This window comes from Citrobacter sp. Cpo065 (assembly GCF_030332805.1).
GTDB classification, from domain to species: Bacteria; Pseudomonadota; Gammaproteobacteria; order Enterobacterales; family Enterobacteriaceae; genus Citrobacter; species Citrobacter portucalensis.
Genome location: NZ_JAOWHC010000029.1, coordinates 403,699 through 634,384, shown reverse-complemented (window position 1 = coordinate 634,384; position 230,686 = coordinate 403,699). Strand labels below are relative to the sequence as shown.

The following is a 230,686-nucleotide window of genomic DNA, read 5'->3' as shown; positions in this document are numbered from 1 at the left end:
TAAGTCTCAGCGCCCCCCAGACTAGCAGCGCAACAACCGTTCGTAATGCCGGGGGTTGCAGCCCCGTCAGCCAGGCATAAAATGTGGCGCAGACAATCCCACCCACTAATGGCATCTGCCAGCAAATCCACCTTGTTGGCATAAAAAATTGTCCAGCACGTATCAATCCTGCGGTCAGTAATGCAGCAAACGCAATATGCAGCCCGGAGATAGCCATCAAATGAGCCGTGCCGGTATCACGCATAATCGTTTTCACCTCTTGTGACACAGACAAGCGCTCCCCCATTCCCAGACCCAGTATGACCTGCTGCCAGGGATAGTCGGTGAGTGCCGTTTTCAGCGAGGAGAGATACCGCGAACGCAAACTGCATTGTGGTGTGATTACCGAAGCCTGCAAGAATCGTCCCGTCAGCAGTTGATGCTGCGCCAATGCGTAACGCTGGCTATCAAATCCGCCTTCGTTTAATTGACCGTGTACAGCGCGGACTTTCAACATCATCGCCCATGTCTGACCCGCACAAACATCACCGGGTAAATACTGCCCGTACAAGACGATTCCTTGTGCAGGAAAGATTCGTTTCCCCTGAAGGTGAGTGATCTGGCCATAGTGCGTTGTCATATTGTCAGTTCCGGTTATCCGCACAATGGCTTGCTGGGTTTTCGCAGGCAGCATATTACCGGCCCACATAGCCTCTTTCGCGGCCAGGATTCCCCAAAGAAAAAACAGCAGGGTTAGTCCGGCGGAACGCATATATTTGTAGGGAAGAAAACAGAGCAGACATGCCAGCCAAAATACAATGCAGATACACAACATGTCTGGCAGCATAGGTAATAGCATGAGTGGGAGAATGCCGAGTAATGCACAGGTACTCACCGTTGTTATTTTCATCAATCACCTCCCTGTTACAGGGAGTGTGCAGTACTCTTCGACGGTTGTCTGGCATCAATTTATCGTTATACGACCTGAGTTCCGCAGACATTTAGTGATGGTTGTAACGTACAAATTAACTGGGATGAGGATTCCAGGATAGGTGGACAGAAATGAAAAAAGCACCCATTTGGGTGCTTTTCTCGGCGTTAAGTCTCGCTAAAAACTTAACCGTAAATATTGGCGCGATCGCGCAATTCTTTACCTGGTTTAAAGTGCGGAACGTATTTCCCTTCCAGATCCACTTTATCGCCGGTCTTCGGATTACGTCCGGTGCGTGGTGCGCGGTAATGCAAAGAGAAGCTGCCGAAACCGCGGATTTCAATACGCTCGCCCTGCGCAAGAGTCGAGGCCATATGTTCCAGCATCTCTTTAACTGCATCTTCAACCGCTTTCGCGGGAATATGAGGTTGCTGGGTTGCAAGTCTTTCAATCAATTCTGACTTGGTCATGATTCCTCCGGTTCCTTAAAGGCATAATTAGCTGCTGCATTGATTAAGGGCGGCCGTAGCCGCCCTTTGTCATTGATTACAGGACGAATCCTGTAATCTGTCAAGCTACTCGTCACCCTTTGTGCCGTTAACAGCACAAAGGATTTAGAGCACTCGATATTACTCGCCTTTAGCTGCTTTGAAAGCTTCAGCCATTGCGTTGTTAGAGAAGTTAGCATCTTCCTGTTTGTTAACAGTTGCGATTGCATCTTTCTCATCAGCTTCGTCTTTAGCACGAACAGACAGGCTGATTGCACGGTTCTTACGATCAACGCCGGTGAATTTAGCTTCAACGTCGTCGCCTACGCTCAGAACCAGAGTTGCATCTTCAACGCGGTCACGTGAAGCTTCAGAAGCGCGCAGGTAACCTTCAACGCCGTCAGCCAGTTCTACGGTTGCGCCTTTAGCGTCAACTGCAGTGACTTTACCGTTTACGATTGCGCCTTTCTTGTTCAGTGCAACCCAGTTGTTGAACGGATCTTCTGCGAGCTGTTTAACGCCCAGAGAGATACGCTCACGCTCTGCGTCAACCTGCAGAACAACTGCTGCGATTTCGTCGCCTTTTTTGTATTCACGAACTGCTTCTTCGCCTGCAACGTTCCAGGAGATGTCAGACAGGTGAACCAGGCCGTCGATGCCGCCGTCCAGGCCGATGAAGATACCGAAGTCAGTGATAGACTTGATTTTACCTTCAACACGGTCACCCTTGTTGTGGGTTTCCGCGAACTGCTGCCATGGGTTGTTTTTGCACTGCTTCAGACCCAGGGAGATACGACGACGTTCTTCGTCGATATCCAGAACCATAACTTCCACTACATCGCCAACGTTAACAACTTTGGACGGGTGGATGTTTTTGTTGGTCCAATCCATTTCGGAAACGTGAACCAGGCCTTCAACGCCTTCTTCGATTTCAACGAAGCAGCCGTAGTCGGTCAGGTTGGTCACGCGACCAGTCAGTTTGGTACCTTCCGGATAACGCTTAGCGATAGCTACCCATGGATCTTCGCCCAGCTGTTTCAGGCCCAGAGATACACGAGTACGCTCGCGGTCGAACTTCAGCACTTTAACAGTGATTTCGTCGCCAACGTTTACGATTTCGCTCGGATGCTTAACGCGTTTCCATGCCATGTCGGTGATGTGCAGCAGGCCGTCAACGCCACCCAGATCAACGAATGCACCGTAGTCAGTGAGGTTCTTAACGATACCTTTAACTTCCATGCCTTCCTGCAGGTTTTCCAGCAGCTGATCGCGTTCTGCGCTGTTTTCGGATTCGATAACGGCACGACGGGAAACAACAACGTTGTTACGCTTCTGATCCAGCTTGATTACTTTGAATTCAAGCTCTTTGCCTTCCAGGTGCAGCGTGTCGCGGACCGGACGAACGTCTACCAGGGAACCCGGCAGGAACGCGCGAATACCATTCAGCTCAACAGTGAAGCCACCCTTGACTTTGCCATTGATAACACCAGTAACGGTTGCAGCTTCTTCGTAAGCTTTTTCCAGCGTGATCCAAGCTTCGTGACGTTTAGCTTTTTCACGGGACAGCAGGGTTTCACCGAAGCCGTCTTCTACTGCATCCAGAGCAACGTCAACTTCGTCACCAACCTGGATTTCCAGCTCGCCCTGGGCGTTTTTGAACTGCTCTGCCGGAATGGCGGACTCAGATTTCAGACCAGCGTCAACCAGTACTACGTCTTTGTCGATAGCAACAACAACACCACGAACGATGGAACCCGGACGGGTTTCGATTTCTTTTAAGGATTCTTCAAACAGTTGAGCAAAAGATTCAGTCATGTTTAATCTTCAGGTTTCATATTTAACGTCCACCTGGCTCCATGCCGGATGGGGTTGTTTAACATACCCGCTGTCAATCCATTGCAACGGGGGTACTGCAAATTCGGTCGCACTTAAGCGAGAGCCAGTTTTTGGCGCGCGTATTGTAACGCTTTTTCAATCACTTGCTCAATGCTTAATCGGGTTGAATCCAAAACTAAAGCATCAGCAGCGGGAACCAGCGGCGCTACAGCACGATTACGATCGCGATAATCGCGTTCTTCGATCTCGGCCAAAAGGCGTTCAAAGTTAACACTAAAGCCCTTCTCCTGCAACTGTAGCATACGTCTATGCGCACGTTCTTGCGAGGAGGCGTCCAGAAAAATTTTCACCGGCGCATCCGGGAACACCACGGTGCCCATATCACGTCCATCAGCAATCAGACCTGGGGATTCGCGAAATGCGCGTTGACGACGTAATAACGCTTCACGCACGCGGGGAAACGCCGCAACCTGAGAGGCGGCATTCGCTACTTCCTGAGTACGTATTTCACCGCTGACATCTTCACCTTCAAGAATGACTTCCAGGTTGCCGTCTGTTGAGATAAAACGCACATCAAGGTGTGAGGCAAGCGGTACCAGAGCATCTTCAGATGTGACATCAACATGGTGATGTAACGCTGCGAGCGCCAGTACGCGGTAGATCGCGCCTGAATCTAACAGATGCCACTGCAATGCTTCCGCCATTGCCTTGCACAAGGTGCCTTTACCTGCACCACTTGGGCCATCAATGGTAATAACCGGGGCAATTGCCGTCATCTTTTTCTCCTTAAACGGGCGTACATTAACGTGAACGCCGCGCATTATACGCGCCAACGCCAACGATCGTTATCTTTGTGTGAAAAATGCAGAATCATTGAAGCTGAGTGTAGAATAAATAGGCAATCGGAGATGTCAGAATGTGCCGCACCCGAAAGTGCGGCAATAAAATCAGGCAGATGTACTAATACGAGCCAACTGTTCGAAATAATCCGGGAAGGTTTTGGCGGTACATTTTGGGTCAAGAATGGTCACCGGCGTGTCAGACAGCGCCACCAGCGAGAAACACATCGCCATGCGGTGATCGTTGTAGGTCGCGATGTCCGCAAATTGCAATGTTGCAGGCGGGGTGATGCGGATAAAGTCATGCCCCTCTTCCACTTCCGCGCCCACTTTGCGTAACTCCGTCGCCATCGCGAACAGACGATCGGTCTCTTTGACGCGCCAGTTGTAGATATTACGTAATGTCGTGGTGCCTTTAGCGAACAGCGCCGCCGTTGCAATGGTCATCGCCGCATCAGGAATATGGTTCATATCCATATCCACTGCGTTCAACTCGCCGTGAGTACAGGCAATAAAATCGTCGCCCCATGTAATGGTTGCGCCCATTTTCTCCAGTACATCGGCAAAACGAATATCACCCTGCATGCTGTTGCGGCCAATCCCAGTAACTTTTACCGTACCGCCTTTAATAGCACCTGCCGCGAGGAAATAGGAAGCGGAAGAAGCATCACCTTCAACCAGGTATGCACCTGGTGACTGATACTGCTGCTGCCCCTTCACGACAAAGCGCTGGTAGTTTTGATTTTCAATTTCAACACCAAACGTTTTCATCAGGTTCAGTGTGATATCAATGTAAGGTTTGGATACCAGGTCACCTTTAATTGCGATCGTCGTATCCTGCGGCGCCAGCGGCGCAGTCATCAGCAACGCAGTGAGGAACTGGCTGGAAACGCTACCGTCTACCTCAACCTGGCCTCCGGTAAAGCCACCGCGCAGACGTAAAGGTGGATAGTTTTCCTGCTCCAGATAGTCAATTTTGGCTCCGCCCTGGCGCAGCGCATCAACCAGATGGCCAATCGGGCGCTCTTTCATGCGCGGTTCGCCCGTCAGCACGATGTCATTGCTGCCCAGACATAGCGCTGCGGCCAGCGGGCGCATTGCGGTTCCGGCGTTGCCAAGGAACAGCTCAACTGCACCTTCTGCGTGCAACACACCGCCATTGCCAACTATCTCGCAGCGGGTACGATCGGCAGAAAGGGTATAGCTAATCCCTAACGCATTCAGAGCATTGAGCATATGGCGAACATCATCGCTGTCCAGCAGATTGGTCAGGACAGTGGTGCCATTGGCTAATGCAGCCAGCAGCAAAGCGCGGTTAGAAACACTTTTGGATCCAGGCAGATTGATGGTGCCATCCACCCGCGCAATGGGTTGTAACGTCAGGGATTCCATGAAACTCGACTCTCAAAAACAGACATAAAAACCCCACAGACGGGCTGTGGGGATGAAAAGTACAGCAGATTAGCCGCGGCGGCGTTCGAAATCGACCATGAAATCGGTCAGTGCTTTAACACCTTCAAGCGGCATGGCATTGTAGATGGACGCACGCATACCGCCGACTACACGATGCCCTTTCAGCGCGTGCAGGCCCGCAGCAAAAGACTCTTCCAGGAACAGTTTATCCAATGCGCTGTCAGCCAACTGGAACGGTACGTTCATGCGTGAACGGTTGGATTTCGCCACATCGTTACGGTAGAAATCGCTGTTATCGATTACGCCGTAGAGCAATTCCGCTTTTTGCTGGTTAATTTTATCCATCGCATTAACACCGCCCTGCTTTTTCAGCCATTTAAAGACCAGGCCAGACAGATACCAGGCAAAGGTTGGCGGCGTATTGAACATGGAATCGTTGTCATTCAGCACGGTATAGTCGAGGATTGACGGGCATGAGACATGAGCTTTACCCAGCAAATCTTCACGGACGATGACAATCGTCAGACCGGCCGGGCCGATATTTTTCTGTGCCCCGGCATAAATTACGCCATAACGACTAACGTCAAGCGGTGCGGAAAGAATGGTAGAGGACAGATCCGCCGTGACCACAACGTTGCTGGCAAAATTCGGCGTTTCATCGATCGCAATGCCATCGATGGTTTCGTTCGGGCAATAGTGCAGGTATGCCGCGTTATCAGAAAGTTGCCATTCACTCATCGGCTTAACAGCACGCAGGCCGTCCACGGTGACTTTGGCATCAATAACGTTTGGCGTGCAGTATTTTTTCGCTTCTTTAATTGCGCTGGCGGCCCAATAACCGGCATCGACGTAATCCGCGGTGGTTTTATCGCCCAGAATATTTAACGGGATACCCGCGAACTGCCCGCGACCACCGCCATGGCAGAACAACACTTTATAGTTGGAGGGGATGCTGAGAAGATCGCGAAAATCCTGCTCCGCTTCCTCTGCGACCTGGATGAATTCTTTGCCACGGTGGCTAATTTCCATCACTGACGTGCCAAGACCGTTCCAGTCACAAAGATCCTGTTGAGCCAGTTTAAGTACTTCTGCCGGTAACATTGCCGGACCTGAACTAAAATTGAAGACCTGAGCCATTTCCCCTCACCACGTTGTGTTGTTGTCCAATCAACATCCTGTCATTGACGATAATCCGGTGACAGACATTGGTATAAGTTATTCCTGTGGATATCGGTTTTATCATTCAGTGACACGCGCCGCAATGGGTAAAACTGGCAAGGGTAAAAATGTGTCATCGGTCACACAACAGAATCTATCGGATTGACGGGTAAAAACCGAGATTTTTGCTGTCAGGTAACCCGTTTTGCCCGACTGGCCTTCGACCATTCTGGATTTGCACAGCGCGGACATAATTGATGATCTCCGGCCTTCATTTGCACCACTTCGCTACAACGTATGCAGGCATAGTCCCCTGCTTCAGGTATTACTTTAAATCGTTGCGTACAACGTTTAGGCAAAATACTGAGCCCCGGCTTTACGTCTTCATCGGCAAAGAAGTAGACGCTGATTTGCCCATTCGTCTCCAGAATAGCCAGTTTCACTTGTCCCAATTGCTCCACGCCGTTCAAACGCAGTTCCATAAAGAATTCAAATTCCGTCATATTGGCGCTATTGAGCTTTGACCATGCCAGCTCGCCGTCTTCAATGATCACGACGGGTTTGCCCTCCAGAAGGTCCTCCATTTTTTCACTATGCGCCATTAGCCACATTACCAGCCGATACAGCACAGCAAGAGTAATAAAGACCACCAGCACCGGCAGCATCGGAACATCGTCATAAAACGCCACGTCTCCCGCGGCGGAACCCAGCGTAAGGATGATAAGGACTTCAAAAAGCGACATCTGGCGTACGCCACGACGTCCGGTGATTTTTAAAAACAGAAAAACCAATATAAAGGTGTAAAGGCTGCGTAGCGCAACTTCTCCCAGAAAATCCATGGGCACCTTATCAAGCGCCATACGGTGTAAATCGAAAGCTTTCATTAATATGCTCTAAACGTGATTGGCTGTAAGAAAGCATAGCCAATGCTTTTATTTACGCATGGGCTCCGGCGACGATAGCGCCGTTCATTGAAAACCCGTATCATTGCGCGCTTTCCGTACGACAAAAGTGATTTTCATGACGCAAACATTTATCCCCGGCAAAGATGCCGCTCTGGAAGACTCCATCGCTCGCTTCCAGCAAAAATTGCTCGACCTCGGTTTTCAAATTGAAGAAGCTTCGTGGTTGAATCCCGTCCCTAACGTCTGGTCTGTACATATTCGCGACAAAGAATGCGCGCTGTGCTTCACCAACGGTAAAGGCGCGACAAAAAAAGCGGCGCTGGCTTCTGCGCTGGGTGAATACTTTGAGCGTCTGTCGACTAACTACTTCTTTGCAGATTTCTGGCTGGGCGAAACTATCGCCAATGGCCCGTTCGTACATTACCCGAACGAAAAATGGTTCCCACTGACTGAAAAAGACGATGTTCCAGAAGGTTTACTGGATGCGCGTCTGCGTGCATTTTACGATCCAGATAACGAACTGACCGGCAGCATGCTTATCGATCTACAGTCTGGTAATGAAGAGCGTGGCGTCTGCGGCCTGCCGTTTACCCGCCAGTCTGATAACCAGACCGTCTACATTCCGATGAATATTATCGGCAACCTGTATGTTTCTAACGGCATGTCTGCGGGTAACACACCTAACGAAGCTCGCGTTCAGGGCCTGTCTGAAGTCTTTGAGCGCCATGTGAAGAACCGTATTATCGCCGAAAGCATCAGCCTGCCGGAAATCCCGGCCGAGGTGATGGCGCGCTATCCGGCAGTGGTGGAGTCCATCGCCACACTGGAAGCGGAAGGTTTCCCAATTTTTGCCTACGATGGCTCGCTGGGCGGCAAGTATCCAGTAATTTGCGTTGTCCTGTTCAACCCGGCCAACGGTACCTGCTTTGCCTCCTTCGGCGCACACCCGGATTTCGGCGTTGCGCTGGAGCGTACCGTGACTGAACTGCTGCAGGGCCGTGGTCTGAAGGATCTTGATGTCTTCACCCCACCGACCTTCGACGATGAGGAAGTGGCAGAACATACCAACCTTGAAACTCACTTCATCGATTCCAGCGGTCTGATCTCCTGGGATCTGTTCAAGCAGGATGCCGACTATCCGTTCGTTGACTGGAATTTCTCCGGCACCACGGAAGAAGAGTTCGCCACCCTGATGGCCATCTTCAATGCTGAAGATAAAGAAGTGTATATCGCTGACTATGAGCACCTGGGCGTTTACGCGTGCCGCATTATTGTTCCGGGAATGTCTGACATCTATCCGGCAGAAGACCTGTGGTTAGCCAACAACGCTATGGGCACCCATCTGCGTGACACCATTCTCTCTCTGCCAGGCAGTGAGTGGGATAAAGAAGACTACCTCAATCTGATTGAACAGTTGGATGAAGAAGGTTTTGACGACTTCACCCGCGTGCGCGAGCTGCTCGGTCTGGCGACCGGTGCGGATAACGGTTGGTACACCCTGCGTATTGGCGAGCTTAAAGTGATGCTGGCGCTGGCCGGTGGCGATCTGGAGCAGGCCCTGGTGTGGACCGAATGGACGATGGAATTTAACGCCTCCGTCTTTAGCGCGGAACGTGCAAACTACTATCGCTGCCTGCAAACATTGTTGCTGCTGTCTCAGGAAGAAGACCGTCAGCCGCTGCAGTATCTGAACGCATTCGTCCGCATGTACGGCGCTGAGGCGGTTGAAGCGGCAAGTGCGGCACTGAGTGGTGAAGCGCCGTTTTATGGACTTCAGCCAGTAGACAGCGATCTGCACGCATTCCCGGCACATCAGTCTCTGCTGAAAGCCTATGAGAAATTGCAACGCGCGAAAGCGGCACACTGGTCAAAATAGTGACAAACAACTTGCCTCGAGTAGGCTAAATGTATTGTCTGAGCTATATTACGGGGCGCTTAAAGCGCCCCGTTTTTTATTTTGGTCAAACCAAAAAATAAATGTAAAAGCAAGGTTAAATATTAGTAGTTGATATTAAAAAAATTAGCTTATTAATGTGGTTTTTTATCTCAATTACTCCATTTTAATTAACCGTCCCATAGGAGGCTGAAAGAAAAAATTCAACTCACTTTATAATTTTTAAAATTTATTTTTATATGGATAATCAACATGTTACACCGTAATCGCATAAAAACCATGCGTCTTACGGGCCTATAAGCCAGGCGAGATATGATCTATATCAAATTCTCATCTATAATGCTTTGTTAGTATCTCGTCGCCGACTTAATAAAGAGAGAGTTAGTGTGAAAGCTGACAACCCTTTTGATCTTATTCTACCTGCTGCAATGGCCAAAGTTGCCGAAGAAGCAGGCGTCTATAAAGCAACGAAACATCCGCTTAAGACGTTCTATCTGGCAATTACTGCCGGTGTATTCATTTCAATTGCCTTTGTTTTCTATATCACCGCCACAACCGGCACTGGTACTATGCCTTTCGGCATGGCGAAATTAGTAGGTGGTATCTGCTTTTCCCTGGGGCTGATCCTTTGTGTTGTCTGCGGTGCAGACCTCTTCACTTCAACCGTACTGATCGTCGTTGCTAAAGCCAGTGGTCGTATTACCTGGGGTCAGTTAGCGAAAAACTGGCTTAACGTTTATGTCGGCAACCTGATTGGCGCCCTGATCTTTGTGTTACTCATGTGGCTTTCTGGCGAGTATATGACCGCCAACGGCGCATGGGGGCTCAACGTTCTGCAAACAGCCGACCACAAAGTGCACCATACTTTTGTTGAGGCAGTGAGCCTTGGTATCCTGGCTAACCTGATGGTGTGTCTGGCCGTATGGATGAGCTACTCGGGCCGCAGCCTGATGGACAAAGCGTTTATCATGGTATTACCGGTCGCAATGTTTGTTGCCAGCGGTTTTGAGCACAGTATCGCAAACATGTTTATGATCCCTATGGGTATTGTAATACGCGATTTCGCCACCCCGGAATTCTGGACCGCAGTTGGGTCTTCTCCGGAGAATTTTTCTCACCTGACCGTGATGAATTTCATCACCGATAACCTGATTCCGGTTACGATCGGTAACATTATCGGCGGCGGTTTGTTGGTCGGGTTGACATACTGGGTCATTTATCTGCGTGGTAACGATCATCATTAATCTGTTGATGCCCATTACACGCAGTAAATAAAAAATCCACTTAAGAAGGTAGGTGTTACATGTCCGAGCTTAATGAAAAGTTAGCCACAGCCTGGGAAGGTTTTACCAAAGGTGATTGGCAGAATGAAGTAAACGTACGTGACTTCATTCAGAAAAACTACACTCCGTATGAGGGTGACGAGTCCTTCCTGGCTGGCGCAACTGATGCGACCACTGCACTGTGGGACAGCGTGATGGAAGGCGTTAAACAGGAAAACCGCACTCACGCGCCTGTTGACTTTGACACCTCCGTTGCTTCTACCATCACTTCTCACGACGCTGGCTACATCAACAAAGCGCTCGAGAAGATTGTTGGTCTGCAGACTGAAGCTCCGCTGAAACGTGCGATCATTCCGTTTGGCGGCATCAAAATGGTTGAAGGTTCCTGCAAAGCGTACAATCGCGAACTGGACCCGATGCTGAAAAAAATCTTCACCGAATACCGCAAAACCCACAACCAGGGCGTATTCGATGTTTACACCAAAGACATTCTGAACTGCCGTAAATCCGGTGTTCTGACTGGTCTGCCAGATGCGTATGGCCGTGGCCGTATCATCGGTGACTACCGTCGCGTTGCGCTGTACGGTATCGACTACCTGATGAAAGACAAATACGCTCAGTTCGTCTCTCTGCAGTCTGATCTGGAAAACGGCGTAAACCTGGAAGCAACTATCCGTCTGCGTGAAGAAATCGCTGAACAGCACCGCGCTCTGGGTCAGATCAAAGAAATGGCTGCTAAATATGGCTGCGATATCTCTGGTCCGGCTACCAACGCTCAGGAAGCTATCCAGTGGACTTACTTCGGCTACCTGGCCGCAGTTAAATCTCAGAACGGTGCAGCAATGTCCTTCGGTCGCGTATCCACCTTCCTGGATGCTTACATCGAACGTGACCTGAAAGCAGGCAAAATCACCGAGCAAGACGCACAGGAAATGATCGACCACCTGGTCATGAAACTGCGTATGGTTCGTTTCCTGCGTACTCCTGAATATGATGAACTGTTCTCCGGTGACCCGATTTGGGCAACTGAATCAATCGGTGGTATGGGCGTTGATGGCCGTACTCTGGTTACCAAAAACAGCTTCCGCTTCCTGAACACCCTGTACACCATGGGTCCTTCTCCGGAGCCGAACATCACTGTTCTGTGGTCTGAAAAACTGCCTCTGAACTTCAAGAAATTCGCCGCTAAAGTGTCCATCGACACCTCTTCTCTGCAGTACGAGAACGATGACCTGATGCGTCCGGACTTCAACAACGACGACTACGCTATCGCTTGCTGCGTAAGCCCGATGGTTGTTGGTAAACAAATGCAGTTCTTCGGTGCGCGTGCAAACCTGGCGAAAACCATGCTGTACGCAATCAACGGTGGCGTTGATGAAAAACTGAAAATGCAGGTTGGTCCTAAATCTGAACCGATCAAAGGCGACGTTCTGAACTTCGACGAAGTTATGGACCGCATGGATCACTTCATGGATTGGCTGGCTAAACAGTACGTCACCGCGCTGAACGTTATCCACTACATGCACGACAAGTACAGCTACGAAGCCTCTCTGATGGCGCTGCACGACCGTGACGTTATCCGCACCATGGCGTGTGGTATCGCTGGTCTGTCCGTTGCTGCTGACTCCCTGTCTGCAATCAAATATGCGAAAGTTAAACCGATTCGTGACGAAGACGGTCTGGCTATCGACTTCGAAATCGAAGGCGAATACCCGCAGTTTGGTAACAACGACTCTCGCGTTGATGACATGGCGGTTGACCTGGTAGAACGTTTCATGAAGAAAATTCAGAAACTGACTACTTATCGTAACGCTATCCCGACTCAGTCTGTTCTGACCATCACCTCTAACGTGGTTTATGGTAAGAAAACTGGTAACACCCCAGATGGTCGTCGTGCTGGCGCGCCGTTCGGACCGGGTGCTAACCCAATGCACGGTCGTGACCAGAAAGGTGCTGTTGCCTCTCTGACCTCCGTTGCTAAACTGCCGTTTGCTTACGCTAAAGATGGTATTTCTTACACCTTCTCTATCGTTCCGAACGCACTGGGTAAAGACGACGAAGTTCGTAAGACCAACCTGGCTGGTCTGATGGATGGTTACTTCCACCACGAAGCGTCCATCGAAGGTGGTCAGCACCTGAACGTGAACGTCATGAACCGCGAAATGCTGCTGGATGCGATGGAACATCCGGAAAAATATCCGCAGCTGACCATCCGCGTTTCTGGCTACGCAGTACGTTTTAACTCCCTGACTAAAGAACAGCAGCAGGACGTTATTACTCGTACCTTCACTCAGACCATGTAATTGGTTTTGACTGAAATCGTACTTTAAAAAGCGTACAATAAAGGCTCCACGTAAGTGGGGCCTTTTTAATAGCCTGCTTTGTCAGCTATCTATACTTATATACTCGATGGATTTCGAGTTGCATTGAGGCGGCAACGGAGTGAATCCCTGGAGCGTACAGAAGTACGTGACTGGGGTGAGCGAAGGAAGCTAACAAAGATGCAGCTTGAAAGACGAAAAGTATGGATAGCAGCCAAAACAGACTCGACACAGTTAATAACTGTGCACTAACACTGGCCCCGGATGGGCCACACCTGGAGAAACACCGCAATGTCAGTTATTGGTCGCATTCACTCCTTTGAATCCTGTGGCACTGTTGATGGCCCGGGCATCCGCTTTATTACCTTCTTTCAGGGCTGCCTGATGCGCTGCCTGTATTGCCATAACCGTGACACGTGGGATACACACGGCGGTAAAGAAGTCACCGTCGACGAATTAATGAAAGAGGTGGTGACCTATCGCCACTTTATGAACGCATCCGGCGGCGGCGTGACGGCGTCTGGCGGCGAAGCTATCCTGCAAGCTGAATTCGTACGTGACTGGTTCCGCGCCTGTAAAAAAGAAGGTATTCATACCTGTCTGGATACCAACGGTTTTGTTCGCCGCTACGATCCGGTGATCGATGAGCTGCTGGAAGTCACCGACCTGGTAATGCTCGACCTCAAACAGATGAACGATGAAATCCATCAGAATCTGGTCGGCGTATCTAACCATCGTACGCTGGAGTTCGCGCGTTACCTGTCAAATAAAGACATCAAAGTGTGGATCCGCTATGTTGTCGTACCTGGCTGGTCTGATGACGATGACTCCGCACACCGCCTCGGAGAATTTACCCGCGATATGGGTAACGTTGAAAAAATCGAGCTGCTGCCTTACCACGAGCTGGGCAAACACAAATGGGTAGCAATGGGCGAAGAGTACAAACTGGATGGCGTCAAACCACCGAAGAAAGAGACCATGGAGCGCGTGAAGGGCATTCTCGAGCAATATGGACATAAAGTGATGTATTGAGTTTTAGCCACCACGAAACGGCTGCCCTGAACGGCAGCCGTTTTGCTATCTAAGCGACAACCACTCGAATTAAAGGAAAGGACGCCATGCGGTTATTCATTTCTGGCATGTTGCTGTTATCTGCCCAATACGTAAATGCCGCCAGCAACTGTGATATCAACGCCATTGTGCAACATGCGTGGCCAGATGCAAAACCGACAGCGGAAGGCAAGCTACTCACACAACATAATCTGGTTATCGATATCACAGGTAACTCACCGCAAAGCGCAATTTGCCGTGTCTGGCCAGCCCACCCGGAACTGACCCTAGCGGCGATTCCGCTGATGGCACAACAATATAGCGATTACGATCGCATTGGCGATCTGGAGCTTCTGGTACTGGATTCCACAAACCTCGACGTAAAACAGCGGCTACGCCTGCCCGAACGTATGAATGACGATGCCATTCAAATTACCGGTCTGGCGCTGGATACTGCGCGCTGGAAAGTTACCCCAGATCAGACCGCATTTGGCTTACGAGTCGCCCGCACCGGCAGTTCTCGTGTAAATCCTTTTAGTGAAGATGCGCTATCGCTGTTTGTTATTGAAAATAATCAACTACGGGCGGTATTAAACGGAATCGTACTTGAGAATAGCACCGGTGAATGGGACGGGAACTGTGTGGGAACATTCCACGATATTAAACGCACCCTTGCCCTTGCGCCTGATTCACATAATGGATACTTCGATATTCGGGTAAACGAGAAAAACGTGGAATCAACGGCCTATACAGACGCCAACGAGCAGTGCGCATCAAAGGATAAACCGGGGAAAGCCAGTTGGGAACTGCGTTATGATGGCAAACAGTATGCCATCCCAAAAGAACTGTCCCCGTTGTTTTGAGAAGCAAAGCAGGAGAGGAGATAGCATCACTATCTCCTGCTCTTCTGCCACACTTGTCTTTAGCGTCCTCTTCTCGCCAGTAGCGGGAAAATCAATCCCAGTCCAACCAGCACAAATGGCGTCACGATATTCAGCGTGAGCTGGAATGTCCACTCAGGGGTAAAGGCTTCCATTTTCGGGAAAATCCCGGTCAGACAGGCAAATGCGGTAAAGGCAAAGCACCAGATCCCCACGGTCATCGCAAGCGAGCGGTTGCGAATAAAGACATATTCCGATTTATATTTTTGCGCCAGGCGAATAACGGCAATGAACGCCACAAACACCCATAAATAACGCAATGGCATCACGACAGAGTTAAGATTCAATAGCCATTTATACAGGTTGTTCATGTCGCCAATTCCCAGCGTTGGCAACATAATCAAAATCGCCACCAGCACCAGCGTCAGAATATAACCATTTACCGGCGTACCGGAAGCGTTGGTTTTACACAGGCTCTCGGGAATATATTTACGATCAGCATCACCCAGCAGAACTTTAAGCGGTGCATCAATAGAAAATACCAATGCCGCAATCTGCCCCAGCGTATTGGCAATCGCGTAAATAACCATCAGCGAATTACCCATACCATAATACTCTCCCAATTTCTGGAAGGCGTAATATTGACCATTCGTCATCAGGTCATCTGGAATATGCCGGGAGTCAAACATCATTCCCATAGCCAGCGACCCGAGAATCGCGCATACCGCTACCATAACAGCCAGAACGAGCATCCCTTTTGGAAATTCTTTGCCCGGATTACGTGTCTGATTAACGTATGGCGAAATTTTCTCCGCACCGCCCACGGCAAAGACCAGCATGGAGATCGTGGTAATGTAGGTAAAATCGATGTGCGGGATAAACGATTCCCAGGTGATATTGGTTGTCGCTATTTGCACATCCGTAATTGCAGGCGCGGTTACCGCCATCACGACATACAAAATGGACATCACAAACATCGCGATGCCAGCAACTGACCCAACAATTTTCAGTGACTTCATGCCACGGGACGCAACCCACATGAAAAAGACAAACAGCGCCAGCGTCAGCCCCTGCAACGCCACGACGGTGTACTCTTTAATCAACGAACCATCGCCCTTCAGCGCCCATCCCAGCGCAATCAGAATAGCCTGCGGTTTTTGCGCCAGATAAGGTATATGAACAACCCAATAGGTCCAGGCAGCAAGATAGGCCAACCCTGGCCCCATGGTATGTTTAATCCAGGTACTGACGCCGCCTTTACCCTCTTTAAAGGTTGAGCCAAGCTGCCCGACGATCAACGCATAAGGAATAAAATAGAGCGCGAAAATAAATATCCAGGAGGAGACAACAACCAATCCCTGATTAGCATAGTTGTTGACGACGTTACCAAAACCCCAGACGGTAATAAATGACATTAATGCAATGTTGTACCATCGCAATTGTTTTTCCTGCACACCAGCCATACGCAATCCTTTGTGGAAGCTTTTTGATTATCAATATATGAGGCGTGGGATTATGCGCGGTAAAATGAGCGAGCGGAAACGGCAGGATGTAAAACTATAACCTTCTGCACACTTTATTTTCAGGACAGACGTGTGCGATTAAATAATGCAGGTTCCCATAAAGCATACATAAACAGTATGTATGGGAACCTGTTCATATTCTGTTAAATCAGGTCAAATGTGCGCAATAGAATTGGGCGTATGGCCCGTCTTACGCAGCAGCATCAGTAAATAAATAAACGATACGCTGGCGATCATGATAAACAACAAGCTATCTGAATAATTCTGCATTAGCATCGCAGTAAACGAAGGTCCCAGCAGGCTACCCACGGTATAGCTCAATAACAATGCCTGATTCATGGCGACCAGCTGATGATGTTCCACCTTTTCACAGGCCCAGGCCATCGCGACCGGATAGAGGGTAAAGCCTGCCGCACCCAACATAAACAACGCGGGCGCCATCGCCGCCTGGTTCAGCATGGCGATACTCCCGACGATCACCACGAAGACCTGGACGCGTAAAACCAGCAGACGTCCCAGCTTATCCGCCAGACGGCCAATCGGCCATTGCCCCAGAATACCGGCACTTACCAGAACCGCCATCCAGAAACCAATGCTGGCGTTGCTCACCCCCTGATGGTTGAGATACAGCGGCATCAGGCCATACAAAGACCCCAGCACGATCCCGGAAATAATGCAGCCATTAACGCCCAGGCGCGCCTGACGCAACCTCAGCATGGAGACAATAGGCGTAGACTGCTGTTCATCGCCCTGCTGATTAGCAATGCGCGTAAAGAGCAGTGGCAAAACACCCGCCAGGATAGTACCCGTCACCCACGGCAGGACGTTCATCAATTCTGTTGATACTTTACTAACCAGCAGTTGGCCTAAAAAAGTTCCCACATAATAGATCATCATATAGGCGGCAAGTAACCGTCCGCGATTACGGGACGTCCCGCTGCACATCAGCGCGCTTTCCACGACCACCCAGATCATGGCGCAGCCAACACCGGCGATAAAACGCCATGTCATCCAGCTCCAGAATCCCACCATAATCCCCAGCCCGACACAGCCCGCGGCGAAAATAAGCGAGGCGATGTAATAGCTGCGATTAAAACCAAGGTGTTTTATTAAATACCCTGTCAGCAACGTCCCTACCAGATTACCGGTAAAGTAAGACGAGCTCACCACGCCTACCTGCCAGGTAGGCAGATTTTCATGGGCGAGCCAAAGCGGGACGAGCGTGTTTAACACGGCGATCGCCAGGGTCAACAGAAGTAGCCCGCACAGCAATAGCATGACGGGACGGGTATAGGTGGACATGAATAAAAACCGTGAGGAAGTTCAAATTTCATGCGCATCATGCCACTGCTAAAAACATTGTCAATCGGCGGAATCAGAGGGCTGAGACGCTTTCTGGTCGATCGATTTGCATTACTGATTCTTAATGTGAATAGATAAAAAATACAAAAACACATCTGCTTGTTTTTATTGATCTAAAACAAAAATCTCGCGTTACGTTCAGTCGAAAAATTTCATGGACTCCCCTTACTTTTATTTCTTACTAAACTCTATGCGGGATGCTGAGCTGCATTGTCTTCAAAATAGAACAGTGAGTTCTTATTTATCTATCTAATCCAAATATCGTTCTTTTCGTAGACTTAAACTCATCAAATTTCCCCCACTGATACTGAACAGGAGAAATACCATGACTAAACCTTACGTAAGACTTGATAAAGACAATGCGGCAGTACTGCTGGTCGACCATCAGGCTGGCCTGCTCTCTCTGGTTCGGGATATCGATCCCGATAAATTTAAAAACAACGTGCTTGCGCTCGGTGACTTAGCAAAATACTTCAACCTCCCAACCATTCTGACAACCAGTTTTGAGACAGGACCAAACGGACCGCTGGTACCGGAACTGAAAGCTCAATTTCCGGATGCGCCCTACATTGCTCGCCCAGGAAACATTAACGCATGGGATAACGAAGATTTCGTGAAAGCAGTAAAAGCGACCGGCAAAAAGCAGCTGATTATCGCTGGTGTCGTGACGGAAGTTTGCGTCGCTTTCCCAGCGCTCTCGGCTATTGAAGAAGGTTTTGACGTCTTTGTTGTCACCGATGCTTCAGGCACGTTTAATGAAATTACCCGCCATTCAGCATGGGATCGGATGTCTCAAGCAGGCGCTCAATTGATGACATGGTTCGGAGTAGCATGCGAACTGCACCGCGACTGGCGCAACGATATCGAAGGTCTGGCGACGTTGTTCTCTAATCACATTCCGGATTATCGCAATCTGATGACCAGCTATGACACGTTAACTAAGCAGAAGTAAAGACTGGGGCAAAACCCTGACCTGACATGTAGCCGGATAGCGCGCAGCTTGAAGGCCTACGGATATTGTAGGCTTGATAAAGCACGAGGCGCCATCCGGCATATTATGGATTAACTCGCCACCGCCATACCGACGGTCATATGCAGCCCGTAGAACACGCCACGACCAATCAGCTCGCCGACTAACAGCAGAATAAACGCGACGGAAAGCAACGGAACGGCAGGCTGGTAACCCTTCACTTGCGGTACTATCCAGCAGCACAACGCTAACGCCAGTACCACAATCCGCCACGCCATCAGCGAACCGTAATCCGGAACCAGCACAGAGGCCTGTTGAATCGAACTGTGGATTGTCGCCAGTTCAGTCCCCTGCATTACCGACATGATGGCACTCACGACCAGAGCAAGCACTGATATAGCCGGCAGCAGGCGCATCGCCCAACCATCCACGCCAGCAATTCTCAGTAACAGATATCCCAGCAGCGGACCGCCCATAAACATCGTCAGGAAGAATCCCAGCGGTGTCCAGACGCTGTACCAGGTCGGTACGGTATCGATGGTGTTATACACGCGCACCATCATCCAGACAAAAACCACACCCAGCACCATGGTGACAACTAACCACAGATTGCGTAATGCGGGCGACATTTTCTTCAACATAGCCAGCAGCCAGCCGATACCGCCAACGACAAAGAAGAGTGAGCCGCTGGCAATTTCGTTACTCAACGCAGATGACCCAACGCGATTGAGTGAGTTAAAGGCGCGCATCGGTGAGCCCAAATGGAGCATGGAAGCAATAAATCCAATGCCCATTAATACCCACAGCCCAAACATGCAGGTAATTACGCGTTGCTGCGATTCTGGGCGTAAGCCCCCTTTCATCAACGCCAGCGCCAGAACAATAAAACCGCCAACCACACACTGCCCGAAGACCGTGAAGATCATCAGCGGCCATTCATGCCATCCACTTCCCATCTTACACCTCCTTCGGATTAGCCAGATAACCTGTGGTATCCCCGGTCGGGCGGCTATTGGCGTTAGGTTTGATGACAATGCTCGGTTTGGTAAAGTGCGCGCCCGGCAGTGGCGCAACCGCAGCCAAAGTACCGTGTTTTTTGCGCAGTTCATCAATTGGGCCAAAATCCAGCGCACGCAGTGGACAGGACTCGACGCAAATAGGTTTCTTACCTTCAGCGACGCGCTCATGGCAGCCATCGCATTTGGTCATGTGCCCTTTGTCAGCATTGTACTGTGGTGCACCGTAAGGACAGGCCATGTGGCAATAGCGGCAGCCGATGCACACATCTTCATCGACAACGACAAAGCCATCTTCACGTTTGTGCATCGCACCGCTCGGACACACCTTGGTACAGGCCGGGTCTTCACAGTGGTTACACGCAATGGAGAGGTAATAGGCAAAGACGTTCTGATGCCAGACGCCGTTGTCTTCCTGCCAGTCACCGCCCGCGTACTCATAAATGCGGCGGAAGCTGACTTCAGGGGTTAAATTTTTGAAATCTTTGCACGCCAGTTCGCAGGTTTTGCAACCGGTGCAACGGCTGGAATCAATAAAAAATCCATACTGGGTTGTCATCGGTTACTCCTTACACCTTTTCAACCTGAACAAGGTTCGTGTGTGATGGGTTCCCCTTCGCGAGAGGAGACGGACGCTGGGTCGTCAGGACGTTAATACAACCGCCCTGGTCCACGCGTTTTGCGTCCGGCTCATACCACGCCCCTTCGCCCAATGCCACCACGCCAGGCATCATACGCGGCGTTACTTTCGCCTCGATGTGCACTTCACCACGATCGTTAAAGATGCGCACCTTGTCGCCGTTGTTAATGCCGCGTCGCTGTGCATCCATCGGGTTGATCCACATTTCCTGACGGCAGGATGCTTTCAGAACATCCACGTTGCCATAGGTCGAGTGAACGCGAGACTTATAGTGGAAGCCGGTCAACTGCAGAGGGAATTTCTCCACCAGCGGATCGTTTAAGCTCTCAAAACCTGGGGTATAAATCGGCAGTGGATCAATCACATCACCTTCCGGCAGTTCCCAGGTTGACGCGATCTCGGCAAGCTGCTGCGAATAAATTTCGATCTTACCTGACGGCGTGGTCAGCGGATTGGCGTTAGGATCCTCACGGAACGCCTTGTAGGCCACGTGATGTCCCTGTGGGTCGCGCTGTTTAAAGATCCCCTGCTTGCGGAATTCTTCAAACGTTGGCAGTTCAGGAATGGCTTTGCGCGACTGCTCGTACAGATGACGCATCCACTCTTCCTGAGTACGACCTACTGTAAACTGCTGCTCAACACCAAGGCGTTTCGCTAGCTCACTGGTCATCTGGTAGATAGTCTTGCATTCGAAGCGTGGTTTGATCGCCTGATCGGTGAAAATCACATACGACATATTTCCGCAGGAGGCATCCAGTGCGAAGTCCATCTGCTCCGAAGCGGTGCAGTCCGGCAGCAAAATATCCGCGTATTTCGCCGAGGAGGTCATATGGCAGTCGATGACAACGATCATCTCGCACTTCTTATCATCCTGTAGGATTTCATGTGTGCGGTTGATATCAGAGTGCTGGTTAATCAGACAGTTACCGGCATAGTTCCAGATCATCTTAATCGGAACATCGAGCTTATCTTTGCCACGAACACCGTCACGCAGCGCCGTCATCTCCGGACCTCGCTCAATGGCGTCCGTCCACATAAACATAGAGATGCTGGTTTCGACTGGGTTTTCCAGCGTAGGCATACGTTCAAACGGCAAACTGTATGAGCCCTCACGCGCCCCGCTGTTGCCGCCGTTAATCCCAACGTTACCGGTAAGGATTGCCAGCATAGAAATGGCACGAGTCGCTATTTCACCGTTAGCATGACGCTGCGGTCCCCACCCCTGACTGATATATGCCGGTTTAGCGCTACCGATTTCACGTGCCAGTTTGACGATTCGATCAGCAGGAATACCGGTAATTTGCGCTGCCCATTCCGGGGTCTTGGCGATACCGTCTTTGCCCTGCCCAAGAATATACGCCTTATAGTGACCGTTTTTCGGTGCGTCGGCCGGTAAGGTTTTCTCGTCGTAACCCACGCAGTATTTATCAAGGAACGGTTGATCGACCATGTTTTCGGTGATCAGCACATACGCCAGACCATTCACCAGCGCCGCATCGGTACCTGGGCGGATCGGGATCCATTCATCTTCACGACCCGCGCCGGTATCCGTGTAGCGAGGATCGATAATAATCATGCGGGCATTGGATTTCTGTCGCGCCTGTTCAAGGTAATAGGTTACCCCACCCCCGCTCATACGGGTTTCACCTGGGTTATTCCCGAACAGAACCACCAGCTTGCTGTTTTCAATGTCGGACGGGCTGTTACCGTCTGCCCAGCCGCCGTAGGTGTAGTTCAACCCGGCAGCGATTTGCGCTGAAGAGTAGTCACCGTAGTGGTTCAGGTAGCCGCCACAGCAGTTCATCAGACGTGCTACCAGCGTTTTGCCTGGCGGCCAGGAGCGTGTCAGGGTGCCGCCCAGCGTACCTGTGCCGTAGTTCAGGTAGATAGACTCGTTGCCGTAGTCTTTGATAAGACGCTGCATATTGCTGGCAATGATGTCGTAGGCTTCATCCCAGCTGATACGCTCAAATTTCCCTTCGCCACGTTTACCGACACGTTTCATCGGGTATTTCAGACGGTCGGGATTATAAACGCGACGACGCATGGAGCGACCACGCAGACAGGCGCGTACCTGGTGCAAGCCGTCATAGTTGTCATCACCGGTGTTGTCGGTTTCAACATACTTTATTTCACCGTCTACCACGTGCATACGCAGAGGACAGCGGCTACCACAGTTCACCGTACACGCGCTCCAGATGACTTTCTCATTGGCCTGTGTCGGATTAAGGGCTTCTGCAGCATTTGCAATACGGGTAAATGGCAGGGTAAACGCGCTACTGGCCACCGCCAGTCCGCCTATCGCCGTCGTTTTCACCAAACCTCGGCGACTAACCTCAGCTGCCAGCATGGCATCGGGGATCTTAGTTTTCATAGTGGCTCACTCTGCTGCTCACAATAAACAAAAGAGAAATACTCGTTATACAGGTTTTTATATAGCGCTAATATCGATATACAGACTGGTAGATACCGAATTTGCGAAAAGACAGAGATAAATACTGACTTTCATTCGAAGGCAGTATTACTCCTATGGAGGTAGGCGTTATTGTCCGACGTCAAACGGGCATAAAAAAAGCGCCCTGAGGCGCTTTTTTAGCAAAGAAAGGTAGCTTAGCCGATAAACTCCAGGCCATTCATGTACGGACGTAACACTTCCGGAACCTGAATACGGCCATCAGCCTGCTGATAGTTTTCCATCACCGCAACCAGCGTACGTCCAACCGCCAGACCAGAACCGTTCAGCGTATGTACTAAACGGGTCTTTTTGTCGGATTTGCTGCGGCAACGCGCCTGCATACGACGAGCCTGGAAATCCCACACGTTGGAGCAAGAGGAGATTTCGCGATAGGTGTTCTGCGCCGGGATCCACACTTCCAGATCGTACGTTTTGCATGCGCCGAAGCCCATGTCGCCTGTGCACAGAATGATCTTACGGTACGGCAGGCCCAGCAGCTGAAGAACCTTCTCGGCATGGCCGGTCATCTCTTCCAGCGCGTCCATAGAGTCTTCTGGGCGAACGATCTGCACCATTTCAACTTTATCGAACTGGTGCATACGGATCAGACCACGGGTATCACGACCGTAAGAACCTGCTTCAGAACGGAAGCACGGCGTATGCGCGGTCATTTTGATCGGCAGCGCATCTTCGTCAATGATTTCGTCGCGAACCAGGTTGGTCAGCGGAACTTCTGCCGTTGGGATCAGCGCATAGTTGCTGCTGTCAGCTTCTTCATCCAGCGGACGGGTGTGGAACAGATCGCCAGCAAATTTCGGCAGTTGCCCTGTTCCGTACAGCGTGTCATGGTTAACCAGATACGGAACGTAGTTTTCGCTGTAACCATGCTGTTCGGTATGCAGATCCAGCATGAACTGAGACAGCGCACGGTGCATGCGCGCGATCTGCCCTTTCATCACGACGAAACGAGAGCCGGTCAGCTTAACCGCAGCGGCAAAATCAAGACCCGTGTGCATTTCACCCAGGGTAACGTGATCGCGCACTTCGAAATCAAACTCACGCGGCGTACCCCAACGGCTGACTTCAACGTTGTCATTTTCATCTTTACCCACCGGAACGTCGTCCGCTGGCAGGTTAGGAATGGTCAGCGCAATGTCGCGGATCTCGGCCTGTAAGGTATCAAGTTCAGCTTTCGCGGCATCCAGCTCTTCGCCCAGTTTGTTCACTTCCAGACGTAAAGACTCGATATCTTCCCCGCGCGCTTTTGCCTGGCCGATGGATTTCGATCGAGAGTTACGCTCTGCCTGCAGGTTTTCAGTTTGTACCTGCAGAACTTTACGACGCTCTTCAAGAGCGCGCAGCTTATCTACATCCAGCTTAAAGCCCCGGCTTGCCAGTTTTTCTGCGACTGCGTCTGGCTCATTACGCAGCAGATTGGGATCGAGCATGCTTATCCTGTGCTTATCGAATTAAAATAGGAGAAAGTGACCACAGCCTGCGGTCACAGGGATACAGAGACAACATTACCGCAACGATAACACTAACGGTAGCGTTTTATAGGGCTATTTTGATCCTGTCCGGCGAGCCAGGCGAGCTTTTCGCCAATCTTGCCTTCAAGACCTCTGTTTGTGGGGTGATAATAGCGCGTTTGTGCCATTTCCTGCGGGAAGTACTCTTCTCCGGCGGCATAGGCATTTGGTTCATCATGGGCGTAACGATACTCCTGACCATAGCCCATTTCTTTCATCAGCTTAGTTGGCGCATTGCGCAGGTGGACCGGCACGTCGTAATCCGGACGTTCACGGGCATCAGCCAGCGCGGCTTTGAAGGCGGTGTAAACCGCATTACTTTTCGGCGCGCAGGCCAGATAAACAATCGCCTGAGCAATCGCTCGTTCACCTTCCGCGGGTCCCACGCGGGTAAAGCAGTCCCATGCGGAAATTGCCACCTGCATGGCGCGAGGATCGGCATTGCCCACATCTTCAGAGGCAATTGCCAGACAGCGACGGGCTACATACAGCGGGTCACCGCCTGCACTAATGATGCGCGCATACCAATAAAGTGCCGCATCCGGGGCGCTGCCGCGAACCGATTTGTGTAATGCGGAGATGAGATCGTAAAAACGATCGCCTTTATTATCGAAGCGTGCGCTGCGTTCACCGGCAATTTCAGTGAGCAATTCTGGTTTCAATACGCGCTTACCGGAATCATCAACTTCGGCCATATCGGCCATCATTTCCAACGTATTCAGCGCTCGCCGCGCGTCGCCATTCACCAGTTCGGCAATCGCCCGACGCGTCTCTGGTGGCAGTACGATATCCTGACCACCGTAACCACGGGCATTATCTGACATCGCCTGGTCCAGCACCTGTTCAATATCGTCGGTGGTTAACGATTTCAGTAAATAAACACGCGCCCGCGACAACAGTGCCGAGTTCAGTTCAAACGAGGGATTTTCAGTGGTGGCGCCAATAAACGTGATGGTACCGTCTTCAATATGCGGTAAAAACGCATCCTGTTGGCTTTTATTAAAACGGTGAACTTCGTCCACGAACAGGATCGTACGTCGACCCGCGTTACGATTCTGACGCGCCCGCTCAATCGCTTCACGAATTTCTTTTACACCAGACGTGACCGCCGAAATTCGTTCAACATCGGCGTTAGCGTAACGGGCAATAACTTCGGCTAGCGTGGTTTTCCCCGTCCCCGGCGGCCCCCATAAAATCATAGAGTGCAGGTGCCCGGCCTCGATGGCGCGCGGCAAGGGTTTACCCGCAGCCAGCAGATGCTGCTGGCCGATGTACTGCGCTAAATTTTCTGGCCGCATACGTGCGGCCAGTGGCTGAAAGGTATTATCAGAAAAGTCGAGCGACAGATTGCTCACTCACACGCCTCTACTTACGTTGATCGTCAACCGTTACACCTTGCGGCGGGGTAAAGGTGAATTTCGAAGGTTCAATCGCACCATTCTGCTGAGATTTCAGCTGATAGCTGCTGCGCTGATCGTCTTGCTCAACGGCACTGAACTGATGGATCGTCCCGTCCCGCCCAACATTGATAGTAAACTGCTTCAGGTTACCGCTGCTGGTTTTTGGCGTCAGCACGAAATCGTCGCCGTTTTGCTTAATGTTGTACTGTTGCCAGTCGCTGGCCTGATTACGCGCAATCAGCATGAACGGCGTGTTGCCCGTGGCGTCTTTCAACCAGGTCGCAGTCGCCTGCTCAACAAACGGGTTAAAGAACCACAGCGTTTTACCATCGGAAACCAGGATGCTCTCGTCAGGCTGCGTCATATGCCAGTTAAAAAGATTAGGGCGTTTAACCCATAAGTCGCCCTGACCCTCCTGTACCGCAGCGCCGCTACCGTCCGTGACCTTCTGAGTAAAGCTGGCATGGAAGCTGCTGACTTTATCCAGACGGCTTTTCAGGTCGCTGGCAGCGTCAGCCCAGACGCTGCTCACCACAAAGCTAGACAGTAATGCACAGGTGATTGCGATTCTTTTCATCGTTATTCCTCAAAATACGTCACTCCCAACGGGGAGATCCCTCTGCTATCCATTTCAGGCCAAAAATCAGCATGAGGAAAGTAGAAAATACTGAATTACTTAACTTTGCAATCATTCGAAGGGCGGCGGAGCCAGCACTTCACGATTACCATTATGCCCTTGTTCGCTGACTATTCCCTGCGCTTCCATCTGTTCGATGATGCGCGCCGCTCGGTTGTAACCGATACGGAACTGACGTTGGACGCCGGAGATTGAGGCTTTGCGTTTCTGAGTGACAAAGTTCACCGCCTGATCGAACAGCGGATCCAGTTCTTCACCACCATCAAAGCCGCCACCGCCGCCTTCGCTTTCGCTGTCAGAGGTAATGCCATCAACGTATTGTGGACGGCCGCGCGCTTTCCAGTCCTGAACTACCGCGTGAACTTCTTCATCGCGTACAAAGGCGCCGTGTACACGCACAGGGATCGTCGAGTTTGGTGCAGAATAAAGCATGTCACCCATACCCAACAGCGATTCCGCTCCGCCCTGGTCAAGGATGGTACGCGAGTCAATTTTACTGGACACTGTAAAGGCGATACGCGTCGGGATGTTCGCTTTAATCAGACCGGTGATAACGTCAACTGACGGTCGCTGGGTTGCCAGCACCAGATGGATCCCCGCCGCACGCGCTTTTTGCGCCAGACGAGCGATCAGTTCTTCCACCTTTTTGCCAACGGTCATCATCAGGTCGGCGAATTCATCCACCAACACCACGATATACGGCAGTTTTTCCAGCACCGGATGCTGAACATCCATGCTGTCGCCCGGCTTCCAGTATGGGTCTGGAATCGGTCGTCCCATACGGGCGGCTTCAGCAATCTTATCGTTATAACCAGCAAGGTTACGCACGCCAAGCGCCGACATCAGTTTGTAGCGACGTTCCATTTCATTGACGCTCCAACGCAAGGCATTGGCGGCATCTTTCATGTCGGTCACAACTTCAGTCAGCAGATGCGGAATACCTTCATAAACAGAAAGTTCCAGCATTTTCGGGTCAATCATGATAAAGCGAACGTCTTCCGGCTGCGCTTTGTACAGCATGCTGAGGATCATGGCGTTCACCCCAACAGACTTACCGGAACCGGTTGTCCCTGCCACCAGCAGGTGCGGCATTTTAGCCAGATCGGCCACCACCGGTTCGCCCGCAATATCTTTGCCCAGCACCACAGTCAGCGGAGATGAGTTATCACGGAATTTAGCGTTATCCAGCACTTCACGCAGATAAACGGTTTGACGTTTTTTGTTCGGTAACTCTAGTCCGACATACGGTTTGCCTGGAATAACCTCGACCACACGTACCGCCGCGGTCGACAATGAACGCGCCAGATCTCGTGACAGGTTAGAAATACGCGCCGCTTTAACCCCTGGAGCCAGATTAAGCTCAAAGCGGGTAATCACCGGGCCAGGAGAGTAGTTCACCACATCGGCTTTAATGCGGAAATCCGCCAGACGCGCTTCCACCAGACGTGCCATTTGTTCCAGTGCGAACGTATCTATCGGCTCAACTTCGCTCGGCGGCGGCGTGAGCAGATCTAACGATGGCAGCGGCGTGCTTGGACGGTGCGCCGGACGACTATCCCCATTACGCATTAGCAGCGGATGGATCAGACTATCCTGCGGCGGCGGTGTAACAGGCTGCGTTGGCTGCTGATAATGCTGCTGCGATGCAACTGGCTGCGCTGGTTGCTGATAATGCTGCTGTGGTGCAACTGGCTGTGTCGGTTGCTGATAGTGCTGCTGCGGTGCAACTGGCTGCGCCGGTTGCTGATAATGCTGCTGCGGTGCAACTGGCTGCGCCGGTTGCTGATAATGCTGCTGCGGCGCAACGGGTTCCTGGTACTGCGGCGCGGGCTCCGGCATTACGCCAGGCGTAAACAGCGGCTCATGCGGCCCCTCATCCACCAGCGTTTTCATTGGCGAAAATTCAAAGTCATCGAGGGAGAATGGATTCGCTCCGGCAGGCTGTTCACCGGAATAACGCTGCTGCTGAGAAGAAGCAAACTGGCGGGCCAGTTCCGCTTCTGCGGCTGAATCTTCGTCATCAGTCTGGTGGGTATCGTCCTGATACTCTTCGCCATAACGATGCTGCTGCGACTGAGCGAACTGACGTGCCAGCTCGTCCTGCTGCATTGCATCCATTTCATCGTCACTGTACGCATCTGTATCAAGCTGCTCTTCGCGCGCTTTCTCTTCAGCCATACGCTGTGACGGCAGTTTTATGCCATATGAAGCCAGCTCACGACGAGTAGGCACGCGCACACGATTCGGACGCGGCAACTGCGGGCCAATGCCCTCTTTCACCTGCGGACGCGGCGTACCGCTGCCTGCAAGGCTAAAGACAGGTGCTGCGGCAGCGGCACTCACCCCTAACGCGGCGCTTTTTACGCCAGCGGCCAGCGGTGCAACGGCAGCAACAGACTCAACGGGCGGTATGGATGCAGTCGTCGGCATAGACGGCGTAGACGGCTTAACACGCTCAGGCTCCTGAGCAGGTTCTGGAATCGGCTGATACCATGCGGCCAGTTGCTCACGCTCACGCGCACGTTTCTCTTCGACTTCTTCAAAGTAATAGAGCGGCGGACGAGTCGGTTTAACTTCTTCAACCACCGGCTCAGGTTCCACCACTGTTGGTTGTTCAACCACAGGCTGCTGGAACGTAGTGCTCTGTTGAAAAGTTGGATCCTGCTGATAAACAGGTTGCTGCACAGGCTCCGGCTGATAAACAGGCTGCTGGAATGCGGCGTTCTGTTGAGAGGTCGGATCCTGTTGATAGACAGGTTGCAGCAAGGGCTCCGGCTGATAAACAGCTTCCGGCTGCGGCGCGACAGGCTGCGTATAAACAGGTTCAACGGGCTGCTGTGCGTAATATTGCGGCTGCGGACTCTGCTCCACAACCGGTTGTTGCCATGGCTCATACGGCTGCTGCACCGGAGGTTGCGCGTACTGGGCTGGCTGCGGATAACCTTCAGGCGCTGGTGCAATCGCGGCATCACCGGTTTGCGGGCCAGGCACGGGTTGCCAGGCCACAGTTGGGACCGGTTGCTCCATAACAGTGTTGGTCACGGGTGACGTTTGCAGTAACGGATCGACCGGTGCGCTCCAGGCCTGAGCGGCTGTTGTAGCTGCAGCTGCTGCAGCCACAGGCTCGGTCACCGAGTGGCCGTTAAGCAGTGGATCAAGTTCGTCATATTCAGGCAGCGTCGCGCGATTACCGGAAAACAGCACATCATTAGGATCGGCAACCACGCCACGGGCGCTGTATTCAATTTCGTCTTCATCATCCATGCGTTTGCCGGAGAACAGCGCCGCATCGGTATGACGACCAAGCGGGTTGGTAAATTTCTCCGCCAGACGTTTACGGCGCGCTAACGCACCGCGCAGGATACGAGCTCGGCGCGATTCATGGGGTTTGCCATCAGCGGCGTCGACAGACTCTTCTTCGTCTTCATACTCTTCGTCATCGACCCAGGTATCGTCGCGGCGGGTACGGTTGCTGGCAAACGTCAGGATATTGAGTAACCAGCCGCCCAGTTTTTCCGCAATGCTCACCCATGACCAACCGGTGAACAGCGTTAATCCCGCTGCCCAAATGCACAACAATGTCAGCGTGCCGCCGCTGCTGTGCAGCAATGGTTGTAGCGTGGTGCTGAGCAGACTGCCGATCACGCCGCCAGAGGCGAAATACCAGATGTCATCGGCGTTAATTGCGGCCAGCCCGCAGGAAGTGAGAATCAGCGCCAGAACGCCAATAATGCGTAGCGAGACGGCAAAATAATCGACGTATTCGTCGCTGGCCTGATGTCGCCAGGCAAACCAGCAGCCACCGACAATGATGACGGGGATGGTGTAGGCCATGACGCCAAAAATAAAGAACAGCGTATCCGCCAGCCATGCTCCAGGTATTCCACCCAGATTATGGATAGGCTCATGCCACGCGGTTTGCGACCAACTGGGATCCGAAGGGTTAAAGCTGAGTAAGGCAGCCATCAACCAGACGGCAAAAAGGGCAATAAGGATCAGTAGCGCTTCCAGAAGTCGGCGCCCGCTGCTTAACTTCGTCAATGTGACGTCTTTGTCTTCAGTGTATTCCTGGCTCAAAAACGGCTCTCCAGGTTTCGGGCTTTTCCTGCCCGATGCTAAAACGGACAACAGCACCGGGTTGCCCCGGCACTGTTGCTGTATGGATTAACAGGAGTGTAATCAAACTGCGTCGATTTTGCACCTGTTCCGTGTTAGCGCGTCTTAATTACCAGACGATTGCTCTGTTTGACTTCTTCCATTACTACATAAGTACGTGTGTCATTCACGCCAGGCAGACGCAGCAGGGTTTCCCCCAACAGCTTACGGTATGCCGACATATCCGGTACGCGTGTTTTCAGCAAATAGTCGAAATCACCGGAAACCAAATGACACTCTTGAATTTCTTCAAGTTTTTGTACTGCAGAGTTAAATTGTTCAAACACATCCGGGGCGCCACGATTCAGAGTAATCTCAACAAAAACCAGAAGTGATGCATCCAGATAATGCGGGTTTAACAGCGCTGTATAGCCCTGAATAAAACCCTGTCTTTCCAACCGACGCACACGCTCAAGGCAGGGCGTTGGTGAAAGTCCCACACGTTTAGAAAGCTCGACGTTAGAAATACGCCCATCCTTTTGCAGCTCATTAAGAATGTTACGATCGATACGGTCGAGATCTTTGCCAGGGCGCTTCTTACTATCTACCATTATTATTGTCTCTCTGTATTCCTTCCCTACTCCTGCCTGACTCTACCAACATCACTGTTCAGAGTCGCTACCCATCAAAATAAACCGCAACCCAGAGGGATTTTCGGTTCGCAATGTCTGGGTTTATGGTGAGAAGACCGTTGCCTGTCGGCGGCTATCGACATCACGAATGGCATCTGTCCACACCATGCGTAGATTTCGCTAACACGGTAAACATGGTATCTACATGCATGATTATGCAGCACATACATGACACAGTTTTTTTCTTCCTTGAATGTTTTCGCAAAACAGCAGGGGATTGTCAAAGCAAAACATCGATTTTTAGTACAACATGCCAGTTATTCATTCGCAGTGATGGAAAATCGTCATTTTATCACCTTATAACTGACCGATTTTAAGTAGAAATCGTTATAGTATTACGACTAATTCTGCCGCTCATCGGTTCCCGCTATTACACATATTGTTAACAAAATCGCCATACTCTTTTTTTACGCCTGTAAATTCCCTACAATCCTGCTCATTGCCTGCTAACAACTATGGGGATCTCATGGGCGCAACCAAACACAGTAAACTTCTTATTCTGGGCTCTGGCCCTGCGGGGTATACCGCTGCGGTCTACGCTGCACGCGCGAACCTGCAACCGGTACTGATTACCGGTATGGAAAAAGGTGGTCAGTTGACCACAACAACAGAAGTGGAGAACTGGCCTGGCGATCCGCACGATCTCACAGGCCCATTGCTGATGGAACGCATGCACGAACATGCGACCAAATTTGAAACTGAAATTATTTTTGATCATATCAGCAAAGTTGATCTGCAAAACCGCCCTTTCCGTCTGACCGGCGACAGCGGTGAATACACCTGTGACGCACTAATCATCGCCACCGGTGCGTCAGCACGCTACCTGGGTCTGCCTTCAGAAGAAGCCTTCAAAGGCCGTGGCGTTTCCGCCTGCGCGACCTGCGACGGTTTCTTCTACCGTAACCAAAAAGTTGCGGTGATCGGCGGCGGCAACACTGCTGTTGAAGAAGCGCTGTACCTGGCGAATATCGCATCTGAAGTGCATTTGATTCACCGTCGCGACAGCTTCCGCGCCGAGAAAATCCTGATCAAGCGTTTGATGGATAAAGTCGAAAACGGCAACATCGTGCTGCATACCCACCGCACACTGGAAGAAGTGACCGGCGATCAAATGGGCGTAACCGGACTGCGCCTGCGCGATACGCAAAACACTGACAACGTCGAGTCACTTGACGTTGCAGGCTTGTTTGTCGCTATCGGCCACAGCCCGAATACCGCCATTTTTGACGGTCAGCTTGAACTGGAAAATGGCTACATCAAAGTTCAGTCCGGGATTCATGGTAACGCCACCCAAACCAGCATTCCGGGTGTATTCGCCGCCGGTGACGTGATGGACCATATTTATCGCCAGGCGATCACTTCAGCAGGCACCGGTTGTATGGCTGCGCTTGACGCAGAGCGTTATCTCGACGGTCTGGCAGACGCTTGCAAATAAGTTTTACAAATCAGTAACAAAAGTAAAAAAGGCGACTATAAGTCGCCTTTATTTTTGCCTCGTTGTAACATTGTCCTGCCCAAAAATTCCAATAACTCACCTGCTAAGCGTGCAATGAATAAAACCCGTCAAAAAGAGCTGACCCGCTGGTTAAAACAGCAAAGTGTAATTTCCCAACGATGGCTGAACATTTCACGCCTGTTGGGGTTCGTGAGCGGCCTGTTAATTGTCGCTCAGGCCTGGCTCATGGCCCGAATTCTCGACCATATGATCATGGACAATATCCCCAGAGAGGCGCTTCTGCTCCCTTTCATTGTGCTGGTATTGATTTTCATCCTGCGGGCATGGGTCGTCTGGTTACGCGAACGCGTCGGGTTTCATGCTGGCCAACATATCCGCTTTGAGATTCGCCGCCAGGTGCTTGACCGTCTGCAACAAGCAGGTCCCGCCTGGATACAAGGTAAACCAGCCGGGAGCTGGGCTACGCTAATCCTGGAACAGATTGATGACATGCATGATTACTATGCACGCTATCTGCCGCAAATGGCGCTGGCCGTATGCGTCCCCTTATTGATCGTGGCGGCGGTATTCCCGTCAAACTGGGTAGCCGCCCTTATTCTGCTTGGAACTGCCCCGCTGATCCCGTTGTTTATGGCGATGGTTGGTATGGGTGCAGCCGATGCTAACCGCCGCAACTTTCAGGCTCTTGCTCGCCTCAGCGGCCATTTCCTCGATCGCCTGCGGGGCATGGAAACGCTAAGAATCTTTGGCCGCGGTGAAGCTGAAACAGAAAGCATCCGCGCAGCGTCACAGGATTTCCGCCAGCGCACCATGGAAGTCCTGCGCCTGGCGTTTCTGTCATCCGGTGTCCTTGAGTTCTTTACCTCCCTGTCCATCGCACTGGTCGCGGTTTACTTCGGTTTTTCCTACCTCGGTGAACTCGATTTTGGCCACTACGGGACTGGCGTCACATTGGCAGCTGGCTTCCTGGCGCTCATTCTGGCGCCGGAATTTTTCCAACCCCTGCGCGATCTGGGCACGTTTTATCACGCCAAAGCACAAGCCGTTGGTGCAGCAGACAGTCTGAAAACCTTCATGGAAACCCCGCTTGCACATCCTGAGCGTGGTGATATTGAGCTGACAACAAAAGACGCAGTTTCAATTGAAGCAGAAGATCTGGTCATCACCTCGCCGGAAGGTAAAGTGCTTGCTGGTCCGCTCAACTTTACCCTGCCAGCGGGCCAACGCGCGGTGCTGGTTGGCCGCAGCGGCTCCGGCAAAAGTTCGTTGCTCAATGTCCTGTCCGGTTTTCTCTCTTATCAGGGATCGCTGCGGATTAACGGCTTTGAGCTGCGCGACCTGTCGCCTGATTGCTGGCGCAAACAGCTGTCTTGGGTTGGACAAAACCCGCAGCTCCCTGCCGCCACGTTACGTGATAACGTGCTGCTCGCTCGCCCCGATGCCAGCGAAGAACAGCTGCAAGCCGCACTCGACAGCGCCTGGGTCAGTGAGTTTTTACCACTTCTGCCACAGGGTGTGGATACACCAGTAGGCGATCAGGCTGCTCGACTTTCTGTCGGACAAGCGCAGCGCGTTGCCGTGGCTCGCGCCTTACTCAATCCATGTCAGTTGTTGTTGCTTGACGAGCCCGCCGCCAGCCTTGATGCACACAGCGAACAACGCGTGATGCAGGCGTTGAAAGCAGCGTCACGCCGCCAGACCACGCTGATGGTGACACACCAACTTGAAGATCTTGCCGACTGGGACGCTATCTGGGTGATGCAGGACGGACAGATCGTTGAACAAGGCACTTATGCCGAACTTAGCGCAGCCAACGGGGCGTTTGCGACATTACTGGCTCATCGTCAGGAGGACATTTAAATGCGCGCTTTGCTACCTTATCTGACGCTGTATAAACGTCACAAATGGATGTTAACCCTGGGGATCGTTCTGGCGATCGTCACACTGCTGGCAAGTATTGGTTTGCTGACGCTTTCCGGCTGGTTCCTGTCGGCTTCTGCTGTGGTGGGTGTCACCGGGATTTACAGTTTTAACTATATGCTCCCTGCTGCCGGGGTACGCGGTGCGGCAATCACCCGAACCGCGGGCCGCTATTTCGAGCGGCTGGTCAGCCACGACGCGACGTTCCGCGTGCTGCAACATTTGCGTATTTATACCTTCAGCAAACTGCTGCCGCTCTCCCCTGCTGGCCTGTCCCGTTATGGACAAGGTGAATTGCTTAACCGCGTAGTGGCAGATGTCGACACGCTCGATCATCTCTATTTGCGCGTGCTCTCCCCGCTTGTGGGCGCTTTTGTCGTCATCATGGTGGTCACGCTGGGGCTAAGCGTTCTCGATTTCACGCTGGCTATCACTCTCGGCGGTATTATGCTGCTGACCTTATTTATCTTGCCCCCACTCTTTTATCAGGCAGGTAAAAGCACCGGGCAAAGCTTGACGCATTTACGTGGGCAGTATCGTCAGCAGTTAACATCCTGGCTGCAGGGCCAGGCTGAATTGACCATCTTTGGCGCCAGTGAACGTTACCGCGCCCAAATGGAAGCCACCGAGTTGCAGTGGCACGAAGCCCAACGACGTCAGTCTGAATTAACGGCGCTATCACAGGCGGTCATGCTGTTAGTCGGCGCACTGGCAGTGGTTGTAATGTTATGGATGGCCTCAGGCGGCGTGGGTGGCAATACTCAACCTGGCGCACTGATCGCGCTGTTTGTCTTCTGTGCGCTGGCCGCGTTTGAAGCTTTGGCACCCGTCACCGGCGCGTTTCAGCATCTCGGACAGGTTATTGCCTCTGCGCTGCGCATCACCGAACTGACCGAACAACAGCCAGAAGTCACCTTCCCGGATGCCGGTTCTCCAGTTTCTGAGCAGGTCACTCTCACGCTACGCGATGTTTCATTCAGCTATCCGGGGCAAGCACAAAAAGCGCTAGACACCCTTTCGCTGCAGGCTCAGCCCGGTGAACACATTGCGATTCTCGGTCGCACCGGCTGCGGTAAGTCAACGTTACTACAATTGCTGACCCGCGCATGGGATCCGCAGCACGGCGAAATTCTGATTAATGAGCAGCCGATTTCAGCCCTCAGTGAAGCCACGCTGCGCCAGAGCATCAGCGTCGTGCCACAGCGCGTGCACCTGTTCAGCGCGACGCTTCGCGATAACCTGCTACTGGCAGCACCGCACGCCAGTGATGACACATTATCCGCAATGCTGTGCCGCGTCGGTCTGGACAAACTGCTAGAGGGTGATGGACTCAATGCCTGGTTAGGCGAAGGCGGTCGTCAGCTTTCTGGCGGCGAACTCCGTCGTCTGGCTATCGCCCGCGCCTTATTGCACGATGCCCCACTGATGCTGCTGGATGAACCGACCGAAGGGCTTGATGCCACAACAGAAAGCCAAATGCTTGAATTAATTGGCGATGTCATGCGCGATAAAACCGTACTGATGGTGACACATCGTCTGCGTGGCTTGTCACGTTTTGATCAAATAATAGTGATGGACAACGGACACATTATTGAGCAAGGTAATCACGCAGATTTGTTAGCCCGGCAGGGGCGTTATTACCAGTTTAAGCAACGTCTGTAAGCTATTATTGAACGATCAAACTCGCGTAGTGGAGTTTCGCTGTCATGCGCCTGGTGCAATTGTCCCGCCATTCTATAGCCTTCCCTTCACCGGAAGGCGCTTTACGCGAGCCTAACGGTTTGTTGGCGCTTGGCGGCGATCTCAGTCCAGCTCGACTGTTAATGGCCTACCAGCGCGGAATTTTCCCGTGGTTTTCACCTGGCGACCCCATCCTTTGGTGGTCGCCCGATCCACGCGCCATTCTTTGGCCCGAGAAATTTCATCTCAGCCGCAGCATGAAACGTTTTCATAAAAACTCACCTTATCGCGTGACGCTCAATTACGCGTTCGGTCAGGTGATTGAAGGCTGCGCGAACGACCGGGAAGAAGGCACCTGGATAACGCATGATGTAGTGGACGCCTACCATCGCCTGCACGAGCTGGGCCATGCGCACTCCATTGAAGTATGGCGACAAAATGAATTAGTGGGCGGTATGTATGGCGTGGCGCAAGGTACGCTATTTTGTGGCGAATCAATGTTCAGCCGTCAGGAAAATGCGTCCAAAACCGCACTGCTTGTTTTTTGCGCTGAATTTATCCGTCAGGGCGGAAAATTAATCGACTGCCAGGTATTAAATAGCCACACAGCTTCGCTGGGCGCCGTCGAAACCCCACGTCGGGAGTACCTTGAACACCTGAGCAGACTGCGCCAGCAGCGGCTACCGAGCCATTTCTGGGTTCCCAGGACGTTATTTTCGCCTCAGAGGTGAATGTTTTCGGCACATTTTTTGTCGGGGTGTTATAATTGTCGCGCAGAGTTGGTTTAGCCCATTACCCCGCCGCCGTTAAGGAACAGTTCGCGTCAGGCAACGCCTATCGTTTATCTCCTCGTTCCCTTACACGTTGCGCTTTAAGTGCGGCTTTGCCGTGTGTGGTTAGAGTAATGCGCCAAACCCGATTTGCTGTGTTTTAAACGCACAAATCTTTACTTATTAAAAGAACTTCGGCATTATCTTGCCGGTTCAAATTACGGTAGTGATACCCCAGAGGATTAGATGGCCAAAGAAGACAATATTGAAATGCAGGGTACCGTTCTCGATACGTTACCTAATACCATGTTCCGCGTAGAGTTAGAAAACGGTCACGTGGTTACTGCACACATCTCCGGTAAAATGCGTAAAAACTATATCCGCATCCTGACGGGCGACAAAGTGACTGTTGAGCTGACCCCGTACGACCTGAGCAAAGGCCGCATTGTCTTCCGTAGTCGCTGATTGTTTTTAACGCCCGAATGGCGTCCAGATAATAAAAGGTCGGTTTAACCGGCCTTTTTTGTGGGCCAAGGTCAGGTATTTAATCCTCAATCATCCGCGCATATTCTTCCGTTAAGAAATCCACTAATGTGCGTACTGACGGCAATAATCCCCTGCGTGATGGAAAGACTGCGTGAATTATTTCTCGCTTCGGTTCCCAGCCGTCGAGCAATGCCACCAGTTCACCCGCAGCTACTTGATCTTTTACCATCAGCTGTGGAAGTTGAACTACCCCCACACCGGCAACTGCGGCTTCACGTAACGCCAGCATATCGGTGGTGATCATACGTGGCGTGAAATGCACCTCCGCACGTGCGCCCTGCGGCCCGAATAACTCCCAACGATGCACATGTTTACCCGTCGCCAGACTCAGGCCAGGCCAACGCGTCAGCTCCGCCGGAGAATGTAGCGTTCCCATTTGCTCGATTAACTGCGGGCTGGCATACAAACGATGCCCCCTGTCCGCCAGCACACGCATCACCAGGTCGCTATCCTCAAATGGTCGGGGCCTGACGCGAATCGCCACGTCCAAACCCTCTCCAACCACGTCCACGCGGCGGTTAGTGGCCTCCAGTTGCACTGATACGTCAGGATAACGCGCCATAAAACGGGCAAGCATTGGCCCGATATGCACATGCAGCAGCGTGACCGGACACGTCAACTTCACCACGCCACGCGGTTCAACCTGTAACGCGGCAATCGCATCCTGCGCTGCCTGCGCTTCCACCAGCATCGCCTTACAGTGTTCGTAAAAGGTTTGTCCAACTTCAGTCACGTTAAACTGGCGGGTGGTTCGCTGAATCAGTCGAACTCCCAGCGTCTCTTCCAGTTGCGCTATCCGTCGGCTTAGTTTTGATTTCGGTTCATCAAGCGCCCGACCCGCCGCCGCGAATCCCCCTTCCTCTACAACATGTACAAACCATGCAAAATCATTGAGATCCGGCTTTGTCATCTAATTGTCCTATTTATGAGACAGTGAGGACTATTTTAGCTACTACTCAGCTCGCTGTCATGAATATAAGCTTATTCACATCAAGATAACGCCACAGAGGAGACAAATATGAAACAAGTAACAGGCGTCTACACCGCACCTCGCCCACACTGGGTTGGCGATGGATTTCCGGTTCGCTCGATGTTTTCTTACCAGTCTCATGCTGAGCAACTAAGTCCGTTCCTGCTGCTGGATTACGCCGGTCCACATACGTTTACGCCGGGTAACGAAAAACGCGGCGTAGGCGAACACCCTCACCGTGGTTTTGAGACGGTGACAATCGTTTACAGTGGCGAAGTTGAACACCGTGATTCAACCGGTCGCGGCGGCATTATCGGCCCCGGCGACGTGCAGTGGATGACCGCAGGAGCAGGAATATTACACGAAGAATTCCATTCACCTGAATTTAACCGTCAGGGTGGCGAACTGGAAATGGTACAGCTGTGGGTCAATCTGCCAGCAAAAGACAAAATGGCCGTTCCGGGTTACCAGGGCATCAGCAGCGATGTGATCCCCACTGTCGCCCTGCCTGATGAAGCAGGGAGCGTTCGTGTGATTGCGGGCAGCTATCAGGATACAAAAGGCCCGGCACATACCTTCTCGCCGCTGAACGTCTGGGATATGCGTTTGCAACGTAATCATCAGCTCACGTTGTCCCAGCCGGAAGGATGGAGCACTGCGCTGGTGGTATTGAAAGGGAATATCACCGTAAACGGCACTACGTCTGCCAGCGAAGCGCAACTGGTGGTGCTGAGCCAGCAGGGGAAAACGCTGCATATTGAAGCCTCCAGCGACGCCAGCGTGCTGCTGCTTTCTGGAGAACCGTTGAACGAGCCGATTGTAGGTTACGGTCCATTTGTAATGAACACGAAACAAGAAATCGCTGAAGCCGTACGCGATTTTAACTCCGGCCGCTTTGGCCAAATCTGAATCGAAGGAGAAGAATATGTCCAGTCCTGCAAACTTTAATGGTTCACGTCCGGTCATCGATGTGAATGATTCCGTCATGCTGCTTATCGATCATCAGAGCGGGCTGTTCCAGACCGTCGGCGACATGCCAATGCCAGAACTGCGTGCGCGTGCCGCCGCGCTGGCTAAAATGGCGACTCTGGCGAAGATGCCGGTGATTACCACGGCATCCGTACCGCAGGGACCTAACGGCCCGCTGATCCCTGAGATCCACGCCAATGCGCCGCATGCCCAATATGTGGCGCGTAAAGGCGAAATCAACGCCTGGGATAACGAAGACTTCGTGAAAGCGGTCAAAGCAACGGGTCGTAAAACGCTGATTATCGCCGGTACGATTACCAGCGTGTGCATGGCTTTCCCGGCTATCAGCGCGGTTGCGGAAGGCTATAAGGTTTTCGCTGTGATCGACGCTTCCGGTACTTACAGCAAAATGGCGCAGGAAATCACCCTGGCTCGTGTTGTTCAGGCTGGCGTCGTGCCGATGGATACCGCCGCAGTCGCTTCTGAAATTCAGGGCACTTGGAACCGTGAAGACGCCGCCGAATGGGCGGAAGTGTATACCAAAGTCTTCCCGGCTTATCAGTTGCTGATCGAAAGCTACAGCAAAGCTCAGGAAGTCGTGACCAGCGGCGAAAAACTGGACTCTCAGCGCTAATCCTTTCCTCCGCGCCTGCCTGGGCGGAGGAATATGTATATTGCGTAACCAAACGAGAGTTAACACGTAAATTCTGCTTGACCGTTTTAGCGCAACTCCCTATAGTAGCGCCCCGTTGCCCCCAAGCGGTCAGGCAGCAATACAATATGGTGAGGTGTCCGAGTGGCTGAAGGAGCACGCCTGGAAAGTGTGTATACGGCAACGTATCGGGGGTTCGAATCCCCCCCTCACCGCCATATTTTAAGAAGAGCTCGTACGAAAGTACGGGCTTTTTTTTCGCATGTTGCAGATCTGCGGGGGGATGAGAAGCCCCGACCGGGGTTCGACTACTGGCGCAGCCAGTTGGACAGACCGGGAGCGCAGCGAACGGGCTGCCCCGTAGGGGCGAGCAAAGCGAGTCAATCCCCCCCTCACCGCCATATTTTAAGAAGAGCTCGTACGAAAGTACGGGCTTTTTTTTTCGCATGTTGCATTTGCCGGATGCGGCGCAAGCGCCTTATCCAGCCTACATTGCTACAGCCCTGCATATCTCTGTAGGCCTGATAAGCGAAGCGCCATCAGGCATGGCAGTTATTGTCGGCTGAGCAGCGTTAGCACTTCATAGTGCGCGGTGTGTGGGAACATATCGAAAAGTTGGACGCGTTCAATGCGATACCCGGGCAACTCACGAATATCCTTCGCCATAGTTTGCGCATTACAGCTGGAATAAACGATATAACGCGGTGCCATGCGGGAGAGAAAATCGCACAGCGGCTTTCCAATCCCGCGACGCGGCGGATTCACCAGCACCAGGTCAGGTACTTCGCCCTGAGCGGTAGCAAACTGGGTTGAATCCAGCGCCTGAAAATGCAGATTCTGCAACCCAAGCTCCTGCGCTGACTGCTTCGCACAGGTAATCGCTTCTGGCGCGATTTCAATCCCCGTCAGTTTCATTTGCGGTGTAGCACAGTGCAGACCAAAACCCCCGACGCCGCAAAACAAATCCCACATGTGATTAACCGGAAGCTGACGCACCCAGTCACGCGCCGTGGCATATAACTGCCCCGCTACCACCGGATTGGTCTGGAAGAAACTCTGCGGGCGGATCCACAACGGCACATCGTTAAAGCGTTCCGCCAGCGCCTGTTGTTCCGTCAGGAAGATTTCTGTCTCCCCTTCCATAATCGCCATATGCACCGGCTGAATATTGGCAGTGATCACTTTTAACTGTGGGAGTTGTGCCTGCAGCCAGGGTAGTGCCGCGCGCAGTTGTGCCATTTTTGCGTCAGAACGCAGGACAAAACGCAGCATCATACCGCCGTCGTATCGGCTTTCCGTTAACAGCAGATATTTCAGCTCCCCGCGTTTGCGCGCCACGTTATAGGGCGTCAGCCCCGCCCGAGCGATAAACGGCTTAAGCGCGGAAAATACAGGCGCAAAAGACTCAGGATAGAGCGGACAGTCGCACAAGTCCTCAGGCGTACCGTCACGATGCAGCATTCCCAGCAGCGGTTTTTCCACGCTGCCGCTGACTACCATTTTGGCTTTATTACGAAACGCGCTTTCCGGACCACTGACCGGCGCGCACCATTCTCCGACCGGATACTCGGCCAGCAGATTCTGCAGATCGGCTGTTTTTTCGAAGAGTTGATCGGCGACAGGCTGTGTTATCCACTGACAGGAGCGGCAGCGTTCGGCGTCATATAGTGCGCACTGCATACAAAGACCTACAAATTAACCGGGGGCCAAGATTATACACGTTATTGCAAACGGAAGAACCGCCTGCTGGACGCAGGAACAAACAGCAGCAGCAATACCAGCATATCCGGCAGTTTTTGCATCACCAGCGTATGCAGGATTTCGCGTCTGGACTCCCCCGCAATGCTGAACAGTTCTGGATATCCGTAGCCCAGCGAAGCCGCCCACAGATAGACGCTGGCGATAATCTGGGTCAACAGATAGATCCAGCGTGCCCAGTTCCGTCCTTTTACCAGCGAAAATGCGCAGTAAATTTCGATAAATAGCAGCACCAGACTGCCCAGAAACACCAGCGTCAAATTCCAGGTCTGCACACTGCGATGAATAAACTCACTGGTTCCACGAAACCCAAGCGTATTAAAAATCATCAACAGATCGAGACAGCGGATCATGATAATAGCCAGCGCCGCCACCTGCACCAAAGCAGGGACGTTTAAGCGAGCATGTGATGTGGATGATTTCTTAAAAAATCCCAACGCGTCGTCTTCCATGAAAACGGCGCAACCACCACAGCTGCGCCGTATAGACAGGTTGGCAGATTTTAGTTTTTTCAGCCGCGTCTTGCACGTTGGATATCGCGGATCCGTTGTTTTTCTGTTCGCGCCATCAGATACCACGCGATAAATCCGATAATTCCTACCACACCAAGGATCAGTGTCGCCAGGGCGTTGATCTCCGGGTTCACCCCCATACGTACGCTGGAGAACACCAGCATCGGTAACGTTGTGGCGCCAGGACCAGAGACAAAGCTGGCAATAACCAGATCATCGAGTGACAGCGTGAAGGCTAATAGCCAACCGGAAATCACCGCCGGCATAATCATCGGCAGGGTGATGACGAAAAAGACCTTCAGCGGCGTGGCGCCGAGATCCATCGCCGCTTCCTCAATGGAGTGATCCAGTTCGCGCAAGCGTGAAGAAATCACCACCGCCACATATGCCGTACAGAAAGTGACGTGCGCCAGCCAGATGGTCAGCATGCCGCGATCCGCCGGCCAGCCGATGGCGTGAGCCAACGCAACAAACAGCAGCAGCAGCGACAAACCGGTAATAACATCCGGCATGACCAGCGGCGCGGTGATCATAAAGGCGAAACCATTCGAACCACGAAAACGACCAAAGCGCACCATTACCACGGCGGCGATGGTGCCAAGGATTGCCGCCATCGTCGCAGCACCCGCAGCAATCGTTAAGCTCATGCCGACGGCGCTTATCATCGCGCTATCGTGGAAAAGCTCACCATACCAACGGGTTGACCAACCCGCCCATACCGTCACCAGCTTCGAGCTGTTAAACGAATAGATAACCAGCATTAGCATCGGCGCATACAGGAAGGTAAAGCCCACTACCAGGATAAAAATACGCCACGGCGAGCGAACGACCGGTAAGTTATTCATCCGTGTTCCCCCACACTTTTTTGCTGATATTTATGGAACCACATGATTGGCACAATCAGTAACAGCAGCATAATAATGGCGACAGCAGAAGCCACCGGCCAGTCGCGGTTATTGAAAAACTCTTGCCAAAGCACACGGCCAATCATGATGCTATCCGGTCCGCCCAACAGTTCCGGGATCACAAACTCGCCAACAGCCGGAATAAATACCAGCATTGACCCGGCGATAATACCGCCCTTGGTCAACGGCACAATCACGCTAAAGAAGGTCTTCAGCGGCCGGGCACCTAAATCCAGCGCAGCTTCCACCAGCGAGTAATCGATACGGGTCAGCGCGGTATAAATCGGCAGCACCATAAAGGGCAAATAGGCGTAAACAATACCGATGTAGACCGCCAGATTGGTGTGCAAAATCGTCAACGGTTGGTCGATGACACCCAGCCACATCAGGAAGTTGTTCAGCACGCCGTTGTTTTTGAGGATCCCCATCCAGGCATATACGCGAATTAAAAACGAGGTCCAGGACGGCAGGATCACCAGCAGCAACAGAATATTGCGCGTCGAGGGCTTGCTGTGCGCGACCGCCCATGCCAGCGGGTATCCCAACAGCAGGCAACAGACAGTCGAAACTCCCGCCACCTGCAACGATTGCAGGTACGCATCAAAATAGAGCGGATCGTCCGTCAGTTGCAGGAAATTGCCTAAGTTGAGCGTGATGGAGAGCTGACCATCAGCCCATGAAACGAGGTCGGTATACGGCGGAATAGCGCGCGCCATTTCAGCCAAACTGATTTTGAAGACGATCAGAAACGGCAGCAGGAACAGGAGCAATAGCCACACATACGGCAGCGCGATCACCAGCTTGCGCCCGTGCTTCATTTGCAGCCGCGACATAAACAGCGTGAATCGCCCCGCTTTATCTACGCGTGCCGGAGGTTCAAGTGTACTCATCTTCGCTCCTTAAACCGTCAACACCACACAACTGTCCGCATCCCAACATAAACGGACCTCGTCACCCCAGGTTGGTAACCCTTTACGATAACGATGTTCATTTTGTAGCTGGGCGCTCAACATCTGGCCGCTTTTCAAACGTACGTGGTACACCGACAAATCCCCCAGATAGGCAATGTGCACCACTTCGCCTACCGCGAAGTTATAACCCTCTGGCGGAGGGGCTTCGCAGAGCATGATTTTTTCCGGACGTAGCGCAACATACACCGGGACGTTATCGACAACAGAAGCATCGGCGTCCACTTTCAGCGGATGCACCAGACCAGGAGACTCAATCACCAGACCGTCTTCCTGGCGTTCTTTTAGCAGTCCCTCAAAAACGTTTACCGAACCGATAAACTCTGCGCTGTAACGCGTAGTCGGATGCTCATAGATCTCTTCAGGCTCGCCAATCTGAACAAATTTGCCACGGTTCATGATCGCAATACGGCCCGCCATCGTCATGGCTTCTTCCTGATCGTGTGTCACCATCACGCAGGTCACGCCGACGCGTTCAAGGATATCCACTACTTCCAGTTGCATGCGGTCTCGGAGTTTTTTATCCAGCGCCCCCATTGGCTCATCCAGCAGCAGCAGTTTCGGACGTTTTGCCAGGCTGCGCGCCAGTGCCACGCGCTGACGCTGGCCGCCAGAAAGCTGATGTGGCTTGCGTTTGGCGAACTCCTGCATATGCACGAGTCCCAGCATCTCATTCACCCGACTGGCGATTTCAGCCTTCGGCAGTTTGTCCTGCTTGAGGCCAAAGGCAATGTTCTGCTCGACAGTCATGTGCGGAAACAAAGCGTAGGACTGAAACATCATATTAATCGGACGCAGATAAGGCGGGACATGCGCTAAATCGACGCCATCAAGCATGATTTGCCCAGTAGTCGGCAGTTCAAATCCCGCCAGCATCCGTAGCAGAGTCGATTTGCCACAGCCGGACGCGCCGAGCAGAGCAAATATTTCACCTTTGTAGATAGTAAGATTGACGTCATCAACGGCGTGCTGACCGTCAAATGACTTGGTCAGATTGCGAATTTCAAGCAGCGGGGTCAGCGCTTTGCGGATTTTCGCTTGTGGGCGTGGGGTTGCATCATTCACTCAGGTGCTCTCCGGCATAAAACAAAGAAACGGTGCAAATAACGCACCATAACGGTGCGTATTGCCGGGTTATATGTGTCCGGGCTCAACGCTGCCCGGCAGGCAAAAATCCTGCCGGGTCATGTCCCAAACATCGGTTTATTTCCCGCTTTTTACCTTCGTCCATGCGCGGGTACGTACACGATCGATCTTCGGATCCTGTACTTTCAGTGTGAACAGCTTGGCGCGAACATCCGCAGGCGGGTAAATGCCCGGGTTGTCACGAACTTCCTGGCTGACCAGTGCTGTCGCTTCTTTGTTGGCATTGGCATAGAACACGTGGTCAGAAATATGCGCAATCACATCAGGGCGCAGCAGGTAATTGAGGAACTGATAGGCTTCATCTTTGTTTTTCGCATCGGCAGGCATCGCGAATACGTCAAAGAACGCCATTGCACCTTCTTTAGGAATTGAGAAGGAGATATTGACGCCATTTTTCGCTTCTTTCGCACGGTTTGCCGCTTGCCATACGTCCCCTGCCCAGCCAATCGCGACGCAGGTATCACCGTTTGCCAGGTCGTTAATATATTGCGAGGAGTGGAAGTAGCGAATATTTGGGCGCAGCTTCAACAGCAGATCGGTTGCCGGTCCGGTGTAATCATCCGCTTTGGTACTGTTTGGGTCTTTACCCAAATAGTTCAGCACCGTGGCAAACACCTCTTCGGGCGCATCGAGGAAAGAGACGCCGCAGCTTTTGAGTTTTTCCAGATTTTCTGGCTTGAGGATCAAATCCCAGCTATCAACCGGCGCATCCGGCCCAAGCACCGCTTTGACTTTATCCACGTTATAGCCAATACCGGTCGTAGCCCACATATACGGCATCGCGAACTTGTTGTCCGGATCGTGTTTACCCACCAACTTCAGCAGTTCAGGATCAAGATTTTTCCAGCCCGGCAATTTGCTCTTATCAAGCGGCTGGAATACGCCCGCAGTCAGTTGACGCTCAAGGAAGCTGGCAGAAGGAACGACAAGGTCAAAGCCGGTACTGCCAGCCATGAGCTTACCTTCCAGTACTTCATTGGAATCAAATACGTCATAGATAACTTTAATTCCGGTCTCTTTTTCAAAATTAGCCACCGTGTCCGGGGCAATATAATCAGACCAGTTATATATATGCAGCGTTTTTTGTTCAGCAGCGAGCGTGCCGGCAGAGATGGCCATCAGAGCACCCGCAACCAGGCCTGATAACCATTTTTTATTTAAGGCGGTCATAATCTCTTTCCTTCTGAAAGTTCGTTAACAAACGAACAAAAATGTCACACTCTAATGATATGCAAGAAACGTGCATATTCTTTCATGCGGCACCGATGAAAAGAGAGACCTCTCCTCATGCCGCTGTTGCTCGCTGGCATCCGCCGATGCATTCAACACACATTGTGGCCACAGGTCAGGTCACAAGGGGTTGTTTAAATGATGACGTTGGTAAGCTTCGCAAGAATAACTTTAGCCAGGAATTGTGGATATAGCCCAGATTAAAAAACGTCTTTTATCAATTTTTTATGCAGGAATTGTCTATGACATAAAGCGGAAGGCGCTGAATCGAGGTGAATAATTCTTTAATGAAAGGTTAAATGCAGAATAAAAACAGGCAATACGCAACCGCTCTGGCAGCGGCTGCGCAATATATGTCCAGATTCAGGAAGAATTAATGGAGGAAATGAATTTCAGCGGTGCTGTTTTGCGCATCTTCTTCAGCATTAAATAACAGCTGATGCGCTCCGGCTTCGAGGATCACCATCGATATTTGCTCTTCGCTCTGGCGAACAAAACATTCAAACTGCTCAAACGTTACGCCCGGCGTAACGGATAAAGACTGGCAAACCACCAGCTTTGGCAGATTATCATCCTGCATATCCAGAAACGCTTTCACAGTCAGTGAACTGGCATTGATCGCAGACAGATCGGCTGCCAGTGGCAGCAATGCAGAAGGTCTGACTTCCGCCATCGCAGAAAACAGAATGACGTTATCAACCAAATCAACTTTTGCATCAAAGATGCCGTCAAAATTCTGCATGTGTGGCAAGTGCAGCGCCTGACAGGTATCGCATTCAAAAAAACTCATGCCCAGGTCGTCGAGCCATTGACGCAACGTATCCAGAGTGGGAACGACCAGTGATGTCATAATAATGTGCGACCTCTATTGATGAAAAAAATACCGGCACAGCTTACGCAAAAAGAGCGTGTCATACCACGATCGCAATCGATATTGCGCTTAGCCGCCGATTTTAAGACAAAATTCAGGAGTAGCATGGCGCTCGATCCACTGGATCATTTTCGCGGCAATGTCTATTCCAGTGGTTTTCTCCACGCCTTCCAGCCCCGGAGACGCGTTAACCTCCATGACCAGTGGCCCTCGATCAGCGCGCAGAATATCAACGCCTGCAACGTCCAGGCCCATCGTCCGGGCGGCTTTGAGCGCAATTTCTCTTTCGCGCGGCGTGATACTCGCAATAGTCGCCACACCACCGCGATGGAGATTAGAACGAAAATCGCCCTCTTTAGCCCGTCGTTCAATGGCGGCCACTACTTCATCGCCCACCACGAAACAGCGGATATCGCGACCCTTCGCTTCTTTGATATATTCCTGAACCAGGATATGGGCATTCACCCCACGAAACGCATCTACCACGCTTTCTGCAGCCTGCCGCGTTTCCGCCAGCACCACGCCAATCCCCTGGGTGCCTTCAACCAGTTTCACCACCAACGGCGCACCGCCAACCATGTCAATCATGTCGCTGGTATCGTCCGGAGAGTGAGCAATTCCTGTGATGGGTAAATCAATTCCCTGACGCGCCAGCAGCTGTAGCGAACGCAGCTTATCGCGCGCTCGCGTAATCGCTACCGATTCATTCAACGGATAGCTACCCAGCATCTCAAACTGGCGCAGCGCCGCGGTCCCATAAAAGGTAATCGCGGAACCAATCCGCGGGATCACCGCGTCGAAATGGGGAAGCTGACGGCCCTTGTAATGAATAGAGGATGCCGCCGGGCTGATGTTCATATAGCAAGAAAGGGGATCGATAACTTCAACCAGGTGACCGCGCTGCATCGCCGCTTCACGCAGGCGTTTACAAGAATAGAGCGTTCCGTCCCGGGACAAAATGGCAATTTTCACCCTGCACCTCTCTGAATGACCTGGTAAAAGCTGGCGTATCATACACTGGGTTAAAATCTTTAGCGCGTGGCCCATCCCTGTTTATGCAAATATTCCAGGATAAAGGGGCGACTTTCTTTAATGATGGTACGGCGAATATGATCGCTCCAGGTGTCGCGGCGGGTATTGCTGCCTCGGGTCAGATAGTACTGCGCGAGCTGCTCATCATATTGCGCCAACACATCACTGTTGAGTGGCTGGTATTGGTTTTCATGCACCACAAGCGACGCGGGCAGGCGCGGCTTGATATCCGGGTTATCCGCAGGCCAGCCGAGGCACAATCCAAAGAGCGGCAGAACATGTTGCGGAAGCTTCAGCAGTTCGGTGACCGGCTCAATATTGTTACGCAAACCGCCAATAAACACGCCGCCAAGTCCCAGCGACTCTGCCGCCGTCAATGCATTTTGCGCCATCATTGCAGTATCAACCACGCCAAGCAGCAGCTGTTCCGCCAGCCCAAGTTGCGCGTCAGGGCAAATCTGCAAATGACGATTAAAATCAGCGCAAAACACCCAGAACTCAGCGGCCTGCGCCACATGCTTTTGGCCGCCAGATAAGGTGGCCAGCGATTCGCGCAGGGATTTATCCGTTATGCGAACGATCGTCGTGCACTGTAGAAAACTGGAGCTTGACGTTCCCTGAGCGGCGGCAATAATCGCCTCACGCTGTGCATCCGAAATGGCATCATCAGTAAAATGGCGAATAGAACGGTGGCTGCGGAGTAAATCAATGGTTGGAGTCATCTCTTTTGTCTCTGTCTGAATCAGTTGAATCACCGGGTGCGCGAGACATCAGTTGCGGTGCCAGCAGTTGAGCAACACGCCACATCAACGCCACCGCAGCAGGGAGCATCAGCAGTACGCCCAGAAATATCATCACCACGCAGGCTAACGGGCTGTTAAGCGGTGCGGGCAAGGTGAGGTAATCGTTAAGCGATAGCAGCGCCAGCGATAACAAAACCATCCCAATTATTTCCAGCATCAATACGCTTTTGGGTAATACACCAATTGTGCGCATACGCGGCCTCCCGGCGAAATGGCTTCCATTATAAAACGTTCCGGCTTGCCGTGTTTAACAGATATAGCTTGAGGATATCAAAGCAACAGGCTGAACCTGCTTTCCATCCGTCACAAATCGCGGCATCATAACCAGTATTGCCATCCGGCCTGATAAGTTCGAGGAGAAAGAGATGTTTGCCGTTATTTTTGGTCGCCCAGGGTGCCCGTATTGCGTGCGCGCAAAAGAATTAGCAGAAAAATTAAGCAGTGAGCATGACGATTTTAACTTCCGCTACATTGATATCCATGCTGAAGGAATTACCAAAGCAGATCTGGAAAAGACGGTAGGTAAGCCTGTTGAAACCGTTCCGCAGATTTTTGTCGATCAAAAACACATCGGCGGCTGCACGGATTTTGAAGCTTGGGCAAAAGAGAACATGAATCTGTTCGCCTGATAGCGGTTTCTACGCCCTCACCTTGAGGGCGTCATCAGTTCTTTTTCCGCCGTTGATGCTGATTGAATAAGCTACTGATAAATAAAAAACATAATGCGCCAAGTGCGCACCAAAACACCGCACTAAACAACCACGCCAGCTCTTGCCACAATGAACGCGTCGGCATAAAAACGAACCGCATCAGTAACAGGCAGCACGGCGCCGCCAACATTGCACCAAGCAGGGGTTTGAGCACTTCCCGACGATGGGAAAAAAAGCTTGCTGCAGCACCAGGTAAGATAAAAAACAACAATCCGACCTCAGGATGCCCTGCCGCTCTGAATGCCCCTTTCACGTTCAGCGTTAATGAAAGACACACCACAATAAAGAGCACAAAGCAGCAGACCGCACTCGCCCAACTTTGCTTATGTTTCAATCGTTCCTCCTGACACATTCTCTATCGAACACTCTTTTCGCCCGCAGGCGTCCAGTCAGATAAAGTAACTCGGCATTCCATGCCAAAAACACACCCACACGATTCTTATAGCCGTTGATACGTAATGAGATTAAACTAACCGCATATATTGTTATGCTGCATTATTCGGGGCTGTGTACGATGCTATCGCCCCTTAATTTCTGGCAAAAACATTAGCGTAAATTGCCATTTCTTTCAATAGCTTACTAGTAAACAAGAAGTTAGTCTCCGTGAATATAAACGTCGCAGATTTGTTAAATGGGAATTACATCCTGTTATTATTTGTGGTCCTGGCTCTGGGCCTGTGTCTGGGCAAATTACGTCTGGGTTCAGTCCAACTCGGTAATTCCATTGGCGTTTTAGTGGTCTCCCTATTATTAGGTCAGCAGCACTTTAGTATTAACACCGATGCATTAAATCTCGGCTTTATGCTGTTTATTTTTTGCGTCGGCGTCGAAGCCGGTCCCAACTTTTTTTCGATTTTTTTTCGCGATGGGAAAAATTATCTAATGCTTGCCCTGGTGATGGTCGGTAGCGCAATGCTGATCGCGTTGGGGCTGGGTAAGCTATTTGGCTGGGACATCGGCCTGACGGCGGGTATGCTGGCTGGCTCGATGACCTCAACGCCGGTGCTGGTCGGCGCGGGTGATACCTTGCGCCATTCAGGAATGACAGGGACACAACTTTCAAGTGCTCTCGATAACCTGAGCCTGGGTTACGCCCTCACCTATTTGATTGGTCTGGTCAGCCTGATTGTTGGTGCGCGCTATTTGCCGAAACTGCAGCATCAGGATCTGCAAACCAGCGCCCAACAAATCGCGCGTGAACGAGGTCTGGACACCGACGCCAATCGTAAAGTGTACCTCCCGGTGATCCGCGCCTATCGCGTTGGCCCTGAGCTAGTGGCATGGGCCGATGGCAAAAATCTGCGCGAACTGGGTATTTATCGCCAGACCGGTTGTTACATTGAACGCATCCGTCGCAACGGCATTCTGGCCAACCCGGATGGTGATGCGGTGTTGCAAATGGGCGATGAGATAGCCCTGGTGGGTTATCCGGACGCCCATGCTCGCCTCGATCCCAGCTTCCGTAACGGTAAAGAGGTGTTCGATCGCGATCTGCTCGATATGCGCATCGTCACTGAAGAAATTGTGGTGAAAAACCACAATGCCGTTGGTCGTCGCCTGGCCCAGTTGAAACTGACCGACCATGGTTGTTTCCTGAACCGCGTGATCCGTAGCCAGATTGAAATGCCTATTGATGACAACGTCGTACTCAATAAAGGCGACGTGTTGCAGGTCAGCGGTGATGCTCGTCGCGTGAAAACCATTGCCGATCGTATCGGCTTCATTTCCATTCACAGTCAGGTGACCGATCTGCTGGCCTTCTGCGCCTTCTTTATCATCGGTCTGATGATCGGGATGATCACCTTCCAGTTCAGTAATTTCAGCTTCGGCATCGGGAATGCGGCTGGACTGCTGTTCGCCGGGATCATGCTGGGCTTCCTGCGAGCCAACCACCCCACATTTGGCTATATCCCACAGGGTGCGCTGAATATGGTGAAAGAGTTTGGCCTGATGGTATTCATGGCAGGCGTCGGTTTAAGCGCAGGCAGTGGCATTGGTAATGGCCTGGGTGCCGTCGGTGGTCAAATGTTGATTGCCGGTCTGGTAGTCAGCCTGGTTCCGGTTGTCATCTGTTTCTTGTTTGGTGCTTACGTATTGCGCATGAACCGTGCCCTGCTGTTTGGTGCCATGATGGGCGCACGTACCTGTGCTCCGGCAATGGAAATCATCAGCGACACCGCACGCAGCAACATCCCTGCGTTAGGTTATGCAGGGACCTACGCGATTGCCAACGTTCTGCTGACATTAGCGGGGACACTCATCGTCATTGTCTGGCCAGGCCTTGGTTAGCGCTGAAATTTTCCCTTAATTGAAAAATTTTTGCAGGTAAGCAGAACTTTTCTTCAAGGCGTCAGTCATAACTATTGCCACTGCTTTTCTTTGATGTCCCCAATTTGTGGAGCCCATCAACCCCGCCGTTTTGGTTCAAGGTTGATGGGTTTTTTGTTGCCTGAAATTTGCGCTCATCGCCTTCCACCTCTGAAACTCCTCCCAAATTTGCAGCATGCCGGTTATGGCACATACTTTAAAACGGTGCTTTATCGGGGATGGGGGTTAGTCATGTTGCTTACTGGCAAAGTCGCAGTAATTTTTGGTGGCAGCGGGGCTATTGGTAGTGCGGTTGCGCAGGCCATGGCGCGCGAAGGAGCCCATATATGTCTGGGCGCTCGCAGCCAGGAAAAACTTGATCGGACGGCCAGTATTATCCGAACGGCAGGTGGTACAGTCGAAACCTTTATCACCAATGTACTCGACGAGCACAACGCATCGAAGGAAGTTACCCGCCTTGCGCAGCAAACCGGTGGAATAGATGTGGTGGTTAACGCAACGGGATTTATGCACGAACAGGGCAAACACATTAACGCATTATCCCTCTCTGAGTTTATGAGCGGCATCACCCCTTTCCTCTCGGCGCAGTTCAATATCGCTAAAGCCGTAACGCCGCACATGGGCGGCAATCGTGCGGGCGTCATTCTCAGCGTTGTTGCCCCCGCGGCCCCGATGGCGATGCCTGGTCATCTGGGTCATATTGTTGGTTGTGCAGGAACAGAGGCTTTTATTAAAGCGCTCGCCAGCGAGGTAGGACCGGCAAATATCCGGGTCGTCGGCGTGCGCTCGCATGCGATTGTGGATGCTGTTGCAGCTGGCTCCTATACCGGAGAAATTTTCTCCGCCAAAGCACAGTCAATGGGTTTAACCGTCGATCAATGGTTAGGGGGTGCGGCGCAAAGTACCATGCTCGCGCGCCTGCCTACGCTTGCACAAATCGCTGAGGTCATGACCTTTCTTGCTTCAGACCATGCCAGCGCCATGACCGCGACGGTGGTGAATATTACCGGAGGCGCTACGCACAGCTGACTGTCGCGGGTATCCCTGCAATACGCTCCACCATCAGCAAGATATCTTCTCGCTGCAGCGGTTTTTTGTCCGTGACAAAATGCAGCGTCATTCCTTCAATAAACGCATCCAGCGCCCGCGCCGTAACCGGGTCAAACCACTGCTCCAGCGTTTGTTGGCTGCGTAGCATCCAGTTCTGCATCACCGTTTTCAACGCTGGTTTACGGCTGGCAAAAGCATACAGCTGATACATGAGCTCCATATTATCAGGCGTTGTGACCTGAGAGCCGTAAATCATATCGGTAATGGCATGGCAAGCCTGCGACGCATCCTTAACATCGGCAAAAAAGTCCTGATACTGCAGCATCATCCTGTCAGTAAAACGGCCAAATGCCTCCATCAAAAGCTCATCAATTCCCGAAAAGTAATAGGTCATAGAACCCAGTGGTACCTCGGCAATCATAGCGATTTTACGGTGTGTAACCCCATGAATACCATGAGCTATTACTGCATCCAGAGTCGCCTGAACTATTTTTTCCCGCCGCAGCGGATCGTTTGCACGTCGCACTACATTTCCTCTTCTTGCATTTGTGTACAAATGTACACAGTCTTGCTAATGTTGTCTCCTTCCCTCTTTTCTTTGGCTCGAATTCATGACTGGCATCTCATCACGCAAAGCCTTAAGACGTCGCACCTGGGCGCTGTTCACGTTCTTCTTTTTACCAGGATTATTAATGGCCTCCTGGGCAACGCGTACCCCTGCCATCAGAGATATCCTCTCCATCTCCACTGCCGAAATGGGTGCGGTGTTGTTTGGGCTCTCTATTGGTTCGATGAGTGGCATACTTTGTTCGGCCTGGCTGGTGAAACGATTTGGCACGCGTAAGGTGATCCGCACCACCATGTCTTGTGCCGTTCTCGGAATGGCGATCCTCAGCGTAGCGCTCTGGCTACATTCCGCATGGCTTTTCGCGTTTGGCCTGAGCGTATTTGGCGCCAGCTTTGGCGCGGCAGAAGTTGCCATCAACGTCGAAGGTGCGGCAGTTGAGCGCGAAATGAACAAAACCGTGCTGCCGATGATGCACGGTTTTTACAGCCTGGGAACGTTGGCAGGGGCTGGAGTTGGAATGATGCTTACCGCCTTCAGCGTCCCGGCTACCGCGCATATTCTTTTGGCTGCAATGGTTGCTATCACACCTATTTTCATCGCCATCAAAGCTATTCCTGACGGCACGGGCAAAAATGCCGCTGACGGTTCTCACTCCGGTGAAAAAGGACTGCCTTTTTATCGTGATATCCAGCTATTGCTGATCGGCGTTGTAGTGCTGGCAATGGCATTTGCTGAAGGTTCCGCCAACGACTGGCTTCCACTGTTAATGGTGGACGGACATGGATTTAGCCCGACATCAGGCTCGCTTATTTATGCCGGCTTTACGCTGGGTATGACCGTTGGACGATTTACCGGCGGCTGGTTCATCGACCGTTACAGCCGCGTTGCGGTGGTGCGCGCCAGTGCGCTGATGGGCGCTCTCGGGATTAGCCTGATTATTTTTGTCGACAGCTCCTGGGTGGCGGGTGTGTCCGTTATTCTGTGGGGACTCGGCGCATCGCTCGGCTTCCCGCTGACCATTTCAGCCGCCAGCGACACCGGCCCCGATGCCCCAACCCGCGTCAGCGTCGTGGCGACCACCGGTTACCTGGCGTTCCTTGTTGGACCGCCGCTGCTGGGCTATCTGGGTGAACACTATGGCCTGCGCAGCGCTATGTTAGTGGTGCTGGCGCTGGTGCTTGTCGCCGCCGTCGTCGCGAAAGCGGTAGCGAAACCGGATCTCAAAAATACCACGGTGATGGAGAACAGCTAATGAGTATCAAATTAATTGCGGTCGACATGGACGGCACATTTTTAAGCGACCAAAAAACCTATAACCGTGAGCGCTTTATGGCGCAATACCGCCAGATGAAAGAACAAGGGATCCGCTTTGTGGTCGCCAGCGGCAACCAATATTATCAGTTGATTTCCTTTTTCCCCGAACTGGCCAATGAGATCTCATTTGTCGCCGAAAATGGTGGTTGGGTGGTCAGCGAAGGAGAAGATGTCTTTAACGGCGAACTGGCTAAAGACGATTTCCATGCCATCGTGGATCATCTGCTGACCCGCGCCGATATCGACATTATTGCCTGTGGTAAAAACAGCGCCTATACGTTGAAACAGTACAGCGATGAGCATAAGAACGTTTCCGCCATGTACTATCATCGTCTCGAGTTTGTAGATAATTTTGACAATCTTAACGACGTTTTCTTCAAGTTCGGGCTGAATATTTCCGACGACCGAATTCCACAGGTACAGGCCGATCTCCACGAGGCGATTGGCGATATTATGGTACCGGTGCATACCGGCTACGGCAGCATCGACTTAATAATTCCCGGCGTGCATAAGGCTAACGGTCTGCGCCTGCTGCAACAACGCTGGAATATTAACGACGACGAGGTTGTTGTGTTTGGCGATGGCGGAAATGATATTGAGATGCTGCGTCAGGCGGGATTTAGTTTCGCAATGGCCAACGCCCATGAGCCGGTGATCGAGGCGGCAAAATATCGTGCAGGCTCGAACAACGAAGAGGGCGTGCTGGATGTTATCGATCGCGTGTTAAAGAATGAAGCACCGTTTACGTATTAACGGCTCAGCACAGACGGCAACAAAATGATGGCATGATCTATTCATAATCCGCCTCAAATTAACCCGCTGGATTATTACTTCCAGTGAATATTTCAGGCGAGCGGATCATGAAGAAAAGTGTACTGATGGCGACATTGTTGCTGGGCTTTGCGGGGACAACATTTGCACAGAGCGTTACCGTTGATGTCCCCAGCGGTTATAAAGTGGTGGTAGTGCCCTCTTCCGTCAGCGTCCCGCAGGCGGTCAGCGTAACGACCGCACCACAAACGGTATATGTTGCTCCAGCGCCTGCTCCGGCCCCTGTCTATCGCGCACATCCTTATGCGCGACATGTGGCAAGCGTCGGTGAAGGGATGGTTATCGAACATCAGATTGACGACCACCACTAAGTTATCGCCAGGCCCAGACAACCGTAATACTGGTCAGTTAAGATCTTTGGTGAGCGGTAGGCCGGATAAGGCGTTTACGCCGCCATCCGGCAATTTGCTACAGGCCGCCGGATGGCGCTTCGCTTATCCGGCCTACAGCGTGATTCTATTATCAACATAATGATGAATTTATCGGCGTCATTATGCTTATCTGCGCTGGATTGCGGACAACCGGGCCTTAACCTTCCCGGGAATTCCCTACCCGTTTATCTTTCAGGAAGATAACCATCAAAATCAGCCACAGTACGCCGCTTGCCAGATTGAACAAGCTGAACAAGCCGTTCCCTCCAAGCAGATACGCGTGTTTACTCAGCTCAATACCGACGGTAAAAATCAGCATCTGCAACATACCCATTGCGGCAGAAACAGTACCCTTACTCATTTCGCTGGCAAACAGCGTCAGGCGCACCAGCCCCGCATTCGCCACGCCAATGCCAAACGCATAGATGCTCAAACCCGCCGTCATCCATAGATATGCATGGGATGACACCACCGTGGCCGCAGCGGCAATAATCAGGCCAACGGCGATTGGCCAGCCGCCCATGATAATGAGCGAACGCACGGTTTTTCGCGAAGTCAGACGCGCCAGCACCAGGTTACCAGCAATCAACGCGCCAAAAATCGGCACCTGCAACAGACCATATTCGTAGCTGCTGAGATGTTCACCACTGATGATAATAATCGGGGACTGCGCAATCCACGCCAGTAACGGCAGGCTGACAAAACCCAACGCCAGTGCGCCTGCAACGAAGCGCACGTTCCTCAGCACCAGCTTATAATCCTTGCCCAGCTCTTTAATGGACAGCTTTTCACCAAGCCGGGTTGCCGTTTCCGGCATCGCGCGTTGCAGACCAAAAAAGGAGATGGCCGCCAGAGCAGCAAACAGGATAAACATCCCTTCCCACGGCAGAACATGTACCCAGGCTGCGCCTACCAACGGACCCAGCAGTGGCGCAATCAGCGCCACGTTTGCCATCAGCGCGGTAATTTTTATGCAGACCGCTTCTTCAAAGGATTCCTGAATGGCGGCGTAACCCACCGCACCAATAAAGCACAGGCTTATCCCCTGTAAAAAACGCAGGAAGGTAAATTGCTCAATATTCTGTGCAAGCAGGGTTGCAAGGCAGGTAACGATGAACCAGATCACGCCGGTTAACATTACCGGGCGACGACCAATACGGTCCGACAGCGGTCCTAACAACCACTGCAAAAACATGCCGCCTGCCAGATAGGCGGTCATGGACGTAGGTACCCAATCTAATCCGGCGTTATATTGCGCCACCACCGCCAACATTCCGGGCTGGATCATATCGTTGCCGATATAAGTGGAGAATTCGTAAAGCACCAGACAGAGCGGGAAAAGTAATGCCTGACGCCCCAAACGGACGCCTGAAGATAAACGGTTCTGCATGCAATCTCTTAACTATAGAAAAATCGCGCAAAGTGTAATAAATGCGCCGTACTGGTGATAGTGAATTATGTGATTTGAAAGCAAAATGCGCACATTTTTACACTCATTTGCTCAAGAACATTTTGCTTTAAGGTTAATTTAAGTTGAGGCCGCTATCATGCTCAATAAGTCTCATTAACTGTCTTAAAAATAGTCATTTAGCAGACAAATAAGACAAGACCGCTTTTTATTCCGTGAAAGCAATTTTATGCTCTCCCCCCTATGGGCCTTTAAACGATTACACTGAGTCTGGACGTTATGCTGGAAAATCTGAACAACTCACTTTTTTATCTCATCAATGCCACGCCGGACTCTGCGCAATGGATGATATCGCTGGCGATTTTTATTGCCAAAGACCTGATTAGCATTGTGCCGCTGTTAGCCGTTGTACTTTGGCTTTGGGGACCTCGTGGTCAGGTTACGCTCCAGCGCCAGTTGGTCATCAAAATGGCGATTGCGCTCATCGTCGGGCTGACGATTTCATGGCTGATGGGACATCTGTTCCCCCACGATCGTCCGTTTGTTAACCACATCGGTTATAACTTCCTGCACCATGCGGCAGATGACTCTTTCCCGAGCGACCACGGTACGGTTATCTTTACCTTTGCTCTGGCCTTCCTGTTCTGGCATCGCTTGTGGACGGGTGCTCTGCTGATGGTTGTCGCCGTGGCGATTGCCTGGTCACGAGTTTACCTTGGCGTTCACTGGCCGCTGGATATGCTGGGCGGATTACTGGCCGGGTTGATCGGCTGTCTGAGCGCCCAGATGATCTGGCAACGGTTCGGCACAAGCTTGTACCTCGGCTTGCAGACGTGCTATCGCACCTGCTTCGCTCTCCCCATCCGTAAAGGTTGGGTACGTGACTAACCCGCGGTAAAAAGAGTAGTATTAAGCGCGAAACTGAGCACTTATTCTATTCTCCAGGGGAACTATGGAAACTCGACGCGACGAGCGTATTGGTCAATTACTGCAGGCGCTGAAACGCAGCGATAAATTACACCTCAAAGAAGCCGCGACGTTGCTGGGCGTATCTGAGATGACCATTCGTCGCGACCTGAATAATCATGATGCTCCCGTCGTGCTGCTCGGGGGCTATATTGTTCTGGAACCCCGCAGCGCTAACCACTATTTAATCAGCGATCAAAAATCCCGTCTGGTTGATGAAAAGCGTCGCGCTGCCCAGCAGGCGGCGAGTCTCGTGCAGGCGCATCAGACCATCTTTTTCGATTGCGGTACGACCACGCCGTGGATCATTGAAGCGATCGACAATGAACTGCCCTTCACCGCAATCTGCTACTCGTTGAATACGTTTCTGGTGCTGCAGGAAAAACCGCAGTGCCGCGTCATTCTGTGTGGTGGTGAATTCCATGCCAGTAACGCGATTTTTAAACCGCTCGATTTTCAGGAAACGCTGAACAACCTCTGTCCGGATATCGCCTTTTATTCCGCGGCAGGTGTTCACATCGAAAAAGGCGCGACCTGTTTTAATCTGGAAGAACTGCCGGTGAAGCACTGGGCGATGTCGATGGCGCAGCATCACGTTTTGGTGGTCGATCACAGCAAGTTTGGCAAGGTGCGCCCTGCGAGGATGGGGGAATTGAAACGCTTTGATACCATCATCAGCGACAGCCGTCCTGACGAGGCATTTGTTGAGTACGCTAAAGCACAACGTATCACGCTGAAGTACTAACAGATACTGCCGGACGGCGATTGCGCCATCCGGCAATAGATAAGATTAAGAGAACCAACCACCAAACCACTGGTGGAATTTCATCATCACAAAGTCCCACATGCGGCTAAAGAAACCACCCTCTTCCACATCTTCCATCACCATCAACGGACGCTGCTCAATGGATTTTCCGTTCAACTGGAAGTCGATAGTGCCCACAACCTGACCTTTCTTCAACGGCGCGGTTAGCTGTGGTTCAGTCAGGGTAAAGCTGGCCTTCAGATTTTTGAGCTGACCACGCGGGATAGTCACCGAACCCGCTTCTCCAGCGCCCAAATTCACTTCACTCTTATCGCCAAACCAGACGCGCTGGGTTACGAAAGTGGCATCTGGTTTAATCGGCGTAACGGTTTCAAAGAAGCGGAAGCCCCAGGTCAGTAGCTTTTCTGACTCATTGAAACGAATGCGGTCGGTTTTTGCTCCCAGCACCACGGAGATCAGGCGCATATCGCCCTGGGTCGCGGAAGCCACCAGGTTGTATCCCGCCCCGGCAGTGGTCCCGGTTTTCATACCGTCCACGTTCAGGTTGGTGCTCCACAACAGACGGTTGCGGTTCGGCTGGCGGATTTTATTGAAGGTAAATTCTTTCTCTTTGTGAATAGCGTACTCTTCCGGCACATCGTGGATTAACGCCTTCCCGAGCAACGCCATATCACGTGCGGTACTGAACTGTCCTGCCGCATCCAGGCCGTGTACCGTCTGGAAAGTCGTGTTGGTCAGCCCCAGTTTTTTCGCATAGCCGTTCATCAGACCAATAAAAGATTCCTGACTGCCGGCAACGTAATCAGCGAGTGCAATACAGGCATCGTTACCTGACTGAATGATAACGCCTTTATTCAGATCGGACACCGCAACCTGATCGCCGGGCTTGAGGAACATGACCGACGAACCGCGCAGGGCTGGATTACCGGTCGCCCATGCGTCTTTGCCCACGGTGACCATGTCGTTGAGGTTAATTTTTCCGGCCTTCAGCGCCTGCCCAACCACATAGCTGGTCATGATTTTGGTCAGACTGGCAGGATCCAGTTTCTCATCAGCATTACCTTCCGCCAGCACCTTACCACTGGCGTAATCCATCAGAATCCACGCGCGCGCGTCCACGCTCGGCGGGGCCGTCGGTTGCTCCGCCGCCTGTACGGTCGGCGCCAAAAGGATTAAGAGTGCAGAACCTGCAGCAAAGCTGCGAAGTGAAGAGAAGTATTGCGTCATAAATGCCACCCGAGTATCCATTCCAAAAAACCACGTCATACCACACCGTGTTTACACAAAACCGGCCAAGCGACCTCGACCAACCCATGCAGAAAAAGTCTGATGGATGACGTGTAAAATAAGTGCGGTGAGTAATAACGCACTAACGAGCTTAAAGAAACCGTAAGTTGGTAAAGTTTTTAAAGTTTATGCAATAACGCCGCGCTGCGCTGCTCCTGGCACGATTTTTTTAGACTTTGTTGCGTAAATATTAGGTTTACCCCACCATGTGAGCTAGTCAGATGGCATCTGCAGCCATAAAGCTGCTCAATTAATTTGCGGGGTTACTATGATTACACTGTGGGGTCGCAATAACTCGACCAACGTAAAAAAAGTATTGTGGACGCTCGAGGAACTGGAACTGCCGTATAACCAAATTCTGGCGGGCGGGCAGCATGGCGGTAACCGCGATGCCGACTATCTGGCACTGAACCCGAACGGACTGGTCCCGCTGCTACGCGATGATGAAACAGACGTTGTCCTGTGGGAATCCAATACCATTGTCCGCTATCTGGCCGCTCAGTACGGACAAAAACGTTTGTGGATTGACGCCCCGGCCGCGCGCGCAGTCGGTGAAAAATGGATGGACTGGGCAAATCAGACGCTAAGCCCTGCGCATCGGGTTATCTTATTTGGTCTGGTCAGAACACCTGCCGATCAGCGCGATATGGCGGCCATTGAGGCAAGTAAACAAGTTTGCGATAACCTGTTTGCCATTCTGGATAACGCGCTGGCAGACCAGCCATGGTTCTCCGGGGCTGAATTTGGCACGGCGGATATCGCTGTTGCACCGTTCATCTATAACCTGTTCAACGTTGGTCTGAGCTGGACCCCGCGCCCGCATCTGGAACGCTGGTATCAACAACTGACCGAGCGCCCGGCGTTTCAAAAAATCGTGATGATCCCGGTCAGCTAACCAAATCAGGGACTCACTTTCAGTAATTCCCCGTCGGACTCGTCGGTTAGCACGTACAAATAACCGTCTGGTCCGACGCGCACATCACGGATCCGCTGCCCCCTTTCCTGCAACAGACGACCATCCTCAGTGACCGTATTCCCCTTAACGCTCAGCACGATCACTTCTTTATCTTTCAACGCGCCGATGAACAACTTTTGCCGCCACTGCGGGAAGGTATCACTATTGTAAAAAGCCATTCCACTAACCGCCGGCGACTTTTCCCAATAAAAGATGGGTTGTTCCGTGCCAGCAACAATTTGACCTTTTGCTTCGGGAATTTTCAAACCACTGTAGTTAACACCCCAGGTCGCGATAGGCCAGCCGTAGTTTTTCCCTTTCTCGGGGATATTGATTTCATCGCCTCCGCGTGGACCATGCTCATTGAGCCACAACACATCACTCCACGGATTCATCGCCATACCCTGCGGGTTGCGGATGCCATACGACCAAATCTCTGCCCGCGCTCCTGCCATGTTCACAAACGGATTATCCGGCGGAATTTTTCCCTCGTCGGTCAGTCGGACTAATTTACCCTGCAATTTATCCAGGTCCTGGGCGGTAGCGCGTTGATTATTCTCCCCCAGGCCAATAAACAGATAACCGTTACCATCAAATACCAGACGTCCACCAAAATGGTTTCCGGTGGAAAGCTTTGGCTGTTGGCGAAAAACGGTCTGAAATCCTTGCAGATGTTTGAGATCGTCACTCAATCGCCCGTAGCCTACCGCAGTGCCCGCTTTGCCTTCGCGGTCGGCTTCAGCGAAGCTTAGCCATACCCGGCGAGATTGTGCAAAATCCGGTGCTAACGCCACATCAAGCAGTCCTCCCTGACCATTTGCCCAAACTTTGGGTACGCCGGTCAGCGGGTCGGAAAGCCCTTTATCAGGCTGCCAGAGTCGAAGCTGTCCACCTTTGAGCGTAATGAGCATACCGCGGTTATCGGGTAAAAAAGCCAGTGACCATGGGTGATCGAGTTTAGTTTGCAGCACTTCCACTTTTACCGCGGCGGCATAAGTGGAAAATAGCGCAAGTGGAATAGCACAGAGAAAGAGTCGACGCATAACACCTCCTTAATGGCTCTGCATAAAGCGTAGCCAGCAAGGGGAATTATCCCGCTACATTTACATAATCTTGACGAAAAGGGGGAGCGCCCTCCCCCTGATTCAGACGTGTTCCAGCGTTGGATAAGATTGCAAACACTGGATGCTCAGCGTCAGCGTTGTCAGGCAGTTTTCCAGTTTCTCTGCGTTAACGGCGATAAACGTTGGACAATCGTGATGTCCACTCATAAGACAAACCGCGGCGGCGGCTAACGCCCCTTCAGCACGATGAAGGGCATTCCACTCTTCCTGATCAAGATGCATACCGTGAAGCTGTGATTGCTCGTGCAATTCGCGATTCAGTGCAAAAAAAACATCACGCAGGCGATCGCTCTCGCTAACTGACATGTAGCCTTTCGCTTTTCTCAACTGCAGATAAGCGGCAAGTTCGATACGGGCGTTTATCAATTTGTTGAGAAGATCGGTTCTCAGTCTGTCAACAACCATACTTTGTTCCTCCTCTTTCCAACTATGGTGCAACTTAATAGTATGGTTGTTTTTTGAACAAATAGATGTCCTACATCAATAAAGCCCAATTGATTAACATAATTTACAATGTTACAACTTCATTCTGTACGCTTATCGAAGGCGCTCTGTGTCTGACTCGCCTGACTTTTTTTGCTATACCTGATGTGGTTACTGCCATGGTGTTGATGATGAGGGGTCTATGTCGAAAGCAAATGATGCAGAAAAAATACGCACACTATCAAAAATAGATCTCAATCTGCTGACCATTTTCTGTTTGATCTATAGCGTGGGTAGCATTTCCAGAGTCGCTGACATGCTGAACATCTCACCTTCCGCCGTCAGCCAGTCATTAAGAAAACTGCGCGAAATGATGGGTGATAATCTTTTTGTCCGTAGCGGGAATGCACTGTTACCGACGGTCTATTCTGATGAACTGTATGATAATACAATCCCAATTATCGATAAGCTATCAACGCTGATGCCGCTTTCCACGCCTGCCGCCAAAAAAAGGTTAACGCTTTATACGGAATCTTTTATTTCCCCTATCGTTATTCCAGATGTCACCGCCAGAATAATCGAGACTGACGCCGATATCAGCCTCCTGCACCTTACCGCCGACCTGAATGAACAGAGTATTATTGAACTGCTGAATATGCGTCAGGCAGATGCTGTTTTTTCTACCTTTGCCGTAGAGTCAGCAAGTCTTTCATGCCAGAAAATATGCGATATGCGCCTGGTACTGACGGCCTCGCAGAATAATTCTTTATATGGTAACACCATCAGTGAAGCGCAATTCAGAAACGCTAACCTGGTCGGTTACAATACTAAGAATGAGAAAATCATTTATCATCGCAGTATTGTGGATAAAAAATTTAGAACCGGAGAACGCTGCCTGCTTACCTCATCGTTTACGGCGATTCTGACGATTGTGTCCAATACCCATTGTTTAGGGGTGATCCCGGAAAAGGTATTTGAAACACACGCTCAGCTGTATGGACTAAAAAAAATAAACACTCCGTTTCCCTTGCCACAATTTAGCGTGTTTGCCTCATCGCGCAAAGAAAGCAATACCCACAAAATCCTCTCACCTATTCTGGCTGATTTGCAAACAGCCTCCCTGTTATGAAAACCAGAGAGGCTGAGCGTTAGAAATACTGGCTACACGCGTATTTTTGCTATGCGCCAGATATGGTCGGCATATTCCTGAACCGTTCTGTCCGACGAGAAATACCCCATGTTAGCAATATTATGCATGGTTTTTGTCGTCCACTCCCGGGGAGTACGATACAACTCGTCCACCGCATCCTGACAATCTACATAGCTGCGATAATCTGCCAATACCTGATAGTAGTCGCCGAAGTTAATCAATGAATCCAACACGTCTCTATAACGCCCTGGCTCCTGCGGACTGAACACCCCTGTACCGATTTGCGTCAGCACCTGATGAAGTTCCTCATCCTTTTCAAAGATGTGCCTCGGGTCATAGCCATCACGTCGCAGAGTTTCAACCTGATTAGCCGTATTGCCAAAGATAAAGATGTTATCTTCCCCAACGTATTCGCGCATTTCGATATTCGCACCGTCGAGCGTACCGATAGTGAGCGCACCATTCATACCGAATTTCATATTGCTGGTCCCGGAGGCTTCCGTCCCGGCCAGGGAAATTTGCTCTGACAGATCGGCTGCCGGAATAATTAGCTGAGCGAGACTGACGCTGTAATCCGGAATAAATACTACTTTCAGTTTGCCGCCAATCAGCGGATCGTTATTGACTAACTGCGCCACATCGTTAATCAAGCGAATAATTTGTTTTGCCATGTGATAAGAGGAGGCCGCTTTTCCGGCAAAGATATTCACTCGCGGTACCCAGTTGGCATCCGGCGCGGCTTTAATCCGGTTATAGCGTGTAATAACGTGAAGCACATTCATGAGTTGCCGCTTGTACTCGTGGATGCGTTTCACCTGCACATCAAACAGCGCATCAGGATTCACCACCACGCCATAGTGGGTGGCAATATGGTGCGCCAGCCGCTGCTTATTTTCACGTTTCGCACGATGCACAGCCTCATTCACCGACGGATAATCTATAAACTGCTTCAGCTCGCCCAACTGCATTAATTTAGTCCGCCAGCTGTCACCGATATTTTCGTCCAGCACTTTGGCAAGCGGTGGATTCGCCAGCGCCAGCCAACGACGCGCAGTCACACCATTGGTTACGTTGGTGAAACGCAAGGGAAATATACGCGCGAAGTCTGCAAACAGTGATTCGGTCATCAGTTTTGAATGCAATGCCGACACGCCGTTTACCTTATGACTGACAACTACCGCCAGCCAGGCCATACGCACCACACGACCATTGGACTCATCAATTAACGACACACGTTTCAGTAGATCGCTGTCATTACGATAACGTTCCTGTAATGTCTTCAGAAAACGATCGTTAATCTCAAAAATAATCTGCAAATGGCGCGGCAAAATTCGACTTAGCATTTCTACTGGCCAGGTCTCCAGCGCCTCACTCATCAACGTATGGTTGGTATAAGAAAAAATCTGACAGGTCACGTCAAACGCGTTATCCCAGCTAAACTGATGATGATCAACCAATAAACGCATCAACTCAGGGATCGCCAGTACCGGATGCGTATCATTAAGGTGAATCGCAATTTTATCGGCCAGATTGTCGTATGTTTTGTGCAACTGATAATGACGACTCAGAATATCCTGGATCGTCGCCGAGGCCAGGAAATAGGCCTGGCGTAAACGCAATTCACGCCCCGCATCGGTGGAATCATCAGGGTACAAAACCCGCGAGATACGATCGAAGTGGTATTTGTTTTCCACTTCAGTAGCAAAGTCGGCCTGCTGATTCAGTTTGCCCGCATTAACTTCGCTATTCACCTGCACGTTCCACAAGCGTAACGTATTAGTCGTGTCCGTCGCATAACCTGGAATAATTTGATCATGTGCCACGGCCAGAATATCCTCGGTTTCAAGCCAGCGGGTTTTATTCCCTTCCTGTTGAACACGCCCGCCAAAACGTACTTTATAATGCGTATTATGACGTTTGAACTCCCAGGGATTACCGTATTCCAGCCAATAATCGAGCGACTCTTTTTGTACACCGTTAACGATATTTTGTTTGAACATACCGTAGTTATAACGAATACCGTATCCACATCCCGGCAACCCAAGCGTCGCCAGTGAATCAAGGAAGCAGGCCGCCAGACGACCGAGACCACCATTACCTAACCCGGGATCGTTTTCTTCGTCAATCAGTTCTTCCAGTTCAAGCCCCATTGCCTCCAGCGCGCTTCTGACTTCATCATAAATACCTAAAGAGAGCAATGCATTGGATAGTGTACGACCAATTAAAAATTCCATCGACAGATAATATACCTGGCGCGCATCCTGAGAGAATTGCGCCCGATTAGAACGGTGCCAGCGCTCGACCATCCGATCGCGTACCGCATATAACGTCGCATTAAGCCACTCCCGTTTCGTGGCGATTGCGGGATCTTTGCCAATAGTGAATAAAAGTTTATTAGCAATATCATCTCTAAGTTTATCAACATCAGAGTCCGTGGCGACCGGAAGTGGCGAAATATACATATTAACGTTACCTTTCAAATTTTGTAGGATGGTAATAGACAGGTGAATTATTTAAAGTTTGGGTACGTGAGCGTTAGCTTTTTGTCGAATATTTTCATGACTGGCGATAAACGTTAATTCTGTCATTAATACACGCCAACTTAAGCCTGTAGCAAGCGAGATATAATATAAACTCACACCATTAGCATAAAGAGTTTTAGCCATTTCAAGTTTCGACTTCAAAACAATATCTTTCAAATTTAACCTCATTAGTAACGCTCGACGAGATAAAATTTACGATAATGAGTGTCTATAGCCAAGAAGCGGCACTTAAAGCCGGAATTAGACTCACTAAACACCTTTCACTAACCGATCTACTCTTTATAGGTATCGCTCTTTATTCTCTCCGTCTTATGCTGATCAGATATAGATGTACCGTGAAGGCATCTGTATAATCCCCCGATTACGAGCAATGTACAGTATAAGAAAATGGCAAAAATTGGTTTTATATCACTAGGTTGTCCGAAAAACCTCGTCGATTCTGAGCGCATCCTGACCGAACTTCGTACCGAAGGCTATGATGTTGTGCCAAGCTACGACGACGCGGATATGGTTATCGTTAATACCTGCGGCTTTATCGACAGTGCGGTTCAGGAGTCCCTGGAAGCAATTGGCGAAGCGCTGAACGAGAACGGTAAGGTGATCGTCACCGGCTGTCTGGGCGCGAAAGTCGATCAGATCCGTGAAGTCCACCCGAAGGTGCTGGAAATCACCGGGCCGCATAGCTATGAACAGGTTCTGGAGCACGTTCACCACTATGTGCCAAAACCAAAACACAACCCGTTCCAGAGTCTGGTTCCTGAGCAGGGCGTTAAGCTGACTCCTCGCCATTACGCCTATCTGAAGATTTCCGAGGGCTGTAACCACCGCTGCACGTTCTGCATTATTCCCTCCATGCGCGGCGATCTGGTGAGCCGTCCGATTGGCGACGTCCTTAGCGAAGCCAAGCGTCTGGTCGATGCGGGCGTGAAAGAGATTCTGGTAATCTCTCAGGATACCTCTGCGTACGGTGTAGATGTGAAGCATCGTACCGGTTTCCATAACGGCGAGCCGGTCAAAACCAGCATGGTTGATCTGTGCGAACAGTTATCAAAACTGGGGATCTGGACGCGTCTGCATTACGTCTACCCCTACCCGCACGTTGATGATGTGATCCCGCTGATGGCGGAAGGGAAAATCCTGCCGTATCTGGACATCCCGTTACAGCATGCCAGCCCGCGTATTCTTAAACTGATGAAACGCCCGGGCTCCGTGGACAGACAACTGGCGCGCATCAAGCAGTGGCGTGAAATCTGCCCTGAACTGACGTTGCGATCCACTTTCATTGTTGGTTTCCCGGGTGAAACGGAAGAAGACTTCCAGATGTTGCTCGACTTCCTGAAGGAAGCGCGTCTGGATCGCGTGGGCTGCTTTAAATACAGCCCGGTAGAAGGCGCTGGCGCTAATGACCTGCCGGATCAAATCCCGGAAGAGGTGAAAGAAGAACGCTGGAACCGCTTTATGCAATTGCAGCAGCAGATCTCTGCTGAACGTTTGCAAGAGAAAGTGGGCCGCGAGATTCTGGTTATCGTTGATGAAGTTGACGAAGAAGGCGCAATTGGTCGTAGCATGGCTGATGCTCCAGAAATCGACGGCGCGGTATACCTGAATGGTGAAACCAAGGTGAAACCTGGCGATATCATCCGCGTGAAGGTCGAAAACGCAGATGAATACGATCTGTGGGGCACCCGCGTTTAATTAGCGTAACCCAACGTAGGCCGGATAAGGCATTTATGCCGCATCCGGCAATGCCTGATGGCGACGCTGAAGCGTCTTATCAGGCCTACGGTTTATCCTTTTATCTTCGGGTCCAGCGCGTCGCGCAGACCATCTCCCAGTAAGTTAAACGCCAGCACCGTCAGGAATATCGCTACCGCCGGGAAAATCGCCACGTGCGGCGCGATCACCATATCAGCGCGCGCTTCATTAAGCATTGCCCCCCACTCCGGCGTCGGCGGCTGTGCGCCTAATCCCAGAAATGACAGGCTCGCGGCAGAGATGATCGACGTGCCAATTCGCATGGTAAAAAAGACCACGATCGATGAGACCGTTCCAGGCAGAATATGGTTGAAGATGATGGTCGCATCGCTGGCACCAATACTGCGCGCAGACTCAATAAACGTCTGTTGCTTCAGCACCAGCGTATTCCCACGCACCAGGCGCGCGAAGGCTGGAATGGAGAAAATGGCCACGGCAATGATCACGTTAGCAATTCCGCTGCCCAGCACGGCGACCACGGCTATCGCCAGCAATATCCCCGGAAAGGCGAACAGCACATCGCAGATTCGCATGATCAGTCGATCCCACCAGCCTTCGTAGTACCCCGCCAGCAGACCCAGTACCGTACCAATCGCCGCGCCAATAAATACGGCAAAGACCCCTGCCGCCAGCGAGATTTGCGCCCCAACCAGCACGCGGCTAAAGATATCCCGTCCCAGTGAGTCAACGCCAAACCAGTGCAGCATCGACGGTCCGTCATTCAGACGGTCATAATCGAAGTAATTCTCGGCATCAAATGGCGTCAGCCAGCGGGCAAAAATCGCTACCACGATCAGGAGCAATACAAACAGCCCAGCGACCATCGCCATGTGCTGTCGACGGAACCGACGCCAGAACTCATGCCACGGTGTGCGTATCTGCTCTGGCTTAACAAGGGGCATCGCATTTAAAATCGCCTGTCGGCGCCAGTTAAAAAATCGCATCCTTACTTGTACCTGATAGCCGGATTAATGGCAGCGTAGAGCACATCCACCACTAAGTTAATAAGAATAAATTCCAGAGAAAACAACAGCACCTCAGCCTGAATCACCGGGTAGTCGCGCATTTCGACGGAGTCCACCAACAGTCGCCCAAGCCCGGGCCAGTTGAACACCTTCTCAACCACGATTGATCCACCAAGCAAAAAGCCAAACTGTAGTCCCATCATGGTGACCACAGGGATCATCGCATTACGCAGACCATGTTTTAACACCACCCAGGTTTCACTCACCCCTTTAGCCCGCGCGGTGCGCATATAATCTTCGCTGAGCACATCAACAAACGAGGCGCGAGTAAATCGGGCTAACACCGCAGCCACCGCCGCGCCCAGCGTAATAGACGGGAGGATGTAGTGCAGCCAGGTGTCTGCGCCCACGGTAGGCAACCAACCGAGTTCAACGGAGAATATCTGCATCAGCAGCATGCCAAGCGCAAACGCCGGGAACGAGATCCCGGTGACCGCCAGCGTCATGCTTAATCTGTCCGGCCAGCGATTTCGCCATACGGCAGCAATGATCCCCGCCGTCATACCAAACAATACCGCCCACGCCATACTGGCAATAGTCAGCCATAGTGATGGCATAAAACGACTGGCTATCTCTTCAGATACCGGGCGACGAGAAACCATCGAGGTGCCAAAATCGCCTTGCAACACGTTAGTCATGTAATGCCAGAACTGAACATGCAGCGGCTGGTCCAGACCCAGCTGCTTGCGCACCAATTCAATAACCTCGGCGTCAGCTTCCGGTCCGGCAATCAGCCGGGCCGGATCGCCGGGTAGCAGGTGAACAAATAAAAATACCAGCACCGCAACAATCAACAGAGTTGGAATCAACCCCAGCAGGCGCTTGAAAACATAGTTAAGCATCACGCTCCCTTCGCCGGCCCCTGGGCTGCGGGGCCGAATGAATAGCTTATTTTAAATCCGCATCATCAAAGCTAAATCCGGTATCCGGCATAATCCAGAACCCGGTCAACCTGGTGCTGTGCGCCGAAATCAGTTTTTCCACCACCAGCGGGATCCACGGCGACTCTTTCCAGATAATATCCTGCGCGTCTTTGTACAGCTTCGCTTTCTGCGCCGGATCGTTAGTTTGCAACGCTGCCGCTAAATCACTGTCCACCTGCTTATTGCTGTAGAACGCCGTATTAAACAAAGTTGGCGGCCAGTTTTGTGATGCAAACAGCGGTGACAGCGCCCAGTCAGCTTCGCCCGTAGACGCCGACCAGCCGGTGTAGAACATCCGTACCCCACTCTCTTTCTGCGCTTTCCCTTCAACTTCCGCGGCGCGCTGACCGGCATCCATCGCTGTTACCTGAGCCTTAATGCCCACCTGCGCCAGCTGCTGCTGGGTAAATTGCAGCACTTTCTGCGCGGTACTGTGGTTATGCGAAGACCATAGCGTAGTGGTAAAACCGTTCGGATAACCTGCTTCTTTCAGCAGTTCGCGCGCTTTCGCCGGGTCGTAGGGCCACGGCGTATAGCTTTGCGCATAGGCTATCGACGGGGGGAGAACGCCGGTTGCCGGCGTCGCGTAACCAGCAAAAGCCACTTTCACCAGCGCCTGGCGGTTGATGGCATAATTCAGCGCTTCACGCACCTTCGGGTTGTCGAACGGTTTTTGCGTGACATTCATGCTGATGTAACGCTGCATAATAGACGGACTGGCCACCAGTTCCAGGTTTTTGTTCTTCGCCAACAGCGACGCCTGCTCGTATGGGATCGGGAAGGCAAACTGCGCTTCCCCAGTTTGCAGCATGGCCGCACGCGTGTTGTTGTCGGTCACCGGACGCCAGGTAATCGTATCCAGCTTTGGCAGTCCTTGCTGCCAGTAGCCCGCGAACTTCTTAACCTTCACAAAATCCGTCTGATTCCAGGTATCAAGCTGGTACGGCCCGGTCCCCACAGGATGGAAACCGATCTCCTTACCGTATTTCTCCAGCGCGGCGGGAGAAATCATCGCCGTTGCCGGGTGCGCCAGAATATTGATAAAGGCAGAGAACGGCTGTTTCAGCGTAATCTTCACCGTCGACGGATCAACGACTTCGGTTTTATCGATATTCTTATACAGGTTGTAACGTTTCAGATGGTTTTCCGGGTTACTGGCCCGATCGAGGTTAGCTTTTACCGCATCGGCATTGAAGTCGGTTCCATCCTGAAACTTCACGCCCTGGCGCAGCTTAAGGGTATAGGTCAGCCCATCATCAGAAACCGTATAACTCTCCGCGAGCACATTTTTCAGTTTCATCTCTTTATCAAGGCCAAACAACCCCTGATAAAACGACTTCGCTACCGCCTGTGACAACGTGTCATTCGCGTCATAGGGGTCGAGCGTCGTGAAATTGGACCCCACGGCTACCACTACATCTTTGGCGGCCCAGCCAGGCGATGCGGCCAGTGCAGAGACCACTCCCACAGCAACCAGCCATTTTCGAGCAACAATTTTTGTCATGTTATTCTCCTTAAACCCTGCCTGCCTGTTATAAACGCGAAAGCGCATTTTCTGGTAGCGGACGCGCAACATAATGCCCCGGACCAACTAACTGGAGTGATACGGGGGAAATCTCTTCGCCACGTTTACGAATATTGCTGGGGATATCGTCCGACAACAGCACACGCTGGGGCCGGTGATGGGATGGATCGGCGACCGGAACTGCCGCCATCAGCTTGCGAGTGTACGGATGTTGCGGATTTTCAAACACTGCCCGCCGGGTGCCTATCTCAACGATCTGCCCAAGATACATCACCGCCACACGGTGACTGATCCGTTCCACCACCGCCATATCGTGGGAAATAAACAGGTATGCGATACCCAATTCTCGCTGTAGGTCGAGCATCAGGTTGATGATTTGCCCACGAATTGAAACATCCAGCGCCGAGACAGATTCATCGGCAATAATCACTTTGGGATTGAGCGCCAATGCCCGTGCAATACAGATACGCTGACGCTGACCGCCGGAAAACTCGTGCGGATAGCGCCAGGCATGCTCAGGTAGCAAGCCTACACGTTCCAACAACCATGCAACCAGTTTTGACCCCGCATCGCCCTGCAATAACCCATGTACCCGTAGCGGCTCCAGAATGGAATATCCCACGGTCTGGCGCGGATCGAGCGAAGCATACGGATCCTGGAAGATAAACTGAATATCCCGACGTAGCGGCTGCAACTTGCTGGCAGCAAGGGTATCAATACGCTGCCCATTGAAAATGATTTCCCCACGCTGAGACTCAACCAGGCGCAGCAGCGCCCGCCCGGTGGTGGATTTCCCGCAGCCCGACTCCCCCACCAGCGAGAGCGTTTCTCCCGGCCACAGGTCAAAGCTGACGTTTTCCACTGCATGCACCTCGCGAGTCACGCGATTTAGAATGCCGCTGCGCAGAGGAAAACGCGTCACCAAATTACGCACCCGCAGAATAGGCTCGCCTTCAACCACGGTGTCCTGCTCGGTCTGCGGTTCTACATGGCTGGGATCGTGCAATGAAATGAGCGGGAAACGGCGCGGAAGCTCATGCCCGTTCATCGCCCCAAGCTGCGGCACGGCTGCCAACAGCGCTTTGGTATAGGGATGCTGGGGAGCGTGAAAAATTTGTTCAACGCTGCCGGTTTCTACCGCCTCGCCCTGATACATCACCAGCACGCGGTCTGCAATATCCGCCACAACGCCCATATCGTGGGTTATGAAGATCACTCCCATCGACATATCCTGCTGCAACACTTTTATCAGTTGCAGGATCTGCGCCTGAATGGTGACATCCAGCGCGGTCGTCGGCTCATCGGCAATTAAAACCGCAGGGCGACACGACAGTGCCATGGCAATCATCACCCGCTGGCGCATACCGCCGGAAAGCTGGTGTGGATAACGCGATAAAATCGCCTTCGCCTCGGGGATACGCACCTGATCGAGCATCCGCTTCGCTTCTACCATCGCCTCTTCATGGCTGGCGCCCTGGTGCAAGCGTATAGACTCAGCAATTTGCTCGCCCACGGTAAACACCGGATTGAGCGATGTCATAGGCTCCTGGAAGATCATCGCGATATCCGCACCGCGCACGTGACGCATTTGTGATGCGCTCTGTTCACCCAGCTCAATAACCTGCCGGTTGCGGCGTCGCAGCAGCATTTCATCGCAGCTTACCTCGCCGCCTGCTTGTTCAATCAGATGCATCAGCGACAAGGCCGTTACCGACTTTCCTGAACCGGACTCACCAACAATCGCCAGCGTTTCGCCACGCTTCAGGCGAAATGACAGATTACGCACTGCGCTGACACGTTGCTGTTCCTGTTCAAAGGCAATATTCAGATTGCTGACTGCCAGCACGTCGCTGGCATCAAGCTCATCACTGTGTGGCAACGCTATCTCCTTTTTCCCGATAAATACCGGTGGTTGGCGTATCGCCTGCATATCCCCAGGCGCGGTACATGCCTTCGCTATTAAACGGCAAGGCGACATTGCCCTCATGATCGATAGCAATTAAACCGCCACTGCCGCCAAGCGCCGGTAATTTTTCCATCACTACGCGTTCACACGCTTCGGATAAACTCAGGCCGCCATAGTCCATCAACGCCGCAATGTCATAGGCCGCCAGCGCACGAATAAAGACTTCCCCGGTTCCGGTGCAGGAGACTGCCACACTTGCGTTATTGGCATAACAGCCTGCGCCGACCAACGGACTGTCACCCACCCGCCCCGGTAATTTGTTGGTCATCCCCCCGGTCGATGTTGCGGCCGCCAGATTGCCAAACATATCTAACGCGACCGCCCCCACGGTACCCATTTTGTTGTTTTCATCCAGCGGGCTCGCGCTATGGTCCAGCACCGTTTCACCCGCTGTTCGCGCCGCCAGTAGTTGAGCGTAGCGTTCTGGCGTCGAGAAAATATCCGCTGATACGCGCTCCATACCCTGCGCAATGGCAAAGTTTTCAGCCCCTTCACCGATCATCATGACGTGCGGGCTGTGTTCCATTACCAGGCGCGCCGCGAGAATCGGATTGCGTAAATGGCTGACTCCGGCGACGGCTCCCGCATTCAGCGTGTTACCGTCCATCACGCAGGCATCCAGTTCATGGGTTTCATCACGGGTATATACCGCGCCAATTCCGGCATTAAACAACGGACACTCTTCCAGTAAGCGCACGGCTTCGGTCACCACATCCAGTGCGCTACGACCGTCTTCAAGCATCCGCTGGCCGGTTTCAACGATATCCGACAGCGCCTGTATATAACGCAACTCTTGCTCCTGGCTCAGCTGCGAACGGGTGATAGCCCCTGCGCCGCCGTGAATTGCAATGACTGCTTTACCCATTTTTTTCGTCCATTAGGTGGCAGGTACCGGGGTTATAAATATCAGAATTTCTGTGACTTATTGATTCGATTTTTGAATATAGAAAGATGCAGACGTCATGTAAAGGTTAAGGCCCGTACCTCACGCCCCATCCCATCAGGTTATTTAGATGAGTTAAACAGAAAGAGTATCTTCCAACATCGTTGAATATATTATTCAAGCCGATTGGCAATCTGTTTTTTTGCATAAAACACAAAGCGTTCAACAGATGGCATAGACGCAGCCCAGTTCTTTTTGGTTAACCCCAGGTATTCTGCACGTGCGGCTTGCAGCGTATCAGCATACTCATCGGGTAATTGCGGTATAAGCCAGGAGGCAGCTTCATCTTTAGCGACAATATTGCCCGTAACTACGCTGTACCAAATACGCGCCAGAGTAAGGATGATATTTCGCTCGTCACCCTCTAAATCGCCCGGTTTCTGCCACATATCAAGGATATGCCGAAACGTTTGCACGACATCGCTAAAAGGGATGACGTTGAATAACGTCTCAGCGGGTTCACCGAACAACGCTACGCTGGCGCGCCGGGCCTGGGTCAGCAGGATCGAAAGATCAGGATCCACCTGTCTCGGTTCAACAATTCCCGCGCGAATACCGTCACGCAACCATTCGCCAAATTGCATTTCTCTTGACGGTGGGAATCGCCACGGCACAAGTTGTGAATTGACCACAATGGTCACTTCCAGCGCCCGATAGCTATCAACGCTGCCAGGCGGTGCTGATATTTCCAGAAAACCCTGCATCAGATCTTTTCTTTGCCGGGTATTCAGTGGCTGCCTAATGGTAACCAGTAAATCGATATCGCTTTGGGGCTTTAAGCCACCTTCAACAGCAGAGCCATACAAATGAACAGCAACCAGGTCGCCCTCTATAATCCGCGCAATCAGTGCACTGGCGGCATTCACCTGTTGTCGAATTGAATTCGGGATAGTCGCAGCCATTTAGCCTCCTGGAAAAAAGCAGAAATAATGAGTCTATACTGCATTTTTCCTGTAGCGCTATTCTCTGGCAGAAAACCTGTCTCAGATCGGATCCTAAGCCTGAGGTAGCATACTGTCCGCGTCCATTTTCTGACATAATGAGCGGATTCGATTTTGCCCCGCAGGAGTCTTCTCATGGAATTTACCGCCGGACTGATGCCGCTTGAAACGGCTCTCTCTCAGATGCTTTCGCGTATTACCCCACTCACCGCCGTCGAAACGCTGCCGCTGGTTCAATGCTTTGGCCGCATTCTGGCCACCGACGTCATCTCCCCGATTGATGTGCCGGGATTCGATAACTCGGCAATGGATGGCTATGCGGTGCGATTAGCCGATTTACAATCAGACCAGCCTCTTGCGGTGGCTGGCAAAGCCTTTGCTGGTCAACCATTCCACGGCGAGTGGCCTGCGGGAACCTGCATCCGCATTATGACCGGTGCCCCGGTGCCTGCCGGTTGTGAAGCGGTGGTGATGCAGGAGCAAACGGAACAAACTGACGACGGTGTGCGTTTTACCGCCGAGGTCCGCAGCGGACAAAATATTCGTCTGCGCGGTGAAGATATCGCAAACGGCGCGGTGGTATTCCCTACCGGAACTCGTCTGACAACCGCCGAGCTTCCTGTTCTGGCCTCGCTCGGCATTGCCGAAGTACCGGTCGTTCGCAAAGTTCGCGTGGCGTTGTTCTCCACCGGTGATGAGCTGCAACTGCCGGGTCAACCGCTGGGCGACGGGCAGATTTATGACACAAACCGTCTGACCGTTCACCTGATGCTGCAGCAGTTGGGCTGCGAAGTGATCAACTTAGGAATTATTCGCGACGATCCCAACGCGCTGCGGGCCGCGTTTATCGAAGCCGACAGCCAGGCCGACGTCGTCATCAGCTCTGGTGGCGTTTCGGTAGGCGAAGCGGATTACACCAAAACCATTCTGGAAGAGCTGGGAGAAATTGCCTTCTGGAAGCTGGCCATCAAACCCGGTAAACCGTTCGCGTTTGGTAAACTGAGCAACAGCTGGTTTTGCGGCCTGCCGGGTAATCCGGTTTCTGCGGCCCTCACCTTTTATCAACTGGTGCAACCGCTGCTGGCGAAACTCAGCGGAAACACCGCCTGTGGGTTACCTCCGCGCCAGCGCGTGCGCACAGCCTCACGCCTGAAGAAAACGCCAGGGCGCCTGGATTTTCAACGTGGTGTATTGCAGCGTACCGCGGAAGGCGAACTGGAAGTCACCACCACCGGACACCAGGGCTCGCATATTTTTAGCTCCTTTAGCCAGGGCAACTGCTTTATCGTGCTGGAGCGCGATCGCGGTAACGTTGAGGCTGGAGAATGGGTTGAGGTCGAGCCGTTTAACGCACTGTTTGGAGGCCTGTAATGGCGGAACTCAGCGACCAGGAGATGATGCGCTATAACCGGCAAATCATTCTGCGCGGCTTCGATTTCGAAGGTCAGGAAGCGCTCAAAGATGCGCGGGTACTGGTCGTTGGTCTGGGGGGACTGGGATGCGCAGCAACTCAGTACCTTGCGGGCGCTGGCGTCGGGCATTTAACCCTGCTCGACTTTGACACGGTCTCCGTGTCGAACCTCCAACGCCAGACGCTGCACAGCGATGCAACCGTCGGGCAACCCAAAGTGCTATCCGCCCGTGACGCGCTAGCGCGGATTAACCCTTATATCGCCATTACGCCGGTGAATGCGCTGCTTGACGATAGCGAGATTCACGCGCTTATTGCCGAACACGATTTGGTGCTGGACTGTACGGATAACGTCAGCATCCGCAATCAGTTGAATGCCGGATGTTTTGCCGCCAGAGTCCCGCTGGTTTCCGGTGCAGCTATTCGCATGGAAGGACAAATTACCGTATTTACATACCAGGACGGTGAGCCCTGCTACCGTTGCCTGAGTCGTCTGTTCGGTGAAAATGCCCTGACCTGCGTAGAAGCCGGAGTGATGGCCCCGCTGATCGGCGTGATCGGATCGTTACAGGCGATGGAAGCCATTAAGCTACTGGCAAACTACGGTAAACCGGCATCCGGAAAAATCGTCATGTACGATGCCATGACCTGCCAGTTTCGCGAAATGAAGCTGATGCGCAACCCGGGGTGTGAGGTTTGCGGGCAGTAAAAAAGTCGGGTGGCGGCTTCGCCTTACCCGACCTACAACAGCTCCAACGTAGGCCGGGTAAGCGTTAGCACCACCCGGCAACAGCATCAGATCGACGTGCGACCGAATGCGCTCTGCCAGTCGTGCTCAAACTTCGCGACGGCAGCATCAACCGCCGGAGAGCTAATCATCTGCTGAGCAACGTCCAGCGGTAGCGTGATGGACTCGCAGCCCGCCAGCAGACAATCCAGTGCCTGACGCGGTGTTTTAAAACTGGCTGCCAGTACTTTGGCGTGCGGGGCATGCATTTTCAGTAACGTCTGCAGGTCGGCCACCGTCTGAATGCCATCCCCTCCTTGCGCATCCACGCGGTTAACGTATGGCGCAACGTATTCCGCACCCGCCAGAGCAGCCAATAACCCTTGAGCTGCACCGTATACCGCAGTACCTAACGTCGGGATCCCTTCTTCTTTCAGCAATTTTATAGCCGCCAGACCTTCTGCTGTCACCGGCACTTTGACCACGATATCAGCAATGATTGCCCGCAGCTTACGCGCATCGCTGACCATCCCTTCGGCGGTGGTCGCCATCACCTGAGCAAACAGACGCCCTTGCCCTCCCATCGCTTCCTGCAGTTGCGGCAGTAGTACTTCCAGCGTCTGGTTCCCTGCCGCCACAATGCTCGGGTTAGTGGTCACCCCTGCCAGCGGGAAAATGCGCGCCAGAGCTTTTACCGCATCAACATCAGACGTATCTAAATAGAGTTCCATAACCTTTCCTCAAACGAATAATTAGCATGAATAAAAGGTAGCACGGCGAAACCTCACGGTTAGTTGACGCATGTCAATATAACTTTCATTCGAAAGTAATTTAATCTTTATACGAAAGAAAAGAGGTCGCTTATGATTTTCAATATCCAGCGCTACTCCACGCATGATGGCCCCGGTATTCGTACCGTGGTGTTCCTTAAGGGATGCTCCCTGGGCTGTCGGTGGTGCCAGAATCCGGAAAGCCGCGCCCGCACGCAGGACCTGCTTTATGACGCGCGTTTGTGCCTCGACGGTTGCGATCTCTGTGCTCAGGCTGCACCCACCGTGATTGAACGGGCGCTGGGCGGATTACTTATTCATCGCGAAAAACTGACCGATGACGCTCTCACCGTACTGACCGACTGCTGTCCGACTCAGGCGTTAACCGTCTGCGGAGAGGTAAAAAGCGTGGACGATATCATGGCGACCGTATTGCGAGATAAACCGTTTTACGACCGCAGTGGCGGAGGCCTCACCCTGTCCGGCGGTGAACCGTTTATGCAGCCAGAGCTGGCAGCTGCTTTGCTCAAAGCCAGCCACGACGCAGGCATTCATACCGCGGTGGAAACCTGTTTGCATGTCCCGTGGAAGTATATTGAACCATCATTACCTGACGTCGATCTGTTTCTGGCAGATCTAAAACACGTTGCAGATGCGCCGTTTAAACAATGGACCGATGGGCGTGCCTCTCGCGTACTGAAAAATCTAAAAAAACTGGCTGCCGCCGGTAAAAAAATGATTATCCGCGTACCGCTGATTCAGGGATTCAACGCAGACGAAGCCGCTATTCAGGCCATTACCGATTTTGCCGCCGATGAGCTTCACGTCGGTGAGATCCATTTTTTGCCCTACCACACCCTGGGCATCAACAAATACCACTTACTCAGTCAACCCTACAACGCACCGGATAAACCGCTTGATGCGCCAGCACTGCTCGAATTTGCCCAGCAGTACGCCAGCCTTAAAGGTTTAACTGCGACCCTACGAGGATAATTGCCATGACCACTCTGAAACTGGACACACTCAGCGACCGTATCAAAGCGCATAAAACGGCCCTGATCCACATCGTGAAACCACCGGTTTGTACCGAGCGCGCCCAGCACTATACCGAGATGTATCAGCAACACCTGGATAAGCCTATCCCGGTACGTCGCGCACTGGCGCTAGCCCATCATCTGGCGGAACGCACCATCTGGATCAAACATGACGAACTGATCATTGGTAACCAGGCAAGCGAAGTGCGTGCCGCGCCTATCTTCCCGGAATACACCGTCTCCTGGATTGAAAAAGAGATCGACGACCTCGCCGACAGACCGGGCGCAGGCTTTGCGGTAAGCGAAGAGAACAAACGTGTATTACATGAGGTGTGCCCATGGTGGCGTGGTCAAACCGTGCAGGATCGCTGCTACGGGATGTTCACTGATGAGCAGAAAGGGCTGCTGGAAACCGGTATTATCAAAGCCGAAGGTAACATGACCTCCGGCGACGCACACCTGGCGGTAAACTTCCCGCTGCTGCTGGAAAAAGGTCTCGACGGCCTGCGTCACAAAGTCGATGAACGTCGCTCCCGCATCAATCTGACATGTCTGGAAGACCTCCATGGCGATCAGTTCCTGAAAGCGATTGATATCGTGCTGGAAGCCGTCAGTCTTCACATTGAGCGCTTTGCCGCGCTGGCGCGTAAAATGGCGTCCACGGAAACCCGCACCAGCCGTCGAGATGAACTGCTGACCATGGCGGAAAACTGCGATGTGATCGCCCATGAACCGCCAAAAACGTTCTGGCAGGCATTGCAGTTATGCTATTTCATCCAGCTGATCCTGCAAATTGAATCAAACGGTCACTCGGTGTCGTTTGGTCGTATGGATCAATACCTCTATCCGTTCTATCGTCGTGACGTTGAACTGAACCAGAGTCTTGATCGTGAGCACGCTATTGAACTGTTGCACAGCTGCTGGTTGAAACTGCTGGAAGTGAACAAAATCCGTTCCGGCTCCCATTCGAAAGCCTCAGCGGGTAGCCCGCTGTATCAGAACGTGACCATTGGTGGTCAAAACCTGGTCAACGGCCAGCCGATGGATGCCGTCAACCCGCTCTCCTACGCGATTCTGGAGTCATGTGGTCGTCTGCGTTCTACGCAGCCAAACCTGAGCGTGCGTTATCACGCGGGGATGAGTAATGACTTCCTTGATGCCTGCGTGCAGGTGATCCGCTGCGGTTTCGGGATGCCAGCCTTTAACAACGATGAAATCGTCATACCGGAATTCATTAAGTTGGGTATTGAACCGCAGGATGCCTATGACTATGCGGCCATTGGGTGTATCGAAACCGCCGTTGGCGGGAAATGGGGCTACCGTTGCACCGGCATGAGCTTTATTAACTTTGCCCGCGTGATGCTGGCGGCACTGGAAGGTGGGCGCGATGCCACCAGTGGCAAAGTCTTTCTGCCACAGGAAAAAGCGCTCTCGGCTGGTAACTTCAACAATTTCGACGAAGTGATGGATGCCTGGGATACGCAGATCCGTTACTGCACGCGTAAATCCATAGAAATTGAGTATGTCGTCGACACCATGCTGGAAGAGAACGTGCACGATATTCTGTGTTCCGCGCTGGTAGACGACTGCATTGAACGGGCGAAAAGCATTAAGCAAGGCGGCGCGAAGTATGACTGGGTATCGGGTTTGCAGGTGGGTATTGCCAACCTCGGTAACAGCCTGGCAGCAGTGAAGAAACTGGTCTTTGAACAGGGCGCTATTGGTCAACAACAGCTGGCCGCTGCGCTGGCCGATGATTTTGACGGTCTGACCCATGAGCAGTTACGCCAACGGCTAATCAACGGCGCGCCGAAATACGGCAACGATGACGATAGCGTTGATACGCTGCTGGCCCGCGCTTATCAGACCTATATCAATGAACTGAAACAGTATCATAATCCGCGTTACGGACGTGGCCCGGTTGGCGGCAATTACTACGCCGGGACCTCGTCTATTTCGGCAAACGTGCCGTTCGGCGCAGCAACGATGGCAACGCCGGATGGCCGTAAAGCACACACTCCGCTGGCAGAAGGCGCAAGCCCGGCTTCCGGTACGGACCACCTCGGCCCAACGGCGGTAATTGGTTCGGTGGGTAAACTGCCGACCGGTTCGATTCTCGGCGGCGTGCTGTTAAATCAGAAGCTCAACCCGGCCACGCTGGAAAATGAATCCGATAAGCAAAAGCTGATGATCCTGCTGCGTACCTTCTTCGAAGAGCACAAAGGCTGGCATATTCAGTACAACATTGTCTCCCGTGAAACGCTGCTGGAAGCCAAAAAACACCCGGATCAATATCGTGACCTGGTGGTCCGTGTAGCTGGTTATTCCGCCTTCTTCACTGCGCTTTCTCCGGATGCGCAAGACGACATCATCGCGCGTACTGAACATATGCTGTAAACAATATTGCCGGCCGGATGAGATTCCACACCGCCATCCGGCACGCTAACCTCCCCATTGCCGGATGCGCTGACGCTTATCCGGCCTACAACGATTCTCCCCGTAGCCGGGTAAGGCGAAGCTACCACCCGGCTTTTTACTTTCATTCGAAATTAAATTTGTGCTACAGGTCACATTGTTATTAGAATGTTTCTGGTTGCAGTAATCGCCAGGAGCCTATCTTTATGACCATCAAAGTTATCGTCACCGATATGGACGGAACTTTTCTCGACGACGCCAAGAAATACGATCGTGCACGTTTTATGGCGCAGTATCAGGAACTGAAAAAACGAAATATCGAATTTGTCGTGGCCAGCGGCAACCAGTATTACCAGTTGATCTCCTTTTTCCCGGAGCTTAAAGACGAAATATCGTTTGTCGCTGAGAATGGCGCGCTGGTTTATGAGCATGGCAAGCAGCTGTTTCACGGCGAGCTTACCCGCCACGAATCCCGTATTGTCATTGGTGAACTGCTAAAAGATAAGCAGCTCAACTTTGTGGCTTGCGGGCTGCAAAGCGCTTACGTTAGCGAAAATGCGCCAGAGTCCTTTGTCGCATTGATGTCAAAACACTACCATCGCCTGAAACCCGTAAAGGATTATCAGGATATCGACGATGTGCTGTTCAAGTTCTCGCTAAATTTACCGGACCAACAAATCCCATTGGTTATCGATCACCTGCATGCTGCGCTGGACGGCATCATGAAGCCCGTCACCAGCGGCTTCGGGTTTATCGATCTGATCATTCCGGGCCTACATAAAGCCAACGGGATCAGCCGCCTGCTTAAACGCTGGAACCTGTCACCGCAAAACGTCGTCGCCATTGGCGATAGCGGAAACGACGCGGAAATGCTGAAAATGGCGCACTACTCTTTCGCCATGGCCAACGCGGCAGAGAATATCAAAGCGATTGCTCGCTATCAGACCGACGACAATAACCATCAGGGCGCGCTGAACGTAATTCAGGCTGTGCTGGATAACACCTCCCCTTTTAACGTCTAATCCTGCCAACCGGGGTATCTCTCATCCCGGTTTTCATACTTTTTCTATTTTGCTCACTCCATCAAGTTTTAAACTTGTGTTAACTAAATTTTAACTTATATTATCATCTGTAAGTTAGTTAAGTTTCGAATGAAAGTTAATGCGAGGTGGATATGGCTTTTACTTTTACCAGCGACACGCTGCCCGCCGATCACAAAGCGGCAATCCGGCAGATGAAACAGCAACTGCGGGCACAGCTTGGGGATGTTCAGTTAATCTTCAATCAGTTGAGCGATGCTATCGCCACCCGCGTGGCGGAAATCAACGCCCTCAAAGCGCAAGGTGCCCCGGTGTGGCCGGTGATATCTTATGCAGATATCAAAGCGGGCCACGTAAGTGCAGAGCAGCGTGAAGAAATTAAGCGTCGCGGATGCGCAGTCATTAAAGGTCATTTCCCTCGCGAACAGGCTCTCGGATGGGACAGCTCAATGCTGGACTATCTGGACCGCAACCACTTTGACGACGTCTATAAAGGACCCGGCGATAATTTCTTCGGTACTCTGAGCGCATCACGGCCTGAAATCTACCCCATCTACTGGTCCCAGGCGCAGATGCAGGCCCGCCAGAGTGAAGAAATGGCCAATGCACAGTCGTTCCTCAATCGTTTGTGGACCTTTACAAGCGAAGGTAAACAATGGTTTAACCCGGATATCAGCGTTATTTACCCTGACCGCATTCGCCGTCGACCGCCGGGAACCACGTCCAAAGGGCTGGGCGCGCATACGGATTCCGGCGCGCTGGAACGCTGGCTTCTTCCGGCATATCAGCAGGTCTTTGCTCATGTTTTCAATGGCAAGCTGGAAGATTACGATCCGTGGCAGGCGGCGCATCGCACCGAGGTAGAAGAGTACACGGTGGATAACACCACCAAATGTTCGGTATTCCGTACCTTCCAGGGCTGGACTGCATTGTCCGATATGCTGCCAGGTCAGGGATTGTTGCATGTGGTCCCGATCCCTGAAGCGATGGCGTATGTGCTGTTACGCCCATTGCTTGACGATGTGCCAGAAGATGAACTTTGCGGCGTCGCGCCCGGCCGGGTGCTGCCGATTTCCACGCAATGGCATCCTCTGCTGATTGAAGCGTTAACCAGCATTCCGCAACTGGACGCAGGAGACTCCGTCTGGTGGCATTGTGATGTGATTCACTCCGTCGCACCGGTGGAAAATCAGCAGGGTTGGGGTAACGTGATGTACATTCCTGCCGCACCGATGTGCGAAAAGAATCTGACCTACGCCCACAAAGTGAAGGCCGCGCTGGAAAAAGGTGCGTCGCCGGGTGATTTTCCACGGGAGGATTATGAAACTAACTGGGAAGGACGCTTCACGCTGGAGGATTTGAATATCCACGGCAAACGCGCGCTGGGGATTGTTTAATTTTATATACCCTTATCCCTAAGTATCTCGTGTTACAGGTGCAACCATCACACCTGTAACACGAGAACGACGGGATAATTATTCGACGCCTTTACTACGCAGGTAATCTTCGTAGTTACCGGTGAAGTCGATTACGCGTTCCGGCGTAATTTCAATCACGCGGGTTGCCAGCGAGCTGACGAACTCACGGTCGTGAGAAACGAAGATCAGCGTGCCCTGGTACATTTCCAGCGCCATGTTCAGCGACTCGATAGATTCCATATCCAGGTGGTTGGTCGGTTCATCCATAACCAGGATATTCGGTTTCTGCATCATCAGCTTACCGAACAGCATGCGTCCTTTTTCACCACCAGAGAGCACTTTCGCAGGTTTCTTGATATCGTCCTGGCTGAACAGCAGACGGCCAAGGAAGCTACGTACTACCTGCTCATCATCGCCTTCTTGTTTCCACTGGCTCATCCATTCGAAAACGGTCAGATCGTTTTCGAACTCGTATTCATGATCCTGCGCGTAGTAACCGACCTGGGCGTTTTCAGACCACTTAACGGTACCGTTGTCCGGCTGCAAGTCGCCAACCAACGTTTTCAGCATGGTGGATTTACCCACGCCGTTGGCACCAATGATGGCAACCTTCTCCCCTACTTCCAGCAGCAGGTTGAAGTTTTTAAACAGCGGGCCTTCATCAAAACCTTTCGCCAGCGCTTCCACTTCCAGCGCGTTACGGAACAGTTTCTTATCCTGTTCGAAGCGAATGAACGGGTTCTGACGGCTGGATGCCTTCACTTCGTCGAGCTTAATCTTATCAATCTGACGCGCACGAGAAGTCGCCTGTCGAGATTTAGACGCGTTGGCGCTAAAGCGGCTGACGAAGGATTGCAGATCGGCAATCTGTGCTTTCTTCTTGGCGTTATCGGCCAGCAGACGTTCACGCGCCTGGGTTGCCGCCGTCATGTATTCGTCGTAGTTACCCGGATAAACACGCAGTTCGCCGTAGTCCAGATCCGCCATATGCGTACAGACCATGTTCAGGAAGTGACGGTCGTGCGAAATGATGATCATGGTGCTGTCACGCTCGTTCAGCGTCTGCTCCAGCCAGCGGATGGTGTCGATATCCAGGTTGTTCGTTGGTTCGTCGAGCAGCAGAATGTCCGGGTTAGAGAACAGCGCCTGTGCCAGAAGCACACGCAGCTTCCAGCCAGGCGCGACTTCGCTCATCGGGCCGTAATGCTGTTCTACCGGAATACCTACGCCCAGCAACAGTTCACCCGCACGCGCTTCCGCAGAGTAGCCGTCCATTTCGCCATACTGAACTTCGAGGTCAGCAACTTTATAGCCGTCTTCTTCGCTCATCTCGGCCAGAGCGTAAATGCGATCGCGCTCCTGCTTCACTTCCCACAGTTCAGCGTGACCCATGATCACGGTGTCGAGCACGGTGAACTCTTCAAAGGCGAACTGATCCTGGCGCAGCTTACCAATGCGCTCGTTAGGATCGAGGGAAACGTTACCCAGCGTCGGTTCGAGGTCGCCGCCGAGAATTTTCATAAAAGTGGATTTACCGCTACCGTTCGCGCCAATCAGGCCGTAACGGTTGCCGCCGCCAAATTTGACGGAAATATTTTCAAACAGCGGCTTACTGCCGAACTGCATGGTGACGTTGCTGGAAACTAACACTGGCGTATCCTGAAAGAGAAAGAAATATGTGACAAACCGCTTATTATGCCATAAGTCTGCAAGAAGATCGCGTCTTCATGCGGAAGGGAAAAAGTGAAACCAAAAGGAAAAAAATGTGATTTAGTACACATCCGAATTCCTTGTTGCTCAGATTGCACATATAATGCGTGCCCAACACTACATAAATCTCAACCCACTAGCCTGCCTGGCACTGAATCTCGCATACATGAATATGAATATGAAATTAACAACGCTTTTCGCGGCGGCACTCGCAATAGTTGGTTTTTGTAATACCGCTTCAGCCGTCACGTACCCGCTGCCGACTGATGGTAGCCGTTTGATTGGCCAAAACCAGGTCATTACTATTCCTGAAGGCAACACCCAACCGCTGGAGTATTTTGCGGCAGAGTATCAGATGGGTTTGTCTAACATGCTGGAAGCCAACCCGGGCGTGGATACCTTCCTGCCGAAAGGCGGCACCGTGCTGAACATTCCTCAGCAGTTGATCCTGCCGGATACCGTGCATGAAGGTATTGTTATCAACAGCGCTGAAATGCGTCTGTACTACTACCCGAAAGGCACCAACACCGTAATTGTTCTGCCGATCGGTATCGGCCAGCTGGGCAAAGACACGCCAATCAACTGGACCACCAAAGTAGAACGTAAAAAAGCGGGCCCAACCTGGACGCCAACGGCGAAAATGCATGCGGAATACCGCGCTGCGGGCGAGCCGCTGCCAGCCGTTGTTCCGGCAGGTCCGGATAACCCGATGGGACTGTACGCGCTGTATATCGGTCGCCTGTATGCCATCCACGGCACCAATGCTAACTTCGGCGTAGGCTTACGCGTCAGCCACGGTTGCGTGCGTCTGCGTAACGACGACATCAAATTCCTGTTTGAAAATGTGCCAGTCGGCACCCGCGTACAGTTTATCGATGAGCCGGTAAAAGCCACTACCGAACCAGACGGCAGCCGTTACATCGAAGTACATAACCCACTGTCTACGACTGAAGCACAGTTCGAAGGCGGAGAAATCGTACCGATTACCCTGAACAAGAGCATTACCAGCATCACCGGTCAGTCTGACGTCGATCAGGCCGTCGTTGAGCAGGCGGTACAGAACCGTTCAGGTATGCCGGTTCGTTTGAACTAATCTGCTATATATGCCCGATGGCGCTACGCTTATCGGGCCTACCAACGCAGTAGGCCGGATTAGGCGCCAGCCGCCATCCGGCACATCACATCAATTACATCAACAGCAGCAAACCATACCCCACCAGCGCCGCCCATATCAGCATCGGTACCGAATACCAATGAAAACGCCACCAGATCCGTCGGTCGTTTGCCATCCGTAACGCAATGAGATTCGCCAGCGATCCCGGCAACAGACCAAAGCCGCCCACATTAACCGCCCAGGCCAGCAGCAGCGTCGGCGGAACGTAGTTCAGCAACAAAATCGTACTGGGCACATTACTGATAAACTGCGACAGGCCAATAGCCGTTAACCAAAGTCCCGGCGCTGAGAGCGTGCCAATCTGGTGGGTAATCCCCTGCAAGGCCGGGAGCTGCGTCAACAAATGCACATCAATGAACATCGCCATAAACACTAACAGCAACGTCCAGTCCACGCTGAGGATCACGCGACGCGCCAGCACCATGAACCCTGCCGCCACAATCGCCAGTCCCCACAGTTCTTGCTTTAACTCCAGCGCCGCCAGGAAGATGATATACAGCGCCAGACAACTCCATACCAGGCGTGGTTGCCAGTCAGGCGCGCGCGTACCGGTATGATAGTGCAACGCTTTATGCGGGAAACTGAACCAGCACAGCACCACCAGCGTCAGCATCATGGCCCCCGCAAGCGGCGCCATTTGCCAGGTAAACGCGGTAAACGATAAGCCTGAGCGTCCCCACATCAGAATGTTTTGCGGATTACCTATTGGCGTGAGCAACGATCCGGCGTTTACCGCCAGCGCCTCAAAGATAATCAGGCGATTCACCGGAATGGCACATAATTTTTTCAGGGTGATGGTCAGCGGAACAACAATAAACAATGCAACGTCGTTGGTCAGAAACGTCGACAACAACGCCGCCGCCAGCACCATAAATATCGCCAGCTGGCGCTCTGTTTTGAAGCGGCGGGTCATCTTGCGACCTAACACATCGAAATAACCGCTTAGCTCCACGCCTTTGGTCAGTAACATCAGGCCGCTAAGCGTGATTATCGTGTGCCAGTCAATCGCCCCTGGCCAGGACCGGGGCGTAAATGGCGTGAACAGACTCAGTACAACCCCAACGATGATTAACAGCTGGAAAAAACGATCGCGCTGTAAAGCACGTAATAAAGGAAAACTCATTCAGAGCCCGTTCCTTGCTGTTGCGTAAACCGGCTAAAAGCCTCCAGCGTTTCCTTACTAACGTGATGCTCCATCCCCTCCGCGTCGCGACGGGCAATTTCCGGGCTGATGCCTAACATCAACAGGAAATTTTCCACAATCTGATGACGTTCCCGGCTCTCCTGGGCCAGTCGTTCACCTTCTGCAGTTAAGAACACCCCACGCCACGGGATCATTTCAATCAATCCGACTGAAGCAAGGCGCTTAAGCATTTTAGCAACCGTCGGCTGGGAAACCCCAAGTCGCGCGGCCATATCCACCTGGCGCGCTTCACCCACCTCAATAATGAGATCGGAAATCAGCTCTACGTAGTCATCAATCAGTTCGCGGCGATGCGCCTCCCGGACCTGACGAAATCCTTCAACGTGTTCTTCGACATTCACCAATTGCGTCACTTTTTTTGTTGTTGGCATACCTGCGCGACGACTCATTCTGCTTCCTCGTTACTGTGACGCGTTAACGGCATCTGATTAGAGAGCGCTCATTGTAAACCAGAGTTGCGTGGGCACAAAAAATTAACGTTTTAGCAATAGCTATATAATATAGCCTGTGCTATATCTGTATATAATAAAGACATCCCTCAAGGACTGATGGGATTGTGAAGTCAGGAGGTTTACATGAATGAATTTAAGAGGTGCATACGCGTGTTTAGCCACTCTCCCTTTAAAGTACGGTTGATGCTGATCTCTATGCTGTGTGACATGATTAACAGCAAACCAGAGCAGGATAAACCTTCAGAAAAATAATGCGGCGTCGCGGTACGCCGCTTCATTTTCCTGCCGTCATTCGGGTACGGTGGTGGTTTTCGTCTCAATAACCTTTCTTTTTGTCAGTTTTGCCACGCCCCTCGCAAAACAATTTCTTTGTAGTAGTTGACCTTCTCTTGCGCACACTCTATCTTTTCGCAGCCCTGCGTATATTGCGGCTCGCGGATGCGGACCCTATCCCTCTTCTCGCTCTCTCAGGCAGGCAATGACCCTTAGCGCCAGGGTAAGCACATGGCGTTTTTGTAACAGTGGCATATGAATTTAACCCTCAAAGATTCAATCATTGCTCGTAGCCGGGCAATTAGTCCGTGGACTGGCCTCTATTTCTTACAGTCTCTGCTAATAAACCTTGCTCTGGGCTATCCGCTTAGCCTGCTCTATAGCGTTGCTTTCACCTGTATATTGATGCTGCTGTGGCGTAGCGCGCCGCGCGCGCAGAAAGCACTGATTGGCATTTGCTCACTCATTGCGGCAATGTACTTTCCGTTCGGCCAGGCTTACGGCTCACCGAACTTCAATACCTTGCTGGCGCTGCACTCAACCAATATGGAAGAGTCAACCGAGATCCTGACCATCTTCCCCTGGTACAGTTATCTGGTTGGGGTGTTTATTTTTGCCCTTGGCGTTATCGCCGTACGCCGTAAAAAAGATGTGCAGCAGCGCAGCTGGAATAAGTTCGACAGCATTTGTTTGCTGTTTAGCGTTGTCGCATTCTTTGTTACCCCGGTACAAAACCTGGCCTGGGGCGGCGTGTTCAAGCTGAAAGACACTGGCTATCCGGTTTTCCGTTTCGCCAAGGACGTTATCGTCAATAACAACGAAGTGCTCGACGAACAAGAGCGTATGGCGAAACTGTCGAGCGTAAAAGACAGCTGGACGGTAACCGCCGTTAAACCGAAGTATCACACCTACGTCGTGGTAATCGGTGAAAGCGCCCGCCGCGATGCGTTAGGCGCGTTTGGCGGTCACTGGGATAACACCCCGTTTGCCAGCTCCGTTAACGGCTATATCTTTGCGGATTACATTGCTGCCAGCGGTTCAACGCAAAAATCGCTCGGCTTAACGCTTAATCGGGTAGTGGATAATAAACCCCAGTTCCAGGATAACTTTGTCACCCTGGCTAACCGCGCGGGCTTTCAGACATGGTGGTTTTCCAATCAGGGACAGATTGGTGAATACGATACGGCCATCGCCAGCATTGCGAAGCGCGCTGATGAGGTTCAGTTCCTCAAAAGCGGTGACTTCGAAGCGGATAAAAACACCCGTGACGAAGCGCTGTTGAAGATGACTGCCCAGGTGCTGGCAACCGAGCGCACCCAGCCACAGCTCATCGTGCTGCATTTAATGGGCTCGCATCCGCAGGCCTGTGACCGAACACAGGGTAAATACGAGACTTTCGTCCAGTCAAAAGAGACATCTTGTTATCTGTACACAATGACACAGACGGATAACCTGCTGCGCCAGCTTTACGAGCAGTTACGTAACAGCGGTAATAGCTTCTCGATGGTCTATTTCTCCGATCATGGCCTCGCGTTTAAAGAGCGGGGAAAAGAGGTGCAGTACCTGGCGCATGACGATCAGTTCCAGCAGAATTTCCAGGTGCCTTTCATGGTGCTGTCGAGCGATGATAAAGCGCATCGGGTGATTAAAGCCCGTCGCTCCGCCAATGATTTCCTCAGTTTTTTCTCGCAGTGGACAGGGATCAGCGCAAAGGAAATCACCAACAGCTACCGCTTTATCTCAGAGAAAAAAGCCGGGCCGGTGTACATCACCAACTTCAAACTGCAGAAGGTGGACTACAACCATCTGGGTACCGATATTTTCTCAACCAAATAATACGTTGTCGGCCGGATAAGGCATTTTGCTACCGATGCCTGATGCGCTGCGCTTATCAGGCCTACAACGACATTCCTTCCTGCATTACACGCAAAAAAAATCCGCCCCAAGAGGCGGATTTTTCATATCACCGAAGTGATTAGAAGCGGTAACCCACGCCAGCAATCCAGGTGCCAACGTCAACGCTACGAATACGGCTCTGCTCGTAGGAGAAGTCCAGAGCAACGTTTTCAATCGGGTTGAACTGCAGGCCCGCACCGTAAGAGAAACCGTAGTCGCTGGTGCTGTGGTTGTAAGTCGAAGATTCTACGTTCTGGAATTTACCGTAACCAACACCCACAACGCCGTAGATGCTTGCCCAGTCGTTCAGACGGTAAGCCGGACCAGCAGTGATGCCGTAGTATTGGGTTTTGTTGTAGTCGCCAGAAGCATCGGTACGGTCTTTTTCAGTGTAAGTGAAGGAACCGATGACACCCAGCGGGTTGTTGTCCTGCTCGTAGCGATACTTCAGGTTGAAACCGTTCATTTTGTTTGCTGCGCCCTGAGCATCGCTCTGAGCGTAACCACCGGTAACGGTAGAAGTAGCAGCTACAGCAGTACCTGCGGAGAAAGCCAGAACAGCGGCCAGTGCTGAAAGACATGCAATTTTTTTCATAACCACCTCAAATGTGCTTCAAGTAAATCTTAAGTTTTAAATATACCAAAAATTGATGGGAAACTCTTTGCGATTCGCGATGTCTAACGGGGTCTTTCATGTAACAGAACATTTCAAAAACCCGCTATCTCTTTCAATTAACATCACTTTTTCAACTGAAAATACCATTATTGCGCGCACAATATGGCACATTCATCCAGAACATTCCTAATCACACAGATTATTAATCCATCATTTTCATGCCATTGTACGGAACTGAGCAATTTTTTTTTCAACGAATACTCAACCAGTTGAGCGTAATTCCATTACACTCGCTGTTTTACTTTTCTATACATAAAATCATCTGCGTCGTAACAATGCTGAAGCGTGGCACAGATGGAGACGTGTAATCATCATTTGACAGGAGAAAGGATGCCGGGGTTGTCACGTAAAGCGCCAGTCTGGTTGCCTATTTTGGTTTTGCTTATTGCTATGTCCTCCATTCAAAGCGGAGCATCACTGGCAAAATCGTTGTTTCCACTCGTCGGTGCGCCGGGCGTTACCGCGCTGCGCCTTGCGCTGGGTACGCTCATTCTTATCGCTTTCTTTAAGCCCTGGCGTTTACGATTCGCTAAAGAACAACGCCTGCCGCTACTGTTTTATGGCCTGTCTCTGGGCGGGATGAACTACCTTTTCTACCTGTCAATCCAAACCGTCCCACTGGGAATCGCCGTGGCGCTGGAATTTACCGGCCCGCTCGCGGTAGCACTGTTTTCATCCCGACGCCCGGTGGATTTCATTTGGGTTGCGTTGGCAGTGCTCGGGCTCTGGTTCCTGCTGCCTCTGGGTCAGGACGTTTCTCACGTAGATTTAACCGGCGCAGCGCTGGCGCTGGGGGCTGGCGCCTGCTGGGCCATCTATATTCTTACCGGGCAGCGAGCCGGGGCGGAACACGGTCCGGCAACCGTCGCAGTAGGGTCATTCATTGCAGCTCTGGTATTTGTACCAATCGGCGCACTCCAGGCCGGAGATGCCCTGTGGCACTGGTCCATACTGCCGTTAGGTCTGGCCATTGCAGTCCTCTCTACTGCGCTTCCCTATTCACTGGAGATGATTGCGTTGACGCGCCTGCCTACGCGTACTTTCGGTACATTGATGAGCATGGAACCCGCGCTGGCAGCGGTTTCCGGAATGATCTTCCTCGGTGAAACGCTGACGCTTATCCAGACGCTTGCTCTGGGCGCCATTATTGTCGCATCAATGGGCTCTACGCTCACTATTCGTAAAGAGCCACAAATAAAACAAGTCGACGTGAATTAACCACGTATTATTCTGCATGGTTTGCATAATCATGCAGAATATCCAATTGTAAATCTGCGTGATAATAATTCTAATAAATATAATTTTCTCATCCGCATATTTCATTTAATCTTAAAATTAACATAAAAATAACACCGCGCAAGTAACAAAACACTCATTACATTGATTTTATTTGATATTTTATATTTACCCTCTTCTTCGCTATTAAAGTGATAGGCAACACCGGAAACAAAAATCCAAATTTAGCGCTATACTTAATTCCGTTGAAGAGTTGGGACATAAATATCAAGAGGATATGAAAATATGAGTACCGCGAAACTGGTAAAAACAAAAGCATCCGCCCTCCTTTATACCCGCAACGATGTGTCTGATAGCGAAAAGAAAGCGACCGTAGAACTGCTGAATCAGCAAGTAATCCAGTTCATTGACCTGTCATTGATCACTAAACAGGCTCACTGGAACATGCGCGGTGCAAACTTCATTGCAGTACATGAAATGCTGGATGGCTTCCGTACAGCCCTTACCGATCACCTCGACACCATGGCTGAACGCGCCGTACAGTTGGGCGGTGTGGCACTGGGCACAACTCAGGTTATTAACAGCAAAACGCCTCTGAAAAGTTACCCGCTGGATATCCATAGCGTACAGGACCACTTAAAAGAGCTGGCCGAACGTTATGCCGTAGTTGCAAACAGCGTACGTAAAGCTATCAGCGAAGCAAAAGACGAAGATACCGCGGATATCTTTACCGCAGCTTCTCGCGACCTCGATAAATTCCTGTGGTTTATCGAAGCCAACATTGAGTAACAGCAGACATAAGAATTACCTATATAACCCTCGCTCCGGCGGGGGTTTTGCACATCTATGGTGCATAACATTGTTCATTCGTCACTCCAAAGTAAATTATTTGTAATAATCACCTCACACAATCGTTAACGAAAGATTGTTTTATCAACAATTTTTACGCTAAATAGTCATACCGTTTGCACCGTGACTGGTTCGCACCAAATGAGTGCCCCAAAACAGTGCAGATTATTCGCTTTGCCCTACTTATTGTGCAGAGAAACGAGACACCCTCTTGTTAAAACAATGAGTTGCAAAATTGGCACGATTTTTTCATTAAGCCATATGTTCTCGCAGGGGATCGCCCCGTGGATATAAAAGGAAATCCTATGAAGTCTGTATTAAAAGTTTCACTGGCTGCACTTACCCTGGCTTTTGCGGTGTCCTCCCATGCCGCAGACAAGAAACTGGTTGTCGCAACCGACACCGCGTTTGTACCGTTTGAATTCAAACAGGGTGACAAATACGTTGGTTTTGATGTGGATCTGTGGGCTGCCGTGGCCAAAGAACTGAAACTGGATTATGAACTGAAACCGATGGATTTCAGCGGCATCATCCCGGCTCTGCAAACCAAAAATATCGACCTGGCACTGGCAGGTATCACCATCACCGATGAGCGTAAAAAAGCGATCGACTTCTCCGACGGCTACTACAAAAGCGGTCTGTTAGTGATGGTGAAAGCGAATAACAACGACGTCAAAAGCGTAAAAGATCTGGATGGTAAAGTCGTTGCAGTTAAGAGCGGCACCGGTTCCGTTGATTACGCGAAAGCGAATATCAAAACCAAAGACCTGCGTCAGTTCCCGAATATCGATAACGCATATATGGAACTGGGCACCAACCGCGCAGACGCTGTACTGCACGACACACCAAACATTCTTTACTTCATCAAAACAGCTGGCAATGGTCAGTTCAAAGCTGTAGGCGAATCGCTGGAAGCCCAGCAGTACGGTATCGCCTTCCCGAAAGGCAGCGACGACCTGCGTGAGAAAGTGAACGGCGCGCTGAAAACGCTGAAAGAGAACGGCACTTACAACGAAATCTACAAAAAATGGTTCGGTACTGAACCTAAATAATAACCGGCAGCGTTGCCCGGTAGCGTGATGCTAACCGGGCCTACGCCTGGATTTTTGAGACCTGTAGGCCGGATAAGCACAGCACATCCGGCAAAACGGGCATTTGAATATTTACACCACGGTAACAGGAACGACATATGCAGTTTGACTGGAGTGCCATCTGGCCCGCCATCCCGCTTTTGATTGAAGGCGCCAAAATGACCCTGTGGATCTCGGTCCTCGGTCTGGCTGGCGGTCTGATAATCGGACTTGCAGCAGGGTTTGCGCGCACTTTCGGCGGTTGGATCGCCAACCACGTAGCGCTGGTGTTTATCGAAGTCATTCGCGGTACGCCAATCGTTGTGCAGGTAATGTTTATTTACTTCGCTCTGCCAATGGCATTTAACGATTTACGCATTGACCCCTTTAGCGCCGCCGTTGTCACCATCATGATCAACTCCGGGGCCTATATTGCGGAAATCACCCGCGGTGCGGTGCTCTCAATCCATAAAGGGTTCAGCGAAGCCGGTTTGGCGCTTGGACTTTCACGCACAGAGACTATCCGCCACGTTATTTTACCCCTCGCACTGCGTCGTATGCTGCCACCGCTAGGCAACCAGTGGATCATCAGCATTAAAGATACCTCGCTGTTTATTGTCATTGGCGTCGCTGAACTGACCCGTCAGGGCCAGGAAATCATTGCCGGTAACTTCCGCGCACTGGAAATCTGGAGCGCCGTTGCGGTGTTCTATCTGATCATTACGCTGGTGCTGAGCTTCATTCTGCGTCGTCTGGAAAGAAGGATGAAAATCCTGTGATTGAATTTAAAAACGTTTCTAAGCACTTTGGTCCAACCCAGGTGCTGCACAATATTGACCTGAACATTCAGCAGGGTGAAGTCGTGGTGATTATCGGGCCGTCAGGATCCGGTAAATCTACCCTGCTGCGCTGCATTAACAAGCTGGAAGAGATAACCTCCGGCGATCTGATCGTCGATGGTCTGAAAGTAAACGATCCGAAGGTAGACGAGCGCTTAATCCGTCAGGAAGCCGGAATGGTGTTTCAGCAGTTCTACCTGTTCCCACATCTGACGGCACTGGAAAACGTCATGTTCGGACCGCAGCGCGTACGCGGGGCGAATAAAGAACAGGCCGAGAAACTGGCGAAAGAGCTGCTGGCAAAAGTGGGTCTGGCCGAACGTGCACATCACTACCCTTCTGAACTGTCCGGTGGTCAACAACAGCGTGTGGCTATCGCCCGTGCGCTGGCAGTAAAACCGAAAATGATGCTGTTTGATGAGCCAACCTCAGCACTCGACCCTGAACTGCGCCATGAAGTTCTGAAAGTGATGCAGGACCTGGCGGAAGAAGGGATGACCATGGTGATTGTGACCCACGAAATCGGCTTTGCCGAAAAAGTGGCTTCACGCCTGATTTTCATTGATAAGGGACGAATTGCCGAAGACGGTAATCCGCAGGCCCTGATTGAAAATCCACCCAGCCAACGCTTACAGGAATTCTTGCAGCACGTTTCCTGATAGCTCAACCTCCCTTCGCCCGAAGGGAGGTTTTTCACCAGAATCCTCTCATTTCAATTCCCTCCCGCCCTGACATCTATACTTATCCTTTTGAATTTATTTTCTCATAGGAGGAGTCATGCGCTGGATCCTGTTCATCTTTGTTTGTCTGCTGAGTCTTCCGGCTCAGGCGGTGACGATACCTGGCGTCACCTCGCCAACGTCAACCAACGCACAAACCGCGCCAACGAAAGAGCCGGATGTTGAACAGAAGAAAGCGGCCTACGGCGCACTGGCGGATGTGCTGGAAAATGACGCCTCACGTCAGGAACTGATCGATCAGTTACGCAAAGTGGCGACAGCGCCCCCTGCCGAGCCGGTGCCAACCATTGTTCCACCCACATTAACAGAAGAAAAAACGGTGCTGGAAAACGTCACGGATATCACACAGCACTACGGTGAGGCGCTCTCCAGCCGCTTTGCCCAACTTTACCGTAATATTACCGACGCACCGCATAAGAGTTTTAACCCACAAACGTTCACCAATGCCCTGACCCATTTTTTAATGCTGGCGGCGTCAGTGTTCGGTTTTTTCTGGTTGATTCGCCTGTGCGCGCTGCCGCTGTATCGCAAAATGGGGCAATGGGCACGGCGGAAAAACCGCGAACGCAGCAACTGGCTGCAGCTTCCGGCGATGATCGTTGGCGCATTCATTATTGATTTGCTTCTGCTGGCGCTGACATTGTTTGTCGGGCAGATACTGAGCGACAGAATAAATGCGGGCAGTCGCACCATCACCTTTCAGCAAAGCCTGTTTCTCAATGCCTTTGCCCTGATTGAGTTCTTCAAAGCCATTCTACGTCTGATATTTTGCCCAAAGGTGGCCGAACTGCGTCCGTTTAACATTCAGGATGCCGGTGCGCGCTACTGGAATCGGCGTTTGAGTTCATTAAGCAGTTTGATTGGTTACGGGCTTATAGTTGCCGTTCCCATTATCTCCAATCAGGTCAATGTGCAGGTCGGCGCGATGGCCAACGTCATCATCATGCTGTGTATCACGCTATGGGCGCTGTACCTGATTTTCAGAAATAAGAAAGAGATAACGCTGCATTTACAGAATCTGGCAGAAAGATCGTTAGCTTTTTTCAGCCTGTTTATCCGCGCCTTTGCGTTGGTATGGCACTGGCTGGCCAGCGCCTACTTCATTGTGCTGTTTTTCTTTTCGCTGTTTGATCCGGGCAACAGCCTGAAATTCATGATGGGCGCTACGCTGCGCAGCCTGGTAATCATTGGAATTGCCGCCTTTGTTTCCGGCATGTTTTCCCGCTGGATAGCCAAAACTATTACCCTTTCGCCACACACCCAGCGCAGCTATCCGGAACTCCAAAAGCGGCTGAATGGCTGGCTGTCGACGGCGTTAAGCGTGGCCAGGATCCTGACGGTGTGCGTTGCGGTGATGCTGCTACTGAATGCCTGGGGACTGTTCGACTTCTGGAACTGGCTGCATTACGGCGCAGGAGAAAAAACGGTGGATATTCTGATCCGTATCGCGCTGATTTTATTCTTCTCCGCCATCGGCTGGACGATCCTTGCCAGCCTGATTGAAAACCGTCTGGCTTCCGATATTCACGGACGCCCGCTACCCAGCGCTCGTACCCGCACCCTGTTGACGCTGTTTCGCAATGCGCTGGCGGTGATCATCAGCACGATCACCATCATGATTGTGCTGTCGGAAATTGGCGTTAATATCGCCCCCTTACTGGCCGGGGCAGGGGCGCTGGGGCTGGCTATCTCTTTCGGCTCGCAAACGCTGGTAAAAGATATTATTACCGGGATTTTTATTCAGTTTGAAAATGGCATGAACACCGGCGACCTGGTGACCATCGGTCCACTCACCGGTACGGTTGAACGAATGTCCATTCGTTCTGTGGGCGTGCGTCAGGACACCGGGGCGTACCATATCATTCCCTGGTCATCGATTACGACCTTCGCCAACTTTGTGCGTGGAATTGGATCGGTCGTCGCCAATTACGACGTAGACCGCCATGAGGATGCGGATAAAGCGAATCAGGCGTTGAAAGACGCGGTTGCTGCGGTGATGGAAAAAGATGATATTCGCGGGCTGATTATCGGCGAGCCGTCGTTTGCCGGGATTGTAGGATTAACCAATACGGCATTCACGCTACGGGTCTCGTTTACCACCTTGCCGCTGAAGCAGTGGACGGTACGTTTTGCGCTCGACAGCCAGGTGAAGAAATACTTCGATCTAGCCAACATACGCGCCCCGGTACAGACGTATCAAGTGTTACCTGCACCAGGGAATGGTCCTGCGTCGGCGGCAAGCGAACCACTACCGCCAACCGAGCCAACGCTTTAGCGTTTACGCGCCATAAAACGACGACGCTGATCGTTATCCATAAAGGTCCAGGCAATAAAGCGACTCTGCTTTTGCCCCTGGGCCATCTCTTTCTTGACCACTTTCACCGCGCCCGCATCCGTTAACGCGTGATACAGCGGAGGCAAGTTCTCACCGCGCGACACCAGCGTGGTGAACCACATCACCTGGCGACCAAAGGCCTGGCTTTCAGCAATCATTTTCTTGATGAACGCCACTTCACCGCCTTCACACCACAGCTCCTGCTGCTGTCCGCCAAAGTTCAGCGCATCGTCTTTGTCCTGTCCCAGATTACGGCGTTTGCGCTCGCTTCCGGCACGGGCTGAGGCCGCAGAATCATGGAATGGCGGGTTACATAATGTGGCTTCATACTGCTCATTTTTGTGAATGATGCCGTTGAAGATTGCCGTTGCATCTTTCTGGCGACGCAGACGAATAGCACGGGTTAATCCCGGATTGGCGTTGACGATCGCCTGAGCGCTGTTAAACGCTTCGCTACTGGTTTCACTACCCGTGAATCGCCAGCCGTATTCATGCACGCCGATCAGTGGATAAATACAGTTTGCCCCCACTCCCACGTCCAGCACGCTCGCATTTGCCGGAATGGTTCCGTTGGTTTCACCCAACAGATCGGCCAAATGGTGTATGTAGTCAGCACGACCAGGCACCGGCGGACACAAAAAACCATCTGGAATATCCCAGTTTTTCACCGCATAAAAATGCGCCAGCAGTGCTTTATTGAGCGCCTTTACTGCCTGCGGATTCGCGAAATCAACACTCTGCTCGCCGCCGGGCGTGAGGGTGAGAAATTGCGTCAGCTCGGGCGTAACCTGGCATAAAGTCGCAAGATCATAACGGCCATTGTGGCGGTTGCGTGGGTGTAATCCCGGTTTCAGGGCGGACATAGCATTCTCCTTTTAACAGCGGCGTAAGATACCCGCATAACGCCACGCGGTAAACACACACAACAAGGAAATTTGATTTTTTACACCTGTTTGACGCTTTACTAATTGTTCAAAAAACAGACAGCTCATCACCAATTTTTTGCGGTAAATGTCATCCGCTGACGACCTAAACTTATCAGGCACACCTGTTGTTTTTCAGAGGATATCACCATGAAGAAATGCCTCACATTACTTGCTGCTACCGTACTTTCCGGCATGACATTTGCCTCCTTTGCTGCACAGCCATACACCAGCCCAGCTACCGGTCAGCTACAAGCTTCCGGCACAGTATCCGCTACCGGCGCCTCTAACCTGAGCGACCTCGAAGACAAGCTGGCAGAGAAAGCGAAAGAGCAAGGGGCAAAAGGCTTTGTCGTTGATTCTGCGGGCGGCAAAAATCAGATGTACGGCACCGCAACCATCTATAAGTAACCCCCATCTCAGCCCAACTGCATTCAACCCGAATGCAGTTTTCTGTCCGCAATTCACGTCATTCCCGGTGCGAATTGTAATCACCGTGTAGTAATTTTGAATCCAATGTAAACAAATGTATTTATTTTTGAAGTAATGAATGCTAAAACGTCGCACTGATTAGTAATGCTTATCAAAATCATTATCAATTACACATTCATTTCCGCGAGGCCTGCAGGGTATAACATCCTTAGAGATGTCCCTTCGCGCGAGTGAAACCGTCCACTCAAACAATAATAAGTCACTCATTAACATGGATAAAAATCGCAACTTGCCGTCCAGTAGCTTTCACTCACTGACTTTTTTTGCCGGTCTGTGCATTGGCCTGTCCCCTATAGCTCAGGCTGTCGCTGCGGACGACCAGGATAAAAAACAAGAAGACACTCTGGTCGTTGAAGCGGCCAAACCTTCGCTGTACGCCCCAACACAGTCTGCCGACCCTAAATTCTCCCGGCCGGTGGCGGATACAACCCGCACCATGACGGTGATTTCTGAGCAGGTGATTAAGGATCAAGGCGCAACAAATCTGACCGACGCGCTGAAAAACGTCCCGGGCGTTGGCGCATTTTTCGCCGGTGAGAACGGTAACTCCAGCACCGGTGACGCGGTTTACATGCGTGGTGCGGATACCTCGAACAGTATTTATATCGACGGTATCCGTGATATTGGCAGCGTCACGCGCGACACCTTCAATACCGAACAGGTGGAAGTAATCAAAGGTCCTTCCGGTACCGACTATGGACGTAGCGCACCGACTGGCTCTATCAATATGATCAGCAAACAGCCACGCACCGACTCAGGAATCGATGCATCGGCCAGCGTCGGTAGCGCCTGGTTCCGCCGTGGTACGCTGGACATTAACCAGGTCATCGGCGAGACCACCGCCGCACGTTTAAACCTGATGGGTGAAAAAACGCATGATGCTGGTCGCGATAATGTTAAGAATGAACGCTACGGTGTGGCCCCCTCTCTCGCTTTTGGCTTAGGCACAGAGAATCGACTGTACCTGAACTATCTACATGTCACCCAGCACAACACGCCGGATGGCGGCATCCCTACCATTGGCTTGCCGGGATATTCCGCACCTTCTGCGGGGACTTCTGCACTGAATCATTCAGGCAAAGTGGATACGCATAATTTCTACGGTACCAACTCGGATTATGACGATTCGACAACCGATACCGCGACGATGCGTTTTGAACATGACCTGAACGACAGCACCACTATTCGCAACACCACCCGCTGGTCGCGTATTAAACAGGATTATCTGATGACGGCGGTGATGGGCGGCGCGTCTAACATCACCCAACCCACCAGCAGCGTCGACAGCTGGACTTGGTCACGCCTGGCAAATACCAAGGATGTCAGCAATAAGATCTTGACCAACCAGACCAACCTGACCTCAACGTTCTACACGGGATCCATCGGTCACGACATCAGCACCGGCGTGGAGCTGACGCGCGAAACACAAACCAACTATGGCGTGGCGCCGATCACCCCACCACCGGTGAATATCTATCACCCCGACAGCAATGTGAATATCGGCGGATTGTCTCGCAACGGCGCCAACGCTAACGGGCAAACAGATACCTTCGGTGTATACGCTTTTGATACGCTACAAATTACCCGTGAATTCGAGCTGAACGGTGGTATTCGCCTCGACAATTACCGGACTGAATATGACAGCGCCACCGCTTGCGGCGCTTCCGGTCGCGGCGCAGTCGCGTGCCCGACAGGCGTGGCTAAAGGTTCCCCGGTCACCACTGTAGATACTGCCAAATCAGGCAATCTGGTGAACTGGAAAGCTGGCGCGCTGTATCACCTGACCGATAACGGTAACGTGTACATCAACTATGCCGTTTCTCAGCAACCGCCGGGCGGCAGCAACTTTGCTCTTGCTCAGGGCGGCAGCGGTAACAGTGCGAACCGTACCGATTTCAAACCGCAGAAAGCGAAAACCAGCGAGATCGGCACCAAATGGGAGGTGCTGGATAAGCGCCTGCTGTTAACCGCCGCGATTTTCCGCACAGATATTGAGAATGAAGTTGAGCAGAACGACGACGGTACCTATTCCCAGTACGGAGAGAAACGCGTTGAAGGCTACGAGCTCTCAGTAGCAGGTAACATCACCCCCGCATGGCAGATTATTGGGGGTTACACGCAACAACGCGCGACCATCCACAGCGGTAAAAACGTTGCTCAGGATGGATCCTCTTCCCTGCCATATACACCGGAACATGCGTTCACGCTGTGGAACCAGTATCAGGCTACCGATGATATCTCCGTTGGCGCAGGCGCTCGCTACGTGGGCAGTATGCATCGCGGTTCCGATGGTGCGGTGGGTACGCCATCCTACACTGAAGGTTACTGGGTCGCTGACGCCAAACTGGGCTATCGCGTGAATCGCAATCTCGATTTCCAACTAAACGTCTATAACCTGTTCGACACCGATTATGTATCCTCCATAAACAAGAGTGGATACCGTTATCATCCGGGCGAGCCAAGAACTTTCCTGCTCACCGCCAATATGCATTTCTAATCCATCGCGTGGGGCGTAAGCCCCACTTTCAGGAGAAACACTGATGATGTACCACATTCCCGGCGTTCTGTCGGCGCAGGATGTAGCCTGGTTTCGCGAACAACTGGACGCTGCCGACTGGGTTGATGGCCGCGCAACCACCGGCGCTCAGGGGGCGCAGGTTAAAAACAACCAGCAAGTGAATACGCAAAGTGAACGCTACGGCGTTTTACAACAGGCGGTACAGACTGCGGTAAATAACAGCGCGCTTTTCTTCGCCGCAGCACTACCGAAAACGCTCTCCACACCGCTGTTTAATCGCTACCAGGACAACGAGACCTACGGTTTTCACGTTGACGGTGCGGTGCGTAGCCATCCGCAAAACGGCTGGATGCGCACGGACCTTTCCGCAACTTTATTCCTGAGTAACCCGAATGATTATGAAGGGGGAGAACTGCTGGTCAATGATACTTACGGCCAGCATGCGGTGAAGCTTCCGGCAGGCGATCTGGTGCTTTACCCTTCCAGCAGCCTACATTGCGTCACGCCAGTGACCCATGGCGTTCGTGTAGCGTCTTTTATGTGGATACAGTCGATGGTCCGTGACAACAAAAATCGCGCCATGCTTTTTGAACTGGATAAAAACATTCAATCCCTGAAGGCTCGCCATGGGGAGAGCAGCGAGATCCTGTCATTACTCAATCTCTACCATAACCTGCTGCGTGAATGGTCTGAAATCTGATACTGCTGGCGCGTGGTCGTTTTTCAGCCATCACCTTCGCTATACTTAGTCTGTAGACATCAGCAGGAGGTACACATGGCATCCGGATGGGCAAATGACGACGCGGTTAACGAACAGATCAACAATACTATTGAAGATGCTGTTGCCCGCGCTCGCGGTGAGTTACCGACGGGAGAAAGTCTGTATGAATGCGAAGAATGCGGCAATCCTATCCCTCAGGCCAGACGTGAGGCCGTGCCAGGGGTACGCTTATGCATCACCTGCCAACAGGATAAAGATTCACATAGCGCTTCATTTTCAGGATATAATCGCAGAGGTTCGAAAGACAGCCAGCTACGTTGACTTATCTTTACCAAAAGTTTCAGCGCATACGATTTCCTTTACGAGCACGCTTTTTTGCACCCTGTGTAGCAAAATGTGCCGTTGTCGCCTTCTCTGTAAAGCGCAATGACAAGAACTGTAAATCCCTTACTCGAATTTATTAATATTCAATAAGTTATTTGTCATTCAATTTTTTTGATTGATGTCGTCAATTCTATTCGATTTTCTCTCACCAAAAAAAACGTGATACTTATCACATCGACGGAACAACGTCTTCTTAAAGAACACTGACTAACAGAACAACCCTGCGAGAGATTAATCATGAAAAATATCAAATTTGCTGTTGCTGCCATCGCCCTGTCTACCCTGTCATTTGGCGTTTTCGCTGCCGAGCCGGTTTCCTCTACTCAGGCGCAAAACATGAACAAAATTGGTGTGGTATCTGCTGACGGCGCCACTACGCTGGACGGCCTGGAAGCCAAACTGGCTGAGAAAGCGAATGCAGCTGGCGCAACTGGCTACAGCATCACTTCCGCTATCGGCAAAGACAAAATGAGCGGCACCGCGGTTATCTATAAATAACCGAAAGATTACCTGTACGACCCAATGCTCCAACCCTCATTGACCCTGTTTGTTACCCTTTGTTTGCCCGTCCGCCACTTGACGGGCTTTTTTTTGCCTATTTTTCCAGCCGTTGGCAGAATTCCTGCAACACGGCATCTGGCATCCCAATTTGCAGTGCCGCCTCACAAATCGCTTGCCAGCTTCCGGCATCCAGCGGAATACCGTGTTCCAGCCGTTCCTCGCGAGTATTCACCTCCCACTCCCCAGGCAACAGGATCGGGGTATCTTCAGCATGCGGGGACGCTTTCACCCACTCAGCAAATGCCGCGACCTGGTTGTCGCAGTCCGGCGCACCGAACAGTTGTGGATTCATAATGATGGTGGTCATACAGTTAATGATGGCGTCCGCGCTGGTCTGAAGGCTCTCTTCATGTGTGGTTTTACCGCCAGAAAGCGCACCGCCCATAATTTCGCACATCGCCGCCAGCGCATACCCCTTGTGCTCGGCAAAGGTCAGCAACGACCCCAGCGGAGAAACCTGCATTACCGCAGGATCGGTAGTGGGCACACCTTCCACATCAATCAGGCATCCTGGAGCCACCGGCTCGCCCTTATGCCATGCCACCCGGGTTTTGCCAAACGCGATGGCGCTGGTTGCATAGTCCAGCAACAGCGGGAAAGTATTTTTACGTGGAAACACGACGCAGAAAGGATTGGTGCCAAAACGACTATCGCGCCCATGAAACGGTGCGACCATCGGGATCCCCACCACACTCACAAAGTGTACCGAGACAAAACCTGCCGCCGCACATTGCTCCGCCCAGTAGCCAATACGGCCGATATGGTGCGAATTATGTAATGCAACGGCAGCGATTCCGTACTGACGCGCTTTTTCGATTCCAAGCGTGATTGCCTCGTGCGCCGCCACCTGACCAAACGCACAGTCGCCGTCAAGCGTAATCACCGCCCCCGCATCTTTTACCACTTTGGCATGACGGTTGATCTGCAGATGCCCCTGCGAGAATGAACGAATATAGCTTGGGATCATACCGATGCCATGGGAGTCGTGACCGGCGAGGTTAGAGGCTATCAGATGGTCGGCCACCAGCCGCGCCTCCTGATCATTGCTTCCCATCCGATGAAAAACGGCCTGGATAAAGGCGTGCAGCGTTGGCACATGGAAGCGATGTCCACTGTTCATTGTTATCTCCTGTTGTGTCGCGTGTTTGTTGTGTTTCTTATTTTTCAACAAACTATGCTGCGCCACGGTGCGCTGGAGGTCAATAAACGTGCAGAAATTTCACATTGCCGAAAAGAGAGAACCGACAGGCCAGGCAACAGGCCCGTCGGGATAACAAATGGTTTAGAAACTTTGCTCGACGCGGGTAAGTCCTTCAGCCAGTGAGGCGTACTCACCGGTTGCCACCAGGCAGCAGGCCATCTGGATTTTCAACGATGCCGGAACAGGCTCACTGCCAGCCAGACAACGCTCAATCCAGCGCGCGGTGGTTTCCGGATCTTTTGCTACCGGTAGCGGTACCGGCTCGTCAGGCATCTCGCTCTGTCGGTCTTGTAGCACTCGCACACCGGATGAATCTATCAGGCTTATCTGCGGGCAGCGCTGCGGGTTGGCATACACTTCGCCCTCGGTACCATGCATCAACAGGCCGCGCCCACCGATATCGCCGAAGAACTTCGCCACGCGAGAAACATATTCCGGGTGGGACACGCTGGAAAGACGCAGCGCGGCATCTTCAGCAAATGGCGTGGCTAATTTAGCCAGCGTATGTGCACTGTTACGCACGCCCATGCGCCAGCGCATCGCCAGCTGTTTCTCCAGCGGAGGGCACAGCGCGCTCACCGGAATAAACACCGGCTCATGACCATCCAGCTTTGCCTGCGCCTGCCCGGCATGCAGCGTTGGCGTAATTCCCATCAGTTCAAAAATGGTTTCAGTCAGCACGCGGGTCGGATCCTCGCTGACGCCGTGCACCACCACCGGGAAGCCAAGTTTCTGCAATAAAATCGCCAGCAGCGGAGTCAAATTCGCCTGCTTGCGCGCGCCATTGTAGCTGGGAATGACAATCGGCATGGGTTTGGTTACCGGCGGAGTCAGGCGAATGGTGTGGTTTTGCATCGCTTCGTAAAAGCCCAGCATCTCCGCTTCACCTTCGCCCTTGATACGTAGCGCAATCAGTACCCCGCCCATCTCAAGGTCAGGTACGTCGCCGTTCATCATATGGGTATACAGTCCGCGAGCAGTATCCTTATCCAGGTCACGCGCGTGATTTTTTCCTCGCCCAATCTCTTTAATGATTTTGCGGTAATCCATCGATAACTCCTTGCCTCTTGCTCGCATCGTTAACGCCGACGGCGGCGCGTGGGTTTCGCTTTTTCTTTTGGTTTTACTATAACGTCTGGCACAGCAGGTTGCTCTATCGGAAATATGGGTAACGCGTTCAGTAAACGCTTGCCATAGCTTTTGGTCAATAAACGCTTGTCATAAATAACCACTTCTCCCCAGCAGCCATGGCTACGGATGAGTCGCCCAACCTGCTGGATCAAATTGAATGACGCCGCAGGCAGGCTCTGCACCTCGAAGGGGTAGCGGTTCAGACTTTTCAACCACTCGCCCTCGGTGATCACCACCGGGCTGTCGATAGGCGGAAAAGCAATTTTGTGAATATGCACCTGAGTCAGCAGGTCGCCTTTCAAGTCCAGACCTTCAGCAAAAGATTGCAGCCCAACCAGCACACTGCGCTCGCCGTTGGTCACCCGTTTGCGGTGCAACTCCACCAGACGGTAGCGCGGCTGATCGCCCTGCACCAACAACAGCAGGCGCAGATCGGTAACGTGCTCAAGAAAACGCTGCATCGCCCGACCGCTGGCAAAAAGTACCAGCATGCCCTGATGCTTTTTACTCTCCAGCTGTTCGCGAAAATAGGCGGCCATTTCCGCGATATGCTGCTCTTCGTTATCAATTAACGGTTCGTAGCGCATCTGCGGAATGACTATTTTGCCCTGTTCAACGTGATTAAACGGTGAATCCAGCGCGACAAACCGGTCCCCTGCTTTTTCCTTCAGACCGCTCATCTCCTGCAAACGCGAGAAGCTGTTGAGCGAGCGCAGCGTTGCGGAAGTGACAATAATATGCGGGACGCTACGCCACAGCAGTCGTTCGAGCTGATCGCTCACACGGATCCCCACGCAGTGGAACCAGATGTGGATCTGCCCGTCACGCACCTCGCGCGTCGCCCATTTACTCACCGGCGCGCCTGACGATTGCGCGAGCGATGCCAGCCGCCACAGTTTGCTTTGCGCCTCAAACATGCCCAGCGCCCGGTTCATCTGCAAAATAACCCGATGCAGACGCACGATATCGTGAGTGCCGGTTTTTTCGCTGAGATCGTTGAGGAACAGTTCCGCCAGACCGCGCAGCATTTCCGTTAGCTTTGCCAGACGCTGACAAATCTCCATCACTTCCGCAGGCAATTCACCCATCGCAAAGCGGTGCTCCGCCTCCTGGGTAGCGGGCATATACAGATTAAGAATGTTATTGAGCGATGAAATCAGCTCATACAATTCCTCACAGTGACCGTTCAGACGCTCGGCATTCGCCAGCGGCGGCGTGGTCTTCGGGCGGAACTGCTCCAGGCAGGTAGCCACTAATTTGCAAAACAGATCCAACTGCAGTCGATACCAGGGGGCGCTGATTTCTGCGCTCATCTCCAGCGCATCGCGCGCGACATCCGGCAAATGGTGGCCTTCATCAAGTACCAGCAGTAGGTTTTTCGGCTCCGGCAAAACGGCTTCGCTTTCCATGGCCGCCATTACCAGCGCATGATTAGCCACGACCACTTCAGCTTCCTGAATCTCCCGGCGGGCGACAAAAAAAGGGCATTCACGATAGTAGTGACAGTTGCGATTCAGACAGCTGGCTTTATCGGTGCTCAGACGCTGCCAGAGTCCGTCGTCGATAGCGATATCGGTGTGGTCGCGCAGCCCGTCCCACTTGTAGCTGTCGAGATCGCCTTTTAGCCTGGCACAGCGCTTTTGTTCTTCCTGGTTGTTGGGCGTCAGGTCATCGTCGAGAAAAGCCAGCAGATCCTGCTGATTGGGTTCAGTGCTGGCCAGCGCCGCTAAGTTACGCGGGCAGACATAGCGTCCGCGACCAAACGCAGCGGTAAAACGCAGGTCGGGGATAATTTTGCGCAGCAGCGGTAAATCTTTGCTGTAGATCTGGTCCTGCAAAGCGACGTTGGCGGTACTGACCACCAGCGTTTTTTGTTCTTCACGCGCGATGGCAATACCGGGAATCAGATACGACAGGGTTTTCCCCACTCCGGTCGGTGCTTCAATCGCCAGATGCCGCCCTTCTTCCCCGGAGAGCGTTTTCGCGACGTCAGCAATCATCTGCCGCTGCGGCGCACGGGGGATAAAGTCGGGGATCTGTTCCTGAAGCGCCTTATACCAGGCGGCGATTTGCGCTTTTAACGCAGCCGTTAGTGCCATGAGAAAACCTGAAGTACTGTATAAACAGCCACTATTGTGGCACATTTCAGTTGTTGGATGTACCTTTTTCCCCCATTCTGGAAAGCGCTTCGCAGCTTTGACTTAAATTTCCGGATGGCGGCTTACATGCTATCCGGCCTACAGCCAGGTTCATTGCAGGCCGAATAAACGTGTCGATTAATAGTACCCCAGCAGCTTCCACCACAGCATGCCCACGGCAAAAATGATGATCACATTTGCCGTCACCACGCAGAGGTTAATCTTGTAAAAGCGCGGTCGTTCAAAATAGCCCTGGGCAAAATAAATAGGACCGGGTCCGCCACCATACTCGGTATTCCCCCACATCAGATTACTAAAGATGCCGAAGCAAATAGCGACCATCATCGGCGGAGCACCCGCAGCGATCGCCGTGGCCGCGAAAGGAGCATACAGCGCGGCTACGTGCCCGGTAGCCGTAGCAAAGAGATAGTGGACGTAAATGTAAAGGATCCCCAGCACAATAAAGGACTCCATCGCACCAAACCCTTGAATACCGCTGCCTAACTTTATTGTCATCCATTTAATAAAACCCAGATCGGCAAGTCCGGTCGCAAGGCTAATAATGACGCTAAACCAGATAACCGTATCCCAGGCTGCATGGTCATTAAGCAAACTTTTCCAGCTAACAGCACCCGAAGCAAACAGATAAGCAGCCAGCCCCAGCCCGACAGATGTGGCAGACAATCCAGTAATCAAACTGGTGCCCCAGCCAACCAGCGCCAGCACAAAACCAAACGCGACCTTTTTCTCGTTGCTGCTCATCGAACCGAGCTCACCGAGCGCCTGCTTACCCATCGCTTTTGCCTCTGGCGTACGCTTAAGCTCAGGATCCAATAATTTATAGACCAGTAGCGGCATCAGACAGAAACAAACCATCGCAGGGACTACTGCGGAAATAAACCATCCGCCCCAGGTTATCTCCATACCCAATGACGATTTCGCCAGGCTCGCTACCAGCGGATTCGCCGCCATCCCGGTGAGAAAAATCGCCCCGGTAATCGGCGTAAACTGGAAGCATACCATGGTTAAGAAATCGCCAATACGTTTGCCCGTTACCCCTGGAGCGGAGCCCAACACATCATTGATAGAACGCGTGATGGGAAAAATTATGCCCCCGGACCGCGCAGTTACTGACGGCATTGCCGGGGCCATAATCAGATCGGAAACCCCCAGTGAGTAAGCAATACCCAGGCTGCTGCCGCCAAAGAGCGATAACATTTTATACGCAATACGTTTCCCCAGTCCTGACGTCACAAACCCCAGAGACAAGACGTAGGCGCAGAAAATGAGCCATACCGTACCGGACGCAAACCCTGACAGCGCCTTTGCCTCTGGCAACGTTTTGGTGAAAATAACCACGCAAAGTGCAATCAACATCACCGCCCCCGAAGGGAGCGGCTGAGTGAGAATGGCGGCAATGGTCGCGGCAAATATCGCGAACATATGCCAGGCCTGAGGCGTTAGACCATCAGGAACAGGATAAAACCAAACGATCGCGCCTATCGCCAGCGGTATCAGGAACGACAGAATGGATTTTCCCGTGACAGAATTCGTTGACATAAAAATATCCTTATTCCGTTAGCCCGAGAGCATTCATTTCCGCGACATGTATCTTGCTAATACCTGATCCACCATCGCCGGTGCCATTCCAAGGTAATTTGCCGGGTCGGTCAGTTTTTCAATCAACTGTGGGTCCAGCCGTTCAGAGACAGAGGGCATCGCATTCAGCACATCAGCCAATCGCCCACCCTGTTCGTTGACGATACGGCAGGCGTCGTACACCACGTCATGTGCATCCTGACGACCAATGTACGGGGCCAATCCCATCATGACTGCCTCAGCCACAATCAATCCGTTGGTCATACCGAGGTTACGTTTCATCGCCTCTTCATCAACCACCAGCCCCGCCAGCATAAAGTTGGCCTGATGCAATGCCCCCGCGCTGAGCACGAAACTTTCTGGGATAGCAATCCATTCGGCATGCCACGGCCCGGTTGCACGCTCCAGATCTTGCACCATCGCATCAAGCATCAACCCTGCCTGTTGGCGAACGCCTTTGGCACAGGCCAGCATCAGCTCGCTGGAAATAGGGTTGCGTTTCTGCGGCATGGTACTGCTGGCGCCACGCCCTTTAACAAACGGCTCATACAGTTCGCCAAACTCGTTTGCTGCCAGCAGCATTACGTCGTAGGCAATCTTGCCCAGCGACCCGGTAATCACCGCTAACAGGTTCACCGCTTCGGCAAAACCATCACGCGCGACGTGCCAGGTGGATGTTGGGACATTTAGCCCAAGCTCTTCCATCATCGCTTTTTGTACCGCCAGCCCTTTATCCCCCAGCGATGCCAGCGTACCGGCCGCCCCCGCAAATTCGCCGACCAATACACGAGGACGCGCTTGGGAAAGACGTTCCGCGTGGCGTTCAAACATATCCAGCCAGATGGCCGCTTTGTAACCGAATGTCACGGGCAAAGCCTGTTGTAAATGGGTTCTCCCGGCCATCGGCGTATCACGGTAGCGGCGTGAAAGATCGGCCAGCGTGGCGCGGAGTTTGTCCATATCGGACTCAATGAGTGCAAAAGCATCACGAATTTGCAGAACCACTGCGGTGTCCATAATGTCCTGAGTGGTTGCCCCCCAGTGCACATAACCGCCGGACTCGCCTGCCTGTTTAGAAATCTGGTGCACCAGCGGTAGGATCGGATAACCCACAATTTCGGTTTCATGGCGCAATAAATCAAAATCGAGCGTGTCAGCATTACATTTTTCTGCAATTTCCTGCGCCGCAGCCTCGGGTATCACACCGCAGCGTGCCTGGGCTTTGGCTAATGCCACTTCCACTTCCACGTATTTGCGCACCAGCTCGCGATCGTCAAACACCGCGCGCATCGCCGGTGTGCCGAAAGAGTCCCTGAACAGAACAGAATCAAGTACATTCGAAGCCATAAATCCCCCTGGAAAATCTGATAATGATAAGATGCGTGTTTACGGCAGTTTGTTGGATATTCAAATGCCGTCACAATGTCCAGACATAAATAAATGTCCGTACATTTAAATGTGCGGACATTTATAGTACTCATAAGAAATGTAGGGAATAGTCCGTACAAATTTTCGTGATAAAGATCACTAATATTTTGATGAAACTGCGATGAAAGAATCTCTGTACAAGCGAATAGCACGTGAACTGGCGCAGCAAATTGCGGTGGGAACCTTCGCCCCCGGCTCGCTGTTTCCTACGGAAATGGAACTGTGCGAAACATGGCAGGTCAGCCGCCACACCATGCGTGAGGCGCTAAGGGAATTAACAGAGCAAGGTCTGATATCACGGCGTAAAGGCGCGGGAACTCGCGTTTGCGAACCTAAGGCTAACGGCGTCAATCACCCGCTATCGCATCTTGAGGATCTGTTGCTGCTGGCCAAAAACAATCTGCGCGTCATCAAGAAAATCGATGAGATTGTGGCGGACATAGAGTTGTCCCAGATGATTGGCTGCCCGCCTGGTTCCCGTTGGCTGCACATTGCCAGCACTCGCGAAGATGCGCAAAACCCCGACGCGCCAATCTGCTGGACGGACAGCTATGCCAGCACGGATTACGCCAAACTGCGTACGTACATCCGTGACGACCCACACTCGTTAATCAGCGATTTGATCGAAACCCATTACGGTATTAAAAGCCATGAGGTGCATCAGACCATTACGGCTGTCGGCGTGCCCAAAAAGGTGGCAAAGATTCTCAATGTAGCACCTGATTCTCCAGCGATGAGAATCGTGCGTCGTTATCTGGACAGGGACGGGAAAGTATTTGAGACGACGATTTCGATTCACCCGGCAGGACGATATACCTGCTCAATCGTACTGAAATCGCAAAGTTCGAGGGAGTGATTGACCTATCCGGCCTACACAGTGTGTAGACCGGATAGCGTGTTTATACAGCCATACAGTAAGGGAATTACTGCGCTGTAGACGGTTTGCGCGGACGGCGCGGTGGACGAGGCTTGTCACCTGCCGGTTTGCCTTCGCCATTACGCGGCTTCGCTTTTGGCGCTCCGCCATCCTGACGACGCGGCTGCTGTCCGCGCCCTGCTCCGCCCTGCCCACGACCACCGCCGCCGCCACGCTGCTGACGACCGTTCTGGATCGGCTCAGCTTTAATGGACGGGTCTGGCTCATAGCCTGGCGTTGCAATACGCGGGATCTCTTTTTTCAGCAACTTCTCGATGTCACGCAACAGCTTGTGTTCATCGACGCACACCAGAGACAACGCTTCGCCGGTAGCGGCCGCACGACCGGTACGACCAATGCGGTGCACGTAGTCTTCCGGGACGTTTGGCAGCTCGTAGTTCACCACGTGCGGTAACTCTTCAATGTCCAGACCTCGCGCGGCAATATCGGTCGCTACCAGCACGCGAATATCACCGGATTTAAAATCAGCCAGCGCACGCGTACGCGCACCCTGAGATTTATTACCGTGGATAGCCGCACTGCGGATGCCGTCTTTATTCAGCTGCTCTGCCAGATGGTTCGCGCCATGTTTGGTACGGGTAAACACCAGCACCTGCTGCCAGTTGCCCTGACCAATCATCTGCGACAGTAGTTCGCGTTTACGTTTTTTATCAACGAAATGAACGTGCTGAGTAACCTGCTCTGACGCGGTATTACGACGCGCCACTTCGATTTCCAGCGGGTTGTGCAACAGTTTTTCGGCCAGCGATTTAATGTCATCAGAGAACGTTGCCGAGAACAGCAGGTTCTGACGTTTTGTCGGCAATTTCGCCAGAACGCGACGAATATCGTGAATAAAGCCCATATCCAGCATGCGGTCAGCTTCATCCAGTACCAGGATCTCAACCTGATCCAGTTTCACCGCATTCTGGTGTTCCAGATCGAGCAAACGACCCGGAGTGGCGATCAGCACATCTACGCCGCCACGCAGCTTCATCATCTGCGGGTTAATGCTGACGCCGCCGAAGACCACCAGCGAGCGAATATTCAGATACTTACTGTAATCACGGACGTTTTCGCCAATCTGGGCCGCCAGTTCGCGGGTTGGCGTGAGGATCAGCGCACGAACCGGACGACGGCTTTTACCATGCGGCTGATTGGTGATCAGGTGCTGCAACAGCGGCAAGGTAAAACCTGCCGTTTTCCCCGTACCGGTCTGGGCGCTGGCCATCAGATCGCGGCCTTCCAGCACGGCAGGAATAGCCTGCTGCTGAATAGGGGTAGGTTCACGGTAACCCTGCTCGGCAACGGCACGTAAAATTTCAGGGTTTAAACCAAGGGAATCAAAAGACATAACAACTCCGAACCGCCCTGACCGTTACCGGTGTCGTTTTCAGGGAGATACATACAATAGAGATGACAAAAACCACAATGTCATGAAGGGGCGGAGTGTAGCAGTTTTTGTGATGTGCCGCATAAATTATCCCTTCACTGGAAAATAACGCTCCGGACTGGACAAGGCTGCACATCAGTCATAATCTTAATCAATCGATTGATTAAGATCAGAGTCGTGCCATGAATACACCCACCATGACAACCAAAGGTGAACAGGCGAAGAACCAGCTCATTGCCGCCGCATTGGCGCAATTCGGTGAGTATGGTCTGCACGCCACGACGCGCGATATCGCTGCACAGGCCGGGCAAAACATTGCGGCTATCACCTACTATTTTGGCTCAAAAGAGGATTTATATCTCGCCTGCGCCCAGTGGATTGCGGATTTTATCGGTGCACAGTTTCGCCCGCACGCTGAAGAGGCCGAGCGTTTATTCGCCCAGCCTGAGCCGGACCGTGGCGCGATGCGCGAACTGATCCTGCGCGCCTGCAAAAATATGATCATGCTGTTAACTCAGGACGACACCGTTAACCTGAGCAAATTTATCTCGCGCGAACAGCTTTCCCCCACCGCGGCTTATCAACTGGTGCACGACCAGGTTATCAATCCGCTACATACACATCTGACGCGCCTGATTGCCGCCTATACGGGCGGCGACGCCAATGATACCCAAATGATTCTGCACACCCACGCCATACTCGGCGAGGTGCTGGCTTTTCGTCTGGGGAAAGAAACCATTCTGTTGCGTACAGGCTGGTCACAATTTGATGAGGATAAAACCGCGCTGATTGACCAAACGATCACCTGTCACATCGATCTTATTCTGCAAGGTTTAACGCAAAGGAGTCTGGAGTCATGAAAAAACCTGTCGTTCTCGGGCTGGTTATCGCGGCCCTCGTTGCCGTGATTGCCGGTGGAACGTGGTGGTATCAGAGTCGGCAAGATAACGGCCTGACGCTATACGGCAATGTCGATATCCGTAGCGTCAACCTGAGTTTTCGTGTCGGCGGCAGGCTGGCCTCGCTGGCGGTTGACGAAGGCGATGCGATTACCGCCGGTCAGGTGCTGGGTGAACTGGACCGCGCACCGTATGAAAACGCATTGATGCAGGCAAAAGCCAACGTTGCCGCCGCACAGGCACAATACGATCTGATGCTGGCAGGGTATCGCGAAGAAGAGATCGCGCAAACCGCGGCGGCAGTCAAACAGGCGCAGGCCGCCTATGATTACGCGCAGAACTTTTACAATCGGCAGGTCGGATTGTGGAAAAGCCGCACCATTTCAGCCAACGATCTGGAAAACGCCCGTTCATCTCGCGATCAGGCGTTAGCTTCGCTGAAATCCGCACAGGATAAACTCACGCAATATCGCAGCGGTAATCGTGTGCAGGACATCGAGCAGGCAAAAGCCACGCTCGAACAAGCTCAGGCCGAGCTGGCACAGGCAGAGCTGAATTTGCATGACACCACGCTGACCTCGCCGTCTGACGGCACGCTTCTCACCCGTGCAGTTGAACCCGGCAGCATGCTGAACGAAGGGGGCACGGTACTGACGCTGTCGCTCACGCGTCCGGTTTGGGTTCGTGCTTACGTTGACGAACGAAATCTGAGCCAGGCGCAGCCAGGACGTGAGATCCTGCTCTATACCGATGGCCGCCCGGACAAACCGTATCACGGCAAAATCGGCTTCGTTTCTCCTACCGCCGAATTTACCCCGAAAACGGTCGAGACTCCTGACCTGCGTACCGACCTGGTTTATCGCCTGCGAATTGTCGTCACCGACGCGGACGATGCGCTGCGCCAGGGAATGCCGGTAACGATAAAGTTTGGCAATGAGGCACGGCATGAATGACGCCGTCATTACGCTTAAAGGGCTGACGAAAAACTTTACCGGAATGGAAAAACCGGCCGTCGCCCCGCTCGACTGTACCGTTCATGCAGGCTACGTGACCGGGCTTGTCGGGCCGGACGGCGCGGGCAAAACTACGTTGATGCGAATGCTGGCGGGATTATTAAAACCTGATGCCGGAAGTGCTGAAGTGATTGGTTTTGACCCCATCAAAGACGACAGCGCACTACATGCGGTGCTGGGCTATATGCCGCAGAAATTTGGTCTGTACGAAGATTTAACCGTCATGGAGAACCTCAATCTCTATGCCGACTTACGCAGCGTCACCGGTGAAGCGCGAGAAAAAACCTTTGCCCGACTCCTGGAATTCACCTCGCTGGGACCATTTACCGGACGACTGGCTGGCAAGCTTTCTGGCGGCATGAAGCAGAAGCTCGGGCTTGCCTGTACGCTGGTTGGCGAACCTAAAGTGTTGCTGCTGGATGAGCCAGGCGTAGGTGTCGACCCCATTTCCCGTCGCGAACTGTGGCAAATGGTCCACGAGCTGGCCGGGGACGGCATGCTGATCCTCTGGAGTACGTCGTATCTGGATGAAGCAGAGCAATGCCGTGATGTGCTGCTGATGAACGAAGGTGAACTGTTATACCAGGGCGATCCCACCCAGCTTACGCAAACCATGGCAGGTCGCAGCTTCCTGATGAGCAGTCCACAGGAAAACAACCGCCGACTGCTGCAACGCGCGTTAAAACTGCCGCTGGTCAGCGACGGAATGATTCAGGGCAAATCCGTCCGTTTAATCCTGAAAAAAGAGGCTACTGCTCAGCAGATCCAAAACGCTGACGGCATGCCGGAGATAACCATCAACGAAACCGCACCCCGCTTCGAAGATGCCTTTATCGATTTACTCGGCGGAGCCGGAACATCGGAATCCCCGCTGGGCGCTATCCTGCATACCGTGGAAGGCACGCCTGGCGAAACGGTGATCGAAGCCAAAGCGCTGACCAAGAAATTTGGCGATTTTGCCGCTACCGACCACGTAGACTTTGCCGTGCAGCGCGGCGAGATTTTTGGTCTGTTAGGACCCAACGGCGCTGGCAAATCCACCACCTTTAAAATGATGTGCGGTCTGCTGGTCCCCACCTCCGGCAAAGCGCTGGTGCTGGATATGGACCTGAAAGTCAGCTCCGGCAAAGCGCGTCAGCATCTGGGCTATATGGCGCAGAAATTCTCCCTGTACGGTAACCTGACGGTTGAACAGAATCTGCGCTTTTTCTCCGGCGTCTACGGCCTGCGCGGTCGGGCGCAGAAAGAGAAAATCGATCGTATGAGCGAGGCATTTGGCCTGAAAAGTATCGCTTCCCACGCCACCGACGAACTGCCGCTGGGCTTTAAGCAGCGTCTAGCGCTGGCCTGCTCGCTGATGCATGAACCCGACATTCTGTTCCTTGATGAACCCACTTCCGGGGTCGATCCCCTCACCCGTCGTGAGTTCTGGTTGCATATCAATAGCATGGTAGAAAAAGGCGTCACGGTGATGGTGACCACCCACTTTATGGATGAGGCAGAATACTGCGATCGCATCGGGCTGGTGTATCGCGGCAAACTGATAGCCAGCGGTACGCCAGACGACCTGAAGGCTCAGGCTGCCGACAGCAACACGCCGGACCCGACCATGGAACAGGCGTTCATCACGCTAATCAATGACTGGGATAAGGAGCATACGCATGAGTAACTCCGCTCTCTCCTGGCGTCGCGTCCGCGCGCTGTGCGTGAAAGAGACGCGCCAGATCGTCCGCGATCCCAGCAGTTGGCTGATTGCTGTGGTGATCCCGCTGCTGCTGCTGTTTATCTTCGGCTACGGGATCAACCTCGACTCCAGCAAGCTGCGGGTAGGGATTTTGCTCGAACAGCAGAGTGAAGAGGCGCTGGATTTTACCCATACCATGACCGGTTCGCCGTATATTGACGCCACCATCAGCGATAATCGTCAGGAACTGATTGAGAAAATGCAGGCCGGGCGCATTCGCGGTCTGGTGGTGATCCCAGTGGATTTTGCCCAGCAGATGGCGCGCCCCAACGATGTCGCCCCGATCCAGGTGATCACCGACGGCAGCGAACCGAATACTGCCAACTTTGTGCAGGGTTATGTCGAAGGCATCTGGCAAATCTGGCAGCAACAGCGGGCAGAAGATCGCGGGGAATCGTTCAAACCTTTGATCGACGTGCAAACCCGCTACTGGTTTAACCCGGCGGCCATCAGCCAGCACTTTATTATTCCCGGAGCGGTAACCATCATCATGACGGTGATTGGCGCCATCCTCACCTCATTAGTGGTGGCGCGCGAATGGGAGCGCGGCACCATGGAAGCGCTGCTGTCGACAGAAGTCACCCGCGTCGAACTCCTACTGTGCAAACTGATCCCGTATTACTTTCTGGGCATGCTGGCGATGCTGCTGTGTATGCTGGTGTCGGTGTTTATTCTTGGCGTGCCCTACCGCGGCTCGTTGCTGATCCTGTTTTTCATTACCAGCCTGTTTCTGCTCAGTACGCTCGGCATGGGGTTGCTTATTTCCACCATCACTCGCAACCAGTTTAACGCCGCGCAGGTTGCGCTGAATGCCGCCTTCCTGCCCTCGATTATGCTGTCGGGTTTTATCTTCCAGATAGACAGCATGCCCGCGATTATCCGGGCGGTAACCTACATTATTCCGGCGCGTTATTTCGTCAGCACCCTGCAAAGCTTGTTCCTGGCGGGCAATATCCCGGTGGTGCTGATTATCAACGTGCTGTTTTTAATCGCTTCGGCGGTGATGTTTATTGGCCTGACGTGGCTTAAAACCAAACGTCGGCTGGATTAAATTCGTGTATGGAAATTGTAGCCGTAGGCCGGATAAGGCGTTCACGTCGCCATCCGGCATTATGCCTGATGCGCTTAGCTTATCAGGCCTACAAACTGGACTGAGAGGACAGGCATGTTTCATCGCTTATGGACATTAATTCGCAAAGAGCTGCAATCGCTATTACGCGAACCGCAGACGCGAGCCATTCTGATTTTACCGGTGCTGATTCAGGTTATCCTGTTCCCGTTCGCGGCAACGCTGGAAGTCACCAACGCCACTATCGCTATCTATAACGAAGACAACGGTAAACATTCGGTTGAGCTTACCCAGCGCTTCGCCCGCGCCAGCGCCTTTACGCATGTTCTGCTGCTGAAAAGTCCGCAGGAGATCCAGCCCACCATCGACACGCAAAAAGCCCTGCTGTTGGTGCGTTTCCCGGCTAACTTTTCGCGTAATCTGGATACCTTCCAGCAGGCTCCCATGCAGATTATCCTCGACGGACGTAACTCCAACAGCGCACAAATTGCCGCGAATTACCTGCAGCAAATCGTTAAGGAGTATCAGCAGGAGCTGATGGACGGCAAGCCGAAACCGAACAACAGCGAGCTGGTGGTGCGTAACTGGTATAACCCGAATCTGGATTACAAATGGTTTGTGGTTCCGTCGCTGATCGCCATGATCACCACCATCGGCGTAATGATCGTTACTTCACTCTCGGTTGCCCGCGAGCGCGAGCAAGGCACGCTGGATCAACTGCTGGTTTCCCCGCTTACCACCTGGCAGATTTTTATCGGTAAAGCTGTGCCCGCGCTAATTGTGGCTACTTTTCAGGCCACCATTGTGCTGGCGATCGGCATCTGGGCTTATCACATCCCGTTTGCCGGTTCATTGGGGCTGTTCTATTTCACAATGGTGATTTACGGGCTGTCGCTGGTCGGCTTTGGTCTGCTGATTTCGTCACTGTGCGCCACCCAGCAGCAGGCGTTTATCGGGGTGTTTGTGTTTATGATGCCGGCGATTTTACTCTCGGGCTATGTCTCACCTGTCGAAAACATGCCGGTCTGGTTGCAGAATCTGACGTGGATAAACCCGATCCGCCATTTTACGGACATCACGAAACAGATTTACCTGAAAGATGCGAGTCTGCAGATTGTCTGGGGAAGCTTGTGGCCGCTATTAGTGATAGCGGCCACGACCGGATCAGCGGCGTATGCGATGTTTAGACGCAAGGTGATGTAGCTTTTTGTCTTTCGCCAGCAGCGAGACCACGGCGGGTCCGGCAAGGATGACCAGCCCCGCCAGTGCCAGCAAGACGTTGTTTTGCAGCACGCGTGACAGCAGCCACAGCACGATCATGGCGGCACCGAAATACCACGTCGTGGTCAACTCTTCCAGCACATCAGCCACGTCGCGCCAGCGCTGTTCGTGGTGACGTTGCAATGCAAGCATCAATAAAACGGTAACGCCGTACACGACGCACAATCCCAGGCCGACATGCACCAGTCTGCCGCTCATCCAGCCCATTACCAGCAACGCCACTACCAGTAAATGCAACACTATCTGCCAGCAACTTAGACCCGTTGCGACACGAACACGTTGTTGCCACCTCATGGCTATTCTCCTGAAGGATTTTCGACTAATTGTTCAGAGTACCGGACTTTACGGAAAATTCCGTAACACCGCATCTTTTTGTGACGACGACTACACTATTTTATTTAGGAAGTGACGCCACCGGGAGGTCCATGAGCGGATCGAGAGTTCAATTTTCATTCAATGTGCTCACCATTAATACTCACAAAGGGTTCACTGCCTTCAACCGGCGTTTTATTTTGCCTGAGCTACGGGAAGCCGTAAGAACCGTCGGCGCAGACATTGTGTGTCTGCAGGAAGTCATGGGAGCGCACGAAGCGCATTCGCTGCACATTGAGAACTGGCCGGATACCAGCCACTACGAATTTCTGGCGGACACGATGTGGAGCGACTTCGCCTACGGGCGTAACGCCGTGTACCCGCAGGGACATCACGGTAATGCAGTGCTGTCGCGGTATCCCATTGAGCATTATGAAAATCGTGATGTGTCAGTCGGCGCGAGTGAAAAGCGCGGAGTCCTTTACTGCCGCATAGTACCGCCAATGCTCTCCCTCCCCATTCATGTGATGTGTGTGCATCTCGGCCTACGTGAAGCTCACCGCCAGGCTCAGCTCTCGATGCTGGCAGACTGGGTTAACGCCCTGCCCAACGCGGAGCCCGTGGTGATTGCTGGAGATTTTAACGACTGGCGACAAACGGCCAATCGCCCGTTGAAAGCCAAAGCTGGCCTTGACGAGATTTTTACCCGCGCCCACGGTCGCCCGGCGCGAACGTTTCCAGTGCAGTTTCCCCTGCTGCGCCTGGACAGGATCTATGTGAAAAACGCGAATGCCAGTACCCCAACGACGCTTGCGCTGCGTCACTGGCGACATTTGTCCGATCATGCCCCCCTGAGTGCGGAGATTCATTTATGAAATATGGCTGGCGTGAAGGCAATCAAATTCAACTGCTGGAAAACGGCGATCAATTCTACCCCGCCGTCTTTGACGCCATTGAGCAGGCACAGCAAAAAATTATCCTTGAGACTTTTATCTGGTTTGAAGATGCGGTAGGAAAACAGCTGCATGCCGCGTTGCTCGAAGCCGCCCGACGAGGAATCAAAGCAGAGGTGCTGCTGGATGGCTACGGCTCGCCGGATCTGAGCGATAGTTTTGTTGAAGAGCTGACCGTAGCCGGTGTTGTTTTCCGCTACTACGATCCGCGTCCGCGTCTTTTTGGAATGCGCACCAATCTCTTTCGCCGTATGCATCGAAAAATAGTGGTCATTGATGACCGTGTTGCCTTTGTCGGCGGCATCAATTACTCCGCTGAACATATGTCGGATTACGGCCCGGAGGCCAAGCAGGATTACGCCGTGCGCGTTGAAGGTCCAGTCGTTGCTGACATTCTGAACTTTGTACTGGAAAACCTGCCCGGGCAAAGCGCCGTACGACGCTGGTGGCGACGTCATCACCGGGCAATTGACAATCATCGACCCGGCGAAGCGCAGGCGCTGTTTGTCTGGCGCGATAACGAAGAGCATCGCGATGATATTGAACGCCACTATCTTAAAATGCTGACCCAGGCCCGGCGGGAAGTGATCATTGCCAATGCCTATTTCTTTCCCGGTTATCGCCTGCTGCATGCCCTGCGTAAAGCAGCACGACGCGGCGTTCGGGTAAAACTCATTGTGCAGGGTGAACCGGATATGCCGATTGTGAAAGTGGGTGCCCGCCTGCTGTACAACTATCTGGTTAAAGGTGGTGTCCATGTCTACGAATACCGCCGTAAACCTCTGCATGGCAAAGTGGCGCTGATGGACGATCACTGGGCGACGGTGGGCTCCAGCAATCTTGATCCGCTGAGCCTGTCACTGAATCTGGAAGCGAATCTGATTATTCATGACCGCACGTTTAACCAGACCCTGCGCGACAACCTGAACCCTATTATTGCGCAGGACTGCAAGCGGGTAGATGAATCCATGCTGCCAAAACGCACCTGGTGGAACCTGACTAAAAGCGTGTTGGCCTTCCACTTTTTACGCCACTTCCCGGCGCTGGTCGGCTGGCTTCCGGCGCATACCCCGCATCTGGCCGAGGTAGAGCCGCCCGCGCAGCCCGCTCTGGAAACTCAGGACCGTATACAAACTGAGGATGCAGGAGGGAAATCCTGATGGCAAAAAATCACCGACGCTGGCGGTTAGCGAAAAAGATCCTCACATGGTTATTTTTTATTGCGGTGATCGTGTTGCTGGTCGTTTATGCCAGCAAAGTCAACTGGCAGGAAGTGTGGACGGTAATTCGCGATTACAACCGGATCGCCCTGCTCAGCGCCGTGGGGTTGGTGATCGTCAGTTATTTACTTTACGGTTGTTATGATCTGCTCGGGCGCTACTACTGCGGACACAAGCTGGCAAAACGCCAGGTCATGTTGGTGTCGTTTATCTGTTACGCGTTCAACCTGACGTTAAGCACCTGGGTGGGTGGTATTGGGATGCGATATCGGCTCTACTCGCGTCTCGGGTTGCCGGGGGGCACAATAACGCGGATTTTTTCGCTGAGCATTACCACTAACTGGCTGGGCTATATTCTGCTGGGCGGTTTTATATTTACCTTCGGCGTCGTCGAACTGCCCGCTCACTGGTATATCGATGAAGGCACATTGCGCATTTTAGGCATAGCGCTGCTGCTTATTATTGTTGTTTATCTGTGGTTTTGCACCTTCGCTAAACATCGTCACATCACCATCAAGGGCCAAAAGCTGGTGCTCCCCTCCTGGAAATTTGCCCTCGCGCAGATGGCGATATCCGGGACTAACTGGATGGTTATGGGGGCGATTATCTGGTTGTTGCTGGGTCAGAATATTAACTATTTCTTCGTGCTTGGCGTGCTGCTGGTAAGCAGTATTGCCGGGGTTATTGTGCATATTCCGGCAGGGATCGGCGTGCTGGAGGCGGTTTTTATGGCGCTGCTGGCGGGAGAGAATACGTCTCAGGGCACGATCATTGCTGCCCTGCTCGCGTATCGCGTGCTGTACTATTTTATTCCGCTACTGCTGGCGCTGTTGTGTTATTTGCTGTTGGAGAGTCGGGCGAAAAAGCTGCGGGTAAAAAACGAGAAGGCGATGGCGAAATGATGGTGCTTATAGTGCCGGATGCGGCTTAACGCCTTATCCGGCCTACTTTCGATACACAACTGTAGGCCGGATAAGCGCAGCGCCATCCGGCAACAGACAATTAACGACGATTGCCGAAAATACGCAGCAGCATCAGGAACAGGTTGATGAAGTCCAGATACAGCGTTAAGGCCCCAAGAATCGCGTATTTACGCAGATTGGAGCTGTCTCGCAGGTCGATCTGCTCACCGATATTTTTCAGCTTCTGCGTGTCATAGGCGGTCAGACCGACAAACACTATCACCCCGATATAGGTCACCGCCCACATCAGCGCTTCGCTCTTCAGCCAGAAGTTAACCAGCGAAGCCAGCACAATACCGATCAGCGCCATAAACAGCATATTGCCGAAGCCGCTCAGATCGCGCTTGGTGGTGTAGCCATACAAACTCATGATCCCGAACATCCCGCCAGTGACCACGAAGGTGCTGGCGATAGACGAGTAGGTATAGACAATAAAGATGCTTGATAGCGTCAACCCGGTTAATGCCGAATAGAGCATAAACAGCGTGGTCGCCATACCCGCGCTCAGCCTTTGCACCATGCCGGACAGAACAAACACCAGCGCCAGTTGAGCGATGATCAGGCCAAAGAAGGTGATTTTGCTGGAGAAGACAAACATCATCACCGCGGGCGTATTTGCCGCATACCAGGCGATAAACGCCGTCAGCAATAGTCCGCAGGTCATCCAGCCGTACACCTGCGCCATATACGTTTGCAGGCCGGAACGGGCCTGTACAATAGAATCGGATCGTGGGAATCGGTCCATGACAATCTCCTGAATCAGTATGAGCCTACAACAATTGTACTCTACCAGCGTTTTGCTGCTAGCTTATCACTGTCGCGGGCATCAACCCAGCGCTCACCTTCCGGCGTGGCCTCGCGCTTCCAGAACGGCGCGCGGGTTTTCAGGTAATCCATAATGAACTGCCCGGCATCAAACGCGCTGCTGCGATGCGCGCTGGTCACGCCAACAAAAACGATCTCGTCACCCGGCCACAGTTCGCCAATGCGATGGATCACCGTCACCCGACCCAGCGGCCAGCGCGAACGCGCTTCGTCGACAATCTCCGCCAGCGCTTTTTCGGTCATTCCCGGATAGTGTTCCAGCGTTAACGCCTTAACGCTGTCACCGAGATTGTGATTGCGGACTTTACCGGTGAAAGTGACTACCGCGCCGTCTTCATCGCGCTCTGCCAGCCAGGGATACTCATCCCCAACGCTGAACGGCGCATGGCCAACAACAATTCGCGTTTCAGCCATTTTAGCCTCCGGTTACCGGCGGGAAGAAAGCGACTTCATCACCCGCGTTAAGAGGATGGTCAAAACTGACCAGCGTCTGATTCACCGCCGCCAGCAGCTTGCCGTCTTCCAGCGCCAGCGCCCAGCGATCGCTTTGCGCCGCCAGATGCTTGCGCAGCGCTTCTACCGTTGCAAACTCTGCGGCAACTTCTAACGCATCGGTGTTCACCAGTTCCCGTACCTGAGCAAAGAAAAGAACCTTAATCATGCGCATCCACCTTAAAATCACCCGATTTGCCGCCGCTTTTTGCCAGCAAACGCACCGGACCAATCACCATATCCTTTTGCACCGCTTTGCACATATCGTAGATGGTCAACGCCGCCACGGAGGCTGCCGTTAACGCTTCCATTTCAACGCCGGTTTTACCGGTCAGGCGACACAGCGTTTCAATACGTACGCGATTGTGCTCCGGCTCGGCGTGCAAATTGACTTCGACCTTGCTCAACATCAGTGGGTGACACAGTGGGATAAGATCCCAGGTCCGTTTGGCAGCCTGAATACCGGCAATACGCGCCGTGGCGAAAACATCACCCTTATGGTGACTGCCGTCGATGATCATCGCCAGCGTTTCGCTACGCATGGTTACAAATGCTTCTGCACGCGCCTCGCGTACGGTTTCCGCTTTGGCGGAGACATCCACCATATGCGCTTCGCCAGCGGCGTTAATATGAGTCAGTTGCGACATACTTATTTCTTCAAATGTGGGTGGAAATTACACGGACGCGTACGGGCATCAAGCTGCGGCGCAATGATATTTTCCCAGGCAGTACGACACGCTTTGGTCGAACCCGGCATGGCAAAAATCAGCGTTTTATTGGCCACCCCGGCAATCGCGCGGGATTGCAGCGTCGCGGTGCCAATCTCTTCAAACGACAGCATACGGAATACTTCGCCAAACCCTTCGACTTCTCTGTCGAACAGCGGTTGCAGCGCTTCCGGCGCCTGGTCCCCTTCGGTTAAGCCAGTGCCACCGGTAATGAGCACCACCTGTACATCGTCACTGGCAATCCAGGCAGAAACCTGGGCGCGGATGGCGTAGCGGTTCTCTTTGACAATCGCCTTATCGACAATCTGATGACCCGCTTCTTGCGCCGAGTCACGCAGATAATGGCCGGAGGTGTCATCTTCTTCGCCGCGACGGTTGGAAACAGTAAGAATAGCAATGCGTGTCGGGATAAATTCAGCGCTTACCTGACTCATGAAAAACTCCTTTTAGCGATCAGCCGCCAATGTAAGATAAGTTTTGCGTAATACCGGTATTGTTCTGATGCAGGAAATGGGTCTGCTTTTTCTCCAGCAGCGCGGCTGAAATACGTTCTTCCAGCGCCGGTTGCTGAGCATCGTCTTCCAGCAAATCACGCAGGCTTACGCCGCCTTCACCAAATAAACACAGATGAAGCTTGCCGACAGAGGAAACGCGCAGACGATTACAGGTGGCGCAGAAGTCTTTCTCATAAGGCATGATCAGACCAATTTCGCCAACATAATCAGGATGACAGAAAACCTGAGCCGGGCCGTCGCTACGCTGTCGGATCTGGTGGATCCAGCCGCGACGCAGCAGCTCATCGCGCAGTACCTGTCCGGAAATATGGTGTTTACGGAAGAGAGAGCTGCCCTCGCCCGTTTCCATCAGTTCAATAAAACGCAGTTGGATTGGTCGAGGTTGGATCCACGCCAGGAAGGTGTCCAGTTGATGATGGTTTACGTCGCGCATCAGCACGGTGTTGACTTTCACTTTTTCAAAACCGGCATCAAAGGCGGCATCAATGCCTGCCATCACCTGCTGAAACTTGTCCTGTCCGGTAATGGCGTGAAACTGACGGGCGTCGAGGCTGTCGACGCTGACGTTGAGCGCGGTCAGTCCGGCATCGCGCCAGGCGGCGGCATCGCGCGCCAGACGATAACCATTAGTGGTTACCGCAATCTGGCGGATGGCGGCGTTTTCGCGCACGGCGGCGATAATGTCAGTGAAGTCGCGACGCAGTGAAGGTTCGCCCCCCGTCAGACGCACTTTTTCGGTTCCCAGACTGGCGAACGCACGCGTGACACGGCGAATTTCATCAACGGTTAAAAAGCCGTTATTGGTGACCCCGCCGGGCTTATAGCCATCCGGCAGGCAGTAGGTGCAACGAAAGTTACACACATCGGTAATCGACAAACGTAAGTAGTAAAACTTACGTGCGAAAGCATCGGTAAGTTGAGAGCCCATGTACACCTTTCCAAATACGGGAGACGTAGTCATTTCTTCCTGCGCCCTGGTGACAAACTTTTTCAAGTCTTGTCACGGCCAAAGCACCGTATCATTTGACCCAGGTGCAGAGGCTAGAGTGTTTATACTCATCATACTTCGAGTTGCAGATGCGTTGGCTTACGGCAACTCAAATTTTTAAGAGTACTTTGTGGTTATGCCGATACTAGCGTGTAAATGGCGCTTTTGCCATGTACACTTTCGCTGTATAAATATGTATATAGCGACATGATCGTGCAATTTCGCTACAGAATAAGCAAAAATCACAGTTTTGCATTGATATACATCATCTTGCCATCAGGTGAGTGTCGTCAGAAAGGAGTAGATCGCAGAAAAAAATTACGGCAGATGCCGACTGGATAATTGCTGAAAACACGCTATTTACGTTACTGTAGCGCCGATCAATTGATATCAGGAAAATATATGCGCACTCGCACGCTGGCAGATTTGGACCGCGTTGTCGCTCTCGGCGGAGGGCATGGATTAGGACGCGTTCTCTCCTCTCTTTCCCCATTAGGTTCCCGCCTGACGGGTATCGTCACCACCACCGATAACGGCGGGTCGACAGGTCGTATTCGTCGCTCTGAAGGAGGGATTGCCTGGGGAGACATGCGTAACTGTCTGAACCAGTTAATTACCCAACCCAGCGTTGCATCCGCTATGTTTGAGTATCGTTTTGGCGGTAATGGCGAACTTTCCGGGCATAACCTCGGAAATCTGATGTTAAAGGCGCTCGATCACCTCAGCGTGCGGCCTCTGGAAGCTATCAATTTAATTCGTAGCCTGCTGAAAGTTGACGCACATTTAATTCCGATGTCGGAGCTGCCGGTGGATCTGATGGCCATTGATGACCAGGGACACGAAGTTTATGGCGAAGTGAATATCGATCAGCTCACCGTCCCACCTCAGGAACTGATGCTTTCGCCAAAAGTCCCGACTACACGGGAGGCCGTTGAGGCTATCGCTGAAGCGGATTTAATTTTGATAGGCCCCGGCAGTTTTTACACCAGCCTGATGCCGATTCTTTTACTCGATGAAATGTCACAGGCATTACGTCGCACACCGGCTCCGATGGTCTACATAGGCAATCTTGGACGCGAATTAAGCCTGCCAGCAGCCAGCCTGACGCTTAGCGATAAGCTGGCCATTATTGAACAGTACGTCGGGAAGAAAGTGATTGATGCGGTGGTTGTGGGGCCGAAAGTGGATGCTTCCGCCGTTACCGACCGCGTTGTGATCCAGGAAGTGCTGGAAGCCAGCGATATTCCCTACCGTCATGACCGCCAGCTATTGCATAGTGCGCTGGAGAAAGCGGTGCAGGCGCTGGGCTGAACGGATTTGCCTGATGCGCTGCGCTTATCAGGCCTACAAAACGATTTGCTCCGGCATCCGGCCTACGTACGCTATCTACCCCGTAGGTCGGATAAGGGTTTACCCCGCATCCGACACAGCCTTACGATGCCGCAATAAACAACTCGCGCAACTGATGCAACTGGTCACGGATTGTCGCGGCCTCTTCAAACTCGAGATTCTGCGCGTGTTGCATCATCTGCCCTTCCAGCTCGTGAATCTTCTGCTGCAGCGCTTTTGGCGTCATATCCAGTTCGACAACCTCAGACTTCGCGCCTGCGCGTGACTTCCCTTTGCCTTTCGCTTTGGTCTTCGCAATATTCTGCCCCAGCGCCAGAATATCGACCACTTTCTTGTTCAGCCCCTGCGGCGTAATACCGTGTTCTTCGTTATAGAGCTGCTGCTTCTCACGGCGACGTTCGGTTTCACCAATCGCTTTAGCCATAGAGGCGGTAATTTTATCGCCGTATAGAATCGCCTTACCGTTGATGTTACGCGCCGCACGACCGATGGTCTGAATAAGCGACCGTTCAGAACGCAGGAACCCTTCTTTGTCTGCGTCCAGAATCGCCACCAGGGAGACCTCAGGCATGTCCAGACCTTCACGTAGCAGGTTGATACCCACCAGCACGTCAAACTCGCCCAGACGCAGGTCACGAATGATTTCCATACGTTCCACGGTATCGATGTCAGAGTGCAGATAACGCACCCGTTCACCGTGCTCTTCAAGATACTCGGTGAGATCCTCCGCCATCCGTTTGGTGAGCGTGGTGACCAGCACACGTTCGTTAATCGCCGCACGGGTGCGGATCTCAGATAGCAGATCGTCAACCTGAGTCGCCACCGGGCGCACCTCAATGACCGGATCCAGCAGGCCGGTCGGTCTTACGACCTGATCGACCACTTCATCACCAGATTTCTCCAGCTCATAGTTGCCCGGCGTCGCCGAAACATAGATAGTTTGCGGGGCCAGCGCTTCAAACTCTTCAAATTTAAGCGGACGGTTATCCAGCGCCGACGGCAGACGGAATCCGTATTCGACCAGGGTTTCTTTACGCGCCCGGTCACCGCGATACATGCCGCCAATTTGCGGGATAGTCACGTGAGATTCATCCACCACCAGCAGGCCATCGGCAGGCAGGTAATCAAACAGCGTCGGCGGCGGCTCGCCCGGACCACGCCCAGACAGATAGCGGGAATAGTTTTCAATCCCCGAGCAGTAACCCAGCTCGTTCATCATTTCCAGATCGAACTGGGTACGCTGACTTAAGCGCTGTTCTTCCAGCAGTTTGTTATTTGCCAACAGGACTTTTCGCCGCTCTGCCAGCTCAACTTTAATTTCTTCCATCGCCTGTACAATACGTTCGCGCGGCGTCACGTAGTGCGTTTTAGGATAGATGGTAAAGCGCGAAATAGTGGATTCGACCTGCCCGGTAAGCGGGTCAAACAACGACAAACGTTCGACCTCTTCATCAAACAGTTCCACGCGCAACGCGATGTCGTCAGATTCCGCCGGGAATATGTCGATCACTTCACCGCGCACGCGGAAGGTCCCGCGCTGGAATGCCTGATCGTTACGAGTATATTGCAGCTCCGCCAGACGACGCAGGATCGCGCGCTGGTCGATAATCATCCCCACCGTCAGGTGCAGCATCATTTTCAGGTATAGATCCGGGTCACCCAGACCATAAATCGCGGAAACCGACGCCACGACGACGACATCCCGTCGCTCAAGCAACGCTTTGGTTGCTGACAGACGCATCTGCTCAATGTGTTCGTTAACCGAAGCATCCTTCTCGATGAAGGTGTCAGAACTTGGCACGTAGGCTTCCGGCTGATAATAGTCGTAGTAGGAGACGAAATACTCCACCGCGTTATCCGGGAAGAACTCTTTCATCTCACCGTACAACTGCGCGGCAAGCGTCTTATTGGGGGCCAGCACCATGGTAGGGCGCTGTAGGTCCGCAATCACGTTCGCGATGGTGAATGTTTTCCCCGACCCCGTCACCCCCAGCAGCGTCTGATGCGCCAGACCATCCTCCAGACCTTCTTCCAGGCGACGTATCGCCTCAGGCTGATCGCCAGAGGGTTTAAAAGCGGAATTTAGTTTGAACGGTTTACTCATGAGCAGCTACCTGAAGCAATGGGCGGGCAGGTGTGTAATTTTACTCGCAGCAGTATATTTTGCCAGTAAAATATACTGGATGAAAAAACAGTAGCGCGCCAGAATATTTCTGTTACGCCAGCAAAATGGCCGTGACTACAGGCTAAAATTTGTCCGCAGGCGAGATAAAACACCAGCAAAAATGTGTTATCCCCAAACCAATGACTTTTTTAACATTTGTCAAGCTACCCGATGAAAGTTTTGTGGCAACACATGACACTTCTGCGACAGCCATTGCATTTATCTAACACACTGTAATTTAATGACTATTATCTCAAGCCGTCTTTCGCATCAATTTAGTCGCAGGCCGCGTCTTCTCTCGCTTACCTTGTGTTTTCTAACTCTAATACACAAGGTTATCCACAGGAATAGTGGATAACTGCCTCCAGCCCGTACGGACTGTAGCCTGGCAAAAACGTCCTGATGATCTTTTCTGGTGGGATAAAAAAAAATTATCGCTATTTTTTGATATTTATCAGCTAACGAAGCGACCTGGGATGGCCGAGATCTTGCTCGCATTTTCATCATTTTCCTGCCTGCACCATCACAACGCCACCAGGCACTGACAATGTGCACACTGCGGCGCTCATCCACAACAAGCCGGATACCGCAACCCGCTCAATACGCTATTCTGCTGTATTTTCCCCTAATTCCGCTTCTGGCAAGAGATTTGCAGTTTTCTCCCGACCATCAGCCCGCAAGGCGGATATCATCATGAGGGAGAAATCTATGTTGAGTCTTCGTGCAGTGAATCACTATTACGGTAATCAACACTCGCTTTGGGATGTCGATCTCGACCTGTTGCCCGGTAAATGTACCGCCGTGCTGGGTCTTCCAGGGATGGGAAAAACCACGCTGGCCAATTGCATCACAGGCAATTTACCGATTGAGAGCGGAACCATGTTCTGGCATCAGGCTGGCGCACCACCTTGCGATCTGCTTCAGATTCCGGCGGCAAAGCGCATTGCGCTGGGTATTAACTGTGTATCGCAGGAACGGCGAATTTTTTCGCAGCTGACGGTAGAGGAAAATCTGCACATTGCGCGCCAGGCGGTCGAGGAAAGCGAAGCGATGAACAGCAGCGATATTTACCGCCTGTTTCCGCAGCTGTTTGTACTGCGTCAGGCCAAAGGGGTGGCATTGTCAGAGGAAAATCAGCACCTGCTTGCACTCGCCAGTGCGCTGGTCACTCGCCCGCGCCTGCTGATCCTCGATGAGCCGACGCGAGGAAGTGGCCAGGCGTATATCCACAAATTGGGGAATCTGATTGTGAGGCTAAGCCAGGAGCTTGGCATCGCCATTATGCTCGCGGAGCAGAGCCTGCCGTTTATTCGTCGGGTCGCCGACTGCTATTGCTTGTTACATCGTGGCCGCAACGTGGCTCAAGGACAAATAACACAATTCAGCGACCCGCTAATCAACGACTGGTGGATGCCAGAGACAAAACGCTAAGATCGATATAACGACCAGTCGATGCTCGTTCCGGCTCTTCTGCCAGCCAGGGAATTTCCCCCAATAGCGGAGCCGCAAGCGCACGCTTTAGCGTCGCCATATATTCAGCATGACGCTTGCCGGGTGGCAGCACATCATTGGCAACCCATCCGGCGAGCGTCAGCCCCGCCTGTTGCACCGCCTGGGCGGTCAAAATGGCATGATTGATACAACCGAGCTTAACGCCAACCACCAGAATCACCGGCAGTTGTTCCGCTTTTACCCAGTCAGAAAAACTCAGCGTTGGTGAAAGTGGCGTAAACCATCCGCCTGCGCCTTCCACCAATACCCAGTCAGCTTGCTCTTCAAGCAAGCGTAAACCCGCAGACATCACTGAAGCCTGAATGGGGCGTCCTTCGTCAGCACTGATGATATGCGGTGAGGTAGGTTCGGCGAAGGTATACGGATTGATGGCCGCATAATCCACTGCCACAACGCTGTTGCGCTGTAGAGCCAGCGCATCGCTGTTTCGTAGACCTTCAGCCGTCATTTCACTGCCTGACGCCACCGGCTTATAGCCGACCGTTCGCAACCCCAACTGTCCCGCAGCCTGAAGCAACGCACAGCTGGCGATAGTTTTACCTACTTCGGTGTCCGTCCCGGTGACAAAATATGTGTTAGTCACGTTGAATTACTCCCAAAAAAAGATGATAGGTCAGCGGATATTTACCCTGCTGACAGGGCCAGGCGAGCTGTAACTGGCGCAACTGCGAGCGGGTCAGCACACGCTGCTCGCGTCCATCATGCAAATGCGTCGCGCCAATGCCCTTCAGCGAGCGCATGGCGCTCAGTGCATCATCAAACCACAGCGTGACGGCATGAGACTGGTATTCAACGTCCCAGCCGCACAGAGCGTTTTCCAGTTGCTCCACGGGCAAAAAACGGTTGGCATGCTCTCGGTCATCAACTGCTCGCCACGCCTGACGAAGTTCCGGCATCGACCCTTGCGCCAGCGTACTAAACGCCACCGCCCCGCCAGGACGCACCACCCGGTATAGCTCGCGTAACGCGCCGCGCAGGTCGTTGCACCACTGCACGGCCAGATTGCTCCAGGCCAGGTCGAAAGTGGCAGCGGCCTGCGGAATGGCTTCGATATCCGCCAGCAGATAGTGATGGGCGACATCGTGACGCTGCGCTTGCGTAAGCATTTGCGCCGACAGATCCAGCGCACAGACCTCGCTCCCCTGCTCCCGCCAGTAACGACTCATACGCCCAGGCCCACAGCCCGCGTCCAAAACCCGTGAGAACGCCCGGTCATTGAGTTGCGCCAGTAACGCATCGGCGCTCTGACGCTGAAGCTCCGCATGTTGCTCATAGTGCGTGGCCGCGCGACCAAACGCAGCGGCAATCGCCTGCTTATTGACCTGCGCCATGCAGCACCTCCAGTAAGTTGTCGATATCCTGGACTTCATGCGCCTGGGTCAGCGTAATCCGCAGCCTGGCCGTCCCAACCGGCACCGTCGGTGGACGAATCGCCGTCACCCAGCACCCCTGTTGCCGTAACGTCTGTGCCAGTTGCAAGGCTTTATGATTGTCGCCAACGATCAGCGGTTGAATAGCGCTGTCTGAATGTGCCAGCGTCAAATCCGTAGTATTCACCCCTGCGCGAAAACGCTGGATCAGCATCGCCAGCTTTTCTCTGCGCTCATCGCCTTCGCGGCTGCGGATCACCGCCAGCGCGGCGCGCAAGGCCTGAGCCTGGGCTGGCGGCATGCTGGTGCTATAGATCAGATGACGGGCAAACTGCAGCAGATAGTCGGCCACGCTATCAGAACACAGGATCGCCGCACCGCTGACGCCGAACCCTTTGCCAAATGTCACCACCAACAGCTCAGGTTTCACCTGCTGTCGGGAGCACGAACCACGCCCTTCCTCACCGCTTACGCCAATCCCATGCGCATCATCCACCAGCAGCCACGCGCCCTGCCGTTTCGCCACCGAGTGGATTTCTGCCAGCGGCGCGCTGTCGCCATCCATGCTGAACACGCCTTCGGTGACCACCAGCTGCTGCCCCGGACAGGGGGCTGTCAGCAGACGATCCAGATGTTGCGAGTCGTTATGAGTAAAGCGACGTAACACGGCTGGGCTAAGACTGGCAGCCTCCAGCAGCGAGGCATGGCTGAGCCTGTCGGCAACAATCTTGTCATCTTTTCCCATCAGTGCGGCAATGACCGCCTGATTGGCGGCAAAACCAGAGATGAACAACAGCGCCCGGGAATAGCCGAGCCACTGCGCCAGCTCTTCTTCCAGCGCCTGATGAGCAACGGAATAACCGCTGACATGGCCCGAGCCGCCACTGCCGACGCCAAAATGCTCAGCCCCCTGCTGCCACGCGCAGATAATCTGCGGATGGTGGCTTAAGCCGAGGTAGTCGTTGCTGGAGAAATTCAGATACTGGCGACCGTCGGCCTGCAGCCAGCGCCCGGCACCCTGCATCACCGCATAGCGCTGACGCAACGCATCAGCACGACGACGCGTTGTTAGCGCATCGTCAATTTTTTGCTGCCAGGTCATACGGTTGCCGCGTTGTAGTAATCGTCGGTATCCGGGGTACGCAGCGCCTGTTCCAGACGTTGTTGCTGTTCGTTATCGCCCGCCAGTACCGCCGTTTGCTGCGGGTTAAGACCCAGCTTGCGAAATAACAGCAAATCTTTATCTTCGTTCGGGTTCGGAGTGGTCAGCAGTTTGCAGCCGTAGAAAATCGAGTTGGCCCCGGCCATAAAGCACATCGCCTGGGTTTGTTCGTTCATCTGCTCGCGCCCGGCAGAAAGACGCACGTATGAGGTCGGCATCATGATACGCGCCACGGCGATAGTACGAATAAAATCAAAAGCATCTACGTCGTCGTTATCGGCAAGCGGCGTGCCCTTCACTTTCACCAGCATGTTGATCGGCACACTTTCCGGCGGCGTCGGCAGATTCGCTAATTGCAGCAGCAGACCCGCGCGGTCGGTCACCGTTTCGCCCAGCCCAACAATCCCGCCGGAGCAAACTTTAATGCCCGCCTCGCGCACTTTATCCAGCGTATCCAGGCGCTCCTGGTACGAGCGGGTGGTGATGATATTGCCGTAAAATTCCGGCGAGGTGTCGAGGTTGTGGTTGTAGTAGTCCAGACCCGCATTGGCCAGGCGCTGGGCCTGAGATTCGTCCAGCGTGCCCAGCGTCATACAGGCTTCCAGCCCCAGTTCTTTCACGCCCTGAACCATTTGTTCCAGGTACGGCATATCGCGCTCATGCGGGTTCTTCCACGCCGCGCCCATGCAAAACCGCGTTGAACCGGCCTGCTTCGCCTTACGTGCCGAGTCCAGTACCTGTTCAACCTCCATCAACCGTTCCGTTTCCAGACCGGTTTTATAGCGGGAGCTTTGCGGGCAGTATTTGCAATCTTCCGGGCAAGCACCGGTCTTAATCGACAGCAGCGTACTAACTTGTACCTGCTGCGGATCGAAATGCTGACGATGAACCTGCTGCGCTTCAAACAGCAGATCCAACAGCGGTTTTTCAAATAATTCGGTGACTTGCGACATTGTCCAGCGAGAAGAATGAGCCATATTGGTATACGTTTCGTTGTTAGTTTGGTGTAGACTCGTAAACCTAAATCTTTTTAATTTGGTTTACAAGTCGATTATGACAACGGACGATCTTGCGTTTGACCAACGCCATATCTGGCACCCATACACCTCCATGACCTCCCCGTTGCCGGTTTATCCGGTTGCGCGTGCCGAAGGTTGCGAACTGATCTTAGCCAGCGGTGAGAAGCTGATTGACGGCATGTCATCCTGGTGGGCGGCAATCCACGGTTACAATCACCCGCAGCTGAACGCCGCGATGAAAACGCAGATTGATGCCATGTCGCATGTGATGTTTGGTGGCATTACCCATGCCCCGGCCATTGCGCTGTGCCGCCAGTTGGTGGCGATGACGCCAGAGGCACTGGAGTGCGTTTTTCTCGCGGATTCAGGGTCGGTCGCCGTAGAAGTTGCAATGAAAATGGCACTGCAATACTGGCAGGCTAAAGGCGAACCCCGCCAGCGTTTCCTGACATTTCGTAATGGTTATCATGGTGATACCTTCGGCGCGATGTCGGTCTGCGATCCTGACAACTCAATGCACAGTCTGTGGAAGGGGTACCTGCCGGAGAACCTGTTTGCCCCTGCCCCACAAAGCCGCATGGACGGCGAGTGGGACGAACTGGATATGGTGCCTTTTGCCCGTCTGATGGCCGCGCATCGCCACGAAATTGCGGCGGTGATCCTAGAGCCAATCGTACAGGGCGCTGGCGGTATGCGCATGTATCATCCCGAATGGTTAAAACGCATCCGTAAGATGTGCGACCGTGAAGGGATCCTGCTGATTGCCGATGAAATCGCCACCGGATTTGGTCGTACAGGCAAGCTGTTTGCCTGCGAGCATGCCGACATCACTCCGGACATTTTATGCCTGGGCAAAGCGTTAACCGGCGGAACGATGACCCTTTCTGCAACCCTCACCACCCGCCAGGTTGCGGAAACCATCAGCAATGGTGAAGCCGGATGCTTCATGCACGGCCCAACCTTTATGGGCAATCCGTTGGCCTGCGCCGTCGCCTCCGCCAGCCTGTCGTTAATCGAAACCGGCGAGTGGCGCGCACAAGTAGCGGCCATTGAAGCGCAACTGCGGGCAGAACTCGCCCCGGCGGTAGATTCCTGCTGGGTCGCGGACGTACGCGTGCTCGGCGCCATCGGCGTCATCGAAACCACCCATCCGGTGAATATGGCAGCGTTACAGAAGTTCTTTGTCGAACAGGGCGTGTGGATAAGACCGTTTGGCAAGCTCATCTACCTGATGCCGCCGTACATTATCCAGCCCGATCAGTTACGTCGCCTGACGCAGGCCGTGAACGAGGCTGTGCGCAATGCAACATTTTTTAGCGATTAATCAGCGGTAAGCTCTACGGTTTCTGGCTACACTTTTTGGCTAACGAGAGGAGTCAGCATGAAACTAATCAGTAACGATTTGCGCGATGGCGATAAGCTTGGGCATCGCCACGTCTTTAACGGCATGGGGTATGACGGGGATAATATTTCCCCCCACCTGGCGTGGGATGACGTACCCGCAGGAACCAAAAGCTTTGTCGTGACCTGCTTTGATCCTGATGCGCCAACCGGCTCCGGCTGGTGGCATTGGGTGGTGGTAAATCTGCCGGCTGATACCCGCGTACTCCCACAAGGATTCGGCTCCGGGCTGGTTGCGCTGCCGGATGGGGTGATTCAGACCCGTACAGATTTTGGCAAAGCCGGTTATGGCGGCGCTGCGCCGCCGAAGGGTGAAACCCACCGCTATATCTTTACGGTTCACGCCCTGGATGTGGAGCGTATTGATGTCGATGAAGGTGCCAGCGGCGCGATGGTTGGATTTAACGTCCATTTCCACTCGCTCGCCAGCGCCTCGATTACGGCGATGTTTAGCTAAGCTGTGTTGTGCCGGATGTCGGCTTCACCTCATCCGGCCTACAAAGCAGACCGTGGGCCTGATAAGACGCGTCAGCGTCGACATCAGGCAATTTTCTACAGAAATTCAGGCAGCAATTGCAGCAACGTTCCTTGCGCTAACAGCTCGGTCGCGCACTCAATATCCGGGGCAAAAAAGCGATCCTGCGTGTAGTGGGCAACCTGCTCGCGCAGCGCCTGTCGCGCCTGCTCCAGCAACGGACTGGAGGTTAACCCTTCACGCAGGTCAATCCCCTGACACGCCGCCAGCCACTCCACGGCAATCACGCCGCGCGTATTTGCTGCCATCTCCCACAGTCTGCGCCCCGCCGCCGGAGCCATAGAAACATGATCTTCCTGGTTGGCGGAGGTCGGCAAGCTGTCCACGCTGTGCGGATGCGCCAGCGCTTTGTTCTCGCTCGCCAGCGCGGCGGCGGTTACCTGAGCAATCATAAAGCCGGAGTTAACCCCGCCATTTTTCACCAGGAACGGCGGCAACTGCGACATATGTTTGTCCATCATCAGCGCAATGCGCCGCTCTGACAAAGAGCCGATTTCCGCAATCGCCAGCGCCAGATTATCTGCCGCCATCGCCACCGGTTCAGCATGGAAATTCCCACCGGAGATCACATCGCCCTCTTCGGCAAACACCAGCGGGTTGTCGGAAACCGCGTTGGCTTCAACCAGCAGAACATCCATCACCTGGCGCATTTGTGTCAGACACGCCCCCATCACCTGTGGCTGACAGCGCAGAGAATACGGGTCCTGCACCTTTTCACAGTTATGATGCGACTGCGAAAGCGCGCTAGAGTCGGTCAACACATGACGGTATAGCGTTGCAGCATCAATCTGCCCACGCTGCCCTCGCGCGGCATGAATACGGGCGTCAAACGGACGACGGGAGCCCAGCACGGCTTCTGTGGTCAGCGCCCCGCACACCGTCGCAGACGCAAACAGTTCCTGAGCTTCAATTAACCCGCGCAGTGCAAAGGCGGTGGAAGCCTGAGTGCCGTTGAGCAGCGCCAGCCCCTCTTTCGCCTCCAGCGTGATCGGCTCCAGTCCGGCCTTTTTCAGCGCGTCGGTAGCCGGGAGCCATTCCCCCTGCCAGCGCGCTTTACCTTCGCCCAGTAGCGTCAACGACATATGTGCCAGCGGCGCCAGGTCGCCCGATGCGCCCACCGACCCTTTCGCCGGGATCAGTGGATACACCTCGGCATTCACCAGCGCAATCAGCGCTTCAATCACGCTCAAACGAATGCCGGAAAAACCACGCGCCAGGCTGTTGATTTTCAGCACCATAATCAGGCGAACCATTGCGTCATCCAGCGCCTCGCCAACGCCTGCCGCATGGGAAAGCACCAGCGAACGCTGTAAATTCTGCAAATCTTCCGTGGCGATACGGGTCTGAGCCAACAGGCCAAAGCCGGTATTAATGCCATACGCCGTACGGCCTTCTGCGACAATATTATTGACGCAGGCGACGCTGGCGTTGATTGCATCAATCGCCCCGGCATCCAGGTTCAGTTTGACCGGCTGCTGCCAGATTTCACGTAGCTGGGTAAAACTCAGATGGCCCGGGGTGAGTGTCATGGTGTTCATATCAGTGTTTCTCCTGCGTCGCAGCAATCATTGGCAAATTCAGCCCTTCTTCAACGGCGCACTCCACCGCAATGTCATACCCGGCGTCGGCGTGGCGCATCACCCCGGTAGCCGGATCGTTATGTAATACCCGGGCGATGCGCGCCGCGGCCTCATCGGTACCATCGCAAACAATCACCATCCCGGCATGCTGAGAGAAGCCCATGCCAACCCCGCCGCCATGATGAAGCGACACCCAGGTTGCTCCGCTGGCGGTGTTAAGCAGCGCGTTCAACAGCGGCCAGTCGGATACGGCGTCTGAACCGTCGCGCATAGCTTCTGTTTCGCGGTTTGGGCTGGCAACAGAACCGGAGTCCAGATGATCACGGCCAATAACAATCGGCGCGGATACTTCACCGCAGCGCACCATTTCATTAAACGCCAGCCCCAGCTTTTGTCGCCACTCCAGGCCGACCCAGCAGATACGCGCTGGTAAGCCCTGGAAGTTAATCCGCTCACGCGCCATATCCAGCCAGTGATGAAGGTGCTTATCATCAGCCACGATCTCTTTCACTTTGGCATCTGTCTTATAAATATCCTGCGGATCGCCCGACAGCGCCACCCAACGGAATGGCCCTATGCCGCGACAGAACAGGGGGCGAATATAAGCAGGTACGAATCCCGGGAAATCAAAGGCATTTTCCACGCCCATCTCTTTGGCCATCTGGCGAATGTTGTTGCCGTAATCAAACGTCGGCACGCCCATTTTGCTAAACGCCAGCATCGCCTCAACGTGCGTTGCCATTGAACGTTTCGCCACCTGCACCGTGCCCTGGGGATCGGACACCGCTTTCGCCTGGTATTCTTCCCAGCTCCAGCCGGACGGCAGATAACCATGCAGCGGATCGTGGGCGCTGGTCTGGTCGGTGACCATATCCGGGCGCACACCGCGTTTCACCATTTCCGGTACAACGTCGGCGGCGTTAGCGCACAGCGCAATAGAGATCGCTTTACCCTCACGGGTATACTTGTCGATACGCGCCAGCGCGTCGTCAAGCGATGTCGCCTGCTCGTCCACGTAGCGGGTACGCAGACGGAAATCGATTCGGCTTTGCTGGCATTCAATGTTCAGCGAACAAGCGCCTGCCAGCGTAGCGGCTAACGGCTGCGCCCCGCCCATACCGCCCAGTCCGGCGGTCAGTACCCAGCGTCCGCTCAGATTCCCCTGATAATGCTGACGCCCGGCCTCAACGAAGGTTTCATAAGTCCCCTGCACGATGCCCTGGCTGCCGATGTAGATCCAGCTTCCGGCGGTCATCTGGCCGTACATCGCCAGCCCTTTGGCGTCCAGTTCGTTGAAGTGTTCCCAGGTAGCCCAATGCGGCACCAGGTTGGAGTTAGCAATCAGCACGCGCGGCGCATTGTCATGAGTTTTGAACACGCCAACCGGTTTACCGGACTGGACCAGCAGGGTCTCATCGGTCTCCAGTTTGGTCAGCGCGTTGACGATGGCGTCATAGCACTCCCAGTCCCGCGCCGCACGACCGATCCCGCCGTAAACCACCAGCTCATGCGGATTTTCCGCCACATCGGGATCCAGATTATTCATTAACATGCGCAGCGGCGCTTCGGTCAGCCAGCTTTTGGCCGTTAAGGTGGTGCCGCGTGGGGCACGAATATCCTGCTGACGATATTTGCTATGGGACATGACAGAAAACTCCTCGCGAACGTCGGATAGATAAGCAACATATACTTGTCTATACAAGTCATCGCAAGGATGATTTTAACAATTAGGATACATTTTTATTATATTGCGTCAGCAATCACGGTTTTCATGTCCTGTATCAGGACATAAACCGTCCTTGCAGGCGATAGCGGGAACCTGGAAACAGCAAGCGGGCATGAGAGACTATGGACGACGCAGACCAGGTCTTACGACGAATCAGCAGGCAGGGATCGTGTTCTTTAATATTCAGCAGCGCGCACTCTTCAGCGCTGGCACGTACCGCTTCAACAATATGCTCACCTTCCGTTAAAGGGGCTATCAACGACAGGTATGCGTGCGGTGTAGTCTGGCTGTAATCCTGCGCCAGATACTCCGGCACAATTTCAGCATTCACGCAGCGATCTTCTATCTGTACCGGCAGGTCGTTCTCGTAGTGCACCATGACAGAGTGAAAAATGGAGGTGCCTTCTTTGACATTTAACACCAAAGCCTGCTGGGCGTTGGCCTGGGTTTTTTCCAGCGTCAGCACTTCGCACCTGTACTGATGCTGACGGGCGTTGATTTCATCCGCGATGCTGCGGATTTCAAACAGTGCGGACTGGCCTTTGGGCTCGGCGACAAACGTCCCCACGCCCTGCAAACGCACCAGTAAACCTTCATCCGTTAACTCACGTAGCGCCCGGTTGATGGTCATGCGGCTGAAACCATACTGCGCCACCAGTTCTGCCTCAGACGGAATGCGATCGTGAGGCTGCCAGATACCGCTGGCAATTTTTTCGCTGATCTCCTGTTTGACCTTTTCGTAAAAAGGAGCCGGAGCAGAACGGGATGGGAGCATGCGTGAGCCTTCCTTAAGCTGAAAATGTGAGTGGGTAGAGTTTACAGGCATTACCCGAGCCTGATAAGCGCAACGCCATCAGGTATATCAGTGCCACCAGTGGGCGATTTGCCAGCCTAATCGCGCCGCCACGCGTGCTGCTCTGCCATCATCGTCAAAGCGTGGATTAAATTCAACCATATCCACCGCCAGGAGTTTACCGCTACGACACAGAGGCTCAATCAGTCTCAGCAGCGTCGCCAACGGTACGCCAAGCGCGGCGGGGGCCGACACGCCGGGCATTTCCCACACCGGCAGCACGTCGAGGTCGATTGTCAGATAGATGACATCCAGATTGGCAATGAACTGCGCTAACTGCGCCTGCGCCGTATCACAATGCAGATCCTCCACCACGGTAACACCGAGCCGCTGGGCCTCATCCCACAACGCCAGGGTGTTTGCCGCCCGACTAACGCCGATACAGGCATAGTGAAATTCACGCTGCTGTTCATCGCAAAGCTGCGCCAACTGGCGAAATGGCGTACCGGATGTAGCTTGTTCAGCTTTGCGCAAATCGAGATGCGCATCGAAGTTGACTATCCCCACTTTCGCCTGCGGGAACGCATCCAGTACGCCAGCGCCGTGTGCAAAGGCGGTTTCATGTCCTCCGCCCAAAACAAAGGTACGCATGTTCTCGTGCTGACAGCGCTGTACCGCATTACGTAACGCCTGCTGCGCGCCCTCAAGATCGGGAGCCTGCGCCACAATATTTCCCAGATCCACCAGCCGATTGTGCCCATCGTGGCTGGCTAAATTCGCCAGCACCTTGCGCAGCTCATCGGGCGCTCCCGCGGCGCCCGTGCGCCCCTGATTACGTTTAACGCCTTCGTCGCAGGCAAACCCGAGCAACGCTATCTGCTCGCGGTACATTTCTGGGCTAAACGTCTGGCTCAGGGTGATAGTCTGAAACATGCGCAGCGCATTCGGCGATTCGGCGCGGTCATCACGTCCCTGCCACAGCGCAGGTGAGGCTGGTTGCCAGTTGGTCATGCTATTTGTCCTTTGAATACGCGTTGGTAGAGCGGATTGCGCCCGGGTTCATACAGGATCTCGACCGGGAGGGTTGCATCCCACACCACAAAATCGGCCACAAACCCGGCCTTCAATTGACCGTGGGTGGCATGACGCCCCAGCGCCCGGGCCGCATGACGGGTTACGCCCGCCCATGCTTCTTCCGGCGTTAGGCCAAACTGAACGCAGGCCATATTCATCGCCCAGTGCAGGCTGATAAACGGACTGGTACCGGGGTTAAAATCTGTCGCTACCGCCATCGGTACCTGATATTGACGCAGCAACGCTACCGGTGGGCGCTGCTGCTCTTTGAGGAAATAGAATGCGCCGGGCAGCAGCACGCCGACCGTACCGCTTTGGCTCATCGCCGCCACGCCCGCTTCATCGAGGTATTCAATATGATCGGCGGATAGTCCGTGGTAGCGGCTTATCAACTGTGCGCCGCCAAGCAATGACAGTTGTTCGACATGGCCTTTAATCGGGATGTCCAGCGCCTGTGCAGCCTGAAACACCCGCTCGCTCTGCGCCAACGAAAAACCAACGCTTTCACAGAACAGGTCGACGGTCTCAAACAGCCCTTGTTCCCACAATTGCGGCAAAATGGTCTCACACACCAGCGTAATATAGCCGTCAGGATCATCCCGGTATTCCGCTGGAGTTGCATGCGCGGCCAACAGCGTCGGGCTGATTTCAACGATACTCTCTGCCGCCAGCGCTGCCACCACGCGCAATATTTTCTCTTCTGTCGGCAAATCCAGGCCGTAGCCGGATTTTATTTCCAGCAGCGTAACACCTTCTTTGATCAGTTGTTCCATCCGCTGATGAGCTACGTGTAAGAGTTGTTCATCCGTGGCGCTGCGGGTCGCCGATACGGTGGCATTGATCCCCCCACCCTGAGCGCTTATCTGCTGGTAGGAGACACCATTTAGCCGCTGCTCCCACTCACCTGCGCGGTTTCCGCCAAAGACCAGATGCGTATGGCAATCAATCAGGCCTGGCGTAATCAGCCTGCCCTGCATATCAAGAGTATTGTCATGCGTGAGATATAACGATGATTCCGGGACGATATCGCGAATCTTGCCCTGGCGGACGATCAGCGCGTGACCGTCCAACAGCCCATATGGGGTACCACGTTCAGGGTCCATAGTCGCCAGACGAACATTGCGCCAGATAACATCATCAGGGAAGAATTGCTGCATTCGACTCACCACTTGTCATAGGTTGTATAGACATTTATTTTTGATTATAGAGATGTTGTCAACCTGAAGAACCATAATTGTTATCTATTTGTGATATAAAGACTCTCCGCGCCAGACATTGCTGCGATAAAAAACAACTTTTTACCTTTTCGCCTTCCCGTTTCGCTCAACTTAGTATAAAAAAGCAGGCTTTAATGGATAACTTTCAAAGCCCGGAGCAACCTGTGAACATATCATCAGTTTCCCGTCTGGCGCTGGCAATGGCTTTTGGCGTGACGCTGACCGCCTGTAGCTCTACGCCGCCCGATCAAATTCCTTCCGATCAAACCGCGCCAGGAACCTCTTCGCGCCCAATTTTGTCGGCCAATGAAGCGAAAAACTTCGTTACTGCGCACTATTTTTCCGCGCTGACGCCAAACACCGCGCCGTGGAGCCCTTCTTCTATTTCTCTGCCTGCACAGCCTGACTTCGTCGTTGGCCCGGCAGGGACTCAGGGCGTCACCCATACCAGCATTCAGGCCGCTGTTGATGCAGCAATCATCAAACGTACTAACAAACGTCAGTACATCGCGATTATGCCGGGCGAGTATCAGGGTACGGTATACATTCCGGCAGCAACGGGTAGCCTGACGCTGTACGGTATGGGCGAAAAACCGCTGGATGTAAAAATCGGCCAGGCCATTGACGGTGACATGAGCACCGCAGACTGGCGTCGTACGGTGAACCCGGGCGGTAAATACATGCCGGGTAAACCTGCGTGGTATATGTTTGATAATTGCCAGAACAAACGTGGCGCAAATATTGGCGTGATGTGTTCCGCCGTCGTCTGGTCGCAAAATAACGGTCTGCAATTGCAAAACCTGACCATCGAGAACAACCTCGGTGACAGCGTTGATGCGGGCAACCACCCGGCCGTTGCGCTGCGTACCGATGGCGATAAAGTGCAGATTAACAAGGTTAACATCCTGGGCCGCCAGAATACCTTCTTCGTGACCAACAGCGGCGTGCAAAACCGTCTGGAAAACGATCGTCAGCCGCGTACGCTGGTTACCAACAGCTACATTGAAGGCGATGTGGATATTGTGTCCGGTCGCGGTGCAGTGGTGTTCGATAACACCGAATTCCGTGTAGTGAATTCCCGTACCCAGCAGGAAGCCTATGTGTTCGCACCGGCTACCCTGTCAAACATCTACTACGGTTTCCTGGCTATCAATAGCCGCTTCACGGCAAGTGGTGATGGCGTGGCGCAACTGGGCCGTTCGCTGGATGTCGATTCCAACACTAACGGTCAGGTCGTGATTCGTGACAGCGTAATTAACGAAGGCTTTAACATGGCAAAACCATGGGCTGACAGCGTTATCGCAAAACGCCCGTTTGCCGGTAATACCGGTGCGGAAGATGACAAAGGTGAAATCCAGCGTAACCTGAACGACACCAACTTCAACCGTATGTGGGAATACAACAACCGCGGTATCGGTAGCAAAGTGGTTGCTGAACCTAAGCAGTAAACGTCATTCTCTGATGTAAACCCGGCAGATTCATGCTCTGCCGGGCAATGTGCCGGATACTCATCCGGCATTAGACGCAATATTAGTACGCGTTAACCACCACCCACATCGGGCCTTGTCCTACCGCGTAACGACCTTTCTCCGTCAACAGTCCTTGTTCGCCAGCAATCTCGTATACCGCGATATGGTGCGATTTTTGTCCGGCTGCAATCAGGTATTTACCTCTGTTATCGATATTAAAACCGCGTGGCTGAGTTTCGGTAGGTTGGAAACCTTCTTTGGTCAACACGCTGCCATCTTCAGAGACGCTAAAGACCGTAATCAGGCTGGCGGTGCGATCACAGGCATACAGATGACGACCATCCGGTGTGATGTGAATATCTGCTGCCCAACGGGTATCCGCGAAATCAGCAGGCATCATATCCAGTGTCTGCACACACTCAATCTTGCCGTACGGATCTTTCAGCTCCCAGACATCAACAGAGCTGTTCAGCTCATTCACGCAGTAGGCATATTGCTTATTCGGATGGAACGCCATATGACGCGGGCCCGCGCCTTCAACGGTGGTCACTTCAGCCGGTTCCTGCGCAACCAGATGGCCATCATCGCTAACGTCAAACAGGCAGATACGATCCTGTTTCAACGCCGGAACCCACAGGGTACGGTTATCCGGAGAGATGTTGGCTGAGTGGCAACCATCCAGACCTTCTACCACGTCAACCAGTTCCACCGGCAGGCCATCTTCCAGACGCGTGACGCTCACGCTACCCGCATTATAAGAGCCTACGAACACGAAACGTCCCTGATGATCGGTAGAAATATGCGTCGGGCTACCCGGCAGCGCAGACTCTGCCGCGAAGGTCAGCGCTCCGTCATCAGGCGCAATACGATAAGCCAACACGCGAAACTCCGGGCGCACACCAACATAGAGGTAACGCTTATCCGGGCTGACGACCATCGGCTGTACCTGACCCGGTACATCAACCACCTGCGTCAGCGTCAGAGAACCATCGTGATTCAGGCTCCAGACGTGGATTTGCTGACTTTCAGGGCTGGCGGTATAAACGGTTTGCTTCATGAATACTCCTTTGCTTTTTGGCAGGTGGCTGCAATTGCCTGACACACGCCTAAGGTAGACGCTTTTAACGGTGAATGCTTAATTAAGGCTCAGAATTTTGTCCGGCTCCCGTCTCGGTGTACCATTCCAGCAGACAAAATTCTCAACCTTAATCTGGAAAAAACTATGACCGCACGCGTGATTGCCCTGGATTTAGACGGTACCCTGTTGACCCCGAAAAAAACCTTGCTGCCATCCTCTCTCGAAGCGCTCTCGCGCGCCAGAGAAGCAGGCTACCAACTTATCATTGTCACAGGTCGCCATCACGTTGCTATTCATCCTTTTTATCAGGCACTGGCGCTGGATACACCTGCAATTTGCTGTAACGGTACCTACTTGTATGATTATCAGGCAAAAAAGGTACTGGAATCCGATCCCCTCCCGGTAGACCAGGCATTACAGCTGATCGAAATGCTGGATGAACATCAGATCCACGGGCTGATGTATGTGGATGAGGCCATGCTGTATGAGCGCCCAACCGGGCATGTGGTGCGTACCGCTAACTGGGCGCAAACTCTGCCGCCGGAACAGCGCCCGACCTTCACCCAGGTTCCTTCGCTGGCGCAGGCCGCACATGACGTCAACGCCGTCTGGAAATTTGCCCTGACCGACGAAGATATTCCGAAACTGCAGCAGTTTGGCCAGTACGTTGAGCAACAGCTGGGACTGGAGTGTGAATGGTCCTGGCATGATCAGGTCGACATTGCTCGTAAAGGCAACAGCAAAGGACGACGCCTTACCCAGTGGATTGAAGCACAGGGCGGGTCAATGGAAAACGTGATTGCCTTTGGTGATAACTTTAACGATATCAGCATGCTGGAAGCCGCAGGTACCGGTGTGGCGATGGGCAACGCGGATGACGCGGTCAAAGCCCGCGCCAACATCGTGATTGGTGACAACACCACAGACAGCATCGCGAAATTTATCTACTCCCACCTGCTGTAATCAGGCGGTAATCGATACGCTCTTAATTTGCGCGTACAGCCACAGGCCAGGTTTGATACCCAGTTCATCCCTGGCCCATGGGCTAATCCTCGCCCACAGCGTCTTACCGCCCACCTCAAGCTGAACTTCCACCTGACCGTTATCGTCATAACATTGCGCGACTTTTGCCCGGAGAACGTTACGAATACTGGTCTGCTGGGGGGGTTGGAGCACCAGTGAAACATCAGAGGCCTGAATACGAATACGCAGCGCGGTTTGCAGCGGTTGCTCCAGCTTATTGACCCACAGATGCTGATCGCCGAGCGCCAGCGCGGTCATCGCATAGTGTGGATGATGTTCCAGCACGCTGACTTTCAGAATACTGCTTTGCTGTTCCTTAGGCAGCCAGGGGTGCATCACGCTGCTACCCCAGACATCTTCCAGCGAACCAAACGCTTTGACCTGCCCGTTCTCCAGCACCATCACTTTATCCGCTAGGTGCAAAATCTCATCAAGCGAGTGGCTGACATACAGCATCGGAATATTGATTTCACGTGCAAGGCGTTGCAGGTAAGGCAGCAGTTCGCGTTTACGCGGTATATCCAGTGAGGCTAACGGCTCATCAAGCAGCAATAACTCAGGCGCGGTCAGCAGCGCCCGACCGATGGCGACACGCTGCTTTTCACCGCCAGAAAGACCGCCAGGCAGACGGTCAAGCAGCGGTTCAATGCCCAACAACGCCACCAGCTTATCAAATTGTCCGGCCATGCTTTTCGCCATTCCGTAACGCAGGTTGCCGCGCACTTTATAGTGCGGGAACAGGCGCGCATCCTGGAAAACATAGCCCACCCGGCGTTTTTCCGGCGTTAAACAGATACCGTTCTCGACGTCGTTTAAGACCCGACCGTTGAGCACGATACGTCCGGACTGCGGCTGCGTCAGGCCGCTGATGGCGTTAATCAGTGAGGTTTTGCCCGCGCCGGAAACGCCAAAAATAGCGGTGATGCCGCTGGCTGGCAGCGTTTCGTTGAGCGTCAGGCAATGCGTCCCCAGCGTCTGGGAGAAATTGAGTTCCAGCATAATTATCGCCCCGTCCGCTCACGGCTAATACGCGCCAGCCATTCAGAAATCAGCAGCGAAATCAGCGCTAAAACAATAGAAATGATACACAATCTCGCCGCCGCGCTTTCGCCGCCGGGAGTCTGGATCAGGGTATACATCGCCGAAGGAATGGTGCGGGTTTCACCAGGAATGTTGGAAACAAAAGTAATGGTTGCGCCGAATTCCCCGAGGGAACGCGCGAACGCCAGCACCGTACCGACAATAATGCCGGGCAGCATCAGCGGTAGCGTAATGGTCATGAATACACGCCAGCGTCCGGCTCCCAGCGTGCGGGCCGCCTGCTCCAGCTTGACGTCGACACCTTCCAGCGCCAGACGAATTGCCCGTACCATCAGAGGAAAAGACATCACCGCTGCAGCCAGTACCGCACCGCGCCAGCTAAAGGCAAAGGTAATGCCAAACCAGTCGTACAACCATTCGCCAATGAATCCGCGCCGCCCCATGGCGACCAACAGCAGATAGCCTACCACGACCGGCGGCAGAACCAGCGGCAAATGCAGAACGCTGTCGAGCAGCGCTTTGCCCGGGAACTTGCATCGCACAAGCAGCCAGGCAAAGAAGATCCCAAACGGCAAACTAAACAATACAGCCAGGGAAGAAACTTTCAGGCTCAGGATGACGGCCTGCCATTCAGGATCGGTCAGTATCATTACTTGGTCGTAAATCCATAACGTTTAAAGATTTCAGCAGCCTGCGGTCCTTTCAGGTAATCATAGAACGCGCTAACCGTTGCGTTTTTGTGCCCATCAACAATCGCGATAGGGTATTCCACTTTTTTGTGCGAATCTTCCGGGAAAGTCGCAACAACTTTTACGCCCTTACTGGCGACAGCATCGGAACCATAGACGATCCCCAGCGGCGCTTCGTTACGCTCTACCAGCGCCAGCGCACCGCGCACGTCTTCAGCAGGAGCCAGTTTCGGGGCCAGGGTATCCCATGCACCCAATTTTTGCAGCGCTTCTTTGGCATAAATACCCGCCGGAACATGTTCTGGATCGCCAACAGCCAGGCGTCCACCATTCAACAGACTGGTCCAGTTGGTTTTGCTGTCAATGGTGAAGTCTTTCTGCGCGCTGGCTTTCGGCGCAACCACCACCAGACTGTTACCCAACAGCGTTTCACGCGATGCGGTATCAATCGACTTCTTGTCTACCGCGTAGTCCATCCATTTCTGATCGGCAGAAATAAACAGATCGGCCGGTGCGCCTGCTTCAATCTGACGCGCCAGCGTGGAAGAAGAAGCAAAAGAGGAGACAACATCAACGTTCTTCTCTTTTTTATATTGCGTTGCAATGTCCTGCATCGCGTTGGTCAGCGAAGCCGCTGCAAAAACGGTAATCTTTCCTTCATCCGCCAGCGCATGCCCGGCAACGGTAAGAGAAAGTGTTGCCCCTGCAAACAAGCGTAACCATGTACGTGCCATCTGTAACTCCTTTGCGTTTCGTTATGTAGGCGCAAATATAACGAGTAAACCAGGATTTTCCCAGTGGTTATTGATACCAATTAGAGGTTACACAAAGAAAATATCGGCAGGGAAAGCAAGATCTTGAGAAAACGAGTTGGCAGGCAAAAAATATAAACGCCCGACTGAGCGGGCGTTTGGGGAATCAATGATTCTGTCTGGACTGGTCTTTCTGACCGATAGAGGAGAAGATGTTGAACACTTCACCCAGTCCGTAAATCAGCCCCAGGATGACAGCCATCACCACAGGAACCATAATTACGGCGAATACCAGACTTTTCAATAACTCTAACATGGTCAACTCCAGATATAGTCCTTAGTTGTATTCTAACCACATAACACAGAAAAGCACTCCCCTTTTGTGCGGTTGGCTTTGCGCGCGCGCGGTTTTCCGTCACAATACCCCTTTTGCCAGGAGCTTGTGATGCAGGCCGAAATCCTTCTTACGCTGAAACTTCAGCAAAAACTGTTTGCCGATCCCCGTCGCATTTCTCTGCTTAAGCACATTGCGCTTTCCGGCTCCATCAGTCAGGGCGCGAAGGATGCAGGTATCAGCTATAAAAGCGCCTGGGATGCGATTAACGAAATGAATCAACTCAGCGAGCAGACGCTGGTTGAGCGCGCCACTGGCGGCAAAGGCGGCGGCGGCGCGGTGTTAACGCGCTACGGCCAACGCTTAATCCAGTTGTATGATTTATTGGCGCAAATCCAACAGAAAGCCTTCGATGTTTTGAGCGATGACGATGCCCTGCCACTCAATAGCCTGCTGGCGGCGATCTCTCGCTTTTCGCTGCAAACCAGCGCCCGTAACCAGTGGTTTGGCACCATTACCGCCCGCGACCACGATCAGGTTCAACAGCATGTCGACGTGCTGCTGGCGGATGGCGAAACGCGCCTGAAAGTGGCAATCACTGCACAAAGCGGCGAGCGTCTCGGGCTTGAGGAAGGCAAAGAAGTACTGATTCTGTTGAAAGCGCCGTGGGTAGGAATCACTCAGGACGACGCCATCGCTCAGGCCGCCGATAACCAGTTGCAGGGCACGATTAGCCATATCGAACGCGGAGCGGAGCAGTGTGAAGTATTGATGACCTTGCCAGACGGCCAGACGCTGTGCGCGACTTTGCCGATAGAGCAGACCCACACATTAACGGAAGGCGCTAACGTCACAGCATATTTTAATGCGGACAGGGTGATTATCGCCACACTGTGCTGAGTTAATTGACATCAGCCTGAAGAACACGTATCCCTGTTATTCATCGCTGCAAATAATGGGATACAAAATGTCATCGTTGCAAATTTCGCAAGGCACGTTTCGTCTTAGCGACACAAAAACGCTCCAGTTAGATGCGTTGACGTTAAACGCGGGCGATAGCTGGGCGTTTGTTGGCTCTAACGGCAGCGGGAAATCTGCGCTGGCCCGCGCGCTGGCGGGCGAGTTGCCGCTCCTGAAAGGCGAACGCCGCAGCCAGTTCACACGTATTACCCGACTCTCCTTTGAGCAGCTCCAAAAGCTGGTCAGCGACGAGTGGCAGCGAAACAACACCGATCTTCTTAGTCCCGGTGAAGACGACACCGGGCGCACTACCGCAGAAATCATTCAGGACGAAGTTCACGACCCCGCCCGCTGCGCTGCACTGGCGCAGCAGTTTGGCATTTCATCCCTACTTAACAGGCGTTTCAAATACCTTTCCACCGGTGAAACGCGCAAAACCCTACTCTGCCAGGCATTAATGTCCACACCGGATTTACTGATCCTTGATGAACCCTTTGACGGGCTGGACGTGGCGTCCCGTCGCCAGTTAGCAGAGTTGCTCGCTGAGTTTCACCAGGCCGGTTTAACGTTGGTACTGGTGCTTAATCGCTTTGATGAAATTCCTGAGTTCGTGCAGTTTGCCGGCGTACTTGCCGACTGCACGCTGACGGAAACCGGTGCAAAACCCGACCTTCTGCAACAGGCATTAATCGCTCAGCTTGCCCATAGCGAACGGCTGGAAGGCATCCAGTTACCCGAACCGGATGAGCCTTCGGTGCGCCACACGCTGTCAGATAACGAGCCGCGCATTGTGCTTAACGACGGCACCGTCTCGTATAACGATCGCCCTATCCTGCATCATCTGAGCTGGCGGGTAAATCCGGGGGAACACTGGCAAATCATCGGCCCCAACGGTGCGGGGAAATCAACCCTGCTCAGTTTAATCACCGGCGATCATCCCCAAGGATATAGCAACGACCTGACCCTGTTTGGCCGCCGCCGGGGCAGCGGTGAAACTATCTGGGATATCAAAAAACACATTGGCTATGTCAGCAGCAGCCTGCATCTGGATTACCGGGTAAGTACGACAGTTCGCAACGTTATTCTCTCCGGTTATTTCGATTCAATCGGCATTTATCAGGCCGTCTCCGACAGACAGCACAAGCTGGTACAACAGTGGCTGGATATTCTGGGCATCGATAAACGTACCGCGGATGCGCCATTTCATAGTCTTTCCTGGGGGCAGCAGCGGCTGGCATTGATTGTTCGTGCACTGGTGAAACATCCTACGTTGCTGATCCTCGATGAACCGTTGCAAGGATTAGATCCGCTCAACCGTCAACTGATCCGTCGGTTTGTGGATGTCCTGATCGGTGAAGGTGAAACTCAGCTTTTGTTTGTCTCTCATCACGCCGAAGATGCCCCGGCCTGCATTACCCATCGGCTAGAGTTTGTACCCGAGGGTGATATCTACGCCTATCGACAAACCTCTCTGCGTTAATTTTCATGCCAGGGCGTTTATCACGCCCTTTTTTCTGCTTTTTTTTCAGACAAGTGCTGAAATAACAACCTAACATAATGATTTATAATAAAGTAACTGGCAGCATCGAGTGAAAACACCGGAGTGTAAACGATTCCACTAATTTATTCCGTGTCACACTTTTCGCATCTTTGTTATGCTATGGTTATTGCATACCATAGGCTTAACGGAGCGAATTATGAGAGTATTGGTTACAGGTGGTAGCGGTTACATTGGAAGCCACACTTGCGTGCAGTTGCTGAAAAACGGTCACGAAGTGGTGATCCTGGATAATCTCTGCAACAGCAAGCGTAGCGTACTGCCCGTCATTGAGCGTTTAGGCGGCAAGCATCCGACCTTCGTGGAAGGAGACATCCGTAACGAAGCGCTGATAACCGAAATTCTGCACGATCATGCCATTGATACGGTCATCCATTTTGCCGGTTTAAAAGCCGTTGGAGAATCTGTTGCCAAGCCGCTGGAGTACTATGACAACAACGTCAACGGCACTCTGCGTCTGGTGAATGCAATGCGCGCTGCCAACGTGAAAAACTTCATTTTCAGCTCCTCCGCGACCGTCTATGGCGATCAGCCGCAAATTCCTTACGTTGAAAGCTTCCCCACCGGCACGCCGCAAAGTCCGTACGGCAAAAGCAAGCTGATGGTGGAACAGATCCTGACCGATCTGCAAAAAGCACAGCCCGACTGGAGCATTGCCCTGCTGCGCTACTTTAACCCGGTTGGCGCTCATCCATCGGGAGATATGGGGGAAGATCCGCAAGGTATTCCAAACAACCTGATGCCTTACATCGCGCAGGTTGCCGTTGGCCGTCGCGAATCTCTTGCCATATTTGGCAATGACTACCCTACTGAAGATGGCACCGGCGTACGCGACTACATCCACGTGATGGATCTCGCCGACGGCCATGTTGCTGCCATGGAAAAACTGGCGGGCAAACAGGGCGTACATATTTACAACCTCGGTGCAGGCATCGGCAGCAGCGTGCTGGACGTGGTCAACGCCTTCAGCAAAGCTTGCGGTAAACCGGTGAATTACCATTTCGCCCCGCGCCGTGATGGCGATCTTCCAGCCTACTGGGCAGATGCCAGCAAAGCCGATCGCGAGCTCAACTGGCGCGTGACCCGCACACTGGATGAAATGGCACAAGATACCTGGCACTGGCAGTCACGCCACCCGCAGGGATATTCGGATTAAGGACCAATCATGACGCAATTCAATCCTGTCGATCATCCACATCGCCGTTTTAACCCGCTCACCGGGCAGTGGATCCTCGTATCACCGCATCGTGCAAAACGCCCCTGGCAAGGGGCGCAGGAAACTCCGTCTAAGCAGGTACTGCCTGCACATGACCCGGACTGCTTCCTGTGCGCTGGCAATACGCGCGTTACCGGCGACAAAAACCCGGATTACACCGGGACCTATGTCTTTACCAATGACTTTGCGGCGCTGATGTCCGATACCCCGGACGCGCCGGACAGTCACGATCCGTTGATGCGATGCCAGAGCGCGCGCGGTACCAGCCGTGTAATTTGCTTCTCGCCCGATCACAGCAAAACGCTGCCGGAACTCAGCGTCCCTGCGCTAACAGAAATTGTGAAAACGTGGCAGGAACAGACTGAAGACTTAGGCAAAACCTATCCCTGGGTGCAGGTATTTGAGAATAAAGGCGCAGCGATGGGGTGCTCAAACCCGCACCCACACGGACAAATTTGGGCCAACAGCTTTTTGCCTAACGAAGCCGAACGTGAAGATCGCCTGCAGAAAGCGTACTTCGCCGAACAAGGCGCGCCGATGCTCGTTGATTACGTCCAGCGTGAGCTGGCGGACGGCAGCCGTACGGTCGTTGAAACCGAGCACTGGCTGGCAGTTGTCCCTTACTGGGCCGCGTGGCCGTTCGAAACGCTGCTGCTGCCGAAAGCGCATGTGTTGCGAGTTACCGATTTGACCGACGAACAGCGTGCTGACCTGGCGCTGGCGTTGAAAAAACTGACCAGTCGTTATGACAACCTGTTCCAGTGCTCATTCCCCTATTCTATGGGCTGGCACGGCGCACCGTTTAACGGTGAAGAAAACCAACACTGGCAGTTGCACGCACACTTTTACCCGCCGCTGCTGCGTTCCGCGACCGTGCGTAAATTTATGGTCGGTTATGAAATGCTGGCAGAAACCCAGCGCGACCTGACGGCAGAACAAGCGGCTGAACGACTGCGTGCGGTCAGCGACATCCATTTTCGCGAATCCGGAGTTTAAATAATGAGTCTGAAAGAAAAAACACAATCTCTGTTTGCTGAAACATTTGGCTACCCTGCCACCCATACTATTCAGGCACCGGGTCGTGTGAACCTGATCGGTGAACATACCGATTATAACGACGGCTTCGTTCTGCCCTGCGCTATCGACTATCAAACCGTTATCAGCTGTGCGGCACGCGACGATCGAAAAGTCCGTGTGATCGCCGCTGATTACGATAATCAGGTTGATGAGTTCTCGCTTGATGCGCCGATTATCGCTCATGACAGCCAGCAGTGGTCAAACTACGTGCGTGGCGTAGTGAAACATCTGCAAAAGCGCAATAACGCCTTTGGCGGCGCGGATCTGGTGATCAGCGGTAACGTCCCGCAGGGTGCGGGCTTAAGCTCTTCTGCCTCACTGGAAGTCGCTGTGGGTACGGTATTCCAGCAGCTCTATCATCTGCCGCTCGACGGCGCGCAGATTGCCCTGAATGGCCAGGAAGCTGAAAACCAGTTTGTCGGCTGTAACTGCGGCATTATGGATCAACTGATCTCGGCGCTTGGCAAGAAAGATCATGCGCTACTGATCGACTGCCGAACGCTGGGCACCAAAGCCGTTTCCATGCCTGAGGGCGTCGCGGTGGTAATCATCAACAGCAATTTTAAACGTACGTTGGTGGGTAGCGAGTACAACACCCGTCGCGAACAGTGTGAAACCGGGGCGCGTTTCTTCCAGCAACCTGCCCTGCGTGATGTCAGCTTTGAAACCTTTAGCGCAGTTGCTCACGAACTGGATCCGATTGTCGCCAAACGCGTTCGTCACGTGATCACGGAAAATGCGCGTACCGTTGAAGCCGCACAGGCGCTGGAAAAAGGCGACCTGCTGCGCATGGGCCAGCTGATGGCGGATTCTCACGCCTCAATGCGCGATGACTTTGAAATTACCGTGCCGCAAATTGATACGCTGGTCGAGATTGTCAAAGCGACCATCGGCGATAAAGGCGGTGTCCGTATGACCGGCGGCGGCTTCGGCGGCTGCATCGTGGCGCTGATCCCGCAAGATTTGGTGCCTGCCGTACAGCAGGCCGTCGCGGAACAATACGAAGCAAAAACCGGTATCAAAGAAACATTCTACGTCTGCAAACCTTCACAAGGAGCAGGACAATGTTAAGCGAAATCCCTGTGCAGGCTCCGGACGGTCAGCCGTTTCGCCTGCTCACCCTGCGCAATGACGCAGGGATGGTCGTCACGCTCATGGACTGGGGCGCGACGCTGCTCTCTGCTCGTATTCCGCTTAGCGATGGTAGCGTGCGTGAAGCATTGCTCGGGTGCGCCAGTCCAGAACAATACCCGGAGCAGGCTGCGTTTCTGGGCGCTTCAATTGGTCGCTACGCTAACCGTATCGCCAACAGCCGCTATACCTTTGCCGGCGAAACCGTTGAGTTGGTACCAAGTCAGGGCAACAACCAGCTGCACGGCGGGCCAGACGGTTTCGACAAACGTCGCTGGCAGATAGTCAATCAGAATGACCGTCAGGTGCTGTTCGCCTTAACATCTGACGATGGCGATCAGGGTTTCCCTGGCCATCTATGCGCCACCGCGCAGTATCGCCTGACTGACGATAATCGTATTTCGATAACCTACCGCGCCACGGTCGATAAGCCCTGTCCGGTGAATCTGACGAATCACGTTTATTTTAACCTCGACGGTGACAAAACGGATGTGCGCCAGCATAAGCTGCAAATTATGGCGGACGAGTACTTGCCGGTTGATGAAATGGGCATCCCGCATGACGGGCTGAAATCCGTCGCTGGTAGCACTTTCGATTTCCGCACGCCTAAAATCATCAGCAGTGAATTTCTTGCCGATGACGATCAGCGCAAGGTAAAAGGTTACGATCACGCCTTCCTGCTTCAGGCACAGGGTAATGCGCGTACGCCGGTCGCTCGACTGTGGTCCCAGGATGAAAAACTGCAGATGGTGGTATACACCTCCGCCCCGGCATTGCAGTTTTACTCCGGCAACTTCCTCGGCGGTACACCATCTCGCGGACCAGACGCCTACGAAGACTGGCAAGGTCTGGCGCTGGAAAGTGAGTTTCTCCCGGACAGCCCGAACCATCCAGAGTGGCAGCAGCCGGACTGCTTCTTACGCCCGGGCGAAGAGTATGCCAGCGTGACGGAATATCAGTTTATTCCAGTCTGATCCTTTCCCCCCACAGGCCCGATGACGTAACGTAGCGGGCCTGTTATTTGTTTATCACAGTAGAACCGCTCAAATCCCCACCACTCAAAGACAAAATCGCAACCTTGAATTCACAAGAACCTTACACTGTGGCGCTATTTTCGCTATGGTTATGCGTAAGCATTGCCGCTGACGCTTTACGGCAATATAATGAGAATTATTATCATTCAATATGATTTATAGGAGTGAGTGTATGGCTGTAACTAAGCTGGTTCTGGTACGTCACGGTGAAAGTCAGTGGAACAACGAAAACCGTTTTACCGGTTGGTATGACGTTGATCTGTCAGAGAAAGGCGTGGGCGAAGCAAAAGCGGCAGGTAAACTGCTGAAAGAAGAAGGCTACAGCTTCGATTTTGCTTATACTTCTGTGCTGAAACGTGCCATCCACACCCTGTGGAACGTACTGGACGAACTGGATCAGGCCTGGCTGCCGGTTGAAAAATCCTGGAAACTGAACGAACGTCATTACGGCGCGCTGCAGGGTCTGAACAAAGCTGAAACCGCTGAAAAATACGGTGACGAGCAGGTTAAGCAATGGCGTCGCGGCTTTGCGGTAACGCCACCGGAACTGACCAAAGATGACGAGCGTTATCCGGGTCACGATCCGCGTTATGCGAAGTTGACCGACAAAGAGTTACCGGTTACCGAAAGCCTGGCGCTGACCATCGATCGCGTTATCCCTTACTGGAACGAAACCATTCTGCCGCGCATGAAAAGCGGTGAGCGCGTAATTATCGCCGCTCACGGTAACTCTCTGCGTGCGCTGGTTAAATATCTGGATAACATGGGCGAAGATGAGATCCTTGAACTGAACATCCCGACCGGCGTACCGCTGGTATATGAGTTCGACGAAAACTTCAAACCAATCAAACACTACTATCTGGGTAATGCTGACGAGATCGCAGCAAAAGCGGCAGCCGTTGCGAACCAGGGTAAAGCGAAGTAATTTTCATCTTGGGTCAAACGAAAAAAGCGTGGAATGCTCCACGCTTTTTTATTGCCGGATGACGGCGTTGTCTTATCCGGCCTACCGAGCGTAGCCCGGATGAATTTTTTAACCGCGGCGCGCTTTTACCGCATCCGCCAGCTGGCGCAACACCGCATCGGTATCTTCCCAGCCAATGCAGGCGTCGGTGATGCTCTTACCGTAGGTCAGCGGCTCACCGCTATCCGGGTTCTGATTACCTTCTACCAGATGGCTTTCGATCATCACACCAATAATTGCTTTTTCGCCCCCAGCAACTTGTCCGCAAACATCTTTCGCGACATCCATCTGCTTTTTGAACTGCTTGCTGGAGTTGGCATGGCTAAAGTCGATCATCACCTGCGCTGAAAGCCCTGCTTTGATCAGACCTTCTTTCACGTCGGCAACGTGCTGAGCGCTGTAGTTCGGCTCTTTGCCGCCGCGCAAAATAATATGGCAATCACCATTACCACTGGTATTTACGATCGCCGAATGACCCCATTTGGTCACAGACAGGAAGCAGTGCGGCGCTCCTGCGGCGTTAATCGCATCAATCGCTACTTTTATCGTGCCATCAGTACCGTTTTTAAAGCCAACTGGGCAGGACAGACCAGACGCCAATTCGCGGTGCACCTGAGATTCTGTGGTACGTGCCCCAATCGCGCCCCAGCTCATCAGGTCGGCAAGGTATTGCGGCGTAATCATATCGAGGAATTCCCCCGCAGCAGGCAATCCGCTGTCATTGATATCCAGCAGCAGTTTACGCGCAATGCGCAGCCCATCGTTGATCTGGAAGCTGTTGTCCATGTGCGGATCGTTGATAAGCCCTTTCCAGCCAACGGTAGTTCGCGGTTTTTCAAAATAGACGCGCATAACGATTTCAAGCTCGCCTTTTAACTCTTCACGCAGTGCCAGCAGGCGAGCGGCATACTCTTTGGCGGCTGCCGGATCATGAATAGAGCAAGGCCCAATCACTACCAGCAGGCGATCGTCACTCCCTTTCAGGATTTTATGAATCGCCTTACGGGCATGAGCCACCGTGTTTGCGGCATTTTCAGTAGCGGGGAATTTTTCCAACAATGCGACTGGCGGTAATAACTCGTTGATCTCTTTAATGCGTAAATCGTCGTTCTGATAATTCATGATTATTCCAGCGTTGCCATACTTATATAAATGAATGCAATCCCTCCAATCTATATCTTCAGTCATAAAGTGTAAACGGGGTTTTACACTTTGGACGGATTAATCCTGGAATTGGCCAAAAAAACGCAATAAAGTAGCGAAAAACGAGATCCAACCTACAATTTATAACTGTAACGGCTTTAATTTTCATAAATTTCAAGATTCTATGCTGGGTTTAATTTCTCTGGCAAAACTATTAACCACATATTGATGATGTAACTGGCACATGCACTGTTGGAAGACGTTATCCGACATATCGACCATAACAGGAGCATATTATGCATATGACAAAGCTGGCTTCACTCTTTCTTACCGCTACACTCAGCCTCGCCAGCGGCGCGGCGCTGGCTGCTGAAACCAATACGCAGTCCAATAACGGCCAGGCAAATTCCTCGGCGGATGCCGGTCAGGTCGCCCCAGACGCACGCGAAAACGTGGCACCAAATAATGTCGACAACAGTAACGTGAATTCGGGTGGCACAATGCTGCACCCGAACGGTTCATCAATGAACCATGAAGAGATGACCAAAGACGAGATGCACAAAAACACCATGTGTAAGGACGGTCGCTGCCCTGATGTGAATAAGAAGGTTGAGACCGGAAACGGCATTAACAATGATGCTGAGACAAAAACTGATGGCACTACGCAGTAACGCTGAAAATAAAGCTAATAATGGGAGAGCAATAGCTCTCCTTTTTAATTTTATCATCCCAAAAACGGTATGATGGCATACAGTAAAGATGAGAATAACAAAGGGATGGCATAATGGCGCACTCGCATACTCATACTTCTTCTGAGCAACCCAAGGACAATAATGCCCGCCGCTTGATGTTTGCATTCTGCATTACAGCCGGATTTATGTTGGTTGAAGTGGTGGGTGGCATACTTTCAGGTTCACTGGCCTTGTTGGCCGATGCCGGGCATATGCTCACTGATGCCGCAGCGCTCCTTTTTGCGCTGCTGGCCGTCCGGTTTTCCCATCGCCCGCCCACAATACGACACACCTTCGGCTGGCTGAGGCTCACGACACTGGCCGCGTTTGTTAACGCCATCGCATTGGTCGTGATCACCATTTTAATCGTCTGGGAAGCCATTGAGCGCTTCCATACGCCCCGCCCCGTGGCTGGCGGCATGATGATGGTTATAGCTGTCGCGGGTTTACTGGCTAACGTGCTGGCTTTTTGGGTTCTACACCGCGGCAGTGAGGAGAAAAACCTGAACGTCCGCGCCGCGGCACTACATGTGATGGGCGATTTACTCGGCTCGGTCGGGGCGATCATCGCTGCGCTGATTATTATCTGGACGGGCTGGACGCCTGCGGACCCGATTCTCTCGATTCTGGTTTCCGTGCTGGTACTGCGTAGCGCCTGGCGACTGTTAAAGGATAGCGTTAATGAATTACTGGAAGGCGCCCCGCTGACGCTGGATATCGCCGCACTACAGCGCCATCTCAGCCGGGATATCCCCGAAGTCCGCAATGTGCACCATGTCCATGTCTGGATGGTGGGTGAAAAACCGGTAATGACGCTGCATGTGCAGGTGGTCCCGCCGCACGATCACGACGCGCTGCTGGAGCGTATTCAGCATTTCCTTATCCATCACTACCAGATTGAACACGCCACGATCCAGATGGAGTATCAGCCGTGTAATGGGCCGGACTGCCACCTGTATCAGGGGGTATCCGGCCATTCACACCATCACCATTAATGGGACAGCGCGTGGGAACCCCGCTCGCGCGCGCTGTTAATCCACATCCTGCTACCGTTCAGTGCGATAACAGTCAGGATCACATATTCCAGCGACATGGCATATACGCCTTGCAGGGCGAAAATCACTACGCTTATTACGTTAATGATCACCCACAGCAGCCAGTTTTCAACGTACTTACGCGTCATCAGGATCATTGCCGCAATCGACAACACCATCATGCAGGAGTCCCAGAACGGGAATGCATCGGGTTGCAACTCAGGCACAACAACCTGCAATCCTAATGCCTGCATAATGTTCACCGCAATGCGGGTCAGGAACGCAAAGACCGGATCGATATAGACCGACATCAGGCCGATCGCCACCACGCAAGCCGCCAGCCAGCCGATCGCTTTTGGTAACGGCAACCAGCGAATTTTCAGTTCCGCTTCATGTTGGTTGGTTTGCCTGGACCAGGCATACCAGCCGTAGATGTTGGCGGCAAAGAAGAAAACTTGCAGCAACAGGCTTGCATAGAGCTGGATCTGAAAGAAGATAATCGCAAACAGCGTGACGTTTATCAGGCCGAAGAAGTAATTGCTGATTTTCTCAAGGCTAGCCAGGCCAATACACAGCAACCCAGCGATCGTCCCCACAGCTTCGATCCACGACAGATCGTAACCGCCAGCGCCAATCGGAATATGTACCAGAATGTTCTGCGTGCTAAAAAAGTCCATCTTTTCCCCCAGAGCCAAAAAATTAATTAAGCTCGAAGTGTAGCCGCAAATTCCAACATGCGGTTTAACGGCAACAACGCCCCTTCTCGCAGCGCAGCATCAACATGTATCTCATGAGCCGCTCCGCCTTGTTCCAGGCCCTCAGCAATCGCCTTGAGGCCGTTCATCGCCATCCACGGACAATGCGCACAGCTGCGGCAGGTTGCCCCCTCACCAGCCGTCGGCGCTTCAAGCAATTCTTTATCCGGAACGGCCTGCTGCATTTTGTAAAATATGCCCCGGTCAGTCGCCACAATCAGCCGTTGATGCGGTAACGATTTAGCGGCGTTGATTAACTGGCTGGTTGAGCCAACCGCATCGGCCATATCAACGATAGACTGAGGGGACTCCGGGTGCACCAACACCGCGGCATCAGGGTAAAGCCCCTTCATGCGTGTTAAAGCCTGAGTTTTAAATTCGTCGTGGACGATACAGGCCCCCTGCCAACAAAGAACGTCTGCACCGGTCTGTTTTTGGACGTAGTTGCCCAGATGTCTGTCCGGAGCCCAGATGATTTTTTCACCCAAACTATCAAGATGCTCAATAAGTTCTACCGCGATACTGGATGTGACGACCCAGTCCGCACGTGCTTTAACGGCGGCTGAGGTATTGGCGTAAACCACCACGGTACGATCCGGGTGCGCATCGCAAAACGCGCTGAACGCATCAATCGGACAGCCCAGATCTAATGAGCATTCCGCCTGTAGGGTCGGCATCAGGATGGTCTTTTCCGGGCTGAGGATTTTGGCGGTTTCCCCCATAAACCTCACGCCTGCAACCAACAGCGTAGAGGCAGAATGTTTTGAGCCGAAACGCGCCATCTCCAGAGAATCAGAAATACAACCACCGGTCTCTTCGGCCAACTGCTGAATTTCGGAATCAGTGTAATAGTGCGCGACCATAACGGCATCACGCTCTTTCAGCAGGCGCTTGATTTTTTCACGATAAAATTGCTTTTCATCCACACTCAGCGGGGCTGGCTTCGGCGGAAACGGATAAATTGCTGCTTCTGGATCAAACATCACGCTCATCTTGCTTTCTCGTTTTACTGGCTTAACGAAATAACCGATTAAAAGCGTGACGCACGCCGTATTCGGTTAGATTTGTTTTATATGCTAAACAAGATAGCGGATTGGCGTAAGAAAGTCACAATAATTGCGTGTGATGAATGCCGGAAGGCGACTGACGTCTTATCCGGCCTACGTGAATAGTGTCGTCTGTAGGACTGATAAGCGAAGCGCATCAGGCAAGCAGATTCGAATCTTATAAATCGCAGATAGCAAAAAGGCGCCTTTAGGGCGCCTTTTTACACTGGTGGGGCGTGCAGGATTCGAACCTGCGACCAATTGATTAAAAGTCAACTGCTCTACCAACTGAGCTAACGCCCCCGTATGGGGTTTACTTCTTAATACTTTCAGGATGGTGGGTCGTGCAGGATTCGAACCTGCGACCAATTGATTAAAAGTCAACTGCTCTACCAACTGAGCTAACGACCCGCTCGGGTATAACCTGAAAATTTTTACTTGGTGCCACCAATAAATTGGTGGGGCGTGCAGGATTCGAACCTGCGACCAATTGATTAAAAGTCAACTGCTCTACCAACTGAGCTAACGCCCCGAGTGGTGGGTGATGACGGGATCGAACCGCCGACCCCCTCCTTGTAAGGGAGGTGCTCTCCCAGCTGAGCTAATCACCCGATACTGCGCTGGATACTACTTACTAACTAAGTTAGTGGTGGGTCGTGCAGGATTCGAACCTGCGACCAATTGATTAAAAGTCAACTGCTCTACCAACTGAGCTAACGACCCACTTTTTTGCCGCTTTCGGGCTGTTTGATATCCCTTGGCAACGGCGGCATATATTACTGATTTCAGATTTTAGCGCAACAAAAATTTCGATGTAAATAACTCAACTGCTTAGGAATCACACGACGCGACCAGAATTAACACGATTTCTGGTCGCATGGTGTTCATTACATCGCGCCAAGGCGCTTTTGCGCTTGTTTCGCGCCATCAGTGCCAGGGTATTTAGTGATAACCTGCTGATAAACGGCTTTCGCTTTCTCTTTATCACCTTTGTCCTGCATGATGACGCCGACTTTATACATCGCGTCTGCAGCCTTTGGTGATTTCGGGAAGTTTTTGACTACTGAAGCAAAATAGAACGCTGCATCATCTTTTTTCCCCTTGTTGTAATTCAACTGACCCAGCCAGTAATTCGCATTTGGCAGGTAAGTTGAGTCTGGGTACTTTTTAATGAAGTTCTGAAATGCTTCAATCGCGTCATCCTGGCGGGATTTATCCTGCACCAGAGCAATGGCCGCATTGTAATCGGTATTCGCATCGCCAGTTTGTACCGGAGCACCTGACGCTGCCGCTGCACCCGCATCAGGTGCAGGGGTTGCTGCTGCCCCACTCTGATCGCCGCCCGCAGATTGCGCCGCAGGTGCACTACCGCTACCAAGATTATTCATCTGCAGCAATATCTGCTTCTGGCGTTCAACAACCTGATTCAGTTGATACTGATTTTCCTGAATTTGACCGCGCAGGGAATCAATATCGGACTGATTATCGGAGAGTTGTTGCTGGAGTTGGGTTAAAAGCTGACTGTGAGCGTTAGAAATACGCTCGAGTTGAGTGACACGGTCTTCGACCGAGCCAGAGCCGACACTACTGATTGGCGCCTGTGCAAAAGCGGCCCAGGGGGCCGCTATGCCAACCAGTAACGACAGACTCAACAGATGATGTCTGAAGTTACTGCTCATGCAATTCTCTTAGTAAACCAGTACGGCGCGACGGTTTTTGGCGTAAGCCGCTTCGTCATGACCCAGTACTGCAGGTTTTTCTTTACCGTAAGAAACGATGGAGATCTGGTCAGCAGAAACGCCTTTACCCTGCAGGTACATCTTAACGGCGTTCGCACGACGCTCACCCAGGGAGATGTTGTACTCAGGAGTACCACGTTCGTCCGCATGACCTTCTACGGTGACTTTGTAAGACGGGTTGCTACGCAGGAAGTTAGCGTGAGCATCCAGCATTGCAGCGAAGTCAGAACGGATATCGTACTTGTCCAGATCGAAGTAAACGATGTTGTTCTGCTGCAGCTGTTGCATCTGAAGACGCGCTTGCTCTTCAGAAGACATGTTGCCGCTGCCGTTTGCATCCATACCAGTGCCGGCACCCAGCATGCCTTCGCTGCCGTCATTGCTGGCGTTCTTGTTAGAAGAACACGCTGCAATAGCCATAACAGGCAGAGCAATCATCAGCCCTTTCAGCACTTTGTTCAGTTGCATTTCAATGATTCCTTTATTAATCAATTATTTATTATCACAGATACGGCGACCAGGCAGGGAATTTAACCTGTCCATCAGTTGCCGGAAGACGCGCTTTGAAACGCCCATCTGTAGAAACCAAATTCAGCACGGATCCCATCCCCTGAGAAGAGCTGTAGATTACCATAGTGCCGTTAGGTGCCAGACTTGGCGTTTCGTCCAGGAACGTTGACGACAGAACTTGTACGCCACCCGCTACCAGATCTTGTTTGGCAATGTGCTGCTGACCGTTGGCCGAGCTTACCATTACCATAAATTTACCGTCGCTGCTCACATCCGCATCCTGGTTTTGCGAACCTTCCCAGGTAATGCGCTGCGGAGCACCGCCGTTGACGTTAACTTTATATACCTGCGGACGACCGGCCTGGTCAGACGTAAAGGCCAGGTTTTGGCTGTCCGGGAACCAGGTAGGTTCCGTGTTGTTGCTACGACCATCCGTCACCTGACGGATCTGACCGGAACCAATGTCCATGACATACAGGTTCAGGCTACCGGTTTTAGACAGGGCAAACGCCAGTTTGCTGCCATCCGGAGAAAACGCAGGCGCACCGTTGTGACGTGGGAACGAGGCTACCTGACGAACCGCGCCGTTAGACAGTGTCTGAATAACCAGTGCAGAACGACCGCTTTCGAAGGTAACGTACGCCAGTTTTGAACCGTCCGGGGACCACGCCGGAGACATCAGCGGCTGCGGAGAACGGTGTACCACGAACTGGTTGTAACCATCGTAGTCGGAGACACGTAATTCGTACGGGAACTGACCACCGTTGGTCTGAACAACATAAGCGATACGGGTACGGAATGCACCTTTAATGCCGGTCAGTTTTTCAAACACTTCGTCACTTGCAGTATGGCCCGCGTAACGCAGCCACTGCTTGTTCACTTTATAGGTGTTCTGTGCCAGTACGGTACCCGGTGCGCCACCGGTGTCAACCAGCTGATAGGCAACGCTGTAAGAACCATCCGGGTTCGGCGTAACCTGGCCGACGACTACGGCATCAATGCCCAGCGCAGACCACGCGGCAGGTTGAACTTCCTGCGCGGTACCGGGCTGCTGAGGCAGACGAGAACGGTCTAACGGGTTAAATTTACCGCTGTTACGCAGGTCAGCACCTACAATACCACCGATATCTTCAGGTGCAGCCCCCGGTCCTGCCCACTGGAAGGGGACAACACCAATCGGGCGCGCCGAGTCCACCCCCTGGGTGATCTCGATACGTACTTCTGCGTGCAGCACCGCTGCCCACAGCATCAGAAAACCAAATGCTACTCGTAATGCCTGCTTCATCATATCTCCCTTATCTGGACGGAAAGCCCACGATAATTTAGCAGAATGTTAACAAACTCAAATACACAAAACTACCAGAACTCTGTCTCAACCTTAGACCGTTTCCCCTGATTTCTCAGGGGTCGTTATTACAGTTTGAAGTCCAGTTTGGCATCTTTTACTTTTTCATAAACTGCCTGGCTAGGCGGTTTAGGAATTCTGGCGGTTTTCGCAGCCGTCAGCGCAGCCTGACACAATGCCGGATCCCCGCCCTCTTCGGTCACATCCAGTAACAGACCATCGGGTGCTAACTTGATATGTAATACGCAAGATTTACCTGCATACAAATCTGCACCATACAGACGGCTCTGGATCGCATTGCGAATTTGAGATGCGTATGCACTGATATCAGCGCCAGATGCACCGCCATTGGCACCACTTGTACCACTATCTTTCGCCGGTTGGCCGTTTCCTTTCGCTCCACCGCCCGATTTCGGTGCATTCTTACCGGAGCTCAGGTCACCCAACAAGTCGTCAACGCCAGAGGCTGCAGCGGCTTTTTCGGCCGCAGCCTTTTTAGCAGCAGCTGCTTTATCTGCCGCAGCTTTCTTATCGGCAGCGGCTTTCTCAGCTGCAGCTTTTTTGTCTGCTGCTGCTTTTTCTGCAGCGGCTTTCTTATCAGCCGCCGCTTTTTCAGCAGCGGCAGCTTTCGCGGCAGCGGCTTTTTCTGCTTTCTCAGCAGCAGCTTTCTCGGCTGCAGCTTGCTTAGCGGCCTCAGCCTGTGCTTTCTTCGCAGCGTCCGCAGCAGCCTTAGCAGCTTGTGCTTCTGCAGCTTTCTTCGCATCAGCGGCGGCTTTAGCGGCTTCAGCCTCAGCTTTTTTCTGTGCGTCCGCAGCGGCTTTCTTCGCGGCATCTGCCGCTTGCTTAGCCTGAGCATCAGCTTTAGCCTTCGCGTCTGCAGCAGCCTTCGCCGCAGCCTCTTCAGCCTGTTTCTGTTGCTCTTGCGCTTTCGCTGCGGCGGCTTCAGCTTGCTTCTGCTGTTCCGCCTGTTCGCGCACTTTTTCCTGCGCGGCTAAACGTTCTTTTTCCAGCTGCTTCAGTCGCTCTTGCTCAGCTGCCTGCTTCTCGCGAAGTTCTTCAGCTTGCTGCTGCGCCTGCTTTTCACGCTGCTCTTCAGCACGTTTCGCACTTGCCTGCTGTTGCTGCTGCCTGTCGTACTGTTGCACAACGGCGCCAGGATCGACCATAACGGCGTCGATGGACGAACCGCCACCGCCGCCGGCTGAAGCATCAATGTGCTCATCGAACGAACTCCAGATCAGCGCTGCAAATAAAATGACATGCAGCACCGCTGAAATAATTATCGCCCTTTTGAGCTTGTCGTTTTGTTCGGTTGCCTTTGACACTCTCGGTTCCCAAAAAACTGTTCGCCTGTTACGTGCTATCTTTCAAGCCAGCAAAACGCAGTCATCAGATTGGCTGCGTCATCAAGCCAACCGATTTTACGCCTGCACTGTGTAACAAGTTCAGCGCTTTAATTATTTCATCATAAGGCACGTCTTTCGCACCACCGATTAAAAAGACCGTTTTCGGATTGGTCTGCAGGCGGCTTTTCGCTTCCGCAATAACCTGCTCCGGTGGTAGTTGATCCATACGATCTTTCTCAACCACCACGCTGTATTGCCCAATACCGGAAACTTCAATAATGACCGGGGGTTCGTCGTTACTGCTGACGGCTTGCGACTCGGTCGCATCCGGCAGGTCGACTTCCACACTCTGCGTAATGATCGGTGCGGTTGCCATAAAGATCAGCAACAGCACCAGCAGTACGTCGAGCAGCGGTACAATATTGATTTCGGACTTGAGTTCGCGACGACCTCGTCCACGCGTTCTGGCCATGGCTTACCCCTTGTTGCTCTCGCTAACGGTAAACGCCTGGCGGTGCAGAATCGCGGTGAACTCTTCCATAAAGTTGTCGTAATTCAGTTCCAGTTTGTTCACGCGCTGGTTCAGACGGTTGTAGGCCATAACCGCTGGAATTGCCGCAAACAGACCGATAGCCGTTGCAATCAACGCTTCTGCGATACCCGGTGCGACCATTTGCAGCGTCGCCTGTTTTACCGCGCCCAGCGCGATAAATGCGTGCATGATCCCCCAAACGGTACCGAACAGACCGATATACGGGCTAATGGAGCCAACGGTTCCGAGGAATGGAATATGCGTTTCCAGCGTTTCCAGTTCACGGTTCATCGAGATACGCATCGCACGGGAAGCCCCCTCTACGACCGCTTCCGGCGCGTGGCTATTTGCCCGATGCAAACGCGCAAATTCTTTGAATCCGCTATAGAAAATTTGTTCCGAGCCCGCCAAATTATCACGACGCCCCTGGCTTTCCTGGTACAGGCGCGACAATTCAATGCCGGACCAGAACTTGTCTTCAAATGCTTCGGCTTCACGTGAAGCAGCATTAAGAATACGGGTCCGTTGGATGATGATGGCCCAGGATGCGATTGAGAAACCAATCAAAATCAACATGATAAGTTTAACCAGAAGGCTTGCCTTCAGGAACAAATCAAGGATATTCATGTCAGTCACTGCTTAAACTCCGCGACAATAGACTTGGGAAGCGCACGAGGCTTCATTTTGAGTGGATCAACGCAAACAATCAGAACTTCGGCTTCATTCAGCACGGTGTTCTCTGCGTTGACAATGCGTTGCGTGAAAACCAATGAGGTGCCACGCATTGACGTAATTTCGGTTTGAACTTCGAGCATATCGTCGAGCCGGGCAGGCGCAAAATACTCGAGGGTCATCTTGCGCACCACAAAGGCTACACGTTCGGCCAACAGGACCTGCTGACTGAAGTGATGATGACGAAGCATTTCTGTGCGTGCTCTTTCATAAAAAGCGACATAACTGGCGTGGTAAACCACCCCACCGGCATCGGTATCTTCATAATAGACACGAACCGGCCATCGAAACATATACTTATTCATTCCTACTGCCTCTTTGTTGGCTTCGCCCACTCGCACCAGTTACTTACCTTCGTAAGCGTCTGGTGATTCGCGTTCTTGCCGCCGCGATGCATCAAGAATGTCGTTGTATATCGCGCTGTCTTCACTGTACATCCCGGTAATGCAATTAGGTTGTGTCCTGTGGTTGTTCGCGGATGGCGCTGACGAAAATTTTTGCACAGAACAAGGCGCGAGTGGCGAAGTTTGGTAATTCCAAACAAGACGCAAGTAACGCAGTACTGTGCAAAAAGATTCTCAGCCCTTCGGGACGCGTTCCATCAGGATGTTCTCTGTGTTGTCGCACTTGGACATAGTTCTACTATGTCCAGCGCACTCCGCCTTGATAACGTCCTGATGGTACAGCGTCGCCACCGCACACAACCACAGGGCACAACCTCAGGTTAGTGCTTTCAAACTTCGCTACTATACGCGCGGGAATGGTGCTTTGGAATGGGGGAAAGTAAACGGAGAGTAAAAAATTATGGGCTTATGCAAGCCCATAAATATTTAAGGATGTTTCTTATTCAAAAGAAGAAGAAAATCAGACCAACAACGAGGACAATATCCGCGATCAGCGGGCAGAAGATGCCCTGCCAATGTACGGCGCGAGGACGGAAGCCAACGCCGTGAATAATGCCTGCGCAGACCGCCCACATCAGCAGGAAACCATGCCAGATTTCAAGCTCACTGGTTTTGGCCGCGAAACGAGACGGATCCCAGAATATGCAGCCAGCCAACACGATTGCCAGCACAAATGAAAGCGCCCGCAAGGGGCGCTTGTCCATCGCGTTGTATACCATCGCGATAATGTTGGTCATTAGCTATCTTCTTGCCCGGCTTTGCCTGATTCAACGTGCTCAAGCGCCAGCGCTGTGATTATCCCAAATGCACAGGCAAGAAGCGTTCCCAAAATCCATGCGAAATACCACATTTTAAGCTCCTTACTTAGTACAGAGAGTGGGTGTTGCTTTCAATATCTTCTTTAGTGATGCGACCGAACATCTTCCAATAACACCAGCTGGTGTACAGCAGAATGATCGGTACAAACACCGCCGCGACCCAGGTCATCAGATTCAATGTACGCTGGCTGGAGGTGGCATCCCACATGGTCAAACTTGCGTTCATCATGGTGCTGGATGGCATCACAAACGGGAACATTGCGATACCGGCAGTCAGGATGATGCAGGCTAACGTCAGTGAGGAGAAGACGAACGCCCATGCCCCTTTCTCCATACGAGAAGTCAGGATGGTTAACAGCGGCAGAACCACGCCCAGTGCAGGAACCAGCCACAGGATAGGTGCATTGTTAAAGTTCACCATCCATGCGCCAGCCACACGAGCCACTTCTTTGGTCAGCGGGTTAGAGGCGGCATGATGATCCAGTGCTGAGGTCACAACATAACCGTCAATACCGTAAATCACCCACACACCGGCCAGCGCGAAGCAGATCAGAGTCACCAGCGCCGCAACCTGTGAAGTTGCACGAGCACGCAGATGCAGTTCACCTACCGTACGCATCTGCAGATAGGTCGCACCCTGGGTGATGATCATCCCAACGCTCACGACACCTGCCAGCAGACCAAACGGATTCAGCAACTGGAAGAAGTTACCGGTGTAGTACAAACGCATGTAGTCATCTACGTGGAACGGAACCCCTTGCAGCAGGTTGCCGAACGCCACGCCAATCACCAGCGGTGGCACGAAGCTACCAATGAAGATGCCCCAGTCCCACATGTTGCGCCAGCGCATATCTTCAATCTTAGAGCGGTAGTCAAAACCGACCGGACGGAAGAACAAGGACGCCAGAACCAGAATCATCGCCACATAGAAACCGGAGAACGCAGCGGCATACACCATCGGCCAGGCAGCGAACAGTGCGCCCCCCGCGGTGATGAGCCAAACCTGGTTACCGTCCCAGTGCGGGGCGATGGAGTTAATCATAATTCGACGCTCGGTATCATTACGACCGAGGAAACGGGTGAGCATGCCCACCCCCATGTCGAATCCATCAGTGACTGCAAAACCAATCAGCAGAATGCCAACCAGCAGCCACCAGATAAAACGCAATACTTCATAATCGATCATTTGACGACTCCTGTCTTAGCGTGCCGGCTGAGAAGTCACAGTGGACTGCTCGTAGTGATAACGACCGGTTTTCAGGCTACTCGGTCCAAGGCGTGCGAACTTGAACATCAGATACAGTTCAGCCACCAGGAACAGGGTATACAGGCCGCAAATCAACAGCATCGAGAAGATGAGGTCGCCAGCAGTCAGCGAAGAGTTCGCTACGGCTGTTGGTAACACTTCACCAATCGCCCACGGTTGACGACCGTACTCTGCAACAAACCAACCGGATTCAATAGCAATCCACGGCAGAGGAATCGCATACAGCGCGGTGCGCAGCAGCCATTTTTTCTCACCGATACGGTTACGAAGCACAGTCCAGAAGGACACCGCGATAATTGCCAGCATCAGAATGCCGCATGCCACCATGATACGGAAAGCGAAGTACAGCGGCGCAACGCGAGGAATAGAATCTTTCGTTGCCTGCTGAATTTGCGCTTCGGTCGCGTCGGTGACGTTATCCGTATAGCGTTTCAACAGCAGACCATAACCCAGGTCTTTCTTCATGCTATTGAACTGGTCACGAACGGCCTGGTCGGTAGTACCAGCACGCAGTTCTTCCAGCAACTGATACGCTTTCATCCCGTTACGGATACGCTCTTCGTGTTGCACCATCAGATCTTTCAGACCAATGACCGGTGTATCAACAGAGCGGGTGGCAATGATGCCCAGCGCATAAGGAATTTGAATCGCAAAATGGTTTTCCTGCGCATCCTGGTCCGGAATACCGAACAGCGTGAAGGAAGCCGGTGCAGGCTGAGTTTCCCATTCTGCTTCAATCGCAGCGAGTTTGGTTTTCTGCACGTCGCCCATTTCGTAACCAGATTCATCACCCAGAACGATAACAGACAGAATAGCAGCCATACCAAAGCTGGCAGCGATAGCAAAAGAACGTTTAGCAAACGCGAAGTCACGACCGCGCAGCATATAGTAGGAGCTGATACCCAGAACGAACATCGCGCCACATACATAACCAGATGCCACAGTGTGAACAAATTTCACCTGTGCTACCGGGTTGAGCACCAGTTCAGAGAAGCTCAGCATCTCCATACGCATGGTTTCGAAGTTGAAATCCGCTGCGATTGGGTTCTGCATCCAGCCGTTCGCAACCAGAATCCACAACGCGGACAGGTTAGAACCCAGAGCCACCAGCCAGGTGACACACATATGCTGGACTTTACCCAAACGGTCCCAGCCGAAGAAGAACAGACCTACAAAGGTGGATTCGAGGAAGAAGGCCATCAAACCTTCGATCGCCAGCGGCGCACCGAAAATATCCCCTACATAGTGGGAGTAGTAAGACCAGTTAGTCCCGAACTGGAACTCCATGGTCAGACCGGTAGCCACACCCAGAGCGAAGTTGATACCAAACAACTTGCCCCAGAACTTGGTCATATCTTTATAAATCTGTTTGCCGGAAAGGACGTAGACCGTTTCCATGATGGCCAACAAGAACGCCATACCGAGCGTCAGTGGCACAAACAGGAAGTGGTACATCGCGGTCAAGGCAAACTGTAAGCGCGACAGTTCGACTATATCTAACATCATGACTCCTTGCTCATCGCATGAAGACTCCGAGAGTGAACCCCGTTAGAAAGGGTCACACGCATGCCCCAATACAAATTTATCTGCTTCCTTCCGCCGCTACCCTTTCCTCTCATTTGAAGAAAGGACAATGATGAAAGGTTACAAACATGTTAATAAAACACTCAAATTGATCCCGCAATTATATTACGCCGTAAAATCCTTACAATAAACAGGTTTTTATCGAGACAAATTTGCATTTTTCGATAGTGATCAATTTATAGCTAATTTACCACTTTCAGACCAATTTGATCTGAAGCAATTTACCCTCTTTTGATGCTGTTTTCCAAGTTTTAAACATTGATTTAAATCAATTTTCAAATTTAATGTTAATAGTGTTTAGCACTCACGCTACTAGTAAACGCGATGTTAACAACATGTTTTTCAATGAGTAATTGCCGTTACTACAAATGATAGGATATTTATTTAAATGTACACGATCTTTTAACCAGCCCGGATGACTTAATTGATAGAAGATAAAGAATCACTAATGCTGGGTAGCTCACAGTTTTTTGTTTAGCAAGTCATGGATTTGTTATTTCATACAAATTGTTCATTTAAATTTTACTTATAATTAACACCGAGATGTAACTATCTCAACTTGAAGCGAAAACGTTCCACAATGACCGATGCATTGCGTTTGTCGTTCTGCGAGAGAACGCTGACGTTTCGCTTAAATCATCACTGAAAGTTATCATTAACACCCCCTCTTCTCTTATGTGGCAAAGATTAAATATGCCACAAACATTTCATTATCATTTTTATCCTAAATTTAACAAAAATGAATTGTGACATATAAGATTAAAAAATAAAAAACCGTTATGTCGTTCACAAGTTAATTAGTAATTGGGATTTTTGAAATTATTTAAAACACGTCATAAACGGCGCGCATAACAAAATAAGATTTCGATCACAAACATGGCAAGTCATTTATTACCCAATTCTCTAATAAATTAAACCAAGCTAAAAAAAGATAATCTATCACATTGATTATGAAGGGATTTTATAGATGGAAAATATAACAATCATTTTTCTCAGGATATTTTGAAAATAGATCAATTGCTTCCTTTTTCGCTTCCACAGAAACTCCAACCCTATTAAGAGGTTGTCACAATCCATGTTCTAAATATTAGAAAATAATTTCACTTATTGACCATCAGCCCTACAGAGGATTACCCATGAAGAAATCTACACTTGTTATTGGCGTCATCGGTGCTGACTGCCATGCAGTAGGTAATAAAGTTCTGGATCGCGTTTTTACTGCTCATGATTTTCACGTAATCAACCTCGGGGTGATGGTGAGCCAGGATGAATATATTGATGCTGCGATTGAAACAGGCGCCGATGCCATCGTGGTGTCCTCTATCTACGGTCATGGCGACATTGACTGCCTCGGACTACGTGAGCGCTGCATCGAACGCGGCCTTGGCGACATTCTGCTGTACGTCGGCGGCAACCTGGTCGTCGGTAAACATGACTTCGCCGACGTGGAAGTGAAGTTTAAAGAGATGGGCTTTAACCGGGTTTTCGCCCCCAGCCACGATCTGGAAGATGTTTGCGCGCTTATCACTAATGATATTCACCAACACAATGGCCTCGAACAGCGTTGCCTGGAAGAGGCCATCTGATGCAAACAGTTTCTGTCGATATCGGCTCGACATGGACCAAGGCAGCCCTCTTCGCACATGAAGGCGAGGAATTAACCCTGGTAAACCATGTCCTGACCCCAACCACCACACATCATCTGGCAGACGGTTTTTTTGCCAGCCTGAATCAGGTGCTGAATGTTGCCGATGCTCGCCCGTTACTGAAAAGTGGTGAAGTGCAGTTGAAATACTCCTCCTCAGCGAAAGGTGGGCTCGCCGTTGCAGCAATGGGGCTGGTGCCTTCCATTACGCTGGAGTCGGCAAAAGTTACCGCCCATTCGGCAGGAGCGAAAATCGCGCAATATTATTCGTACAAGCTGAACCGTCATGACATCCAGGAGCTGGAATCATCACCGCCAGACATTCTGTTGTTTACCGGCGGGACAGACGGTGGCGAAGAAAGTTACGGCCTGGCGAATGCACACTCGCTGGCAGGCTCAAAGCTTGATTGCGCCATTATCTACGCCGGAAACCGGGACATTCAGGACGAAATACAAACGATTCTGGGACATAAGGATCTGACCACGGTAGACAACATTCTGCCGGACCTCGATCACCCGAATCCATTTGCCGCGCGTCAGGCGATTTGCGATGTGTTCTTGTCACGCATCGTCAAAGGCAAAGGTCTGGACGTTATCGTCGGCGAAACAGGCGAAGAGCCTATGCCGACGCCATGGACGGTATATGAGTTAGTCAAAGCCATTAGCGATTACGACAGCGCATGGAAGGAATTCATGCTGATTGATATGGGCGGAGCCACCACGGATGTCTATTCGGCCAGCGCGAATACCCTCTCCCCCGATACCGTCCTGCATGGTGTTCCTGAACCGTTCGTCAAACGTACCGTTGAAGGCGACCTTGGAATGCGCGTTTCCGCCGTTGTGGTGGGAGAAAGCACGCAGGATATGGTGAAAGTCATCTTCGCCCAGCAGCCACAGCGCGAGGAAGCGTTTTACCGCTATCTACGCCACCTGGTTGGGCAACCGGATTACCTGCCACTCAGCGAGGAAGAGAAATATTTCGACACCCTGCTGGCAGGTTTATGCGTGGGCTATGCCGCTGAGCGCCACGCGGGCACTAAAAAGCAGGTTTGCACCTGCGTGGGTAATGTGGATTTACAGATGGGTCGCGATCTCACCACCGTACGCAAAGTCGTCGGTTCAGGGGGATGGCTCTCTCGCACCAGCCAGTTCGATATCCATAACTGGCTCAAATACAGGGAGCTGGACGACCAGGGTAAAAGAATTCTGTTACCGAATCAGTTTGAGTATTACCGCGATTCAAATGGCCTGCTCCCTCTACTGGCAAACGTCGCCAGGCTGTACCCGCAAGCCGCTGCTCGCACCAGCATTCAGTGTTTAACCCTATAAAACTTAAGGCAGCTACGAATGGAACTTCGAAATAAAAAATTGACCCACGACGAATTCATGACCGAAAGGCATCAGGTGTTACAAACCTGGGAAACCGGCAAAGACGTTGAGAACTTCGAAGATGGCGTGAAGTACCAGCAATCAATTCCAGAGAAAAAGCGTTTCTCCCTCGCCCTGCTGAAGGCCGATCAGGAAGGTAAAACTCTGAGCCAGCCGCGCGCAGGTGTGGCATTAATGGATGAGCATATTGCGCTTCTCAAAACATTGCAGGAAGAGTGCGACCTCCTGCCAAGTACTATCGATGCCTATACCCGTCTGAACCGCTATGAAGAAGCCGCTGTCGGGATCCAAAAATCCATCGAAGCAGGTACTTCCAAGCTGAATGGTTTACCGGTCGTCAATCACGGGGTTGCTGCCTGCCGTCGTATGACTGAATCGCTGGATAAACCGATCCAGGTTCGCCACGGTACACCGGATGCGCGTCTGCTGGCAGAAATCGCCATGGCCAGTGGCTTTACCAGCTACGAAGGCGGCGGTATCTCCTACAACATCCCTTACGCCAAACGCGTAACCCTGGAAAAATCTATCCGTGACTGGCAGTACTGCGACCGTCTGATGGGTCTGTACGAAGAGAACGGCATTCGCATCAACCGTGAGCCGTTTGGTCCGCTGACCGGCACGCTGATCCCGCCGTTCATGTCCCACTCAGTCGCGATTATCGAAGGTCTGCTGGCGCTGGAGCAGGGCGTGAAGTCTATTACCGTCGGTTACGGCCAGGTCGGTAGCCTGACACAGGATATCGCTGCTATTCAGGCACTGCGTGAACTGTCCCACGAATACTTCCATAACCATGGCTTCGACGATTACGAGCTGAGCACCGTTTTCCACCAGTGGATGGGCGGATTCCCGGAAGATGAAGCAAAAGCCTTCTCCGTTATCGCCTGGGGCGCAGCGGTTGCCGGTATGTCTGGTGCCACAAAAGTCATTACCAAAAGTCCGCACGAAGCATTCGGTATCCCAACCGCGGCAGCTAACGCCCAGGGTCTGAAAGCGTCACGCCAGATGCTCAACATGGTCAGCGATCAGAAATTCCCGCAGTGCGCTGCCGTGGAGCAGGAAGTTGACCTGATTAAGAGCGAAGTCCGCGCGGTATTGAAGAAAGTCTTCGAACTGGGCAATGGCGACATTGCGCGCGGTACGGTGCTGGCCTTTGAAGCTGGCGTGCTGGATGTGCCTTTCGCTCCTGCCGCCTGTAACGCCGGTAAGATCCTGCCTGTTCGCGATAACACAGGCGCAATCCGTATTCTTGAAGCCGGTGCCGTGCCGCTGCCGAAAGATATTCTCGCCCTGCACCACGACTACGTTGCAGAGCGCGCACATTTCGAAGGTCGCAAGCCTTCTTTCCAGATGGTCATTGATGACATCAACGCCGTATCCCACAGTAAATTAATAGGAAGACCATAATGAAAATTAAACAGGCCCTTTTCACAGCTGGCTACTCCTCATTTTATTTTGACGATCAGCAGGCCATCAAAAACGGCGCCGGTCATGACGGGTTTATCTATACCGGCGATCCGGTAACGCCTGGATTTACGTCTGTTCGTCAGGCGGGTGAATGTGTTTCCGTACAGCTGATTCTGGAAAACGGCGCGGTGGCTGTGGGCGATTGCGCAGCGGTGCAATATTCAGGTGCAGGCGGTCGTGACCCACTGTTCCTGGCTGAAAACTTCATTCCGTTCCTCAACGACCACATCAAGCCGTTACTGGAAGGTCGTGACGTTGATTCGTTCCTGACCAACGCCCGTTTCTTTGACGAACTGCGTATTGACGGCCATCTGCTGCATACCGCCGTACGTTATGGTCTGTCTCAGGCGCTGCTCGACGCGGCGGCACTGGCTACCGGTCGTCTGAAAGCCGAAGTGGTTTGTGATGAATGGCAACTGCCATGTGTCCCGGAAGCCATTCCGTTATTTGGTCAGAGCGGCGACGACCGTTATATCGCCGTCGACAAGATGATCCTCAAAGGTGTGGATGTCCTGCCGCATGCGCTGATCAATAACGTTGAAGAGAAGCTGGGCTTTAAAGGTGAAAAACTGCGTGAGTACGTCCGCTGGTTGTCTAATCGCATCCTGAGCCTGCGCACCAACGAAAGCTATCACCCGACGCTGCACATTGATGTCTACGGCACCATCGGTCTGATCTTCGATATGGATCCAGTGCGTTGCGCCGAATACATCGCCAGCCTGGAAGCCGAAGCGCAAGGCCTGCCGCTGTACATTGAAGGCCCGGTTGATGCCGGTAACAAGCCGGATCAGATCCGCATGTTAACCGAGATCACTCAGGAGCTGACTCGTCTGGGTTCCGGCGTGAAAATCGTTGCGGATGAATGGTGTAACACCTATCAGGACATCGTGGACTTCACCGACGCGGGCAGCTGCCACATGGTGCAGATTAAAACCCCGGACCTGGGCGGCATTCACAACATCGTTGATGCAGTGCTGTATTGCAACAAACACGGAATGGAAGCCTATCAGGGCGGTACCTGTAACGAAACGGAAATCAGTGCTCGTACCTGCGTACACGTCGCGCTGGCCGCGCGTCCAATGCGCATGCTGATCAAACCGGGTATGGGTTTCGATGAAGGTCTCAACATCGTGTTTAACGAAATGAACCGCACCATCGCGCTGTTGCAAACTAAGGATTAAGAGATGGCACGCACATTTAAGATCTTATCGCCTACGGCTATCCTGGGTTATGGCTTCCCGGAAGAAAGTTTTCGTAAAGCCATGGAAGAGTCACCGGATCTTATTGCTGTTGACGCAGGTTCCTCCGATCCTGGCCCTCACTACCTGGGGGCAGGTAAACCCTTTACTGACAGGGCCGGTGTGAAACGCGATCTGCGCTATATGATTGTGGCAGGCGTTAAGAACAACATCCCTGTCGTGATCGGCACAGCCGGTGGTTCTGGTGCAGCTCCGCATCTGGAGTGGTGTCGCCAGATAATCCATGAGATCGCGCAGGAAGAAAAACTGTCTTTCTCAATGGCGCTGATTCCGTCTGATGTCGACAAAGAAATCGTTCATCAGGCGCTGGATAACGGCAAAATCACCGCGCTCGATTTTGTGCCTGAACTGACTCACGAGGCCATTGAAGAGAGCACCTACATTGTCGCGCAGATGGGCGTCGAGCCTTTCCAGCGTGCGCTGAAAGCCGGTGCGCAGGTGGTCCTGGGCGGACGAGCCTACGATCCGGCCTGCTTCGCCGCTCTGCCGATTATGCAGGGCTTTGATGAAGGTCTGGCGCTTCATTGCGGTAAGATCCTTGAGTGTGCAGCCATTGCCGCCACCCCTGGCTCCGGCTCAGATTGTGCGATGGGAATCATTGACGATAACGGCTTTACGCTGAAGGCGTTCAATCCCAAGCGTAAGTTCACCGAGACTTCCGCAGCAGCGCACACCCTGTACGAGAAGTCAGATCCGTACTTCCTGCCAGGGCCAGGCGGTGTGCTGAACCTGAAGGCATGCACTTTCACCCAGGTTAACGAGGGCGAAGTGTATGTCAGCGGTTCACGCCATGAAGAAACACCGTATGCGTTGAAACTGGAAGGTGCACGCCAGGTTGGCTTCCGTTGCCTGACCATCGCCGGAACACGTGACCCGATTATGATTGCCGGGATTGACACGATTCTTGAAGAGGTAAAGGCAAGCGTTGCTCGTAACCTCTCACTGAATGACGACAGTATCCGCATGACGTTCCACCTGTACGGTAAGAACGGTGTGATGGGCAACCATGAGCCGATGAAAACTGCGGGCCATGAACTGGGAATTTTACTGGATGTCGTTGCGCCAACACAGGATATCGCTAACAGTGTTTGCTCGCTGGTGCGCTCTACCCTGCTGCACTACGGCTATGAAAATCGTATTGCGACTGCGGGCAACCTCGCCTTCCCGTTCTCGCCATCTGATATTCAGAGTGGACCGGTGTATGAGTTCTCGATCTATCACCTGATTGAAGCGAGCGATGCGCTGCGTTTTGATTTCCACATTGAACAGGTGACGCCAGAAGGAGTTCAGGCATGAAACACTCAATTTGTTCACTGGCACAAGTAATTCGTTCCAAAAACGCCGGACCGTACGAACTGGTTTTAGATATTTTATTTAAAACAAGGGAAGACTATCAGCGGGTAAAAGCCTGCGAGCAATTAACACCGCAGCTTATTGCCGGTTTATATAATGTTGAGCCTGAATTTATTCACAATATCGTCTGGTTCGATCCAGCGAATGCCGTAAAAATCGTCATGCCTCGAGATATTATTTCCGGCAACGTCGGTGACAATGATGTTTATGGTGCGCAGCAACACGCTCCATTATTAAGTATTGAGTTCGACTTGTAACAAAAAAACACAATAACAACCATTGGAGCACAGAATTCAGCTGTATCACAGTGCTTCGAATTATTCATGCGGTTGGTCACAACAGGCGTGCGTCTGAGCTGCTGTCCAGGTTCAGGCGCACGCCACCCTACACAATTCCAATTACCAGCCTTTATCCGATGGAGTACACATGAAGAAAATTAGTTTAACGAAGATGATCATATTAGGCCTGATACTCGGCATGATTGCCGGGGTGTCCATAAATAATATGGCCGCGGCTGAAACAGCAAAATCTTATGCAGCAGACATTTCCATTTTCACCACCATATTCTTACGTATGGTGAAAATGATTATCGCTCCATTGGTTATTTCAACTCTGGTTGTAGGTATTGCCAAAATGGGCGATGCCAAAACGCTGGGACGTATATTTTCGAAAACCTTCTTCCTGTTTATTTGCGCCTCTCTGGTGTCAATTGCACTGGGTCTGGTTATCGTTAATATCTTCCAGCCAGGCGCAGGTATCAACTTTGTGCCACATGACGTCGGAGCCGTTGCCGCCGTTAAGTCAGAGCCATTCACGCTGAAAGTATTCATCTCACACGCGGTACCGACCAGTATTGTCGATGCGATGGCGCGTAACGAAATTCTGCAGATCGTCGTGTTCTCAATCTTCCTTGGTTGCAGCCTCGCTGCGATTGGTGAAAAAGCCGATCCTATCGTGAAAGTGCTGGATTCACTGGTGCACGTCATGCTGAAGCTGACGGGTTACGTCATGTTGTTTGCACCACTGACCGTTTTTGCCGCTATTTCAGGCCTGATTGCCGAACGTGGTCTGGGTGTGATGGTTAGCGCCGGGATCTTCATGGGTGAGTTCTACCTGACGCTGGGTATGCTGTGGGCGATCCTGATTGGCCTGTCTACGATGATCGTCGGGCCTTGCATCGCGCGTTTAACGAAATCAATCCTCGAACCCGCTCTGCTGGCCTTTACCACTTCAAGCTCTGAAGCCGCCTTCCCGGGTACGCTGGACAAGCTGGAAAAATTCGGTGTTTCGTCAAAAATTGCCAGCTTCGTTCTGCCTATCGGTTATTCCTTTAACCTGGTCGGTTCCATGGCTTATTGCTCATTTGCCACCGTCTTTATTGCCCAGGCGTGCAACATCGAACTGAGCATGGGCGAGCAAATCACCATGCTGTTGATCCTGATGCTCACCTCGAAAGGAATGGCAGGCGTACCGCGCGCATCAATGGTGGTTATCGCTGCAACCCTGAACCAGTTCAACATTCCAGAAGCAGGTCTGATTCTGCTGATGGGTGTCGATCCGTTCCTCGATATGGGTCGTTCCGCCACGAACGTTATGAGTAACGCAATGGGAGCAGCCATTGTCAGCCGTTGGGAAGGTGAACACTTCGGCCAGGGTTGCCGTGGCTCTGCACCAGTGAAGTCCCCGGAGCAGGAACGTCCGGTTACCGAAACGGAAATCGCTTTGTCCTGACAATAGAACAACAACTAATCGTAGGCCGGATGGCGTCGTGAACGCCCTATCCGGCCTACAGGATAGTTTTCCCAACAACACCAACAGGAATGCATAATGAATAAAACAATTCTCGGCGTGAGTCTCTTTTCTTTCAGCGTCTTGTTTAGCGCAACCACATTCGCGCAAACCACGCCCGACTACGCCAAGCTGATAGAACAGGCTCATCAGAAGTACAAAAGTAACAACGATGGAAAAGTCGCCGACTACATCCCTGCTCTGGCGACCTATAGCCCGAAAAATTTTGCCATCACCATTGCGACGGTGGACGGCAAGATCTACCAGGTTGGCGATGTTAACAAACCTTTCCCAATGGAATCCCTGAGTAAAGTGTTCACCATGGCGCTCGCCATGGAGCAGCACGGTCCTCAGGTAGTGCTGGATAAACTTGGCGCCAATGCCACCGGAATGCCATTCAACTCAGGTTTAGCCGTTGAACTGACCAAAGGCGCGCCTGAAAACCCTCTGGTAAACGCCGGGGCCATGAGCACCGTTAGCCTGATCGAAGCCAAAGACAAAACCGATCGTTGGAACAAAATCCTCGACAACCTGAACGTCTGGGCCGATGCCACTCTCACCGTGAACGAACCGGTTTTCAAATCTGAAATGGAAACCAACCAGCACAATCAGGCGCTGGCCAAACTGATGGAATCCTATAACAGCTTCTATGGCAACACTGACGAAGCCGTTGAAATTTATACCCGCCAGTGTTCGGTGGATATCACCGTTGAGCAACTGGCCAAAATGGGTGCCGTACTCGCGAACAAAGGCAAATCTCCGTTCAACGGTAAACAGTTGCTGAATGAGAAATATGTTCCGCAGGTGCTGGCTGAAATGGCAATTGCCGGGCTTTACGACGGTAGCGGTAAATGGCTGTACACCGTTGGCATCCCGGCGAAAAGCGGCGTCGGCGGCGGCATGGTTGCCGTTGTCCCAGGCGAATATGCGATTGCGGTCTATTCTCCACCGCTTGATGAAGCCGGAAACAGCGTTCGTGCCCAGAAAACTATCGAATATGTCGCCGAAGCGACAAAAGCCAATGTCTTTTTAGCCAAATAACTTTACGCCGGATGGCGCTTCGCTTATCCGACCTACATCAATGCGTTAATCGTAGGCCGGATAAGCGAAGCGCCATTCGGTAAACAACACGAAGAGGTGAGAAGTAAACATGTCTAAACCATTTGTCTGGCAGGAACTCTTTGTTCAGAGTAAGGATAGTACCGAGTATGAATTACTTAGTAACCAGCACGTTACGGTAACGGAGTTAGACGGAGAGGAAGTGATCAAGGTTGCACCGGAAGCGTTAACCTTGTTAGCACAGCAGGCGTTTTATGAGGCTTCATTTTTCCTGCGCGCCGGACATTTAAAACAGATTGCCAGCATTTTGCACGACCCACAGGCCAGCAGTAACGATAAGTACGTCGCATTGCAGCTGCTGCGCAATGCAGAGGTTTCAGCTAAAGGCGTACTGCCCAACTGCCAGGATACCGGGACGGCAACCATTGTGGCCAGCAAAGGACAACATGTCTGGACCGGCGGCGATGACGCAGAAGCATTAAGCAAAGGCGTGTATTCCACCTTTACCGAAAACAACCTGCGTTACTCGCAAAATGCCCCGCTGGATATGTATACCGAGGTCAATACCCAGACCAACCTGCCCGCACAAATCGACATCAGCGCCACCCCAGGTAACGAATACCGTTTCCTGTTCGTCAATAAAGGTGGCGGCTCAGCTAACAAAGCGGCGCTGTTCCAGGAAACCAAATCCATTCTACAGCCGGAAAAACTCACTGCGTTCCTGATCGAAAAAATGAAATCACTGGGTACAGCCGCTTGTCCGCCGTATCACATCGCTTTTGTGGTTGGGGGCTTATCCGCCGACCAGGCGCTGAAAGTCGCCAAACTGGCTTCAACAAAATATTACGATAATCTACCCACCAGCGGGAACGAGCTGGGCCAGGCGTTCCGTGATACGGCGCTGGAAGCCGAGTTGCTCAATGCCAGCCGCGAGTTTGGCATCGGGGCGCAGTTTGGCGGCAAATACTTTGCCCACGATATCCGCGTAATTCGCTTACCGCGCCACGGCGGCTCCTGCCCAATCGCAATGGCCCTCTCCTGCTCTGCCGACCGTAACATTAAGGCCAAAATTAATAAACACGGTATCTGGCTGGAGAAACTCGAGCATAATCCGGGCAAATTCATTCCTGATTCACAGCGAGTAGAAAACGGTGCTCAGACCGTACAACTGGATCTGAACCGTCCGCTGCGTGACATCCTGCATGACCTTTCCGCTCTGCCCATTGGTACACGCCTGTCGTTAAGCGGCCCGATTGTTGTCGCTCGCGATATCGCCCACGCGAATATCAAAGCGCGACTGGATAACGGCGAACCGATGCCGGAATACATGAAAAAGCATATCGTTTACTACGCGGGTCCCGCCAAAACCCCGGAAAATCAGGCTTGTGGCTCAATGGGGCCCACCACCGGCGGACGCATGGATGGGTATGTCGATGCTTTCCAGGCACAAGGCGGCAGCCTCATTATGCTCACCAAGGGTAACCGCAGCCAGCAGGTCACTGATGCCTGTCACAAACACGGTGGATTTAGCCTCGGCAGCATTGGCGGTGCAGCAGCCCTGCTGGCGCAGCAGTACGTGAAAAGCCTGCAGTGCCTTGAATATCCCGAACTGGGAATGGAAGCCGTATGGATGATGGAAGTTAAAAATATGCCGGCCTTCGTATTAGTGGATGACAAAGGCAATAACTTCTTTAGCCAGTTCGAGCAGCAGCATCGCTGCGCAACTTGTCCGGCAGGGCATTAAGGAGTTTCCATGGAAGCGCGCGCCAATAACGACAGACACCGTCAGCGTCAGCAGAAGCTGAAAGAGCAGGTTGATACCCGCGTAGCGGCGGCAACGGAGAAGAAAGGGATCCTGATTGTCTTCACCGGCAACGGAAAAGGAAAATCCACCGCAGCCTTTGGCACAGCAACGCGCGCAGTGGGTCACGGAAAAACCGTTGGCATCGCGCAGTTTATTAAAGGTCAGTGGGATAATGGCGAGTACAACACCCTGCAACCACTCGGCGTTGAATTCCATATTATGGGCACCGGGTTTACCTGGGAAACCCAAAACCGGCAAGCGGATATCGAGGCGGCAACGGTTGTCTGGCAGGAAAGTAAGCGCATGCTGGCTGATGCGCATTACGATCTAGTGGTGCTGGATGAACTCACCTACATGCTTGCTTACCACTATCTGGATACCCAGGAGGTTATCAGCGCCATCGAAAATCGCCCTGCCGGTCAGAGCGTTATCGTAACAGGACGCGGATGCCACACACTGTTGCTGGAACTGGCCGATACGGTCAGTGAAATTCGCCCGGTCAAACACGCGTTTGACCGCGGTATTCAGGCACAGATTGGGATCGACTGGTAGCCGTTTTTTTGCCGGATAACGATGCTAACGCGTCTTATCCGGCCTACCCATCGTTGTAGGCCTGATAAGGCGCAAGCCATCCTCAGGCAGCCGATACCACGGACTTACTGAGCAACCAGTTACGGAAAATCTGTAAATGCTCGGATTCCGATTTCTCTTCACGCCACGTCATAATAAATCGATTCCCGGTACGCATTGGAACATCGCAAGGAATGACCATATCACCGCTGTCCAGATCGTGCTGAATGGCAAAACGTGGGAGCAGCGCAACGCCCAGATTAGAACGGACCGCCGCGATCAGCATCGATAACAAATCAAATCTCGGACCTTTATTCACTAGCGGACTGCTGACATCTGACAGCGCAAACCACTCCTGCCACCCTTTGATGCGCGTGCTTTGGTGTAAGAGCGGAAATTCGTTTAGTAATTCGTTCACCGCCAGTTTTCGTTCCGGTTCGGCCAGCAAACAGCGACTGCAAACCGGCAGAATTTCCTCTTCAAACAGGTACTCAACCCCTGACCATGGCGAATAAAAGTCTTCGCGCATGATTGCCGCGTCATACTCTCGATTGAGAAAATCACCAATATTCGCCAGGGAATGAATGTTCACGATAATATCAGGATTAAGTTTGTTAAATTCACGCAGGTTTGGGATCAGCCAGTGCGTGCTGAACGTCGGATTCACCGCCAGCTCAATAACCTGTACCGTCGGCTGCCAGGTCATTATCGTCGTCGTATCTCGTTCAAGTTTATTTAACGTTTCTTTAACGATACTTAAATAGTGTTTGCCGGCCGCATTTAAGAAAATGCGTTTTTTGGCATGATTAAATAGCGCGGTATTGAGAAAATCCTCCAGTGCATTTACCTGGCGGAAAACAGCACTTTGTGTCAAAGCCAGCTCTTCAGCTGCCCGGGTATAACTTTCGTGACGCGCAACAACTTCAAAAGTTACCAGCAACTCCGTCTTGGGTATTTTTCCTCTCATAACCTCTTCCATATGCAGCGTACAAAAATAGTTTAATTTATAAAAAATAATTCAAGCTACCCAGATAAGCACCGAGAGTTATATTTTATTTCATCCATTAATGTCATTGATCCAATCCATGATTTACTCACACTGATGGCGGATAAATATTAACCAATAATACTCAAGAGCAGCAATAAACACAATTTAAATAAGGTTAAACCTAAGCAAATGGTGCCAATAAGTTCTTAATAATTTTTCAAGTTATCTTGTTTATTGCAGAAAAAACTTTGCGAGATTAATCAATATTATCAGTGCGATAATTTTGGATAATTTCACGTTATAACTTACGGGCAAACGACTGCTTTTTATCATTCCTTGATGTAGTTTCTGCCTTTTTTTGATTGATGTGATAAAGGACACAATGTGAAAACTTTCGGAAAGGTCTGGCTCGTTGGGGCAGGTCCCGGTGATATTTCATTACTTACCCTCAAAGCAATGATGTGCATTAAACAGGCTGATGTCATTATTTACGATCGGCTGGTCAATCCTAAAATTTTGGAATGGGCATTACCTGATTGTCTGCTTATCAATGTCGGCAAAAACCCGGGTTTCCATTGTGTACCGCAGGATGAAATCAATGCACTGCTTGTCCAGTATGCCCAAACGCACAATAATATTGTGCGTCTGAAAGGCGGCGATCCGTATGTTTTTGGACGTGGGGCTGAAGAAGTTGAAGATCTCGTCGAGACGGGCATCCCGTTTGAAGTGGTGCCGGGTATTAGCTCAACCATTGGTGGCCTGACCTATGCCGGGATTCCGGTAACACACCGCGATTTCGCCTCGGGATTTCACGTGGTAACCGGTCATACGCGGGAGGGCAACCAACAGCAGGACTGGCGTCAGCTGGCCAAACTGAATGGTACGCTGGTTATCGTCATGGGTATCGCCAATCTGGCGTTTATCTGTGAGGAATTATTGATGGGTGGAAAATCAGCAGATACGCCTGCAGCGCTAATTATGTCCGCCACCCGGGATAACCAACGCCGACTGACCTGTACGCTCGGTTCACTACTGAGCAAGGCGCAGGAAGCTAACATCCTCCCCCCTGCGCTGATAGTGATTGGTGATGTGGTAACCCTGAGCGATCGGCTCTCTTTTATCCCTGAAGCCATCACGCTGCCGGAAAACCTTTACTGTGACAGTCTGGCATGACGAAAAGACTGGGGCGACGTTTGATGCGCCGCCCGGAAAACACGGCAAAAGTAACTGGTTTGTGCGTATTGGAGTTTCCGGGCAATGCTGTCTATTGAATGAACGGGATCGTGCAATAACTCCCCCGCTTTTTGCATTTTTTTCTGATTCACCCAGGTTTTAAAGTTAACGCCCTGCCGTTTCTTAAAAAAACGGCTGAAATAGTTTGCGCTTAAGCAAACGTGAGCTGCTACGGATTCCAGGGATAATTCACTATATAAATTCTCATCAATATAACGCAACGCTGCCAGAAGCTTTTTCTCGTGTCGGGAAGGCTCTGTAAAATAATGACGCATGTAACTGGTCGACGGGATAACAAACTCATCAGGTTGTTGCTGTTCTGTCTCAAAATTATCAACAATAAAATTTAATAAATTAGCTGATGCCACCAGCATATTATTATCGACTACCGCCACCTGACTCCATTCAGCTTTTATTTTTAGTTCATCCATCCATGAGTATTTATTATCAATAACGATGGTTTTATATTCCTGATATTTTGCCCGCACCTGCCCACAGAGCATAAAACCGTACAGATGCCCCTCGCGAATTAATGGCATAGAAAACAGACTTAGCCCTGCGTGGCAGCTGAGTATTCTGGGTTTAAGGTGTTTTAATCCTTCAAAAGCACAATATTTTTCACACTTTTGGCAACTCGTACAATATCGTTCATCCGCCCGCATTAATGTGCAGAACGAATTAAAGTTATGGCAATCCGAGAGAGTTTTTCCGTTAACATCAACCACAACCGTGGCTAATCCAGTCGCACTGGAGAATACTTTTGCTATCGAGAAAAAACGTTGTAGATAATCATCCTGGATTTTCAACGACACGGTATCCTCCGGCATTAATGAAATTAAAGCCGGTAATATGCAGAATTTAATCAAGAGAAAGAATGATGCTCACCGCAAAAAATAATCTCATTTATGCAGATGATTATGATCAATTGGCAAGAGAGTTAAAGCGACCTCGATAATACTCCGCTGCATACTACTGACTTCGCTTTCTCAAAGATTAACGAATCTTCACACTCTCTTGTGAGACTCTTTTCGCAACACCAAACATCTTTATCCATTATTTTCAATAGATTACTCATTTTTACTGTGAATCAATGATGTGCTTATTTGTGATAATTATCATGTGAATGTGAAAGGCCCTCCTGAATAATATGTTCAATTAGCAAACAATCTGAACGGAGTTGATCCATGGCCGTCACCACAGGCGTTATCGCCGACGATTTCACCGGCGCAACGGACATTGCAAGCTTTATGGCGCAGCAGGGGTGGCGCGTTGCACTCCTGCCCGGAATGCCTGATACCACTCAATGCTGGAATGAAGAGGTTGACGCTATCGTCATCTCGCTGAAAAGCCGCTCATTACCCGCAGAACAGGCCATCGCACAATCTCTGTCCTGTGCCCGCTGGCTGAAACAAAAGGCAGGTGTCCGCCAGATCTATTTTAAATATTGTTCGACGTTCGACTCCACGCCAACAGGCAATATTGGACCGGTCAGCGATGCGTTGATGAACGACCTGCGTACACCCGTGATCGTCCACTGCCCCGCCCTGCCGCAAAACGGGCGCACGGTGGTGCATGGCCATCTTTTTGTAAACGGCGTACTGCTTAACGAATCCGGGATGGAAAAGCATCCGCTTAATCCTATGACCGATGCCAGCCTGCCACGCCTGCTGAGCGCGCAAACGCCAGGCAAGGTTGGTTGCATCAACCTCACGACGCTGCGTCAAGGTGTGGAAGCGGTCACTGACGCTCTGGCCCAACTTCAGGCTGAAGGTATGCGTCACGTTATCGTCGATACGCTGGATGAAGCAGATCTCACCACGCTGGCGCAGGCACTCCATGCCAGCCCTCTGTTAGCCGGGGGCTCCGGGCTCGGTGGCGCACTGGCCGCCTGCACCGGAACTCAGCAAACCATGCCGCCGGACGCTTTTCCACTACCCGCTAAAACGGTGGTGTTCTCCGGTAGCTGTTCTGCAATGAGTAATCGTCAGGTCAATCGCTATAAGGCCGCAGCAGCCTCTCGTGTACTCGACGTGGCCCGCTGCCTGTCTGATACAGAACGCTACACTGATGAACTGTGTGCCTGGGCGATGACGCATATCAACGACCCATTCGCGCCGATGATATACGCCACCCAGCCGCCAGACGTACTCCAACGCATTCAACAAGAGTACGGCGAACAGACTGCCAGCCAGGCGATCGAACACGCTTTTTCCCGACTGAGCGCAAAGCTACAAGTTGCAGGTGTAAACACCTTTATCGTCGCAGGCGGAGAAACATCCGGCACCGTGGTAGAGGCACTGCAGGTGAAGCGTCTGTCCGTTGGCAAAGCCATTGCGCCTGGCGTGCCGTGGGTATTTTCCTCCGGTCTGGCGCTGGCGCTGAAGTCAGGCAACTTTGGTGACGAAGATTTCTTTTTTACAGCCCAGGAGTACGCATTATGAATCCGGTGAGTGAACACCAACTACGCGAACTACTCGTCCACTATGGCCGTTCCTTGTTTATGCGTGGTTACAGCAGCGGCGGCTCCGGCAACCTCAGCGTCAAATTGCCGGATGGCGGCTATCTGGTGACCCCGACCAACTCCTGCCTGGGTGAGCTTGATCCTGCCACGCTAAGTAGGCTGGATGCCAACGGCGTGCATCTTAGCGGCGACAAACCGTCAAAAGAGGTGCCCATGCATTTGGCGTGGTATCGGCATCGGCCATCCTGCGGCGCGGTTGTGCACCTGCATTCTCCATGGCTGACCGCGCTCTCCTGTCTGCCTTGCTCTACGCCAGAAAACTGTCTACCGCCACTAACGCCATACTATGTGATGCGCGTCGGACAGCTACCGCTGCTGCCTTATTTCAAGCCCGGCCATGAAGGCATTGCCAGCGCATTGAGTGAAATCGCGGCAGATCATACGGCTGCGTTGCTGGCCAATCACGGGCCGGTAGTAAGCGGTCGCTCGCTGCGTGAGGCGGTGTTTAACGCCGAGGAACTGGAAGACAGCGCCCGCATCTGGCTGACATTAAAACCTCTCGGCTATGTTCCGCTCTCAGAAGAGGCGGTGGCAGAACTTGAACATTCCCGGCAAGCGTGAGGTGACATAATGATCCCCGAGCAACGACGTGATTTTATCTACCGCTATGTGCACGAAAAGAATGCCGCCTCATTTAATGAACTGGCAGATCTGATGAGCGTGTCGCATATGACCGTGCGTCGCGACATTCAGTTGCTGGAAGAAGAAGGCAAAGTTATTGCCATTAACGGCGGCGTAAAGCTCAATAACCTGCTGAAATCCGAACTGCCGTGGCGGGAAAAAGCCGAGTTGAATCATGACGTGAAGCGTAAGATGGGCCAGCTCGCCGCAATGCTCATTGAGCCCGGACAAACGCTGTATCTGGATGCCGGAACGTCGTTGTTTGAAGTGGCGAAAGCGGTGGCCGCCAGCCACTGTTTCAATCTGACGGTCGTCACCAACGATTTTTCCATCAGCCACTATCTGATGGATATGCCACACATTACGCTCTATCACACCGGCGGTCTGGTGGATCAGCGTAACCGCTCATGTCTTGGCAAAAGCGCCGCCAGTTTTCTGCGCACCATTAATATTGATGTGGCGTTTCTCAGCTCATCGTCGTGGGATACCGAGCGCGGCATGTCGACACCGAGTGAAGGGAAAGCCTCGGTCAAAGAAGCGGTACTCACCGTCTCCCGGCGTCGGGTGCTGGTCTGCGACAGCAGTAAGTTTGGCAAATACGGCATGTTCCACATCTGTGGGCTGGAGCAGTTAACCGACATTATTTCTGATAACCGGTTACCGGAAAATGCGCAGCAGACTATTGCCAGCCAGGGCGTTAAGCTGCATCTGGTTGATGGCCGGGAGGGTGCACGCCATGCTGAAGTTAGCGGCTAACCTCGACTGGTTATTTACTGATTTACCGATAGAGGGTCGATTTCAGGCGGCAAAAGCAGCCGGTTTTCGCGGCGTAGAAGGGCTGTTTCTCTGGCAGCACCCGCTGGAGCATTTGCGGGCCGCTCAGCGGGAAACATCTCTGCCGGTGGTGCTGATGAACGCCCCGGCTGGCAACTGGGCACAGGGTGAACGGGGACTCGCTGCATTGCCCGGTCGAGACCAGGAATTTCATCACAGCCTGAACGTGGCGCGAGATTACGCCACGGCGCTGGGCTGTCGCCGGGTTCACGTTATGTCCGGCTTGCGCTGCAATGACCTGACGCTGCACGCCCAGCGCGACCTCCTGACGAATCGACTGCGCATCGCCTGCGATGTGATGGCAGACGCGGAAATCGATGTACTGATTGAACCATTAAATTCGCAGGATATGCCCGATTATTTTATTGACAGTTTCCCGCTGGCTGAATCTATCATTCACGAGGTTGGTAAGAAGAATATCGGCTTACAGTTTGATATTTACCACTGTCAGAAAACTCATGGCAACGTGGCGAAAAATATCGAACGCTATTTTACCCTTATTAAACATTTTCAAATCGCTTCTGTTCCTTATCGCCATGAACCAGGAACCGGGGAGTTAAATGAAGCATGGCTGTTTAATTTTATAAGAAAAATGAATTACCAGGGCTGGATTGGCTGTGAATATCAACCATCAACATCAGGGCCGGAATCATTACGCTGGATAACGCCTTACCTATAATTTTAATATCTCTGTACCGGAGGAAAAAATGTCGGATACTGTTATTATTTCGCTGGCACCCGTTGCCGCGGATTGCCCCAGAGTTATACCCGAAGAACTGGCGCAGGAAATACTCGCCAGCGTAGAACATGGCGCGTCCATCGTCCATTTACACGTTCGCGATAAACAGGGACGCCTGACGCCAGATACTACAGACTTTCAGGCAACAATTGACCGCGTTATGCGCCATTCAAACCTGATTATTCAGGCTTCTACCGGCGGCGTCTCTTCGATGTCCATCGCCGAGCGCTGCGCGCCACTGGCCTGCCCCGGCGTGGAGATGGCCTCGCTGAACGTCGGTTCCGTTAACCTCGGTGATGCGGTGTATTTTAATCCCGGTCCGGACGTGGAATATTGTTCACGGCAAATAACTGAACGCAATATTATTCCAGAGTTTGAAGTTTTTGAAATCGGCATGATAAATAACATCCTGAACCTTGAAGATAAAATAAAATTTCAAAAACCTATGCTCTTTAATATTGTTCTCGGTCACCGCGGCAGTACGCCTGCAACCGTTGATGCATTAATTGCTCTGCGTAGCATGATCCCACGCGACGCCTTATGGGGAATTACTCATTTTGGCAGAAGGAATTTCGATATTATCGCTGCCGCGGTCGCTATGGGTGCCAGTGAAGTGCGAATCGGCTATGAAGATAGTTATTATTTAAGCGCCGAAGAAAAAGCTCAGCATAATTATCAGCAGGTAGCCAAACTCGCTACGCTCATTCGCAGTATGGATAAAAAAGTTGCTACGCCGGAAATTGCGCGGCGCATGTTATCTATTCCACCCCGGCAGCAATAACAACAGCAAGGACATTTCAACATGACTATGACCACTGTTATTCACAAAACCGGACTCGGCGTCAGCGTTGCGGGCGTGGCGCTGGCGATTATCGGCGCGCTCATCCAGTCCACGGCGCTGTGGCAGCCGGGGCTGGTGATGTTCACCGTCGGATTCGCCGCCGGTGCAGGCTACTGGCCTGGTTTACGCAGCTATCAGTTTACGTTGTGGATCATCGCCGGTTTTGTTGCCGCCATGACCTGGTCTACGGATCTGATCGTCTGGGGCGGTTTCAATATCACCCATAAATGGATCGTGTTCCTTGTGATTCAGGCCACCATGTTCAGCATGGGCACCAAGCTAACGATCCAGGATTTTATTGATGTCGCCAAAATGCCGTGGGCAGTTTTTATCGGTACCTTCTGCCATTTCGTGATCATGCCCCTGCTCGGCCTGAGCATTACCCTGATCTTTGATTTTCCGCCTGAAGTGGCGGTGGGCATTTTGTTGATTGGCGCTTGCCCCAGCGGTCTCTCGTCAACGGTGATGGTTTACATCGCCAACGCCAACCTCGCGCTGGCGGTATCAATCGCCGCAGTCTCAACGCTGGCGGCAACGGTAATGACACCGTTGTGGGTTAATCTGCTGGCGGGTTCGATGATCGATATCCAGCTCACCGCGATGGTGATGGACGTGGTGAAAATCGTATTAATTCCCATCGGCGCAGCAATTCTGCATGACTATCTGAAAACCTATGCAGGCGTGCGCGGACGCCGTGTTGTCCAGATGCTGGCCGGGATCGGCGCAATTTGGCTGCTGTATATGATTGCCGGCGGCTGGGACGCGCTGTTTGGTCATGCCAGCGCCGAAGCGCAGATGTACGCGGTGGTCCTCAACTTCGTAGCAGGCGGCCTCGTTTGGGCATTGTTCTACAACTGGCTGTATGGCCACGTGGCGGGCGTGAAGAAGGTCATGCCAACCATCTCAATGATGGGGATCATTTTCTTTACCACCACCGCCGCCGCCGCCGGGCGCGACAACCTGGTGCAGGTCGGTTTCCTGCTCTGCTTCGCCATGTTGATGCATAACCTCGGCGGCTTCCTGATTGGTTATCTGATGAGCCGTTGGATCTTCCGCATGGACGTGCAGTCTGCCCGTACCGTGGCCTTTGAAGTCGGCCTGCAAAACGGCGGTATGGCGTCAGGGCTTGCCGCCGCGATGGGCAAACTGGCAACGGTTGGACTCGCATCAGCGGTGATGACACCGCTGGGTAACGTTAGCGGCTCGCTGCTCGCTAACTACTGGCGCAAAAAAGACGCCAGACAGGCGCAGGTAGCAGCAGCCAAAGATCCCGTTCAACCTGCTTGCGAAAATCTGTCGAAAGGATAATCACGATGACAACTCTCACTCTGGGACACGCCCTGCGCGCCGTAACCTATGCGCTCGAACTCGCCGAAACACGTTATGCAAATCGCCCGTTAAGCGTGGCCGTATGCGATGCCAATGGAGAACTGCTCAGCTTTGCGCGGATGGATAACGCCAAACTGTTAACCATCGAGTTAACCCAGCGTAAAGCGCGCACCAGCAGCCGCCTGGGCTGCACCACGCAGGCATTTTTACAGCGTCTGCAAAAAGAGCAGCTGGATATTAGCTATTTTGCCGATCCGCGTTTTACGGCACTGCCGGGCGGGATCCCGATTCTGCACCAGGGGAAATGCCTTGGAGCCGTCGCGGTGGGCGGTTTATCCGCGCAGGAAGATCATGATGCGGCGCTGTCCGTCGCAGAAATATTACTTAAGGAGATTGCCCAATGAAAAAGGTCGCCATGCTGCATACCAGTGCAGCCACCCTTGCGATGATGCAACAGCTGATCGCCGACATCATGCCGGAGGTCGAAGTGATGCACCTGGTTGAAGAATCTATGATTAAACAGGTGATGAAAGCCGGAGGCGTATCGCCAAATATTGCCGCCCGCATCGCCGACTATGTGCATATTGCTGAAAAGGCGGACTGCGATATCTTTATTACCGCCTGCTCTTCAATTGGTACTGCGGTGGAGCAATGCCAGTTTATGACTCCACTCCAGCTCGCGCGCATTGACTGCGCGATGGTGGAAGAGGCGATTGAAAAAGGCGAACGGATCGCCGTGTTAGCAACCGTGGCAACCACGCTGAAGCCAACGCTGGATTACGTCCAGCGTAAAGTTCAGCAAAGCGGTAAATCACGAACCATTACGCCTGTATTAATGGAGGATGCATTCCACGCGCTGCTGGCGGGAGATATGGATACCCATGACCGTATCGTCAGTGAAGGGTTACAGAGCGCCTTTACCCAGGCGGATGTCGTGATGCTGGCGCAGGCTTCGATGGCGCGCGTTTTACAACAGCTCCCTTCCCCGCCGGTGCCGGTAATGACCTCACCGGAAAGCGGAATTCGCTGGTTGAAAACGCTGGCTGAACGCTAAATTCCCGGCAAAAAAAAGGCCATCATCAGATGGCCAACCATGTCGAAACGGGACCAGCCCTTGACTATGCAGAGAGTCAGGGCTGTTTTTTTATTTCTTACTTAATAACGGTTTTCAGCGCTTCGCCGATATCGGCCAGGCTACGAACAGTTTTCACGCCTGCGGCTTCCAGCGCAGCGAATTTCTCATCCGCTGTACCTTTACCACCCGCGATGATCGCACCCGCGTGACCCATACGCTTACCTTTCGGCGCAGTCACACCAGCGATGTAACCCACAACCGGCTTGGTCACATGATCTTTAATATAAGCAGCTGCTTCTTCTTCCGCGCTACCGCCGATCTCACCGATCATGACGATCGCTTCAGTCTGCGGATCTTCCTGGAACAGCTTCAGGATGTCGATGAAGTTAGAGCCTGGGATCGGGTCGCCGCCGATGCCCACACAGGTAGACTGGCCGAAACCGTAGTCGGTGGTCTGCTTAACCGCTTCATAGGTCAAGGTACCTGAACGGGAAACGATACCCACTTTACCCGGCTTGTGAATGTGGCCCGGCATGATACCGATTTTACATTCACCCGGAGTGATAACGCCTGGGCAGTTCGGGCCGATCATGCGTACGCCAGCTTCATCCAGCTTCACTTTCACGGTCAGCATATCCAGCGTTGGGATACCTTCGGTGATGGTGATGATAAGCTTGATGCCTGCATCGATTGCTTCCAGAATGGAATCTTTGCAGAACGGCGCCGGAACGTAGATAACGGTGGCAGTTGCGCCGGTCGCTTCTACCGCTTCACGTACGGTGTTGAACACTGGCAGACCCAGATGCGTGGTGCCGCCTTTGCCCGGCGTAACGCCACCGACCATTTGCGTACCGTAAGCGATCGCTTGTTCGGAGTGGAATGTCCCCTGGCTACCGGTGAAGCCCTGGCAGATAACCTTGGTATCTTTATTAATTAAAACTGACATTATTTCCCCTCCACTGCGGCAACAACCTGCTGAGCTGCATCCGTCAGACTTTTCGCTGCAATAATATTCAGGCCGCTATCAGCCAGTTTTTTCGCGCCGAGTTCAGCGTTGTTACCTTCCAGACGTACCACGACCGGAACGTTTACACCTACTTCTGCTACCGCGCCGATGATACCGTCAGCGATCAGATCGCAACGTACGATACCGCCGAAGATGTTAACCAGTACGGCTTTAACATTGTCATCGGAGAGGATAATTTTGAACGCTTCGGTTACACGCTCTTTAGTCGCACCGCCGCCAACGTCGAGGAAGTTAGCCGGTTCGCCGCCGTGCAGCTTAACGATGTCCATGGTGCCCATTGCCAGGCCCGCACCGTTAACCATACAACCGATGTTACCGTCCAGTGCGACGTAGTTCAGTTCCCACTGTGCAGCCTGCGCTTCACGCGGATCTTCCTGAGACTGGTCGCGCATTTCGCGCAGGTCAGCCTGGCGGAACAGTGCGTTGCCGTCAGCGCCCAGTTTGCCGTCGAGGCAGATCAGGTCCCCCTGCTTGGTCACAACCAGTGGGTTGATTTCGATCAGCGCCAGATCGCGCTCCAGGAAGATAGTCGCCAGACCCATGAAGATCTTGGTGAACTGCTGAACCTGTTTACCTTCCAGACCCAGTTTGAACGCCAGCTCACGACCCTGGTAAGGCATCGGGCCTGCCAGCGGATCGAGCGCCACTTTGTGGATCAGGTGCGGGGTTTCTTCCGCTACTTTTTCGATTTCCACGCCGCCTTCGGTAGAGGCCATGAAGACCACGCGACGGGAGCTACGGTCAACAACTGCGCCGAGGTAAAGTTCTTTACCAATGTCGGTCGCGGCTTCAACCAGAATCTGATTTACCGGTTGGCCATGAGCATCTGTCTGGTAAGTGACCAGACGTTTACCCAGCCAGTGTTCAGCAAAAGCGCGAATGTCTTCTTTGCTGTTTACCACCTTCACACCGCCCGCTTTACCACGGCCACCAGCGTGAACCTGACATTTCACTACCCACGGGCCAGCGCCGATTTTAGATGCAGCTTCTTCGGCTTCACGCGGAGTAGTACAGGCATAACCCACCGGTGCCGGTAAGCCATAGCGGGCAAAAAGTTGTTTTGCCTGATATTCATGTAAGTTCATGTGTTCTGTCCATCCTTCAGGTAATCGTTATCTTTTACCCGTAGGTCTGATAAGCGTCCAGACCTACGGGGCAGGTGATACTCTTATTAACTACACGTCCAGCAGCAGACGCGTTGGATCTTCCAGCAACTCTTTAATGGTTACCAGGAAGCCTACTGACTCACGACCATCGATCAGACGGTGGTCATAAGACAGCGCCAGATACATCATCGGCAGGATTTCAACCTTGCCGTCTACCGCCATCGGACGATCTTTGATGGCATGCATACCCAGGATGGCGCTCTGCGGTGGGTTGATGATCGGCGTAGACATCAGGGAACCGAACACACCACCGTTAGTGATGGTGAAGTTACCACCCGTCAGATCTTCGACCGTCAACTTGCCGTCGCGACCTTTAACTGCCAGTTCTTTAATATTCTTCTCAATGTCAGCCATACCCAGCAGATCCACATCACGCAGGACCGGCGTGACCAGGCCACGCGGCGTGGAGACCGCCATGCTGACATCAAAGTAGTTGTGGTAAACCACGTCATCGCCGTCGATGGACGCGTTCACTTCCGGATAGCGTTTCAGCGCTTCAACAACCGCTTTCACGTAGAAAGACATAAAGCCCAGACGGATACCGTGGCGTTTCTCGAACGCATCACCGTATTGCTTACGCAGGTCCATGATTGGCTTCATGTTGACTTCGTTGAACGTGGTCAGCATGGCGGTGGAATTTTTCGCTTCCAGCAGACGCTCGGCTACGCGTTTGCGCAGACGGGTCATCGGAACACGTTTTTCGCCACGCGCGCCCAGTTGAGCCTGCGGTGCAGGTGCTGCAGCCGGCGCTTTTGCTTCGGCTTTCGCAGCCGGAGCTTTCGCCAGATGTTTTTCAACATCTTCACGGGTGATACGACCGCCGACACCGGTGCCGTTGATAGCGCTGGCTTCGAGGTTATGCTCACCCAGCAGGCGACGGATCGCCGGGCTCAGGGCATCGTTGTTCTGCTCAGCAAGAGACGCCTGCTGGCGCTGTGCCGGAGTAGAATCTTTCTCTTCAGACTTAGCACTGGTTTCTTTACCGGTGCTGTTGCCTTCACGCAGGCGACCGAGGATCTGGCGAGAAGTGACGGTTGTCCCTTCATCTTCCAGAACCGCATCAAGAATACCGTCCGCTGATGCCGGTACTTCCAGTACCACTTTGTCAGTTTCGATTTCTACCAGTACTTCATCACGACGTACTGCATCGCCCGGTTTTTTGTGCCAGGTTGCAACCGTTGCATCCGCTACGGATTCAGGCAGGTCGGGAACAAGAATATCTACGCTACTCATTATTTATCCTTTATTTAATCGACGTTCAGCGCGTCATTTACCAGATCTTGTTGCTGCTTCTGGTGAACGGACATATACCCTACTGCCGGAGAGGCAGAGGCCGGGCGACCTGCATAACGCAGAGCTGACCCAAATGGAATTACTTCACGGAAATGATGCTGGCTGCAGTACCATGCGCCCTGGTTGAGCGGCTCTTCCTGGCACCAGACAAAATCATGTACGTGAGCAAATGGTTTCAGCGCTTCCTGCACCGCTTTATGCGGGAACGGATAGAGCTGTTCGATGCGCACAATGGCGACATCTTTTTGGTCGTTCTTGCGGCGTTGCTCCAGCAGGTCGTAATAAACCTTACCAGAACACATCACGACGCGCTTCACGCCTTTAGGATCAAGTTCATCTACTTCGCCAATGGCTGGCAGGAAAGTACCATTTGCCAGTTCGTCCAGCGTAGACACCGCCAGCGGATGACGCAGCAGCGACTTCGGTGACATCACCACCAGCGGACGACGCATACCGCGCAGCGCCTGACGACGCAGCATGTGATAAACCTGCGCCGGGGTAGACGGGACGCAAACCTGCATGTTTTGCTCAGCGCAAAGTTGCAGATAACGTTCCAGACGCGCGGAGGAGTGTTCCGGACCCTGACCTTCATAGCCGTGCGGCAGCAGCATAACCAGACCGCACATACGGCCCCATTTCTGCTCGCCGGAAGAGATGAACTGGTCGATAACGACCTGTGCACCGTTAGCGAAGTCGCCGAACTGTGCTTCCCAGATGGTTAGCGTGCGCGGTTCTGCTGTGGCATAACCGTACTCGAACGCCAGCACGGCTTCTTCAGACAGCACGGAGTCCCATACGCGGAAGGTGCCCTGTCCGTTATGCACATGCTGCAGCGGCGTGTAGGTTGAACCGTTCGCCTGGTTATGAATCACCGCGTGACGGTGGAAGAAGGTTCCGCGACCGGAGTCTTCACCCGACAGACGGACCGGAATGCCTTCGTCAACCAGCGTGGCGTAAGCCAGATTCTCTGCACCACCCCAGTCAAACAGCTTCTCGCCTGCGGCCATGGCCTGACGGTCGCCGTAAATCTTGGCAACACGCGACTGCATTTCAACCGCTTCAGGTACAGTGCTGATGCGTTTTGCCAGCTCCTGCAGACGCTTCATCTCAACTTTGTTCGGGTAGTTTTCATCCCACTCGTGGTTGAGGTACGGCGACCAGGTGAAGGAGTGCATGTTCATTGGACGCCACTCTTTCACTACGCATTCGCCAGCATCCAGCGCGTCACGGTACAGATTGACCATCTCGGTCGCATCTTCCAGCGTGGCGACCTTGTCCGCTTCCAGCTTATCAGCGTAGATTTTGCGCGGGGTCGGGTGCTTTTTGATTTTCTGATACATCAGCGGCTGGGTTGCGCTCGGCTCGTCGGCTTCGTTGTGGCCGTGACGGCGGTAGCACACCAGATCGATGAAGACATCGCGTTTAAAGGTATTACGGAAATCCAGCGCCAGGCGGGTCACGAAAGCGACCGCTTCCGGGTCATCCGCGTTCACGTGGAAAATCGGCGCCTGAACCATCTTACCGATGTCGGTACAGTACGGTGTAGAACGCGCATCCAGCGGGTTAGACGTAGTGAAGCCCACCTGGTTGTTGATAACGATGCGAACGGTACCGCCCACTTCGTAACCACGCGCTTTCGACATGTTCAGGGTTTCCTGAACCACGCCCTGCCCGGTAACTGCCGCATCACCGTGAATGGTGATTGGCAGGACTTTATTGCTGCTCGGCTCGTCCAGACGATCCAGACGTGCACGTACAGAACCGATAACCACCGGGCTAACGATTTCCAGGTGCGACGGGTTAAACGCCAGCGCCAGGTGCACCAGGCCGCCTTCGGTTTCGATATCTGATGAGAAGCCCATGTGGTACTTCACGTCACCGGTGCCGAGATGTTCTTTATGTTTGCCCGCAAATTCGTCGAACAGTTCCTGCGGGCGTTTGCCCAGTACGTTAACCAGAACGTTCAGACGACCACGGTGCGCCATGCCCAGTACCACTTCACGGGTACCGCTGTTACCGGCGTGGCGGATCATCTCTTTGAGCATAGGGATTAACGCATCGCCGCCTTCCAGCGAGAAGCGTTTCGCGCCCGGGAACTTAGCGCCCAGGTAGCGTTCCAGACCTTCTGCTGCGGTCAGTTCACTGAGGAAGCGTTTCTTCTCTTCGCTACTGAATGCGGCACGGCCAGACTCGATACGCTGCTGAAGCCAACGTTTTTCTTCGGTGCTGGTGATGTGCATATACTCGGCGCCAATTGGGCCGCAGTAGGTTTGTTTCAGCGCAACAACCAGGTCGCTCAGCTTCATCGTGTCTTTGCCGCCGGCAAAAGAACCTACGTTAAAGCTTTCCTGGAAATCCGCATCGGTCAGATCGTGGAAAGACGGGTCCAGATCGGCCACATTTTCTTGCTGCCACAGTCCCAGCGGATCAAGATTCGCATGCTGATGACCGCGGAAACGATAGGCGTTAATGAGCTGCAGGACTTTAACCTGCTTCACATTGGCATCAGGGTCGGAAATAGAAGAAGAGTAACGTGGGGTAATCAACGCCTGTCGACGGAAATAATCACGTGTTTTTGAGTGAAGTTGATCCGGTTTGACTCCGGTACCAGGTAACTGCTGGAACGTCGAACGCCAGTTAGCATCTACCGAGTCAGGGTCGGTTAAGAAGTCTTCATAGAGCTGTTCTATCCAGCTCTGGTTCGAGCCAGAGAGGTAAGAAGAGTCCAACCAGGCTTTCAAAGCGCTGTTCTGCATCGTGATCCCTTAAGCATTTGTATGCTTACTTCGCCGTGGATACTACCACGCACACCGATGTGCGTGCCGGGGTTCACTTGTTGCGGACTGTCGTGTCATCTGCGTCCGCTAAGGAACCTTTAAAAACTGTCTAATAATGTGGCAGTTTTTAGAGGTTTCCTGCACTTAAATTGCCTGATGGCGCTTCGCTAATCAGGCCTACAAGGTACGTAACCCGTAGGCCGGATAAGACGCTACGTCGCCATCCGGCAACCACTACAGCTACTTACGCACTACGTTTGAGCAGCATCGACTTAATATGGCCAATGGCGCGCGTCGGGTTTAGTCCTTTCGGACATACGCTGACGCAGTTCATGATGCTATGGCAGCGGAATACGCTGAAAGCGTCACTTAAACCTTCCAGGCGGCTGTCGGTCTCGGTATCGCGGCTATCAATTAAGAAGCGATACGCTGCCAGCAGGCCTGCCGGGCCAATAAACTTGTCCGGGTTCCACCAGAATGATGGGCAGGACGTTGAGCAGCATGCACACAAAATACATTCATACAGCCCATCGAGCTTCTCACGCTGCTCTGGCATTTGTAAATGCTCACGAGCTGGCGGATTTTTCCCATTATTCAACAAGTAAGGCTTAATCTTCTCATACTGTGCGTAGAATTGCCCCATGTCTACCACCAAATCGCGCACAACCGGTAAACCCGGTAGCGGGCGAATGACAATTTTTTTGCCCGGCTGATTCAGCGCAGAAATAGGAGTGATACAGGCCAGTCCATTTTTGCCGTTCATGTTCAGACCGTCGGAGCCACAAACCCCTTCACGGCAGGAGCGACGAAACGACAGCGACGGATCTTTTTCTTTCAGCTGCATCAAGGCATCCAGCAGCATCATGTCGCGCCCTTCTTCCGCCTCCAGGGTGTAATCCTGCATGCGCGGAGCGTCGTCAACATCCGGGTTATAGCGATAAACTGAAAACTCGAGTTTCATTGTCCTGTCTCCGCATTAATAAGTACGAATCTTCGGCGGGAATGCCGGGCGCAGCTTCGGTTCCATATTGACTTGACGTCGCGTCATGGATTCCGACTCTGGCAGGTACAGGGAATGGCACAGCCAGTTTTCATCATCACGTTCCGGGAAGTCGAAGCGGCTATGCGCACCACGGCTTTCGGTACGGAAGTTTGCAGATACTGCAGTGGCGTACGCGGTCTCCATCAGGTTATCCAACTCCAGACACTCAACGCGCTGGGTGTTGAACTCGCTGGAGGTATCGTCCAGACGGGCATTTTTCAGGCGTTCGCGGATCGCTTTCAGCTCTTCCAGACCTTTCGCCATCGCATCGCCTTCGCGGAATACCGAGAAGTTGTGCTGCATACATTCTTGCAGCGCTTTGCGAATCGCCACCGGGTCTTCACCGTTACGGTTACCGTTCCAGCGGTTCAGACGCGCCAGAGAAGCGTCGATTTCATCTTCGGTCGCATCCAGCAGGTCACCCTGCTCAGCGATGGACTCCTGCAGATGCAGACCAACCGCACGACCAAATACTACCAGGTCCAGCAGCGAGTTGCCGCCCAGACGGTTGGCGCCGTGAACCGACACGCAGGCGATTTCGCCGACGGCAAACAGCCCTGGGATCACCACATCTTCGCCCTGCTCATTCACGGTCAGTGCCTGACCGGTTACTTTGGTCGGAATACCGCCCATCATATAGTGGCAGGTTGGGATAACCGGAATCGGCTCTTTGACCGGGTCAACGTGAGCAAAGGTACGAGACAGTTCGAGAATGCCCGGCAGACGGGATTCCAGCACTTCTTTACCCAGGTGGTCGAGTTTCAGTTTGGCGTGCGGACCCCACGGGCCGTCGCAGCCGCGACCTTCGCGGATTTCGATCATGATGGAACGCGCCACCACGTCACGACCCGCCAGGTCTTTCGCATTCGGGGCATAACGCTCCATGAAGCGCTCGCCGTGTTTGTTCAGCAGGTAGCCACCTTCACCACGGCAGCCTTCTGTTACCAGAACGCCTGCACCGGCGATACCGGTTGGGTGGAACTGCCACATCTCCATATCCTGCACCGGCACGCCAGCGCGGATAGCCATACCAACACCGTCACCGGTATTGATGTGGGCATTAGTGGTGGACTGATAAATACGGCCAGCACCACCGGTCGCCAGCACGGTCGCACGGGCTTTGAAGTAAACCACTTCACCGGTTTCGATACACAGCGCGGTACAACCGACAACGGCGCCATCGGCGTTTTTCACCAGGTCCAGCGCATACCACTCGGAGAAGATGGTGGTATGGTTTTTCAGGTTCTGCTGATACAGCGTGTGCAATAGTGCATGACCGGTACGGTCGGCCGCTGCCGCAGTACGTGCCGCCTGCTCGCCGCCGAAGTTCTTCGACTGTCCGCCAAACGGACGTTGATAAATTGTGCCATTGTCGAGGCGAGAGAACGGCAGCCCCATGTGGTCCAGCTCCAGAATCGCTTCCGGACCGGTTTTACACATATATTCAATAGCGTCCTGGTCACCAATGTAGTCCGACCCTTTAACGGTGTCGTACATGTGCCATTCCCAGTTATCTTCATGGGTATTACCGAGCGCAACGGTGATGCCACCCTGCGCGGATACGGTATGGGAACGGGTTGGGAACACTTTGGAGAGCAGCGCACAGGTCTGACCGCTCTGGGAAATTTGCAGCGCCGCGCGCATACCTGCGCCGCCGGCACCAATCACAACAGCATCAAATTCTCTGACTGGCAGTTTCATTACACACCCCACACCACAACAAATCCATAAATGACGTAAACCACCAGCGCAACAACGATAGCCAGTTGCAGAATCAGGCGCACAGCCAGAGGTTTAACGTAGTCGGTCAACACCTGCCACATGCCGATCCAGGCATGAATCAAGATGGAGAAAAGTGCCAGCAGGGTGAAGACTTTGGTGAATGCCGATGAGAAGAAACCGGTCCAGACTTCATACGTCAGCTCGCCGCTGGTGGCGAAGAAACCGACCATATAGATGATGTATAACGTCAGAACGATAGCGGTAGCACGGACCAGAATGAAGTCATGTACGCCGTTGCGTCCTAATGCGGAGGCGTTGCTTACCATACGAGGACTCCTGCGAGAAGTGAAAGCACGACAATGATAACGAAACAAATTTTGGCGGAGCGTGTCCCTGCTTCGAGGGTTTCTTCGATATAGCCAAAATCCATCAACAGATGGCGAATGCCCATTACGGCGTGATATGCCAGCGCAATCAGGATCCCCCACAGAATTAACTCCACAAAGAAGTTATTCATAATGGATGACGCGGTGAGGAAACCTTCAGGGGAGGAAAGGCTGGTACCCAATAACCACAACAGAATCCCGACCGCCACAAAGGTGATCACTCCGGATACGCGATGGAGAATGGACGCTATCGCCGTGATTGGGAACCGGATCGTTTGCAGATCCAGATTGACAGGTCTTTGTTTTTTCACATTTCTTATCATGAATAACGCCCACATGCTGTTCTTATTATTCCCTTTAGACTTCGGGTACAGAAGATGAAGACACCTGTAGCCTGAAAGACGACGGGATTTCCTTCCTCCGGTCTGCGTGCGGGTCAGACAGCGTCCTTACTATAACTACGCGTCATATAAAACACTGCTTCCAGATGCTAAAACGACACGTTACAACGCTGGTTGGCTCGGGATTGCAGGGTATTCCGGAGACCTGGCGGCAGTATAGGACGTTCACAAAATCATTACAATTAACCTACATATAGTTTGTCGGGTTTTATCCCGAACAGTGACATAGGTCACGATAACAACATTATTTTAATTTTTAATCATCTGATTTGACAATCATTAAACAAAGTTGTTACAAACGACACCAGAAAAAGCATATAATGCGTAAAAGTTATGGGGTCACTCTTTCACCGGAGATTTAGTTATGTAACAGTGTGGAAGTATTGACCAATACCTTCAGGACAGTTATTAGTGATAGACAGGTTAAATAATTCGGATTGCTAAGTTCTTGATTTGCAGTTTATTCGCCATGAAAAGACCGTTTTACCTGCAAGCGCCCATAGCTCTGTACCCAGGTCATCCCCTCTTTCGCAGAGCGGCGAGCCAAATAACAAACTGGTAACGGTTTATTGATGCACGAAGGCAAATTTAAGTTCCGGCAGTCTTAAGCAATAAGGCGCTAAGGAGACCGTAAATGGCTGATACTAAAGCAAAACTCACTCTAAATGGTGACGCTGCTATTGAACTGGATGTGCTGAAAGGTACGCTCGGTCAAGATGTTATTGATATTCGTAGCCTCGGCTCAAAAGGGATGTTTACTTTTGACCCAGGTTTCACCTCTACCGCATCCTGCGAATCCAAAATTACTTTCATCGACGGTGACGAAGGTATTTTGCTGCATCGCGGCTTCCCGATTGACCAACTGGCGACAGAGTCCAACTATCTGGAAGTGTGTTATATCCTGCTGTACGGCGAAAAACCGACGCAGGAAGAATACGACGAGTTCAAAACCACAGTCACTCGCCATACCATGATCCACGAGCAGATCACCCGTCTGTTCCACGGTTTCCGCCGCGACTCTCACCCGATGGCCGTTATGTGCGGTGTTACCGGAGCGCTGGCAGCGTTCTATCATGACTCGCTGGATGTAAACAACGCACGTCACCGTGAAATCGCCGCCTTCCGCCTGCTGTCCAAAATGCCAACCATGGCAGCGATGTGCTACAAATATTCCATCGGGCAGCCGTTCGTGTACCCACGTAACGATCTCTCCTACGCCGGTAACTTCCTGAACATGATGTTCTCTACGCCGTGCGAAAAATACGAAGTGAATCCGATTCTGGAACGCGCAATGGACCGTATCTTAATCCTGCACGCTGACCACGAACAGAACGCCTCAACCTCTACCGTACGTACCGCGGGCTCTTCTGGCGCTAACCCGTTTGCCTGCATCGCGGCTGGTATCGCTTCCCTGTGGGGACCGGCACACGGCGGCGCAAACGAAGCTGCGCTGAAAATGCTGGAAGAAATCAGCTCTGTTAAACACATTCCGGAATTTGTTCGCCGCGCGAAAGACAAGAATGATTCCTTCCGCCTGATGGGCTTTGGTCACCGTGTTTATAAAAACTATGACCCGCGCGCTACCGTCATGCGTGAAACCTGCCACGAAGTGCTGAAAGAACTGGGTACCAAAGATGATCTGCTGGAAGTGGCGATGGAACTTGAGCACATTGCGCTCAACGACCCGTACTTCATTGAGAAGAAACTCTACCCGAACGTAGACTTCTACTCCGGCATCATCCTGAAAGCGATGGGTATTCCGTCCTCCATGTTCACCGTGATCTTCGCCATGGCACGTACCGTTGGCTGGATTGCACACTGGAACGAAATGCACACCGACGGCATGAAAATCGCGCGTCCGCGTCAGCTGTACACCGGTTACGACAAGCGCGATTTTAAGTCTGATATTAAGCGTTAATTGTCTGCCGGATGGCGCTAGCGCTTGTCCGGCTTAAAGTTATAAACGCTCCCAGGCCGGATAAAGCAGTGATGCCTGTGTCCGGCCTGTTTTTATTTGATCCACATTATTTTATTCTTATCGTGCTTTCTCTATGATTTACTGAGATTTCTCACATTTTACTCAGGAGCATGGGATGCCTGTTTTGCAGTGGAGCCTGTTGTTTGTGCTATCGCTCCTTCTTTCCCTGCTCTTTCTGTTTATCCATCTTCCAGGCCCCTTGCTGCTCGGTTCGATGATCGTCGGCATCATCTTCAGTATGCGCGGCATCTCGCTGCACCCTCCTCGCTGCACATTTCTTGGCGCACAGGCGATTCTCGGCTGTATGATTGCCCAAAATCTGACTGGTTCAATCTTTACAACCCTTGCAGCCCACTGGCCGATGGTGATTGTTATCCTGCTGGCAACCCTTATCAGCAGCGCGATAATCGGCTGGCTGCTGGTTCGCTATAGTAATCTACCGGGGAATACCGGTGCGTGGGGCTCGTCACCAGGCGGTGCAGCGGCAATGGTCGCAATGGCCCAGGATTATGGCGCCGACATCCGGCTGGTGGCGTTTATGCAGTATCTGCGCGTACTGTTGGTGGTCGGCGCGGCAGCGCTGGTCACTCGGCTGGTGATGGGCGACCAGGCCCAAACAATCAGTGAACAAATCATCTGGTTTCCGCCGCTAAGCGGCAATCTTTTCAGCACTCTGATGCTGGCCGCCGTTGCCGGCACGGCTGGACGCCTACTGCGTATTCCCTCTGGCGTTATGCTATTGCCAATGCTGGTGGGTGCCATGCTGAATGCAAGCGGAGTGATGGTGATTGAACTGCCGGAATGGCTACTGGCTATAGCCTACATGTCAATTGGCTGGCAAATCGGTCTTGGCTTTGACAAGCAGATCTTTTTGATGGCATTACGACCACTGCCACAGATCCTGTTGTCCATTTTTTCACTGATGGCGATCTGCGCAGCCATGGCCTGGGGACTGGCGCATTACATGCAGATCGACTTTCTCACTGCCTATCTGGCAACCAGTCCTGGAGGAGTGGATTCTGTTGCGGTGATCGCCGCAGGAAGCCACGCTGATATGGCGCTCATCATGGCGATGCAAACCCTGCGACTGTTCAGCATTTTGTTAACTGGCCCCGCAGTCGCGCGGTTTATTTCGGTGCACGCACCAAAACAACCCGCTTAGTGCTGACAACCCGGGCACCAGTAAAAGGGGCGCGAAGAGAGCATCGTTTTCTCGATTATTCCACCACAACGCTCACAGGTTTCGCCGTCCCGATGAAAGACCTTGAAGCGAAACAACGCACCGTGATGTTTATTCTCATCGACCAGGCCGCGGGTAGTATAAGACAACCGCGGAATATCAAGCAGCGCATGTGCCAGTTGATCCAGTTGCTCATCACTAAGCTGCGACGCTTTATGCTGCCCGGTCAACCCAACCTGCCAAAGGATCTCTACCCGCAGGTAGTTACCTAACCCCGCCAGAAACGCCTGGTCCAGTAGCAGACCAGAAAACTGGCGATTGCGAAATCGCGGAGATAACAGACGCGCTTTAACCTCATCGGGCGTTAAACGTAAATCCAGTACATCCGGCCCTACCCGTTGCAGGAACGGGTGGGTGGTGAGCTGTTCTGGCGTCAGCATTTCGATATCAGACGCACTATAGAGCAGGATAGTTTTGTCGTGTGTCTGCAGCCTGACGCGCAGTACCCGCGAAGTTTGCGGAATTTTGCCTGTATCAACCACTCGCCACACGCCATAGAGCTGATTGTGACTGTACAGCGTCAGGCCATTAGAAAAATGGGTCAGTAATGCTTTCCCTCGCGTTTCAAGCTGGGTAACACGTTGCCCAATCAGTTGAGATTGATACGGTTTTAACTGCTCAAAGGCAAACCAGACATCCGTCAGGGGTTTGCCTTTGACTGCCGCCTCCAGGTTATCCGCCGCGCGGCGGATCTCCGGGCCTTCAGGCATAATACTGTCCTTTGTTAATGTGTTGCGCCGCCCGTCACTGCGATATCGCTTTCCACCTGCAAAGCGGTGGCAATCGCAATCTCCAGCGCACGGCGCACCGTTTCTGTCGCCATACTTGGCGCCCCGGGATGCTGTGCAGCCTGTTGCGGCAAATAAGGGATATGAATAAAGCCGCCCTTCACCGCCGGTACGTCGCGTAGTTTATGCAGCAGGCCATACATCACGTGGTTACACACGAAAGTACCCGCAGTCTGGGAAACCGAGGCAGGAATTCCCGCGTTGCGCATGGCGACAATCATCGCTTTAATCGGCAACGAACTAAACCATGCCGCCGGGCCATCGACCACAATCGGCACATCGACCGGCTGTTGCCCCTGGTTATCCGCAATACGCGCATCGTCAACGTTAATTGCCACGCGTTCCACGGTGATATCCGTGCGACCACCCGCCTGCCCCACCGCCAGCACCAGTGATGGCGACAACGCGTCAATCGCGGCGTTGAGTACAGCGAGAGACTCGCCAAAGACACACGGTAGTTGGCGGGCTATTACGCGGCATCCGCCGATAATAGCATTGTCGAGGCTCGAGACCACTTCCCAGGAAGGGTTAACTGACTCGCCGCCAAAGGGTTCAAATCCCGTGATGAGTACTGTTTTCATCCTTCCTCCTTACAGGAACATCAGGAAATACATCAGGAACACGTTGACCAGCAGCAGCAGTATGCCGGTTGGCACCTGCGCTTTAATCACCGCATTTTTGTCCGGTAGTTCCAGCAACGCTGCAGGAACAATATTAAAGTTCGCCGCCATCGGCGTCATCAGCGTCCCACAATAGCCGGAGAACATACCAATCGCCGCCATTACCGCTGGGTTGCCGCCGTGTTGCAGTACGAGGATTGGAATACCAATCCCAGCGGTCACGATCGGGAAAGCAGCAAACGCATTACCCATAACCATGGTCAGCAATGCCATGCCGATGGTGTACACCGCCACCGCGATAAAGCGACTATCCACCGCCAGATATTCCTGCGTCAGGTATGAAATGCCGCTACCGACACCCGCCGCTGTAAACAGCAGCCCAAGCGTAGCCAGAATCTGCGGCAGAATGAACGCCCAGCCAATGGAGTCCAGCAGACGGCGTGCCTCCTGAATCGGTTGATGCACCCGCTCATGGGTCATTTTTATCGCCATCGCCAGACCAATCAACGAGCCCGCTGTCATTGAAAAGAGTGTTACCAGCGTGGCGTGATTACCCGGCCCGAACAGCGCATCCTGTAAGCCCGGAATATGGTTGAACATCAGTACGCCAATGACCGTTACCACCGGGATCGCTAATGCCGGGAAAAACAGGCGGTTGCCCAGGCGGCTGGCGCTTTCTTCGCGTTGTTGCTGCGTGCGTTGATGGTAGCTTCCCAGCTTCACACCGCCAAAACCCGCGATCAGGGCCAGCACAACCACCGCAACGCCGACGGCAATATGCACTGCGCGTTTATCGCCAAACAGCGAGTATGTCCAGTCACCAAGCAGAAACAGTACGCCATATATGCCCCAAAACAGGCCTGTGGTGAAACGGCGCGGGTTTGCTTTGTCCTGCCAGGACATCAGCGCCACAATCAGTAATACCGCACCTGCCAGCCAGTAGAGATAGCTTTGTTGAAAATTCATTTCGCTTCCCCTTTCGCTGCGGCATTCGCTTTCGCCACTTCACGTTGCAAATAGCTATCCAGACGCCACAAACGCGTGCCGTGGATCAGGAAAGCACAAATTGCCGTCGGGATCCCCCACAAGGCGATATGCAGCGGTTCGGTCTGGATCCCACCAGACTCCAGCATAAAGTTGTGCATGAATATGATCGCGCCGAAGGCAACAAAGATATCTTCACCGAAAAACAGCCCGACGTTATCGGTCGCCGCTGACATTGCGCGCAGGCGATAGCGAACCGCGCCGGGTATCTCGCCGTGATTTTTCTCGGCGGCCCCTTCCGCCATTGGCGCCAGCAGCGGGCGCACCATCTGCGGATGCCCGCCCAGACTGGTCAGCCCTAACGCAGCGGTCGCTTCGCGAATGAACAGATAGACAATAAGCAGACGGCCACTGGTGGCACTGCGGATTTTCGCAATCCACGCCTGAGCGCGCTCTTTGAGCCCGTGACGTTCCAGCAGGCCAATAACCGCCAACGGGATCAGCAGGATAAACGGCAGGTTGCGGGTGTTAAGAAAACCTTCACCCAGCTTCTCGAGGATGGTGGCGATCGGCATATGCGCCGCCAGTCCCGTGACGATCCCGGCAATAATAACCACCAATACCGGATTAAAACGTAAAAGAAATCCGACCACGATGACGGCGATCCCCGTCAATGGCCAGAGAGAAATTACCTCTCCCATAATTCATTCCCGTATATGTTGTTGTGTAATATATTGTTGTTTTGTATGGTAAATCTTATGCACCAATTTCAATATTGCATGCATTAAAGGCGCTACGCAAGCGACGGGCAAAAGCGAGTGCGTGCTCGCCATCCCCATGAATGCATACCGTCTGGGCGGTCACGCTTGCCCATGTTCCACTTTGGCTTTTTACTCTACCGGATTGCACCATTTCTAACGTTTGCGCCAGCGCCTGCTCTTCATCCTCAATCAGTGCGCCCGGCTGGCTGCGAGGTACCAGACTGCCATCGGCCTGATAACCCCGATCGGCAAAAACCTCCTGACGCGTTATCAAGCCATAGTGTTCTCCAGCGCGAATCAGTTCGCTTCCCGCCAGCCCGACCAGAACCAGCGACGGATCGCAGGCATGAACCGCTTTCGCAATCGCATCGGCCAATTGAGGATCTTTCGCCGCCTGGTTATAGAGCATGCCATGCGGTTTGACATGGCGCATCACGCCACCTTCTGCCCGCGTGATGGCAGCCAGCGCGCCAATTTGATACAGCGTCTGTGCATACACCGTTTGCGCAGGCAGGGTCATGGCGCTACGACCAAAATTTTCCCGATCCGGAAAGCTGGGGTGCGCGCCTACCGCCACACCATTTTTTAACGCATCACGCACGCTTGAGAGCATAGTTTGCGCATCGCCGGCGTGAAACCCACAGGCGATGTTGGCCGATGACACCAATTGCAGCAACGCTGCATCGTTCGCACATCCCTCACCGAGGTCTGCATTGAGATCAATTTTCATTGTTAAGTCGCCATGCTAACTGTTCCAGATAACGCTGCTGGTCGTACCGCGCCTTCAGCGCTTCCTCCAGCGAACACTGCACAAAATGAATCGGCTGACCGAGCGGGATCTGCGCCAGATGATACATATCTGCCTCGATAATACAGGCGATGCGCGGATAGCCACCCGTCGTCTGAGCATCGTTCATCAGCACGATTGGCTGGCCATTATGCGGAACCTGCACCACGCCGGGGAGCAAACCATGCGACAGCAGCTCGCGATCGGTCGTGCGCGTCAGCGGCTGCCCCTGAAGACGATACCCCATACGGTTACTTTGCGGGCTAAGCTGCCACGGCGAGCGCCAGAAAGAGGCCTGCGATACCTCATCAAACTCCTGATATTCAGGGCCGGGCAGTGCGCGAATGAGATTACCCCACATCAGTTGTTTTACACCTTGTGGCCCGCTGAATTGCCGGGTAGATATGCCAATCGCCAGTCGATCGCCATCACGCAGCAGACGCCCTTCAAACCCACCAATGCCCACTTTCAGATCGGTACTACGCGAGCCCATCACTTCGGGAACATCGATACCGCCCGCTACCGCCAGATAACTGCGCATGCCATGAAGAGGACGTTTTAGCGTCAGACGCTGCCCGGCTTTTACCGGTAACCGCCATCCGCTCCATACGGGAGTTCGATCCAGATGCGCTTCGCATCCGGCACCGGTCAGCGCAAACCAGCCATCGGCTTCAAACTCCACCACCAGTTGCCCCAGCGTGATTTCCAGCGCTGCGGCATTCGCATCATTACCCACCAGCAGGTTAGCCACGTTCAGCGCCGGTTTATCCAGCGCGCCACAGTGACTAATTCCGGATTGACGAAAACTATGGCGTCCCCCGTCCTGTACTGAGGTGTACATGCCAGCGCGGATGATGTTTAACATATCCCCTCCTTCTGCGGGACAAAACGCACAGTATCGCCAGCCCGTAACAGAATCGGCTCCTCCCGTTTTGGATCAAATAACGAAACGGAGGTACGCCCAATCAATTGCCATCCACCGGGTGTGGCAAGCGGGTAGATCCCCGTTTGAGATCCACCGATACCGACAGAACCTGCCGGAACAAGCAAACGCGGTTCCGCACGTCTGGGGGTATGCAGCTGTTCAGGTAAGCTCCCGAGATAGGGAAATCCCGGCTGAAAACCGATAAACCACACCACATAGTCAACTGACGCATGAAGTTCGACGACCTGCTTGTCGCTTAATCCACTGTGTCGGGCGACCTCTGCCAGATCGGGGCCAAACTCACCACCATAGGTCACAGGTATTTCAATAAAACGTGAATCCGGCTCTAGTGCTTCGCTCTCTTCCCACCAGCGTTGCAGGCGTTCAATCGCATCCAGCGCCAGTGTTTGCGGGTCGCGCAGGGTAACCGTGATATTGTTCATTCCCGGAATAGCTTCAAGCACATTCGGGGCGTCAACTAAACGCTGAGCCAGACGCCAGATGCGTTTCTGAGTCGCCAGCGTGATGGGGGGCTCCAGTTCAAGAACCACCGCCGTTTCACCTAACAGATAACAACGCGCTCGCTGCACTTTCATCCCTCTTTGTTACGCTGGATTAGGAATATCGATAAAGGTTATGTCCAGATCGGTATTTTCATTCAGCCATTCGCTTAATGCGCGAATGCCGCCGCGTTCGGTCGCATGGTGACCGGCAGCATAAAAATGCAGCCCCTGCTCGCGGGCTGAGTGAATGGTTTGCTCAGAGACTTCACCGGTAATAAAGGCGTCGACACCAAATCGGGCTGCGCTATCAATAAAACTTTGACCGCCCCCGGTACACCAGGCAACGCGCTGAACTTTCTCCGGCCCGGTATCACCGCACCATAACGGTTTACGGCCTAAACGCGCTTCAATCCACGATGCCAGCTCCAGTCCCGGAACCGGCATGGAGAGTTCTCCCCATGGCACCAGCGGTTCAATTTCCCCCATCACGGTGATTCCCAACAGCGCGGCCAACTGCGCGTTATTCCCCAATTCCGGGTGTGCATCCAGCGGCAAGTGCCAGCCATACAGGTTGATATCATTTTCTAACAGCGTTTTCAGACGATTGCGCTTCATGCCGCGAATAACCGGAGATTCGCCTTTCCAGAAATAGCCGTGGTGAACAATAACCGCATCCGCTTGCTGGCGTACCGCCTCGTCCAGCAATGCCTGGCTTGCAGTCACACCGGTCACGATTTTATGCACCGTCTCTTTGCCCTCAACCTGCAAACCATTCGGCGCATAATCGCTAATGGCGGCGCTGTTTAGTTTGTCGTTGATCAGTTGTTCCAGTTCGGTGTTTTTCATCATCGTCCTCGTAGTCATCATTTCTGCCTGCTCAATCAGCAACACAGCTTAGGTTAAAATAGCGTCCCCGCCTGCGTTCGTCGATAGCCATTTCACTGACACATAAAGAAACAATCACACCCGCTTTGAACGTGATTTGCTTACCACTACGCGATCTAATTCATGTATATTTATGCAATCAGACAGCATATTGCAAAAATAATCAGATCTGTATCAAAGTTACAACTTTAAGGAAACACACTCGCGCAGCACGTTCAGCCAGTCGCGAGGCATTTACTTCGAGAAAATAATGAATAAACAAGCATCTCAACCACGGGCGATATACTACGTTGTCGCGCTACAAATCTGGGAATACTTCAGTTTTTACGGCATGCGTGCGCTGCTGATCCTGTATCTCACTAACCAGCTTAAGTACGACGATAATCACGCATATGAACTGTTCAGCGCCTACTGCTCGCTGGTCTATGTCACCCCTATTCTCGGGGGATACCTGGCCGATAAAGTGCTCGGCAATCGAATGGCGGTGATGATCGGCGCATTTTTAATGGCGGTAGGACATCTGGTATTGGGTGCCAGCGAAATGGCTCCGGCGTTCCTCTATTTGTCGCTGGCGATAATTGTCTGCGGTTACGGTCTGTTTAAATCAAATATCAGTTGCCTGCTGGGCGAGTTATATCAACCTGAAGACCCGCGTCGCGACGGTGGATTCTCTCTGCTCTACGCCGCCGGTAACATCGGTTCGATCATCGCACCAATTGCCTGCGGATACGTGCAGGAAGAGTACAGTTGGGCGATGGGCTTTGCGCTGGCTGCCATCGGCATGCTGGCAGGGCTGGTGATTTTCTTATGTGGTAATCGCCATTTCGCCCACACCACCGGCGTCAACAAGGCCGTTCTATGTGCTAAAACCTTTATTCTGCCAAACTGGGCCTGGCTGTTAGTTCTGCTAGTTACCACACCGCTGCTGATTACCGTGCTGTTCTGGAAAGAGTGGTCCGTTTATGCACTGATTGTTGCCACTGTTATTGGTCTGGCAGTTCTGGCGAAGATTTATCGCCAGGCACAGACGCAGAAACAACGCAAAGAGCTGGGGCTTATCGTCACGCTGACCTTCTTCAGCCTGTTGTTTTGGGCCTTTGCTCAACAGGGCGGCAGTTCGATCAGCCTGTATATCGACCGCTTCGTTAACCGCGATATTCTGGGGTATTCCGTCCCTACCGCGATGTTCCAGTCGGTTAACGCTTTTGCTGTTATGCTGTGCGGTATCGTACTGGCGTGGGTAGTCAAAGAAAGCGTGAGTGGCAATCGTACCGTACGTATCTGGGGTAAATTTGCCCTTGGCCTCGGCTTAATGAGCGCTGGGTTCTGTATTCTAACCTTGAGCGCTCGCTGGTCCGCTGCTTACGGCCACTCTTCCATGCCGCTGATGGTACTTGGGTTGGCGGTCATGGGCTTTGCCGAACTGTTTATCGATCCGGTGGCAATGTCACAAATTACGCGTATTGAGATCCCTGGTGTTACCGGCGTATTAACCGGCATTTATATGCTGCTTTCCGGTGCCATCGCCAATTACCTGGCAGGTGTTATCGCCGATCAGACCTCACAAGGCTCGTTTGATGCTGCGGGCGCTATCAACTACTCCATCAATGCCTATATTGATGTCTTTAGTGAAATTACCTGGGGCGCGCTGGCCTGTGTGGTGCTGGTGCTGCTGATTTGGCTGTACCAGTCGCTTAAGTTCAGAAACCGTTCACTGGCGGTAGAATCCTGAGTGTAGGGGCCCGATGATGTAATCTGATTCGGGCTTTTTTTCAGGAATTACGCATAGCTGGCAGTCAACTCCTCTTCAGAAAGACCTGTAACCAGAAGCACCATATTGCGATCTATTCCCTGCTCCAACATAGTTTGCGCTATACGTAATGCGGCTTCTCGTTTGCCTTGCTGCAACCCTCGCTGCAACCCTTCCTGTAATCCATCTAAACGTAACCGCTCGGCAATCGTCATCAGCTTCTCCTTATGTTGGGGGATCCGTTGCGCCATCTCTTGTATAAATTCATTAAAGCGAGATTCATCGCCGGATTGCAGGATGTAATTAAACATCGCCTGTAGTTGCGTGTCATTAGCGCACCCTGTAAGTAACAGCGTGGCCAGTTGATCTACCAGCCCCATCAAATCCCGCTGACGGATATGTTTTTGCATTAGTTCCAGCAGTGCCATTCGCCTGTGAGCCATGATTTCGTCATCGGGCACCACTGTGATATCCACCAATGGAAATGCGCTGGCATAAAGTTGCCGTGCCGTTACAGGATCGGTAAACGCATCAAGCCAGCACAGTGAGTACGGATACGGACTTCGACAGCCATGATAAAACAGCATGGGTATCACAATCGGCAGTTCTTTGTGCCCGGCATCCAAATGACGCTGCATCGCCGCTATTGCGTAACGCAGCAGACGAAAAGCCATATGCGGATCGGCTGAACTCTGGTGTTCTATAACCACGTATACATAACCTTCACCATCGTGCGTATGCACAGACCAGAGTACGTCGGAGTAGCGGGTACGTAAATCCGCTTCAATAAAGCTTTCTGACTCCAGCTTCAGCGTATTTAAATCGCAAAGCGTTTGCAGATCTGCGGGTAGATGAATTTCGAGGAAGTCCCGAGCTGTTTCTGGATGATGTAAAAACGTTTTAAATACCGCATCGTGCGGTGTAGATGTCGTTGGTGTTGTCATCAAATTCCGTCACCTGAATGAAGATGACGGCACTTTACTGCTGGCGGAAAACATCTTCATCAAGGCATTAGCAGCCTTGCGTACACGCTTCAGCGCTAAATGCCCCCCACTGCAACATATTCATTCTGCTGGAAGGTATTACGCAGAAATCCGCTGCGTGCTTATCCCTTACGTGCCGCCTCATATGCCGCCAGCGTCGCCAGCCTTGCCTGTTTATGATCCACAATCGGGCGAGGATAACTCAGTGTTACCTGCGCTTTTTCAGCCCACGACCACGGTTCATGAATGGCTTTACCCGGCACGTCGCGCAGTTCCGGCACCCACTGGCGGATAAACTCACCGTCACGATCAAATTTTTCGCCCTGCGTCGTGGGGTTAAAGATACGGAAATACGGTGCGGCGTCGGTTCCGGTTGAGGCTGCCCACTGCCAGCCGCCGTTATTGGCCGCCAGGTCGCCATCGATCAGTTGCGACATGAAATATTGTTCGCCTTTACGCCAGTCGATCAGCAGGTCTTTCACTAAAAAACTGGCGGTAATCATTCGTAAACGATTATGCATCCAGCCCGTGGCGTTGAGCTGACGCATGGCCGCATCCACAATGGGGTAGCCCGTATTCCCTGTTTTCCAGGCCTGAAAATGCGTCGGATTATTCTGCCATTGCACGCGATCGGTCCAGCGAATAAAAGGTTGATACCGACACAGCGCCGGATGGTAAGTCATCAGATGACGATAAAATTCGCGCCAGATAAGCTCATTCAACCAAACGCTGCCTGCCCCATCCTCAAGCGCCTGCGGCTGCTCCACGAGCAGTCGATTCAGGCACTGGCGCGGTGATAGTCCACCTGTCGCCAGGCTCGCGGATAATCGACTGGTTCCATCAATCGCCGGAAAGTCACGCAGTTGTTCATATTCTCCGGCGGCCTGCTGGCAAAAATGGCGTAACTGCGCGATGGCCAATTTTTCTTCTGCCGGAAATTGCTGCGAATCAAAATCCTGCTGCGGGTAGCTCAGCGTGATGGATGTTAATGGAGAGTCAAGAGCACCGCTTTCTCTCACCTTCGGCGCACTGACACATTCTGGGATCCCGTCTTTTATCCGCTTCAGCCAGGCATTTTTAAACGGCGTAAAGACTTTATACATCTCGTGATTACCGGTCATGACCGCCCCCGGAGGCAGGATCACGCTGTCGTCAAACCCTTCGCACACCACCTGAGGTATTGACTTTTCAACGGCAGCATCACGCTGGCGTTCGTTTATTTCATATTGATAGTTATAAAATATTCGACTGACGCCATGCTGTACGCAGACGTTTTTGACGGTTTCCACACTGGTCGCAAAATCACCGACTTCATGAAACAGAAGCGGGATGCCCTTTTCTGCCAGCGCCGTTTGCAACGCGTTCAACTGCGCGTTAACCAATGCCGCCTGACGTGGGGCCATATCATGCGCCTTCCACTGTTCAGGCGTGGAGATATAGAGCGCGAGTACATGTGCAGAACGATCCCGACAAGCCGCCGCCAGCGCGAGATTGTCATGCAGGCGTAAATCACGCCGAAACCAGACCAGATGCGTGGTCATAACACTCCCTGATAAAAATTAATCATTGCCCTGTAAACGCCAAATCGCAGGCCAGAGTTCAAAATAACGTTGCCCGGACAACCAGGTGTTCGGGTGCTCAGCCATATAGTGTTTGAGGAGCATTAAGGGTGCAAGTAGCGGCTGCGCCTCGCGTCGATAGTTATCGATTATCGAGGTCAATTCCTGACGTTGACGCAGATCGAGCTGATTACGGAAATAGCCCTGTACGTGCATCAATACATTGGTATGGTTACGCCGGGTAGCAGGATTTAATAACAGATGGATCAATCGTAGGCGATACTCGGTAAAAAAAGCATCGAGATCTTGCCATTCATGGATTGCGGCAACGAAGGGGCCAAGCTCCCGATACTCTGGCTGGGAATGCGCCAGTAGTACCAGTTTGTAGCGGGTATGATAGTCAATTAATGCGCCCCGCGTTAATTTTCGCTGACGCAGGCGGTGCAATTCATGCAAAGCGTAAACACGTATTAATGTATTTTCGTCGAACTGAGGTGCCTCACTCGCTTCTGTGGTCAGACAGGTGCGGATACCAACAGGAATTCTCGTGCTCATCGCCACTCCTTATCCGTTACTCAGATAAGTGTAGACCTCGGCGTATAAAAAAACCGCCACATTGCTGTTGGCGGTTTTCTTGAACAATAACGACAACTTAATAGAAGTCGCAGGTGGCTTTTTCAGCCTGCTCCATCCACACCGGTTTATCACTGGTTTTGGACCAGACGCGGTGCAGATAGCTGTAAAAACGGGCGCGGTCTTTCCAGAACAACATGACCGGCAGCGCCAGCACGCCCGCCACAACGGCAAAGGTACGGCGCAAGAAAACAATGTGTGCTGGATATTCTTTATAAAAGTCCATAATCCTCTCCCATATATCTGTTCGGTGAATCGCACCGGAAAAATAAACTTGGTTAACTGATGAAAATAATACCGCCTTGTGTGTAATTTTGCTACTCATCCGACCACTTATTTTTATCTATTGATGCTCCGTTTAGCTAAAAACCGTAACTAAGTTACATAAAGGTTAAATTAATACTAATCATTAGTTAAATAATGGTCTTTGCCATTTTTATACTTTTTTTACACCCCTCCCACTGATTTTTGCGAAATCTTTGCAAGCAAAAATCTACGCTCTGGTTATCACATTTATGCCACTGGAGGTGCACCGTGAGTGCAGGCGTGATAACCGGCATTGTGCTGGTCTTTTTATTATTAGGTTATCTGGTGTATGCCCTGATTAATGCGGAGGCGTTCTGATGGCGGCCCAAGGATTTTTACTCATTGCCAGTTTCTTGCTGGTACTGTTTATCATCGCCAGACCGCTGGGTTTTGGCTTGGCTCGGCTGATCAATAATACGTCCCTGCCGGGCCTGGCTGGCGTGGAACATCTGCTCTGGCGCGGTCTGGGCATCTCGCAGCAGGAGATGAACTGGCGGCAGTATCTGTTGGCGATCCTCGCGCTCAATGTGCTGGGGTTGCTGGTCCTGTTTTCAATGCTGATGGCGCAAAACCTGCTGCCGCTAAATCCGCAACAGCTACCTGGGCTTTCGTGGGATTTGGCGCTCAACACGGCGGTAAGTTTTGTCACCAACACCAACTGGCAATCCTATGCTGGCGAAACCACCTTAAGCTACTTCAGCCAGATGGTCGGGCTGACCGTGCAGAACTTCCTGTCAGCGGCAACCGGGATTGCGGTGATTTTTGCCCTGGCCCGTGCCTTTACTCGCCAGAGTATGAACACGCTGGGCAACGCCTGGGTCGATCTGGTTCGCATTACGCTGTGGATCCTGCTCCCCATTGCATTGCTCATTGCGTTGTTCTTCATTCAGCAAGGTGTGCTGCAAAACGTGTTGCCCTATCAGCCCATTACTACCCTTGAAGGGGTGAAACAGCTGCTGCCGATGGGGCCCGTCGCCTCACAGGAAGCGATTAAGATGCTTGGCACTAACGGGGGCGGGTTCTTTAACGCTAACTCATCACATCCGTTTGAAAACCCTACCGCGTTGACCAATCTGGTACAGATGCTGGCCATTTTCTTAATTCCTACCGCGCTGTGTTTTGCCTTTGGTGATGTGGTTGGCGATCGTCGCCAGGGGCGGACCCTGCTGTGGGCCATGTCGCTGATATTTGTAGTCTGCGTAGCCGTGGTGATGTGGGCCGAAGTTCAAGGCAACCCGCACCTGATGGCATTCGGTGCAGACAGTAATATCAACATGGAAGGCAAAGAAAGCCGCTTTGGCGTGCTGGCTACGAGTCTTTTTTCCGTCGTGACGACAGCGGCATCTTGCGGCGCTGTCGATGCGATGCATGACTCCTTCACCGCGCTGGGCGGGATGGTGCCGATGTGGCTAATGCAGATTGGCGAAGTGGTCTTCGGTGGTGTCGGTTCGGGCCTGTACGGCATGTTGCTGTTCGTGTTATTGGCGGTGTTTATCGCGGGCCTGATGATTGGTCGCACGCCGGAATATCTGGGTAAGAAAATAGACGTGCGTGAAATGAAAATGACCGCGCTGGCGATTCTGGTCACCCCTGCGCTGGTGCTGCTCGGTACGGCGATAGCGATGATGAGCGACGCCGGACGCAGCGCCATGCTCAATCCTGGCCCACATGGCTTTAGTGAGGTGTTGTACGCCGTATCGTCTGCCGCGAACAACAACGGCAGCGCCTTCGCCGGATTAAGCGCCAACAGCCCGTTCTGGAACTGTCTGCTGGCCCTGTGCATGTTCTTCAGCCGTTTCGGCGTGATCATCCCCGTGATGGCAATTGCCGGATCGCTGGTCAGTAAAAAGATCCAGCCAGCAAGTCCAGGCACGCTGCCTACCCACGGTGCACTGTTTGTCGGGTTGTTAATCGGTACGGTGTTACTGGTTGGCGCCCTCACCTTTGTTCCTGCCCTGGCGCTTGGCCCGGTCGCAGAATACCTGTCATTACACTGAGTGATGCGGAGCACATGACTATGAGTCGCAAGCAACTGGCGCTGTTCGAACCCTCTCTGGTCGCACAGGCGCTGATGGATGCCGTGAAAAAATTAAGCCCACATACCCAGTGGCGCAATCCGGTGATGTTTATCGTCTGGCTGGGCAGTCTGCTGACAACCCTGTTAACGGTGGCAATGGCAACAGGCCATATGCAAGGCAATCCGTGGTTTACCGGCGCGATAAGTCTGTGGCTGTGGATTACCGTTCTGTTCGCCAACTTTGCCGAAGCGCTGGCGGAAGGACGCAGTAAGGCTCAGGCTAACAGTCTGAAAGGAGTGAAGAAAACCGCTTTTGCTCGCAAACTCCGCGAACCGAAATACGGTGCCGCCATGGATCACGTTCCGGCGGAGGATTTGCGCAAAGGAGATATCGTGTTAGTAGAAGCGGGCGATATTATCCCGTGTGACGGCGAGGTCATCGAAGGTGGCGCATCGGTGGATGAAAGCGCCATTACCGGTGAATCCGCGCCGGTCATTCGTGAATCCGGTGGTGATTTCGCCTCCGTCACCGGCGGGACCCGCATCCTCTCCGACTGGCTGGTGATCGAATGTAGCGTGAACCCTGGTGAAACGTTCCTCGACCGGATGATCGCCATGGTTGAAGGCGCGCAGCGGCGTAAAACGCCGAATGAAATCGCCCTGACGATCCTGTTGATAGCCCTGACCATCGTTTTTCTGCTGGCGACCGCCACGCTGTGGCCATTTTCCGCCTGGGGTGGTAGCGCGGTTAGCGTCACGGTACTGGTTGCCCTGCTGGTGTGTCTGATCCCCACCACCATCGGCGGGCTACTCTCCGCAATTGGCGTCGCCGGGATGAGCCGCATGCTGGGCGCGAACGTCATCGCCACCAGCGGACGTGCAGTAGAAGCTGCGGGTGACGTGGACGTACTGCTGCTGGACAAAACCGGCACCATTACGCTGGGTAACCGCCAGGCTTCAGATTTCCTGCCCGCCCAGGGCGTGGACGAAAAAACGCTGGCCGACGCCGCGCAGCTTTCATCGCTGGCCGATGAAACCCCAGAAGGCCGCAGCATCGTGATTCTGGCTAAACAGCGCTTTAATCTGCGTATTCGCGACGTGCAATCGCTGCACGCCACCTTTGTACCGTTTACCGCCCAAAGCCGAATGAGCGGGATCAACATCGACAACCGTATGATCCGCAAAGGGTCGGTCGATGCTATTCGTCGTCACGTTGAAGCCAACGGCGGCCACTTCCCTGCCGACGTGGAGCAGAAGGTCGAAAACGTCGCACGCCTTGGCGCTACGCCGCTGGTGGTTGCCGAAGGCTCCCGCGTGCTGGGCGTGATTGCCCTGAAAGATATTGTAAAAGGCGGAATCAAAGAACGTTTTGCCCAACTGCGTAAAATGGGCATCAAAACGGTGATGATCACCGGCGATAACCGCCTGACCGCTGCCGCGATTGCGGCAGAAGCCGGGGTAGATGACTTCTTGGCTGAAGCCACGCCGGAAGCCAAGCTGGCGCTGATTCGTCAGTATCAGGCGGAAGGTCGTCTGGTGGCGATGACCGGCGACGGAACCAATGACGCCCCGGCGCTGGCGCAAGCCGACGTGGCGGTCGCCATGAACTCCGGGACCCAGGCCGCGAAGGAAGCAGGCAATATGGTGGATCTCGACTCTAACCCCACCAAGCTGATTGAAGTGGTGCACATTGGTAAACAGATGCTGATGACGCGTGGTTCGCTGACCACCTTCAGTATCGCCAACGACGTGGCGAAGTATTTCGCCATTATCCCAGCCGCGTTCGCCGCCACCTACCCGCAGCTCAATGCGCTTAACGTGATGGGTCTGCATTCGCCGGATTCGGCGATCCTCAGCGCAGTTATCTTTAATGCGCTGGTTATCGTCTTTCTGATCCCGCTGGCGCTTAAAGGCGTGAGCTACAAACCGTTATCCGCATCCGCAATGCTGCGCCGTAATTTGTGGATCTATGGTCTGGGTGGTCTGGTTGTACCGTTTATCGGTATCAAAGCAATTGATTTACTGCTGACCCTGCTGGGTCTGGTGTGAGGTTTCAGATGAGTGGATTACGTCCTGCATTATCAACATTGATTTTCCTGATGCTTATCACCGGCGGGGCTTACCCGTTGTTGACCACCGCGTTGGGGCAGTGGTGGTTTCCCCACCAGGCTAACGGCTCGCTTCTACGCGAAGGTCAAGTCGTTCGCGGCTCTGCGCTCATTGGGCAACATTTTACCGCTGCCGGTTATTTTCAGGGACGTCCGTCTGCTACAGCAGAAATGCCCTATAATCCAATGGCTTCAGGCGGCAGCAATCTGGCAGCCAGCAACCCGGAACTGGATAAACAGCTGCAAAGCCGGATAGCCGCGCTGCGTGCTACTAACCCGCAGGCAAATCCTGTCGTTCCGGTAGAGCTGGTAACGGCTTCTGCCAGCGGGCTGGACAACAACCTGACACCCGCCGCGGTGGCCTGGCAAATCCCCCGCGTGGCGCAGGCTCGCAACCTCAGCGTTGAAGAAGTCACGCGCCTGGTTGCACAATACACGCAAAAGCCGTTGGTCAGTTTTATCGGCCAGCCGGTGGTGAACCTGGTAGAACTTAATTTAGCGCTGGATAAGCACTGAGAAAAAGGACATGCATAACGAACCCTTACGCCCCGACCCCGATCGCCTGCTGGAGCAGACCGCTGCCCCGCACCGCGGAAAACTGAAAATTTTCTTCGGCGCGTGTGCAGGCGTCGGTAAAACCTGGGCCATGCTGGCAGAGGCCCAGCGGCTGCGGGCGCAGGGGTTAGATGTGCTGATTGGCGTGGTGGAAACCCACGGACGCAAAGAGACCGCCGCGTTGCTGGACGGTCTCAGCATCCTGCCGCTAAAGAGACAGGCGCGCCATGGTCGTCATATCAGCGAGTTCGATCTCGACGCGGCGCTGGCCCGCCGTCCGGCGCTCATTTTGATGGATGAACTGGCGCACAGTAATGCGCCTGGCTCACGCCACCCTAAGCGTTGGCAAGATATTGAAGAACTGCTCGAAGCCGGTATTGACGTTTTTACTACCGTCAACGTGCAGCATCTGGAAAGCCTCAATGATGTGGTCAGCGGCGTCACCGGCATTCAGGTTCGCGAAACCGTCCCCGATCCTTTTTTCGATGCCGCCGACGATGTGGTGCTGGTCGATCTTCCCCCCGACGATTTGCGCCAACGCCTGAACGAAGGCAAGGTCTATATCGCCGGTCAGGCGGAAAGAGCCATCGAGCATTTCTTTCGCAAAGGGAACTTGATCGCGCTACGTGAGCTGGCCCTGCGCCGCACGGCCGATCGGGTTGACGATCAGATGCGTGCCTGGCGAGGGCGTCCGGGGGAAGAAAAAGTCTGGCATACCCGTGACGCCATTTTACTGTGCATTGGACACAATACCGGCAGCGAAAAACTGGTGCGTGCTGCCGCGCGTCTGGCAGCGCGCCTCGGCAGCGTCTGGCATGCAGTGTATGTCGAAACGCCAGCGCTGCACCGACTGCCCGAAAAACAGCGCCGGGCAATCCTAAGCGCTCTGCGGTTAGCCCAGGAGCTGGGTGCAGAAACCGCCACCCTTTCCGATCCCGCTGAAGACAAGGCGGTAATCCGCTACGCCCGTGAGCATAATCTGGGAAAAATTGTCCTCGGACGTCCGACTACACGACGCTGGTGGCGCAGTGATTCCTTTGCTGACAAACTGGCCCATCGCGCACCGGATCTCGACCTGATGATTGTTGCGCTCGATGAGCCACCTTCGCGCCCTGTTCTACAAACTGCAGATAACCGCACCTTTAAGGATAAATGGCGGGTACAAATTCAGGGTTGTGTGGTTGCCGTCGCGCTGTGCGCCATCATTACGTTGATTGCCATGCAGTGGTTGATGGCCTTTGACGCCGCCAACCTGGTGATGATCTATTTATTGGGCGTGGTGGTTATCGCCCTCTTTTACGGACGCTGGCCGTCGGTGCTGGCAACTTTTATTAACGTCGCCAGCTTCGATCTCTTCTTTATTGCTCCGCGTGGCACGCTGGCCGTTTCCGATGTCCAGTACCTGCTCACCTTCGCCGTGATGCTAACGGTAGGGCTGGTTATTGGTAATCTGACCGCCGGAGTGCGTTATCAGGCGCGGGTGGCCCGTTATCGTGAACAACGTACGCGCCATTTGTATGAGATGTCGAAAGCGCTGGCCGTCGGACGGAGTCAGCAAGATATCGCCGCCACCAGCGAGCAGTTTATTGCCTCAACGTTCCAGGCCCGCAGCCAGGTTTTACTGCCCGGTGAGAACGGTAAGCTGGCCCCTCTCACCCATCAACAGGGGATGACGCCGTGGGATGATGCCATTGCCCAATGGAGCTTTGATAAAGGGCAACCGGCAGGCGCAGGTACTGACACTTTGCCAGGTGTGCCGTATCAAATATTACCGTTAAAAAGTGCCGACAAAACGCATGGGCTGCTGGTTGTGGAACCGGGAAATTTACGCCAACTGATGATCCCCGAACAGCAACGCCTGCTGGAAACTTTCACTTTACTGGTCGCCAGTGCGCTGGAGCGTCTGACGCTGACTGCCAGCGAAGAGCAAGCCCGGTTTGCCAGCGAGCGCGAAAGCATTCGCAACGCGCTGCTCGCCGCCCTTTCCCACGATTTACGTACGCCGCTAACGGTGCTGTTTGGTCAGGCAGAGATCTTAACGTTGGATCTGGCAAGCGAAGGATCGCCGCACGCGCGCCAGGCCAGTGAGATTCGCCAGCACGTCCTTAATACGACCCGACTGGTTAATAACCTGCTGGATATGGCACGAATTCAGTCTGGCGGCTTTAATCTTAAGAAGGAGTGGTTAACACTGGAAGAGGTGGTCGGCAGCGCCCTGCAGATGCTGGAGCCAGGACTCTCTGCTCCTATTAATTTGTCGCTACCAGCACCGTTGACGCTGATCCACGTCGATGGCCCACTCTTTGAACGGGTGCTGATTAATCTGCTGGAAAACGCCGTTAAATACGCAGGTCCAGCGGCGCAAATCGGTATTGATGCCAGCGTCGATGGCGAGCACCTGCAACTGGACGTCTGGGATAATGGTCCCGGCATTCCATCGGGTATGGAGCAGCGAGTTTTTGACAAGTTTTCCCGGGGAAACAAAGAGTCATCGGTACCGGGCGTTGGGCTGGGGCTGGCAATCTGTCAGGCCATTGTGGACGTGCACGGCGGTACGATTTCCGTCCACAATCGCGCACAGGGAGGAGCATGTTTCCGTGTTACACTGCCCCAGGAAATCCCCCCTGAACTTGAAGATTTTCATGAGGATATGTGACGAACGTACTGATTGTTGAAGATGAACAGGCTATCCGTCGCTTTCTGCGCACCGCGCTGGAAGCCGATGGTCTGCGTGTATATGAAGCGGAAACGCTGCAACGTGGTCTGCTGGAAGCCGCCACGCGAAAACCCGATCTCATCATTCTCGATCTCGGTCTGCCGGACGGTGACGGCATTGATTTTATTCGTGACCTGCGACAATGGAGCGCGATACCGGTAATTGTGCTCTCAGCCCGCAGCGAAGAAAGCGATAAAATCGCCGCTCTGGATGCCGGTGCCGATGACTATCTCAGTAAACCCTTTGGTATTGGCGAGCTACAGGCGCGATTACGCGTGGCATTGCGCCGCCACGCCAGCGGCGCGTCTCCCGAGCCGGTGGTGCATTTTTCCAACGTAAAAGTAGATATCGCCGCCCGCCTCGTACATCGTGGAGATGAAGAGATTCATCTGACGCCGATTGAGTTTCGCCTGTTAGCGGTACTGCTGAATAATGCCGGAAAGGTACTAACGCAACGCCAACTGTTAAATCAGGTTTGGGGACCGAATGCCGTCGAACACAGTCACTATCTGCGAATTTACATGGGACACCTGCGCCAGAAGCTGGAACAGGACCCGGCGCGTCCGCGTCATTTTCTGACCGAAACCGGGATTGGTTATCGGTTTATGCCGTGAATCTAAGCCGAATAAAAAAAGCCGGATCAGCACAAAGCTATCCGGCTTTTTTATTCATACCGGATAGCGACGCTAGCGTCTTATCCGGCCTACGGTTTACGCGTTTTTCAGCACTTCGCTGACGATCTCAACCGCTTCTTTTTCAATCTGCTTGCGATGTTCTTCACCGAGGAAGCTCTCGCAATAGATTTTATAAGCGTCTTCGGTGCCGGACGGACGAGCGGCAAACCAGCCGTTGTCAGTCATCACTTTCAGACCGCCGATAGAAGCACCGTTGCCCGGTGCCGCCGTCAGACGTGCGGTGATCGGGTCGCCCGCCAGCGTGCTGGCACTCACCATTTCCGGAGACAGCTTAGACAGCGCCGCTTTCTGTGCAGAGGTCGCACTTGCCTGCAGGCGGTTGTAGCTCGGCGCACCAAAGCGGGCAGCCAGTTCGTTGTAGTGCTCCTGCGGATTCTTACCGGTCACTGCGGTAATTTCTGCCGCCAACAGGCACATGATGATGCCGTCTTTGTCGGTCGACCACGGTGTACCGTCGAAACGCAGGAAAGATGCCCCCGCGCTCTCTTCACCACCAAAGCCAAAGCTGCCGTCGAACAGACCGTCAACAAACCATTTAAAGCCAACCGGCACTTCGACCAGTTTACGCCCTAAATCATTCACCACGCGGTCAATCATCGCCGAGGACACCAGCGTCTTACCAACGGCAACGTCTTTGCCCCACTGCGGACGATGCTGGAACAGGTAGTTGATCGCCACCGCCAGATAGTGGTTCGGATTCATCAGCCCTGCCGGGGTGACGATACCGTGACGGTCGTAGTCTGGGTCGTTGGCAAAGGCCAGATCGAACTTGTCGCGCAGCGCCAGCAGGCCCGCCATCGCGCACTCGGAGGAGCAGTCCATGCGGATTGCGCCATCTTTGTCGAGATGCATGAAACGGAAAGTCTGATCAACGTGATCGTTAACGATAGTCAGGTTCAGGTTGTAGTGCTTAGCAATACGCTTCCAGTATTCGATACCGGAACCGCCCAGCGGATCGACACCCAGTGTCAGACCCGCTTTTTGGATCGCTGCCATGTCGACGATGTCAGCCAGTCCTTCAACAAACGGCTGAACCAGATCCTGCTCTGTTACATGACCAGATGCCAGCGCAGCGTCCAGCGACATGCGCTTCACGCCTTGCAGACCGTCAGCCAGCAGCGCGTTGGCTCTGTCTTCCACCACTTTGGTGACGTTGGTATCTGCCGGACCACCGTTTGGCGGGTTGTATTTAATGCCGCCATCTTCCGGCGGGTTGTGGGACGGCGTGATCACAATGCCGTCAGCCAGCGGGCCGCCTTTTTTATTGTGGACCAGGATAGCATTCGACACAGCAGGGGTTGGCGTAAAGCCGTTATTTTC

208 protein-coding genes, 6 tRNA genes, 2 pseudogenes and 1 riboswitch (2 of these 217 running past the window's edge) are annotated in these 230,686 nt (G+C 52.6%); of the genes and pseudogenes, 98 read left to right on the top strand and 118 right to left on the bottom strand.

The features are described 5' to 3' along the window. The 7 genes from OGY68_RS08985 to OGY68_RS08955 all read right to left on the bottom strand — a co-directional run. On the bottom strand, positions 1–889 hold the 5' portion of the coding sequence (locus OGY68_RS08985) for a ComEC family protein (RefSeq protein ID WP_057067094.1). It extends 1,376 nt beyond the left edge of the window; the window shows 889 of its 2,265 coding nt (coding positions 1–889); the start codon lies at positions 887–889; its stop codon lies beyond the left edge, outside the window. A gap of 206 nt (positions 890–1,095) precedes the next feature. Continuing rightward, positions 1,096–1,380, bottom strand: coding sequence for an integration host factor subunit beta (gene ihfB, locus OGY68_RS08980; protein WP_003035780.1), 285 nt, complete (start codon positions 1,378–1,380; stop codon positions 1,096–1,098). Between the two features lie 159 nt (positions 1,381–1,539). Further along, the gene (rpsA, locus tag OGY68_RS08975) at positions 1,540–3,213 is read right to left on the bottom strand and encodes a 30S ribosomal protein S1 (protein WP_003035776.1); all 1,674 of its coding nucleotides are present in this window, start codon (positions 3,211–3,213) and stop codon (positions 1,540–1,542) included. A 113-nt stretch (positions 3,214–3,326) separates the two neighbouring features. Next, the gene (cmk, locus tag OGY68_RS08970) at positions 3,327–4,010 is read right to left on the bottom strand and encodes a (d)CMP kinase (protein ID WP_003831921.1); all 684 of its coding nucleotides are present in this window, start codon (positions 4,008–4,010) and stop codon (positions 3,327–3,329) included. 171 nt (positions 4,011–4,181) lie between these two features. Next, the gene (aroA, locus tag OGY68_RS08965; RefSeq protein WP_003831919.1) at positions 4,182–5,465 is read right to left on the bottom strand and encodes a 3-phosphoshikimate 1-carboxyvinyltransferase; all 1,284 of its coding nucleotides are present in this window, start codon (positions 5,463–5,465) and stop codon (positions 4,182–4,184) included. Positions 5,466–5,534: 69 nt separating this feature from the next. Beyond that, positions 5,535–6,623, bottom strand: a complete 1,089-nt coding sequence (gene serC / locus OGY68_RS08960) for a 3-phosphoserine/phosphohydroxythreonine transaminase (RefSeq protein WP_032942886.1) — start codon at positions 6,621–6,623, stop codon at positions 5,535–5,537. A 212-nt stretch (positions 6,624–6,835) separates the two neighbouring features. Next, positions 6,836–7,528 (bottom strand): DUF421 domain-containing protein, encoded by a 693-nt coding sequence (locus tag OGY68_RS08955; protein ID WP_008784261.1) that lies wholly within the window; start codon positions 7,526–7,528, stop codon positions 6,836–6,838. Between the two features lie 136 nt (positions 7,529–7,664). Between OGY68_RS08955 and ycaO the strand changes: the two genes are divergently transcribed. The 5 genes from ycaO to OGY68_RS08930 all read left to right on the top strand — a co-directional run bounded on the left by ycaO (position 7,665) and on the right by OGY68_RS08930 (position 14,960). Then, positions 7,665–9,425: a 30S ribosomal protein S12 methylthiotransferase accessory factor YcaO gene (gene ycaO / locus OGY68_RS08950; RefSeq protein WP_057067105.1), complete on the top strand. Its 1,761-nt coding sequence runs from the start codon at positions 7,665–7,667 to the stop codon at positions 9,423–9,425. Between the two features lie 404 nt (positions 9,426–9,829). Continuing rightward, entirely contained in the window at positions 9,830–10,687 is an 858-nt protein-coding gene (focA, locus tag OGY68_RS08945; RefSeq protein WP_003831909.1) for a formate transporter FocA, read from the top strand. A 59-nt stretch (positions 10,688–10,746) separates the two neighbouring features. Beyond that, on the top strand, positions 10,747–13,029 hold the full coding sequence (gene pflB, locus OGY68_RS08940; protein ID WP_003035753.1) for a formate C-acetyltransferase: 2,283 nt from the start codon (positions 10,747–10,749) through the stop codon (positions 13,027–13,029). A gap of 309 nt (positions 13,030–13,338) precedes the next feature. Continuing rightward, a complete protein-coding gene (pflA, locus tag OGY68_RS08935; RefSeq protein WP_003035751.1) occupies positions 13,339–14,079 on the top strand; it encodes a pyruvate formate lyase 1-activating protein in 741 nt (246 codons plus the stop codon). An 86-nt stretch (positions 14,080–14,165) separates the two neighbouring features. Further along, positions 14,166–14,960 (top strand): PA3715 family protein, encoded by a 795-nt coding sequence (locus tag OGY68_RS08930; RefSeq protein WP_057068017.1) that lies wholly within the window; start codon positions 14,166–14,168, stop codon positions 14,958–14,960. 59 nt (positions 14,961–15,019) lie between these two features. Here OGY68_RS08930 and OGY68_RS08925 read toward each other — a convergent pair whose 3' ends face one another. Further along, complete coding sequence (locus OGY68_RS08925) at positions 15,020–16,441, bottom strand: amino acid permease (protein WP_003035749.1); 1,422 nt, start codon at positions 16,439–16,441, stop codon at positions 15,020–15,022. Positions 16,442–16,654: 213 nt separating this feature from the next. Further along, positions 16,655–17,803, bottom strand: a complete 1,149-nt coding sequence (locus tag OGY68_RS08920) for an MFS transporter (RefSeq protein WP_003831907.1) — start codon at positions 17,801–17,803, stop codon at positions 16,655–16,657. A 385-nt stretch (positions 17,804–18,188) separates the two neighbouring features. On the opposite strand from OGY68_RS08920, the gene ycaC reads away from it, so the two are divergent. Then, the gene (gene ycaC, locus OGY68_RS08915; protein ID WP_003035746.1) at positions 18,189–18,815 is read left to right on the top strand and encodes an isochorismate family cysteine hydrolase YcaC; all 627 of its coding nucleotides are present in this window, start codon (positions 18,189–18,191) and stop codon (positions 18,813–18,815) included. A 110-nt stretch (positions 18,816–18,925) separates the two neighbouring features. On the opposite strand, the gene OGY68_RS08910 is transcribed toward ycaC, so the two are convergent. The 8 genes from OGY68_RS08910 to lrp form a co-directional block, all read right to left on the bottom strand. Then, the gene (locus OGY68_RS08910; protein WP_286616958.1) at positions 18,926–19,789 is read right to left on the bottom strand and encodes a dimethyl sulfoxide reductase anchor subunit family protein; all 864 of its coding nucleotides are present in this window, start codon (positions 19,787–19,789) and stop codon (positions 18,926–18,928) included. A 1-nt stretch (position 19,790) separates the two neighbouring features. Then, entirely contained in the window at positions 19,791–20,408 is a 618-nt protein-coding gene (dmsB, locus tag OGY68_RS08905) for a dimethylsulfoxide reductase iron-sulfur subunit DmsB (RefSeq protein ID WP_003831905.1), read from the bottom strand. A 10-nt stretch (positions 20,409–20,418) separates the two neighbouring features. Continuing rightward, entirely contained in the window at positions 20,419–22,863 is a 2,445-nt protein-coding gene (dmsA, locus tag OGY68_RS08900; protein WP_057068013.1) for a dimethylsulfoxide reductase subunit A, read from the bottom strand. Positions 22,864–23,099: 236 nt separating this feature from the next. After that, positions 23,100–24,392, bottom strand: a complete 1,293-nt coding sequence (serS, locus tag OGY68_RS08895; RefSeq protein ID WP_003831902.1) for a serine--tRNA ligase — start codon at positions 24,390–24,392, stop codon at positions 23,100–23,102. Between the two features lie 92 nt (positions 24,393–24,484). Then, positions 24,485–25,828 carry a replication-associated recombination protein RarA gene (gene rarA, locus OGY68_RS08890; RefSeq protein ID WP_048214581.1) on the bottom strand — a complete coding sequence of 448 codons (1,344 nt, stop codon included), beginning with the start codon at positions 25,826–25,828 and terminating at the stop codon, positions 24,485–24,487. A gap of 10 nt (positions 25,829–25,838) precedes the next feature. Then, positions 25,839–26,450 (bottom strand): outer membrane lipoprotein periplasmic chaperone LolA, encoded by a 612-nt coding sequence (lolA, locus tag OGY68_RS08885; RefSeq protein ID WP_003831898.1) that lies wholly within the window; start codon positions 26,448–26,450, stop codon positions 25,839–25,841. A gap of 111 nt (positions 26,451–26,561) precedes the next feature. Further along, positions 26,562–30,587: a DNA translocase FtsK gene (ftsK, locus tag OGY68_RS08880; RefSeq protein ID WP_286616956.1), complete on the bottom strand. Its 4,026-nt coding sequence runs from the start codon at positions 30,585–30,587 to the stop codon at positions 26,562–26,564. Between the two features lie 134 nt (positions 30,588–30,721). After that, complete coding sequence (lrp, locus tag OGY68_RS08875; protein WP_002439523.1) at positions 30,722–31,216, bottom strand: leucine-responsive transcriptional regulator Lrp; 495 nt, start codon at positions 31,214–31,216, stop codon at positions 30,722–30,724. A gap of 547 nt (positions 31,217–31,763) precedes the next feature. On the opposite strand from lrp, the gene trxB reads away from it, so the two are divergent. The 5 genes from trxB (at position 31,764) to infA (ending at position 37,588) form a co-directional block, all read left to right on the top strand. Then, positions 31,764–32,732 (top strand): thioredoxin-disulfide reductase, encoded by a 969-nt coding sequence (gene trxB, locus OGY68_RS08870; RefSeq protein ID WP_003831889.1) that lies wholly within the window; start codon positions 31,764–31,766, stop codon positions 32,730–32,732. Positions 32,733–32,846: 114 nt separating this feature from the next. Beyond that, the gene (cydD, locus tag OGY68_RS08865; protein WP_057068009.1) at positions 32,847–34,613 is read left to right on the top strand and encodes a heme ABC transporter permease/ATP-binding protein CydD; all 1,767 of its coding nucleotides are present in this window, start codon (positions 32,847–32,849) and stop codon (positions 34,611–34,613) included. Further along, positions 34,614–36,335: a heme ABC transporter ATP-binding protein/permease CydC gene (cydC, locus tag OGY68_RS08860; RefSeq protein ID WP_057068008.1), complete on the top strand. Its 1,722-nt coding sequence runs from the start codon at positions 34,614–34,616 to the stop codon at positions 36,333–36,335. A gap of 44 nt (positions 36,336–36,379) precedes the next feature. Next, complete coding sequence (aat, locus tag OGY68_RS08855) at positions 36,380–37,084, top strand: leucyl/phenylalanyl-tRNA--protein transferase (RefSeq protein ID WP_048235731.1); 705 nt, start codon at positions 36,380–36,382, stop codon at positions 37,082–37,084. A gap of 285 nt (positions 37,085–37,369) precedes the next feature. Beyond that, positions 37,370–37,588, top strand: coding sequence for a translation initiation factor IF-1 (gene infA, locus OGY68_RS08845; RefSeq protein ID WP_002211347.1), 219 nt, complete (start codon positions 37,370–37,372; stop codon positions 37,586–37,588). Between the two features lie 79 nt (positions 37,589–37,667). Here infA and OGY68_RS08840 read toward each other — a convergent pair whose 3' ends face one another. Then, positions 37,668–38,579, bottom strand: a complete 912-nt coding sequence (locus OGY68_RS08840) for a LysR family transcriptional regulator (protein WP_003831675.1) — start codon at positions 38,577–38,579, stop codon at positions 37,668–37,670. Positions 38,580–38,687: 108 nt separating this feature from the next. Here OGY68_RS08840 and OGY68_RS08835 point away from each other — a divergent pair, with 108 nt between their 5' ends. The 3 genes from OGY68_RS08835 to OGY68_RS08825 all read left to right on the top strand — a co-directional run bounded on the left by OGY68_RS08835 (position 38,688) and on the right by OGY68_RS08825 (position 40,478). Beyond that, on the top strand, positions 38,688–39,548 hold the full coding sequence (locus tag OGY68_RS08835) for a pirin family protein (RefSeq protein ID WP_057068006.1): 861 nt from the start codon (positions 38,688–38,690) through the stop codon (positions 39,546–39,548). Positions 39,549–39,564: 16 nt separating this feature from the next. Then, on the top strand, positions 39,565–40,242 hold the full coding sequence (locus OGY68_RS08830) for an isochorismatase family protein (RefSeq protein ID WP_003831673.1): 678 nt from the start codon (positions 39,565–39,567) through the stop codon (positions 40,240–40,242). Between the two features lie 148 nt (positions 40,243–40,390). Continuing rightward, positions 40,391–40,478 (top strand) — tRNA-Ser (locus OGY68_RS08825). 334 nt (positions 40,479–40,812) lie between these two features. Here OGY68_RS08825 and rlmC read toward each other — a convergent pair. The 10 genes from rlmC to OGY68_RS08775 all read right to left on the bottom strand — a co-directional run bounded on the left by rlmC (position 40,813) and on the right by OGY68_RS08775 (position 49,678). Then, entirely contained in the window at positions 40,813–41,940 is a 1,128-nt protein-coding gene (gene rlmC / locus OGY68_RS08820; RefSeq protein ID WP_008784247.1) for a 23S rRNA (uracil(747)-C(5))-methyltransferase RlmC, read from the bottom strand. A gap of 41 nt (positions 41,941–41,981) precedes the next feature. After that, the gene (locus tag OGY68_RS08815; RefSeq protein WP_003035378.1) at positions 41,982–42,470 is read right to left on the bottom strand and encodes a YbjO family protein; all 489 of its coding nucleotides are present in this window, start codon (positions 42,468–42,470) and stop codon (positions 41,982–41,984) included. Positions 42,471–42,529: 59 nt separating this feature from the next. Next, positions 42,530–43,375, bottom strand: coding sequence for a putrescine ABC transporter permease PotI (gene potI, locus OGY68_RS08810; RefSeq protein WP_008784246.1), 846 nt, complete (start codon positions 43,373–43,375; stop codon positions 42,530–42,532). Then, a complete protein-coding gene (gene potH / locus OGY68_RS08805) occupies positions 43,372–44,325 on the bottom strand; it encodes a putrescine ABC transporter permease PotH (protein ID WP_043015734.1) in 954 nt (317 codons plus the stop codon). The genes potI and potH overlap by 4 nt, the downstream gene beginning before the upstream one ends. A 9-nt stretch (positions 44,326–44,334) precedes the next feature. Then, entirely contained in the window at positions 44,335–45,468 is a 1,134-nt protein-coding gene (potG, locus tag OGY68_RS08800) for a putrescine ABC transporter ATP-binding subunit PotG (RefSeq protein WP_003831665.1), read from the bottom strand. Positions 45,469–45,606: 138 nt separating this feature from the next. After that, positions 45,607–46,719 (bottom strand): spermidine/putrescine ABC transporter substrate-binding protein PotF, encoded by a 1,113-nt coding sequence (gene potF, locus OGY68_RS08795; RefSeq protein ID WP_043015732.1) that lies wholly within the window; start codon positions 46,717–46,719, stop codon positions 45,607–45,609. Between the two features lie 433 nt (positions 46,720–47,152). Next, on the bottom strand, positions 47,153–47,629 hold the full coding sequence (locus OGY68_RS08790; protein WP_003831662.1) for a type III secretion system chaperone family protein: 477 nt from the start codon (positions 47,627–47,629) through the stop codon (positions 47,153–47,155). Positions 47,630–47,719: 90 nt separating this feature from the next. After that, positions 47,720–48,622: a 30S ribosomal protein S6--L-glutamate ligase gene (gene rimK, locus OGY68_RS08785; protein WP_003831660.1), complete on the bottom strand. Its 903-nt coding sequence runs from the start codon at positions 48,620–48,622 to the stop codon at positions 47,720–47,722. A 59-nt stretch (positions 48,623–48,681) separates the two neighbouring features. Beyond that, the gene (nfsA, locus tag OGY68_RS08780) at positions 48,682–49,404 is read right to left on the bottom strand and encodes a nitroreductase NfsA (protein ID WP_008784243.1); all 723 of its coding nucleotides are present in this window, start codon (positions 49,402–49,404) and stop codon (positions 48,682–48,684) included. Next, entirely contained in the window at positions 49,388–49,678 is a 291-nt protein-coding gene (locus OGY68_RS08775) for a DUF1418 family protein (protein ID WP_008784242.1), read from the bottom strand. The genes nfsA and OGY68_RS08775 overlap by 17 nt, the downstream gene beginning before the upstream one ends. Before the next feature lie 172 nt (positions 49,679–49,850). Between OGY68_RS08775 and OGY68_RS08770 the strand changes: the two genes are divergently transcribed. Further along, complete coding sequence (locus tag OGY68_RS08770) at positions 49,851–50,114, top strand: GrxA family glutaredoxin (protein WP_003035358.1); 264 nt, start codon at positions 49,851–49,853, stop codon at positions 50,112–50,114. A gap of 34 nt (positions 50,115–50,148) precedes the next feature. On the opposite strand, the gene OGY68_RS08765 is transcribed toward OGY68_RS08770, so the two are convergent. Further along, on the bottom strand, positions 50,149–50,529 hold the full coding sequence (locus tag OGY68_RS08765; RefSeq protein WP_003035356.1) for an inner membrane protein YbjM: 381 nt from the start codon (positions 50,527–50,529) through the stop codon (positions 50,149–50,151). Positions 50,530–50,798: 269 nt separating this feature from the next. Between OGY68_RS08765 and OGY68_RS08760 the strand changes: the two genes are divergently transcribed. After that, positions 50,799–52,484 (top strand): aspartate:alanine antiporter, encoded by a 1,686-nt coding sequence (locus OGY68_RS08760; protein WP_003831652.1) that lies wholly within the window; start codon positions 50,799–50,801, stop codon positions 52,482–52,484. Between the two features lie 270 nt (positions 52,485–52,754). Continuing rightward, positions 52,755–53,552: an SDR family NAD(P)-dependent oxidoreductase gene (locus OGY68_RS08755; RefSeq protein ID WP_235124430.1), complete on the top strand. Its 798-nt coding sequence runs from the start codon at positions 52,755–52,757 to the stop codon at positions 53,550–53,552. Here the strand turns inward: OGY68_RS08755 and OGY68_RS08750 are convergent. Continuing rightward, a complete protein-coding gene (locus OGY68_RS08750; RefSeq protein ID WP_057067998.1) occupies positions 53,539–54,099 on the bottom strand; it encodes a TetR/AcrR family transcriptional regulator in 561 nt (186 codons plus the stop codon). The genes OGY68_RS08755 and OGY68_RS08750 overlap by 14 nt on opposite strands. 85 nt (positions 54,100–54,184) lie before the next feature. On the opposite strand from OGY68_RS08750, the gene OGY68_RS08745 reads away from it, so the two are divergent. From OGY68_RS08745 to OGY68_RS08735, 3 genes are all read left to right on the top strand, one after another. Beyond that, complete coding sequence (locus OGY68_RS08745; protein WP_008784238.1) at positions 54,185–55,393, top strand: MFS transporter; 1,209 nt, start codon at positions 54,185–54,187, stop codon at positions 55,391–55,393. Next, positions 55,393–56,208: a Cof-type HAD-IIB family hydrolase gene (locus OGY68_RS08740; protein ID WP_057067996.1), complete on the top strand. Its 816-nt coding sequence runs from the start codon at positions 55,393–55,395 to the stop codon at positions 56,206–56,208. The genes OGY68_RS08745 and OGY68_RS08740 overlap by 1 nt, the downstream gene beginning before the upstream one ends. A 107-nt stretch (positions 56,209–56,315) precedes the next feature. Then, on the top strand, positions 56,316–56,597 hold the full coding sequence (locus OGY68_RS08735) for a hypothetical protein (protein ID WP_003831642.1): 282 nt from the start codon (positions 56,316–56,318) through the stop codon (positions 56,595–56,597). A 217-nt stretch (positions 56,598–56,814) separates the two neighbouring features. Here the strand turns inward: OGY68_RS08735 and OGY68_RS08730 are convergent, their stop codons facing one another. Further along, the gene (locus OGY68_RS08730; RefSeq protein WP_008784235.1) at positions 56,815–58,047 is read right to left on the bottom strand and encodes an MFS transporter; all 1,233 of its coding nucleotides are present in this window, start codon (positions 58,045–58,047) and stop codon (positions 56,815–56,817) included. 297 nt (positions 58,048–58,344) lie between these two features. On the opposite strand from OGY68_RS08730, the gene ybjG reads away from it, so the two are divergent. After that, positions 58,345–58,953, top strand: coding sequence for an undecaprenyl-diphosphate phosphatase (gene ybjG / locus OGY68_RS08725; protein WP_057067991.1), 609 nt, complete (start codon positions 58,345–58,347; stop codon positions 58,951–58,953). A 64-nt stretch (positions 58,954–59,017) separates the two neighbouring features. Next, entirely contained in the window at positions 59,018–59,776 is a 759-nt protein-coding gene (gene deoR / locus OGY68_RS08720) for a DNA-binding transcriptional repressor DeoR (protein WP_032942805.1), read from the top strand. 45 nt (positions 59,777–59,821) lie between these two features. Here the strand turns inward: deoR and dacC are convergent, their stop codons facing one another. Next, positions 59,822–61,024 carry a serine-type D-Ala-D-Ala carboxypeptidase gene (dacC, locus tag OGY68_RS08715; protein WP_032944358.1) on the bottom strand — a complete coding sequence of 401 codons (1,203 nt, stop codon included), beginning with the start codon at positions 61,022–61,024 and terminating at the stop codon, positions 59,822–59,824. A 328-nt stretch (positions 61,025–61,352) separates the two neighbouring features. Here dacC and OGY68_RS08710 point away from each other — a divergent pair, with 328 nt between their 5' ends. Continuing rightward, the gene (locus tag OGY68_RS08710; RefSeq protein WP_003831628.1) at positions 61,353–61,979 is read left to right on the top strand and encodes a glutathione S-transferase family protein; all 627 of its coding nucleotides are present in this window, start codon (positions 61,353–61,355) and stop codon (positions 61,977–61,979) included. Positions 61,980–61,984: 5 nt separating this feature from the next. On the opposite strand, the gene OGY68_RS08705 is transcribed toward OGY68_RS08710, so the two are convergent. Together OGY68_RS08705 and bssR are read right to left on the bottom strand one after the other, a co-directional pair. Further along, on the bottom strand, positions 61,985–63,082 hold the full coding sequence (locus OGY68_RS08705; protein WP_032942802.1) for a PQQ-dependent sugar dehydrogenase: 1,098 nt from the start codon (positions 63,080–63,082) through the stop codon (positions 61,985–61,987). Between the two features lie 102 nt (positions 63,083–63,184). Then, the gene (bssR, locus tag OGY68_RS08700; protein ID WP_048225978.1) at positions 63,185–63,568 is read right to left on the bottom strand and encodes a biofilm formation regulator BssR; all 384 of its coding nucleotides are present in this window, start codon (positions 63,566–63,568) and stop codon (positions 63,185–63,187) included. Positions 63,569–63,788: 220 nt separating this feature from the next. On the opposite strand from bssR, the gene OGY68_RS08695 reads away from it, so the two are divergent. Beyond that, a complete protein-coding gene (locus tag OGY68_RS08695; protein WP_286616953.1) occupies positions 63,789–64,715 on the top strand; it encodes a LysR family transcriptional regulator in 927 nt (308 codons plus the stop codon). Positions 64,716–64,747: 32 nt separating this feature from the next. Here OGY68_RS08695 and glgP read toward each other — a convergent pair whose 3' ends face one another. Continuing rightward, positions 64,748–67,198, bottom strand: coding sequence for a glycogen phosphorylase (gene glgP, locus OGY68_RS08690; protein ID WP_057067352.1), 2,451 nt, complete (start codon positions 67,196–67,198; stop codon positions 64,748–64,750). Between the two features lie 51 nt (positions 67,199–67,249). After that, on the bottom strand, positions 67,250–67,435 hold the full coding sequence (locus OGY68_RS08685) for a glycine cleavage system protein T (RefSeq protein WP_223240755.1): 186 nt from the start codon (positions 67,433–67,435) through the stop codon (positions 67,250–67,252). A gap of 231 nt (positions 67,436–67,666) precedes the next feature. Between OGY68_RS08685 and rimO the strand changes: the two genes are divergently transcribed. Further along, positions 67,667–68,974, top strand: coding sequence for a 30S ribosomal protein S12 methylthiotransferase RimO (gene rimO, locus OGY68_RS08680; RefSeq protein WP_003831616.1), 1,308 nt, complete (start codon positions 67,667–67,669; stop codon positions 68,972–68,974). A 92-nt stretch (positions 68,975–69,066) separates the two neighbouring features. Here the strand turns inward: rimO and gsiD are convergent, their stop codons facing one another. The 6 genes from gsiD to OGY68_RS08650 all read right to left on the bottom strand — a co-directional run bounded on the left by gsiD (position 69,067) and on the right by OGY68_RS08650 (position 76,318). Then, entirely contained in the window at positions 69,067–69,978 is a 912-nt protein-coding gene (gene gsiD / locus OGY68_RS08675) for a glutathione ABC transporter permease GsiD (RefSeq protein ID WP_032942798.1), read from the bottom strand. 2 nt (positions 69,979–69,980) lie between these two features. Next, positions 69,981–70,901: a glutathione ABC transporter permease GsiC gene (gene gsiC, locus OGY68_RS08670; RefSeq protein WP_032942797.1), complete on the bottom strand. Its 921-nt coding sequence runs from the start codon at positions 70,899–70,901 to the stop codon at positions 69,981–69,983. 46 nt (positions 70,902–70,947) lie between these two features. Beyond that, positions 70,948–72,486 (bottom strand): glutathione ABC transporter substrate-binding protein GsiB, encoded by a 1,539-nt coding sequence (gene gsiB / locus OGY68_RS08665; protein WP_057067351.1) that lies wholly within the window; start codon positions 72,484–72,486, stop codon positions 70,948–70,950. Positions 72,487–72,514: 28 nt separating this feature from the next. Then, positions 72,515–74,386: a glutathione ABC transporter ATP-binding protein GsiA gene (gene gsiA / locus OGY68_RS08660; protein WP_286616950.1), complete on the bottom strand. Its 1,872-nt coding sequence runs from the start codon at positions 74,384–74,386 to the stop codon at positions 72,515–72,517. Further along, a complete protein-coding gene (gene iaaA / locus OGY68_RS08655; protein ID WP_003836974.1) occupies positions 74,373–75,338 on the bottom strand; it encodes a beta-aspartyl-peptidase in 966 nt (321 codons plus the stop codon). The genes gsiA and iaaA overlap by 14 nt, the downstream gene beginning before the upstream one ends. A 191-nt stretch (positions 75,339–75,529) precedes the next feature. Beyond that, positions 75,530–76,318, bottom strand: a complete 789-nt coding sequence (locus OGY68_RS08650) for an aminoglycoside adenylyltransferase family protein (protein WP_286580924.1) — start codon at positions 76,316–76,318, stop codon at positions 75,530–75,532. A gap of 174 nt (positions 76,319–76,492) precedes the next feature. Between OGY68_RS08650 and moeA the strand changes: the two genes are divergently transcribed. Both moeA and moeB read left to right on the top strand, forming a co-directional pair. Further along, positions 76,493–77,728, top strand: coding sequence for a molybdopterin molybdotransferase MoeA (gene moeA, locus OGY68_RS08645; RefSeq protein ID WP_008784221.1), 1,236 nt, complete (start codon positions 76,493–76,495; stop codon positions 77,726–77,728). Further along, positions 77,728–78,477, top strand: coding sequence for a molybdopterin-synthase adenylyltransferase MoeB (gene moeB / locus OGY68_RS08640; RefSeq protein ID WP_057067348.1), 750 nt, complete (start codon positions 77,728–77,730; stop codon positions 78,475–78,477). Before moeA ends, moeB begins: the two co-directional genes overlap by 1 nt. 86 nt (positions 78,478–78,563) lie before the next feature. Here the strand turns inward: moeB and fsa are convergent, their stop codons facing one another. After that, positions 78,564–79,226, bottom strand: a complete 663-nt coding sequence (gene fsa, locus OGY68_RS08635; RefSeq protein WP_032942786.1) for a fructose-6-phosphate aldolase — start codon at positions 79,224–79,226, stop codon at positions 78,564–78,566. A 132-nt stretch (positions 79,227–79,358) separates the two neighbouring features. Between fsa and OGY68_RS08630 the strand changes: the two genes are divergently transcribed. The 4 genes from OGY68_RS08630 (at position 79,359) to OGY68_RS08615 (ending at position 85,151) form a co-directional block, all read left to right on the top strand. Continuing rightward, a complete protein-coding gene (locus tag OGY68_RS08630) occupies positions 79,359–80,258 on the top strand; it encodes a glycyl-radical enzyme activating protein (protein ID WP_057067347.1) in 900 nt (299 codons plus the stop codon). Positions 80,259–80,263: 5 nt separating this feature from the next. Further along, complete coding sequence (locus OGY68_RS08625) at positions 80,264–82,696, top strand: glycyl radical protein (RefSeq protein WP_057067346.1); 2,433 nt, start codon at positions 80,264–80,266, stop codon at positions 82,694–82,696. A gap of 224 nt (positions 82,697–82,920) precedes the next feature. Further along, positions 82,921–83,736 carry a Cof-type HAD-IIB family hydrolase gene (locus OGY68_RS08620; protein ID WP_213752075.1) on the top strand — a complete coding sequence of 272 codons (816 nt, stop codon included), beginning with the start codon at positions 82,921–82,923 and terminating at the stop codon, positions 83,734–83,736. A 152-nt stretch (positions 83,737–83,888) separates the two neighbouring features. Beyond that, positions 83,889–85,151 (top strand): DUF1479 domain-containing protein, encoded by a 1,263-nt coding sequence (locus OGY68_RS08615; RefSeq protein ID WP_286580920.1) that lies wholly within the window; start codon positions 83,889–83,891, stop codon positions 85,149–85,151. Positions 85,152–85,229: 78 nt separating this feature from the next. Here OGY68_RS08615 and OGY68_RS08610 read toward each other — a convergent pair whose 3' ends face one another. Next, complete coding sequence (locus OGY68_RS08610; RefSeq protein WP_008784214.1) at positions 85,230–86,822, bottom strand: ABC-F family ATPase; 1,593 nt, start codon at positions 86,820–86,822, stop codon at positions 85,230–85,232. A 232-nt stretch (positions 86,823–87,054) separates the two neighbouring features. Between OGY68_RS08610 and ldtB the strand changes: the two genes are divergently transcribed. Beyond that, complete coding sequence (gene ldtB, locus OGY68_RS08605; RefSeq protein WP_003035268.1) at positions 87,055–87,975, top strand: L,D-transpeptidase; 921 nt, start codon at positions 87,055–87,057, stop codon at positions 87,973–87,975. Positions 87,976–88,069: 94 nt separating this feature from the next. Here the strand turns inward: ldtB and OGY68_RS08600 are convergent, their stop codons facing one another. After that, positions 88,070–89,179 (bottom strand): anion transporter, encoded by a 1,110-nt coding sequence (locus tag OGY68_RS08600; RefSeq protein WP_057067343.1) that lies wholly within the window; start codon positions 89,177–89,179, stop codon positions 88,070–88,072. After that, positions 89,176–89,649 carry a manganese-binding transcriptional regulator MntR gene (gene mntR / locus OGY68_RS08595; RefSeq protein WP_003831586.1) on the bottom strand — a complete coding sequence of 158 codons (474 nt, stop codon included), beginning with the start codon at positions 89,647–89,649 and terminating at the stop codon, positions 89,176–89,178. The genes OGY68_RS08600 and mntR overlap by 4 nt, the downstream gene beginning before the upstream one ends. Positions 89,650–89,835: 186 nt before the next feature. Here mntR and mntS point away from each other — a divergent pair, with 186 nt between their 5' ends. Further along, positions 89,836–89,964 carry a manganase accumulation protein MntS gene (gene mntS / locus OGY68_RS08590; RefSeq protein ID WP_003831584.1) on the top strand — a complete coding sequence of 43 codons (129 nt, stop codon included), beginning with the start codon at positions 89,836–89,838 and terminating at the stop codon, positions 89,962–89,964. Positions 89,965–90,240: 276 nt separating this feature from the next. Continuing rightward, positions 90,241–91,821, top strand: coding sequence for a phosphoethanolamine transferase (locus tag OGY68_RS08585; protein WP_057067342.1), 1,581 nt, complete (start codon positions 90,241–90,243; stop codon positions 91,819–91,821). Positions 91,822–91,960: 139 nt separating this feature from the next. Here the strand turns inward: OGY68_RS08585 and ompX are convergent, their stop codons facing one another. Beyond that, entirely contained in the window at positions 91,961–92,476 is a 516-nt protein-coding gene (gene ompX / locus OGY68_RS08580; protein WP_003831579.1) for an outer membrane protein OmpX, read from the bottom strand. Between the two features lie 411 nt (positions 92,477–92,887). Between ompX and rhtA the strand changes: the two genes are divergently transcribed. The 6 genes from rhtA (at position 92,888) to ybiO (ending at position 99,566) form a co-directional block, all read left to right on the top strand. Further along, complete coding sequence (gene rhtA, locus OGY68_RS08575) at positions 92,888–93,775, top strand: threonine/homoserine exporter RhtA (RefSeq protein ID WP_008784209.1); 888 nt, start codon at positions 92,888–92,890, stop codon at positions 93,773–93,775. Positions 93,776–94,078: 303 nt separating this feature from the next. Then, the gene (dps, locus tag OGY68_RS08570) at positions 94,079–94,582 is read left to right on the top strand and encodes a DNA starvation/stationary phase protection protein Dps (RefSeq protein WP_003035253.1); all 504 of its coding nucleotides are present in this window, start codon (positions 94,079–94,081) and stop codon (positions 94,580–94,582) included. Between the two features lie 365 nt (positions 94,583–94,947). Beyond that, positions 94,948–95,694 (top strand): glutamine ABC transporter substrate-binding protein GlnH, encoded by a 747-nt coding sequence (gene glnH / locus OGY68_RS08565; protein WP_003035251.1) that lies wholly within the window; start codon positions 94,948–94,950, stop codon positions 95,692–95,694. Positions 95,695–95,831: 137 nt separating this feature from the next. Then, positions 95,832–96,491 carry a glutamine ABC transporter permease GlnP gene (gene glnP, locus OGY68_RS08560; RefSeq protein WP_003035248.1) on the top strand — a complete coding sequence of 220 codons (660 nt, stop codon included), beginning with the start codon at positions 95,832–95,834 and terminating at the stop codon, positions 96,489–96,491. Continuing rightward, complete coding sequence (gene glnQ, locus OGY68_RS08555) at positions 96,488–97,210, top strand: glutamine ABC transporter ATP-binding protein GlnQ (protein WP_003035246.1); 723 nt, start codon at positions 96,488–96,490, stop codon at positions 97,208–97,210. The genes glnP and glnQ overlap by 4 nt, the downstream gene beginning before the upstream one ends. 118 nt (positions 97,211–97,328) lie before the next feature. Beyond that, entirely contained in the window at positions 97,329–99,566 is a 2,238-nt protein-coding gene (gene ybiO, locus OGY68_RS08550; RefSeq protein ID WP_057069000.1) for a mechanosensitive channel protein, read from the top strand. On the opposite strand, the gene rlmF is transcribed toward ybiO, so the two are convergent. Next, positions 99,563–100,489: a 23S rRNA (adenine(1618)-N(6))-methyltransferase RlmF gene (gene rlmF, locus OGY68_RS08545; protein WP_008784207.1), complete on the bottom strand. Its 927-nt coding sequence runs from the start codon at positions 100,487–100,489 to the stop codon at positions 99,563–99,565. The genes ybiO and rlmF overlap by 4 nt on opposite strands. 210 nt (positions 100,490–100,699) lie before the next feature. On the opposite strand from rlmF, the gene mcbA reads away from it, so the two are divergent. The 5 genes from mcbA to ybiJ all read left to right on the top strand — a co-directional run bounded on the left by mcbA (position 100,700) and on the right by ybiJ (position 105,162). Then, positions 100,700–100,960 (top strand): DUF1471 family periplasmic protein McbA, encoded by a 261-nt coding sequence (mcbA, locus tag OGY68_RS08540; protein WP_003831565.1) that lies wholly within the window; start codon positions 100,700–100,702, stop codon positions 100,958–100,960. A 292-nt stretch (positions 100,961–101,252) separates the two neighbouring features. Further along, positions 101,253–103,538: a catecholate siderophore receptor Fiu gene (locus OGY68_RS08535; RefSeq protein ID WP_032944356.1), complete on the top strand. Its 2,286-nt coding sequence runs from the start codon at positions 101,253–101,255 to the stop codon at positions 103,536–103,538. Positions 103,539–103,581: 43 nt separating this feature from the next. Beyond that, complete coding sequence (gene ybiX, locus OGY68_RS08530) at positions 103,582–104,259, top strand: PKHD-type hydroxylase YbiX (RefSeq protein WP_008784205.1); 678 nt, start codon at positions 103,582–103,584, stop codon at positions 104,257–104,259. Positions 104,260–104,334: 75 nt separating this feature from the next. Beyond that, on the top strand, positions 104,335–104,601 hold the full coding sequence (locus tag OGY68_RS08525; RefSeq protein ID WP_008784204.1) for a DksA/TraR family C4-type zinc finger protein: 267 nt from the start codon (positions 104,335–104,337) through the stop codon (positions 104,599–104,601). 300 nt (positions 104,602–104,901) lie between these two features. Beyond that, positions 104,902–105,162 (top strand): DUF1471 family protein YbiJ, encoded by a 261-nt coding sequence (gene ybiJ, locus OGY68_RS08520; RefSeq protein ID WP_003831561.1) that lies wholly within the window; start codon positions 104,902–104,904, stop codon positions 105,160–105,162. Between the two features lie 97 nt (positions 105,163–105,259). On the opposite strand, the gene OGY68_RS08515 is transcribed toward ybiJ, so the two are convergent. The 5 genes from OGY68_RS08515 to OGY68_RS08495 form a co-directional block, all read right to left on the bottom strand. Next, positions 105,260–106,345, bottom strand: a complete 1,086-nt coding sequence (locus tag OGY68_RS08515) for a malate/lactate/ureidoglycolate dehydrogenase (RefSeq protein WP_057066514.1) — start codon at positions 106,343–106,345, stop codon at positions 105,260–105,262. Between the two features lie 162 nt (positions 106,346–106,507). Continuing rightward, the gene (ybiB, locus tag OGY68_RS08510) at positions 106,508–107,476 is read right to left on the bottom strand and encodes a DNA-binding protein YbiB (protein WP_286616948.1); all 969 of its coding nucleotides are present in this window, start codon (positions 107,474–107,476) and stop codon (positions 106,508–106,510) included. Positions 107,477–107,505: 29 nt separating this feature from the next. Continuing rightward, on the bottom strand, positions 107,506–109,656 hold the full coding sequence (gene dinG / locus OGY68_RS08505) for an ATP-dependent DNA helicase DinG (protein ID WP_057066512.1): 2,151 nt from the start codon (positions 109,654–109,656) through the stop codon (positions 107,506–107,508). A 177-nt stretch (positions 109,657–109,833) separates the two neighbouring features. Continuing rightward, a complete protein-coding gene (locus OGY68_RS08500) occupies positions 109,834–111,255 on the bottom strand; it encodes a DASS family sodium-coupled anion symporter (protein ID WP_057066511.1) in 1,422 nt (473 codons plus the stop codon). 33 nt (positions 111,256–111,288) lie between these two features. After that, positions 111,289–112,641, bottom strand: coding sequence for a class-II fumarase/aspartase family protein (locus OGY68_RS08495; protein WP_008784199.1), 1,353 nt, complete (start codon positions 112,639–112,641; stop codon positions 111,289–111,291). 202 nt (positions 112,642–112,843) lie between these two features. Here OGY68_RS08495 and OGY68_RS08490 point away from each other — a divergent pair, with 202 nt between their 5' ends. Continuing rightward, positions 112,844–113,578, top strand: a complete 735-nt coding sequence (locus OGY68_RS08490) for a GntR family transcriptional regulator (protein WP_008784198.1) — start codon at positions 112,844–112,846, stop codon at positions 113,576–113,578. A 67-nt stretch (positions 113,579–113,645) separates the two neighbouring features. On the opposite strand, the gene rhlE is transcribed toward OGY68_RS08490, so the two are convergent. Further along, complete coding sequence (gene rhlE, locus OGY68_RS08485; RefSeq protein WP_008784197.1) at positions 113,646–114,992, bottom strand: ATP-dependent RNA helicase RhlE; 1,347 nt, start codon at positions 114,990–114,992, stop codon at positions 113,646–113,648. A 221-nt stretch (positions 114,993–115,213) separates the two neighbouring features. Here rhlE and cecR point away from each other — a divergent pair, with 221 nt between their 5' ends. The 5 genes from cecR to OGY68_RS08460 all read left to right on the top strand — a co-directional run bounded on the left by cecR (position 115,214) and on the right by OGY68_RS08460 (position 120,959). Further along, on the top strand, positions 115,214–115,891 hold the full coding sequence (gene cecR, locus OGY68_RS08480; RefSeq protein ID WP_003831550.1) for a transcriptional regulator CecR: 678 nt from the start codon (positions 115,214–115,216) through the stop codon (positions 115,889–115,891). Then, a complete protein-coding gene (hlyD, locus tag OGY68_RS08475) occupies positions 115,888–116,883 on the top strand; it encodes a secretion protein HlyD (RefSeq protein WP_057066510.1) in 996 nt (331 codons plus the stop codon). The genes cecR and hlyD overlap by 4 nt, the downstream gene beginning before the upstream one ends. Continuing rightward, positions 116,876–118,612, top strand: coding sequence for an ATP-binding cassette domain-containing protein (locus OGY68_RS08470; RefSeq protein ID WP_057066509.1), 1,737 nt, complete (start codon positions 116,876–116,878; stop codon positions 118,610–118,612). Before hlyD ends, OGY68_RS08470 begins: the two co-directional genes overlap by 8 nt. Further along, positions 118,605–119,738: an ABC transporter permease gene (locus tag OGY68_RS08465; protein ID WP_003831545.1), complete on the top strand. Its 1,134-nt coding sequence runs from the start codon at positions 118,605–118,607 to the stop codon at positions 119,736–119,738. Before OGY68_RS08470 ends, OGY68_RS08465 begins: the two co-directional genes overlap by 8 nt. A 114-nt stretch (positions 119,739–119,852) precedes the next feature. Continuing rightward, positions 119,853–120,959 (top strand): ABC transporter permease, encoded by a 1,107-nt coding sequence (locus OGY68_RS08460; protein ID WP_008784194.1) that lies wholly within the window; start codon positions 119,853–119,855, stop codon positions 120,957–120,959. Here the strand turns inward: OGY68_RS08460 and OGY68_RS08455 are convergent. After that, on the bottom strand, positions 120,921–121,331 hold the full coding sequence (locus OGY68_RS08455; protein ID WP_003831542.1) for a YbhQ family protein: 411 nt from the start codon (positions 121,329–121,331) through the stop codon (positions 120,921–120,923). The genes OGY68_RS08460 and OGY68_RS08455 overlap by 39 nt on opposite strands. 131 nt (positions 121,332–121,462) lie before the next feature. Here OGY68_RS08455 and OGY68_RS08450 point away from each other — a divergent pair, with 131 nt between their 5' ends. Genes OGY68_RS08450 through OGY68_RS08440 form a run of 3 tightly spaced genes read left to right on the top strand, consistent with a single transcriptional unit; the run spans position 121,463 to position 124,424 of the window. Further along, on the top strand, positions 121,463–122,224 hold the full coding sequence (locus OGY68_RS08450) for an endonuclease/exonuclease/phosphatase family protein (protein ID WP_057066507.1): 762 nt from the start codon (positions 121,463–121,465) through the stop codon (positions 122,222–122,224). Next, complete coding sequence (gene clsB, locus OGY68_RS08445) at positions 122,221–123,462, top strand: cardiolipin synthase ClsB (protein ID WP_008784192.1); 1,242 nt, start codon at positions 122,221–122,223, stop codon at positions 123,460–123,462. The genes OGY68_RS08450 and clsB overlap by 4 nt, the downstream gene beginning before the upstream one ends. Further along, positions 123,462–124,424, top strand: a complete 963-nt coding sequence (locus tag OGY68_RS08440) for a lysylphosphatidylglycerol synthase domain-containing protein (RefSeq protein WP_057066506.1) — start codon at positions 123,462–123,464, stop codon at positions 124,422–124,424. Before clsB ends, OGY68_RS08440 begins: the two co-directional genes overlap by 1 nt. A gap of 100 nt (positions 124,425–124,524) precedes the next feature. Here OGY68_RS08440 and OGY68_RS08435 read toward each other — a convergent pair whose 3' ends face one another. From OGY68_RS08435 to moaA, 6 genes are all read right to left on the bottom strand, one after another. Then, positions 124,525–125,229 (bottom strand): Bax inhibitor-1/YccA family protein, encoded by a 705-nt coding sequence (locus OGY68_RS08435; protein WP_003831536.1) that lies wholly within the window; start codon positions 125,227–125,229, stop codon positions 124,525–124,527. Positions 125,230–125,270: 41 nt separating this feature from the next. Next, a complete protein-coding gene (moaE, locus tag OGY68_RS08430; protein WP_008784190.1) occupies positions 125,271–125,723 on the bottom strand; it encodes a molybdopterin synthase catalytic subunit MoaE in 453 nt (150 codons plus the stop codon). Position 125,724: 1 nt separating this feature from the next. Continuing rightward, the gene (gene moaD / locus OGY68_RS08425) at positions 125,725–125,970 is read right to left on the bottom strand and encodes a molybdopterin synthase sulfur carrier subunit (RefSeq protein WP_003831530.1); all 246 of its coding nucleotides are present in this window, start codon (positions 125,968–125,970) and stop codon (positions 125,725–125,727) included. Continuing rightward, positions 125,963–126,448, bottom strand: a complete 486-nt coding sequence (moaC, locus tag OGY68_RS08420; protein ID WP_003035188.1) for a cyclic pyranopterin monophosphate synthase MoaC — start codon at positions 126,446–126,448, stop codon at positions 125,963–125,965. The genes moaD and moaC overlap by 8 nt, the downstream gene beginning before the upstream one ends. Positions 126,449–126,450: 2 nt before the next feature. After that, a complete protein-coding gene (gene moaB, locus OGY68_RS08415) occupies positions 126,451–126,963 on the bottom strand; it encodes a molybdenum cofactor biosynthesis protein B (protein ID WP_003035187.1) in 513 nt (170 codons plus the stop codon). A gap of 19 nt (positions 126,964–126,982) precedes the next feature. Next, positions 126,983–127,972 carry a GTP 3',8-cyclase MoaA gene (gene moaA, locus OGY68_RS08410; protein WP_149617946.1) on the bottom strand — a complete coding sequence of 330 codons (990 nt, stop codon included), beginning with the start codon at positions 127,970–127,972 and terminating at the stop codon, positions 126,983–126,985. Then, positions 127,960–128,105, bottom strand: a riboswitch (molybdenum cofactor riboswitch). (Overlaps the previous gene by 13 nt.) Before the next feature lie 329 nt (positions 128,106–128,434). On the opposite strand from moaA, the gene yvcK reads away from it, so the two are divergent. Next, positions 128,435–129,343 (top strand): uridine diphosphate-N-acetylglucosamine-binding protein YvcK, encoded by a 909-nt coding sequence (gene yvcK, locus OGY68_RS08405; RefSeq protein WP_003831525.1) that lies wholly within the window; start codon positions 128,435–128,437, stop codon positions 129,341–129,343. 121 nt (positions 129,344–129,464) lie between these two features. Here the strand turns inward: yvcK and uvrB are convergent, their stop codons facing one another. After that, a complete protein-coding gene (uvrB, locus tag OGY68_RS08400) occupies positions 129,465–131,486 on the bottom strand; it encodes an excinuclease ABC subunit UvrB (protein ID WP_003831523.1) in 2,022 nt (673 codons plus the stop codon). Between the two features lie 768 nt (positions 131,487–132,254). Between uvrB and OGY68_RS08395 the strand changes: the two genes are divergently transcribed. Continuing rightward, positions 132,255–132,977: an ABC transporter ATP-binding protein gene (locus OGY68_RS08395; RefSeq protein WP_057066504.1), complete on the top strand. Its 723-nt coding sequence runs from the start codon at positions 132,255–132,257 to the stop codon at positions 132,975–132,977. Here OGY68_RS08395 and bioD read toward each other — a convergent pair. From bioD to bioB, 4 genes are read right to left on the bottom strand one after another with little or no spacing between them, the layout of a single operon-like run. After that, entirely contained in the window at positions 132,943–133,641 is a 699-nt protein-coding gene (gene bioD, locus OGY68_RS08390) for a dethiobiotin synthase (RefSeq protein WP_057066503.1), read from the bottom strand. The two genes, OGY68_RS08395 and bioD, sit on opposite strands and share 35 nt — an antisense overlap. Continuing rightward, positions 133,634–134,389: a malonyl-ACP O-methyltransferase BioC gene (gene bioC / locus OGY68_RS08385; protein WP_057066502.1), complete on the bottom strand. Its 756-nt coding sequence runs from the start codon at positions 134,387–134,389 to the stop codon at positions 133,634–133,636. The genes bioD and bioC overlap by 8 nt, the downstream gene beginning before the upstream one ends. Then, on the bottom strand, positions 134,373–135,530 hold the full coding sequence (bioF, locus tag OGY68_RS08380; RefSeq protein ID WP_057066501.1) for an 8-amino-7-oxononanoate synthase: 1,158 nt from the start codon (positions 135,528–135,530) through the stop codon (positions 134,373–134,375). The genes bioC and bioF overlap by 17 nt, the downstream gene beginning before the upstream one ends. Next, positions 135,527–136,567: a biotin synthase BioB gene (gene bioB / locus OGY68_RS08375; RefSeq protein WP_008784180.1), complete on the bottom strand. Its 1,041-nt coding sequence runs from the start codon at positions 136,565–136,567 to the stop codon at positions 135,527–135,529. The genes bioF and bioB overlap by 4 nt, the downstream gene beginning before the upstream one ends. Positions 136,568–136,643: 76 nt before the next feature. Between bioB and bioA the strand changes: the two genes are divergently transcribed. Continuing rightward, the gene (gene bioA / locus OGY68_RS08370; RefSeq protein WP_057066500.1) at positions 136,644–137,933 is read left to right on the top strand and encodes an adenosylmethionine--8-amino-7-oxononanoate transaminase; all 1,290 of its coding nucleotides are present in this window, start codon (positions 136,644–136,646) and stop codon (positions 137,931–137,933) included. Positions 137,934–137,990: 57 nt separating this feature from the next. After that, the gene (locus OGY68_RS08365; RefSeq protein WP_008784178.1) at positions 137,991–138,467 is read left to right on the top strand and encodes a kinase inhibitor; all 477 of its coding nucleotides are present in this window, start codon (positions 137,991–137,993) and stop codon (positions 138,465–138,467) included. Positions 138,468–138,562: 95 nt separating this feature from the next. Here OGY68_RS08365 and hutH read toward each other — a convergent pair whose 3' ends face one another. The 5 genes from hutH to hutI all read right to left on the bottom strand — a co-directional run bounded on the left by hutH (position 138,563) and on the right by hutI (position 144,875). Beyond that, entirely contained in the window at positions 138,563–140,083 is a 1,521-nt protein-coding gene (gene hutH / locus OGY68_RS08360) for a histidine ammonia-lyase (RefSeq protein ID WP_111465897.1), read from the bottom strand. A gap of 1 nt (position 140,084) precedes the next feature. Continuing rightward, on the bottom strand, positions 140,085–141,770 hold the full coding sequence (gene hutU / locus OGY68_RS08355) for a urocanate hydratase (RefSeq protein ID WP_286616942.1): 1,686 nt from the start codon (positions 141,768–141,770) through the stop codon (positions 140,085–140,087). 136 nt (positions 141,771–141,906) lie between these two features. Then, positions 141,907–142,626: a histidine utilization repressor gene (locus tag OGY68_RS08350; protein ID WP_057066497.1), complete on the bottom strand. Its 720-nt coding sequence runs from the start codon at positions 142,624–142,626 to the stop codon at positions 141,907–141,909. A gap of 87 nt (positions 142,627–142,713) precedes the next feature. Beyond that, entirely contained in the window at positions 142,714–143,655 is a 942-nt protein-coding gene (gene hutG, locus OGY68_RS08345) for a formimidoylglutamase (RefSeq protein WP_057066496.1), read from the bottom strand. Then, on the bottom strand, positions 143,652–144,875 hold the full coding sequence (gene hutI, locus OGY68_RS08340) for an imidazolonepropionase (protein ID WP_057066495.1): 1,224 nt from the start codon (positions 144,873–144,875) through the stop codon (positions 143,652–143,654). Before hutI ends, hutG begins: the two co-directional genes overlap by 4 nt. Positions 144,876–145,099: 224 nt before the next feature. Here hutI and OGY68_RS08335 point away from each other — a divergent pair, with 224 nt between their 5' ends. Beyond that, on the top strand, positions 145,100–146,383 hold the full coding sequence (locus OGY68_RS08335) for a putative acyl-CoA thioester hydrolase (protein ID WP_057066515.1): 1,284 nt from the start codon (positions 145,100–145,102) through the stop codon (positions 146,381–146,383). Between the two features lie 82 nt (positions 146,384–146,465). On the opposite strand, the gene pgl is transcribed toward OGY68_RS08335, so the two are convergent. After that, positions 146,466–147,461, bottom strand: a complete 996-nt coding sequence (gene pgl, locus OGY68_RS08330) for a 6-phosphogluconolactonase (protein WP_020996535.1) — start codon at positions 147,459–147,461, stop codon at positions 146,466–146,468. Between the two features lie 165 nt (positions 147,462–147,626). On the opposite strand from pgl, the gene OGY68_RS08325 reads away from it, so the two are divergent. Beyond that, positions 147,627–148,445 (top strand): pyridoxal phosphatase, encoded by an 819-nt coding sequence (locus tag OGY68_RS08325; RefSeq protein ID WP_003831476.1) that lies wholly within the window; start codon positions 147,627–147,629, stop codon positions 148,443–148,445. Here OGY68_RS08325 and modC read toward each other — a convergent pair whose 3' ends face one another. The 4 genes from modC to OGY68_RS08305 form a co-directional block, all read right to left on the bottom strand. Continuing rightward, positions 148,446–149,504 (bottom strand): molybdenum ABC transporter ATP-binding protein ModC, encoded by a 1,059-nt coding sequence (gene modC / locus OGY68_RS08320; protein WP_003831474.1) that lies wholly within the window; start codon positions 149,502–149,504, stop codon positions 148,446–148,448. A 2-nt stretch (positions 149,505–149,506) separates the two neighbouring features. Continuing rightward, the gene (gene modB / locus OGY68_RS08315) at positions 149,507–150,196 is read right to left on the bottom strand and encodes a molybdate ABC transporter permease subunit (RefSeq protein WP_008784169.1); all 690 of its coding nucleotides are present in this window, start codon (positions 150,194–150,196) and stop codon (positions 149,507–149,509) included. Beyond that, a complete protein-coding gene (gene modA, locus OGY68_RS08310; protein WP_003831470.1) occupies positions 150,196–150,969 on the bottom strand; it encodes a molybdate ABC transporter substrate-binding protein in 774 nt (257 codons plus the stop codon). The genes modB and modA overlap by 1 nt, the downstream gene beginning before the upstream one ends. A gap of 184 nt (positions 150,970–151,153) precedes the next feature. After that, positions 151,154–151,303, bottom strand: coding sequence for an AcrZ family multidrug efflux pump-associated protein (locus OGY68_RS08305; protein WP_020996536.1), 150 nt, complete (start codon positions 151,301–151,303; stop codon positions 151,154–151,156). Positions 151,304–151,432: 129 nt separating this feature from the next. On the opposite strand from OGY68_RS08305, the gene modE reads away from it, so the two are divergent. The 7 genes from modE to gpmA all read left to right on the top strand — a co-directional run bounded on the left by modE (position 151,433) and on the right by gpmA (position 159,222). After that, a complete protein-coding gene (gene modE, locus OGY68_RS08300; protein ID WP_003831465.1) occupies positions 151,433–152,221 on the top strand; it encodes a molybdenum-dependent transcriptional regulator in 789 nt (262 codons plus the stop codon). Between the two features lie 67 nt (positions 152,222–152,288). Next, positions 152,289–153,761 (top strand): molybdate ABC transporter ATP-binding protein ModF, encoded by a 1,473-nt coding sequence (modF, locus tag OGY68_RS08295; protein ID WP_286616940.1) that lies wholly within the window; start codon positions 152,289–152,291, stop codon positions 153,759–153,761. Between the two features lie 217 nt (positions 153,762–153,978). Further along, positions 153,979–154,995 (top strand): UDP-glucose 4-epimerase GalE, encoded by a 1,017-nt coding sequence (galE, locus tag OGY68_RS08290; RefSeq protein WP_003831462.1) that lies wholly within the window; start codon positions 153,979–153,981, stop codon positions 154,993–154,995. A gap of 9 nt (positions 154,996–155,004) precedes the next feature. Next, a complete protein-coding gene (gene galT / locus OGY68_RS08285) occupies positions 155,005–156,051 on the top strand; it encodes a galactose-1-phosphate uridylyltransferase (RefSeq protein ID WP_057066493.1) in 1,047 nt (348 codons plus the stop codon). Between the two features lie 3 nt (positions 156,052–156,054). Beyond that, the gene (galK, locus tag OGY68_RS08280; protein ID WP_057066492.1) at positions 156,055–157,203 is read left to right on the top strand and encodes a galactokinase; all 1,149 of its coding nucleotides are present in this window, start codon (positions 156,055–156,057) and stop codon (positions 157,201–157,203) included. After that, the gene (gene galM, locus OGY68_RS08275; RefSeq protein ID WP_057066491.1) at positions 157,197–158,237 is read left to right on the top strand and encodes a galactose-1-epimerase; all 1,041 of its coding nucleotides are present in this window, start codon (positions 157,197–157,199) and stop codon (positions 158,235–158,237) included. Before galK ends, galM begins: the two co-directional genes overlap by 7 nt. A 232-nt stretch (positions 158,238–158,469) precedes the next feature. Then, positions 158,470–159,222 (top strand): 2,3-diphosphoglycerate-dependent phosphoglycerate mutase, encoded by a 753-nt coding sequence (gene gpmA / locus OGY68_RS08270; protein ID WP_003022999.1) that lies wholly within the window; start codon positions 158,470–158,472, stop codon positions 159,220–159,222. A 108-nt stretch (positions 159,223–159,330) separates the two neighbouring features. Here the strand turns inward: gpmA and aroG are convergent, their stop codons facing one another. After that, positions 159,331–160,383, bottom strand: a complete 1,053-nt coding sequence (gene aroG, locus OGY68_RS08265) for a 3-deoxy-7-phosphoheptulonate synthase AroG (protein WP_003831449.1) — start codon at positions 160,381–160,383, stop codon at positions 159,331–159,333. A 317-nt stretch (positions 160,384–160,700) separates the two neighbouring features. Here aroG and OGY68_RS08260 point away from each other — a divergent pair, with 317 nt between their 5' ends. Together OGY68_RS08260 and zitB are read left to right on the top strand one after the other, a co-directional pair. Then, complete coding sequence (locus OGY68_RS08260) at positions 160,701–161,075, top strand: YbgS-like family protein (protein ID WP_057066490.1); 375 nt, start codon at positions 160,701–160,703, stop codon at positions 161,073–161,075. A gap of 113 nt (positions 161,076–161,188) precedes the next feature. Beyond that, positions 161,189–162,130, top strand: coding sequence for a CDF family zinc transporter ZitB (zitB, locus tag OGY68_RS08255; RefSeq protein WP_032942740.1), 942 nt, complete (start codon positions 161,189–161,191; stop codon positions 162,128–162,130). On the opposite strand, the gene pnuC is transcribed toward zitB, so the two are convergent. The 18 genes from pnuC to cydA all read right to left on the bottom strand — a co-directional run bounded on the left by pnuC (position 162,127) and on the right by cydA (position 174,166). After that, positions 162,127–162,846, bottom strand: a complete 720-nt coding sequence (pnuC, locus tag OGY68_RS08250) for a nicotinamide riboside transporter PnuC (protein WP_003831446.1) — start codon at positions 162,844–162,846, stop codon at positions 162,127–162,129. The two genes, zitB and pnuC, sit on opposite strands and share 4 nt — an antisense overlap. A 26-nt stretch (positions 162,847–162,872) precedes the next feature. After that, positions 162,873–163,916 carry a quinolinate synthase NadA gene (gene nadA / locus OGY68_RS08245; RefSeq protein WP_057066489.1) on the bottom strand — a complete coding sequence of 348 codons (1,044 nt, stop codon included), beginning with the start codon at positions 163,914–163,916 and terminating at the stop codon, positions 162,873–162,875. A 281-nt stretch (positions 163,917–164,197) separates the two neighbouring features. Continuing rightward, a tRNA-Lys gene (locus OGY68_RS08240) sits at positions 164,198–164,273 on the bottom strand. Positions 164,274–164,305: 32 nt separating this feature from the next. Beyond that, positions 164,306–164,381, bottom strand: a tRNA-Lys gene (locus OGY68_RS08235). A 45-nt stretch (positions 164,382–164,426) separates the two neighbouring features. Then, positions 164,427–164,502, bottom strand: a tRNA-Lys gene (locus tag OGY68_RS08230). 3 nt (positions 164,503–164,505) lie between these two features. Then, positions 164,506–164,581, bottom strand: a tRNA-Val gene (locus OGY68_RS08225). 36 nt (positions 164,582–164,617) lie between these two features. After that, positions 164,618–164,693 (bottom strand) — tRNA-Lys (locus OGY68_RS08220). 164 nt (positions 164,694–164,857) lie between these two features. After that, positions 164,858–165,649: a cell division protein CpoB gene (cpoB, locus tag OGY68_RS08215; protein ID WP_003831441.1), complete on the bottom strand. Its 792-nt coding sequence runs from the start codon at positions 165,647–165,649 to the stop codon at positions 164,858–164,860. 9 nt (positions 165,650–165,658) lie between these two features. Beyond that, positions 165,659–166,177, bottom strand: a complete 519-nt coding sequence (gene pal / locus OGY68_RS08210; protein WP_003022983.1) for a peptidoglycan-associated lipoprotein Pal — start codon at positions 166,175–166,177, stop codon at positions 165,659–165,661. A 34-nt stretch (positions 166,178–166,211) separates the two neighbouring features. Continuing rightward, entirely contained in the window at positions 166,212–167,504 is a 1,293-nt protein-coding gene (gene tolB / locus OGY68_RS08205; protein WP_003022981.1) for a Tol-Pal system beta propeller repeat protein TolB, read from the bottom strand. A 128-nt stretch (positions 167,505–167,632) separates the two neighbouring features. Further along, the gene (gene tolA / locus OGY68_RS08200; protein ID WP_008784157.1) at positions 167,633–168,889 is read right to left on the bottom strand and encodes a cell envelope integrity protein TolA; all 1,257 of its coding nucleotides are present in this window, start codon (positions 168,887–168,889) and stop codon (positions 167,633–167,635) included. A gap of 64 nt (positions 168,890–168,953) precedes the next feature. Then, a complete protein-coding gene (gene tolR, locus OGY68_RS08195) occupies positions 168,954–169,382 on the bottom strand; it encodes a colicin uptake protein TolR (protein WP_003022978.1) in 429 nt (142 codons plus the stop codon). Between the two features lie 3 nt (positions 169,383–169,385). Then, entirely contained in the window at positions 169,386–170,078 is a 693-nt protein-coding gene (gene tolQ / locus OGY68_RS08190; protein WP_003022976.1) for a Tol-Pal system protein TolQ, read from the bottom strand. Beyond that, positions 170,075–170,479 (bottom strand): tol-pal system-associated acyl-CoA thioesterase, encoded by a 405-nt coding sequence (ybgC, locus tag OGY68_RS08185; RefSeq protein ID WP_003831439.1) that lies wholly within the window; start codon positions 170,477–170,479, stop codon positions 170,075–170,077. The genes tolQ and ybgC overlap by 4 nt, the downstream gene beginning before the upstream one ends. Positions 170,480–171,021: 542 nt before the next feature. Then, complete coding sequence (ybgE, locus tag OGY68_RS08180; protein WP_003831434.1) at positions 171,022–171,315, bottom strand: cyd operon protein YbgE; 294 nt, start codon at positions 171,313–171,315, stop codon at positions 171,022–171,024. Continuing rightward, positions 171,315–171,428: a cytochrome bd-I oxidase subunit CydX gene (gene cydX / locus OGY68_RS08175; RefSeq protein WP_003022970.1), complete on the bottom strand. Its 114-nt coding sequence runs from the start codon at positions 171,426–171,428 to the stop codon at positions 171,315–171,317. The genes ybgE and cydX overlap by 1 nt, the downstream gene beginning before the upstream one ends. A gap of 14 nt (positions 171,429–171,442) precedes the next feature. After that, positions 171,443–172,582 (bottom strand): cytochrome d ubiquinol oxidase subunit II, encoded by a 1,140-nt coding sequence (gene cydB, locus OGY68_RS08170; RefSeq protein ID WP_057066488.1) that lies wholly within the window; start codon positions 172,580–172,582, stop codon positions 171,443–171,445. 15 nt (positions 172,583–172,597) lie between these two features. After that, positions 172,598–174,166 carry a cytochrome ubiquinol oxidase subunit I gene (cydA, locus tag OGY68_RS08165; protein ID WP_003022965.1) on the bottom strand — a complete coding sequence of 523 codons (1,569 nt, stop codon included), beginning with the start codon at positions 174,164–174,166 and terminating at the stop codon, positions 172,598–172,600. Between the two features lie 1,217 nt (positions 174,167–175,383). Between cydA and glmS the strand changes: the two genes are divergently transcribed. The 10 genes and pseudogenes from glmS to cobO all read left to right on the top strand — a co-directional run bounded on the left by glmS (position 175,384) and on the right by cobO (position 186,560). Continuing rightward, complete coding sequence (glmS, locus tag OGY68_RS08160) at positions 175,384–175,833, top strand: methylaspartate mutase subunit S (RefSeq protein WP_003022963.1); 450 nt, start codon at positions 175,384–175,386, stop codon at positions 175,831–175,833. Beyond that, positions 175,833–177,221: a methylaspartate mutase accessory protein GlmL gene (glmL, locus tag OGY68_RS08155; protein WP_057068965.1), complete on the top strand. Its 1,389-nt coding sequence runs from the start codon at positions 175,833–175,835 to the stop codon at positions 177,219–177,221. The genes glmS and glmL overlap by 1 nt, the downstream gene beginning before the upstream one ends. Positions 177,222–177,239: 18 nt before the next feature. Next, positions 177,240–178,685, top strand: a complete 1,446-nt coding sequence (locus tag OGY68_RS08150; RefSeq protein WP_003831428.1) for a methylaspartate mutase subunit E — start codon at positions 177,240–177,242, stop codon at positions 178,683–178,685. Further along, positions 178,685–179,926: a methylaspartate ammonia-lyase gene (locus OGY68_RS08145; RefSeq protein ID WP_008784155.1), complete on the top strand. Its 1,242-nt coding sequence runs from the start codon at positions 178,685–178,687 to the stop codon at positions 179,924–179,926. The genes OGY68_RS08150 and OGY68_RS08145 overlap by 1 nt, the downstream gene beginning before the upstream one ends. 3 nt (positions 179,927–179,929) lie before the next feature. Beyond that, a complete protein-coding gene (locus OGY68_RS08140) occupies positions 179,930–181,300 on the top strand; it encodes an acyclic terpene utilization AtuA family protein (protein WP_057068967.1) in 1,371 nt (456 codons plus the stop codon). Further along, the gene (locus tag OGY68_RS08135) at positions 181,297–181,614 is read left to right on the top strand and encodes a DUF4387 domain-containing protein (protein ID WP_003831425.1); all 318 of its coding nucleotides are present in this window, start codon (positions 181,297–181,299) and stop codon (positions 181,612–181,614) included. The genes OGY68_RS08140 and OGY68_RS08135 overlap by 4 nt, the downstream gene beginning before the upstream one ends. A gap of 169 nt (positions 181,615–181,783) precedes the next feature. After that, a pseudogene (locus tag OGY68_RS08130) lies at positions 181,784–183,065 on the top strand (dicarboxylate/amino acid:cation symporter); the annotation flags it as partial. Between the two features lie 119 nt (positions 183,066–183,184). Continuing rightward, complete coding sequence (gene glsA / locus OGY68_RS08125; protein ID WP_032942734.1) at positions 183,185–184,186, top strand: glutaminase A; 1,002 nt, start codon at positions 183,185–183,187, stop codon at positions 184,184–184,186. A 109-nt stretch (positions 184,187–184,295) separates the two neighbouring features. After that, positions 184,296–185,948 carry a class I fumarate hydratase gene (locus OGY68_RS08120; RefSeq protein WP_057068971.1) on the top strand — a complete coding sequence of 551 codons (1,653 nt, stop codon included), beginning with the start codon at positions 184,296–184,298 and terminating at the stop codon, positions 185,946–185,948. Between the two features lie 9 nt (positions 185,949–185,957). After that, entirely contained in the window at positions 185,958–186,560 is a 603-nt protein-coding gene (gene cobO, locus OGY68_RS08115; protein WP_003022939.1) for a cob(I)yrinic acid a,c-diamide adenosyltransferase, read from the top strand. 82 nt (positions 186,561–186,642) lie between these two features. Here the strand turns inward: cobO and OGY68_RS08110 are convergent, their stop codons facing one another. After that, a complete protein-coding gene (locus OGY68_RS08110; RefSeq protein WP_003022936.1) occupies positions 186,643–187,545 on the bottom strand; it encodes a LysR substrate-binding domain-containing protein in 903 nt (300 codons plus the stop codon). 405 nt (positions 187,546–187,950) lie between these two features. Between OGY68_RS08110 and cobA the strand changes: the two genes are divergently transcribed. Continuing rightward, positions 187,951–188,739, top strand: a complete 789-nt coding sequence (gene cobA / locus OGY68_RS08105; RefSeq protein WP_003831416.1) for a uroporphyrinogen-III C-methyltransferase — start codon at positions 187,951–187,953, stop codon at positions 188,737–188,739. Here cobA and OGY68_RS08100 read toward each other — a convergent pair. Next, positions 188,718–189,611: a PocR ligand-binding domain-containing protein gene (locus tag OGY68_RS08100; protein ID WP_057067732.1), complete on the bottom strand. Its 894-nt coding sequence runs from the start codon at positions 189,609–189,611 to the stop codon at positions 188,718–188,720. The genes cobA and OGY68_RS08100 overlap by 22 nt on opposite strands. A 372-nt stretch (positions 189,612–189,983) precedes the next feature. Between OGY68_RS08100 and otnK the strand changes: the two genes are divergently transcribed. The 8 genes from otnK to OGY68_RS08060 are packed head-to-tail and all read left to right on the top strand — an operon-like array spanning position 189,984 to position 196,738. Beyond that, positions 189,984–191,240, top strand: a complete 1,257-nt coding sequence (otnK, locus tag OGY68_RS08095; RefSeq protein ID WP_057067731.1) for a 3-oxo-tetronate kinase — start codon at positions 189,984–189,986, stop codon at positions 191,238–191,240. Then, positions 191,237–191,881: a 3-oxo-tetronate 4-phosphate decarboxylase gene (gene otnC, locus OGY68_RS08090; protein ID WP_008784146.1), complete on the top strand. Its 645-nt coding sequence runs from the start codon at positions 191,237–191,239 to the stop codon at positions 191,879–191,881. Before otnK ends, otnC begins: the two co-directional genes overlap by 4 nt. Before the next feature lie 9 nt (positions 191,882–191,890). Further along, positions 191,891–192,697, top strand: coding sequence for a DeoR/GlpR family DNA-binding transcription regulator (locus OGY68_RS08085; protein WP_032942729.1), 807 nt, complete (start codon positions 191,891–191,893; stop codon positions 192,695–192,697). Further along, complete coding sequence (locus tag OGY68_RS08080) at positions 192,678–193,454, top strand: hydroxypyruvate isomerase family protein (RefSeq protein WP_057067730.1); 777 nt, start codon at positions 192,678–192,680, stop codon at positions 193,452–193,454. Before OGY68_RS08085 ends, OGY68_RS08080 begins: the two co-directional genes overlap by 20 nt. A 28-nt stretch (positions 193,455–193,482) precedes the next feature. Next, on the top strand, positions 193,483–194,295 hold the full coding sequence (locus tag OGY68_RS08075) for a beta-keto acid cleavage family enzyme (RefSeq protein ID WP_008784143.1): 813 nt from the start codon (positions 193,483–193,485) through the stop codon (positions 194,293–194,295). Between the two features lie 21 nt (positions 194,296–194,316). Then, positions 194,317–195,663, top strand: a complete 1,347-nt coding sequence (locus tag OGY68_RS08070; RefSeq protein ID WP_057067729.1) for a bile acid:sodium symporter family protein — start codon at positions 194,317–194,319, stop codon at positions 195,661–195,663. A gap of 5 nt (positions 195,664–195,668) precedes the next feature. After that, positions 195,669–196,088 (top strand): GlcG/HbpS family heme-binding protein, encoded by a 420-nt coding sequence (locus OGY68_RS08065; protein WP_008784141.1) that lies wholly within the window; start codon positions 195,669–195,671, stop codon positions 196,086–196,088. Next, the gene (locus OGY68_RS08060) at positions 196,085–196,738 is read left to right on the top strand and encodes an aspartate/glutamate racemase family protein (protein ID WP_008784140.1); all 654 of its coding nucleotides are present in this window, start codon (positions 196,085–196,087) and stop codon (positions 196,736–196,738) included. The genes OGY68_RS08065 and OGY68_RS08060 overlap by 4 nt, the downstream gene beginning before the upstream one ends. 97 nt (positions 196,739–196,835) lie before the next feature. Here OGY68_RS08060 and sucD read toward each other — a convergent pair whose 3' ends face one another. From sucD to sdhC, 8 genes are all read right to left on the bottom strand, one after another. Then, positions 196,836–197,705, bottom strand: coding sequence for a succinate--CoA ligase subunit alpha (gene sucD, locus OGY68_RS08055; RefSeq protein WP_003022929.1), 870 nt, complete (start codon positions 197,703–197,705; stop codon positions 196,836–196,838). Next, the gene (sucC, locus tag OGY68_RS08050; protein ID WP_003022927.1) at positions 197,705–198,871 is read right to left on the bottom strand and encodes an ADP-forming succinate--CoA ligase subunit beta; all 1,167 of its coding nucleotides are present in this window, start codon (positions 198,869–198,871) and stop codon (positions 197,705–197,707) included. Before sucC ends, sucD begins: the two co-directional genes overlap by 1 nt. Positions 198,872–198,961: 90 nt before the next feature. Beyond that, a complete protein-coding gene (gene odhB / locus OGY68_RS08045; RefSeq protein ID WP_003022925.1) occupies positions 198,962–200,185 on the bottom strand; it encodes a 2-oxoglutarate dehydrogenase complex dihydrolipoyllysine-residue succinyltransferase in 1,224 nt (407 codons plus the stop codon). A gap of 14 nt (positions 200,186–200,199) precedes the next feature. Then, on the bottom strand, positions 200,200–203,001 hold the full coding sequence (sucA, locus tag OGY68_RS08040; protein ID WP_003831411.1) for a 2-oxoglutarate dehydrogenase E1 component: 2,802 nt from the start codon (positions 202,999–203,001) through the stop codon (positions 200,200–200,202). 265 nt (positions 203,002–203,266) lie between these two features. Next, complete coding sequence (gene sdhB, locus OGY68_RS08035) at positions 203,267–203,983, bottom strand: succinate dehydrogenase iron-sulfur subunit SdhB (RefSeq protein WP_003022921.1); 717 nt, start codon at positions 203,981–203,983, stop codon at positions 203,267–203,269. 15 nt (positions 203,984–203,998) lie between these two features. Further along, entirely contained in the window at positions 203,999–205,765 is a 1,767-nt protein-coding gene (gene sdhA, locus OGY68_RS08030; RefSeq protein ID WP_003831409.1) for a succinate dehydrogenase flavoprotein subunit, read from the bottom strand. Continuing rightward, complete coding sequence (gene sdhD / locus OGY68_RS08025; protein WP_003831408.1) at positions 205,765–206,112, bottom strand: succinate dehydrogenase membrane anchor subunit; 348 nt, start codon at positions 206,110–206,112, stop codon at positions 205,765–205,767. The genes sdhA and sdhD overlap by 1 nt, the downstream gene beginning before the upstream one ends. Beyond that, positions 206,106–206,510: a succinate dehydrogenase cytochrome b556 subunit gene (gene sdhC, locus OGY68_RS08020; RefSeq protein WP_003831406.1), complete on the bottom strand. Its 405-nt coding sequence runs from the start codon at positions 206,508–206,510 to the stop codon at positions 206,106–206,108. Before sdhC ends, sdhD begins: the two co-directional genes overlap by 7 nt. A gap of 383 nt (positions 206,511–206,893) precedes the next feature. Between sdhC and OGY68_RS08015 the strand changes: the two are divergent. From OGY68_RS08015 to OGY68_RS08005, 3 genes and pseudogenes are all read left to right on the top strand, one after another. Beyond that, positions 206,894–207,004, top strand: a pseudogene (locus tag OGY68_RS08015) (hypothetical protein). A gap of 203 nt (positions 207,005–207,207) precedes the next feature. Then, positions 207,208–208,491: a citrate synthase gene (locus tag OGY68_RS08010; RefSeq protein WP_008784136.1), complete on the top strand. Its 1,284-nt coding sequence runs from the start codon at positions 207,208–207,210 to the stop codon at positions 208,489–208,491. Between the two features lie 175 nt (positions 208,492–208,666). After that, on the top strand, positions 208,667–209,713 hold the full coding sequence (locus OGY68_RS08005) for an AbrB family transcriptional regulator (RefSeq protein ID WP_057067727.1): 1,047 nt from the start codon (positions 208,667–208,669) through the stop codon (positions 209,711–209,713). Here the strand turns inward: OGY68_RS08005 and nei are convergent. Genes nei through ybgI form a run of 8 tightly spaced genes read right to left on the bottom strand, consistent with a single transcriptional unit; the run spans position 209,710 to position 216,005 of the window. Then, positions 209,710–210,501 (bottom strand): endonuclease VIII, encoded by a 792-nt coding sequence (gene nei, locus OGY68_RS08000; RefSeq protein WP_057067726.1) that lies wholly within the window; start codon positions 210,499–210,501, stop codon positions 209,710–209,712. The genes OGY68_RS08005 and nei overlap by 4 nt on opposite strands. A 14-nt stretch (positions 210,502–210,515) precedes the next feature. Continuing rightward, positions 210,516–211,160: a pyroglutamyl-peptidase I gene (gene pcp, locus OGY68_RS07995; protein WP_057067725.1), complete on the bottom strand. Its 645-nt coding sequence runs from the start codon at positions 211,158–211,160 to the stop codon at positions 210,516–210,518. 9 nt (positions 211,161–211,169) lie between these two features. Then, positions 211,170–212,165: a DUF979 domain-containing protein gene (locus tag OGY68_RS07990; protein WP_032942722.1), complete on the bottom strand. Its 996-nt coding sequence runs from the start codon at positions 212,163–212,165 to the stop codon at positions 211,170–211,172. Further along, a complete protein-coding gene (locus OGY68_RS07985; protein WP_003831395.1) occupies positions 212,162–212,884 on the bottom strand; it encodes a DUF969 domain-containing protein in 723 nt (240 codons plus the stop codon). The genes OGY68_RS07990 and OGY68_RS07985 overlap by 4 nt, the downstream gene beginning before the upstream one ends. A gap of 55 nt (positions 212,885–212,939) precedes the next feature. Continuing rightward, entirely contained in the window at positions 212,940–213,674 is a 735-nt protein-coding gene (pxpA, locus tag OGY68_RS07980) for a 5-oxoprolinase subunit PxpA (RefSeq protein WP_057067724.1), read from the bottom strand. Continuing rightward, on the bottom strand, positions 213,664–214,596 hold the full coding sequence (pxpC, locus tag OGY68_RS07975) for a 5-oxoprolinase subunit PxpC (RefSeq protein WP_057067723.1): 933 nt from the start codon (positions 214,594–214,596) through the stop codon (positions 213,664–213,666). The genes pxpA and pxpC overlap by 11 nt, the downstream gene beginning before the upstream one ends. Continuing rightward, the gene (gene pxpB / locus OGY68_RS07970) at positions 214,590–215,246 is read right to left on the bottom strand and encodes a 5-oxoprolinase subunit PxpB (RefSeq protein WP_003831391.1); all 657 of its coding nucleotides are present in this window, start codon (positions 215,244–215,246) and stop codon (positions 214,590–214,592) included. Before pxpB ends, pxpC begins: the two co-directional genes overlap by 7 nt. A gap of 15 nt (positions 215,247–215,261) precedes the next feature. Beyond that, on the bottom strand, positions 215,262–216,005 hold the full coding sequence (gene ybgI / locus OGY68_RS07965; protein ID WP_057067734.1) for a radiation resistance protein YbgI: 744 nt from the start codon (positions 216,003–216,005) through the stop codon (positions 215,262–215,264). 289 nt (positions 216,006–216,294) lie between these two features. Here ybgI and dtpD point away from each other — a divergent pair, with 289 nt between their 5' ends. Continuing rightward, positions 216,295–217,776 carry a dipeptide permease DtpD gene (gene dtpD / locus OGY68_RS07960; protein WP_008784127.1) on the top strand — a complete coding sequence of 494 codons (1,482 nt, stop codon included), beginning with the start codon at positions 216,295–216,297 and terminating at the stop codon, positions 217,774–217,776. 47 nt (positions 217,777–217,823) lie between these two features. Here dtpD and OGY68_RS07955 read toward each other — a convergent pair whose 3' ends face one another. The 4 genes from OGY68_RS07955 to OGY68_RS07940 form a co-directional block, all read right to left on the bottom strand. Next, positions 217,824–218,738, bottom strand: coding sequence for an Rpn family recombination-promoting nuclease/putative transposase (locus tag OGY68_RS07955; RefSeq protein WP_057067722.1), 915 nt, complete (start codon positions 218,736–218,738; stop codon positions 217,824–217,826). Positions 218,739–218,899: 161 nt separating this feature from the next. Further along, entirely contained in the window at positions 218,900–220,318 is a 1,419-nt protein-coding gene (gene phrB, locus OGY68_RS07950; protein WP_286616937.1) for a deoxyribodipyrimidine photo-lyase, read from the bottom strand. A gap of 18 nt (positions 220,319–220,336) precedes the next feature. Then, positions 220,337–220,891 carry a DUF1722 domain-containing protein gene (locus tag OGY68_RS07945; protein WP_100247216.1) on the bottom strand — a complete coding sequence of 185 codons (555 nt, stop codon included), beginning with the start codon at positions 220,889–220,891 and terminating at the stop codon, positions 220,337–220,339. 97 nt (positions 220,892–220,988) lie between these two features. Next, on the bottom strand, positions 220,989–221,195 hold the full coding sequence (locus OGY68_RS07940) for a YbfA family protein (RefSeq protein ID WP_003022870.1): 207 nt from the start codon (positions 221,193–221,195) through the stop codon (positions 220,989–220,991). 308 nt (positions 221,196–221,503) lie between these two features. On the opposite strand from OGY68_RS07940, the gene kdpF reads away from it, so the two are divergent. The 6 genes from kdpF to kdpE are packed head-to-tail and all read left to right on the top strand — an operon-like array spanning position 221,504 to position 229,285. Then, positions 221,504–221,593 carry a K(+)-transporting ATPase subunit F gene (gene kdpF / locus OGY68_RS07935; RefSeq protein ID WP_001670793.1) on the top strand — a complete coding sequence of 30 codons (90 nt, stop codon included), beginning with the start codon at positions 221,504–221,506 and terminating at the stop codon, positions 221,591–221,593. Beyond that, positions 221,593–223,272 (top strand): potassium-transporting ATPase subunit KdpA, encoded by a 1,680-nt coding sequence (gene kdpA, locus OGY68_RS07930; RefSeq protein ID WP_057067720.1) that lies wholly within the window; start codon positions 221,593–221,595, stop codon positions 223,270–223,272. The genes kdpF and kdpA overlap by 1 nt, the downstream gene beginning before the upstream one ends. A 20-nt stretch (positions 223,273–223,292) precedes the next feature. Continuing rightward, entirely contained in the window at positions 223,293–225,341 is a 2,049-nt protein-coding gene (kdpB, locus tag OGY68_RS07925; protein ID WP_057067719.1) for a potassium-transporting ATPase subunit KdpB, read from the top strand. An 8-nt stretch (positions 225,342–225,349) separates the two neighbouring features. After that, the gene (gene kdpC, locus OGY68_RS07920) at positions 225,350–225,916 is read left to right on the top strand and encodes a potassium-transporting ATPase subunit KdpC (RefSeq protein WP_057067718.1); all 567 of its coding nucleotides are present in this window, start codon (positions 225,350–225,352) and stop codon (positions 225,914–225,916) included. A gap of 10 nt (positions 225,917–225,926) precedes the next feature. Next, entirely contained in the window at positions 225,927–228,611 is a 2,685-nt protein-coding gene (gene kdpD / locus OGY68_RS07915; RefSeq protein WP_032942706.1) for a two-component system sensor histidine kinase KdpD, read from the top strand. Further along, positions 228,608–229,285: a two-component system response regulator KdpE gene (kdpE, locus tag OGY68_RS07910; RefSeq protein ID WP_048226088.1), complete on the top strand. Its 678-nt coding sequence runs from the start codon at positions 228,608–228,610 to the stop codon at positions 229,283–229,285. The genes kdpD and kdpE overlap by 4 nt, the downstream gene beginning before the upstream one ends. 96 nt (positions 229,286–229,381) lie before the next feature. Here the strand turns inward: kdpE and pgm are convergent, their stop codons facing one another. Further along, positions 229,382–230,686, bottom strand: the 3' portion of a protein-coding gene (gene pgm / locus OGY68_RS07905; RefSeq protein ID WP_008784117.1) for a phosphoglucomutase (alpha-D-glucose-1,6-bisphosphate-dependent). Its footprint extends 336 nt past the window's final position; only the last 1,305 of its 1,641 coding nucleotides appear in the window; its start codon lies off the right edge, out of view; its stop codon occupies positions 229,382–229,384.

Excerpts from the sequence above, each read along its gene's own strand:
- ihfB (WP_003035780.1), bottom strand. The coding sequence starts at position 1,380 with ATGACCAAGTCAGAATTGATTGAAAGACTTGCAACCCAGCAACCTCAT.
- rpsA (WP_003035776.1), bottom strand. The coding sequence starts at position 3,213 with ATGACTGAATCTTTTGCTCAACTGTTTGAAGAATCCTTAAAAGAAATC.
- cmk (WP_003831921.1), bottom strand. The coding sequence starts at position 4,010 with ATGACGGCAATTGCCCCGGTTATTACCATTGATGGCCCAAGTGGTGCA.
- aroA (WP_003831919.1), bottom strand. The coding sequence starts at position 5,465 with ATGGAATCCCTGACGTTACAACCCATTGCGCGGGTGGATGGCACCATC.
- serC (WP_032942886.1), bottom strand. The coding sequence starts at position 6,623 with ATGGCTCAGGTCTTCAATTTTAGTTCAGGTCCGGCAATGTTACCGGCA.
- OGY68_RS08955 (WP_008784261.1), bottom strand. The coding sequence starts at position 7,528 with ATGAAAGCTTTCGATTTACACCGTATGGCGCTTGATAAGGTGCCCATG.
- ycaO (WP_057067105.1), top strand. The coding sequence starts at position 7,665 with ATGACGCAAACATTTATCCCCGGCAAAGATGCCGCTCTGGAAGACTCC.
- pflB (WP_003035753.1), top strand. The coding sequence starts at position 10,747 with ATGTCCGAGCTTAATGAAAAGTTAGCCACAGCCTGGGAAGGTTTTACC.
- pflA (WP_003035751.1), top strand. The coding sequence starts at position 13,339 with ATGTCAGTTATTGGTCGCATTCACTCCTTTGAATCCTGTGGCACTGTT.
- OGY68_RS08930 (WP_057068017.1), top strand. The coding sequence starts at position 14,166 with ATGCGGTTATTCATTTCTGGCATGTTGCTGTTATCTGCCCAATACGTA.
- OGY68_RS08925 (WP_003035749.1), bottom strand. The coding sequence starts at position 16,441 with ATGGCTGGTGTGCAGGAAAAACAATTGCGATGGTACAACATTGCATTA.
- OGY68_RS08920 (WP_003831907.1), bottom strand. The coding sequence starts at position 17,803 with ATGTCCACCTATACCCGTCCCGTCATGCTATTGCTGTGCGGGCTACTT.
- ycaC (WP_003035746.1), top strand. The coding sequence starts at position 18,189 with ATGACTAAACCTTACGTAAGACTTGATAAAGACAATGCGGCAGTACTG.
- OGY68_RS08910 (WP_286616958.1), bottom strand. The coding sequence starts at position 19,789 with ATGGGAAGTGGATGGCATGAATGGCCGCTGATGATCTTCACGGTCTTC.
- dmsB (WP_003831905.1), bottom strand. The coding sequence starts at position 20,408 with ATGACAACCCAGTATGGATTTTTTATTGATTCCAGCCGTTGCACCGGT.
- dmsA (WP_057068013.1), bottom strand. The coding sequence starts at position 22,863 with ATGAAAACTAAGATCCCCGATGCCATGCTGGCAGCTGAGGTTAGTCGC.
- serS (WP_003831902.1), bottom strand. The coding sequence starts at position 24,392 with ATGCTCGATCCCAATCTGCTGCGTAATGAGCCAGACGCAGTCGCAGAA.
- lolA (WP_003831898.1), bottom strand. The coding sequence starts at position 26,450 with ATGAAAAGAATCGCAATCACCTGTGCATTACTGTCTAGCTTTGTGGTG.
- lrp (WP_002439523.1), bottom strand. The coding sequence starts at position 31,216 with ATGGTAGATAGTAAGAAGCGCCCTGGCAAAGATCTCGACCGTATCGAT.
- trxB (WP_003831889.1), top strand. The coding sequence starts at position 31,764 with ATGGGCGCAACCAAACACAGTAAACTTCTTATTCTGGGCTCTGGCCCT.
- cydD (WP_057068009.1), top strand. The coding sequence starts at position 32,847 with ATGAATAAAACCCGTCAAAAAGAGCTGACCCGCTGGTTAAAACAGCAA.
- cydC (WP_057068008.1), top strand. The coding sequence starts at position 34,614 with ATGCGCGCTTTGCTACCTTATCTGACGCTGTATAAACGTCACAAATGG.
- aat (WP_048235731.1), top strand. The coding sequence starts at position 36,380 with ATGCGCCTGGTGCAATTGTCCCGCCATTCTATAGCCTTCCCTTCACCG.
- infA (WP_002211347.1), top strand. The coding sequence starts at position 37,370 with ATGGCCAAAGAAGACAATATTGAAATGCAGGGTACCGTTCTCGATACG.
- OGY68_RS08840 (WP_003831675.1), bottom strand. The coding sequence starts at position 38,579 with ATGACAAAGCCGGATCTCAATGATTTTGCATGGTTTGTACATGTTGTA.
- OGY68_RS08835 (WP_057068006.1), top strand. The coding sequence starts at position 38,688 with ATGAAACAAGTAACAGGCGTCTACACCGCACCTCGCCCACACTGGGTT.
- OGY68_RS08830 (WP_003831673.1), top strand. The coding sequence starts at position 39,565 with ATGTCCAGTCCTGCAAACTTTAATGGTTCACGTCCGGTCATCGATGTG.
- rlmC (WP_008784247.1), bottom strand. The coding sequence starts at position 41,940 with ATGCAGTGCGCACTATATGACGCCGAACGCTGCCGCTCCTGTCAGTGG.
- OGY68_RS08815 (WP_003035378.1), bottom strand. The coding sequence starts at position 42,470 with ATGGAAGACGACGCGTTGGGATTTTTTAAGAAATCATCCACATCACAT.
- potI (WP_008784246.1), bottom strand. The coding sequence starts at position 43,375 with ATGAATAACTTACCGGTCGTTCGCTCGCCGTGGCGTATTTTTATCCTG.
- potH (WP_043015734.1), bottom strand. The coding sequence starts at position 44,325 with ATGAGTACACTTGAACCTCCGGCACGCGTAGATAAAGCGGGGCGATTC.
- potF (WP_043015732.1), bottom strand. The coding sequence starts at position 46,719 with ATGACCGCCTTAAATAAAAAATGGTTATCAGGCCTGGTTGCGGGTGCT.
- OGY68_RS08790 (WP_003831662.1), bottom strand. The coding sequence starts at position 47,629 with ATGACATCACTGGTCGTTCCCACTCTGGATACGTTGCGTCAATGGCTC.
- nfsA (WP_008784243.1), bottom strand. The coding sequence starts at position 49,404 with ATGACTCCAACCATTGATTTACTCCGCAGCCACCGTTCTATTCGCCAT.
- OGY68_RS08775 (WP_008784242.1), bottom strand. The coding sequence starts at position 49,678 with ATGCGCACAATTGGTGTATTACCCAAAAGCGTATTGATGCTGGAAATA.
- OGY68_RS08770 (WP_003035358.1), top strand. The coding sequence starts at position 49,851 with ATGTTTGCCGTTATTTTTGGTCGCCCAGGGTGCCCGTATTGCGTGCGC.
- OGY68_RS08755 (WP_235124430.1), top strand. The coding sequence starts at position 52,755 with ATGTTGCTTACTGGCAAAGTCGCAGTAATTTTTGGTGGCAGCGGGGCT.
- OGY68_RS08745 (WP_008784238.1), top strand. The coding sequence starts at position 54,185 with ATGACTGGCATCTCATCACGCAAAGCCTTAAGACGTCGCACCTGGGCG.
- OGY68_RS08740 (WP_057067996.1), top strand. The coding sequence starts at position 55,393 with ATGAGTATCAAATTAATTGCGGTCGACATGGACGGCACATTTTTAAGC.
- OGY68_RS08735 (WP_003831642.1), top strand. The coding sequence starts at position 56,316 with ATGAAGAAAAGTGTACTGATGGCGACATTGTTGCTGGGCTTTGCGGGG.
- OGY68_RS08730 (WP_008784235.1), bottom strand. The coding sequence starts at position 58,047 with ATGCAGAACCGTTTATCTTCAGGCGTCCGTTTGGGGCGTCAGGCATTA.
- ybjG (WP_057067991.1), top strand. The coding sequence starts at position 58,345 with ATGCTGGAAAATCTGAACAACTCACTTTTTTATCTCATCAATGCCACG.
- deoR (WP_032942805.1), top strand. The coding sequence starts at position 59,018 with ATGGAAACTCGACGCGACGAGCGTATTGGTCAATTACTGCAGGCGCTG.
- dacC (WP_032944358.1), bottom strand. The coding sequence starts at position 61,024 with ATGACGCAATACTTCTCTTCACTTCGCAGCTTTGCTGCAGGTTCTGCA.
- OGY68_RS08710 (WP_003831628.1), top strand. The coding sequence starts at position 61,353 with ATGATTACACTGTGGGGTCGCAATAACTCGACCAACGTAAAAAAAGTA.
- OGY68_RS08705 (WP_032942802.1), bottom strand. The coding sequence starts at position 63,082 with ATGCGTCGACTCTTTCTCTGTGCTATTCCACTTGCGCTATTTTCCACT.
- bssR (WP_048225978.1), bottom strand. The coding sequence starts at position 63,568 with ATGGTTGTTGACAGACTGAGAACCGATCTTCTCAACAAATTGATAAAC.
- OGY68_RS08695 (WP_286616953.1), top strand. The coding sequence starts at position 63,789 with ATGTCGAAAGCAAATGATGCAGAAAAAATACGCACACTATCAAAAATA.
- glgP (WP_057067352.1), bottom strand. The coding sequence starts at position 67,198 with ATGTATATTTCGCCACTTCCGGTCGCCACGGACTCTGATGTTGATAAA.
- rimO (WP_003831616.1), top strand. The coding sequence starts at position 67,667 with ATGGCAAAAATTGGTTTTATATCACTAGGTTGTCCGAAAAACCTCGTC.
- gsiD (WP_032942798.1), bottom strand. The coding sequence starts at position 69,978 with ATGCGATTTTTTAACTGGCGCCGACAGGCGATTTTAAATGCGATGCCC.
- gsiC (WP_032942797.1), bottom strand. The coding sequence starts at position 70,901 with ATGCTTAACTATGTTTTCAAGCGCCTGCTGGGGTTGATTCCAACTCTG.
- gsiB (WP_057067351.1), bottom strand. The coding sequence starts at position 72,486 with ATGACAAAAATTGTTGCTCGAAAATGGCTGGTTGCTGTGGGAGTGGTC.
- iaaA (WP_003836974.1), bottom strand. The coding sequence starts at position 75,338 with ATGGGTAAAGCAGTCATTGCAATTCACGGCGGCGCAGGGGCTATCACC.
- OGY68_RS08650 (WP_286580924.1), bottom strand. The coding sequence starts at position 76,318 with ATGGCTGCGACTATCCCGAATTCAATTCGACAACAGGTGAATGCCGCC.
- moeA (WP_008784221.1), top strand. The coding sequence starts at position 76,493 with ATGGAATTTACCGCCGGACTGATGCCGCTTGAAACGGCTCTCTCTCAG.
- moeB (WP_057067348.1), top strand. The coding sequence starts at position 77,728 with ATGGCGGAACTCAGCGACCAGGAGATGATGCGCTATAACCGGCAAATC.
- fsa (WP_032942786.1), bottom strand. The coding sequence starts at position 79,226 with ATGGAACTCTATTTAGATACGTCTGATGTTGATGCGGTAAAAGCTCTG.
- OGY68_RS08630 (WP_057067347.1), top strand. The coding sequence starts at position 79,359 with ATGATTTTCAATATCCAGCGCTACTCCACGCATGATGGCCCCGGTATT.
- OGY68_RS08625 (WP_057067346.1), top strand. The coding sequence starts at position 80,264 with ATGACCACTCTGAAACTGGACACACTCAGCGACCGTATCAAAGCGCAT.
- OGY68_RS08620 (WP_213752075.1), top strand. The coding sequence starts at position 82,921 with ATGACCATCAAAGTTATCGTCACCGATATGGACGGAACTTTTCTCGAC.
- OGY68_RS08615 (WP_286580920.1), top strand. The coding sequence starts at position 83,889 with ATGGCTTTTACTTTTACCAGCGACACGCTGCCCGCCGATCACAAAGCG.
- ldtB (WP_003035268.1), top strand. The coding sequence starts at position 87,055 with ATGAATATGAAATTAACAACGCTTTTCGCGGCGGCACTCGCAATAGTT.
- OGY68_RS08600 (WP_057067343.1), bottom strand. The coding sequence starts at position 89,179 with ATGAGTTTTCCTTTATTACGTGCTTTACAGCGCGATCGTTTTTTCCAG.
- mntR (WP_003831586.1), bottom strand. The coding sequence starts at position 89,649 with ATGAGTCGTCGCGCAGGTATGCCAACAACAAAAAAAGTGACGCAATTG.
- mntS (WP_003831584.1), top strand. The coding sequence starts at position 89,836 with ATGAATGAATTTAAGAGGTGCATACGCGTGTTTAGCCACTCTCCCTTT.
- OGY68_RS08585 (WP_057067342.1), top strand. The coding sequence starts at position 90,241 with ATGAATTTAACCCTCAAAGATTCAATCATTGCTCGTAGCCGGGCAATT.
- ompX (WP_003831579.1), bottom strand. The coding sequence starts at position 92,476 with ATGAAAAAAATTGCATGTCTTTCAGCACTGGCCGCTGTTCTGGCTTTC.
- rhtA (WP_008784209.1), top strand. The coding sequence starts at position 92,888 with ATGCCGGGGTTGTCACGTAAAGCGCCAGTCTGGTTGCCTATTTTGGTT.
- dps (WP_003035253.1), top strand. The coding sequence starts at position 94,079 with ATGAGTACCGCGAAACTGGTAAAAACAAAAGCATCCGCCCTCCTTTAT.
- glnH (WP_003035251.1), top strand. The coding sequence starts at position 94,948 with ATGAAGTCTGTATTAAAAGTTTCACTGGCTGCACTTACCCTGGCTTTT.
- glnP (WP_003035248.1), top strand. The coding sequence starts at position 95,832 with ATGCAGTTTGACTGGAGTGCCATCTGGCCCGCCATCCCGCTTTTGATT.
- ybiO (WP_057069000.1), top strand. The coding sequence starts at position 97,329 with ATGCGCTGGATCCTGTTCATCTTTGTTTGTCTGCTGAGTCTTCCGGCT.
- rlmF (WP_008784207.1), bottom strand. The coding sequence starts at position 100,489 with ATGTCCGCCCTGAAACCGGGATTACACCCACGCAACCGCCACAATGGC.
- mcbA (WP_003831565.1), top strand. The coding sequence starts at position 100,700 with ATGAAGAAATGCCTCACATTACTTGCTGCTACCGTACTTTCCGGCATG.
- OGY68_RS08535 (WP_032944356.1), top strand. The coding sequence starts at position 101,253 with ATGGATAAAAATCGCAACTTGCCGTCCAGTAGCTTTCACTCACTGACT.
- ybiX (WP_008784205.1), top strand. The coding sequence starts at position 103,582 with ATGATGTACCACATTCCCGGCGTTCTGTCGGCGCAGGATGTAGCCTGG.
- OGY68_RS08525 (WP_008784204.1), top strand. The coding sequence starts at position 104,335 with ATGGCATCCGGATGGGCAAATGACGACGCGGTTAACGAACAGATCAAC.
- ybiJ (WP_003831561.1), top strand. The coding sequence starts at position 104,902 with ATGAAAAATATCAAATTTGCTGTTGCTGCCATCGCCCTGTCTACCCTG.
- OGY68_RS08515 (WP_057066514.1), bottom strand. The coding sequence starts at position 106,345 with ATGAACAGTGGACATCGCTTCCATGTGCCAACGCTGCACGCCTTTATC.
- ybiB (WP_286616948.1), bottom strand. The coding sequence starts at position 107,476 with ATGGATTACCGCAAAATCATTAAAGAGATTGGGCGAGGAAAAAATCAC.
- dinG (WP_057066512.1), bottom strand. The coding sequence starts at position 109,656 with ATGGCACTAACGGCTGCGTTAAAAGCGCAAATCGCCGCCTGGTATAAG.
- OGY68_RS08500 (WP_057066511.1), bottom strand. The coding sequence starts at position 111,255 with ATGTCAACGAATTCTGTCACGGGAAAATCCATTCTGTCGTTCCTGATA.
- OGY68_RS08495 (WP_008784199.1), bottom strand. The coding sequence starts at position 112,641 with ATGGCTTCGAATGTACTTGATTCTGTTCTGTTCAGGGACTCTTTCGGC.
- OGY68_RS08490 (WP_008784198.1), top strand. The coding sequence starts at position 112,844 with ATGAAAGAATCTCTGTACAAGCGAATAGCACGTGAACTGGCGCAGCAA.
- rhlE (WP_008784197.1), bottom strand. The coding sequence starts at position 114,992 with ATGTCTTTTGATTCCCTTGGTTTAAACCCTGAAATTTTACGTGCCGTT.
- cecR (WP_003831550.1), top strand. The coding sequence starts at position 115,214 with ATGAATACACCCACCATGACAACCAAAGGTGAACAGGCGAAGAACCAG.
- hlyD (WP_057066510.1), top strand. The coding sequence starts at position 115,888 with ATGAAAAAACCTGTCGTTCTCGGGCTGGTTATCGCGGCCCTCGTTGCC.
- OGY68_RS08470 (WP_057066509.1), top strand. The coding sequence starts at position 116,876 with ATGAATGACGCCGTCATTACGCTTAAAGGGCTGACGAAAAACTTTACC.
- OGY68_RS08465 (WP_003831545.1), top strand. The coding sequence starts at position 118,605 with ATGAGTAACTCCGCTCTCTCCTGGCGTCGCGTCCGCGCGCTGTGCGTG.
- OGY68_RS08460 (WP_008784194.1), top strand. The coding sequence starts at position 119,853 with ATGTTTCATCGCTTATGGACATTAATTCGCAAAGAGCTGCAATCGCTA.
- OGY68_RS08455 (WP_003831542.1), bottom strand. The coding sequence starts at position 121,331 with ATGAGGTGGCAACAACGTGTTCGTGTCGCAACGGGTCTAAGTTGCTGG.
- OGY68_RS08450 (WP_057066507.1), top strand. The coding sequence starts at position 121,463 with ATGAGCGGATCGAGAGTTCAATTTTCATTCAATGTGCTCACCATTAAT.
- clsB (WP_008784192.1), top strand. The coding sequence starts at position 122,221 with ATGAAATATGGCTGGCGTGAAGGCAATCAAATTCAACTGCTGGAAAAC.
- OGY68_RS08440 (WP_057066506.1), top strand. The coding sequence starts at position 123,462 with ATGGCAAAAAATCACCGACGCTGGCGGTTAGCGAAAAAGATCCTCACA.
- OGY68_RS08435 (WP_003831536.1), bottom strand. The coding sequence starts at position 125,229 with ATGGACCGATTCCCACGATCCGATTCTATTGTACAGGCCCGTTCCGGC.
- moaE (WP_008784190.1), bottom strand. The coding sequence starts at position 125,723 with ATGGCTGAAACGCGAATTGTTGTTGGCCATGCGCCGTTCAGCGTTGGG.
- moaD (WP_003831530.1), bottom strand. The coding sequence starts at position 125,970 with ATGATTAAGGTTCTTTTCTTTGCTCAGGTACGGGAACTGGTGAACACC.
- moaC (WP_003035188.1), bottom strand. The coding sequence starts at position 126,448 with ATGTCGCAACTGACTCATATTAACGCCGCTGGCGAAGCGCATATGGTG.
- moaB (WP_003035187.1), bottom strand. The coding sequence starts at position 126,963 with ATGAGTCAGGTAAGCGCTGAATTTATCCCGACACGCATTGCTATTCTT.
- moaA (WP_149617946.1), bottom strand. The coding sequence starts at position 127,972 with ATGGGCTCTCAACTTACCGATGCTTTCGCACGTAAGTTTTACTACTTA.
- yvcK (WP_003831525.1), top strand. The coding sequence starts at position 128,435 with ATGCGCACTCGCACGCTGGCAGATTTGGACCGCGTTGTCGCTCTCGGC.
- uvrB (WP_003831523.1), bottom strand. The coding sequence starts at position 131,486 with ATGAGTAAACCGTTCAAACTAAATTCCGCTTTTAAACCCTCTGGCGAT.
- OGY68_RS08395 (WP_057066504.1), top strand. The coding sequence starts at position 132,255 with ATGTTGAGTCTTCGTGCAGTGAATCACTATTACGGTAATCAACACTCG.
- bioC (WP_057066502.1), bottom strand. The coding sequence starts at position 134,389 with ATGGCGCAGGTCAATAAGCAGGCGATTGCCGCTGCGTTTGGTCGCGCG.
- bioF (WP_057066501.1), bottom strand. The coding sequence starts at position 135,530 with ATGACCTGGCAGCAAAAAATTGACGATGCGCTAACAACGCGTCGTCGT.
- bioB (WP_008784180.1), bottom strand. The coding sequence starts at position 136,567 with ATGGCTCATTCTTCTCGCTGGACAATGTCGCAAGTCACCGAATTATTT.
- bioA (WP_057066500.1), top strand. The coding sequence starts at position 136,644 with ATGACAACGGACGATCTTGCGTTTGACCAACGCCATATCTGGCACCCA.
- OGY68_RS08365 (WP_008784178.1), top strand. The coding sequence starts at position 137,991 with ATGAAACTAATCAGTAACGATTTGCGCGATGGCGATAAGCTTGGGCAT.
- hutH (WP_111465897.1), bottom strand. The coding sequence starts at position 140,083 with ATGAACACCATGACACTCACCCCGGGCCATCTGAGTTTTACCCAGCTA.
- hutU (WP_286616942.1), bottom strand. The coding sequence starts at position 141,770 with ATGTCCCATAGCAAATATCGTCAGCAGGATATTCGTGCCCCACGCGGC.
- OGY68_RS08350 (WP_057066497.1), bottom strand. The coding sequence starts at position 142,626 with ATGCTCCCATCCCGTTCTGCTCCGGCTCCTTTTTACGAAAAGGTCAAA.
- hutG (WP_057066496.1), bottom strand. The coding sequence starts at position 143,655 with ATGACCAACTGGCAACCAGCCTCACCTGCGCTGTGGCAGGGACGTGAT.
- hutI (WP_057066495.1), bottom strand. The coding sequence starts at position 144,875 with ATGCAGCAATTCTTCCCTGATGATGTTATCTGGCGCAATGTTCGTCTG.
- pgl (WP_020996535.1), bottom strand. The coding sequence starts at position 147,461 with ATGAAGCAAACCGTTTATACCGCCAGCCCTGAAAGTCAGCAAATCCAC.
- OGY68_RS08325 (WP_003831476.1), top strand. The coding sequence starts at position 147,627 with ATGACCGCACGCGTGATTGCCCTGGATTTAGACGGTACCCTGTTGACC.
- modC (WP_003831474.1), bottom strand. The coding sequence starts at position 149,504 with ATGCTGGAACTCAATTTCTCCCAGACGCTGGGGACGCATTGCCTGACG.
- modB (WP_008784169.1), bottom strand. The coding sequence starts at position 150,196 with ATGATACTGACCGATCCTGAATGGCAGGCCGTCATCCTGAGCCTGAAA.
- modA (WP_003831470.1), bottom strand. The coding sequence starts at position 150,969 with ATGGCACGTACATGGTTACGCTTGTTTGCAGGGGCAACACTTTCTCTT.
- OGY68_RS08305 (WP_020996536.1), bottom strand. The coding sequence starts at position 151,303 with ATGTTAGAGTTATTGAAAAGTCTGGTATTCGCCGTAATTATGGTTCCT.
- modE (WP_003831465.1), top strand. The coding sequence starts at position 151,433 with ATGCAGGCCGAAATCCTTCTTACGCTGAAACTTCAGCAAAAACTGTTT.
- modF (WP_286616940.1), top strand. The coding sequence starts at position 152,289 with ATGTCATCGTTGCAAATTTCGCAAGGCACGTTTCGTCTTAGCGACACA.
- galE (WP_003831462.1), top strand. The coding sequence starts at position 153,979 with ATGAGAGTATTGGTTACAGGTGGTAGCGGTTACATTGGAAGCCACACT.
- galT (WP_057066493.1), top strand. The coding sequence starts at position 155,005 with ATGACGCAATTCAATCCTGTCGATCATCCACATCGCCGTTTTAACCCG.
- galK (WP_057066492.1), top strand. The coding sequence starts at position 156,055 with ATGAGTCTGAAAGAAAAAACACAATCTCTGTTTGCTGAAACATTTGGC.
- galM (WP_057066491.1), top strand. The coding sequence starts at position 157,197 with ATGTTAAGCGAAATCCCTGTGCAGGCTCCGGACGGTCAGCCGTTTCGC.
- gpmA (WP_003022999.1), top strand. The coding sequence starts at position 158,470 with ATGGCTGTAACTAAGCTGGTTCTGGTACGTCACGGTGAAAGTCAGTGG.
- aroG (WP_003831449.1), bottom strand. The coding sequence starts at position 160,383 with ATGAATTATCAGAACGACGATTTACGCATTAAAGAGATCAACGAGTTA.
- OGY68_RS08260 (WP_057066490.1), top strand. The coding sequence starts at position 160,701 with ATGCATATGACAAAGCTGGCTTCACTCTTTCTTACCGCTACACTCAGC.
- zitB (WP_032942740.1), top strand. The coding sequence starts at position 161,189 with ATGGCGCACTCGCATACTCATACTTCTTCTGAGCAACCCAAGGACAAT.
- pnuC (WP_003831446.1), bottom strand. The coding sequence starts at position 162,846 with ATGGACTTTTTTAGCACGCAGAACATTCTGGTACATATTCCGATTGGC.
- nadA (WP_057066489.1), bottom strand. The coding sequence starts at position 163,916 with ATGAGCGTGATGTTTGATCCAGAAGCAGCAATTTATCCGTTTCCGCCG.
- cpoB (WP_003831441.1), bottom strand. The coding sequence starts at position 165,649 with ATGAGCAGTAACTTCAGACATCATCTGTTGAGTCTGTCGTTACTGGTT.
- pal (WP_003022983.1), bottom strand. The coding sequence starts at position 166,177 with ATGCAACTGAACAAAGTGCTGAAAGGGCTGATGATTGCTCTGCCTGTT.
- tolB (WP_003022981.1), bottom strand. The coding sequence starts at position 167,504 with ATGAAGCAGGCATTACGAGTAGCATTTGGTTTTCTGATGCTGTGGGCA.
- tolR (WP_003022978.1), bottom strand. The coding sequence starts at position 169,382 with ATGGCCAGAACGCGTGGACGAGGTCGTCGCGAACTCAAGTCCGAAATC.
- ybgC (WP_003831439.1), bottom strand. The coding sequence starts at position 170,479 with ATGAATAAGTATATGTTTCGATGGCCGGTTCGTGTCTATTATGAAGAT.
- ybgE (WP_003831434.1), bottom strand. The coding sequence starts at position 171,315 with ATGACCAACATTATCGCGATGGTATACAACGCGATGGACAAGCGCCCC.
- cydX (WP_003022970.1), bottom strand. The coding sequence starts at position 171,428 with ATGTGGTATTTCGCATGGATTTTGGGAACGCTTCTTGCCTGTGCATTT.
- cydB (WP_057066488.1), bottom strand. The coding sequence starts at position 172,582 with ATGATCGATTATGAAGTATTGCGTTTTATCTGGTGGCTGCTGGTTGGC.
- cydA (WP_003022965.1), bottom strand. The coding sequence starts at position 174,166 with ATGTTAGATATAGTCGAACTGTCGCGCTTACAGTTTGCCTTGACCGCG.
- glmS (WP_003022963.1), top strand. The coding sequence starts at position 175,384 with ATGAAGAAATCTACACTTGTTATTGGCGTCATCGGTGCTGACTGCCAT.
- glmL (WP_057068965.1), top strand. The coding sequence starts at position 175,833 with ATGCAAACAGTTTCTGTCGATATCGGCTCGACATGGACCAAGGCAGCC.
- OGY68_RS08150 (WP_003831428.1), top strand. The coding sequence starts at position 177,240 with ATGGAACTTCGAAATAAAAAATTGACCCACGACGAATTCATGACCGAA.
- OGY68_RS08145 (WP_008784155.1), top strand. The coding sequence starts at position 178,685 with ATGAAAATTAAACAGGCCCTTTTCACAGCTGGCTACTCCTCATTTTAT.
- OGY68_RS08140 (WP_057068967.1), top strand. The coding sequence starts at position 179,930 with ATGGCACGCACATTTAAGATCTTATCGCCTACGGCTATCCTGGGTTAT.
- OGY68_RS08135 (WP_003831425.1), top strand. The coding sequence starts at position 181,297 with ATGAAACACTCAATTTGTTCACTGGCACAAGTAATTCGTTCCAAAAAC.
- glsA (WP_032942734.1), top strand. The coding sequence starts at position 183,185 with ATGAATAAAACAATTCTCGGCGTGAGTCTCTTTTCTTTCAGCGTCTTG.
- OGY68_RS08120 (WP_057068971.1), top strand. The coding sequence starts at position 184,296 with ATGTCTAAACCATTTGTCTGGCAGGAACTCTTTGTTCAGAGTAAGGAT.
- cobO (WP_003022939.1), top strand. The coding sequence starts at position 185,958 with ATGGAAGCGCGCGCCAATAACGACAGACACCGTCAGCGTCAGCAGAAG.
- OGY68_RS08110 (WP_003022936.1), bottom strand. The coding sequence starts at position 187,545 with ATGAGAGGAAAAATACCCAAGACGGAGTTGCTGGTAACTTTTGAAGTT.
- otnK (WP_057067731.1), top strand. The coding sequence starts at position 189,984 with ATGGCCGTCACCACAGGCGTTATCGCCGACGATTTCACCGGCGCAACG.
- otnC (WP_008784146.1), top strand. The coding sequence starts at position 191,237 with ATGAATCCGGTGAGTGAACACCAACTACGCGAACTACTCGTCCACTAT.
- OGY68_RS08085 (WP_032942729.1), top strand. The coding sequence starts at position 191,891 with ATGATCCCCGAGCAACGACGTGATTTTATCTACCGCTATGTGCACGAA.
- OGY68_RS08080 (WP_057067730.1), top strand. The coding sequence starts at position 192,678 with ATGCTGAAGTTAGCGGCTAACCTCGACTGGTTATTTACTGATTTACCG.
- OGY68_RS08075 (WP_008784143.1), top strand. The coding sequence starts at position 193,483 with ATGTCGGATACTGTTATTATTTCGCTGGCACCCGTTGCCGCGGATTGC.
- OGY68_RS08070 (WP_057067729.1), top strand. The coding sequence starts at position 194,317 with ATGACTATGACCACTGTTATTCACAAAACCGGACTCGGCGTCAGCGTT.
- OGY68_RS08065 (WP_008784141.1), top strand. The coding sequence starts at position 195,669 with ATGACAACTCTCACTCTGGGACACGCCCTGCGCGCCGTAACCTATGCG.
- OGY68_RS08060 (WP_008784140.1), top strand. The coding sequence starts at position 196,085 with ATGAAAAAGGTCGCCATGCTGCATACCAGTGCAGCCACCCTTGCGATG.
- sucD (WP_003022929.1), bottom strand. The coding sequence starts at position 197,705 with ATGTCAGTTTTAATTAATAAAGATACCAAGGTTATCTGCCAGGGCTTC.
- sucC (WP_003022927.1), bottom strand. The coding sequence starts at position 198,871 with ATGAACTTACATGAATATCAGGCAAAACAACTTTTTGCCCGCTATGGC.
- odhB (WP_003022925.1), bottom strand. The coding sequence starts at position 200,185 with ATGAGTAGCGTAGATATTCTTGTTCCCGACCTGCCTGAATCCGTAGCG.
- sucA (WP_003831411.1), bottom strand. The coding sequence starts at position 203,001 with ATGCAGAACAGCGCTTTGAAAGCCTGGTTGGACTCTTCTTACCTCTCT.
- sdhB (WP_003022921.1), bottom strand. The coding sequence starts at position 203,983 with ATGAAACTCGAGTTTTCAGTTTATCGCTATAACCCGGATGTTGACGAC.
- sdhA (WP_003831409.1), bottom strand. The coding sequence starts at position 205,765 with ATGAAACTGCCAGTCAGAGAATTTGATGCTGTTGTGATTGGTGCCGGC.
- sdhD (WP_003831408.1), bottom strand. The coding sequence starts at position 206,112 with ATGGTAAGCAACGCCTCCGCATTAGGACGCAACGGCGTACATGACTTC.
- sdhC (WP_003831406.1), bottom strand. The coding sequence starts at position 206,510 with ATGTGGGCGTTATTCATGATAAGAAATGTGAAAAAACAAAGACCTGTC.
- OGY68_RS08010 (WP_008784136.1), top strand. The coding sequence starts at position 207,208 with ATGGCTGATACTAAAGCAAAACTCACTCTAAATGGTGACGCTGCTATT.
- OGY68_RS08005 (WP_057067727.1), top strand. The coding sequence starts at position 208,667 with ATGCCTGTTTTGCAGTGGAGCCTGTTGTTTGTGCTATCGCTCCTTCTT.
- nei (WP_057067726.1), bottom strand. The coding sequence starts at position 210,501 with ATGCCTGAAGGCCCGGAGATCCGCCGCGCGGCGGATAACCTGGAGGCG.
- pcp (WP_057067725.1), bottom strand. The coding sequence starts at position 211,160 with ATGAAAACAGTACTCATCACGGGATTTGAACCCTTTGGCGGCGAGTCA.
- OGY68_RS07990 (WP_032942722.1), bottom strand. The coding sequence starts at position 212,165 with ATGAATTTTCAACAAAGCTATCTCTACTGGCTGGCAGGTGCGGTATTA.
- OGY68_RS07985 (WP_003831395.1), bottom strand. The coding sequence starts at position 212,884 with ATGGGAGAGGTAATTTCTCTCTGGCCATTGACGGGGATCGCCGTCATC.
- pxpA (WP_057067724.1), bottom strand. The coding sequence starts at position 213,674 with ATGAAAATTGATCTCAATGCAGACCTCGGTGAGGGATGTGCGAACGAT.
- pxpC (WP_057067723.1), bottom strand. The coding sequence starts at position 214,596 with ATGTTAAACATCATCCGCGCTGGCATGTACACCTCAGTACAGGACGGG.
- ybgI (WP_057067734.1), bottom strand. The coding sequence starts at position 216,005 with ATGAAAAACACCGAACTGGAACAACTGATCAACGACAAACTAAACAGC.
- dtpD (WP_008784127.1), top strand. The coding sequence starts at position 216,295 with ATGAATAAACAAGCATCTCAACCACGGGCGATATACTACGTTGTCGCG.
- OGY68_RS07955 (WP_057067722.1), bottom strand. The coding sequence starts at position 218,738 with ATGACAACACCAACGACATCTACACCGCACGATGCGGTATTTAAAACG.
- phrB (WP_286616937.1), bottom strand. The coding sequence starts at position 220,318 with ATGACCACGCATCTGGTCTGGTTTCGGCGTGATTTACGCCTGCATGAC.
- OGY68_RS07945 (WP_100247216.1), bottom strand. The coding sequence starts at position 220,891 with ATGAGCACGAGAATTCCTGTTGGTATCCGCACCTGTCTGACCACAGAA.
- OGY68_RS07940 (WP_003022870.1), bottom strand. The coding sequence starts at position 221,195 with ATGGACTTTTATAAAGAATATCCAGCACACATTGTTTTCTTGCGCCGT.
- kdpA (WP_057067720.1), top strand. The coding sequence starts at position 221,593 with ATGGCGGCCCAAGGATTTTTACTCATTGCCAGTTTCTTGCTGGTACTG.
- kdpB (WP_057067719.1), top strand. The coding sequence starts at position 223,293 with ATGAGTCGCAAGCAACTGGCGCTGTTCGAACCCTCTCTGGTCGCACAG.
- kdpC (WP_057067718.1), top strand. The coding sequence starts at position 225,350 with ATGAGTGGATTACGTCCTGCATTATCAACATTGATTTTCCTGATGCTT.
- kdpD (WP_032942706.1), top strand. The coding sequence starts at position 225,927 with ATGCATAACGAACCCTTACGCCCCGACCCCGATCGCCTGCTGGAGCAG.